This window comes from Paraburkholderia sediminicola (genome assembly GCF_046030555.1).
GTDB classification, from domain to species: Bacteria; Pseudomonadota; Gammaproteobacteria; order Burkholderiales; family Burkholderiaceae; genus Paraburkholderia; species Paraburkholderia sediminicola_E.
Window position 1 is genome coordinate 1 of sequence record NZ_JAQQCH010000009.1, and the last position, 230,686, is coordinate 230,686.

175 protein-coding genes and 5 pseudogenes (1 of these 180 cut by a window edge) are annotated in these 230,686 nt (G+C 60.8%); 63 read left to right on the top strand and 117 right to left on the bottom strand.

All coding sequences use genetic code 11. The annotated features are described in order from the left end of the window. From PQQ52_RS14700 to PQQ52_RS14780, 17 genes and pseudogenes are all read right to left on the bottom strand, one after another. A pseudogene (locus PQQ52_RS14700) lies at window positions 1-198 on the bottom strand (dihydroxy-acid dehydratase); the annotation flags it as partial. A gap of 33 nt (window positions 199-231) precedes the next feature. Beyond that, complete coding sequence (locus PQQ52_RS14705; protein WP_408212288.1) at window positions 232-1,422, bottom strand: alpha-hydroxy acid oxidase; 1,191 nt, start codon at window positions 1,420-1,422, stop codon at window positions 232-234. A 35-nt stretch (window positions 1,423-1,457) separates the two neighbouring features. Then, complete coding sequence (locus tag PQQ52_RS14710) at window positions 1,458-2,819, bottom strand: cytosine deaminase (protein WP_408212290.1); 1,362 nt, start codon at window positions 2,817-2,819, stop codon at window positions 1,458-1,460. A 19-nt stretch (window positions 2,820-2,838) separates the two neighbouring features. Continuing rightward, window positions 2,839-4,254, bottom strand: coding sequence for an OprD family outer membrane porin (locus tag PQQ52_RS14715; protein ID WP_408212293.1), 1,416 nt, complete (start codon window positions 4,252-4,254; stop codon window positions 2,839-2,841). A gap of 222 nt (window positions 4,255-4,476) precedes the next feature. Further along, complete coding sequence (locus PQQ52_RS14720) at window positions 4,477-5,427, bottom strand: PDR/VanB family oxidoreductase (RefSeq protein WP_408212296.1); 951 nt, start codon at window positions 5,425-5,427, stop codon at window positions 4,477-4,479. A gap of 11 nt (window positions 5,428-5,438) precedes the next feature. Continuing rightward, on the bottom strand, window positions 5,439-5,888 hold the full coding sequence (locus PQQ52_RS14725; protein ID WP_408212299.1) for a RidA family protein: 450 nt from the start codon (window positions 5,886-5,888) through the stop codon (window positions 5,439-5,441). Window positions 5,889-5,903: 15 nt separating this feature from the next. Continuing rightward, window positions 5,904-6,962 (bottom strand): ABC transporter substrate-binding protein, encoded by a 1,059-nt coding sequence (locus tag PQQ52_RS14730; protein WP_408212302.1) that lies wholly within the window; start codon window positions 6,960-6,962, stop codon window positions 5,904-5,906. 44 nt (window positions 6,963-7,006) lie between these two features. After that, a complete protein-coding gene (locus PQQ52_RS14735; RefSeq protein WP_408212304.1) occupies window positions 7,007-8,374 on the bottom strand; it encodes an FAD-binding oxidoreductase in 1,368 nt (455 codons plus the stop codon). 36 nt (window positions 8,375-8,410) lie between these two features. Further along, on the bottom strand, window positions 8,411-9,277 hold the full coding sequence (locus tag PQQ52_RS14740; protein ID WP_408212306.1) for an ABC transporter permease: 867 nt from the start codon (window positions 9,275-9,277) through the stop codon (window positions 8,411-8,413). Between the two features lie 19 nt (window positions 9,278-9,296). After that, entirely contained in the window at window positions 9,297-10,094 is a 798-nt protein-coding gene (locus tag PQQ52_RS14745) for an ABC transporter ATP-binding protein (protein WP_408212805.1), read from the bottom strand. A 28-nt stretch (window positions 10,095-10,122) separates the two neighbouring features. After that, the gene (locus tag PQQ52_RS14750) at window positions 10,123-10,938 is read right to left on the bottom strand and encodes a creatininase family protein (protein WP_408212308.1); all 816 of its coding nucleotides are present in this window, start codon (window positions 10,936-10,938) and stop codon (window positions 10,123-10,125) included. A gap of 409 nt (window positions 10,939-11,347) precedes the next feature. Then, complete coding sequence (locus PQQ52_RS14755) at window positions 11,348-11,935, bottom strand: TetR/AcrR family transcriptional regulator (RefSeq protein ID WP_408212311.1); 588 nt, start codon at window positions 11,933-11,935, stop codon at window positions 11,348-11,350. A gap of 138 nt (window positions 11,936-12,073) precedes the next feature. Further along, window positions 12,074-13,057: a 2-hydroxyacid dehydrogenase gene (locus tag PQQ52_RS14760; RefSeq protein WP_408212314.1), complete on the bottom strand. Its 984-nt coding sequence runs from the start codon at window positions 13,055-13,057 to the stop codon at window positions 12,074-12,076. A 128-nt stretch (window positions 13,058-13,185) separates the two neighbouring features. Then, window positions 13,186-15,897 carry an alpha-ketoglutarate dehydrogenase gene (mdeB, locus tag PQQ52_RS14765; protein ID WP_408212316.1) on the bottom strand — a complete coding sequence of 904 codons (2,712 nt, stop codon included), beginning with the start codon at window positions 15,895-15,897 and terminating at the stop codon, window positions 13,186-13,188. A gap of 858 nt (window positions 15,898-16,755) precedes the next feature. Further along, the gene (locus tag PQQ52_RS14770; RefSeq protein ID WP_408212319.1) at window positions 16,756-17,163 is read right to left on the bottom strand and encodes an aldo/keto reductase; all 408 of its coding nucleotides are present in this window, start codon (window positions 17,161-17,163) and stop codon (window positions 16,756-16,758) included. 209 nt (window positions 17,164-17,372) lie between these two features. Further along, window positions 17,373-17,795 carry a DoxX family protein gene (locus PQQ52_RS14775; protein WP_408212322.1) on the bottom strand — a complete coding sequence of 141 codons (423 nt, stop codon included), beginning with the start codon at window positions 17,793-17,795 and terminating at the stop codon, window positions 17,373-17,375. A gap of 48 nt (window positions 17,796-17,843) precedes the next feature. Beyond that, a complete protein-coding gene (locus tag PQQ52_RS14780) occupies window positions 17,844-18,542 on the bottom strand; it encodes a pirin family protein (protein ID WP_408212325.1) in 699 nt (232 codons plus the stop codon). A 180-nt stretch (window positions 18,543-18,722) separates the two neighbouring features. On the opposite strand from PQQ52_RS14780, the gene PQQ52_RS14785 reads away from it, so the two are divergent. Further along, window positions 18,723-19,640 carry a LysR substrate-binding domain-containing protein gene (locus PQQ52_RS14785; RefSeq protein WP_408212327.1) on the top strand — a complete coding sequence of 306 codons (918 nt, stop codon included), beginning with the start codon at window positions 18,723-18,725 and terminating at the stop codon, window positions 19,638-19,640. Between the two features lie 39 nt (window positions 19,641-19,679). Here the strand turns inward: PQQ52_RS14785 and PQQ52_RS14790 are convergent, their stop codons facing one another. Together PQQ52_RS14790 and PQQ52_RS14795 are read right to left on the bottom strand one after the other, a co-directional pair. Continuing rightward, the gene (locus tag PQQ52_RS14790) at window positions 19,680-20,549 is read right to left on the bottom strand and encodes an alpha/beta hydrolase (RefSeq protein WP_408212330.1); all 870 of its coding nucleotides are present in this window, start codon (window positions 20,547-20,549) and stop codon (window positions 19,680-19,682) included. Window positions 20,550-20,852: 303 nt separating this feature from the next. After that, a complete protein-coding gene (locus PQQ52_RS14795; RefSeq protein ID WP_408212333.1) occupies window positions 20,853-21,725 on the bottom strand; it encodes a LysR family transcriptional regulator in 873 nt (290 codons plus the stop codon). 109 nt (window positions 21,726-21,834) lie between these two features. Between PQQ52_RS14795 and PQQ52_RS14800 the strand changes: the two genes are divergently transcribed. Together PQQ52_RS14800 and PQQ52_RS14805 are read left to right on the top strand one after the other, a co-directional pair. Continuing rightward, window positions 21,835-23,142, top strand: a complete 1,308-nt coding sequence (locus PQQ52_RS14800; RefSeq protein WP_408212336.1) for an aspartate aminotransferase family protein — start codon at window positions 21,835-21,837, stop codon at window positions 23,140-23,142. 92 nt (window positions 23,143-23,234) lie between these two features. Next, window positions 23,235-23,666 carry a PRC-barrel domain-containing protein gene (locus tag PQQ52_RS14805; RefSeq protein ID WP_408212338.1) on the top strand — a complete coding sequence of 144 codons (432 nt, stop codon included), beginning with the start codon at window positions 23,235-23,237 and terminating at the stop codon, window positions 23,664-23,666. Between the two features lie 113 nt (window positions 23,667-23,779). On the opposite strand, the gene PQQ52_RS14810 is transcribed toward PQQ52_RS14805, so the two are convergent. Continuing rightward, window positions 23,780-24,742, bottom strand: a complete 963-nt coding sequence (locus PQQ52_RS14810) for a substrate-binding domain-containing protein (protein WP_408212341.1) — start codon at window positions 24,740-24,742, stop codon at window positions 23,780-23,782. A gap of 58 nt (window positions 24,743-24,800) precedes the next feature. After that, the gene (locus PQQ52_RS14815; protein ID WP_408212344.1) at window positions 24,801-26,171 is read right to left on the bottom strand and encodes a leucine-rich repeat-containing protein kinase family protein; all 1,371 of its coding nucleotides are present in this window, start codon (window positions 26,169-26,171) and stop codon (window positions 24,801-24,803) included. A gap of 213 nt (window positions 26,172-26,384) precedes the next feature. Between PQQ52_RS14815 and PQQ52_RS14820 the strand changes: the two genes are divergently transcribed. After that, on the top strand, window positions 26,385-27,029 hold the full coding sequence (locus PQQ52_RS14820) for a methylated-DNA--[protein]-cysteine S-methyltransferase (RefSeq protein WP_408212347.1): 645 nt from the start codon (window positions 26,385-26,387) through the stop codon (window positions 27,027-27,029). 26 nt (window positions 27,030-27,055) lie between these two features. Here the strand turns inward: PQQ52_RS14820 and PQQ52_RS14825 are convergent, their stop codons facing one another. Further along, the gene (locus tag PQQ52_RS14825) at window positions 27,056-27,625 is read right to left on the bottom strand and encodes a helix-turn-helix domain-containing protein (RefSeq protein ID WP_408212349.1); all 570 of its coding nucleotides are present in this window, start codon (window positions 27,623-27,625) and stop codon (window positions 27,056-27,058) included. Between the two features lie 77 nt (window positions 27,626-27,702). On the opposite strand from PQQ52_RS14825, the gene PQQ52_RS14830 reads away from it, so the two are divergent. The 3 genes from PQQ52_RS14830 to PQQ52_RS14840 all read left to right on the top strand — a co-directional run bounded on the left by PQQ52_RS14830 (window position 27,703) and on the right by PQQ52_RS14840 (window position 29,348). Next, window positions 27,703-28,029, top strand: a complete 327-nt coding sequence (locus PQQ52_RS14830) for an ArsR/SmtB family transcription factor (protein ID WP_408212352.1) — start codon at window positions 27,703-27,705, stop codon at window positions 28,027-28,029. A 155-nt stretch (window positions 28,030-28,184) separates the two neighbouring features. Beyond that, window positions 28,185-28,949, top strand: a complete 765-nt coding sequence (gene arsH / locus PQQ52_RS14835; RefSeq protein WP_408212808.1) for an arsenical resistance protein ArsH — start codon at window positions 28,185-28,187, stop codon at window positions 28,947-28,949. A 93-nt stretch (window positions 28,950-29,042) separates the two neighbouring features. Next, on the top strand, window positions 29,043-29,348 hold the full coding sequence (locus PQQ52_RS14840) for a panthothenate synthetase (protein WP_408212811.1): 306 nt from the start codon (window positions 29,043-29,045) through the stop codon (window positions 29,346-29,348). A gap of 96 nt (window positions 29,349-29,444) precedes the next feature. Here the strand turns inward: PQQ52_RS14840 and PQQ52_RS14845 are convergent, their stop codons facing one another. From PQQ52_RS14845 to PQQ52_RS14860, 4 genes are all read right to left on the bottom strand, one after another. Beyond that, window positions 29,445-30,326, bottom strand: coding sequence for a GNAT family N-acetyltransferase (locus tag PQQ52_RS14845; RefSeq protein ID WP_408212355.1), 882 nt, complete (start codon window positions 30,324-30,326; stop codon window positions 29,445-29,447). Continuing rightward, window positions 30,308-31,549: a Zn-dependent hydrolase gene (locus tag PQQ52_RS14850; RefSeq protein ID WP_408212357.1), complete on the bottom strand. Its 1,242-nt coding sequence runs from the start codon at window positions 31,547-31,549 to the stop codon at window positions 30,308-30,310. Before PQQ52_RS14850 ends, PQQ52_RS14845 begins: the two co-directional genes overlap by 19 nt. Before the next feature lie 91 nt (window positions 31,550-31,640). Continuing rightward, window positions 31,641-32,186 carry a helix-turn-helix domain-containing protein gene (locus PQQ52_RS14855; RefSeq protein ID WP_408212359.1) on the bottom strand — a complete coding sequence of 182 codons (546 nt, stop codon included), beginning with the start codon at window positions 32,184-32,186 and terminating at the stop codon, window positions 31,641-31,643. Window positions 32,187-32,285: 99 nt separating this feature from the next. Then, the gene (locus tag PQQ52_RS14860; RefSeq protein WP_408212361.1) at window positions 32,286-33,872 is read right to left on the bottom strand and encodes an alpha/beta hydrolase family protein; all 1,587 of its coding nucleotides are present in this window, start codon (window positions 33,870-33,872) and stop codon (window positions 32,286-32,288) included. Between the two features lie 249 nt (window positions 33,873-34,121). On the opposite strand from PQQ52_RS14860, the gene PQQ52_RS14865 reads away from it, so the two are divergent. The 4 genes from PQQ52_RS14865 (at window position 34,122) to PQQ52_RS14880 (ending at window position 38,588) form a co-directional block, all read left to right on the top strand. Continuing rightward, the gene (locus PQQ52_RS14865) at window positions 34,122-35,099 is read left to right on the top strand and encodes a transporter substrate-binding domain-containing protein (protein WP_408212363.1); all 978 of its coding nucleotides are present in this window, start codon (window positions 34,122-34,124) and stop codon (window positions 35,097-35,099) included. A 138-nt stretch (window positions 35,100-35,237) separates the two neighbouring features. Next, window positions 35,238-35,636, top strand: a complete 399-nt coding sequence (locus PQQ52_RS14870) for a hypothetical protein (RefSeq protein WP_408212366.1) — start codon at window positions 35,238-35,240, stop codon at window positions 35,634-35,636. Between the two features lie 61 nt (window positions 35,637-35,697). Continuing rightward, complete coding sequence (locus PQQ52_RS14875; protein ID WP_408212368.1) at window positions 35,698-37,863, top strand: ATP-binding protein; 2,166 nt, start codon at window positions 35,698-35,700, stop codon at window positions 37,861-37,863. 92 nt (window positions 37,864-37,955) lie between these two features. Beyond that, the gene (locus PQQ52_RS14880; protein WP_408212813.1) at window positions 37,956-38,588 is read left to right on the top strand and encodes a response regulator; all 633 of its coding nucleotides are present in this window, start codon (window positions 37,956-37,958) and stop codon (window positions 38,586-38,588) included. A 572-nt stretch (window positions 38,589-39,160) separates the two neighbouring features. Here PQQ52_RS14880 and PQQ52_RS14885 read toward each other — a convergent pair. From PQQ52_RS14885 to PQQ52_RS14895, 3 genes and pseudogenes are all read right to left on the bottom strand, one after another. Further along, window positions 39,161-40,734: pseudogene (locus PQQ52_RS14885) on the bottom strand (amidase). Between the two features lie 147 nt (window positions 40,735-40,881). Then, complete coding sequence (locus PQQ52_RS14890) at window positions 40,882-42,798, bottom strand: SMP-30/gluconolactonase/LRE family protein (RefSeq protein WP_408212371.1); 1,917 nt, start codon at window positions 42,796-42,798, stop codon at window positions 40,882-40,884. 468 nt (window positions 42,799-43,266) lie between these two features. After that, on the bottom strand, window positions 43,267-44,148 hold the full coding sequence (locus PQQ52_RS14895) for a LysR family transcriptional regulator (RefSeq protein WP_408212373.1): 882 nt from the start codon (window positions 44,146-44,148) through the stop codon (window positions 43,267-43,269). A gap of 116 nt (window positions 44,149-44,264) precedes the next feature. On the opposite strand from PQQ52_RS14895, the gene PQQ52_RS14900 reads away from it, so the two are divergent. Both PQQ52_RS14900 and PQQ52_RS14905 read left to right on the top strand, forming a co-directional pair. Further along, on the top strand, window positions 44,265-45,143 hold the full coding sequence (locus PQQ52_RS14900; protein WP_408212376.1) for an NmrA/HSCARG family protein: 879 nt from the start codon (window positions 44,265-44,267) through the stop codon (window positions 45,141-45,143). Window positions 45,144-45,253: 110 nt separating this feature from the next. Beyond that, a complete protein-coding gene (locus PQQ52_RS14905; RefSeq protein WP_408212378.1) occupies window positions 45,254-45,895 on the top strand; it encodes an alanyl-tRNA editing protein in 642 nt (213 codons plus the stop codon). A gap of 48 nt (window positions 45,896-45,943) precedes the next feature. Here the strand turns inward: PQQ52_RS14905 and PQQ52_RS14910 are convergent, their stop codons facing one another. The 7 genes from PQQ52_RS14910 to PQQ52_RS14940 form a co-directional block, all read right to left on the bottom strand. Further along, complete coding sequence (locus PQQ52_RS14910; RefSeq protein ID WP_408212381.1) at window positions 45,944-47,290, bottom strand: serine hydrolase domain-containing protein; 1,347 nt, start codon at window positions 47,288-47,290, stop codon at window positions 45,944-45,946. Window positions 47,291-47,394: 104 nt separating this feature from the next. After that, window positions 47,395-47,766: a BON domain-containing protein gene (locus tag PQQ52_RS14915; RefSeq protein WP_408212383.1), complete on the bottom strand. Its 372-nt coding sequence runs from the start codon at window positions 47,764-47,766 to the stop codon at window positions 47,395-47,397. Window positions 47,767-47,841: 75 nt separating this feature from the next. Next, window positions 47,842-48,900, bottom strand: a complete 1,059-nt coding sequence (locus PQQ52_RS14920) for a porin (protein WP_408212386.1) — start codon at window positions 48,898-48,900, stop codon at window positions 47,842-47,844. Window positions 48,901-49,003: 103 nt separating this feature from the next. Further along, entirely contained in the window at window positions 49,004-50,308 is a 1,305-nt protein-coding gene (locus tag PQQ52_RS14925) for an MFS transporter (protein ID WP_408212387.1), read from the bottom strand. Between the two features lie 55 nt (window positions 50,309-50,363). Next, complete coding sequence (locus PQQ52_RS14930) at window positions 50,364-51,461, bottom strand: CaiB/BaiF CoA transferase family protein (protein WP_408212390.1); 1,098 nt, start codon at window positions 51,459-51,461, stop codon at window positions 50,364-50,366. Between the two features lie 55 nt (window positions 51,462-51,516). Then, window positions 51,517-52,698 (bottom strand): acyl-CoA dehydrogenase family protein, encoded by a 1,182-nt coding sequence (locus tag PQQ52_RS14935; RefSeq protein WP_408212392.1) that lies wholly within the window; start codon window positions 52,696-52,698, stop codon window positions 51,517-51,519. An 11-nt stretch (window positions 52,699-52,709) separates the two neighbouring features. Then, entirely contained in the window at window positions 52,710-54,263 is a 1,554-nt protein-coding gene (locus PQQ52_RS14940) for an AMP-binding protein (RefSeq protein ID WP_408212394.1), read from the bottom strand. Window positions 54,264-54,361: 98 nt separating this feature from the next. On the opposite strand from PQQ52_RS14940, the gene PQQ52_RS14945 reads away from it, so the two are divergent. Further along, the gene (locus PQQ52_RS14945) at window positions 54,362-55,252 is read left to right on the top strand and encodes a LysR family transcriptional regulator (protein ID WP_408212397.1); all 891 of its coding nucleotides are present in this window, start codon (window positions 54,362-54,364) and stop codon (window positions 55,250-55,252) included. A gap of 143 nt (window positions 55,253-55,395) precedes the next feature. Here PQQ52_RS14945 and PQQ52_RS14950 read toward each other — a convergent pair whose 3' ends face one another. From PQQ52_RS14950 to PQQ52_RS14960, 3 genes are all read right to left on the bottom strand, one after another. After that, complete coding sequence (locus tag PQQ52_RS14950) at window positions 55,396-55,842, bottom strand: hypothetical protein (protein WP_408212399.1); 447 nt, start codon at window positions 55,840-55,842, stop codon at window positions 55,396-55,398. A gap of 365 nt (window positions 55,843-56,207) precedes the next feature. Continuing rightward, window positions 56,208-58,010, bottom strand: a complete 1,803-nt coding sequence (locus PQQ52_RS14955; protein WP_408212402.1) for an NAD(P)/FAD-dependent oxidoreductase — start codon at window positions 58,008-58,010, stop codon at window positions 56,208-56,210. A gap of 81 nt (window positions 58,011-58,091) precedes the next feature. Next, window positions 58,092-59,234, bottom strand: a complete 1,143-nt coding sequence (locus tag PQQ52_RS14960) for a GAF domain-containing protein (RefSeq protein WP_408212405.1) — start codon at window positions 59,232-59,234, stop codon at window positions 58,092-58,094. Between the two features lie 227 nt (window positions 59,235-59,461). Here PQQ52_RS14960 and PQQ52_RS14965 point away from each other — a divergent pair, with 227 nt between their 5' ends. Beyond that, on the top strand, window positions 59,462-59,776 hold the full coding sequence (locus tag PQQ52_RS14965) for a helicase (protein WP_408212406.1): 315 nt from the start codon (window positions 59,462-59,464) through the stop codon (window positions 59,774-59,776). A gap of 124 nt (window positions 59,777-59,900) precedes the next feature. Here the strand turns inward: PQQ52_RS14965 and PQQ52_RS14970 are convergent, their stop codons facing one another. Both PQQ52_RS14970 and PQQ52_RS14975 read right to left on the bottom strand, forming a co-directional pair. Next, window positions 59,901-60,674, bottom strand: coding sequence for an MBL fold metallo-hydrolase (locus PQQ52_RS14970; RefSeq protein ID WP_408212409.1), 774 nt, complete (start codon window positions 60,672-60,674; stop codon window positions 59,901-59,903). A 47-nt stretch (window positions 60,675-60,721) separates the two neighbouring features. Continuing rightward, window positions 60,722-61,129: a VOC family protein gene (locus PQQ52_RS14975; RefSeq protein WP_408212412.1), complete on the bottom strand. Its 408-nt coding sequence runs from the start codon at window positions 61,127-61,129 to the stop codon at window positions 60,722-60,724. Window positions 61,130-61,332: 203 nt separating this feature from the next. On the opposite strand from PQQ52_RS14975, the gene PQQ52_RS14980 reads away from it, so the two are divergent. The 3 genes from PQQ52_RS14980 to PQQ52_RS14990 all read left to right on the top strand — a co-directional run bounded on the left by PQQ52_RS14980 (window position 61,333) and on the right by PQQ52_RS14990 (window position 63,502). After that, complete coding sequence (locus PQQ52_RS14980; protein ID WP_408212415.1) at window positions 61,333-61,485, top strand: hypothetical protein; 153 nt, start codon at window positions 61,333-61,335, stop codon at window positions 61,483-61,485. Next, the gene (locus PQQ52_RS14985; protein ID WP_408212418.1) at window positions 61,482-61,784 is read left to right on the top strand and encodes a 4Fe-4S dicluster domain-containing protein; all 303 of its coding nucleotides are present in this window, start codon (window positions 61,482-61,484) and stop codon (window positions 61,782-61,784) included. The genes PQQ52_RS14980 and PQQ52_RS14985 overlap by 4 nt, the downstream gene beginning before the upstream one ends. Window positions 61,785-61,993: 209 nt before the next feature. After that, the gene (locus tag PQQ52_RS14990) at window positions 61,994-63,502 is read left to right on the top strand and encodes an MFS transporter (RefSeq protein ID WP_408212421.1); all 1,509 of its coding nucleotides are present in this window, start codon (window positions 61,994-61,996) and stop codon (window positions 63,500-63,502) included. 4 nt (window positions 63,503-63,506) lie between these two features. On the opposite strand, the gene kdgD is transcribed toward PQQ52_RS14990, so the two are convergent. From kdgD to PQQ52_RS15005, 3 genes are all read right to left on the bottom strand, one after another. Then, window positions 63,507-64,424, bottom strand: coding sequence for a 5-dehydro-4-deoxyglucarate dehydratase (kdgD, locus tag PQQ52_RS14995; RefSeq protein ID WP_408212424.1), 918 nt, complete (start codon window positions 64,422-64,424; stop codon window positions 63,507-63,509). 68 nt (window positions 64,425-64,492) lie between these two features. Continuing rightward, the gene (gudD, locus tag PQQ52_RS15000; protein WP_408212427.1) at window positions 64,493-65,842 is read right to left on the bottom strand and encodes a glucarate dehydratase; all 1,350 of its coding nucleotides are present in this window, start codon (window positions 65,840-65,842) and stop codon (window positions 64,493-64,495) included. A 125-nt stretch (window positions 65,843-65,967) separates the two neighbouring features. Next, entirely contained in the window at window positions 65,968-67,299 is a 1,332-nt protein-coding gene (locus PQQ52_RS15005) for an MFS transporter (RefSeq protein ID WP_408212429.1), read from the bottom strand. 427 nt (window positions 67,300-67,726) lie between these two features. On the opposite strand from PQQ52_RS15005, the gene PQQ52_RS15010 reads away from it, so the two are divergent. Further along, the gene (locus tag PQQ52_RS15010) at window positions 67,727-68,437 is read left to right on the top strand and encodes a FadR/GntR family transcriptional regulator (protein ID WP_408212432.1); all 711 of its coding nucleotides are present in this window, start codon (window positions 67,727-67,729) and stop codon (window positions 68,435-68,437) included. Window positions 68,438-68,497: 60 nt separating this feature from the next. Here PQQ52_RS15010 and PQQ52_RS15015 read toward each other — a convergent pair whose 3' ends face one another. From PQQ52_RS15015 to PQQ52_RS15070, 12 genes are all read right to left on the bottom strand, one after another. Continuing rightward, on the bottom strand, window positions 68,498-69,205 hold the full coding sequence (locus PQQ52_RS15015) for an HAD-IA family hydrolase (protein WP_408212435.1): 708 nt from the start codon (window positions 69,203-69,205) through the stop codon (window positions 68,498-68,500). Beyond that, window positions 69,195-71,630 (bottom strand): aldehyde dehydrogenase family protein, encoded by a 2,436-nt coding sequence (locus PQQ52_RS15020; RefSeq protein ID WP_408212438.1) that lies wholly within the window; start codon window positions 71,628-71,630, stop codon window positions 69,195-69,197. Before PQQ52_RS15020 ends, PQQ52_RS15015 begins: the two co-directional genes overlap by 11 nt. Before the next feature lie 29 nt (window positions 71,631-71,659). After that, window positions 71,660-72,619 carry a deoxyribose-phosphate aldolase gene (gene deoC, locus PQQ52_RS15025; protein WP_408212441.1) on the bottom strand — a complete coding sequence of 320 codons (960 nt, stop codon included), beginning with the start codon at window positions 72,617-72,619 and terminating at the stop codon, window positions 71,660-71,662. 80 nt (window positions 72,620-72,699) lie between these two features. Continuing rightward, entirely contained in the window at window positions 72,700-73,731 is a 1,032-nt protein-coding gene (locus PQQ52_RS15030; RefSeq protein ID WP_408212444.1) for an ABC transporter permease, read from the bottom strand. Window positions 73,732-73,733: 2 nt separating this feature from the next. Next, window positions 73,734-75,221 carry a sugar ABC transporter ATP-binding protein gene (locus tag PQQ52_RS15035; protein ID WP_408212446.1) on the bottom strand — a complete coding sequence of 496 codons (1,488 nt, stop codon included), beginning with the start codon at window positions 75,219-75,221 and terminating at the stop codon, window positions 73,734-73,736. Further along, the gene (locus PQQ52_RS15040) at window positions 75,214-76,206 is read right to left on the bottom strand and encodes a sugar-binding transcriptional regulator (protein WP_408212449.1); all 993 of its coding nucleotides are present in this window, start codon (window positions 76,204-76,206) and stop codon (window positions 75,214-75,216) included. Before PQQ52_RS15040 ends, PQQ52_RS15035 begins: the two co-directional genes overlap by 8 nt. Next, complete coding sequence (locus PQQ52_RS15045) at window positions 76,203-77,723, bottom strand: FGGY-family carbohydrate kinase (protein WP_408212451.1); 1,521 nt, start codon at window positions 77,721-77,723, stop codon at window positions 76,203-76,205. Before PQQ52_RS15045 ends, PQQ52_RS15040 begins: the two co-directional genes overlap by 4 nt. Window positions 77,724-77,759: 36 nt before the next feature. Then, window positions 77,760-78,788: a galactitol-1-phosphate 5-dehydrogenase gene (locus PQQ52_RS15050; RefSeq protein ID WP_408212453.1), complete on the bottom strand. Its 1,029-nt coding sequence runs from the start codon at window positions 78,786-78,788 to the stop codon at window positions 77,760-77,762. Window positions 78,789-78,917: 129 nt separating this feature from the next. Continuing rightward, window positions 78,918-79,895 (bottom strand): substrate-binding domain-containing protein, encoded by a 978-nt coding sequence (locus PQQ52_RS15055; protein ID WP_408212456.1) that lies wholly within the window; start codon window positions 79,893-79,895, stop codon window positions 78,918-78,920. A gap of 361 nt (window positions 79,896-80,256) precedes the next feature. Then, window positions 80,257-80,571 (bottom strand): AtuA-related protein, encoded by a 315-nt coding sequence (locus tag PQQ52_RS15060; protein ID WP_408212459.1) that lies wholly within the window; start codon window positions 80,569-80,571, stop codon window positions 80,257-80,259. Window position 80,572: 1 nt separating this feature from the next. Next, window positions 80,573-81,931: an acyclic terpene utilization AtuA family protein gene (locus PQQ52_RS15065; RefSeq protein ID WP_408212462.1), complete on the bottom strand. Its 1,359-nt coding sequence runs from the start codon at window positions 81,929-81,931 to the stop codon at window positions 80,573-80,575. Between the two features lie 33 nt (window positions 81,932-81,964). Beyond that, a complete protein-coding gene (locus PQQ52_RS15070) occupies window positions 81,965-83,269 on the bottom strand; it encodes a CitMHS family transporter (RefSeq protein WP_408212465.1) in 1,305 nt (434 codons plus the stop codon). Between the two features lie 99 nt (window positions 83,270-83,368). On the opposite strand from PQQ52_RS15070, the gene PQQ52_RS15075 reads away from it, so the two are divergent. Further along, window positions 83,369-84,277 (top strand): LysR family transcriptional regulator, encoded by a 909-nt coding sequence (locus PQQ52_RS15075; protein WP_408212468.1) that lies wholly within the window; start codon window positions 83,369-83,371, stop codon window positions 84,275-84,277. Window positions 84,278-84,355: 78 nt separating this feature from the next. On the opposite strand, the gene PQQ52_RS15080 is transcribed toward PQQ52_RS15075, so the two are convergent. Next, entirely contained in the window at window positions 84,356-85,207 is an 852-nt protein-coding gene (locus PQQ52_RS15080; RefSeq protein ID WP_408212471.1) for an IclR family transcriptional regulator, read from the bottom strand. 143 nt (window positions 85,208-85,350) lie between these two features. Here PQQ52_RS15080 and PQQ52_RS15085 point away from each other — a divergent pair, with 143 nt between their 5' ends. The 5 genes from PQQ52_RS15085 (at window position 85,351) to PQQ52_RS15105 (ending at window position 92,006) form a co-directional block, all read left to right on the top strand. Further along, window positions 85,351-86,571 carry an acyl-CoA dehydrogenase family protein gene (locus tag PQQ52_RS15085; protein WP_408212474.1) on the top strand — a complete coding sequence of 407 codons (1,221 nt, stop codon included), beginning with the start codon at window positions 85,351-85,353 and terminating at the stop codon, window positions 86,569-86,571. Window positions 86,572-86,579: 8 nt separating this feature from the next. Then, complete coding sequence (locus PQQ52_RS15090; protein WP_408212477.1) at window positions 86,580-88,829, top strand: acetate--CoA ligase family protein; 2,250 nt, start codon at window positions 86,580-86,582, stop codon at window positions 88,827-88,829. A gap of 153 nt (window positions 88,830-88,982) precedes the next feature. Next, complete coding sequence (locus PQQ52_RS15095) at window positions 88,983-90,377, top strand: MFS transporter (protein ID WP_408212480.1); 1,395 nt, start codon at window positions 88,983-88,985, stop codon at window positions 90,375-90,377. Between the two features lie 198 nt (window positions 90,378-90,575). Continuing rightward, on the top strand, window positions 90,576-91,382 hold the full coding sequence (locus tag PQQ52_RS15100; RefSeq protein WP_408212483.1) for an alpha/beta fold hydrolase: 807 nt from the start codon (window positions 90,576-90,578) through the stop codon (window positions 91,380-91,382). Between the two features lie 396 nt (window positions 91,383-91,778). Continuing rightward, window positions 91,779-92,006: a hypothetical protein gene (locus tag PQQ52_RS15105; protein WP_408212486.1), complete on the top strand. Its 228-nt coding sequence runs from the start codon at window positions 91,779-91,781 to the stop codon at window positions 92,004-92,006. 149 nt (window positions 92,007-92,155) lie between these two features. On the opposite strand, the gene PQQ52_RS15110 is transcribed toward PQQ52_RS15105, so the two are convergent. After that, complete coding sequence (locus PQQ52_RS15110; RefSeq protein WP_408212489.1) at window positions 92,156-94,384, bottom strand: NADP-dependent isocitrate dehydrogenase; 2,229 nt, start codon at window positions 94,382-94,384, stop codon at window positions 92,156-92,158. 408 nt (window positions 94,385-94,792) lie between these two features. Here PQQ52_RS15110 and PQQ52_RS15115 point away from each other — a divergent pair, with 408 nt between their 5' ends. Next, complete coding sequence (locus PQQ52_RS15115) at window positions 94,793-96,985, top strand: TonB-dependent siderophore receptor (protein ID WP_408212492.1); 2,193 nt, start codon at window positions 94,793-94,795, stop codon at window positions 96,983-96,985. On the opposite strand, the gene PQQ52_RS15120 is transcribed toward PQQ52_RS15115, so the two are convergent. Further along, a complete protein-coding gene (locus tag PQQ52_RS15120; protein ID WP_408212495.1) occupies window positions 96,982-97,920 on the bottom strand; it encodes a LysR family transcriptional regulator in 939 nt (312 codons plus the stop codon). The genes PQQ52_RS15115 and PQQ52_RS15120 overlap by 4 nt on opposite strands. Window positions 97,921-98,179: 259 nt before the next feature. Between PQQ52_RS15120 and PQQ52_RS15125 the strand changes: the two genes are divergently transcribed. After that, on the top strand, window positions 98,180-99,730 hold the full coding sequence (locus PQQ52_RS15125; RefSeq protein ID WP_408212816.1) for an MFS transporter: 1,551 nt from the start codon (window positions 98,180-98,182) through the stop codon (window positions 99,728-99,730). A 395-nt stretch (window positions 99,731-100,125) separates the two neighbouring features. Here PQQ52_RS15125 and PQQ52_RS15130 read toward each other — a convergent pair whose 3' ends face one another. The 5 genes from PQQ52_RS15130 to PQQ52_RS34615 all read right to left on the bottom strand — a co-directional run bounded on the left by PQQ52_RS15130 (window position 100,126) and on the right by PQQ52_RS34615 (window position 119,890). Further along, a complete protein-coding gene (locus tag PQQ52_RS15130) occupies window positions 100,126-100,968 on the bottom strand; it encodes a formyltransferase family protein (RefSeq protein WP_408212498.1) in 843 nt (280 codons plus the stop codon). 98 nt (window positions 100,969-101,066) lie between these two features. Next, entirely contained in the window at window positions 101,067-103,301 is a 2,235-nt protein-coding gene (locus PQQ52_RS15135) for a TonB-dependent siderophore receptor (RefSeq protein WP_408212501.1), read from the bottom strand. A 45-nt stretch (window positions 103,302-103,346) separates the two neighbouring features. Next, window positions 103,347-104,717 carry a lysine N(6)-hydroxylase/L-ornithine N(5)-oxygenase family protein gene (locus tag PQQ52_RS15140; RefSeq protein WP_408212504.1) on the bottom strand — a complete coding sequence of 457 codons (1,371 nt, stop codon included), beginning with the start codon at window positions 104,715-104,717 and terminating at the stop codon, window positions 103,347-103,349. Between the two features lie 78 nt (window positions 104,718-104,795). Continuing rightward, entirely contained in the window at window positions 104,796-109,868 is a 5,073-nt protein-coding gene (locus PQQ52_RS15145) for a non-ribosomal peptide synthetase (RefSeq protein WP_408212507.1), read from the bottom strand. 41 nt (window positions 109,869-109,909) lie between these two features. Continuing rightward, the gene (locus PQQ52_RS34615; RefSeq protein ID WP_459252554.1) at window positions 109,910-119,890 is read right to left on the bottom strand and encodes a non-ribosomal peptide synthetase; all 9,981 of its coding nucleotides are present in this window, start codon (window positions 119,888-119,890) and stop codon (window positions 109,910-109,912) included. Between the two features lie 276 nt (window positions 119,891-120,166). On the opposite strand from PQQ52_RS34615, the gene PQQ52_RS15165 reads away from it, so the two are divergent. After that, the gene (locus PQQ52_RS15165) at window positions 120,167-121,936 is read left to right on the top strand and encodes a cyclic peptide export ABC transporter (protein ID WP_408212510.1); all 1,770 of its coding nucleotides are present in this window, start codon (window positions 120,167-120,169) and stop codon (window positions 121,934-121,936) included. A 111-nt stretch (window positions 121,937-122,047) separates the two neighbouring features. Here the strand turns inward: PQQ52_RS15165 and PQQ52_RS15170 are convergent. The 7 genes and pseudogenes from PQQ52_RS15170 to PQQ52_RS15200 all read right to left on the bottom strand — a co-directional run bounded on the left by PQQ52_RS15170 (window position 122,048) and on the right by PQQ52_RS15200 (window position 128,677). Further along, window positions 122,048-123,060, bottom strand: a pseudogene (locus PQQ52_RS15170) (ABC transporter substrate-binding protein). Window positions 123,061-123,141: 81 nt separating this feature from the next. Then, window positions 123,142-123,261: pseudogene (locus PQQ52_RS15175) on the bottom strand (siderophore-iron reductase FhuF); the annotation flags it as partial. Between the two features lie 196 nt (window positions 123,262-123,457). Further along, complete coding sequence (gene fhuB, locus PQQ52_RS15180) at window positions 123,458-125,566, bottom strand: Fe(3+)-hydroxamate ABC transporter permease FhuB (protein ID WP_408212513.1); 2,109 nt, start codon at window positions 125,564-125,566, stop codon at window positions 123,458-123,460. Then, window positions 125,563-126,441: an ABC transporter ATP-binding protein gene (locus PQQ52_RS15185; RefSeq protein WP_408212516.1), complete on the bottom strand. Its 879-nt coding sequence runs from the start codon at window positions 126,439-126,441 to the stop codon at window positions 125,563-125,565. Before PQQ52_RS15185 ends, fhuB begins: the two co-directional genes overlap by 4 nt. A 122-nt stretch (window positions 126,442-126,563) precedes the next feature. Continuing rightward, window positions 126,564-127,562, bottom strand: a pseudogene (locus PQQ52_RS15190) (TauD/TfdA family dioxygenase); the annotation flags it as partial. 54 nt (window positions 127,563-127,616) lie between these two features. Further along, window positions 127,617-127,874 (bottom strand): MbtH family protein, encoded by a 258-nt coding sequence (locus tag PQQ52_RS15195; protein WP_408212519.1) that lies wholly within the window; start codon window positions 127,872-127,874, stop codon window positions 127,617-127,619. 131 nt (window positions 127,875-128,005) lie between these two features. Then, a complete protein-coding gene (locus tag PQQ52_RS15200; protein WP_408212522.1) occupies window positions 128,006-128,677 on the bottom strand; it encodes an RNA polymerase factor sigma-70 in 672 nt (223 codons plus the stop codon). 463 nt (window positions 128,678-129,140) lie between these two features. Between PQQ52_RS15200 and PQQ52_RS15205 the strand changes: the two genes are divergently transcribed. The 9 genes from PQQ52_RS15205 (at window position 129,141) to PQQ52_RS15245 (ending at window position 141,084) form a co-directional block, all read left to right on the top strand. Continuing rightward, complete coding sequence (locus PQQ52_RS15205) at window positions 129,141-130,604, top strand: MFS transporter (RefSeq protein WP_408212525.1); 1,464 nt, start codon at window positions 129,141-129,143, stop codon at window positions 130,602-130,604. Further along, entirely contained in the window at window positions 130,601-132,136 is a 1,536-nt protein-coding gene (locus PQQ52_RS15210) for an FGGY family carbohydrate kinase (protein ID WP_408212528.1), read from the top strand. Before PQQ52_RS15205 ends, PQQ52_RS15210 begins: the two co-directional genes overlap by 4 nt. A 5-nt stretch (window positions 132,137-132,141) precedes the next feature. After that, a complete protein-coding gene (locus PQQ52_RS15215) occupies window positions 132,142-133,821 on the top strand; it encodes a glycerol-3-phosphate dehydrogenase/oxidase (protein ID WP_408212531.1) in 1,680 nt (559 codons plus the stop codon). Then, window positions 133,818-135,371, top strand: a complete 1,554-nt coding sequence (locus PQQ52_RS15220) for an FAD-binding oxidoreductase (RefSeq protein ID WP_408212534.1) — start codon at window positions 133,818-133,820, stop codon at window positions 135,369-135,371. Before PQQ52_RS15215 ends, PQQ52_RS15220 begins: the two co-directional genes overlap by 4 nt. 4 nt (window positions 135,372-135,375) lie before the next feature. Next, window positions 135,376-135,951 carry a glycerol-3-phosphate responsive antiterminator gene (locus PQQ52_RS15225; RefSeq protein ID WP_408212537.1) on the top strand — a complete coding sequence of 192 codons (576 nt, stop codon included), beginning with the start codon at window positions 135,376-135,378 and terminating at the stop codon, window positions 135,949-135,951. A 25-nt stretch (window positions 135,952-135,976) separates the two neighbouring features. After that, window positions 135,977-136,285 carry a putative quinol monooxygenase gene (locus tag PQQ52_RS15230; protein ID WP_408212540.1) on the top strand — a complete coding sequence of 103 codons (309 nt, stop codon included), beginning with the start codon at window positions 135,977-135,979 and terminating at the stop codon, window positions 136,283-136,285. Beyond that, window positions 136,285-137,445: an iron-containing alcohol dehydrogenase gene (locus PQQ52_RS15235; RefSeq protein ID WP_408212821.1), complete on the top strand. Its 1,161-nt coding sequence runs from the start codon at window positions 136,285-136,287 to the stop codon at window positions 137,443-137,445. Before PQQ52_RS15230 ends, PQQ52_RS15235 begins: the two co-directional genes overlap by 1 nt. A gap of 267 nt (window positions 137,446-137,712) precedes the next feature. After that, window positions 137,713-139,725: a collagen-like triple helix repeat-containing protein gene (locus tag PQQ52_RS15240; RefSeq protein WP_408212543.1), complete on the top strand. Its 2,013-nt coding sequence runs from the start codon at window positions 137,713-137,715 to the stop codon at window positions 139,723-139,725. Window positions 139,726-139,815: 90 nt separating this feature from the next. Further along, window positions 139,816-141,084: an isoprenylcysteine carboxylmethyltransferase family protein gene (locus PQQ52_RS15245; RefSeq protein ID WP_408212546.1), complete on the top strand. Its 1,269-nt coding sequence runs from the start codon at window positions 139,816-139,818 to the stop codon at window positions 141,082-141,084. Between the two features lie 219 nt (window positions 141,085-141,303). Here PQQ52_RS15245 and PQQ52_RS15250 read toward each other — a convergent pair whose 3' ends face one another. Beyond that, on the bottom strand, window positions 141,304-142,182 hold the full coding sequence (locus PQQ52_RS15250) for an EAL domain-containing protein (protein WP_408212549.1): 879 nt from the start codon (window positions 142,180-142,182) through the stop codon (window positions 141,304-141,306). 427 nt (window positions 142,183-142,609) lie between these two features. Here PQQ52_RS15250 and PQQ52_RS15255 point away from each other — a divergent pair, with 427 nt between their 5' ends. Then, the gene (locus PQQ52_RS15255) at window positions 142,610-142,888 is read left to right on the top strand and encodes a transposase (RefSeq protein WP_408212552.1); all 279 of its coding nucleotides are present in this window, start codon (window positions 142,610-142,612) and stop codon (window positions 142,886-142,888) included. 99 nt (window positions 142,889-142,987) lie between these two features. On the opposite strand, the gene PQQ52_RS15260 is transcribed toward PQQ52_RS15255, so the two are convergent. The 8 genes from PQQ52_RS15260 to PQQ52_RS15295 form a co-directional block, all read right to left on the bottom strand. Continuing rightward, on the bottom strand, window positions 142,988-143,407 hold the full coding sequence (locus tag PQQ52_RS15260) for a histidine kinase (protein WP_408212555.1): 420 nt from the start codon (window positions 143,405-143,407) through the stop codon (window positions 142,988-142,990). Window positions 143,408-143,478: 71 nt separating this feature from the next. Next, entirely contained in the window at window positions 143,479-144,234 is a 756-nt protein-coding gene (locus PQQ52_RS15265; RefSeq protein ID WP_408212824.1) for a COG4705 family protein, read from the bottom strand. 387 nt (window positions 144,235-144,621) lie between these two features. Next, window positions 144,622-145,749: a porin gene (locus tag PQQ52_RS15270; protein WP_408212558.1), complete on the bottom strand. Its 1,128-nt coding sequence runs from the start codon at window positions 145,747-145,749 to the stop codon at window positions 144,622-144,624. Between the two features lie 179 nt (window positions 145,750-145,928). Beyond that, window positions 145,929-146,627 (bottom strand): response regulator, encoded by a 699-nt coding sequence (locus tag PQQ52_RS15275; RefSeq protein ID WP_408212561.1) that lies wholly within the window; start codon window positions 146,625-146,627, stop codon window positions 145,929-145,931. A 25-nt stretch (window positions 146,628-146,652) separates the two neighbouring features. Next, on the bottom strand, window positions 146,653-148,035 hold the full coding sequence (locus tag PQQ52_RS15280) for a sensor histidine kinase (RefSeq protein ID WP_408212564.1): 1,383 nt from the start codon (window positions 148,033-148,035) through the stop codon (window positions 146,653-146,655). 64 nt (window positions 148,036-148,099) lie between these two features. Continuing rightward, the gene (locus tag PQQ52_RS15285) at window positions 148,100-149,140 is read right to left on the bottom strand and encodes an ABC transporter substrate-binding protein (RefSeq protein ID WP_408212567.1); all 1,041 of its coding nucleotides are present in this window, start codon (window positions 149,138-149,140) and stop codon (window positions 148,100-148,102) included. Window positions 149,141-149,306: 166 nt separating this feature from the next. After that, window positions 149,307-150,701 carry a sensor histidine kinase gene (locus PQQ52_RS15290; RefSeq protein ID WP_408212569.1) on the bottom strand — a complete coding sequence of 465 codons (1,395 nt, stop codon included), beginning with the start codon at window positions 150,699-150,701 and terminating at the stop codon, window positions 149,307-149,309. Beyond that, window positions 150,691-151,368 (bottom strand): response regulator, encoded by a 678-nt coding sequence (locus PQQ52_RS15295; protein ID WP_408212571.1) that lies wholly within the window; start codon window positions 151,366-151,368, stop codon window positions 150,691-150,693. The genes PQQ52_RS15290 and PQQ52_RS15295 overlap by 11 nt, the downstream gene beginning before the upstream one ends. 277 nt (window positions 151,369-151,645) lie before the next feature. Here PQQ52_RS15295 and PQQ52_RS15300 point away from each other — a divergent pair, with 277 nt between their 5' ends. The 5 genes from PQQ52_RS15300 to PQQ52_RS15320 all read left to right on the top strand — a co-directional run bounded on the left by PQQ52_RS15300 (window position 151,646) and on the right by PQQ52_RS15320 (window position 156,765). Continuing rightward, window positions 151,646-152,665: an ABC transporter substrate-binding protein gene (locus PQQ52_RS15300; RefSeq protein ID WP_408212573.1), complete on the top strand. Its 1,020-nt coding sequence runs from the start codon at window positions 151,646-151,648 to the stop codon at window positions 152,663-152,665. 53 nt (window positions 152,666-152,718) lie between these two features. Further along, window positions 152,719-153,513 (top strand): ABC transporter ATP-binding protein, encoded by a 795-nt coding sequence (locus PQQ52_RS15305; RefSeq protein WP_325043752.1) that lies wholly within the window; start codon window positions 152,719-152,721, stop codon window positions 153,511-153,513. A gap of 16 nt (window positions 153,514-153,529) precedes the next feature. After that, complete coding sequence (locus PQQ52_RS15310) at window positions 153,530-154,393, top strand: ABC transporter permease (RefSeq protein ID WP_408212576.1); 864 nt, start codon at window positions 153,530-153,532, stop codon at window positions 154,391-154,393. Window positions 154,394-154,695: 302 nt separating this feature from the next. Next, window positions 154,696-156,276, top strand: coding sequence for an alkaline phosphatase family protein (locus PQQ52_RS15315; RefSeq protein WP_408212827.1), 1,581 nt, complete (start codon window positions 154,696-154,698; stop codon window positions 156,274-156,276). A gap of 171 nt (window positions 156,277-156,447) precedes the next feature. Beyond that, a complete protein-coding gene (locus tag PQQ52_RS15320; protein ID WP_408212579.1) occupies window positions 156,448-156,765 on the top strand; it encodes a DUF4148 domain-containing protein in 318 nt (105 codons plus the stop codon). 271 nt (window positions 156,766-157,036) lie between these two features. Here the strand turns inward: PQQ52_RS15320 and PQQ52_RS15325 are convergent, their stop codons facing one another. The 8 genes from PQQ52_RS15325 to PQQ52_RS15360 form a co-directional block, all read right to left on the bottom strand. Continuing rightward, window positions 157,037-157,285 carry a hypothetical protein gene (locus tag PQQ52_RS15325; RefSeq protein ID WP_408212582.1) on the bottom strand — a complete coding sequence of 83 codons (249 nt, stop codon included), beginning with the start codon at window positions 157,283-157,285 and terminating at the stop codon, window positions 157,037-157,039. 116 nt (window positions 157,286-157,401) lie between these two features. Next, complete coding sequence (locus PQQ52_RS15330) at window positions 157,402-158,553, bottom strand: acyltransferase family protein (protein WP_408212585.1); 1,152 nt, start codon at window positions 158,551-158,553, stop codon at window positions 157,402-157,404. A 115-nt stretch (window positions 158,554-158,668) separates the two neighbouring features. Continuing rightward, the gene (locus tag PQQ52_RS15335) at window positions 158,669-159,487 is read right to left on the bottom strand and encodes a hypothetical protein (RefSeq protein WP_408212587.1); all 819 of its coding nucleotides are present in this window, start codon (window positions 159,485-159,487) and stop codon (window positions 158,669-158,671) included. A gap of 36 nt (window positions 159,488-159,523) precedes the next feature. After that, window positions 159,524-160,342 carry a hypothetical protein gene (locus tag PQQ52_RS15340; RefSeq protein ID WP_408212590.1) on the bottom strand — a complete coding sequence of 273 codons (819 nt, stop codon included), beginning with the start codon at window positions 160,340-160,342 and terminating at the stop codon, window positions 159,524-159,526. Window positions 160,343-160,568: 226 nt separating this feature from the next. Next, on the bottom strand, window positions 160,569-161,615 hold the full coding sequence (locus tag PQQ52_RS15345) for a phytoene/squalene synthase family protein (RefSeq protein WP_408212593.1): 1,047 nt from the start codon (window positions 161,613-161,615) through the stop codon (window positions 160,569-160,571). Window positions 161,616-161,724: 109 nt separating this feature from the next. After that, window positions 161,725-163,638: a feruloyl-CoA synthase gene (locus PQQ52_RS15350; protein ID WP_408212595.1), complete on the bottom strand. Its 1,914-nt coding sequence runs from the start codon at window positions 163,636-163,638 to the stop codon at window positions 161,725-161,727. A gap of 111 nt (window positions 163,639-163,749) precedes the next feature. Continuing rightward, window positions 163,750-165,201: an aldehyde dehydrogenase gene (locus PQQ52_RS15355; protein ID WP_408212598.1), complete on the bottom strand. Its 1,452-nt coding sequence runs from the start codon at window positions 165,199-165,201 to the stop codon at window positions 163,750-163,752. A gap of 101 nt (window positions 165,202-165,302) precedes the next feature. After that, complete coding sequence (locus tag PQQ52_RS15360; RefSeq protein WP_408212600.1) at window positions 165,303-166,130, bottom strand: p-hydroxycinnamoyl CoA hydratase/lyase; 828 nt, start codon at window positions 166,128-166,130, stop codon at window positions 165,303-165,305. Between the two features lie 137 nt (window positions 166,131-166,267). Here PQQ52_RS15360 and PQQ52_RS15365 point away from each other — a divergent pair, with 137 nt between their 5' ends. From PQQ52_RS15365 to PQQ52_RS15390, 6 genes are all read left to right on the top strand, one after another. After that, window positions 166,268-166,768, top strand: coding sequence for a MarR family winged helix-turn-helix transcriptional regulator (locus tag PQQ52_RS15365; protein ID WP_325046312.1), 501 nt, complete (start codon window positions 166,268-166,270; stop codon window positions 166,766-166,768). Window positions 166,769-167,190: 422 nt separating this feature from the next. Next, on the top strand, window positions 167,191-168,396 hold the full coding sequence (mhpT, locus tag PQQ52_RS15370; RefSeq protein WP_408212829.1) for a 3-(3-hydroxy-phenyl)propionate transporter MhpT: 1,206 nt from the start codon (window positions 167,191-167,193) through the stop codon (window positions 168,394-168,396). A 58-nt stretch (window positions 168,397-168,454) separates the two neighbouring features. Beyond that, window positions 168,455-169,594 (top strand): porin, encoded by a 1,140-nt coding sequence (locus PQQ52_RS15375; RefSeq protein WP_408212603.1) that lies wholly within the window; start codon window positions 168,455-168,457, stop codon window positions 169,592-169,594. Window positions 169,595-169,609: 15 nt separating this feature from the next. Beyond that, entirely contained in the window at window positions 169,610-171,343 is a 1,734-nt protein-coding gene (locus PQQ52_RS15380) for a tannase/feruloyl esterase family alpha/beta hydrolase (protein ID WP_408212605.1), read from the top strand. A 391-nt stretch (window positions 171,344-171,734) separates the two neighbouring features. Next, a complete protein-coding gene (locus PQQ52_RS15385) occupies window positions 171,735-173,210 on the top strand; it encodes an ATPase domain-containing protein (RefSeq protein ID WP_408212607.1) in 1,476 nt (491 codons plus the stop codon). A 6-nt stretch (window positions 173,211-173,216) separates the two neighbouring features. After that, window positions 173,217-173,567 (top strand): response regulator, encoded by a 351-nt coding sequence (locus tag PQQ52_RS15390; protein WP_408212610.1) that lies wholly within the window; start codon window positions 173,217-173,219, stop codon window positions 173,565-173,567. A 59-nt stretch (window positions 173,568-173,626) separates the two neighbouring features. Here PQQ52_RS15390 and PQQ52_RS15395 read toward each other — a convergent pair whose 3' ends face one another. The 3 genes from PQQ52_RS15395 to PQQ52_RS15405 all read right to left on the bottom strand — a co-directional run bounded on the left by PQQ52_RS15395 (window position 173,627) and on the right by PQQ52_RS15405 (window position 176,816). After that, window positions 173,627-174,595: an amino acid ABC transporter permease gene (locus tag PQQ52_RS15395; protein WP_408212613.1), complete on the bottom strand. Its 969-nt coding sequence runs from the start codon at window positions 174,593-174,595 to the stop codon at window positions 173,627-173,629. A gap of 29 nt (window positions 174,596-174,624) precedes the next feature. After that, window positions 174,625-175,908 carry an NAD(P)/FAD-dependent oxidoreductase gene (locus tag PQQ52_RS15400; protein WP_408212615.1) on the bottom strand — a complete coding sequence of 428 codons (1,284 nt, stop codon included), beginning with the start codon at window positions 175,906-175,908 and terminating at the stop codon, window positions 174,625-174,627. A gap of 68 nt (window positions 175,909-175,976) precedes the next feature. Further along, window positions 175,977-176,816 (bottom strand): transporter substrate-binding domain-containing protein, encoded by an 840-nt coding sequence (locus PQQ52_RS15405; RefSeq protein ID WP_408212617.1) that lies wholly within the window; start codon window positions 176,814-176,816, stop codon window positions 175,977-175,979. 325 nt (window positions 176,817-177,141) lie between these two features. On the opposite strand from PQQ52_RS15405, the gene PQQ52_RS15410 reads away from it, so the two are divergent. Genes PQQ52_RS15410 through PQQ52_RS15420 form a run of 3 tightly spaced genes read left to right on the top strand, consistent with a single transcriptional unit; the run spans window position 177,142 to window position 180,618 of the window. Then, on the top strand, window positions 177,142-178,575 hold the full coding sequence (locus PQQ52_RS15410; protein WP_408212619.1) for an MFS transporter: 1,434 nt from the start codon (window positions 177,142-177,144) through the stop codon (window positions 178,573-178,575). A gap of 16 nt (window positions 178,576-178,591) precedes the next feature. After that, a complete protein-coding gene (locus tag PQQ52_RS15415) occupies window positions 178,592-179,791 on the top strand; it encodes a CaiB/BaiF CoA transferase family protein (RefSeq protein WP_408212621.1) in 1,200 nt (399 codons plus the stop codon). Window positions 179,792-179,793: 2 nt separating this feature from the next. After that, on the top strand, window positions 179,794-180,618 hold the full coding sequence (locus PQQ52_RS15420) for a citryl-CoA lyase (RefSeq protein ID WP_408212623.1): 825 nt from the start codon (window positions 179,794-179,796) through the stop codon (window positions 180,616-180,618). Here PQQ52_RS15420 and PQQ52_RS15425 read toward each other — a convergent pair. Both PQQ52_RS15425 and bla read right to left on the bottom strand, forming a co-directional pair. Beyond that, window positions 180,606-181,325 carry an IclR family transcriptional regulator gene (locus PQQ52_RS15425; RefSeq protein ID WP_408212625.1) on the bottom strand — a complete coding sequence of 240 codons (720 nt, stop codon included), beginning with the start codon at window positions 181,323-181,325 and terminating at the stop codon, window positions 180,606-180,608. The two genes, PQQ52_RS15420 and PQQ52_RS15425, sit on opposite strands and share 13 nt — an antisense overlap. A 120-nt stretch (window positions 181,326-181,445) precedes the next feature. Beyond that, window positions 181,446-182,381, bottom strand: coding sequence for a class A beta-lactamase (gene bla, locus PQQ52_RS15430; RefSeq protein WP_408212628.1), 936 nt, complete (start codon window positions 182,379-182,381; stop codon window positions 181,446-181,448). Window positions 182,382-182,480: 99 nt separating this feature from the next. On the opposite strand from bla, the gene PQQ52_RS15435 reads away from it, so the two are divergent. Beyond that, window positions 182,481-183,368 (top strand): LysR family transcriptional regulator, encoded by an 888-nt coding sequence (locus tag PQQ52_RS15435; protein ID WP_408212630.1) that lies wholly within the window; start codon window positions 182,481-182,483, stop codon window positions 183,366-183,368. Here PQQ52_RS15435 and PQQ52_RS15440 read toward each other — a convergent pair. Both PQQ52_RS15440 and PQQ52_RS15445 read right to left on the bottom strand, forming a co-directional pair. Next, window positions 183,365-183,619 (bottom strand): hypothetical protein, encoded by a 255-nt coding sequence (locus tag PQQ52_RS15440; RefSeq protein ID WP_408212633.1) that lies wholly within the window; start codon window positions 183,617-183,619, stop codon window positions 183,365-183,367. The genes PQQ52_RS15435 and PQQ52_RS15440 overlap by 4 nt on opposite strands. Before the next feature lie 46 nt (window positions 183,620-183,665). After that, window positions 183,666-184,169 (bottom strand): lecithin retinol acyltransferase family protein, encoded by a 504-nt coding sequence (locus PQQ52_RS15445; protein WP_408212636.1) that lies wholly within the window; start codon window positions 184,167-184,169, stop codon window positions 183,666-183,668. Window positions 184,170-184,628: 459 nt separating this feature from the next. On the opposite strand from PQQ52_RS15445, the gene PQQ52_RS15450 reads away from it, so the two are divergent. Both PQQ52_RS15450 and PQQ52_RS15455 read left to right on the top strand, forming a co-directional pair. Further along, window positions 184,629-184,916 (top strand): hypothetical protein, encoded by a 288-nt coding sequence (locus PQQ52_RS15450; RefSeq protein WP_054035641.1) that lies wholly within the window; start codon window positions 184,629-184,631, stop codon window positions 184,914-184,916. Window positions 184,917-184,921: 5 nt separating this feature from the next. Continuing rightward, window positions 184,922-185,692 (top strand): PP2C family protein-serine/threonine phosphatase, encoded by a 771-nt coding sequence (locus PQQ52_RS15455; protein ID WP_408212638.1) that lies wholly within the window; start codon window positions 184,922-184,924, stop codon window positions 185,690-185,692. Between the two features lie 145 nt (window positions 185,693-185,837). Here the strand turns inward: PQQ52_RS15455 and PQQ52_RS15460 are convergent, their stop codons facing one another. From PQQ52_RS15460 to PQQ52_RS15505, 10 genes are all read right to left on the bottom strand, one after another. Then, entirely contained in the window at window positions 185,838-187,517 is a 1,680-nt protein-coding gene (locus tag PQQ52_RS15460; protein WP_408212640.1) for an ABC-F family ATP-binding cassette domain-containing protein, read from the bottom strand. Window positions 187,518-187,730: 213 nt separating this feature from the next. Beyond that, complete coding sequence (locus tag PQQ52_RS15465; protein WP_408212643.1) at window positions 187,731-189,089, bottom strand: sigma-54 interaction domain-containing protein; 1,359 nt, start codon at window positions 189,087-189,089, stop codon at window positions 187,731-187,733. Beyond that, the gene (locus PQQ52_RS15470) at window positions 189,086-192,142 is read right to left on the bottom strand and encodes a peptidase domain-containing ABC transporter (protein ID WP_408212646.1); all 3,057 of its coding nucleotides are present in this window, start codon (window positions 192,140-192,142) and stop codon (window positions 189,086-189,088) included. The genes PQQ52_RS15465 and PQQ52_RS15470 overlap by 4 nt, the downstream gene beginning before the upstream one ends. A gap of 82 nt (window positions 192,143-192,224) precedes the next feature. Further along, a complete protein-coding gene (locus PQQ52_RS15475; protein WP_408212648.1) occupies window positions 192,225-192,977 on the bottom strand; it encodes a peptidylprolyl isomerase in 753 nt (250 codons plus the stop codon). A 37-nt stretch (window positions 192,978-193,014) separates the two neighbouring features. Then, window positions 193,015-194,388, bottom strand: a complete 1,374-nt coding sequence (locus tag PQQ52_RS15480) for a beta-barrel domain-containing protein (RefSeq protein ID WP_408212651.1) — start codon at window positions 194,386-194,388, stop codon at window positions 193,015-193,017. Next, window positions 194,366-196,999: an FHA domain-containing protein gene (locus PQQ52_RS15485; protein WP_408212654.1), complete on the bottom strand. Its 2,634-nt coding sequence runs from the start codon at window positions 196,997-196,999 to the stop codon at window positions 194,366-194,368. The genes PQQ52_RS15480 and PQQ52_RS15485 overlap by 23 nt, the downstream gene beginning before the upstream one ends. Before the next feature lie 227 nt (window positions 197,000-197,226). Continuing rightward, window positions 197,227-198,639: an efflux transporter outer membrane subunit gene (locus tag PQQ52_RS15490; RefSeq protein WP_408212832.1), complete on the bottom strand. Its 1,413-nt coding sequence runs from the start codon at window positions 198,637-198,639 to the stop codon at window positions 197,227-197,229. A 319-nt stretch (window positions 198,640-198,958) separates the two neighbouring features. After that, on the bottom strand, window positions 198,959-199,234 hold the full coding sequence (locus PQQ52_RS15495; protein WP_408212656.1) for a hypothetical protein: 276 nt from the start codon (window positions 199,232-199,234) through the stop codon (window positions 198,959-198,961). 288 nt (window positions 199,235-199,522) lie between these two features. Beyond that, window positions 199,523-199,957, bottom strand: coding sequence for a DUF4399 domain-containing protein (locus PQQ52_RS15500; protein WP_408212659.1), 435 nt, complete (start codon window positions 199,955-199,957; stop codon window positions 199,523-199,525). 46 nt (window positions 199,958-200,003) lie between these two features. Then, window positions 200,004-200,507, bottom strand: coding sequence for a DUF4399 domain-containing protein (locus PQQ52_RS15505; protein ID WP_408212662.1), 504 nt, complete (start codon window positions 200,505-200,507; stop codon window positions 200,004-200,006). A 402-nt stretch (window positions 200,508-200,909) separates the two neighbouring features. On the opposite strand from PQQ52_RS15505, the gene PQQ52_RS15510 reads away from it, so the two are divergent. Then, window positions 200,910-202,916: an SUMF1/EgtB/PvdO family nonheme iron enzyme gene (locus PQQ52_RS15510; RefSeq protein ID WP_408212665.1), complete on the top strand. Its 2,007-nt coding sequence runs from the start codon at window positions 200,910-200,912 to the stop codon at window positions 202,914-202,916. A 138-nt stretch (window positions 202,917-203,054) separates the two neighbouring features. Here the strand turns inward: PQQ52_RS15510 and PQQ52_RS15515 are convergent, their stop codons facing one another. After that, entirely contained in the window at window positions 203,055-205,112 is a 2,058-nt protein-coding gene (locus tag PQQ52_RS15515; protein WP_408212668.1) for a serine/threonine protein kinase, read from the bottom strand. A gap of 415 nt (window positions 205,113-205,527) precedes the next feature. On the opposite strand from PQQ52_RS15515, the gene PQQ52_RS15520 reads away from it, so the two are divergent. The 4 genes from PQQ52_RS15520 to PQQ52_RS15535 all read left to right on the top strand — a co-directional run bounded on the left by PQQ52_RS15520 (window position 205,528) and on the right by PQQ52_RS15535 (window position 208,500). Next, the gene (locus PQQ52_RS15520) at window positions 205,528-205,809 is read left to right on the top strand and encodes a hypothetical protein (RefSeq protein WP_408212672.1); all 282 of its coding nucleotides are present in this window, start codon (window positions 205,528-205,530) and stop codon (window positions 205,807-205,809) included. 88 nt (window positions 205,810-205,897) lie between these two features. Then, on the top strand, window positions 205,898-206,182 hold the full coding sequence (locus PQQ52_RS15525; protein WP_408212675.1) for a hypothetical protein: 285 nt from the start codon (window positions 205,898-205,900) through the stop codon (window positions 206,180-206,182). A gap of 183 nt (window positions 206,183-206,365) precedes the next feature. Beyond that, a complete protein-coding gene (locus PQQ52_RS15530; RefSeq protein WP_408212677.1) occupies window positions 206,366-206,593 on the top strand; it encodes a hypothetical protein in 228 nt (75 codons plus the stop codon). Window positions 206,594-206,850: 257 nt separating this feature from the next. Continuing rightward, window positions 206,851-208,500, top strand: a complete 1,650-nt coding sequence (locus tag PQQ52_RS15535; protein WP_408212680.1) for an MFS transporter — start codon at window positions 206,851-206,853, stop codon at window positions 208,498-208,500. A 74-nt stretch (window positions 208,501-208,574) separates the two neighbouring features. On the opposite strand, the gene PQQ52_RS15540 is transcribed toward PQQ52_RS15535, so the two are convergent. Beyond that, complete coding sequence (locus tag PQQ52_RS15540; protein ID WP_408212683.1) at window positions 208,575-209,057, bottom strand: hypothetical protein; 483 nt, start codon at window positions 209,055-209,057, stop codon at window positions 208,575-208,577. 2,069 nt (window positions 209,058-211,126) lie between these two features. Here PQQ52_RS15540 and PQQ52_RS15545 point away from each other — a divergent pair. Continuing rightward, window positions 211,127-212,320: an acyltransferase family protein gene (locus PQQ52_RS15545; RefSeq protein WP_408212685.1), complete on the top strand. Its 1,194-nt coding sequence runs from the start codon at window positions 211,127-211,129 to the stop codon at window positions 212,318-212,320. A gap of 92 nt (window positions 212,321-212,412) precedes the next feature. Next, on the top strand, window positions 212,413-213,267 hold the full coding sequence (locus PQQ52_RS15550; protein WP_408212687.1) for a beta-1,6-N-acetylglucosaminyltransferase: 855 nt from the start codon (window positions 212,413-212,415) through the stop codon (window positions 213,265-213,267). Between the two features lie 478 nt (window positions 213,268-213,745). Here the strand turns inward: PQQ52_RS15550 and PQQ52_RS15555 are convergent, their stop codons facing one another. The 3 genes from PQQ52_RS15555 to PQQ52_RS15565 form a co-directional block, all read right to left on the bottom strand. Then, on the bottom strand, window positions 213,746-216,457 hold the full coding sequence (locus tag PQQ52_RS15555) for an oligosaccharide flippase family protein (RefSeq protein ID WP_408212689.1): 2,712 nt from the start codon (window positions 216,455-216,457) through the stop codon (window positions 213,746-213,748). A 129-nt stretch (window positions 216,458-216,586) separates the two neighbouring features. After that, window positions 216,587-217,651 carry an acyltransferase family protein gene (locus tag PQQ52_RS15560; protein ID WP_408212692.1) on the bottom strand — a complete coding sequence of 355 codons (1,065 nt, stop codon included), beginning with the start codon at window positions 217,649-217,651 and terminating at the stop codon, window positions 216,587-216,589. A 188-nt stretch (window positions 217,652-217,839) separates the two neighbouring features. Continuing rightward, window positions 217,840-218,739 (bottom strand): glycosyltransferase family 2 protein, encoded by a 900-nt coding sequence (locus PQQ52_RS15565; protein WP_408212695.1) that lies wholly within the window; start codon window positions 218,737-218,739, stop codon window positions 217,840-217,842. Between the two features lie 768 nt (window positions 218,740-219,507). Between PQQ52_RS15565 and gmd the strand changes: the two genes are divergently transcribed. Beyond that, window positions 219,508-220,551, top strand: a complete 1,044-nt coding sequence (gene gmd, locus PQQ52_RS15570; RefSeq protein WP_408212697.1) for a GDP-mannose 4,6-dehydratase — start codon at window positions 219,508-219,510, stop codon at window positions 220,549-220,551. Between the two features lie 70 nt (window positions 220,552-220,621). Here gmd and PQQ52_RS15575 read toward each other — a convergent pair whose 3' ends face one another. From PQQ52_RS15575 to PQQ52_RS15605, 7 genes are all read right to left on the bottom strand, one after another. Next, on the bottom strand, window positions 220,622-221,344 hold the full coding sequence (locus PQQ52_RS15575) for a carboxypeptidase regulatory-like domain-containing protein (RefSeq protein ID WP_408212699.1): 723 nt from the start codon (window positions 221,342-221,344) through the stop codon (window positions 220,622-220,624). A 20-nt stretch (window positions 221,345-221,364) separates the two neighbouring features. Next, window positions 221,365-223,746 (bottom strand): YjbH domain-containing protein, encoded by a 2,382-nt coding sequence (locus PQQ52_RS15580; RefSeq protein ID WP_408212702.1) that lies wholly within the window; start codon window positions 223,744-223,746, stop codon window positions 221,365-221,367. A gap of 153 nt (window positions 223,747-223,899) precedes the next feature. After that, window positions 223,900-226,839 (bottom strand): DUF4838 domain-containing protein, encoded by a 2,940-nt coding sequence (locus tag PQQ52_RS15585; protein WP_408212704.1) that lies wholly within the window; start codon window positions 226,837-226,839, stop codon window positions 223,900-223,902. Further along, window positions 226,836-227,663 carry a glycosyltransferase family 2 protein gene (locus PQQ52_RS15590; protein ID WP_408212707.1) on the bottom strand — a complete coding sequence of 276 codons (828 nt, stop codon included), beginning with the start codon at window positions 227,661-227,663 and terminating at the stop codon, window positions 226,836-226,838. The genes PQQ52_RS15585 and PQQ52_RS15590 overlap by 4 nt, the downstream gene beginning before the upstream one ends. Before the next feature lie 48 nt (window positions 227,664-227,711). After that, window positions 227,712-228,752: a glycosyltransferase family 4 protein gene (locus PQQ52_RS15595; protein WP_408212710.1), complete on the bottom strand. Its 1,041-nt coding sequence runs from the start codon at window positions 228,750-228,752 to the stop codon at window positions 227,712-227,714. 2 nt (window positions 228,753-228,754) lie between these two features. Next, window positions 228,755-229,597 carry a glycosyltransferase family 2 protein gene (locus PQQ52_RS15600; protein WP_408212713.1) on the bottom strand — a complete coding sequence of 281 codons (843 nt, stop codon included), beginning with the start codon at window positions 229,595-229,597 and terminating at the stop codon, window positions 228,755-228,757. Continuing rightward, a protein-coding gene (locus tag PQQ52_RS15605) for a hypothetical protein (RefSeq protein WP_408212715.1) crosses the window boundary here: on the bottom strand, window positions 229,594-230,686 show its 3' portion. The gene runs 134 nt beyond the window's last position; 1,093 of the gene's 1,227 nt are visible here — the last part of the coding sequence; its start codon lies off the right edge, out of view; its stop codon occupies window positions 229,594-229,596. Before PQQ52_RS15605 ends, PQQ52_RS15600 begins: the two co-directional genes overlap by 4 nt.

Below are 230,686 nucleotides of genomic sequence, written 5' to 3' on the forward strand. Positions count from 1 at the left end.
CTTGACCGCTGCGACGGCCGCGTCGGCCAGACGCTGCAGGCCGGCGTTACACGGCGTGATGGTCGAGTGGCCGTTGGCGATACCGATCATCGGCTTGTCGAAATCTTCTTTCTGATAGCCGAGTGCATAGTACATCGAGCGGTTCGGCGAACGCGCCACGCCTTGCGTGATGTTCTTTGAACGACGGTTGTGCGGCATGGTGTCTCCCTGGTTAGCTAATCTGAATAACGCTCAGGCGTCTACTACATCTGGGCGCTCTGTCATTCTGTTGCGTGCGCGGGCTGCCGCCGGCCAGATGATGTCGCGCGAAACGTTGCGGACGTCCGTGGAGCCGCTTAGTGCCATGCTGACGTCGAGCTCGTTTCGCAAGATATCGAGTACGCGCGTCACGCCCGCCTCACCGAATGCGCCGAGGCCATACAAAAAAGCTCTGCCCGTCAGGCATGCATGGGCGCCTGAAGCAAGCGCCTTCAGGATGTCCTGCCCCGACCGAACGCCTCCGTCAAACAGGATTTCGCAGCGGCCGGCCACGCGCTCGGTAACGGCCGGCAACGCATCGATCGACGACGGCGCGCCGTCCAGCTGGCGTCCGCCGTGATTGGACACGATGATCGCGTCGGCACCCGCCTTTACAGCGAGGTCCGCGTCGGCCGGATCGAGAATGCCCTTGAGGATCAGCTTGCCGGGCCAAAGCTTGCGCACCCATTCGACGTCCCGCCAACTGAGCGACGGATCGAACTGTCCCGCGATCCATTCCGATACCGTGCTCAGGTTGTTCGAGCCCGGCACGTGTCCCGCGAGATTGCCGAACGTTTTGCGCTTCCCGCATAACACGCGCTGCACCCAGCCGGGCTTCATCGCCATATCGAACGCATTGCCAGGCGTGAGTCGCGGCGGCACGGACAGCCCGTTCTTGATGTCGCGGTGCCGCTGCCCGTGAATCTGCAAGTCGACGGTCAATACCAGGGCGGAACAGTTTGCCTCGCGGGCCCGTTCGATCAGCGATTGACTGAAGCCCCGATCGCGCATCACGTACAGCTGAAACCAGAACGGCCTGTCCACCGCGGCACGCACATCCTCGATTGAACAGATCGACATCGTGCTCAGGCAAAACGGTATGCCCGCGGCGAGTGCGGCGCGAGCTGCCAGAATCTCGCCGTCCCCGCGCACGAGCCCCGTCAGGCCGGTTGGTGCGATCGCGAGCGGCAAGGCGGCAGGTTGGCCGAGAATCGTGGTCGAGAGCGTTCGTTTCGATACGTCGACCATCACGCGTTGGCGCAACCTGATCGACTGAAGATCAGCGCGATTGTCACGCAGTGTGTGCTCGTCATAGGAACCGCCGTCGACGTAGTCGAATATCGCACGCGGTATCTTGCGTCTCGCCACTTGCCGCAGGTCTTCGATGTTGGTGATGTTTCGCATGTCGCCTTCGCCTCCTGAATTGTGTTTGATCTGGCTTATCGCTTCGCGCCGCTTGCCAATGTGTCCGCTGATACACCTTGTGAATCCAGCTCGCGATAGTCCGGCAAGCGGGTATCGATAAAGCGTCCAGCGCGTACCACCATCCGGTCGGCTTGCCAACGCGAGCATGCCTCGGTGCTATCACGCGCACGCAGCAGGACGAAATCCGCCGGGGCACCCTCACGGAACACACCGTCCCATGGCAGGTTCAGCGCCACGGCAGGGGTCGTCGTCACGGTGGAACTCCAATGTTCCAGCGGCTGCTCCAAATGCGACGCAAACGACGCGAGTGTCAGGGTCTGCAACGGATCGAGGTCACCAAACGGCAGGAACGGGTCCCGGTGATTGTCCGATGCCAGCGCGACGCGCACGCCCGCCTCCGCCGCCTCGAGCAGTGGAAAAATGCCGCGCAGCCGCGGCGAGGCACCGCCTCGCCGGTCTTGCAGATAGAGGTTCGTGAACGGCAGACTCACCACGGTCGCGCCCACCGCTGCGCAATCTGCCAATGTCTCGCGAACGACCTCGTCAGGCGCAACCGACAACGCGCAGCAATGTCCGCACATCACGCGGCCTCCCATGTCTCTGCGTCGCGCCGCATCGAGAATGGCTCGAATGCCCTCTACATTCGCTTCCAGATGTTCGTCGGCGTGAAAGTCGAGCCACAGATCGAAGCGCTCGGCAAGCGAGAACATCTGCTCGATATACTGGCGCTGTCCGGCCATGGGATAGACGAACGCGCCGAGCACACCGCCACAGGCCGCGATCGACCGTGCGACATGTTCAGCTGTCCTGACGTCCGCAAACAGATCGAGAGGCAGCAGCGCTGCGCACTGCAGATCGATGCGCCCCGCCCATTCCTGCCGCAAGCCCTGTGCGACATCCCACGCCAATGGAGCCGCGGGCCGCTCCCAATCGATATGGGTGCGCATGGCGCGCGTCCCATGGGCAAACGCGCTGCGTAGCGAAAACGACATCCGCATGGAAAGATCATCACGGGTCCAACGCGGCACATCGCCCCGCGTAGCCTCGATCGCGGCCAGCAAGCCGCCGCCGCCGACGCCCGCACGCGGCGAGATATGCCCCTTGTCGAGATGAGTGTGCGCATCCACCCATCCCGGCAAGAGCAGGCCGCCATCCAGATCGATGCAGGGCGAGCCGTCGTCGAGCGCCTCCGGCACGATCCGTTCGACCCGCTCGCCACGCAGCTTGAGTGCGACCGACACCGGCTGCGAAGCGTTCTTCGCACGGTGGCCCACGGCGTCTTGATAGATCAGTGCCTGGGGTACGCGAGCATTGCGGATCCAGTAGCCACCGTGGGCGCCTGCCCCGTTCAATGTATGCAGTTCGCGCGAAATCATCGTCCGTCCTCCCGAAACCTCAATGCGTTCCCCACTCATATTGAAGCGTCAACCGGTTCTGGACAAATTTGCTCTTGTAGGTTGGCGAACTGTCATAAGCGAGAAAGTCCGCGATGCTGAACCCCTTGAACTTGCCGCCGAACGTATAGATGGCATAGGCGAGATACTCCGACTGGTCCAGACTCGGCGCATTTGGACTGTTCTTCAAATCCATGAAGGAATAGCGAAAACCGACAAACAGGTTGGCCATCGGCGCCCCGTTCAGGTCGATCGCGAAAGCGCTGCCTGCCCCCAGATCCTGTGTGCTGGATAAAAAAGGCTGGGCAAACAGCGGCCCCGAGGCCACGAAGTGCGCATACGGCGTGACGAGCGAGCCATTCAGATACGAGTTCGCATGCGGCTTGATGTAGTCGTATCCGAGGCTAAGCAGGAGCGAGTTGCGCTTCAACCCAACCTGTAAACCGTACACCTGACTGTTGATCGGACCGAGCAATTGTTTACCGTCGCCTGTTTCGTAAAAGAACTGGGCAGCAGCGAAAGGCTGGATGGCCCCTTGCGTGACGTTCACCTGTCCTTCCAAATAAGTCATGCGCGCGTAGTCCAGATATCCCATGTACCACGCCTGCCCTTTGAGTGCCACTGGGTCCAGCGGAACGGTGCGAACGCCGCCTACGCCATAAAATCCGTTTGTCGTTTTATTGCCAACAGGAGAATACGGATCGATGTCGGAGTTATAGGTAGTCTGCCTGGTGAACGAGTTGTCGATATAGGACTTGAAACGGAACATCCGGAAGGCAGTGACGTAGTTATCCGCATCCCCGTATTTTGCCGCCGCGCCCTGAAACAATTGCGGCGCCATCCGCCAGTCGTACGTCGACGCGAATGGAACGTCCAGTTCCTGATTCCCCGCGGTCACGCTGAAATCCTTGTGCTCCCATCGCAGATAAGCCTGGCCCAACGTGGTGATATTCGGTCCGAGATAGCTGTCAACTTTCGACGGATCGTCCGAGTGGTCAATGCCGCGCTGGATATAACCGCTGACACCCAAGGAAAATCCGTAGTAGTTAGCAGTCCTGTAGCCGATCCCGCCACCATAGCTAGCCGTGTTCTGATTCAGTCCAGATTGATAGAAAGCGTTGTGTGACGAAAAATAGATTGTTCTTATGTCGCCAAAGAACTGACCCTTCGTGAACATCTCGACGAGATTCGTCGCATCCCCCGGATTGGGCGGAGTTGCCTGAGACGCGGACGCCGCTGCGGCGGCGGCATGCTCGACGGTGTCCTGCCCCTGCTGCTCCGCAACGTCCACGCCTGAAGCGGGTGCAGCCACGGCCGCCGTCTGCGCCGAAGCACAGAGCGGCAGCCCCAGGACGCCGAATACAGTCAACTGCAAGCCGATTCGACAGCAGACCTCGCGCGGTACGTAAGCCTTCATGTTTATCGCTGATTCAACATTTTGTTTGGCTGGCGTTGCGATGCAACGCGCTCTTTATTGCATTCATCATTCAAATACTGACAAACGTAATTCAAACTATCTGCCCAACACAGCAGTAGTCCTAAATGCACGAATCAGAGAGATAATTCCACGAGGCTCGAGAGGCAGGAACGCTATCGTTCCGGCACCGCGCAGCCCGCCAACGTAACGGGCTCTGAAGCCTTAGAGGTCCAGCACCAGCCGCGCCGTCCTTGCGCGAGCGCAGCACAGGGCGACCCGTGTCTCACGCTCTCTTTTGTTCAGACAGAAATCGCGGTGGTCGGGCTCGCCTTCGAGATAAGTCGTCACACAGGTGCCGCATACACCCTGTTCACAGGACGTCATAATATCGACGCCTGCATCGAGCAAAACCTGGGCAATCGTTTCGTCTTGCCCAATGTGGAAGGTCTCCCCACTACGAGCCAGTTCGATTTCGAACGGCTGATCTCCGTCCAGATGCTCAACGGGCAGTGCCGCAAAGTACTCCAGATGGACATGCGTTTCTGGCCATGACGGAGCCGCTCGCCTGACGGCATCCATGAAACCTTGCGGCCCGCACATATACAGATGTGTTGACACGGACGCCGCAGCCGCCAGTTCCGCGGCGAGATCGATCGTCGGAGTACCGTCGTCCAGCTGATAGCGTACCCGTGATGCCCATGGCGATCTTGCCAGCATGTCTTTGAACGCCTGGTGCGCAGCCGAGCGCGTGAAGTAGTAGAGCGTGAAATTCGCATCATTTCGCGCGAGCGTTTCCGCCATCGCGAGCATTGGGGTAATTCCAATGCCGGCTCCGAACAGCAGATGTCTGCCGGCTGCTGCATCGATTGCAAAGTTATTGCGAGGCGTGCCAATCTTCAGCGATGCCCCCGGTCGCAACGCGTCATGCATCCACGCTGAACCGCCGCGGCCCTGCGCTTCGCGCTTCACGCCTATCACATAACGGTGGCGTTCCCAAGGCGCGTTGCACAGTGAATACTGGCGAACGCCAGCGCTGCCTGTGTACACGTCGATATGCGCGCCAGCCTCGAATGCGGGCAGCGCCTCGCCGTGTTCCGCAACGAGTTCAAAGCGGCGTATCTCCGCAGTCTCTTCGGTCACAGCCTCAATCCGCACGTTCAGGGTGGTTTCCATGCATGCCTCCATTATTCCGGCAGCCATGCGGTCGCTTCGACCTCGACCAGAATCGACTCGTCCGGCAACATGGCCGACACCTGCACCACCGTCGACACTGGCGGATCGCCCTCAAAGAACATCCCTCGAACGCGGTTGTACGCCGGGTAGTCACGAAGGTCGCGAAAATACTGCACGAGCTTGAAGACGTCGGCCATGCTGCCGCCCGCCGCTTCGATCGTGGCGCGAATGCGATCGAGTACATACCAGGACTGCGCCCGAATCGGCCCTTCCTTGATATCGACCGAGAACTCGCCGGTCATGCCGATGCGCCCACGCACCTCGTGCGGAACGTCGTCATAGCCTTGCACGATCTTTCCCGCCGCGGGGTCCACCGCGATGATGCCGGACAGAAATATGAAGTCGCCCTTGCGCTTGTACGGCGCGTACCTGGCGAGCGGCTTTGCAATCGTCGAACTCATGTGACTATCTCCCCGTTAGTGCACGCTAGCTGAAGCGACGTTCTGATCGACCAGCTTCTTGCGCAGGTCGAGACCAACTCCCTTGTCGACAAACTGGCTTGTCGCCACCTTGCTGATGTCGACGTCCTGGGCTTTATAGAGGCCTGCTTTGACCATCTTGTCGTAGAAGCTCTTCACGCGATCCAGATCGATCGCGCCGATGCCTTTCGTCAGCGCGTCGCCGGAATCGATCAGGCCAAGCTCGCGGATTTTCGCCACCTCCGCGTCGAGCTTCGCCTTCGTCATCTCGGGGTTCTCCTTCTCGATCAGCGCATACGCGTCGCCGTGCTCCCCATAGATAAAGTTGTACCAACCGATAATTGACGCATCGATGAAGCGGCGCACCACATCGGGCTTGTTCTTCACCATGTCCCAGCGCGTTTCGATCGTCGATGAGTAAGTATTCCAACCCTCATCGGCCAGCAGGAAAGTGCTCGTCTTCGCGCCGGCGCTCTCCGCGTAGAGCGGCTCCGCAGTCGCATAGGCCTGCTGCACGGCGCCCGGCTCGGCAAGAAACTGCGCAATGCTGTAGTTGTACGGGCGTAACTGCTCGTCCTTGAAGCCCCTTTCCGCGACCATCCATTGCCAGAAACTGAATTGCCCATCCTTCGAAACCAGAATCACCTTGGCTTTCTTCAGGTCGTCGAACGTTTTGAACCCAACGCCCTGGTGAGCCATTAGCGCCTGCGGATCCTTCTGGTTGATGGCCGCCACCACGACCGTCGGCACATGGTTCTTGACGTTGTCAAAAGACAGCAGCAAATTGCCGGCAATCAGAAAGTCGATCTTTCCAGCCGACAGCATGGGACGGTTATTCACCTGCGGACCGCCTTCGCGAATCTCCACGTCGAGGCCGTACTTCTTGTAGGTGCCGTCTGCAAGCGCCTGGTAAAACCCACCGTGGCCAGCCTGGGCTTTCCAGTCGGTGCCGAGGATCACTTTGTCATCGGCGAACGCGGCTGTCGGCCCGCACGCAATGAGCGCTGCACTGGTAAGCCAGGCGGCAAGCAGAACTGCTCGCACAATCTTTTTCATGGGTGACAACTCCGTATCGTAGGATCGGGGGAAACTGCCTGCGCTCAACTCGTCTGTTCGGCCACGACGGCTTCCCAGCCGCGCATCTTGCCGGGATTGAGCAAGCCTTGCGGGTCCGCCAGCCGTTTGAAATCGATTTGAGCGAGGTCGATCTCCTTCATGCCGCCGTCCTCGATCGTGACGACGTGGGGATCGAACGTTGCGCAGCCGTGCGATTCAAAAATACGCATGATTTCGTACTGACGTTCGGCGGTGGTGAAACGCACGAGTGGAATGCCGAACACTTGGTATTCGCCAAATTGCCTCGCGAACTCGTGGTGCCAGTAGATTTCGTCGCCGAATCGCTGTGCCAGCGTCTCGCAAAGCGCAATGTCGAACGGTTGGGGATGAGCGATCTGAAGATAGGTCCACTGCTTGTCGACCTTCAGCGCCTGCAACGTCGTATGGTTGTACGCACATTCATAGGCGGGTGGAAGTTCGTTCGTTTCGAGCTCGTGCCCATTCATGCAGAGCGATTCCACTCCACCATGGCGGGTGGCAAGTTCGCGATATTGATCGATCGACGCCGGACTGACCATCGCAAACACCGCACTGCGATCGCCCGGAAAGCGTTCGCCAAGGTGCTCATAAAATGGCGCGAAGCCCTTCTCCACCGAGGTCAGCAGGAACAGATCGAATTCTGGCGCGCTGGCGGCCTTGCAGAAGCGCAATGCATCGCCGTAGGAATCGAACAGGGTAATCGCGTGCAGCCAGTCGAGCGCCGGCTTGAGCGTCAGTTCGAGTTCTGTGATGATGCCGTTCGTGCCGAACGCGTGATGCACCTTCTGGATATCGGCACCGCGCAACTCGACAATGCGCGGCGTCTCTTCCACCGTAACGACCCGGATGCAGCGCACGTTATCCGCATCCTTGAGAATGCCGTGCCGGATGGAACCGACACCGGCATAGCCACCGGCAATGAAGCCCCCTATCGTCGCCACCCGCAAGGTGGACGGAAACATCAGCAGGTCCTGGCCGGATGCCCTGACCACTTCCTGCAATTCACCGATCCGCGCCCCCGCCTCGACCCGGACTGAACCGGGATGGATCTCGCGCACGTCTTTGAGTTCGGTCATATCCATCACCACGCCGCCCTGCAGCGGAACGCACTGCCCGTAGTTGCCCGTGCCGCCGCCGCGCATCGTGAGCGGAACCCGCCAGCGCGATACGGCCGCCGCGATCCGGATCACGTCCTCTTCGCTGCGCGGAAAGACAATCAGATCCGCAACGCAGTCCTTCAATTGCTCGTTCAGAATCGGGCTATACCACGAGAAATCACGCGATTTCCCACGCAACTGACCACCACTCGCAATCGTTCGGATACCAGCCAGTTCACCGGCAAGGCGGGCCCAATCAATGTCTCTATTGTTCATGTCGTTTTATCCTTGATGCCGAATGAGAGTTCTGACTCACGCATCACGATCGATTTCGCTTTCGTGCCAGCCTTTGAGCACCGCCTTGGAAAGCCAGTTGAAGAGCAGGAAGATGCTGATACCGCACAGCGAGACGAGCAAAAGCGCCGCGAACATCTTTGGGATCTCGTTTCTGAACGTCGCTTCGAGAATGCGCGATGCCAAACCTGTTTGACGTCCGGCCGCGCCTGCCGTGAACTCGGCCACGATCGCGCCGACGAGCGAGAGACCACCGGCGATTTTCAAGCCGCCCAGGAAATACGGCAGCGCACTCGGAACAAGCAGATACCGCAGGCGCTGCCAGGGTGTTGCCCGGTACAGCCCGAACAAATCGCGCAGATTGTGATCGGCGCTTCGCAGTCCAATGACGGTATTCGACAGGATCGGAAAGAAGGCAACGATCCACGCACAAATCAGCAATGCAGAAAACGTACTGTCGACGTAGATCAGGATCAACGGCGCAATCGCAATGACCGGAGTGACCTGCAAAATGACCGCAAACGGAAAGAAGCTGAGTTCGACCCAGCGCGAGAGCGCGAACAGCATGGCCAGTGCGACACCGCCCACAATCGCGAGGGCAAGCGATATGAAGGTCAGTTTTAGCGTGAACAGCAGCGATAGCGACAACGATCCCCAGTTCTCGATGAGTGTGCGCAAAATCACACTGGGTGCCGGAATGATGTACTCGGGCACATGATTCACCCGCACCAGTACTTCCCAGAGCAGCACCGCGGCAAGTAGCCAGGCGCTAGGCACGGCGCAGCGCAGGAAGCGCTCGCGCCGCGCACGCTGCCTCGTTGCATCCGCAATCGCCGCTGCGTTGGACGAGACGTCTACGTTCAAGGTTTGTACAGAAGAAGACATACCGATTCCTCTCTCTCGCTCAATGATCAATGTCGGACGAGTCCATCGCCCGGTGCAGACTGGTCGACGTTTCGCGGCACAACTGCGTGTACTGCGCCGATTCGCGATACGCTTCGCCGCGCGGATACGGCACGGGAATAGCGATCTCGTCGATCACACGCCCCGGTCGGCTTGCCATCACCACCACGCGGTTCGAGAGATAGACCGACTCGTAGACGCTGTGCGTCACAAAGATCACCGTGAACTTGTGCTCTTGCCAGAGTTTGAGCAAATCGTTGTTCAGTTTGATGCGGGTCATTTCGTCCAGCGCCGCGAATGGTTCGTCCATTAACAGCAGATGCGGACGCGTCACCATTGCCCGTGCAATCGACGCGCGCGTCTTCATGCCGCCCGACAATTCACGCGGATAGACGTCCGCAAAGCGCGACAGTCCGACCATCGCCAATGCTTCGTCGACACGGGCGCGCGCACGCTCGCGCGACTCGCCGCGCAGCTTCAGCGGAAGGTAGACGTTCTCGAATACCGACGACCACGGCATCAACGTCGGCTCCTGGAAAACGAAGCTGATGTCATGCGTGTGTGCGGCTTCGACCTCAGTTTTGGCGGCCCACTCGATCGTGCCGCCAGAGATCGACGACAGCCCTGCAATCATCCGCAGCGCTGTGCTTTTGCCACAGCCGGACGGTCCGAGGAAACTGATAAATTCGTGACTTCCTACCTCGAGCGACATACCGTTAAGTGCAATCGTGCCGTTCGAATACTTTTTGTGTACGTCCTTCAGATGAACCAACGGGGTCTGCGCCATGCTCGTCTCCATGCCGTCGCCGATCAGATGTAAGAGTCGTTCAATGCCACTCGGGCTCGTTTTCCAGCCACGCAAGCGGCGCGTCGTGAACCTCACACAGCAACTCGACAAACTGGGTGACGACGTGATCGATCACAAGTTGCCCCTTGTGCGCAGTCGCGGCCGCGGCATCGCCGCAGGCCCCGGCGGGATTCAGATCGTGTGTCTGCCAGCCGAGCTTGCCGCTCGCGCCGATTGACAGAAAGCGGTAGCGCTCGCTCATTTCCTTCGTGAGCGATTTGAAATTGCGTGCTTCGTTCATCGCGACGAGTTCCGGGCGCATGGCGAGCAGGATCGACGTTTCCACATCGCCCGCGTGAATACCGTGCTTCATTTCTTCGTCATTGAAGAGCGCATCGGGCATGCCGAGCGTGTACCAGTTCGATGCGACGACCATCATTCCGAAGCGTTGACGCAGATCGCGTGCAACGATATCCATCACGGCCGATTGCCCGCCGTGACTGTTGAACAACACCAGCTTCTTCACACCGGCCGCCGCGACACACGCGCCGATTTCGCTCCACATCCGAATCAGCGTCTCGGCCGAAAACGTCAGGGTACCGGGATAGCGCGCGTGTTCATTGCTCTTGCCGATGCTTTGGGTCGGCAGGAACAACACCGGCAGGTCGCCGGCCAGACGCGGAATGATCGCTTCGACGAGGCCGTCAATTGTCGTGGTATCGACGGACATCGGCAGATGCGGCCCATGCTGCTCGATGGCGGCAACCGGCAGCACCGCAATCAGACGCTCGCGGTCGAGACGGGAGAACTCCTTGCTGCTGTATTCGGCCCAGAAACGCCTGGTGATCGACGACATCTCCTGCTCCTCTTTTCACGGCATTCGTGAATGCCTGGTTTCGTAAGCCGGTTGAAGCCCGAGCTCCCGCTGGCCCTGATCGGGGTACTGCAACGACGCTGCCTCGAACTCATAATAGTCGATTTGACCAATCGGTCAAACCGTATGGTCATTTATTTTCCGGTTGACATTGTTTTTGGCGAACGATGCAGTTTAAGTAGGATGCCAAAGGGAATATTCATGCGATGCAGCAATGGATACCGTGCTGAATCGTCGGAAGAATTGGCACAAGCGCGAGCGGCTTGCAGGGGGACGTGGCAATGGGAATTGATGCGCCGCGGAAAGCGGCGACAGTCAGTGTCTATCAGCGACGAGAGACGGGGTACAGAGGGGTGCCGAAGCCACCCTAAAAATCAAGGGTGGCGGCGTGTCAGGCAGACAGTGTGATACCGCAGCCGTGCATGACGAAGGCCGTCACTTCCTTGACGATATGTTCGCGATCGAGCGGCTGCGCTTCTTTCACACGCAACATGTAGCGCGCCTGATATTCGAAGTCGGCAAAGTGCTGTGTCAGAGACCAGATATTCATCATCAGCAGCATTGGATCGAGCGGGCGCATGAGGCCCGCCTCGATCCAGCTATTGATGCATGAGACCGCCTGAGCGGTGCGCATACGCGGGCGGCTCATCATCGGCATCAACACGGGTGCGCCGCGCATCATCTCGTTGGCGAAAATACGCGACAGCAGCGGTTGGTCGAATGAAAAATCCAGCTTCTTGCGAATGTAATCGGAAAGGACCTGTTGGGGGCCACGTTCAGCATCCCCAAATGAAAACACGCGAATCCATTCCTCGACTACGTGCTGGAGAATCTTCTCGTACAGGTCCTCCTTACTCTCGATGTAGTAGTGGAGTTGCGCCTTCGACAAGCCCGCGCGCTCAGCGATGCCCTGGGTCGATGCACCCTTGAGCCCGTGCAGCGCGAACTCCGCAATGGCGGCATTTTGTATTGCGTCCATCACTTCAGAACGCGATCGTTTCGTTTTTGTTTGCCCGGTTTGCGCCACGGAATCCGTCCTCGATTGATCCGTCTGGATGCTTCAAGTCAGGCATTCTAACGCATGGAGCGGCACGCGCCCGGTGGGTACACGCTCTGTTCAGGCGTGCAACATCGCCGGGTTCAATGGCGAGGGAGGCCGTCCGGCACAGGCTCCGTAGCCCAATGCGGCGATCAGGTTGTCCGCGGCGAGATCGGCCATGGCAAGACGCGTCTTCAGGCTGGCGCTTGCGATATGCGGCGTGGCCACCACCCGCGCGTTGGCAAGCAGCCGCGGACAGACCAACGGCTCTCGCTCGAAGACGTCCAGACCGGCCCCCGCCAGCCTGTTTTCGGCTAGCGCATCGGCAAGCGCGTCTTCGTCAACCAGACCGCCGCGTGAAATGTTGACGAGGGTGGCCGTCTGCTTCATCAATGCAAGCTCACGCCGCCCGATCGTATGGTGCGACGCGGCGTTGTACGGCATCGTGATCACCAGATGGTCCGACAGGCTCAGCAGCGCTTCCTTGCTGCAGAATTGCGCGCCCTTCTCGTCCGCCAACGCGATCGGCGTCCGGTCGTGATATCTCACCGTCATGCCGAAGCCGTGGGCACGTTGCGCCACCGCTCGTCCGATGCGGCCCATGCCGAGAATGCCGAGCGATGCGCCGTGAATGTCCACGCCGAGGAACATGTCGAGCGCCCATTTGTCCCACAGGCCGAGCCGCAACCAGCGCTCCGCTTCGCCCGTGCGGCGCGCGGTCGCCATCAGGAGTGCCCAGCCGAAATCGGCAGTGGTTTCGGTCAGCACGTCCGGCGTATTTGTCGCCACCACGCCAGCCGCCGACAGCGCCGCCAGATCCAGGTTGTTGTAGCCGACAGCAATATTGGCAACGGCCCGCAGCGACGGACACGCCTGGACAAGCGGAGCATTGATGATTTCCGTCGCGCTCACGAGTGCTCCGACCTTGCCCTGAAGACGTGTGCGCAATTCGTCAGGCGCATAGATGTAGTCCGCATCGTTGCTTTCGACGTCGAAGTGTTCCTGCAAGCGTCCCACGATGGACGGAAACACCTTGCGGGTAATCAGAATCTTTTCTTTCACACCAGTTTCCTTGGCAGTCGATAGAAGACGTGGCGGTCCGTTCGGGGCAGCATGGCCCGAAACCACCAACGTCGTTGAAATCGCCGAAATCCGGCGTGTTGAATTCGAGGACTCTCCTGCTCGCCGCGCTAGACCGTCGCCGGATTCGGCTTGTTTACGTCGATGCCATACCGGCGCAGCGCGTCGCTCACCACCGCTGGCGGCAGCACGCCCTGATCGGCAAGCGCGCGCAGCGATGTCACGCAAATGTAGGCGCGGTCGACCTCAAAGAAGCGGCGTAATGAAGCACGATTGTCGCTTCGGCCGAACCCGTCGGTACCCAGAACCGAGAACGGCGCATCGAGGTAAGGGGCGATCAGCTGCGGATACGCCCGCACATAGTCGGTGGCCGCGATCACCGGTTGCGTGCCTGTCAGCATCGTTTCGAGGTGGCTCGGCGCAGGGGCCGCATCCGGATGATGCAAACGCTGGCGGGCAGTCTCGCGCGCGTTGCGTTCGAGTTCAGAAAAGCTCGTTACGCTGAACACGTCGCTTTCGATCTGCCAGTCATCGGCGAGAAGTTGCGCGGCGGCCTCCACCTCGCGCAGGATGGTGCCGCTGCCAAGCAGACGAACCTTGCCGCGCGCCTGAACCGGTTGCACGTTCGCACGGCGATACATTCCGCGCACGATACCTTCCCTGACGCCCTCCGGCATTGTCGGCTGAGCGTAGTTTTCGTTCATTACCGTGAGGTAGTAGAAGACGTCTTCCTGTTGCTCCATCATCCTGCGCATGCCATCGTCGACGATCACAGCCAGCTCGTACGCATACGCCGGATCGTAGGCACGGCAGTTGGGGATCGTGGCCGCTATCACGTGGCTCGTGCCATCCTGGTGTTGCAGCCCCTCGCCCGAGAGCGTAGTGCGGCCCGCCGTCGCGCCCACCAGAAAGCCCCGCGCGCGCTGATCGGCGGCGGCCCAGATCAGATCGCCAATGCGCTGGAAGCCAAACATCGAGTAGTAGATATAGAGCGGCAGCATCGCCGTGCCGTGCGTGCTGTAGGACGTGCCGGCTGCGATCCACGACGAGATGGCGCCCGCTTCGGTAATGCCCTCTTCGAGAATCTGGCCGCCGACATCCTCGCGGTAGTACAGAATCGAACCCGCATCTTCCGGCTCGTACAACTGTCCCTGCGACGCATAGATCCCGACTTGCCGGAACAGGCTCGCCATCCCGAAGGTACGCGCCTCGTCGGCGACGATCGGTACGATGCGTGGACCAAGAACATTGTCTTTCAGGAGCGCGGTCAACATCCGCACCATCGCCATGGTGGTCGACATCTCCTTGTTGCCTGCTTCCAGTGCGAACTGGGCGTGCTGCGCAAGCGGCGGCACAGCGACCGGCTCCGCACGTTTGCGCCGCGCCGGGAGATAGCCGCCGAGCGCTTCGCGGCGAGCGTGCAGGTAGCGCATTTCCTCGCTGTCGTCCGCGGGCTTGTAGAAGCGCATGTGCTCGAGATCGTCGTCCGTGAGGCCGAGCCGGAAGCGGTCGCGAAACTCCCTGAGCGCCTCCACGTCGAGCTTTTTCTGCTGATGGGTCGTGTTTTGCGCCTCCCCGGCGCGACCCATGCCGTAGCCTTTGATCGTCTTCGCGAGGATCACGGTCGGTTGACCCTTGTGTTTGCGCGCGGCGTCGAAGGCCGCATGGAGCTTGCGTAAATCGTGGCCGCCGCGGTTGAGCGCCGCGACGTCGCCGGGTGTCATGTGAGCGACGAGCGACTTCAGGGCGTCGTTCTGCCCGAAGAAATGATCAAGCCCGTACTGGCCGTCCTTCGCCTTGTAGGTCTGATACTGGCCGTCCATCGTCGACGCAAACGCACGAAGCAAAGCACCGGAATGGTCGCGTGCGAATATCGGATCCCACGCGCTGCCCCACAGAACCTTGATCACGTTCCAACCCGCGCCGCGGAACAGCGCTTCCAGCTCCTGCACAATTTGCCCGTTGCCGCGCACAGGGCCATCGAGACGCTGCAGGTTGCAGTTGATCACGAAGGTCAGATTGTCGAGCTTCTCGCGTGCTGCCAGCGGAATGGCGCCAATCGATTCGGGCTCGTCCATCTCACCGTCGCCGAACACGCCCCATACGTGCCGTTCGCTCGTTTGGGCCAGCCTCCGATGTTCGAGGTAGCGCATGAAGCGCGCCTGATATACCGACTGGATCGGGCCCAACCCCATCGATCCAGTGGGAAATTGCCAGAAATCGGGCATCAGCCAAGGGTGCGGATATGAGCACAAACCGTTGCCACCCGTCTCACGACGAAAGTTCTCCAGCTGCTGTTCCGACAAGCGCCCTTCAAGAAACGCACGCGCGTAAACACCCGGCGCCGAATGCGGCTGGAAGTAGACGAGATCGCTGCCCTGGTCGGTGCCGCCGGTGGTGCTTTTCGCTCGGAAGAAATGATTGAAACCGAGTTCGAACAGGTCCGCCGCCGACGCATAGCTCGAGATGTGGCCGCCCAGCTCACCGTAAGCCTTGTTGGCCCGCACCACCATGGCGAGTGCATTCCAACGCACGATGGCCGTAATGCGTTCCTCGATTTCCAAATTGCCTGGGTAGGGCCGCTGACGCTCGACGGAAATCGTGTTGGCATAGGGCGTATTGCTCGGCACCGTCGTCGTCAGTCCCAACAGCGGCGCGGCATCGAGCAGTTTGCGCAACAGGAAAAGGCCGCGTTCCTGCCCACAATGTGCGACGACGGCTTCAAGGGCCTCGAGCCATTCGCGTGTTTCCTGCGGATCGTCGTCTGCCGGCATGGCGGTTTGGGGCAAACACGTCTGGGGAGGAAGGGAAAGGTTCGTCATCGCAGAGTCTCCATTTTGTGATATTTATTCTATGGAAGCTCCGTAAAAATTTGATACCGCATTGCACGGCACACAGCAGTGAATTCAGCACGAATGCGCTGGTGTTTGGTGTTTTCCGATTCGGGTATGCTGCGGACGCCGAAACCTATGCGCCCGGGACCGAATTTCTTGGCACAACTCCGTCATCGTTGGCGAAACTACGGCGACGGTGTTCCTCGGTCGCTATTTGCCCGTTGTGACTGCCAACCCACCTGACCGCCCAACATGTTGGCCAAAGTCCAATACAAGTTGCGGAGTCTCTAGTGTGTTGCATCCGTGTTGCACCCAACGGTTGAATCCGCACCTGAAAGCGGACGTCGGAAGGCTTCTAGGCCGACTGACGGCGGGGGGGCGAAAGCACGCATCCGGCCGACCATTCACGGAAACCGATTGGCGAATGGCCGTTCAGTAGCCTGTAACGGCCACCCCAACTCCGATCAGCGAACGTCGGCCATGGCTGAACAACTGACCGATCTGGCGCCTGCACAGGCCACGCCTCTTTTTCCAAGTTCTACTTAACCCGACGTCACGCAACATCTCCAAGCAAATTCTAGACCTGATGCGTTCAGGTTTCGATTTATTTCACAAACCCTCTCTCGCAACACCCCTTTATAATCAATGACTTATTGACAGGCGAAATTAAATTCAGCTTCTGGTTTAATTCTGCAAAATTTGACCACCTTCTGGTTTAAATAGTCAAGCTAGGATGAAGATCTAGCCGCAGATTACCGTTCAGCTTCTCCTTTATTTTTCTCCAGATTTTGCTTTATTCGACAGGAGTTGAAGACCAACCAGACGTAGTCAAACGCCCGTACGGTCTCACAACGGGGCGAGTCCGGGCGGATCGACAATTCGGCTGTCCGCCGTCGCCAACGCGTGTATCGCTACCATGTCTGCGCTATCCAGCTCAAAGTCGAATACCGCCAGGTTCTGCGCCAGTCGATCGATCCGGGTGGTCCTCGAAAGCGCAACAACCCCGCGCTGCTGAACAAGCCACCGCAAGACGATCTGCGCGATGGTTCTGTCATGGCTGGCCGCGATTTCCTTGAGTCGATATGACGAAAGCCGGCGCGAAGAGCTGCGGGAATGACTCGATAGACGTCGTCGGCACTCGTTCCGTAAGTGCCAAAGCCGATGGCCGGAATGGCTGCGTTCCCAATATGGACGTTTTGCATGAGGGTTTCCCGATAGCGTATTCACATCCTGCCGAAACCGCTGCAGGGACATTACCCGATGCGGCCGTGGCGACGCAGTTGTGCCTCAATCTCCGTGATCCTGGCTTCATCTTGTGCAGAACTGAGCGAATTGACGCTCGACGGGATCGTTTCGAAAGACATGGTGTTGACTCCCACGGGTACACGGACAACAGAGAAACATCACGAGGAGACGATCGAACACCGGATCAGGCGGGCGATCGTCTCGACGGAGCCATCTTCCTAGCTCGCCTTCAGCGGGGAAACGCGCAAGGCAACGCGGCCAGAGAGCGCGTCCAGGCTGAATGCGCCGGCACCGAACCAGGTGATTTGCAGGAGGCCGCCGGCCATCATCACGTTCTTGAGGAAGTGAATCATCTGGTTTTGATCGGCGAAGTCGTGGTGAAAGAAAATCGCAGTGACCACACAGAACACCGCCATCCCCAGTGATACGGCGCGAGCCCGATAGCCCGACAACAACAGCAGGCCACCGCCCAGCTCGGTCAGCACGGCAAGCACGAATGCGAGTGGCGGCATGGGCAGCCCCATGGCAGCGATATAACCAACCGTCGCACCATACGCTGCGAGCTTGCCCAGCCCGCTCATCACAAACGGCGCGCCGATCAGAATGCGGCCTAACAACGGAAGAAATTTAAAACGTTCCATGACACTCTCCAGAAATGAATTTACGAAGGTGGAATACGAAAAAAGAAATTAGCCGGCGTCCACCATCACCAGCTCGGAATCTTCAACAGCGGAAATCTGGGCTGCGGCGACATTCGTGATCGCCACGCCATCTAGCGGCCCAACAGGCTCGCCATTTACTTCGATGCGTCCTGAGGCGACGACGAGATAGGCACGGCGCGCTGGGCTCAACTCGTATCGAACGCTTTCGCCTGCCTTTAGCATCGCGGCGAGCACACGCGCATCGGCGCGAATGGAAAGCGCGCCTTCATCGCCGGCAAACCCACTGGCAAGGACAACGAAGCGCCCAGACCGGTCACTTCCAGGAAACGGTTTGGTATCCCACGCGGGTTCACCGCCGGCTTCACGAGGTAGCAGCCAGATCTGATAAAGCTTGAGTGGCGCCTCGCCCCGGTTGAACTCGGCGTGGCGTATGCCCGTGCCGGCGCTTATGACCTGGACATCCCCGGTGTGGATCGTTCCCTCGGATCCCAGGGTATCTCGATGCCCGAGCAGGCCCTGGCGCACATAGGTGATGATTTCCATATCGCGGTGCCCGTGCATGGGGAAACCGCTGCCAACGGCGATCTCGTCGTCGTTCCAGACAATCAGCGGACCCAGGGCGGCGTGCGCGGGATTGCCGCCGGCGCTGACCGCGAAATGGTGTTTCGCGCGCAGCCAGCCGAGGTTCGCCCTGCCCAATGATTCCCAACGCCTGTGTGTGAGCATGCCCGTCTCCGTTTCCCGCGACCGCAAATGCGACGCTTGCCACCTGCGCGACCCGCCGAATTCGGCGCTGGTGCAAGTGATGAGACGAATGCTATATTTGCAACGACCGCGCGCATAGATCCCACATTGGAACGCATCATTGCCTCGGATAGAACGATCAGAAGGAGTTGAAGACTGCTCATGAACGCAATCACTGACCTCAATGATCTTCGGCTCTTCGCAGAGGTGGTCGAGCATGGAAGCTACACGGCGGCCGCGCGCAGCCTCGGTCTGCAGACGTCGAAACTCAGCCGGCGGATTCGTGCACTGGAAGAAGAACTTGGTGTGCGCCTGCTCAATCGCACCAGCCGGAGCCTGTCTTTGACGGAAACCGGGCGGCAGTTCCACCAGCATTGCCTTGCGCTGGTGGAGGAAGCAAAGGCCGCCAAGGATATCGTGGACCGCACGCGTTCGCGGCCGCAAGGCACTGTCCGCATTGCTTGCCCCGTGGCCTTGCTGGAGTCCGGCATCTCCACGATCATCGCGCGATACGTTCAGGACAACCCCGAAGTCCAAGTTCTACTAGATGCCACCAACCGCCGCGTGGATGTCGTCGAGGAAGGCCTGGACTTCGCCATCCGCGTCAGGCTGCCGCCGTTGGAGAATACCGATCTCGCCGTCCGCCAGTTGGGTTTGTCGATCCACATTCTGGTTGCCAGTCCCGACCTGGCGGCGCGCCATCCGGTGCCCAGCTCGATCGAATCGGTGAAGGAATGGCCTACCCTCTCCATGGCCAGCAGCAGCGAGCGATTTGTCTGGAACCTGGTGGACGTTGAGGGACGCGTGACGTCATGGGTACATCAGCCGCGTCTCGCGACCGACGACCTGGCCAGCCTGCGGGTTGCGGCGATATCCGGTGTCGGCGTGGCAATGCTGCCCAGGGAGCTGGTTGAGGCCGATATTCAGGCCGGCCGCCTGCAGCACCTGCTGTCAGATCTGGCTAGCACGCCGGGCCTCGTCCACGCGATTTTCCCCACGCGCCGAGGCATGGTTCCGGCCGTCCGTCACTTGCTCGACGCGCTCGTTACGGGATGCGAAGGTTTGAACCCGCAGCCCTAGCGTGGGCCGCCGGCGGCGAGCACATTCTTCGCCGAGGTTTCAGCGTGCAGTATGCGAACCGGCGCCTGCCTGCAGCTTCTCCGTGAGAAACAGGCCGATGGCGTCCAGCGCTTGTGCCGACGCCTTCAACCTTCCGATACTGCCGGCGAATCCGTGCGGCATTCCCATCCAGACATCGAGGCGGGCATCGGTTCCAGCACTAACGGCACGCTCGACATACCTGAGCGAATCGTCGAGCAACACTTCGTCGTCTCCGACATGAATGCGCACGGGGGGCAAACCGGAAACCGGTGCGTGGAGCGGCGAAGCCAGCGGAAATTTCGGATCGGCGCTCGCCAGATAGGAGCGCACCAGTTGCGCCACCTGTGGGAGCGTGAAATACGGATCGGCATCCGCCCGCGTGAGGTAAGACTCGCCCGCCAGCGTCAAATCGGTCACCGGCGACAGTGCGGCCACACCAACGAGAACCGCGTCGTCGGAGACAGCTTCGCCGCCGATGCATGCGGCGAGTACCAGTGCAAGATTGCCTCCGGCAGAATCTCCCGTAACGGCAATCCGGCGAATGCCCCTTTCATCGAGTCCGCGAAAGCACGCCAGCACATCGTCGACGGCGGCAGGGAAAGGATGCTCGGGAGCAAGCCGATAGTCCGGGATAAATGCGCTCGCTCCCGCCCTCGCGGCGATATGCCCGACAAGGTGACGGAATGCTTTGGCAGTTCCCAGGCTGAACCATCCGGCGTGCAGATGAAGAATCGCCTCGCCAGATCGACGCTGCGCTGGATGAACCCAGAGCCCCGGGATACCGCCAACCGTGTCGGATTCGAAGGTCACGTCATCGCGTGGCAAAACGCGCTCCATCATGGCATCGAATGGTTCGCGCGCTTCGATTCCTCTAGATGCACCTTTCATGGAACTCGCCATGGCTCGCGTGGCGGCGACGATCACCCCATCTTCCGGGTCAAGCGGATGGGTTATGACGAAATTCCTCAATGCGCCTTCAGTCGTTGGACGCTGCACGGTCAGCCCTTTTGAATGGATAAGTTGTGAAGGGCGCCGGTCAAGATGCGACCCAACAGCGGAAGAATCCTGTAGCGATCCATGACGACCTTCTGAAATCAAGATTCGATGTGGATGCTACGTCCGCGATGACCATGCGCATATCTCCACGATCGCAATGGATCGTTGCTTTTAGTAGAACGATGCCTGATGAGACTAACTGCGAAGCGGCGGCATCGTTCTCAACGTACGGATCATGAGGTCCTTCACGCTCTCCACAAGGAGCGAATCGACCATACTTGTGGACGAAACGACCGCAATGCCAACACGGGGAAGCGGCGGGAACATTTCTCCAACGGGCATGATCCGCAGATCCGCGGGAACAGCGCCTCTCGTCAGCACGGCGACCGCAATGCCCGCCCTCACGATTGCCAGCAGACCATCCTTGCTGACGCTCTCGTAAGCCACGCGGTGGCTGATATTGGCACTTTCGAGCACACGCCGCGCCGCCTGATGGTCCAGCGTTTCGGGAACTGACAAGGCTATTTGAAGCGGGCCATCGCTTGGCGGATAGAAGTCCTGCGACGCGATCCACACCAGGTCTTCCCATCGAATCACCCGCTCCAGGTTCCCCTCCGGCGCGAGCGACACCAAGGCCACATCGACCCGGCGTGCGTCGAGCATTTTCTCGAGCAAGGGCGTAGGAGCACACACGACTTCCAGCGCGACCCGCGGATGCTGCGTCGCTATCGCGTGGAGCACGACCGGAAGAAACTCGGTGCAATAGTCCTCGGGGCATCCGAGCCGAACCGAACCGACGAGCCCACGACCGGTCACGTCGACCAGCGCCTCGTCGTAGGCTCGCAGCAGCCTCCGGGCGTGCGACAGCAGTCGATCGCCGCGCGACGTCAGTTCCACGCCGCGGGCGGTACGCACTAGCACCGCGCCATCGACGACCTCCTCGATCCTCTTGAGCTGCATGCTGATCGCGGATTGCGTGCGGCCAACTTCCGCCGCCGCGCGCGTGAGCGATCCGGCATCCGCTATCGCGACAAACGTCTTGAGCAAATCGAAATCCAGCTGCGACATGGGCATCAACTCCTTGAATGGCTGGCATCACAACTTTTCGTTTCCACCAGCCGGCGTGGTTCGCTTACATTGAGTTTCGGCACACCCGCCCGTCACTTTGGACACCGCCATGTCAGCACAAACCGATCGGGATTTCTGGTCAAACGCTCAACGGCACCTGATCCGCTACGGCGGGACATTCTCGCCCGTCATAATCGAGCGGGCCAGCGGCAGCAACGTTTATGACTCCAGCGGCCGCGCGATACTCGACTTCACCTCTGGACAGATGAGCGCCGTGCTTGGCCACTCTCATCCGGAAATCGCCGAAGTCATCGCCGGGAGCGCACGTAATCTCACTCACCTTTTCAGCGGGATGCTCTCGCGCCCGGTTGTGGACCTGGCAAGCCGCCTCGCGGCCATTGCGCCCGCAGGCCTTGAACGTTCCTTGCTGCTCAGCACCGGGGGAGAAGCCAACGAGGCAGCGATCAAGATGGCAAAACTCGTGACCGGCCGGCACGAGGTCATCAGCTTCGCGCAATCATGGCACGGCATGACGGGCGGTGCAGCTTCCGCCACCTACAGCGCCGGCCGCAAGGGTTACGGTCCCGCCGCCGTAGGGTCCTTTGCCATTCCTGCGCCCTATCCGTACCGGCCACGATTCGAACGCAACGGTACGTATGACTGGGCGGCTGAACTCGACTATGCATTCGACCTGATCGACAGGCAATCTTGCGGCAGCCTCGCCGCGTTCATCGCCGAGCCTATCCTGAGTTCGGGTGGCCTGATCGATCTGCCGCAAGGATATATGCGCGCGCTAAAGGTGAAATGTGCCGAGCGCGGCATGCTCCTGATCGTGGACGAAGCTCAAACCGGCATGGGCAGAACCGGCACCATGTTCGCGTGTGAGCGTGACGGTGTGGTGCCCGACATCCTGACCTTGTCCAAAACACTGGGCGCCGGCCTGCCACTTGCTGCTGTACTGACAACCCAGGAAATCGAGAATCAGGCACACGAACGAGGGTTCCTCTTCTATACGACGCACGTGTCGGATCCAATGCCGGCTGCTGTCGGCCTCAAAGTCATCGACATCATCGAGCGAGATGGGCTGGTCCAGCGTGCCGGGAAAATCGGCACACGTTTGCGGGAGGGCCTGGAAACGCTTCAAAGCCGCTTCGAATGTATTGGCGACGTGCGCGGACGTGGGTTGATGCTCGGGATCGAAATCGTCGGCAATCGATCAACGAAAGCTGCGGCGCCGGCTCTTTCCGCTGCAATCACACGTCGCTGCCTCGAACTCGGCTTGCACATGAATATTGTTCAGTTACCGGGATTGGGCGACGTCTTCCGCCTTGCTCCCCCGCTGACGATTGCCGAGGCTGAGATCGATAGGGGGTTATCGATCATCGAGCAGGCCATCGAGGAAAGCGTGAGCGTGTGATCGCCATGCAAATGGACCGACCAGGCACGCCACTTGCTACCACCTATTCCTGGTACAAAGCTTATTGCTCGATAGACAACCAGGAGCCGAAAATGAAGGCAAAAACACTGATCTGCGCCGCCGCTCTCGCCGCTATCTGCGCCTCGCAGGGCGCCACCGCCCAGGTCGCCGGGCTGCAGCCGCTCGGCGGCACGGTCGAGCAGACCAATGCGCCGCTAAAAGGCTGGAGTGTGCGCCGCGCGCTTATCGACGAACCGGTCTACAACGATCTCAACGACAAAATCGGCAGCATCTACGATGTGATCATCTCGCCGGATCGTAAGGCAACCTACGCGGTCGTGTCAGTTGGCGGCTTCCTCGGTATGGGCAAGCACTACGTGGCAATTGCGGTCGACCACTTCGAGATCCGCGACGGCAATCTGTTCCTCGCCGGTGCGACGAAGGACGCGCTGAAGTCCGTGCCGGAATTCGAGTACAACAAGCTCGAAAAGGCGACCAAGCCGCACAAGGTCAAGGTGGATTAATCATGCGATGGGCAGCGGCATTCTTCGACACGCAGCAGCAGGCGAGCAAAACCGCTCGCCTGCGATCTACCCGGTCTAACGCGTGACGTTCAGAATGACATGTATCTCGTACGTCAATGATTCACGCTCGTCACCAATTGCAGCGGGGTCTCTATCACTCGCGACAATTCGCTCTGCTTTCTCTGTTCAGTGACTGCCTTCAACGCCGCATCCATGCCGAACACGGCTTGCCGCTCGGCAAACTGATTCATTGTCGCGAGTACGCGGCCGTCGGCGAGCAGCGGCTTGATCGCATCGCTGTCGTTATACCCGGTGACATAAACACCGCCGGTTCGCCCGGCATCGCGGACAGCATCCACCGCCCCCATTGCCATATTGTCGTTGCCGCACACCAACGCGCGGATTTGCGGATAGTCCGTTAACATCTTCGCCGCAACGTCCCGTCCTTTCGCATAGTCCCAGTCGCCGGCTTGTATGGCGACGATCTTCATGCCGGCCGCGTTCATCGCGTCCTTGCTGCCGGCGGTGCGTTGCTGCGCATTGCGATCGGCGGCACTGCCTTCAATAATCCCGACCTGGTCGCCCGCCTTGAGCCGCCCTGCAAGAAAATCGCCCACCTGCTTCGCGCCCTTGCGGTTATTCGGGCCGACGAAGGGCACGGAGATATGGGCGGCGTCCTGCGACGCGTCATCGAGCGGGTTGTCGATGGTGATCATGATGATGCCGGCCTTGATCCCACGCGCCACGACCGCAGTTAGCGCCTTCGAGTCGGTCGGTGCGATGACGATCGCATTCATTCTGGCCTTGATCAACTCATCTACCATCCGGATCTGCGCGGCAGTATTACCCTCCGTTGTCGTTCCGCGAATGGTCAAGTCGAATTGCGATGCATAGTGCTTCTGATAATTCTGCGCAGCATTCGCCATCGCCACCGTGAACGGATCAGCCATCGACTTCAGCACGAGGGCGATCTTCAGCTTGCCACCCTGCATCGCGTCGACACGAGTCGCACCTGTCAGGCCTGCCGCAGCAAGTGTGCCGGCAATCAGCACGCGGCGGCGCATCTTCTGCATCATTGATTTTCGCTCCTTAGACCACACGGACGAATGGCTGCATTGCGTTCACACAAACAGATCAAACCGCTGCCAACGATGCTGCGTCCCATTCGCCGTGGTCCGCTAACTGCCGCAAAACGGCAGCGATTTCGTCGAACAACGGCCGGTTGCCGATATCTTCGCTCAGGCAATTCTCTTTCAACACCACTAGCTTCGCCGCGATGTCTGCTTCCGAATCCAGCCAGTCGCACCGATCGATCAACTCCTCGAGCAGACAACCATACGCTCTGACTTCGAGGCGCTGCAGTGCAGTGCCGAGGTCCCGATCATCCGTAGCGTAGAAAGATGCTGCGCCAAAGTCGCCTAACAACGCGCGCCCCTGCCCTCCGTGCAGAATATTGTGTGCGTATAGATCCCCATGCATCACACCTTGTCGATGCAGGTGACACGCTGCCGACGCCACGCCGTATGCAATGCCTAACGCCGAGGTCGACGCGAAGCGCGTGTCTGTACCATAGACGTCACGCGTGCATGACTCGAGACTCGGTGGTCCGGCAAGGTTCGTAAATTGCGGCTCGATCAGTTCCATCACCAGGCCATGCGCGTCTGCCGGATGGTCCTTCACTTTGCCCGCCACCGGAATCAGGTTCGGATGATCGCCGGCACGAATCCAGGCCGCCATCTCGCAGTCCGGCAATCCATCGCTCGTTACCGCGCCTTTGAACAACTTGACGGCCACAGGCCGGCTCGCGTCGTCATGGCGGGCGAGAAGCGCCGCACGATAGATGACACCGGACGCCCCCTCACCTAGCTGCTGTTCAAGTTTCAACGCGTCCCATTGAATATCGGGAATCGGTGTATCGATCAGTGCCGCCGTCTCCAGCGCTTCGCTGAACGGATTGCCGGCGAAAGCCAGCCAGGAAAGCCGTGGCAGGCGCAGCAACCACGCAGGCAGTCCGCTGAGTTGGTTCGCCGCGAGACGCAGCAGTTCGAGCCGCGAGCAGGCAGCCAATTCCTCGGGCAATGTACGCAACCGGTTACCGGCCAGCATCAGCTTCTGAAGTTGCGCGCAGGCGCCAATTTCCGGAGGCAGTGCTTCGATCTCGTTGTCGGTGAGGATCAGCCAGCGCAGCAGCGGCGGCAATGATTTTCCCGAAACCTTGCGGATGCGGTTTGCCTTGAAGCCAACCATGCTCAGTTGCGCGCACTGCCCGAGAACATCCGGCAACTCTGTGAACGGGTTGTCAGAAGCAAAGATGACACGCAGCTTGCTGAGCCGTGGAAAATCGTCGGGCAGCGCCGAAAGCGCATTGCTCGAGAGATCGAGAATTTCAAGCGTGTCGGCCAGATCGAAAATCTCACGGGGGAATTCGCTCAGTCCGCACGCCAGTTTGAGTCGGCGAGTACCCGCCAGTTGTCCGGCCCGCAGTTGTTCGAGGGTGTTTGTCACAGTCGTAGAGAAGAGTTCCGGTTGCCGGTGAGCGATGTGCCAAGGGTATCAATTCTACTGAGTCGCCAGCCGCGTGCGGAATTGGACAGCAAGAACCGACGTGACCGCAGCGAGGACGAGGTTTAAGCTGTCAGGTATCGGAGCCATGGCACAGCGAGTTCGCAGCCTCGCCTTAAGCCATCTCAGCCTCCAGCTAGCAAGGAATCAGGCAAAGTGACTTACGCATACAAGTTAATGAATTCTCCCGTCGGCGAGCTAAAGCTCGTTGCAAGCGACAACCGGCTTGCCGCGATTCTGTGGGAAAACGACAAGCCGAATCGGGTGCGTCTGCCGGAGATGGTCGAAGCGGACGATCGCCCGATCCTGCTCGAAACCGAGCGGCAGTTGAACGAATATTTTGCAGGGACGAGAGACCGGTTCGATCTTGAACTCGACTTCCGGGGAACGGACTTCCAGAAGAAAGTTTGGGCGGCGCTCCTGACGATTCCGTTCGGCGAGACGCGTAGCTACTCCGACATCGCTACGCAAATCGGCAACATCAATGCGGTGCGGGCCGTGGGCGCGGCAAACGGCAGAAATCCGATCTCGATTGTGGCGCCGTGTCACCGCGTGATCGGCGCGTCCGGCGATCTGACCGGCTTTGCCGGTGGACTGGCAAACAAGATGTTCCTTCTGTCACTCGAAGCCGGGCAGACTTCGCTGGAAGCGGCTGCGGATTCAGGCGCGGACTCGGCCCCGGTTTCGGTTTCGGTTTCGCCCTCAGCCACCGCGCCGGCAACGATCAGCCGGGCAGCGCCTGCGAAACCGGCACGCCCAGCGCCAAGCCGCGGGACGCAGACCTCGCTGTTCGGCAGTTGAGCCCATTCGAGGTCACTGCGGTGGCCTCATCCTGACATGGTGCGGGATTCTTTTTTCATGTGGTGGCGGGTCTCGTCGTCGAGCATCTCGCGAAGCGCCTTGAACAATGCCGTTGCGTCCGTGTACTTCCGGCCGTATCCGAGATTGAATTCGTAATCGAAATTCTCGGGGTTTTTTCCTTGATTGTGCTGAAGCAACGTTTCAAGCTCTTTCGTCATGATCTCCGGCGTCGCGTAACGCCAGAGTGAACGCCCAAGAAGGGTGACAACAGGAACACTGAATTGAGCGCCACGCGACGACGAGCACGCCAGCAGGCGATGCGTGAAGTCGCAGACCAGATGAACTTCTCGCGGGCTTTCGGTGACGAGCCGCTCGAGCGCACGATCGGTGGCCGATTCGAAGCGCGCCGCCAGCAGTCTTTCCACCTTGGCTCGCTCCGCCGGCGCCATCTCCTGCAGGCCTGCTTCCCATCGCGAGATGGTCGATTGGGCGACACCGAAAATCTCTGCCGCGTGAGTTTGCTTCACGCGATGCAGTAGGCGCCAGCGCTTCAGCGCGATTCCGAGGGCGAGAGGAGTTGGAGTGAGGCGGCTCATACCTACGAATTGTATTCGCCCGGGACGTCATTTCGACAATACTTGAAATATGAAAACGATCGGCGTATCGTTTGGCTATGGACTCGAACCTCGTGGTACGCGCCCTTGGCGCACTCGCTCATGAATCGCGGCTGGCGATCTTCCGTTTGCTGGTCGTTGCTGGGCCCGAAGGCTTGGCAGCCGGCGAAATCGCACAGCAGCTTGGGCTTTCCCCTTCAAGCCTCTCGTTTCACCTCAAGGACCTGTCACATGCCGAGCTGGTGAAACCGCGGCAGGACGGGCGCTTCATCATCTATTCGGCAAATTTCGACGCCATGACGGGTCTGATCGCCTTCCTGACTGAGAACTGCTGCGCCGGCGCACCATGCGCCGCCAGCGACCTCCCGGGCTGCTGCGAAGAATGAGCGTCACCATCTATCACAACCCCCATTGCGGCACCTCGCGCAATACGCTGGCAATGATCCGCAATGCCGGTATCGAGCCCGACGTCATCGAGTATCTGACGAGCCCCCCTGATCGAGCCACGCTGAAGAGTCTGATCGAACGCGCCGGCCTCACCGTGCCCGGAAATCTGCCCAACGTCAGCGGCCCACATTTCCACACGCCGGATCTGCAAAAACTCGAACCTCAAGCGATTTCGCAGCACGCTCCGCGGATCCTGCTGCTGTACGGGTCGTTGCGCCCCACTTCGTTCAGCAAATTGCTCACACTCGAGGCCGAACGCATCCTGCGTCAATTCGGCGCTGAAACACGGGTCTTCGATCCGCACGATCTGCCGATCACGGACAGCGTAGCGGCCAATCATCCAAAGGTTGTCGAACTGCGCGCGCTGTCGGCGTGGTCGGAGGGACAGGTGTGGTGCAGCCCGGAGCGTCACGGCACGCTCACGGCCGTATTCAAGAATCAGATCGACTGGCTGCCGCTCGAAAGTGGCGGCGTGCGCCCCACGCAGGGACGCACGCTCGCGGTGATGCAGGTATGCGGCGGTTCGCAATCGTTCAATGCCGTCAACGCGCTACGCGTGCTGGGCCGATGGATGCGGATGGTGACGATTCCCAATCAGTCGTCGGTGGCGAAGGCGTATCAGGAATTCGACGCCGAAGGCCGGATGAAACCTTCCGCCTATTACGACCGCCTCGTCGACGTGATGGAGGAACTGTACAAGTTCACATTGCTGGTGCGCGACCGTTCGGACTACCTGACCGATCGCTACAGTGAACGCAAGGAAGCGCATCCGGAACTGGCGGCTACGTTGGCGGCCAACGCGATGGATCATGAGGCGGCGAGCGCCAACGCCGACACCGGCGACAGCGAAACGGAGTGACGGCGGCGGTCTCGCCAGTGCTAACTCTGGCGCTCGCAGCGCATAAAGCACCTATCCTTAAGATGCCCTTTGGGCATCAACCAGGAGGATGACATGCGCATGCTTCTCAACGTACGGATACCGCACGAACCGTTCAACACGCTGGTGCGCGAAGGCACTGCCGGCGAAGTGATAGGGAAAATACTCGAAGAATTAAAACCGGAAGCCGCCTACTTCACCGAGCAGAACGGCACGCGCGGTGCGGTGCTGGTGGTGAACCTCGATGATCCATCGGGAATTCCCGCACTCGCAGAACCATTTTTTCTGAAATTCAACGCCGACGTCGAACTGCGCGTCGCCATGGTGCCGGCCGACCTCATGAAAGCCGGACTGGAGAATCTCGGCTCAAAGTGGAAGTAACGCATACAAGCGTATCAAACGATGTGCTTGCCGTCTGCGAATCATGAAATGCGCCGCCGACGGCAACGCACGCAAAGGCGCAAATCTGCGCTCCGCTCATCCGAGTTCGAATGACGTCACGCCAAAAATACGTTTGATCTGGATAGCTGGCGCTTCCTGCGTGTACATCCGCGCGGTTTCAAAGACGCTTGTCATGCCATGCCGCTCGGCCAGCGCGACGGCAGCGGGATTGGTCTCCGGCACATCGAGGACCATGACCTCGCCCGGCATGCGCGCCGCCAACGCATCGAACAGATCGCCGGCGATCTCGTCGCTATCGGCAAAGAGCGGTCCAATCTTGCATCCCGTTCTGCAACGTCGCAGCACACCGTAGCCTGCAACCTGACTGTCGCGAACTGCGACCAGCGCGATAGCGCCTGGTTGTCGGAGCCACGTGGCGAGAAAACAATCACGCGCTGCGGGAAAGCACTGGCGATCGTAGTCAAACAGCGGTTCGAACGGCAGATCTGACGCATTCAAAATGGTCGAACGCGTCGCGTCCTGAGCAATGGCTTGAACGACACCCTGAAAGCGAATGTTGCGATAGGCAAGCCGAAAGCCAGACTTTCTGTAGTTCGCCTGTTGAGCAACGACGCCGTCCAATCCGACGCTGCGGTTACGCAGATAGTTCATGCCGTGCCGCCACACGCGCATGCCAAAACCTCTGCCGCGAAACTCCGGCTTCACGATATACAGACCGATGAAGCCGAAGTGCTCGCCGTAGGCGACTGCGGATATGCAGGCAACCGGTTCGCCTCGCCACTCGCCGATAAAAAAACCGCTAGGGTCTCCGGCGCGAAAGCATTCGGCATCGTGCAAGCCGGGGTTCCACCCTTCCACCGCAGCCCATTCGACCGACAACGCTACGTCGTTAGCCGACATGGTGCGCACGATAAATTCACCATGCTCGTCCGGGTTCATCACGATTGCCTCGCCCATTGCTCCTGAAGCATAGCGGCCGCCGCCGTAGCCGCCACCTGGCAGCCGAGGACAATGTGTCCCTCAGCCGTATCTTCGATGAAGTCGTGGCTCACTCCGCCAATGCTCGGCACGAACATCATGCAGGCCGGTATGCGACGCGCTATCACCTGGGCGTCGTGCGCCGCCCCGCTGGGCATGCGCAGCCATTGCCCCCGCGCGACGGCATCAGCGGCGCTCGCGAGATGTGCCGCAAGCGCCGCGTCCATCGTCACCGGCTCCATCGGTTCATCGACAGTCGTCAACTCCACCGCCACCGGGCTCTGCGCATTGAAGTCCAGCACGATCTCCGCGAGCCTCGCTTCCATTGCCTGCAAGCGTGCAGCGTTCGCGTCACGAAATTGCAGATACATGTCGCCCTGCCCCGGCACGACGCTGAGCGAGCCCGGGTCGAGGTCGATGCGTCCCACGGTCCATACCGTATCCGCATCCGCGAGTTGCGCGAATGCGTCGTTCATCCGCGCGATGAAAGCGACCAGCGCCGCGCCGGCATCGCGCCGGATCGACATGGGCGTGGTACCCGCATGATTGCGTTGCCCCGTGAAACGCAACCGTAGCTCGCGAAGCCCGACGATCGTGGTAACCACGCCGATGGATTTGCCGGCGGCTTCGAGCCGTCCGCCCTGCTCAATATGCGGCTCAAGGTAAGCGACATGCCTGCCCTGCTCGAAGCGGGCGCGCGGCAGCCCGGCAAGACCGGCGGCTTCGAGCACGTCCTGAAGGTGCTGCCCCTCCCGATTCGTTGCACGCCGGATCGACTCCTCGACGGGGTCCCCGACGAAACTACGGCTGCCGAGCAAGCCGGAAAAGGTCCCCTCTTCGTCGATCCACGACGCTACGTCCACTGCGAGATGACTCGTCGCGTCGTTTTCGGCCAGCGCGCGAGCGATCTCCAATCCATAGATAACGCCCAACGCGCCGTCCAGCCAGCCGCCGGTGGGCTGCGTGTCGGTATGAGAGCCGATCACGAGCGCGGGCCCGCTTTTGCGCGAGCGGCCGAATACGGTCCCTATACCGTCGATGACGGCATCGAGGCCCGCGTCCATCATGCGCCCGGCGAGCCAGCGGCGCGACTCAAGGTCCACCGGCGAAAGCGCGAGACGCACAACGCCGGGGCCTGTGGCGCCGAACTTGCGCAGTCGCTTGAGATCGCTCAGTAACCGGTCCGGATCGATCTTCACCACGGGTTGATCTCCTTTGATTGATCACATTCATGCGTGCCGTCCGGGATTTTATCCAGCACGGATTCACGGGACACGTTTATCGATACCTCATCTATCGAGCAAGCGCCCGGAAGTCACTCGGCGACATCTCGTACGCACGACGAAACGCGCGATTGAAATCCGAGGCGCTATTAAAACCCACACCATAAGCAATCTCGATGATCGCTTTGATACTGCCCTCCACGACCACATGAAAGACAAACTGGCGAACCGAATCGGTGGAGATGCGCGCGACGGATCGCGCCTGCGATACCGGATCCGTGCGGCAATCCATGAACGTCAGATCGGCGGCCTTGTAACTCTCAATCGCACCGTTCAAACCATCGGCCAGTTGCCAGCGCGAAATCGGCACGTCGAGAAAGTGGCCAAGGCGGTCCCGCCACGCAGGCAGTTGCGCGCATGGCGCTTCGTGGTGCGTATCAAAGTGGCTGTGAATGCACGCCGCAGGAGCCGCGTCCCGGGCCTCGGATTCGGTCGTCAAGGCTTTCCCCGCCAGTTCTGTTGTCAGCCCATGATAGCCGCAGGTGGAGAAAATTTTCGCGGATGTAGCAAATTTTCGACCGATCCGGACGTCACGTGAACGGGCAGAAACAGGCATCTCCCCAGTCGCGAGGAAGTCGCCGCGAGGCGATCTGTGCAGGCGTCCGCCGGCATCGATAGCCGGAGCTGTGGCAGACCTCCAGACCCGCGGCAACGCTCAGAAGTTTGCGAAGAAGGCCCGCGCAGCGACCATGCAGAACGACGCGACCAGTTCACCGTGATAGGCCTGAAGCACCGCTGAGGCGCCGCCGTCGGTTGCGCCGCCCGCAACGGCCTGATTCGCGAGCGTCGCTTTCGCACTGGCGAAACCCTGCTTGATGGGCGCGTACGGGTCATTGGGCCCGGCGATCGGAGAGTCCACGTCCAGCACGGACGTGAGCCCTGCCGGCACTTTGGCGTTCTGCCAGTAGGCCTGTTCGACGCGTGCGTTGAAGAAAAACACGGTGGGATCCGAGCCGCCGCCGCACAGCAGAACCGGCGCTCGTGGCAGCCAGTTGCGTAAGTCATTGCGTTTGAACGCCTGGCGCAGCGGATGCATGGGATTTGCCGCCGGCGTCAACGCAACCGTCGTGTTGGGAAACGCGCCATCGGGATTCGCCGCGGCGTCTTCCAGAAGACTCAACCGATAGGCGTTGCGCACGAGATTGGCCTGCCCGAATCCGGCAGCAAACAAAGGCGTCAGTGAGGGCGGCGTGAGGGGGGGCGACGTCGGCGGCGTCATCGAAGCATATTGCGGTGCGGGAGGAACGCTGCTGAAGAGTTGCGCCGAGGGCAGTTTCCCCTGCGCGAAAAGCGTACCGAGAGGCTGCAGGCTTGGCAGGAGATGCTCGATGCCCGGAGCATAAGCCGCTTCATAGAAGTCGCCAGGCTTGCGATAGATGTTCTCGTAGGCATGCTGGTAGCCCGTCACGATCAAGGTGGTGAACAGCGTCGAACCCAGGTTCACCTCGCCTTCGATGAGCGCGTCCGCCGTAGCGGCGAGCGCATACGGACCCGATCCCGGTGCGGATGCTGTGACCTTGACGCCGGCCGCTTGCAATGCACGATGCGTCGCCAGTGCCACGAAACCGCCTTGCGAATAACCGGTGACAAAGAGCTTGCCGTTCTCGCGCGCCCCGCTTTCGGGTTTCGTGTCGCTCAGTGCGGCCCGCGCCGCCCGAAGCGAGTCGATCACATCGGCGGATTGCTGCTCGGCATTCAGGTAGGGGTGGTACGTGAGATCGGAGCCGGCGTAGCCCGCGTAGTTAGTCGCCACCACGATATAGCCCTGCGCCGCGTACATGGCGGCAACGCTGATACCCTCCCCGGCGCCGTCGCCGTTGCCTGGATCCGTTTGCGTGATATCGGCGATGTTGTAGTTGCGGTACGCGGTCGTGCCGTGCGCGTAGAGCATCAACGGACGCGGCCCGCTACACGCCGCCGAGCGGCCGGCCGGAATCATCAGTGCGCCGCTGGCGGTGGTGGGCTCGCCCGCGCCGCCGATGGTCCGGTAGCGGAAAGTCACCATCTCCACCCCACAAACAGGCGTGCCGGCGATCTGCGCGAGTTGTTGGCCGGATGCGTTCGACGCAAGCAATTTTGAAAACGCCGCGGCACTGAGCCGCAGCGTGACGCGATGATCGAGTAGCCGGCCGCGGGCGCTGCATCCCGCATCGCAACTGGAGCCGGCTTGCGCACAAGCACTGACGCCCAACATGAAACATGTCAGCAGCACGAGGGTCGCGTTTCGCATCGCAACAGGCATGTGGGGCTCCGTCTTGTTGGTATTGGGGCGATTGGGCTACCTGATCGAGCTACCTGATAGAGTGAGACGAGTATAGGTAAACAGATTGGCACACCGCCAGCCTCCAATGCGCACCAGACGCACCGGCGCCATGTCGCTCAGCGATTCGGTGCCACGCCGCGACTCTGGTCGTTCAAACTCTTGAAGTTGGCCAAAGCAGGCACTCGAACTCATACTGCGCTTACCCGTCGTTTCCGGTTCAGGCCACTCATGTTCGTCCCCAATCCCATTGATGGAATCCGCCGATCCAGATCACGTGGCCGCATCAAACCGTCTGCGGTGCTCTGCCTCATTGCCGTCGTGTTGTTGAGCCCGGCCTTCGGCAACGCCACCGCACCCGATACATCGACCGTGGCGGCGCACGCCGCCCCCACTCACGTCCGGATTCTTCGCATCTCCGGAGACGTTGTGCGAGAGGGCCGATGGGCCTTTCTCATCACCGCGCTGAACCACACCATACCGACCTACGGGCCGTACGTCATAGACGACTATTTTTCGCCGATGTCGGCCCAGCGCGAGGCCGACGAGGTGATATCGGGCCGCGTGATAAACGTCGTAGCGAGCGAGCCCGGACACGCGGAACTCGACATGGGTGCGATCCCGGTGCCGATTCCCATCGACCGCGGCCTGCTCGGCTATCGCGTCGCGCTCATCAATCAGGGCGACCAGACAAAGCTCGACGCGATCCACGATCTCCAGGGTCTTCGCACGCTGAGCATTGGCCAGGGCCAGGATTGGGGCGACGTGCCGGTCTACCGTCTCGCCGGCGTTCCACTCGTCACCGCAAGCCGCTATGAGCTGCTTTTCATGATGCTGGCCGATCATCGCTTCGACATCTTCCCGCGCGGCGTGGTTGAGATTACGCATGAATTGAAGGCTTTTCAGCCCCAATACCCCAATATGAGGATCGATTCTCATCTGCTGATCCGATACCCGTATGCTCAGTTCTTCTACGTCAGCAAAACCGAGCCGCTGCTGGCGAGGCGGATTCGAGACGGCCTCGAAGCCATGCTGAAGGACGGGAGTTTTGAGGCACTGTTCCGTGAACATTTCGCGCAAGGCATCGCTGATCTGCACCTCGAACGCCGTGTGCTGATCGATTTGAAGAATCCGTCGCTCCCGCCCTGGGTGCCATTGGATCGCAAGGACCTCTGGCTCGATCCATTCGACGGAAAGAAGCGGAACTGATTCGGGAGACTATATACATTAAGGATTTCCTGACCAGAAAATCAGGGAACCAGCAGCCCATAGTCCGGACTGCCTGACGGCGACAGCTTGGCCCTGCGTTTAAAGTGGTTCATCACACACCGTCGCCAGGCCACCGTCATGACCGACTATTTTTTGCCGTGCGAAGAAACAGTCCAACGCATCGACGCGCTATGCACAGGTCTATTCGAACTTTGGTGTGAGGAAAGAAAACGGGTACCGCTCGCCTATCTTTTGCATTGCTGGCCGCTAACCGGTCACGATCCGGTTGCGATCAAGCGCCTGGCCGATGCCATGTCGGATTTGTGTCAGTTCCAGTCGGGGAAAATCAATACGCGTGAGTGGACCATGGTGCGCGAACTGATCTGCAGCGCCCGCGAAATTATTGGAGAACCTGTGCCACGCGGCACCGCAACGGCGAATGGCGCCGGTATCACGTGGATGCGGCCGCGGCTCGCAAACGCAGCAGGTCGAGCTCCGGCCGTTGCAGTAGCCGATTTCCTCGACGACCCCTTATAGACCGCGATTCGGCCGCGAGTGCAGAATACAGATACAAAAATCACAGCACTCGCGGGGAAATATGGCGGTAACTAGCTTTGGTTCGCTCTTTGCCACGCCCGGCCGATTCAGGCACAGCGTGGTTTTCCGGCTATTGGCTACCGTGCTGCTGTTCAGTTGCGCGGTAACGCTATTGCTGACCGCACTACAGCTCTATCGCGACTATAGCCGCGGCTTCGAACTGATCGAAACCCGTCTATCAGACATTGACAGAAGCAATCGCGACAGCCTTGGCGAAGGGCTGTGGCAGCTCAACCGTACGGAACTTCAGCTTCAACTGAACGGCATCTTGCGGCTTGCCGACATGTGCGCCGCCGAGGTTCGCGAGACCGGATCGAGCGCAACGCCAATGGTGGTGACGGCCGGCAAGCGCATGACGGGCGCCGTGATATCCCGCGAGTTTCCGATCTTTTATTCGATCCACGGGACTCAGCAAAAGATCGGCACACTCTATGTGCAAGCCACACTCGCGAATCTCTATCACGCGCTGACGCAAACCGCGCTGGTCATTCTTGTCAGTCAGGCCACCTACACATTCATCGTTGCACTGTTCACCATCTACATCTTCTCGCGGCTTGTTACCCGGCATCTCGCCACGATTGCCCGTCTGGTCGGCGAATACGATTTCCGTGCGGCGCCGAAGCCGTTCATCCTGCCGCGCCGCCGGCCGAGCCGGCCGGACGAACTCGATCGCGTGGTCACTGCCTTCAACAGCATGGGCGCGCGGCTGCACGACGCCTATCTCGCCGAGCGCGACGCCACGGCGCAGCGGGAAGCGCGGCATCTGGCCGAAGCCGCCAACCGGGCCAAGAGTGAATTCGTCGCGAACATGAGCCATGAGCTGCGCACGCCGCTCAACGGCATCCTCGGTTACGCGCAGATTTTGCTGCGCGACAGCAATCAGAGCGAGCGCCAACGCAACGCGGTCGAAGTTATCCACCGTAGCGGCGAGCATCTGCTGACGCTGATCGACGATACGCTCGATTTCGCGCGTATCGAAGCCGGCAAGCTGCGCATTGAGATGACCGATGTCTCGCTGCCGGGCGTTCTCGATACGATCCGCGACATCATCGGCGTGAAGGCAGAACAAAAGCGCCTGCGATTCCTATGCGAGTCGGCTGCCAACCTGGGCTGCGCGGTCCGGGCAGACGAGCGCCGCTTAAGGCAGGTACTGCTTAATTTGCTGGCGAATGCGGTCAGATTCACGGATGCAGGGTGGGTCAGTCTGCACGTCACCCGTACGTCTGCGGGCGCGGTGCGCTTCTGCGTGCGCGACTCGGGTATCGGCATTCCTGCCGACAGGCTCCGCGCGATTTTCGAGCCTTTCGAGCAGGCCGGCAGCCCCGAACGGCGCGCCGGCGGCGCAGGGCTCGGTCTCGCGATCAGCCAGCAGTTCGTACGCGCAATGGGGGCCGAAATCCACGTGGAAAGCGTGGTGGCGCACGGGAGCGCCTTCTGGTTCGATCTCGCGCCGGCCGTTGTCGACGCGTCCATGACACGCACCGATCCGGCCATGCCCGCCGCGCAGCGCGTGACCGGCTATACCGGCCCGCGCCGCACAGTGCTGATGATCGACGACGAACCCGTCAATCGAGCGGTCGTGATCGAGTTTCTGGAACAACTGGGCTTCGACACACTGGAGGCCGCCAGCGGGCATGAAGGACTCGCGAAGGCACTCAGCGAAGTGCCGTCGCTCATCATGACCGACATCCTGATGCCGGAAATGGACGGATTCGAGACGACGCGCAGATTGCGTCAAATACCGGCACTGGGCGATATTCCGATCATCGCCGTATCGGCGAACCCCTCCTGGCGCGACGAGAAGCGAAGCACCGACGCAGGCGCAAACGCTTTCCTTTCCAAGCCGGTCGACTTCGACCGTTTGCAAGTCCATCTGGCGGACTTACTGGCACTGGAGTGGACCTATTCGCCCGTGACTCGTCCACCGGAACCTGAAACATCGCGCACGCGCTCTTCCGTGTTGCCCGATGACGAACTCGACAACCTGCATCACCTCGCCCGTCTGGGCGATATGCGCGCAATCGCCGAATGGGCAGACAGGATGGCGGCGCTCGACGAGCGCAATCTGGCCTTGGCAACACAGTTGCGCACGCTCGTAAAAGCCTATCAGTCAAAGGCCATTCTGCTGCTCGTGGAGGAACATCTCGAAAGGAAGCACAAGCCATGAATGAGGATTGGCCGCACACTGCAGAACGGGAGCAGGCCCAGCGCGGGCATAATCGCCCCTATTCAAGTCCCGTTCAGGACCGAGAAAAACACATGATAAAAATCCTCATTGCAGACGACCATGCGATCGTGCGCGGTGGCCTGAAGCAGATCATCGCGACCACCACCGACATGATCGTCGCCGACGAGGCGGCCGACGGTGCCGAAGTGCTCGATAAACTACGCGCCCGGTGTCCGGACCTGTTGCTGCTCGATATGACGATGCCGGGCATTAGCGGCATCGACCTGATCCGGCGCATCAGGACGGAGTACACCAGCCTGCCGGTGCTCGTGCTGAGCATTCATAACGAGGCTCAGGTCGTCTCGCGCGCACTGCGCGCAGGCGCGACCGGCTACCTCACCAAAGACAGCGACCCGGAAATCCTGCTTACCGCAATTCGCAAGCTGGCAGAAGGTGGAAGATTCATCGACCCGAAACTGGTGGATTCGATGATCTTCGGCACTCACTCCGGCGACACCCCGCCGCACGACATTCTGTCCGATCGTGAATTCCAGGTATTGCAGGCCCTCGCGGCAGGAAAGACCATCAACGACATCGCTGAAGCGTTCGCGCTCAGCGCGAAGACCATTAGTACACATAAAATGCGCCTGATGCAAAAACTGGGGCTCAGCAATAACTCGGAATTGATTCGCTACGCGATCAGACATCACATTAGTACGGAATAAAATTCGACTAAGGAAATCCCTACACGAATATCAGGATGTGCTGATGCATGAATTCGGTCACGCTCGACCCACAAATTTTTTTGATGGCCTTATGCTTGGCTCATGCTTTTGGTTTATGATCTCTCCCCAGCGAACTTGGCCCACTAAACGATAAGTCCGTGCCACGCTGCAATGCCAACGCAAAAGTTAAATTTAGCATGCGGGAAAAATGCCCGCACCCGGCACCCTCATCCGTAAGTTTGACTGACTACCGTCTCTCAGGTTCTGGCATGCAATCCTCGGACGCCAGAGTCTTTCCGGCCGACACAATGTGTCGGCTTTTTTTTGTCAATTACTTCCAGAAAAAAACTTTCATCTAATTGATTTTTCAAGTCTTTAACTCAAGCAGAAATAAGATCTCCCGCAAACCTTTGCGTGATTAAACCCTTGCGAACAAGTGCCCTTATACAGGCCTGGTGGCGAGTACTGCCGTGACCGACAAACCGAGCCGTTGGAATCGAGAGAAAAGATCGATTACTTTTCTCTTATAAGATACCCGAAGTCTATTTGTATGAATAATGGACGGATATCGGTTAGAGCGAAGCGGCGGGCATAGCGGTACGCGTCAGAAATTGTGGCTCTCTGCGCCACTGGGTCGCCTGCTCGAACGCATAGCCCAATGCCAGCAACCGCGCTTCGCTCCATGCGGATCCGACAAACGACAAACCAACCGGCAAACCGCGCACTTGCCCGGCAGGCACTGTCAGATGCGGGTAGCCGGCCACCGCGGCTGGCGTTGAAAAACCGCCGTTATTACTGTCACCGTTGATGAAGTCGGTAAGCCACGCCGTCCCGCCTGTCGGCGCAACGATCGCATCCAGATCATACTGACGGAGCACGCGGTCCAAACCTTCGTCACGAGATTGCGTGCGGCACGTTGCCAACGCACTCCTGTACGCATCGCTATCGAGACCGCCCAGGCTTCAGCTTGAGTAAAGAGTTCCTGGCCGAAGTAAGGCTGCTCGCGATTACGCTGAGCGTTGTCGAAAGCGATCAAATCGGCAAGATCGCGAATCTGCGCATGCGGCGCGAACGTGTCGAGCCATAGCGGCAGATCGTGTTTGAATTCATGCAGCAAGACGGATAGCTCTTCCTTGTCGTAACTGACGCGCGGCAAATCGACCGGATCAATCACTTCGGCCCCGAGCAGCCGCAGTTGCGCGATCGCCAGTTCGATCTGCTGGTCGACTTCGTCGTGCCCCGTAAAAAACTCGCGCGCGACGCCAATCCGGGCGCCTTTTAACGCGTCCTTGTTCAACGCACGCACGTAGTCGTCCGGTGCCGGCGCTGTCGACGTTTGTGGATCGCGCACGTCCGTTCCGGCAATCGCCGAAAGCAGCAATGCCGCGTCGTGGACCGATCGGCTAATCGGGCCGGGTGTGTCCTGCGTGTGTGAAATCGGAATGATGCCGTCGCGGCTTACCCGTCCGACAGTCGGCTTGAGTCCGACCACCCCGCAGATCGACGCAGGAGACACAATCGACCCGTCTGTTTCGGTGCCGATCGCCATTGCCGCCAAACCCGCGGCGACCGCCGCCGCGGAGCCGGAACTCGATCCGCTCGTATTCCTGTCCAACGCGTAGGGGTTGCGCGTCAGTCCGCCGCGCGCACTCCAGCCGCTAGTCGAGCGCGTGGAACGGATGTTCGCCCATTCGCTCAAATTCGTCTTGCCGATAATGACCGCGCCCGCTTCACGCAGACGGCGCACGAGGTCGGCATCGCGGGTTGCGCGAACGCCGTCGAGGGCAAGCGAACCTGCCGTTGTTGCCATCCGGTCGCCGGTTGCAATGTTGTCCTTAATAACGACGGGCACGCCATGCAACAGGCCGCGGCGCTTGCCCTTGCTGCGCTCGCTGTCCATCGCGGCCGCGATCCGCATGGCGTCGGGATTCAGTTCGATCATGCTGCGCAATCGCGGGCCACGCCGATCGATTGCTTCAATGCGACCCAGGTAGTGATGCGCAGCCTGCATGGCGCTCATCTCGCTATCCGGTATGAACGGATAATGTTCGACGGTTGCCGATGCCGGTGAAGTCGCGCTGGCGCCTTTTGCCAATAACCCGGCGGCTAATAAACCGAATGATCCAAAGAATCTGCGTCGTTGCATGGAGAAATTTGAATTGACGTGCGTTGTAGCGTTCCGCGAGGCGTGACATGTTGGCAACACGGTCCGAAGTTGGCGAGATTATCTCGCCAAAAGTCCTTGCAACGTTCCGCTTCGACTTTTCGGACCATGCGCCGCGAAGCAAACCGATCAAGGCGTCCAGCGATAAACAATCATGCTGGAACCGTTGTAATTATCTTTCGTGATCACGTACTCACCGGCCGCCCTAAGGTAAGCCCTTAGACCGTACATCGAATCCACGTCGTTGCCCACGTCCACCGTACCCGCGCTCGAGTTGATCAGCGTCGTATCCAGGTTGCCGGTCGTGAGGTTGAAGGCGTCGATGTTGGGCACCGTATGCACGTAGCCAACGAAAAGATAATTCCCGGCGGCCGTGATCGATTTGGGATTGGCACTGGTGAGGGTGATCACGGGATTGGGCTTCGTCGTATTGCCCGCACTCCAGCCGTGATACACCTCGATCCTCGATTGAATCGCCGTCCAGTCCCAGCTCCCGGCAATGCCTTGCGCGAGAATCATGGTGTCGCTCTCCGGCAGGTAGATGATGCGTGTCAACGGCCGGATGCTCTGCGGAATGGAGATGGCGATCCCCGGCCCCCATGTCGGCTTGCCTTCACCATCGAAACTGGTCAGCGGGTAATGGTAAATGTGATTCGTTCTGTCCAGGCCCGCCCAGACGTCTCCCCGGCTATCGATGCAAAATCCGCCTGTAACCGATTGCGTCGCATTGAACGCGGTGCCAGGAATCGACGCGTCCGGAATGGCGATGTAGCCGCTCGCCGGATTGAAATGGAAGAAGTAGAAGATGGCGGGGTTCTGGCCTGATGCGACGAGTATCCGGTTTCCGCCGACGCTGACGAGCTGACCGAAATGCTCGTCGCGCTGGGTGTCGTTCATGTTGAGGCGTGGATCGGACGGATAGCTGAACGGGTCGACGGTATTCGCGACAAACGTGCCGCCAGTCGTGCCGGTGTAAATGTTGGTGCCACTATAGAAGTAGGTGGCGTCCGTAACCGGGTCCGGCGCGGCGACCGCCTCGAAGTTGAGGGACTGAAGCTTCCATTGCAGAACGCCGGCACTGTTATACGCATGAAGGTCGGTGCCGCCATTGCGGCCGAGGTCCCAGCCTCCGCCCCATGGGTTGTTGAGCACATACAGGGTGCCGGCTGCGTCTTTGCCTATGCCGACCACGCGAGTGAAGCGCTTGTCGCCAACCTGGCCTTTGATGCCTGTGGTGGAGTCGAGATATCCGCCCTGAATGCCGAACGTGCCGACCAGGGTCGGCGTACCCGAGATGGTGTAGAGCTTGATATTCATGTCAGGGCCCTGGTCGCCAACCATGAGCTGTCCTGACGATGCATCGAAGTACAGCGCGGACGGTCGCGAGGCCGCGGGCATCTGAATGGTGTTCAGCAGCGCACCGGCCGGACTGAATTCAACGATTGTGGCCGCGCTTTGCTGCGCGACCCAAAGATTGCCCGCGCTATCCAAAGCGAGCGCACCTGGACTCGATACGCTGATGTCCTGCTGCCATACGCCGTCAGTGGTGTAGACCCGCACGCGGTTGCCCAAAACATCGCTCGCATACAGGAGGGAGCCGGTTGTTGCGAGTCCGGTGATGACGTCGGCCCGTTTGACTGCGTTCCACGTGCTCACGGGGATGAGGAGATCGCGTTTCTGAGTCGCGCGGTTGTATCGTCCCACCGCCCCGCTGCCGTATGAGGTGCTGTACTGCAACGCCGCGAAGATCGAGGTGGCATTCCCCGTGATGGCCCCACCCTGAAACTCGCTGTTGATTCCAATGGAACCGATGCTTTGGCCGTTCTGGTATATCGCGACGCCACCCTCGTTTTCATCCCATAGGGAAGCCGTGTAGATCACGCCTTCGGGCGCGACCCACATCGAGCGCGCGGCGTTGCCCACATGCGTGGCAAGGGTGCCGAATGTATTCGCCAGCCAGTCGGTCGTGTATTGCGCCTGACACACTGGTGCAATCACGGTGATCAGTACGCCAAGCAGTGCAGCACGAATTCGCTTTTTAACCATGAGTGATGCTCTCCTGACAGTGGTTCCTCGATAACATCAATCACCGTAAATCATCGAGTGAAACGTGAGAAATGCAGCAAGCATATGTTTGCCCGCCATTCGAAAATTCGCGAGTATCGCTCAGGTTATTGCTATTGCGTGTCAAATAAAATTCTAAAAAAAATCATAATTAATGAGCGCGTAAGACCCCGACCATCCGCCCGGAGACCGTTACGCGCTATTGATTTGGCTGAAGCGATTCGAGATATAGTCTCGCGCTCCCGATGTCAGTGAATCAGACGCCGATGTATTTTCGCCATGGCAAATGACAGACATTCGATTGCGCCAGACTTTTTCAGCGCAATGCTTGTCAGCCGTTGCGCATATCTATCGGCAAAATGGACTGACGCTCAATGTCCGCGGCCTGGTAAATGACGCCGGTATGCTTCGTGAATTTCGACGCGCTTGTCAGGTTCACGAAGCGGTCTGTCAGAGACTGACTGAGTCCGGTTTCAGCATGTCCATAAACGCCCGGACCTTGGCGCTCAGCAAACGGCGCGAACTATAAAGGGCCCAGATTTCCACGGGCGAACCCGCCTCCGCCCCCCAGCAAACGAGTCGTCCCGTCTGCACATCCTGCTCGACCAGCAAGCGAGGCAGGAGCGCCGCGCCCACGCCCTGCAGCACCGCTTCACGCGCCATCAATAGCGACGACATACGCAGCACCGGCATCGGCTTGATGACTCTCACACTGCCGCCTTCGGCCCGCATGTTCCAGAGCACGCCAGATGGCGCCGCGAGCAACATGACCGCCGGCACCTGCAGCTCGTCTGCTTCGCTTGCGGTCACCGACGGTATCGACATGGTCGGCGAAGCGACCACAAGGCGCTCGTCACTGAGAATGCGCCGTCCTACGAGCTGCTCATCATGCGACGGATTGATCCGGATCACGAGGTCGTACCCGTCCTCTACCGGATCCGAGACACGGTCTTCCGCAATGACTTCGAGCTCGACCTGCGGATACGACAGTGCAAAGCGCGCCGCGATCTGGCACAGCACGACATGCGCGAAAACGACCGGCGCGCTGATGCGCAACCGCCCGCGCGGAACGGGTGCATGCGACGCGACCGCTTCACCCGCCTCCTGAATCTCCGTCATGAGCCCGCGCGTGCGCTCGTGAAGAGCGAGACCTTCCTCGGTCAGACGCAGCCTGCGCGCGCCCCGCTCGATCAGCCGCACGCCGAGGTCCTCCTCCAGTTCAGCCACACGCCGCGACAGCGTGGCCTTGGGGCGGTCGAGCGCGCGGCTGGCCGGCCCGAAGCCGCCGTGCAGCGCGACGGCATTGAAATCTGCCAGTGACGTTAAATCCATGATCGTTCCATATACGAGACGAGATGTCTTGATTCTGGCACTTTCGGTCGTCCAATGGAACGACTATTGTTCGTCTCACGGACTTACCCAGTCCACTCAACCCCAAGGAGAACATCATGGCAATCCTCGTAACCGGCAGCACAGGCGTGATCGGCAAGCAGGTTCTCGACCATCTGAACGGCAGCGGTGCAGAAGTTCGGGCACTGACCCGCTCGCCGGAGAAAGCGCAATTCCCCGACGGTGTCACCGCGGTCAAGGGCGACCTGGCCGACATCGACGCAGTACGGCGCGCAATGAACGGCGTCAGCACGTTATTCCTGCTGGCTCCCAACGCCGCGGATGAACTGACCCAGGCCCTGCAGACCCTGAGCGTGGCGCGGGAGTCCGGCGTAAAAGGCATTGTTTATCTGTCGGTTTTCAAGGGCGCGGAGTATGTGGACGTGCCGCACTTCACCGGCAAGCACACGGTCGAGCGCATGATCGAGCACGACAACCTGCCGGCGACAGTGCTACGTCCCGCCTATTTCATCCAGAACGACGTGAGGCAGAAAGACCCGCTGCTGACGCACGGCGTCTACGGTATGCCGATTGGCGGCAAAGGCATTTCAATGGTCGACGTGCGTGATATCGGTGAAGCCGCGGCACGCGAACTCCTGCGCCGCGAGCGCGCCGCCAATGCGCTGCCGCGTGAAACATACGAGCTCGTGGGTCCTGATGCCCTGACTTCGGACACCATCGCTGCGATCTGGGCCGAGGCGTTGGGCCGTTCGGTCCGCTACGGCGGCGACGATCTCGACATTCTCGAACAGCGTCTCAAGGCAGTCGCACCAGGCTGGCTCGCCTACGACATGCGCCTGATGATGCGTCGTTATCAACAGGACGGCGCGGTCGCTTCGAAAGCTGAAGTGGATCGTCTGGCTACGCTGCTCGGACGGCAACCGAGGTCCTATCGGGACTTCGCGGTTGCAACGGCCGCCGCGTGGGCGAAGGGTTGATTGATCAGGAGGGGCGAACGCGCAGGTTCATACCGCAAGTTTGTACAAGTCGCTGGGGTTCGCCCTCTGTAGCATGTCCGCCAACAAACGTCGTTTCATCAAGGCACGGCATGACACAAAAAGTATTCTGGAGCGCACCGTATCAGACGGAACTCGATACGGTGATAACCCAGCTCGACGGCGATCGGGTACAGGTCGAAAAGACGATCTTCTTTGCCTTTTCGGGTGGGCAAGAGAGCGATGCCGGGACGCTCGGTGGTTACCCGGTTCTGTTGGCGGAAAAGCACGGGCAAGACATTCTCTACACACTGCCACCCGACCATACCCTCACGGTCGACGACCGCGTGACGGTGTGCATCGACTGGGATAGGCGCTATCGGTTGATGCGCCTCCACTTTGCGGCCGAGATGATCCTTCAGATGGTCTACCGACATCGTCCGGGAATAGAACGCATTGGTGCTCACATATCGCCGGACAAAGCACGAATCGACTTTGCCAGCGACGTCAGCGTCGCGCCACTGTTGCCCATTATCGAGCAGGAAGCGATTGCGCTTATCAGCCATGACCACCCGATCCTGACTGCGTTTAGCGACGAGAAAGCCGAACGCAGGTTCTGGGAAGTCGAAGGCTTCGCCCGAATGGGATGTGGGGGTACGCATCCACGCTCGACCGCCGAGATCGGTGCGCTGAAACTCAAGCGCAAAAACACGGGGAAGGGAAAGGAGCGTGTTGAAATTACGCTCCTTCAGTAGCGCTCCCAGCACGCGCCCATGCGCCGATCAAGAAGGCAAGTTCCGCGTTCAGGATCCAAGGGCGGCTTTGATCGCACGCGCCGCCGCATCCAATGCTTCGGCAGTGGCAAGTGGCGCGCGAGGGATGGCGTTGCCCGCCGCGGCGCTCGTCGGGCGCGCGGCTTGATCCGGATACGAGGAGAACTTGACGATCGTGATGCCGGCTTTTGGATTCACGAGAATCGATTGGCCAAATCGTCCGCCGGCCGCGAATGACCGGTCACCGTCGTTCACCTGGTACCAGTAGTCATGATACGAATAGCCGGGATGCCCTGCGGCAAGATTGCCCTTCGCGAATGCGCCAGCGTTGTCAGTGGGTTTTAAGGCAAGACGAATCGACGAAACCGGGAAGAGCGTAGAAGCGCCAGCCGCTCCCTTGCGCATCAATTCGCCGAAGCGAGCGGCATCGCGCAGCGTCGTATTGAAGCCGCCGCTTGCCATTTCCGTGCCTGTGCGATCCACGACGACGTCACCGTCATCTTCAGCGATTTTTTGCCATATTGAACGCGATACCATCTCGCTCCACGATAAGCCGGTAATGCGCCGGAGCGCCCAGGCAACCGCTTCCGGCGAGCCATTCTGGTAGTACCACATGGCACCCGCTGCCGCATTCGGCGTCGGATGCGTCACCTTCAGAAAATCGTAGATGCTGTCCGGTGCATCGCTGCGCCGGGGGATGAATCCTACGGCGCCAAAGAGACCGAGATCCGGTGGCAGATCTGCCGGATAACTGACCGGCACCTCCATATCGAGGTTCTGCTGCACGGTGGCGTCCCCAAATGCGGTGCCCGCCAATTCAGGGACGTACGCGGACAATTTCGCTTCCGGGTTGAGCTTCCCTTCATCGATCAATTGCGTGGCAAGCAGTCCCGTCACCGATTTGGTCATGGACGCCCACGCGTGAGTCTGATGCGGCGTATAGGAATTGAAGTAGCCTTCGTAGACGATCTTTCCATCGTGAATAACGATGAACCCATCGGTATAGGTTCGCCGCAGATAATCGCTGAGACTCAACGTCGTTCCATCCACGGTGAACTGCACTTTGTCGGGATCGAGCGTGGACGCTACTGGCAAAGGCATCGGCACACGCGCATGCTCGACATTGGCCGTCGGCATCATCACGCGCGTGTTGCGCAGCGCCCAGCCAAGGTTGGGAAAGCGCAGGGAGTTCGCCTTGGTTACCAGCTTGTCCGCCGCCGGAGGAAAACCCTGCATGACGCCGAGCTCAACGGGATCCGTGACGGGCGCGGCCATTTGCGCATGCGCGGCTGTCGGCAATATTGTGCCGATGAGCACGGCGGACACGGCAACGCGCAAGCGAATTGTCGAAGCCGCCGAAAGTGTGCTGATGTTCATACGTTTTCTCTTGGTGAGCGGTTTTGCAAGTTTATCGTTATCGTTGTCGCCTTCGCAGCAGCAACTAGGCTCGGCGCAGCACGATACGAGGTTTCTCAACGCCATTAGAGCGACGGCCCGGAAACGCGGACGAAATTCTCCACCGACTTGACACCCTCGACTTGCCTTGCGGCATCCGCAGCCAACGAGATTTGCTCGTTGTCGGTGACCGAGCCGTTTAGCGTGACATGCCCGTCGCGAACCTTGACGAGAATGCGGGCCGGGTTCAGTCCGCGGGTTCTTTCGAGCGCGGTAGCAACACGATGGGCAAGCTTCCTGTCCGCAGCTTTCAACGTCTTGGTGCCGGCTACGGTAGAGGCGCTGGAGAACGACGTTCCTTCTGCCGGCGCAGGCGTGGACTGCGCCATTGCATGGCTGGCGAACGCGAGGAGCGCCGCGGCAAACAGAGTATGCAGGCTTAGGTGCGGGTTAATCATGCCGTTCCTTCGGTCAATGTGAACAAGTAGGGAATACAAGCGGAATACAAACGCTCATTACCTCGCCGTGAATGCCTAAAAGCGGGTCATCAGGCCGACTGAAACGCCGGTCAATCCATGCCCGCCAGGATTGAGGCCAAGGGCGGTGACGTTGGCAGGGTCATAGCGATAAGCACCCGAGAAGCCATTGCGATCCACCTCCGCATACAACTCGGTCTGCTTGGAAATGAAATACTCGGCGATCGCAAAAGTCGTGATCTTGTGGCCACTGGCAGCCTGAACGTTGCCTAGGTCGCTGGCGATATCGTCGGTGAAAGCCGCCGTGACCTGGAATGACGGCGTAACCACCCATACCAGGCCACCGCCTGGGATCTTGTCACGGCGCCGGGGAGCGCCCGGGGTCGCGCCGGTGACCGTGAGGTCGGCATAGTTCAGGTAAAGGCGCGCCGGCCCGATCTGCAGCGTACCGCCTGTCTGGAACGTTTGCGCCCACTGCGTCGCGGCGGCGTTGTAGGTCTTCTGATAGGACACGCCGCCAAGCGCGGGTCCCCATTGATACATGGCGGCACCGGAGAAGTTCGTACCGGCGCGGGTATTGCCGGCCACGCCGCCCGGCGAATAGCTGGCGCCGAAGCGCAATCCGCCGACCTGCCCGAGGTACTTGACGGTGTTATTGAAGCGCGAATCGAGCGTGAAATAGTTCGCGCTGTACACAACGCCGGGTTCGATTGCGATGGACGACCCTCGCCCGCCACTGGGATCGATGAGAATGCCAAAGTCTTCGTTGGCGTTCAGTTGCCTGCCGAATGTCAAACGCCCGAAATCGCCAGTCAAACCGACAAAGGCCGCCTGAGAAAACAGCGTACCCGAGGTCTTTACTGCGCCAGTGCCGCTGCTGAACGAGCCCTCGAGCTTGAAGATCGCCTTGAGACCGTTGCCCAAGTCCTCTTTGCCGGTAAAGCCGAACTGATTGCCGGCGATGATATTGTTGTTGAAGCCAACTACGCTACCGCCCTTGGCACCATTCGTCCATCGGAGACCACCGCCGATGTCGCCGTACAGCGTGACGCTCGATTGCGCATAGGCCGCACCGGAAAGCACACTCATCAGCGCCACATACAAGACCTTCTTCATACGTCTCCTTGATTATTCTATCTATATTCATATGGATAACTAATAAAGCAGTGAACTGTCGCGCATCCGAGGTACGCGACGAGAAACAGTCTTGCTGATGCCGTCAGCCCCGCTCGACCAGGTTGAGCTCCGCCGGCACGTGTGTCATGCCGGGGGCCAGGCGGCGTTGCGAGCGCTGCGGGTCGAGGCAGAAAGCGCAGAGCACGCCGCACCCCAGCAGCACCACGCCGCTCGCGACGCTCGCCTCTTCGAACCCGACAGCAGTCGAACGTCCCGCGCCTTCGATCAACAAGCCGGTCACGATCGGCGCGGCAAGTCCGGCGAGTGACGAAAAACCGTTGCTGAGCGCGAGAATGCCGCCACGCTGTGAATCAGGTGTCACTTCGCCGAGCATGGCCGGCCCAATCGAGTACGTCACGAGCGTCATGCCGCTGCCGAGCGTCAGCAAAACGAACCTGAGCATCGGCGGGAGACCTGGCCACGCCAGTGAGGCAAGCAATGCTCCCGCCACAATGAGCGTTACCGTCAGGAAGCCGCCACGCCCAACCCGCGACGGCACGCCGCGCGCCAGCAGGCGCTGGGACAGCCAGGCCAGGCCCAGACTCAGCGGCGCGGTAATCGCCACGAACAACGCGAACATTCTGCCCGCCGTCTGCGGTGCGTAGCCCATCCCAAGCTGCAGCCAGGTCGGCGTCCAGGTGAGCGTCATCGCGAGAATCCAGTTTGCAGCGAAATGCCCTGCGAAAACGCCCAGGACCGTTCGGTCCGTCAGCAGCAGCGCGTACGGAACACGCGCGGAGTGGTCCGATCGCACCGGACTCGACAGTTTCCCTTCGGCGCCGAACACGAGCCACGCGACACACCAGAGGCCGCCGAGTGCGGACAGCACCAGAAAATTGGCTCGCCAACCCCAATGCGCGGTAATAGCCGGAATCGTGAGACCTGCCACCAGCAAGCCAAGCGCGCTGCCCTGATGAAGGACCGCGACAGGCAGGTTGCGCTTTGCATCGGGAAACCACTTGTAGAGCGCATGCACGGCAACCGGCGACGCAGGCCCTTCGCCCGCGCCAAGCAGGACACGGCACGCGATCACGCTCCAGATCGAACCGGCAACGAGCATCGGCAATTGCAGCACGGTCCATGCGCCGGCCATCAGCAGCAACAGCCATTTTGTCGACGCGCGATTCGCCGCGAGCCCGCCGAGCACGGCGGAGATCGAGAACAGCCAGTTGAGACTGCCGCCGATCAGCCCGAACTGCGTGGGCGACAGATGAAGCTCGCGCATCATCGGTACGGATACGAGGCCAAGCACAACCTTGTCCAGAAAGTTCACGAGCATCATCAAGGCCAGCATGATCGCGATGGACCACGCCCGCCAGGGCCGATACCGGCTTTGTTCGGTTGCCATTCGGTTTGTCTCCATGATTGTCGGAACGTCTTCGCGTCCCTGGTATTGCGTTGCCTCAGCCGTCGTGCTGACCGAGCAGGGGGACGATATCGCCTGCGTCGGGCAGACCCGCGGAGAACTTCACGGGAAAGCGCACCGCCATGGATCCGTCGTGAGCGAACTCGCGGACCATGCCGCGTGCGCACACGTGCGGATCGAGAAACAGCTCGCGTGCGTCAAGCAGCGGCGAAACCGGCAGGTCGAAAGTCTCCAGCGTTGCGAGCCATTCGGCAAGCGTGCGCGCCAGGAACATGTGCGCGAGCAACGCGTTGACCTCGCGCTTGAACTGCTGCCTGCCAAGGCGCGACGCGAACCGGTCGTCCATCAGCGCAGGGTAGTCGGCACCGAGTGCTTCGCGCAGCGTCAACCAGAACTTGTTTTCCAGAATGCCTAGCGCGAGATGCCGTCCGTCCCGGGTTTCGAAAATGTCGTTCTCAGGCATGACCGTCGGCGATGCCAGCGGCTCCTCTGCATAGTCGCGCGACGTCCACGCGGCAGGCGCTGTCCACGCCATCACACAGTCGTGAATCGACACGTCGAGATGCTGGCCACGGCCATTCTGACGTGCGCTGAGAACCGCCACGGCCAGCGCGAGCGCGGCATGACTCGACGCAGCATAGTCCGCGAGGCGAACCCGTGGACGCGAGACACGGTCGTTCACCTGAACCGGCGTCGACCAGAAGCCGCCGAGCGCCAGATAGTTGAGATCGTGGCCAGGCAGCGCCGAATACGGCCCGCTCTGCCCGAACCCGGATATCGAGCACATGACGATGCGCGGGTTCACCTCGGCGAGCGTGGCGTAGTCGAGTCCGAGCCGCTGCATGACGCCTGGCCGGAAGCCTTCCACGACCGCATCCGCGTCCCGGATCAAATCGAGAAGCGTCGCTTTGCCGGTGGCGCTCTTCAGATCGAGCGCGACCGAGCGCTTGCCGCGGTTGAGCTGCGCGAAAACCGTGCCTCCAAGTTGCCGCGCCGGATCGCCCGTGCCCGGCGGTTCGACTTTGATGACGTCCGCACCCAGTTGCATCAGCATTGACGTGGCATGCGGCCCTGGCAACAACTGACTCAGATCGACAATCTTGACGCCGTTCAGGCATGACCAGTCGGGTTTCATCTACATCGTTTCCTTGCAAAAAGTGCGGCGTGCGTCTGCGTACCGTGTTGGTCTGTCATGCCGCCGTGCCGGCAGGGTCGAGAATCACCCGGGCGATCGTATTGCGCTGAATCTCGCTCGTGCCAGTGAAGACACGGAACATGCGCAGTTTGCGGAAGGTCTGCTCGATCGGATGATGACGCGTCACCCCGACGTTGCCGTGAATCTGCACGGCCTTGTCCGCGATTTCAAAGCAGCGTTCCGACACGAACAGCTTGCAGGCTGCAGCCTTCATGCGCAGATCGGCGCCGGCATCGGCGAGCACGGCCGTCTGCGCGATCATGCTTTCGCACGCCCACAGCGCCGCAGCCATATCGGCGAGCATGTGCTGGATCGCCTGAAAGCGTGCGATCGGGCCACCGAACTGCCGGCGCGTACGCGCGTAATCGAGCGACGCTTCATAGGCCGCGGTGGCAAGGCCGAGCATTGTCGGACAGTGCATCAGCCGGTTGACATTGATACGCGACATGCCGAGCTTGAACCCGTTGCCTTCGCCGCCGAACACGTTCGCGCGCGGCACGCGAACGTCGACGAAGCGGATGTCCGCATCAATGTGCTGTCCCGACATCGGCACGTATTGCTGTTCCACCGTCACGCCGGGCAGATCGAGATCGACAAGCACCGCGGTGATGGCAGGCGGCGTGGTCGTTGCGTCCGTCACGCACATGACGATCGCGAAGTCGGCGAACGGTGCGCCGCTGATGTAATGCTTGACGCCATTGATCACCAGTTCGTCGCCATCCACGACCGCCGTGGTGGCAATGCTCTGCGCGTCCGAGCCGGAGTGCGGTTCGGTCAGCGCGAAGCAGGTCGACTTCTCGCCACGAATCACCGGGTCGAAATAGCGCGCGAGCTGATCCGCGCTCGCGTACCTGAGCATGTTGCCGACCCGCGGCGGGCCGCCCAGGTCGCCGAGCACATGCGGCGCGAGCGCGGAACCGGACGCAGCAAGGTCCGCCTTGAGCGCGCACTGCTCGAGAATCGAGAGCCCCTTGCCGCCCAGCTGGACGGGCAGGCATGCCGCGTAGAAACCGAGTGCGGCGGAACGGCGCCATACGCGGCGCAGCGTCTCGCGCGGCCAGACGTCCTCGCTGCCGAGGCCAAGCTCCTGCTCCATCGGCTGCAATTCTTCCGCGACGAAGCGGCGAATGCCCTCGCGGGTTTCGACGAACGCCGGATTATTCAGGGAATCGAACATAAGCTTCCTCTTCAATTGATTCGACGCGAGACACCGTGCCAGTACTGCTCGCGAACCAGCTTGCGGGCGATCTTTCCGCTCGCGTTCTTGGGCAGATCTGCAACGAAGTTCACGGTACGGGGGAGCTTGTAGTCAGCGAGCCGCGCGCGGCAATGGGCGATGATCTCGTCCGCGACCGTGTTGCGTCCGCTCTTCAGCACGACGACGGCCTTCACGCTTTCTCCCCACTTCTCATCGGGAACGCCAATCACGCACGCTTCCATGATGTCGGGATGCTGATAGAGCGAGGCTTCGACCTCGGTCGGATAAACATTGAAGCCGCCGGAAATGATCATGTCTTTCTGACGATCGACGAGGTAGATGTACCCTTCTTCGTCGACGCGCGCGAGATCGCCGGTCCGCAGCCAGCCGTTGACGAGCACTTCGCGCGTGAGCTCCGGCGCGCCCCAGTAACCTTGAAACACGTCTGCGCCGCGAATGACGATTTCGCCCATCGCATCCCCGGTGACCTCGCGGCCGTGTTCGTCAACCACGAGAACTTCGGTCTCGCCCGTAGGTCGCCCGCATGACGCGAGCCGCTCGGGGCGATGCGCCATCGCGTCGGCATGATCGGCGATGGAAAGACGCGTAACGCCCGAGGTCGACTCGCTCGCGCCGTAACCTTGCGACAACACGGGACCGATACGCGTCCACGCTTCCTGAATGCGCGCCGGCGCCATCGGCGCCGCACCGTAGCCGAGCATCTTCAGGCTCGTCAGATCGGCGGTGTCCAGTGCGGGATCGTTAAGAAGCATGTTGATCATCGCCGGCACCATGAACACGTGCGTGATCCGCAGCCGCGCGATTTCCCGCAGAAAGTGCGCGGGCTCGAACGTGTCGAACAAGACGAGCATGGCGCCCGAATACAGGTACGGCTGCATCAGCATGCCGGACGCGTGGGTGACCGGACCGATCAGCGCGAGCCGGTCGCCGGGTTTCGCCGGACAATCCATGCCCTGCAGGATCTTGCGCAGCGACGCGAGGCGGTTGCCATAGGTCTGCATGGCCGCCTTGATCTTGCCGGTCGAGCCAGAGGAGAAGTGCAGCACGGCGAGATCGTCGGACGACAATGCGACATCGGGCAGATGTGGGCTGGCACGCGAGATCAGTGTTTCGTAATCGGCGTATCCGTTAGCAGGCGCGCCGAGCGAAATGAACGACTCGACCGAACCGAATCCTGGCGACGCGCGGTCGTAAGCGGTGAATCCCTCGCCTGCGATCATGACGCGCGGCGTGCAATTCTCGACAACGTCAGCCGCTTCGTGCACCGTGAAGCGCGGATTCAGCGCGGCCTTGACGAGCCCAGCCTTGTACAGCGCGCATTCGATTTCCACCAGCTCGGTGCAGTTACGAGCCTGAACCGCAACCCGGTCGCCTTTCGCGAGCCCCAAGCCGAGTAATGCATTCGCCAGCAAGGTCGAGCGCTCGTCGAGCTGACGGTATGTCAACTCGCGGTTGCGATGAATGACCGCTACGTTGTCGCCCCAATAACGCGCGGCGCGGCGCAGAAAGTAAGCAAAGCCCAATCGGTGTCTCCTTTATCAATGCTGGCGCTAGTCTGTAAGATGCATGTCATCACTACAATGCGGCGTTGGCTATAAAGCCATAGCCAACAGGAATGACCATGGAGACGCGGGATCTGGATTACCTGCTTGCGGTAGAGGAGCACGGCGGCATCGGCAAGGCCGCGGAGGCGCTGGGCATGAGCCAGCCGGCGCTGACGAAAGCCATCCAGCGTGTCGAGGCGCAGACCGGCCTCGCGCTGTTCCAACGCACGGCGAATGGCGTCGCGCCGACTCAGGCGGGTTCGCGATTCCTCGCGCGTGCGCGCCGGATTGCACTGGAATACGAGGACGCGCTGAAGGAAATGCACGCGATCCGCAGCGGCGAACAGGGTGTGCTGAGTCTTGGCTATTCTCCGACCGTGCCGGCGGCGCTCGTTCTGGGTGCATGTCGCCAGTTGCTGAAGGAACGACCGGCTGCACGCCTGCGGCTGCGGCGCCGGCTTGCGCGCGACCTTGTCGACCTGCTCGTTGCGGGGGAACTCGATCTGATCGTCGCTCCCGAGCCAAACCGGGATGCGGATGAACTATCGTTCGTCGAACTCTTTCGCGACAGCCTTTCTGTGCTCGCCGACGACTCGCATCCGCTGCACCGCAAGCGCAATGTGCGGCTGGCCGATCTGGTGGATCAGGAATGGTTACTACCGGGGCCGACCATCGTGGTTCGGCAGCAAGTGGACGCAGCCTTCGTCAGGCAAGGTCTCTCAGCGCCGAAGCTGCGAGTAGAGACCGACTTCGGCAGCACGTCGTTGCTGCACCTGCTGCGCGGCACGACGATGCTCTGCGTTGCGGGCACCGAATCGTTCGATGCACTCGAAGGACTGCGCGCGCTCAACCTCGACACGAACGAACTCGACTTGCGCCGGCATATCGGCGTGGTCTTCCGGAAGGGGGCTTACCTTTCTCCGCTCGCACAGCGCGCGATGGCGCTTTTAAAGGAATGGACGAGATGAACGGTGCGACGGGCATGACCTATCGAAGCAAACCTCGTTGCGAGGTTTGCGTACGCGTATCCGCGCTCGCGATGCGAGCCGCACGCGAGAACGCGACTTTCGAGCGGCTTCGACGTATCAATCCAAAAGCGTGAGGCTCGGCCTCAATGCCCATTGCAGAAAACGGCTGTGAGAAGAAGCGGAATCACTTCGTGAATAACCGCATCGCTGCCTGCCCTTCGCACGCTCGCCTCAACCGACTCAGCAGAGCCGGTCACCACCACGCCGTACCTTGAGGGTTTGACCGGCTGGCCGCTGCCTTGTTTGAACATGGGATCGTCCGGCTCATACCCGAAGACGGCATAGACATGAAAACCGAATGCCGTCAGGTTACTTCCGCGCGTGGGTCGAAATGCGTTGACCGAGTTCGCCTCAATGCGCATTGGCTTTGGGTCGATCGATTGCTCATTCAGAAGCGGCGCAATGAAATCATGCGGGCTCGACTGGCAGTCCAGTTGCGTGTCGAGCGCATAAGCATTGCACACGGCTGAAGGAAATCCCACGCCCAGCAATGCAAGGCAAGTCAGCGTACGGAGAACGGACAGTTTCATCGTAGTGGCGCGATCGTTCTGCTGGCGTGCGCGAAAAGCTCGAGGACATGCGGCAGCAGATCGTTAAGACTTCAGAATCGTACGGCTGGCCGGCCACGTCTGTACGGTGACGCGCAGACTGGTCAAAACCGGCGAACAGCGAACAGCGAGCGCGAGCACGGGCACGGGCCAACACGTCTGCGATCATTCCGTTCATGCCGCACGATGTGCAGGCTTTTCTCTCAGGGCGCGTCCTGCTTCATGCGGGAAGGCGACGCGCTGAACAACGTCAGCGGCAACCGTATTGCGTCGATGCGCGTCACTCCCCCACCCCGGTTTCTTAACCTTCGGATCGAAGTGGTCCGCGCATCGACACCACGCTGGCGTCAGGAAACGTGATGCACTTCCTGCAAGCCATAAACCGGCGTCGCGATGCCCTCCATGCGCGCCTTCAATTGCAGCGATAAATATTGCGAGTAGTGGCGCGACTGATGCAGGTTGCCACCATGGAACCACAAGGCAGACTGCTGCGTGGGCTTCCACATGTTGCGTTGTTCGCCTTCCCATGGCCCTGGGTCTTTTGTCGTATTCGAACCCAGCCCCCACACCTTGCCCACTTTATCCGCCACTTCTCGCGAGATGAGATCGGCGGCCCAGCCGTTCATCGATCCGTAGCCCGTTGCATAGACGACGAGACCCGCCTCGAGCTCGGTGCCGTCGCTTAGCAGGACAGAGTGCTCCTTGAGTTCGACCACATCCACGCCGCTTTTCAGCTTGATCTTGCCGTCTGCTACAAGGTCGGCTGCTCCAACATCAATGTAATAGCCCGACCCGCGCCGAAGATATTTCATGAAGAGCCCCGAGTCGTCGTCGCCGAAGTCGAGCATGAAACCCCGCTTTTGCAGACGGTCGTAGAACTCGGCGTCGCGCTCTCTGATCGCATCGAATACGGGCTTTTGAAACGTGTGCAGGATCTTGTACGGGATCGATGCAAACGTCAGGTCGGCTTTCGACGTCGTCATACCTGACGCCACCGCGCGCTCGGAATAGAGATCGCCGAGCGCAAGCTCCATCAGCGAATCAGACTTCACGATATGCGTGGACGAACGCTGAACCATCGTGACGTCGACGCCCGCCTCCCACAACGCCGCACAAATGTCGTGCGAAGAATTGTTCGCGCCGATCACGACGACTTTCTTGCCCTTGTACGCGTCGGGTCCCGGGTGTTTCGACGAATGATGCTGCTCGCCCTTGAACACATCCATGCCCTTGAACGAAGGGACATTCGGCTTACCCGACATGCCGGTGGCGAGCACAAGCTGCTTTGGCCGCAGCGTCAACGTCTCGCCGTCATGCTCAACCTCGACCACCCATTCAGCCTTCGCCTCGTCGTATCGGGCAGACTTGCAAATAGTCGATCCCCAATAGTTCAGCTCCATGACCTTGGTGTACATCTCGAGCCAGTCGCCGATCTTGTCTTTGGGCGTGAAAACCGGCCAGTTATCCGGGAACGGCAAATAAGGCATATGGTCGTACCAGACTGGATCATGCAGACACAGTGACTTGTAGCGGTTACGCCACTGGTCGCCAGGACGTGGATTTTTATCGACGATGATCGTCGGCACACCCAGTTGCCGCAGACGCGCGCCCAGTCCAATCCCACCCTGCCCGCCGCCCACGATCAAACAGTACGGCTGTTCCGCGCGGCCGAGCGCCTGCGCTTCGGCTTCACGACGTTCCTTCCAGCTCGTGCGATCCATGCGTGCGCCGTGTTCCGCTCCCATCGGACGACGGTTGCCTTTGGGTTCTTCATGGCCCTTCAGTTCACCCATGGTGGTCAGCAAGGTCCAGATCAGGCCATCCTTCACGCGGATAAAACCGCTGCCGCGGGCGACCTCGGTTTCGAACGTGATCCACGCCTGGGCTACGCCGCCGGCTTCGGTCGGTACTTCATTGTCAGCGACGCTCAGCCGGGTGGGTTTAATGGCATCGAGTTGCGCGTCGAGCATGGCGCCGATCTGGTCCCGGCCCTCCATGGTTTTGATATTCCAGGTGAAAGCAACCAGATCGCGCCAATAGCACTCCGGTTGAAACAACGCGACGGCCGCGGCGGTATCACCGCGTTTAAGCGCCGACTCCAGGGATTCCAGAACATGTGTAATGGTCTGGCTTGCTTTATTTTCAGGCATGGCTGCTCCTCCATTCAATACGGATTAGTGAAACGTCGAAGTAATGCGCGGGTTCTTTGCCCGCTGGATAACCGTGGACCGCTATCGCCGGTGAGGCGGGACAATGCCGAACTTCGCGATCCGTCTATAAAGCGTCGCGCGCGAGATGCCCAAGGTTTGGGCTGTCTCGTCCGGGCGCCATTTCGCATCCGTCAGCGCTGCGACGATGCGGTCGCGCTCAAGGGCGTCGATACCGGTGAGTGTGGGTTGCGCCGCGCGGGCGGGATCCCGAGGGTTCGGCGCAGCTTGCCGCTGTGCGCGAAGGACGGGTGGACGAACACGCGCATACAGCGGCGAGCCATTGCCCGCAAATTTCATCGAGACCATGTCGCGACCGGGCCTGACATCCAGAAGACGTTCGGCGCGGACATCGAACAGCTCGGAGACCGGCCGCGGCAGCCGGTCGAGACCTGGCACGCACTCTTTCGCCCGGCGATTGGCCGCGACCGCATTTCCGTGCGCATCGAAGGCGATCAGAATCTCCGGCTGTGCTTCCACGTAGTGGCGATTGCGGTGCGCCAGCAAAACCCAACAATGCGTGGTCGCGTTGAGAAAGAAACTGTCCTCGATCAACACCGCGCCATGACGCACGATGTGGTTGATCAGACGCTGGCTTTCGCGCTCGTCAGGCGAGCGAATCGCGGAGGCATCCAGCACGCCGATCAGTTCGCCTTCCAGTCCGAAGATAGGCGAGGCGCTACAGGTCAACGTAGTAAAAGCAGCGCGAAAATGATCGGTCTTATGAACCGTGATCGGTTGGGAATCGAGCAGCACGGCCGCGACTCCGCAGGTTCCCTCTTCCCGTTCCGACCAGCAGGAGCCCAAATAAAGTCCCGCTCGTTTGAAGTCGTGGCGCCGCTCCCGGTCAACGCGATAATCGATCGTCACGCCCTGCGCATCGGTCAGCATCACGCAGTAGTCCGCTTCGCGAACCGTCTCATGCAGACGCGAAAGACACTCCCCTGAGGCCCGTAAAACGGATTCTTCCCGATGTTGTACGTCGCGTAATTCGGGCGCGGTCAGAATGCGCGGGCCTTTTGTCAGGCCAGGATCGAGATGGTATTGCTCAAGCGAGCGCCAGTACGACGAAGCCAGCCGCGAAGCATCGCCGCCGCGATCAGGCATCCGGCCTTCGATCAACTTGCGGATCCGGTCGATGTGTCTCACTTGCGGAACATAAGGCATGAACGTCTCCGGTCGGCTCGGCGCGCGTCGTTGAGTAGCGCGCTCAGGATGACTTTTAGCATGCAGGTTCCGGAAGGGCACACCGCAGTGCAGCATCAGACAGGATGAGACTTTTGTCTCAGCCATTTTCCGTAATGGGGTCAGCGTGCGACTCGATTCCCGGAGTCAGGAAACGGGATGCACGATGCCCACTGCTAGAATAGTCGCCCTTTTCCCTGGAGACGCACATGTCCTGGTTCATCTATGAAGTGCCCGAATACAACGAAGATGGGGCGCGCATCGAACCCTTCAGCGACCTGCGCAGCCGCGTCCTGAAAGTCAACGGGCAGGCCATGGTCGACGAGTTGGAAAGCGTCCGCGATAACGCGGCGACGACAGCACATACGCCGAAGCGCCCTCTGCTCAGCGCAGACAATCCTCATGTATTCCCGATCCCGTATGCCGACTCCATGATCCTGGTCGGGTTCATCTTTGAACTGAAACAGGAATCGCGGCACCTGGTGGTGTCACCCGTGGAAATGCCCTGGCTGAAAGACGCGTAAAAACGGGCTATTGGGGTTCGAAACGGGCGCGGCCAGATTCAGGACCGTGCCGGCAAAAGCCAACCGTTTCCCTGGCGCACGAAATGCAGCAGGCGACGCGCCAGGCGGTCGCCCCGGCCAGTGATCAGGTACGCTTAGCCAGATAGGCGTCGACCAACTCGACCAGTCGCTCTCGCCCGAAGCTCCCGTCGTGTCCAGCATGAACCACTTGCACGGGCAATTCGCGCAGGCGCTTCATGGTGCGCACATAGGTTGGAATGTCCGCGCCACCGATCTCATCCAGCAGCGGGCCGTCGTAGATCGCATCGCCCGAGAACAGCGTGCCGGACGCCGCTTCCCATAGACCAATGCTGCCCGGTGAGTGGCCGGGCAGATGCAGGACTTCAAAATGCCGGTTGCCGAGATCGACGATGTTCCCTTCCTTGACGATCTCCGTGACCGTTGCAGCCCGCACGCGATAGTCGGTCATCGAATAATCAGCGCTCGGAAGGGCCGTGATCAGATCGCCCTCGAACGGATAGCCAGCTTCGCGATACCGGCGAATGGCGTCGTCGCCCAATACCGACGCCAGAAGGGTGCCCCGCTCGCGCGGCGCGCGCAGGTTGTCTGCCTCTAATTCGTGAACCAGCGTGTGTTCGAATTCATGATGGCCGCCGATATGATCTGAGTGCGTATGCGTCGCAACGGCGGTGACGTCCTTCTGCAGCAAGTGCTTCGCGGCATCCTGCAGACTGACGATGCCCATCCCCGTGTCGATCATCAGATCCCGGCCGCGGCCACGCACATGCCAGATATTGCAACGCATCAGCGGGACGACATGAGGCTCCCAAAGCAGCGTGATGTCGTCGCTGATGCGTTTGAGTTCGAACCATCGGTCGGCAATCGGTAGTCGGGTCATGCGGGGTCGCTCCACGAGTGAGAGTCGTTACTCTGACACACGCTGCATCAATGGGCGGCGGCGTTGGCATCCATCCACATCACCTCCCAAATATGGCCGTCCGGGTCCTCAAAACTGCGACCGTACATGAAGCCGAAATCCTGCGTCGGCGTCGGATCGACCACCGTGCCAATGGCCTTCGCCTTGCCGACCATGTCATCGACTTCAGCGCGGCTGTTGACAGTGATGCAGATCAATACCTCACTCGTCGTTCGTGCGTCGGGGATTGCCTTGGTCGTGAACTGCCGATACTTATCGTGCGTCAGCAGCATCGCATGGATGGTGTCGCTCAACACCATGCAGGCGGCCGTGTCATCGGTGAATTGGGGGTTGTTGGTGAAGCCGACCGCCTCATAGAAGCGCTTCGACGCGGCCAGATCACGCACCGGGAAATTCACGAAAATCATCTTGCTCATCACGTTCTCCTTCAAGGAATGTGCGAGTCGCGATATTAGCTCGCCACCGGCGTAGTCACGTCATTTTTCTCGTCGCCGACAATATCTGCGATCGCGAATCGTCTACAGACCTATGGAACCGCCGCGTGGTGCGAAACCGCATCATCGATCGCGTTTGCCTGCAAGCCGTGTATGACGAACTGGATATCAAAAGGAGCAGATAGATGAGTTTCAAACTGAGATGCGTCGGCAAAGCACTGTTGGTTCCGGTGGGCATTGCCGTGCTGGGATGGATGGTGATGACGCCCGCGGAGCGCGAAAATTTTCGGAAGAGCCTATCGTCCGTTGACAGCAAGCGCCCCGAGGATCAGGCATGAGCAACGCTCCGACATCCACTTGCAAGCAAGATGCAGGCGTGATTGCTCCCATCGTCAATTTCAAACGGTGCGAAGGCAAGGGCGATTGCGCGGTAGTCTGTCCCGAACACGTTTTCGAGATCCGACGGATCGACACGCCTGACTACCAGCAATTGGGAGCGCTGCAGAAATTCAAGCTGCGCGTACATGGAATGAACGTCGCGTACACGCCAAACGCCGATGCGTGCCGGGCATGCGGCTTGTGCGTGACTGCATGCCCCGAACGCGCCATTACATTAGCCAGGATCGGCGCGCCATAAAGATACGGGTCGAACGAGCAACGGCAATAGTTTTGCGTAAGGGAAAACCCGTATAATGACGAGAGGTCAGACAACTATAGGACGTAGTTGTCGTCACGACCCCGGCCCGCGCCTTGCCGCGCGGCGCCTGCCCTGAAAAGCCCTTCTCTTCCAGACCCGTGAATCCGACTGCGACTGCTGCCCTGCCTTTCCGAAACGCCCTGCTAGCCATGCTCGGCATCGGCCTCGTCAACATGCTGGTCGCACTCGACCAGACCGTCGTCAGCACCGCGCTGCCTTCGATCGTCGCCGAACTACATGGCTTCGAGTACTACGCATGGATTGCCAGTGCGTACCTGTTGGCATCGGTGGTGACAGTCCCCGTGTTCGGCCGTCTCGGCGACTATTTCGGCCGCAAGCGTTTCGTGATCGCCGCGGTCATTACGTTCACCATCGCATCGGTGCTCTGCGGCGTCGCGAACGACATGCTGTTCCTCGTGATCGCGCGCGGCTTGCAAGGAGTCGGCGGCGGGATGATGGTCGGCACCGCATTCGCGTCGATACCTGACCTGTTCCCCGATCCGCGCGCACGGGTGCGCTGGCAAGTGGTGATGGCGGCCGCCTACGGGATCGGCACCGCGGCGGGTCCGTCGCTGGGTGGCTGGATGAGCGAGCACTGGGGCTGGCGCTCTACCTTCCTGATCAATCTGCCGGTCGGCGCCGCGGCACTCTATTTCATCTGGGCACATCTGCCCAACCTCCAGCGCCCGCATGAAGGCGAAGTCAAGATCGACTGGCTCGGCGCAGCGCTGGTCGCCGCCGTGCTGGGCGGCCTTCAGGCGCTCATCGAAGCCGTGCCGAAACACGGTCTGACGGCCGGCAACCTGGCGCTGGCGGCTTTCGTGGTGGTGGGCGCCATCGCGTTGCTGGTATGCGAGAAACGCGCCACGCATCCGATCATTCCGCTCGACCTGTTCAAGGATCGGCAACTCGTCACGCTATTCGTACTCGGCTTCCTGTCCGGCTTCGTGATGTTCTCGCTGATCTTTTTCGCGCCGTTGCTGTTGCAAGGCGGCTTCGGGTTGTCACCGCAACAAGCCGGTCTGCTCGCTACGCCGATTGCCGCCTGCATCGCACTCGGCAGCCTGCTCAATACGCGCATCGTCATTCACATGAAGAAGCCCACGCAGATTCTGTCGATCGGTTTCGCGCTGCTGCTGTTCGCTTCGATCGCGTTGGCGTTTGCCAATCCGGAGACACCGCACGTATGGATCGAATTGCCGATGGCGGCCGTTGGCATCGGTCTCGGGTTCATCCTGAACAATCTGAATGTGTTCGGCCAGGAGATTGCCGGGCGCGAACGCTTCGGCATCACGACGGCGCTGCTGCAGTCCACGCGGATGGTGGGCGGGATGCTGGGTACCAGCATCGTGGCGACCGTGGTGTCGCACCACTACCGCGACGTGGTCACGCGCACGATGAGCGTGCTCGGTGAGCCGGCCATATCGCAGTGGCAGCCGCGCTTCGTCGATCTGCGCATCCTGATCGACGAAGCGTCGCGCGTGAAACTGATTGCGGATATGAAGCCGTCGGGGCTCAATACGCTGGCGCTGATCGACACGGCACGCGATGCGCTGGTGCAGTCGATTCATATCGGCGTGTGGCTGACGGCGGTGGCGGCACTTGTGGCCGCGCTGCTCGTGCAGCGCATCTCACACGTTGTGTTTCGCCGGAGTTGACCGCTTACTGCGTGCCAAGCTTCTTGATCAACACGTCGAGTTGCGCCAACTCTTCTGCGGTCAGATCGGTCAGCGGTGCCCGCACCGGACCCGCGCTATGTCCGACCAGTTTCGCACCGGCCTTCACGATACTTACCGCATAACCCTGGCGGCGGTTACGGATCGCCAGATACGGCAGGAAGAATTCATCGAGTAGCTTGCCGACGGTCGCATGATCGTCCGCGGCAATCGCACGGTAGAAGTCCATCGCGGTCTTCGGAATGAAGTTGAACACCGCCGACGAATACACCGGCACGCCCAGCGCCTTATACGCCGCGGCGTAGACTTCCGCGGTCGGCAGTCCGCCAAGATACGAGAAGCGGTCGCCGAGACGCCGGCGAATCGTCACCATCGCCTCGATTTCACCCACACCGTCCTTGAAGCCGATCAGATTCGGGCAACTGTCCGCGAGACGTTCGAGCATGTCCGCATTCAGCTTCGAATTCGCTCGGTTATAGACGATCACGCCGATATTCTTCACCGCCTTGCAGACCTGCTCGACGTGCGCGGCGATCCCTTCCTGCGATGCCTCGGTCAGATAGTGCGGCATCAGCAGCACGCCGTTTGCACCAAGACGCTCGGCTTCCTGGGCGTAGTCGATCGCCACGCGCGTCGGGCCACCCGCGCCGGCGAGAATCGGCACCTTGCCGCGGCAGGTCTCGGTCGCCGTGCGAATCACGTTGGTGTAGTCGCTTTTGGTCAGCGAGAAAAACTCGCCCGTGCCGCCGGCAGCAAACAGCGCGGTCGCGCCATACGGCGCGAGCCATTCCAGGCGCCTGGCGTAAGTATCGGCGCGGAAATCGCCCTGTTCGTCGAAGTCGGTCACCGGAAAGGACAGCAGGCCTTCGGAAACGATCGCTTTGAGTTCTTGCGGTGAGGTCATAGCGTAATAGCGTGAATTGCGGGTGAGAGCGAACGGCCGCACGGCCCGCCGCTCAGATCATAAGAGACTCAGCGCACCAGAGACGGGCGCTTGTTATCGAACTTCCAGTTCGGAATCAGGTACTGCATGGCCACGCCGTCGTCGCGTGCGCCGAGGCCATGTTGCTGATAAAGCGCGTGCGCCTTCTCGATCTCGTCCATATCCAGCTCGACACCGAGGCCCGCGGCCTGAGGCACCTTGACCTTGCCGCCGACGATCTGCAGCGGCTCACGCGTCAGGCGTTGGCCGTCCTGCCAGATCCAGTGCGTGTCGATCGCCGTGATCTTGCCGGGTGCCGCCGCCGCGACATGCGTGAACATCGCGAGCGAGATGTCGAAGTGATTGTTCGAGTGCGAGCCCCAGGTGAGCCCCCATTCGTTGCACATCTGCGCCACGCGCACCGAGCCCTGCATGGTCCAGAAGTGTGGATCGGCAAGCGGAATGTCCACGGACTGCAACTGGATCGCGTGACCCATCTGGCGCCAGTCGGTAGCAATCATGTTAGTCGCCGTCGGCAAGCCGGTCGCGCGGCGGAACTCGGCCATCACCTCGCGGCCCGAATAGCCGTTTTCCGCGCCGCACGGATCTTCCGCGTAAGCCAGCACATCGTGTTGGTCACGGCACAGGCGCACCGCTTCCGCGAGCGACCATGCGCCATTCGGATCGAGCGTGACGCGGGCGTTGGGGAAGCGTTCGGCGAGCGCCGTGACTGCTTCGATTTCGGCGTCACCGGGCAACACGCCGCCCTTGAGCTTGAAATCATTGAAGCCGTAGCGCGCTTGCGCTGCCTCGGCAAGCCGCACCACCGCCTCGGGCGTCATCGCTTCTTCGGTACGGACACGCTCCCAATCGTCGCGCCCGTCCGCGCCACTGGCATACGGCAGATCGGTTTTCTGGCGATCGCCGATATAGAACAGGTAACCGAGCATTTCCACTTCGTCGCGCTGCTGGCCTTCGCCGAGGAGTGCGGCGACGGGCACGCCCAGATGCTGGCCAAGCAGATCGAGCAGCGCGGCCTCAAGCGCGGTCACCGCGTGAATGGTGGTGCGCAGATCGAAAGTCTGAAGACCACGCCCGCCGGCGTCGCGGTCGGCGAACTGCGTACGCGCCTTGTTCAGGATAGCTTGAAGATTGCCGATCGACTGACCGACAACCAGCGGACGCGCGTCGTCGATCGTCTTGCGGATGCTCTCGCCGCCCGGCACTTCGCCAACGCCGGTATGGCCGGCACTGTCGCGCAGAATGACGATGTTGCGCGTGAAGAACGGGCCATGCGCGCCGCTCAGATTCATCAGCATGCTGTCACGGCCGGCGACGGGCACGACGCGCAGTTCGGTCACGATCGGCGTAGCGTTCGATTGGGAAGAGTTCGTGGACATGAGAATGGGTCCGGTTGAGTTAGTGAGCCAGCAAGTGGGCGTCCGCGCGTTGGACAAGCGTGCTTGAGACCCGTGCCGGACAGAAAGTGAGAAATGCGTTATTCATAGTCGACGATTTTCGCCGGTCAGTGGGCTTCGCCGTGCAGCGATTCCGGCAACGCGTCGTGGTTTACACGGCGATTGCGGGTCAGGAAGCCAGCCGCCGCCGCGATCAGCGAAGCCACGCCCAGGGCGTACAGGCCGCCGGTAATCGAGCCGGTATGCTGCTGCAGATAGCCGAACGCGGCCGGCGCGAAGAATCCGCCGAGGTTACCCACCGAATTGATCAACGCAATAACCGCCGCGGCAACGCGTGCATCCAGATAACCCTGCGGAATCGGCCAGAAGAGCGACGACGCTGCCTTGAAGCCGATCGCCGAGAAGCAGATTGCGACGAACGACAGTACCGGATTACCCGAAGTCGAAGCAAACAGACCGCACGCCGCGATGACGAGCGCCACGGCCAGCCAGGCCTGCTGGAAGCGCCATTTCGCCGACAACACCGCGAAACAGTACATCGCGACCATGGCGATGAGCCATGGGATGGTATTGAACATGCCGACTTCGAAATCCGACAATCCGCCCATCTTGCGGATGATCGTCGGGAGCCAGAACGTGGCCGCATAAATGGTCAACTGAATCGCGAAGTACAGGAAGCAGAACAGCAGAATCTGCGGGTCCTTCAGCAGCTTCATCGCGGGCAGATGCGCGCCGCCGTGCGCCTCGCGCTCAGCCTGCTCTGCGGCGATCGTTGTTTCAAGAACAGCCTGCTCTTCAGTCGTCAGCCAGGCGGCATCGCGAATCCGCGACTTCAGCAGCATCCAGCTGACGCCGCACAGCACGATCGAAAAACCACCCTCGATGAGGAACATCCATTGCCAGCCGTGCAAGCCAAAACCGCGAATGGACAACAGACTGCCGGTGATCGGCCCAGACAGCACGGACGCGAGCGCGGAGCCGGCGAGAAAAACCGCCACTGCCTTGCCGCGGTCTTTCTGCGGCAGCCATTGCGTGAAATAGAACACCACGCCCGGGAAGAAGCCGGCTTCAGCGATACCGAGCAGGAATCGCAACACGTAGAAAGAAGTGTCGTTCCACACAAACGCCATGGCGGCCGCGACCAGCCCCCAGGTGCCCATAATGCGGGTCAGCCAGGCGCGCGCGCCGTACTTCTGCATCAACACATTCGACGGCACCTCGAAGAGCGCGTAGCCGACAAAGAATAAACCGCTCCCCAGGCCATAAGCCGCAGCGCCGATGCCCAGATCCGTTTGCATGTGGGAATTGACGAAACCAATGTTCACGCGATCGATGTAGTTCGCGACGAACATGATCAGAAACAGCGGCAGCACATGCCGCTTGACCTTCGAGACCGCGGATTCGAGTGGGTCGGCGGCGGTGGTGGGAACAGATGCCAAGGTTGTCTCCAGTGTCGGCCACTCCGGCGGCCTGCCCGAACGCACCACGACGCATTCGGGCAGGCCGGGTGAGTCGGTCTCGAACGCGTGATACGTTGTCTGACGACAGTCTACCCTGTTCCACCCATCAGTTTAAACGGGGTGTTTACCCTGCCATTTTAGCCATACGTACTAGGGAGCGGCGGCTGATATAGCGTTTCGGCGGCCAGAATGAAACCAAAAATAAGACGTCCGACAACATGGTAAAGTCAGCACTGGCTGCGCCGACCGTAGCTGGGCAATGAATCACCCAATCAGCACCGGGAGCGGGAGACTCGAGCCGCAATCATTCTGACTGACGCTATGATGGCTACATCGATACGTCACACGACGTCACTCGCACACGCAACGTGTGTATTTCCATCCGATGAGTCAATAAGCAACAGAAATGAGCAGCCTAACTGAGAAGGTGGTGGCCACCCTTTCCGATGAAATCCGCCGCGGCAGCCTGAGGCCGGGAGATCGCATTCCGACCGAAGTCGCGATGATGAAGCAACTCTCGGTGAGCCGTTCCGTGGTTCGCGAAGCGATCTCGCGCCTGCAGGCGGCCAAAGTGGTCGAGACGCGCCATGGCATTGGCACCTTCGTTCTGGAGCCGGCCACGGAACAGTCCATGCAACTGCCCGCCGCCGACCTGTCCAGCATGCTGGACGTCATGGCCATTATCGAATTCCGTATCGACGTCGAGGCAGCCTCAGCGGCGCTCGCCGCCGCGCGACGTACCGAGCAGAATCTCAAGCAGATTCGTGCCGCGCTGGAACGCTTCGAGTCCGAACTCGAGCGGGGAAGCACTGACACGCTGGCGCACGACATCGAGTTTCATCTGCAGATCGCGCGCGCAAGCGGCAACCGCTACTTCTTCGATGTTCTCAGCCAACTCGGCCGCGCGGTGAGTCCGCGCACGCGACTTGGCTCCGCCGAGATCGCGGAGCTCGACCATATCGAGCATCTGCGCGACGTGTTTAGCGAGCATCAGATGATTTATCGGGCAATCGAGCGTCAGGACGCGGACGATGCGCGCGCCGCAATGCGGATGCATCTGAGCAACAGCCGCGAAAGGCTTCGGCGCGCGCACGAGTTGAGCAAGGCGAGCGGGTAACGGTTGACGCTGACGCACGGCGCGACACGCTCGCCTCACACCGTGCCGCGGCCAACTGCCTTACTTCAGCGCTGCCTTCCCCTGCACGCCCGCCGGCAACCCCCACGTTTGCGGATCGAACTGACCCAGCGACGCCAGTATTGAGTGCGCATGCGCGAAACGGTCATGGCTCATGGCGGGGTCCGGCACCGCGATTACCTGCATGCCGGCCGCTCGCGCCGCCGTGACGCCGAACGGTGAATCCTCGAACACCAGCACGTCATGCGGTGCAACGCCTAAACGCCGTGCGGCGACCAGGAAAATATCCGGCGCCGGCTTGGCTGCCCGTACTTCGTGATCGTCGGCGGTCACCACGGTATCGAACAGGCTGAACCAGTCCTGATGCCGCGCGGTTTTGATGTCGAAAAACGCCTTCGACGAACTCGTGCCCACCGCGATCGGCACACCTCGTTCCGCAAGATGCCGCACGAGCGACGCGGCCCCCGGCTTCGCCGGCGCATCGGCGAAGCGCGCACGCAACAGCGGCTCACGCTCCCTGAGAAAGTCATCCGCCGTCATCGGCAAGGCGAGCGTGCTCACCACGTACTCGGCCAGATCCCGTGCGCCCCGTCCGATCGTGTTCTGCTTGACCGCCCAATCGAACGTCTTGCCGAAGCGTTCCGCGATCTGCTGCGTCACCGAAGTGTAGATATCTTCGGAATCGAGCAGCAATCCGTCCATATCGAAGATCACTGCCCGCACCGCGCGAATGCCCGCCTTATTCTCCATACGGCACCCAGATGTTCTTGACCTGCAATGCATGGCGCGCGAATTCGCCAGTGGCGGACCTGCCGGCGTCGTCACCGAGCATCGCGCGATCGAGCGACCAGACCGGCTTCAGATTGCCGGCTGACTCCGCCTCGACCTTTGCTCGGCCGGTGGAATCGCCGGCATACCAGAACGCGTCGACGTCGTTGTGCGCGGCGAGCGTTTGCACCAGTTCGTCACGCGGACCGCTCAGCAGGTTGACCACCCCACCCGGCACGTCGCTCGTATCGAGCAGTTGATAAAACTCGGCTGCGATCAGGGGATGTGTCTGCGAGACAACCGCGACGACACGATTGCCGAGCGCGATCGCCGGCGCAATCAGCGAAACCATGCCCGCGAGCGGCGCATCTTCCGGGCAGGCAATACCGAGCACTCCCCAAGGCTCGTTCATCGCTAACGTGACGTGGCGCGTCAAGGTCGAGTGGACGCGGCCGTCGTATTTGTCGGCCAGCGCGGCATAGCGAAACAGGCGGCGAATGCTCAACTCCACCTCCCGCGCCGCATCCGTTTCCGAAGCGTCCGTGCATTCGCGCAGCAAAGACGCGAATGCGGGTTTGCGCGCTGCCAGATTTTCAGCAAGGTAGTAGACCACCTGGGCACGCGCATGACCGGTCATGCCGGACCAGCCGCTTGCCTTGCGCGCTGCCTCGACGGCATTGCGCACATCCTTGCGATTGCCGAGCGGGGCAAGACCGAGCGGCGCGCCGTTGGCGCCGAAGACCCGATAGCTGTAGCCGGAATCGGGCCGGGTTTGCTTCCCGCCAATGTAGAGCTTGGCGGTGCGATCGACTCCGCCGTTCTGCCCGGCAAAATCTTGCGAGGGAACGGGCGCGCGCAGCGCTGCGGCACTTGCCTCGCCCGCTCCGTTTGCACTGCCAGCTGCGCCCTTAGCGTTATCGCGATGTCCGCCGTTCGGTACGAGATATTCGAGCATGCCTTCGCGGCCGCCTTCACGACCATAACCGCTTTCGCGATAACCGCCGAAGCCAGCCGCGGCGTCGAACTGATTGGCACTGTTCACCCAGACGACGCCGGCCTTCACCGCCGCTGCAACTTCGAGTGTGCGGTTGAGATTCTCCGACCACACCGAGGCGGCGAGACCGTAGCGCGTGTCGTTAGCCAACGCGACGGCTTCGTGGGGCGTGCGGAACGTGCTCGACGTCACCACCGGCCCGAAGACCTCCTCGCGCACCAGCACGGAGGACGTTTCGACGTCGGTCACGAGTGTCGGCGGATAGAAGAAGCCTGTCGCGCGCACGGCCATGGGCGGCTGGAAGCAGGTCGCCCCTTCCGCCACACCACGCTGGACCAGCGCCGTGATCCGTTCGAGCTGAACGCGGTCAACAACCGCGCCGATGTCGGTGGACTTGTCGAGCGGATCGCCCACGCGCAGCGTACTCATGCGCGCGCGCAATTTCGTGTGGAAGAGATCGGCCACGCCTTCCTGCACAAGAATGCGCGAGCCGGCGCAGCACACTTGCCCCTGGTTGAACCAGATCGAATCGACCACGCCTTCGACAGCCGCATCGAGATCGGCGTCTTCGAACACGATGAACGGCGACTTGCCCCCGAGTTCGAGCGACAGCTTCTTGCCGGTCCCGGCCGTAGCCCGCCGAATCGCGCGGCCGACTTCAGTCGACCCCGTGAACGCGATCTTGTCGACATCGGCATGTTCGACGATCAGCGCGCCGGTCGCGCCATCCCCGGTGACGATGTTGACGACGCCGGGCGGCACACCGACTTGCTGGCAAATCTCGGCGAATGCCAGCGCGGTGAGCGGCGTGAACTCAGCCGGCTTCAGTACCACGGTGTTGCCTGCCGCGAGTGCGGGCGCGATCTTCCACGCGAGCATCAGCAGCGGAAAATTCCACGGGATGATTTGCCCGCATACGCCGACGGCCTGGTGGTCCGGAAATTCATCGCCGACGAGTTCCGCCCAGCCCGCATGGTGATAAAAATGCCGCGCGACGAGCGGCACGTCGATATCGCGCGATTCGCGAATCGGTTTGCCGTTGTCGAGGCTTTCGAGCACCGCGAGAAAGCGCGCGTGCTTCTGGATGTGTCGCGCGATCGCATACAACAGGCGCGAGCGTTCGTGACCCGGCGTCGCCGACCAGCTCGTGAGTGCGCGGCGCGCCGCCGCAACTGCCGCATTCACATCGGCTGCGCCCCCCTGCGCAACCTGTGCGAGTAGCGACTCATCGGCCGGATTCACCACCGCAAAGCGCGCGCCATCATCCGGCGCGACGAAGGTTCCATCGATGAAATGATCGAAGGACCGCCCGCGCAGCTCGAGCCAGCTCATCGCAACATCGGTGCTTTCCGGGGCGGGGCCATATTCCATGGTGTCGAGAATGTCTTTGATACGTGCTTGTGAAGTTTTCATGCGTGTGTCCCGTAAGTCCAGCGCGTGCGTCAGGCCATGCCGTGCCGGTGAAGCGCCGAGTATTGACCCGTAATGAAGTGCTCGATCTGCCGCTCGATATCGCCGAGCAGGGAGCTCGCACCAATACGGAACAGATTGGGTTCGAGCCACTCGCGCCCGAGCTCTTCTTTCATCAGGATCAGCCAGTTCACCGCATCTTTGGCTGTGCGCAATCCGCCCGCAGGCTTGAAGCCAACCTTGAAGCCGGTAAGCGCTGCATAGTCGCGAATCGCGCGGCACATCACGAGACTGACGGGCAACGTGGCGTTGACGTCTTCCTTGCCGGTCGAGGTCTTGATGAAATCCGCGCCCGCCATCATCGAGACCATGCTCGCCCGATAGACGTTGCGCAGGGTCTTCAGGTCGCCCGTCGCGAGAATGGCTTTCAGGTGCGCTTCGCCGCATGCCTCGCGCATTTGCCGGACTTCGTCGTAAAGCGCGGCCCAGTTCTGCAGCAACACGTGTTCACGGGTAATGACAATGTCGATTTCACGCGCGCCCTCGGCGACGGCAAAGCGGATTTCGTCGAGCCGTTGCTTGAGCGGCGTGAGGCCGGACGGAAAGCCGGTCGCCACCGATGCGACCGGGATACCAGAGCCGTCGAGCGCCGCAACGGCGGCTCCGACCATCATCGGGTACACGCAGACGGCGCCCGTCATCGGCGGCTGGTCTTCGAGGCCGAGCGCGCTGACGAGATCATCGCGCAACGGCCGGCGTGCCTTGGCGCAAAGACGCTTGACGCGGCCCGGCGTGTCGTCGCCCGCCAGTGTCGTCAGATCGATGCAGGAAATCGCCTTGACGTGCCAGGCGGCCTGATAGACCTTCTTGACCGAGCGGCGTGCGGTCAGCGAGTTGCTGCGGCGTGTCGCAGCCGACGCATTGACCTGGGGGCCGAGTACTGCGTCAAGGGCGAGCGCGACCCCTGTATTGCGTGGTAGGTGTTCGGGCATGGGGTTGGAAAGCGGAGATTGAGCAGGAAGAACAGACGGCAAGGAAAGCTGCCGGCGTCTGGTGGTTCGGGCGCCGGCGGTCATGTGCGCCCCGCGTAGTGGTCGATCAGGCGGTTCAGCAAAATGGCCAGTACGATGATTACGCCCGTGATCGTCATTTGGTAGAACGAACCGAGTCCCACGAGGTTAAAGATGTTGCGCAACACTTGCAGCAACATCACAGCGAAGGTCGTGCCGAGCATGCCGCCGCGTCCGCCGAACAGACTCGTTCCGCCGAGCACCACGGCCGCTATCGCGTCGAGCTCGAGTCCTTGAGCGGAGGTCGGCTGGCCGATATGCAGACGTGAGGTCAGCAGCACGCCGCCAAGTGCCGCAAGCAGCCCGGAGATCGCGAAGACGGCAATCGACACCGCTCGCACCGGCACGCCCGACAGCCGCGCCGCCTCGATATTGCCGCCGGTGGCCAGTACGTACTCGCCGAACACCGTATAGCGCAGCACGAGTCCCGCGATGACGGCGATCACGAGAAAGATGATGCCCATCACCGGAAACATCAGATCGGAACCCGGAAAGATCGGGATCATGGCCGAGCCGATGCTGCTGAAACCGCTCGGCAGTCCGCCGATCGGCGAGCCGTCGGAGAGCAGATAAGTCGCGCCGCGCAGCGAGACGAGGCCGGCCAGTGTGATGATGAAGCTCGGCACCTTGCCGTACACCGAAATCGCGCCCATCACCGCACCGGCAAGCAGGCCGACGCCGAGCGCAATCGGTGCGGCAAGCCATCCCGACATACTGCCCTGCAGCAGCAGCGCGACGACGATTCCCGCGAAAGCAGACAGGCTGCCCACCGACAAATCGATGTTGGCGGTCAGAATCACGAAGGTCATGCCGATCGCGACGATGCCCACCACGGCAGCCTGCTGGAACAGGTTCGCGATATTGCCGAAGGTCAGGAAGTCGCTCGAGAGTGACGTCGCCACGCCGACCGCGAGCAGAAAAATCAGAATGAAGTTGTAGCGCATTGCCCACTCGACAAGTGGACTGCTGATCAGGCTGCGCCGCTGGCCGCTATCGCCGCCTTTGGTCACCAGCTCCTTTGATGTCGTATCCATGTTCAAGCCCTTCGTCCAATAATGGTCGCCTGTTGAATGTCGAGACTCGGCGTCACGGCCGGATCGAAGCAGACAACGTTTTTGCCTTCGTGAATGACCCAGATGCGATTGCAGTTCGCGTACAGCTCCTCGAGTTCGCTGCTGGCCACCAGCACGGCCGCCCCCTGTTCGGCGAGGCCGCGCGCGAGCCGGTAGAGATCCGCCTTGGCGCCGATGTCGAGACCGCGGCTCGGCTCGTCGAGCAACAACAGCTTCGCGCCGTCGATCACCCACTTGGCGAGCACGATCTTTTGCTGATTACCGCCCGACAGTTGACGCACCGGCTGCGTGAGCGAACCGAACTTGGTCTGCAACTGTTTGAGCACCGGCTGTGTCAGCGCCTTCATGCGCCGATGGGACAGCCACCGGTAGCGCCGGTTGTGCGCGAGCGTGGCATTGCGATAGATCGGCGCGTCGAGCACGAGACCTTCGGTTTTGCGGTTTTCGGGAACCAGGCCGACTCCGCGCCGGATCGCGTCCATCGCGTGCTTCGGGCGGTAGGGCTGCCCGAACAGTTCGATTTCGCCGCTCGACGGCTGCACGCCGAACAGCGCCTTGAGCAGCGTGGTGCGGCCTGCGCCATTCAGCCCCGCCAGCCCGACAACTTCGCCCTGGCGCACCTCCAGATCGCGGATTTCGAGGCCCGCGGGGCCACTCAGCCGTTTGACGCGCAGCGCCAGCGCATCGCGTGGCGGAGCGTGCTCGCCACGCTCCAGCAATTCGTGACTGTCGCCGACCACGGCCGACACCAGCGTGCGTTCATCCACCGCCGCCACATCGAATGTCTCGACGGTCTTGCCGGCACGCAACACGGTCACGCGATTGCCGATCTCACGGATTTCGTTCAGCCGGTGGCTGACGTAGAGTACCGACACACCATCCGCCGCGATTTCGCGGATCACCTGGAATACCTTTTCGAGCTCGGTTTCGTTCAACGCAGCAGAAGGCTCGTCCATCACGACGACTTTCGCCGCCCCCGTCAGCGCGCGTGCAATCGCGGCGAGTTGCTGGTTGGCGATCGAGAGCGTCTCGACGCGCGCGGTCAGCGCAAAGGTCGCGCCGATCCGATCGAGCGCGGCCGACGCGAGTGCACGGCGCCGGGCGCGCGAAATGATGCCGAAGCGGCGCGGCGCATGACCGAGCAGCAGGTTCTCTTCAACCGTCATCTGCGGAATCAGGTCGAGCTCCTGGTAGATCATCGCGATGCCGGCCGCGCTCGCATCTTGCGGATTGCGCAGATCGACCGGCTTGCCGTCGATCAACATCGTGCCGCTGTCGGGCCGGTACGCGCCCGCGACGATCTTCAGCAGCGTGCTTTTGCCTGCGCCGTTGGCGCCGAGCAGGCAATGCACTTCACCGGGGCGCACCCGTAACGAAGCATCGACGAGGGCGACGACATTCGGCGGAAAGCGCTTCGAAACATGGCTGACGTCCAGCACGTAGTTATTCATCGCCGTGCTCCAGCAGGAAGCGCGCGGTCGCCTCGTCGGTGGCGAGCACGTTGATGTAGCGCGCCCGCAAACAGGCACGCGCTACCCGATGCTTGCTCGCCCCCACGCACACGCCGATCGAAAAGGCCTTGTCGCGCAAGCGCTCGGGTCTGAGGCCAATGGTCCGGTTATCGAGTTCGGGGGCGACGATCTCGCCGTTCTCGTCGATAAAGCGGCCGAGTATGTCGCCGACCGCGCCGCGCTTCGCGAGATCGCGCATGATTGCCTGATCCACGTAGCCCGATTCGACGAGCACCGAGCGGTCCGACAGTTCGCCCATGCTGAAGCAGACGACAGGCGCTTCGTCGGCAATGCGCAGCGCGTCGGCCACCACGTAGTCCTGTTCGAGCGCTTCACGGGTGCGCTCACTGCCCAGCATCGCCGGAACCGGCAGCAGCGTGGCGTGACCGTTACCCGCATGCGCGAAACGCTCGGCGACGTTATTGGTCTGCTCGGCCACGTTACGGATATTGATCGCGCCGTTCAACAGCACTACGTGCACGCCGTCGTTCCAGCGCGGCGGCAACCATTGCGCCATCTTGATCATGGTGCGGCCCCAGGACACGCCCACTAGTTGCGGCGGCGGCTGCAGCCCGGCCAGATAGCGGCCCGCCGCTTGCGTGACGACATTGAGTTCGACGTCCTCGTCGCCGCTGGTGGCGAGCACGATGGCTTCGCGCAGCCCGAAGCGGCGTTGCATTTCGGCTTCGAGATGCGGCAGGCGCGGCGAACGCGGAATGATTTCAATCCGCACGATGCCGACTTCCCGTGCTTCACGCAGCAGCCTTGCGACCTGCCAGCGCGTCAAGCCGGTCTCCTTGGCGATATCGCCCTGGGTTTTCTCAAGGTCGTAGTAGAGCTTGGCGACCTGCGCCATCAGTTGTTCGCGCTGCGGGTCGGAATTCAGCCGAGTCGGCAGCGAGTCGTTAGTGGAAGGGTTTGTCATGCTGCGGACCTCATGGCGTTGGCCGCCGCAATCGGCGGCCTGGAGACGATGGGACCCACCGTGTCGGTCGCCTCCCGATAGCGTTCGAGCAGAATCTGATATTGCTCGTGCGCTTGCGGGTCGGGGTCGATGCGCTCACCGCGCGTCGCGAAACTCGCGACCGCTTCGCGCAACTGCGCGCACTCGCCGACGCCGCACGCAGCCGCGGCGGCCGCGCCGATCAGCGTCAGGTTGTCGTGAGCGACGACCTCGAACGGGACACCCGTCGCATCGATGGTTGCGCGCAACCATAGCGGGTTCTTCTGAAAACCTCCAGCCGCGATCACGCGCTTCACGTCGATGCCCGCTGCGCGCAAGGTATGGAATACATTGGCCGAACCGAGCGCGATCGCTTCCACCGACGCGCGATAGACATCCTTGCGCTGATGATTGAGCGAGAGCCCGAGTATCGCGCCGCGCAACTCCGACGACCGGTACGGCGTGCGATTGCCCATCCAGTAATCGAGCACCAGCAAGCCGGTTTCGCCAGGCCTGAGCTCGGACGCCTCGGCGATCAGCGCCTGGTGGCCGGCGTCGTCGAGACCGAACATCTGGTGGGCAAGCCAATGCAGGATCGAACCCGCCGACACCTGGCCACCCTCGATCAGCCACGGCCCATCGATCAATGCGTTCGGGTACGGCCCCCACATGCCGGGTACGTCGACCCATTCGGGGATATGCATCAACTGGACGATCGACGTGCCGCCGATAAACAGCAGATCGCCGGGACCTGTCGCGCCTGCACTCAGCATGGCCATATGCGCGTCGATGCCGCCTTGAGCCACCACCGGCTGCCCCGCGATGCCGAGATGCTGCGCGGCTTCAGCCGTCAGCGGACCGATTCTTCCGCCGACGCGGATCACTTCTGCTGGCAGCTTGTCGGCAAGGTCCGGCACGCCGAGCCGTTCATACAGATCGATTGGAAAACGCTGCTGCACCGTGTCGTAATTCCATTTGCAGGTCGCGTTCAACTGCGACGCCACCCACTTGCCGGTGAGCCAGTAGTTCACCAGGTCGACGGCTTCGCAGATTCGCGCGGCCTCGCGATAGACCTCCGGTTCGTTATGAGCCAGCCAGATCGCCTTCGGCACGAGCCATTCGACCGCGTCGCCGCCGGTGCTCATCATCGGATGCCGGACCGAACGCGTATCGTTGGCTTCCATGCCGGCGCGGCAGTCCATCCATAACAAGGCGGGGCGCAGCGGTACACCGTCCTCGCGCGCGGCGACGACCGTCGACGAGGTCGTCGCCACACAAATACCGGCAATGCGCGGATGACCCGTGCTCGCCATGAGTTCGCGGCAGGCTTCGCCGAGTGCCTGCCACCATGTCAGCGGCGCCTGCTCGGCCCAGCCGAGCCGCGGATAAACCGTCGGATAACGCGCTTCCGTGACACGCACCAGCTTGTGCGTCGCCGCGTCGTACAAACCCGCACGAACACTGCCCGTGCCGAAGTCCAGCCCCAAGAGCAAGGACATCCTGTCTCCTCCTACGTATGTTTTGTTGACTACATATTACGCAGGCATCGACGAAGGCCGGAACACGACTTTGGCTGCCCCCTTCTTCTCGGCAAAATGCTTGAACATTTCCGGCAGCGCTTCGAGCGGAAGATCATGGGTGATCATGAAGTCCCAGCGCAGCGCGCCGGTCGCCAGCTTGTCGATCGCGGCCGTCCATTCATCGCCGGGGAACGGTGACGAGAACGAATTCCACGCGCCGTGCAACGACACTTCCTGACGCAGCAGGTGCGAGAAGCTTTTGGTGGTCAGCGAGACGTCCGCCGTCGGAATGCCAATGAACACCACATGACCGCCGGCGCCTGCCAGCTGGATCGCCTGGTTGATCGCGCTGGGATGGCCGGCCGCTTCGACGATCAGATGGCAACGCGGCAGCGACTCGTCGGGCTGGCCGCTCAACAGCGTGTGCGTCGCGCCGGCGGTACGCGCCATCTCCAGCTTGTCTTCAGAGATATCGATCGCGACGATGTTGCGCGCGCCCATCAATTTCATCCATTGAATCGCGAACAGGCCGATCGGCCCGCAGCCGACCACCGCCGCGTTCTGCCCCGCCTTCAACTCGCCTTGCCAGATTGCATGGATGGCGATTGCGGCAGGATCGACCAGCGATGCCGCGGTGGGATCCATATCCTGCGGCACCTTCACCAGATTGGTAAGCGGCACGTTGACGAATTCCGCATACGCGCCGTCGCGGCGGCTGCCGAAGTAATCGTAATCGAGGCAACGCGACGGATGCCCACGCAGACACTGGTCGCACTTCAGACACGGAATCAGCGGCGGCACCGTCACCAGTTCGCCGACCGAGAAGCCCTTCACATCGTCGCCGAGCGCTTCGATAAAACCGGCGAATTCGTGGCCGCAGATCAGCGGCATCACGTGCGCGCCTTTGCTCAGCATGCGCGGGATATCCGACCCGCACACGCCGCACGCCGCCACGCGCACCAAGGCGTGCCCCGCCTTGACAATGGGCTTCTCAACTTCTTCGACGCGGATGTCGCCCGGCCGATGCATGACTGCTGCTCGCACGATTAATTCCTTACCAAGTGAGTAAATGAAAACACCCGACGCGAGCCGCTCCAACGATCCGGCAAGCTGTGCCGGATAGGCGCTCGTGACCAGGTGATTCGGGCCGGCGGCTAACCGGCCCGGCAACGATCAGTAAACTTTCGGGTGGTATTCGCCGAACAGGCCGTCGTGTTTGATCTGCTTGACGTTGTCCTTGGTGACGACGGCCGTGCCGGCGTCGACGAACGCCGGCACTTTCTTGCCGGCCACGACCTGGCGTGCGGTCTGAATGGTGATATCGCCCAGATAGCGCGGGTCGTTCAGCGACGTCGCGACATACTGGTTACCCGTATCGATGGCGTTCAGCGCTTCGGACAAACCATCGACAGCCGCTACCAGCACGTCCTTGCGATTGGCTTCCTGCAGCACTTGCATCGCGCCGAGGGCCATGTCGTCGTTATGCGCGACGACAGCCTTCAGATCGGAATTCGCCTGCAGCAGGTCCTGCATCGCGGTGACGGCATTCGCGCGGATGTATTCGCTATACGGGCCTTCGACGATCTTGAAGCCGGTGCCGTTGAACGCCGTATGAAAGCCTTTGCGGCGATCCATCATGACCGTGCCGCCGGCATCGCCCTGAATCTCGACAATCTTGCCGCTCGTCACGCCTTTCTTCTTCAGCGCGGCAAGCAGCGCCTTGCCGGACAGCTCGCCCATCTTCACGTTGTCGCGGCCGATGTGGGCCGCCACGCTGCCATGCACGTCGCGATCGACCGTGATGACCGGCACGTGAGCGCGTTTTGCCGCATCGAGCGACGGCGCCACGGCGTCCGGGTTCACCGGATTGACGATCAGCACATTCACCTTGCGGGTGAGCAGGTCCTGAATGTCGTTGTTCTGCTTGTTCACGTCGCCGTTGGCGTCGAGAAAGATCAGCTCGTCGCCATCCGCCGCGGCGGCGGCCTGCGCGCCCTCCTTGAGCTGCACATAGAACGGCGACTGCAACGTGACCTGGCTAAAGCCGATCTTCAGACCTTTGGCGCATGCCGCTGAGGTTGCGGTCAGCGCGGCGGCCGCGATCAAAGCGACTGACACGAGCCGCAGGGGATGAACGGTGCTCTTGAACATTGGTTGTCTCCAAATTTGTTGTTTGATGCTCTTTGTATTCACAAATGTGATTCACAAACACATTTGTGAATACACGATAGGAGCTATCGGGGGGCTTGTCAACTGGCGGTACTGCAAATTCAAAGCAAATTGGCAACGCGCAAAGCGGTCGACGAACTCGCGGTCGAGCGCTCGTTCGTGATGGAGATGACTGACGGGAAAGACGACTAGACAACCGGCCGATCGACTATCGGCACCGGCTCAGCATGGCGCTGATAGTCGTCGTGAGAAGCGTGGGCGCACAAGGTTGCACGCCCTTGCCGGAAGATGCTGCGCGGCGATCGCGCGCAGAGATGGATTGCCAGACCGGCTCGAAACGGATCTAAGGCGTGGGTGCCTCGACATCCAGCGCCATCAACGCCGAACTCAAGGATTTCCCGTGCGCGTCGAGCGCAAGCGAGCGCGTCACGCCTCCGCCGAGCGCATGACCGAGTACGAAGTTGAACGCGGCAATGCCAGGCAGTTCATAACGCACCACGTCACCTTGAACGACATCGCCCAGATGCGCCTTGACCCGCTCCGGTGTCAATACCGCTCGCAGATGCTCGTAGTGCTTCGCGTCGTAACAGATCACGGAGATATTCAGCGTATTGCCCTTGTCGCCGGTACGCGAATGAGCAAGCTCACGCAGTTTCATATCAGGCCTCCATCAGCGAGAAAACCGGCTTCACATGCTCGCGCGGCAACAGGACCGATTGCACCGCGACGACTTCGCGCGCCGACTTCGTGACGCCGCCACCGCCCGCGGGTCCATTGGTGTAAAGCGTCTCCACCTCGTTGCCGATCTGCACCGCTTGCGCCAGCGATGTGGTGCGCCCCGCCACCCTTGCCCGCACCTCATAAGGCTCGGCGTAACCGGCTGCCACCGCGTCGCCATGCAAGGCATTCACGCCGATCAGATCGAAGCGCAATTCGCGCGTTGCCACACCGGTCAGCGCAAGCCGTTCCCGCACGATATTGAGTGCCAGCCGGGCACGCGCCAGCGCGCCTGGACCGCCGTACGATATCTGCCCTTCGCCGATATAACCGTCGAAGTAAGCGACGGATACCTTCAAGGTTTCCGTGCGCGGCGTGCCACGTCCACCACTCACATGAACGCGATCCGGCGCTTCCTGCCTGACACGCACCTGGGTGAAATCGGCGACCACGTCCGGTTGCAGATAGCGCCGCGGGTCGTGAATCTCGTAGAGCAGTTGCTCCTTGCACGTCGCCTCGGTCACCTGTCCACCGGATCGCGCGAGCTTGGTGATGACCACCGAACCGTCCGGCGCAACTTCGGCGATGGGAAAGCCCAGCCTCGCCAGATTGGGGACGTCCTTGAAACCCGGATCGGCAAAATAACCGCCGGTGATTTGGCCCGCGCATTCGAGCAGGTGACCGATCACCGTCGCCTGCCCGAGCGTCTGCCAGTCGTCCATCTGCCAGCCGAATTCGTGGATCAGCGGCGCCACGAACAACGACGGATCGGCGACACGTCCGGTCAACACGATCTGCGCGCCGGCGGCAAGCGCATCGACAATCGCCGTTGCGCCGAGATACGCATTCGCGGACACGAGGCGATCCGTGTACGAAGCGACGCTCTCACCGGACTCCTCAAAGCGGAAATTGCCCTGACGCACGACGTCGAGCACATCGTCCCCGGTGACCGCGGCAATCTTCACATCGCCGAGACCGAGCGAACTCGCGATCTCCGCGGTCTTGCGCGCCGCCGCGAGCGGATTCGCCGCGCCCATGTTCGAAATGATCCGCACGCCGTTGCGTATCGCCGCGGGCAATACCGCCTTCATGCGCGTTTCGAGCAATGGATCATAGCCAAGCTCGGGGTCTTTGCTGCGCGCCTGCTGCGCAATCGCAATGGTGCGTTCGGCGAGGCATTCGAACACGAGGTAATCGAGCGCGCCGTATTCCGCCAGTTCGACCGCGGGTTCGATGCGGTCGCCGGAATATCCGGCACCCGCGCCGATTCGCACCTGGCGTCTGGCTTGAGTGGTCATCATGCTGGTCGCATCCATTCAGTGAAACAGTCAAGCTCACAATGAGAATATCCCCAGCGCGACGCAGGCGATCGTCATCACGATCGACGCGCCGAACAGCAGGGGGAACGTGAATTTCTGATGGTCGGCGAGATCGATACCGCACAGGCCAACCACGAGGAACGTTGCCGGCGTCAGCGGACTGACCGGGAAGCCGGTCGTCATCTGGCCGAGCAGCGCGGCCTGGCCGACATGCACGGCGGGCACGCCGAGTTGGCCGGCCACTTCGGCAATCACCGGTAGCACGCCAAAGTAGAACGAGTCCGGGTCGAACAGCATGCTGAGCGGCATTGACATCAAGCCGAGCGCGACGGGAATGTGGCTTGCCATCGCGGGCGGCACGAAGCCCACTGCTGCCTGCGCCATCGCTTTCAGCATGCCGCTGCCTTGCATGACGCCAGTGAACACACCGGCCGCGAGCAGAATGCCGGCCATCATCAACGCGGCCCGCGCGTGAGCGTCGATACGTTTGCGCTGCATGTCGACGTTCGGATAGTTCACCATCAACGCGATGCACAGCCCCACCATGAACATGATGGCCGGCGGAATCTTCTCGCCCATTACGACCATCGTGCCGAGCACGAGCAGCGTCAATACGATGTTGAACCAGAAGTTTTTCGGCCGGCGCAGGACGTGCTCTTCAGGTGTCAGTTCGCGCTTCGGCATCGGCACCGAACCGCTCGCGCCCGTGAGGCCAAGCCGCTTTTCCTCGCGCCGCCCAAGCCAGAACGCCATACCGAAGACGAACACGAGGCCGATTGCCTGCACCGGAATCAGCGGATTGAACAACGCCGAAATCGGCAGATGCAGCGACGCCGACGCGCGGATCATCGGCCCTGTCCATGGCAGAAAGTTGATGCCGGCCGCCATCGAAACGGCTGCGGCCAGCACCCGGCGATCCATCTTCAAACGGTCGTAGAGCGGCAGCATCGCGGGAATCGTGACGAGAAAGCAGACCGCGCCGGAGCCGTCGAGGTGAATCAGCAATGCGAGCAGCGTGGTGCCCATCACAATGCGCGTGGGCCGTGTGCCGACCGCCCGCAGGATACGGTCGATGATCGGGTCGAGTGTGCCGGCGTCGGTGATGGTGCCGAAGTAAAGAATCGCGAACACGAACATCCCGACCACGGGCGCGAGGCTCTTGAGCCCGTCGATCACGAACTTGCTTGTCTGAAAGCCGAAGCCGCCAATGAGCGACGCCACGATCGGCACGATGATGAGCGCCACCAGTGGCGACATCCGTTTCGACAGGATCGCGCCGAGCAGCACGACGATGGTGGCCAGCCCCAGCAATGGCAGCATGTGCTTGTCTCCGATGTTGTTTTTTACTGCGATCCAGCGTAAGTTCGAGGCAGCAATAAATCAATTGAAATGATTTGATCGCAGCAATTACAAACCATCATGGATCTGAATCTTCGGGACATTCGCGCGTTTATCGCCGTCGCGCAAACAGGCAGTTTCACGCGTGCGGCGACACGGCTGCATCTGTCCCAACCGGCGTTGACGGTGCAGATTCGCCGCCTCGAGGAAACCGTGGGCATGCGGCTCTTCGATCGCAATAGCCGCAATGTCGCACTCACGCCGACCGGCCGCGAACTGCTGCCGCTCCTGCAGAAGTCGCTGCACGACATGGAACACGTGCTGATCGACGCGCGTGCGCTCGGCGAGGGAACCAGCGGCACCGTGCGAATCGCGTGTCTGCCGACTTTCGCGGCCAGCGTCCTGCCCGAACTCGTGCAGGAGATGAAGAAGGCGGTACCGCGCGTGAGCTTCCATGTGCGCGACGTGGTCGCCAGCATGGTCAACACGCTGGTGCGCAACGAGGAGGTCGATATCGGGCTGACCGGCGGCGAACTGGACGATGCCGGCTTCGGGGTGCTGCACGCGGGCATCGACCGGTTGGTGGCAGTTTTTCCGAAGCGTCATGCGTTGGCACGGCGGCGGCGCATCACGCTGGCCGACCTCGCCGCCGTGCCGCTCGTGTTGACCGCACCCGGCACGAGCGTGCGGGCGGTGGTCGATAGTGCCTTTGCAAACGCTCGCTGTGTGCCGGAGATCGCCTGTGAGCCGACCTACATGATGAGCGCCGTCGCCATGGCGCGCGCCGGGCTCGGCGTGACCATCCTGCCCGCATCGGCTCGCGAGGTCAGGGCGGAACCTGAACTGGTGGTCCGCCCCATCGACGAACCCGCGTTCACCCGTCCTATCGCCCTCATCAAGAAACGCGGCAGGACGCTGCCGCCCGTTACGGAAACCTTCGTTGCGGTGTTGATTGAAAAGCTCGGTGACGCAGCTGCGGCGTCCGGGTAAAACCATCGCGCGCTGCGCCGCGAATATCGTCGGGGGTACAGCTATTCACCGCGCAAGACAGGAACATGTCCAAAGGGCCTAATAAATCCCCATCGCTCCTTCAACACTGCGCACCATCGAAACCAGCCGCGGCCCGATATCCCCTTCCAGCTGATTCTCCTTCAGCAGATACGAAGGCACCCCGCAGTTGAACACCAGAATCTCGCCGTCCGCCGACGGTTTCATCGGCACGGCGACGGCATGCACTTCCTGCCGCAAGTCCCCGTACGAGACGCAGAACCCACGCTCATAGAAGTAATCGATGCCGCTCATCACGCGCTCGCGAAACGTATTCCATTCATTCGGCGCCTTGACCGCAATCTCATTGCAGAGCGCCTCACGCCGCTCGGCCGGCAGCGCGGCGAGCAGCGCGCGGCCCATCGCGGTGCGTACGATCGGATAGCTCAGGCCGATATCGGCCGGCAAACCCAAAGGCGTCGTGCTGCGGCTGCTTTCCAGATACACGACATTGAGCCGGTCACGCATGCCGAGCGAGACCGAGCCACGAATCTGATCGGCCAGGTCCTTCATGGAAGGCCGCGCGATCTGCCGCACAGTCAAGCTCGCGAGCAACGGATAGCTCAACGACAGCACGGCCGAGCCGAGCTGAAACTTGTTGTTCATACGATTGACGCGCAAGTAGCCGAGGCGCGTGAGCGTGTAGGTGAAGCGCGAGATGGTGGCCTTGGTCATGCCGGTCCGCGCCGCCAGTTCCGCATTGCCGAGCTGCGATTCGCGCGGCGTGAAGCAATGCAGGATGTCGAGGCCGCGCGCCAGCGTCGTGGCGAACTGCCGGTCGCCGTCGAATTCGTCGGGCACATAGCGGGCCTTCGAATCCAGATAGTCGCTTGTCAGCGCTGCCGCTTTGGAAAGCTTGTTGCTGGCTGCCATGATCGTCTTCCTCCAGATAGCCCATTTTGCGCGTCCTGTTCAGCATATCCAAACTCTGTTCTGCAGAGTCGAACAAATCACGCCGTCATCCTGTAAATATTCGATAGTAAAGGCATAAATCGACTCACATGACGGAGACAGGCATGACCATGAACCCCTCGCATTTCGACTCGATGCTCGCGGACGTCGCGCGTTTCGTTCGTGAAGAAGCAATGCCGCGCGAAAACGAGATCGAGCAGGCAGATGCCGTGCCGGCGGATCTCGTCGAACGCATGCGCGAACTCGGCTATTTCGGCTGGAGCATTCCGCGCGATTTCGGCGGCGCAGGACTTTCGACGGAGCAGCTCGTGCGCGGCGCGTTTGAGCTCTCGCAAGCCTCGGTGGCATTCCGCGCGCGGGTCGGCACCAATACCGGCATCGGTTCGGAAGCGCTCGTCGCCGACGGCACCGACGCGCAGAAGCAGCACTATCTGCCGCGTCTCGCCTCGGGTGAATTGACCGGCGCTTTCGCACTGACCGAAGCGGACGCCGGTTCGGACGCCACCGCGTTGCGCACCACCGCGCGGCGCGACGGCGATCACTACATTCTCGACGGCAGCAAGTGCTTCATCACCAACGCGCCGATCGCTGACCTGTTCACGGTGATGGCCCGCACCGATCCGGCCACGCCCGGCGCCGGTGGCATTTCCGCATTTCTCGTCGAACGCGGCATGCCCGGTCTCTCCACCAGCGCGCCTTATGACAAGATGGGCCAGGCGGGCTCGCCGGTCGGTGACGTGGTGTTCAATGCGTGCCGCGTGCCTGCTGCGAATCTGATCGGCGGCGTCGAAGGCCAGGGCTTTCGTACCGCGATGAAGGTATTGAACAAGCAGCGCATTCATCTGGCCGCGCTGTGCACGGGCCCCGCGATGCGGATGCTTGAAGAAGCCGTTGCGTACACATCGAAACGCGAGCAGTTCGGCAAGCCCGTAGCCGAGTTCCAGCTCGTGCAGGCGCTGATCGCCGAATGCCAGACCGAAATTTTCGCCGCGCGCTCGATGATTCTCGAAACAGCGCGCAAACGCGATGCGGGCGAGGACGTAGCGCTGGAAGCGTCGATGTGCAAGATGTTCGCCTCGGAGATGTGCGGACGCGTCGCGGATCGCGCGGTCCAGATGCTCGGTGGACGCGGTTATCTCGCGGGCAATGCGGTCGAGCGGTTCTACCGCGATGTGCGCGCGTTTCGCATTTATGAAGGCACGACGCAGATTCATCAGTTGAACATCGCGAAGATCACGTTACGGCGCGCGGCTGAACGGGATCTGGCAAACCAGAAGAACAGCGAGAAGGACAGCGTTCGAGCCAACGCTGCGCGTGCAGCATGAGCGCCGCCATGAACACCGTCACTAACTCAACCACGCTCGATACAAACACGCTCGACATTGGCCGGCTCGTCGATCCGCGCTCGATCGCGATCATCGGCGCCTCGAACGATCCGAAATCGATCAGCGGCCAGCCGATGCGCTTTCTCAAGCAGCACGGTTATCAGGGCGTACTGTATCCGGTGAATCCGAAATATGCCGAGATCGACGGCGTGGCATGCCATGCCGGCATCGCCGTTTTGCCCGCTACGCCCGATCTCGCACTGATCCTCGTCGCAGCGCGTCGTGTTCCCGACATGCTGCGTCAATGCGGCGAAAAAGGTATCGGTTTCGCGATCGTCTACAGCTCCGGTTTTGCGGAAGCGGGCGAAGCCGGCGCCGCATTGCAGCGCGAATGCGCGGAAGTCGCGAAGGCGTTCGGCATCCGCGTGATCGGTCCGAACTGCCAGGGATTCGTCAGCACGGGCGCCGGCGTCTATGCCGGATTCGGTGCGCCATTCGGCGTCGATTACCGGCGCGGCGGCCTGTCACTGATTTCGCAAAGCGGAGGGTTTGGTTGCGCGCTATTGCTCATGGCAGACGAGCTCGGCATCGGCTTGCGGCATTTCATCACCACCGGCAATGAGGCCGACGTCAGCCTGCTCGATCTGGTCGATGCCTGTATCGCCGACCCGCAGACGTCGCTGATCGCCGCGTATATCGAAGGCTTGAAGGATGCGCGGCGCCTCGTCGACGTCGCCAACCGCGCGCTCGACGCCGGCAAACCGCTGCTCGCATGGAAAGTCGGCAACACGGCCGACGGTGCCAAAGCAGCCGCGTCGCACACGGCGAATCTGGGCGGTGCGTCCGCACTCTATCGCACGGCGTTCCGCCAGACCGGCGTAATCGAAGTCACCGATGTCGCGGACCTCGGCGACTACGCCAAGGCGTTCGAAGCCAAACGCCTGCCGCGCGGCAACCGGATTGCGGTCGTCACGCTCTCGGGCGGCGCCGGCATTCTGATCACCGATGCCTGTGCTGAACGTGGCATGTCGGTGCCCGCGTTGTCGGCCGCCACGTTGGAACGGCTCAAACCGATCGTGCCCGCGTTTGCCTCGCTGAACAATCCGATCGATCTCACCGCGGGCATCCTCGCCGAGCCGAAGATTTTTGCCGACGCATTGCAGATCATTGCCGACGATCCGAACATCGACGCCATCGCGATCATGGCAGCCGCAGCGAGCGGAGAAGTGGCACGCGCAATGGCCGAGGCAATCGTGCGCGTCTACGAGAGCACGACCAAGCCGATGATGCTCGCCTGGAACGCGCGCCGCGACATGGCCCGCGAGGCGTACGAGATGATCGAAACGCATGGCGTGCCGTTGTATGCAACGCCTGTACGTTGCGGACGCGCGTTCGCGGCATTGTCGGACTATGCGCAGGCGCGGCGGACGCGTGCAGCGGCATGCAGCGCCGAACCGCTTGCGCCGCGGCAATACGATGTCGAGCCAGCCCGCGCTTTGCTGGCTGCAAGTCAGGGCGATCTGACCGAACACGCGTCGCAGGCGTTGCTGCGCAATTACGGCATCGAGACGCCCAGGAGCGCACTCGCGCTTGACCGTGACGAAGCATGCGCCATCGCGAGATCGATCGGCTTTCCGCTGGTGATCAAAGTGCAATCGCCCGACATTCCGCACAAGACGGAAGCCGGCGCTGTGCGGGTCGGCATCCGCGATGAAGGCACGCTTGCCGACGCCTTCGACGACATTGTCGCGAATGCGCGCCGCCATGTGCCTCATGCGCGAATCGAAGGCGTGCTGGTGCAGGAAGAGATCCGCGATGCGATCGAGATGATCGTCGGCGTTGAAAACGATGCATCGTTCGGACCGGCTGTGATGTGCGGTCTCGGCGGGATCTATGCCGAAGTGCTGAAGGATGTGACATTCCGGCTCGCCCCGGTCACACACGCCGATGCCCACGCGATGATCCGCGAACTGCGCGCCTTCGCGATGCTCGACGGTGCGCGCGGCAAACCGCCAGGCGATATCGAGGCGCTCGTCGAAACAATCGTCGCGCTCTCCACGATGGCGCTCGACCACCAGGCGAGCCTGAAGGAACTGGATATCAATCCGCTTTTCGTGCTGCCCGTGGGCAAAGGCGTGCGAGCCGGCGACGCGTTGGCGCGCTGTATGCCGCGCGCGTCCGACGCCGCGCATATTGCCGCTGCCGCCGACAACATGCACGAAAGCGAGCATTGCGCTCCGGCTGTCGTGGACGGATAGTGAGGCGGTGCCAGGCCGCTTTGAGACCGGACGTCGCTGATTTGCCGTACATACAGCGCTAACCATCGCGCTAAAACCGCACGACGCGTGGCAACACGCATCGCAACAGACACAGCGACGTTCACCGCAGTTGGCATTCTTCGCGAGACCATCATGCACGGCTATTCGCATTCAGGCACATCGGCAACAGACGACCTCACACCTGTCGAAGTCGAACGCACTTACCGCAAGATCTTTTTCCGGCTGATTCCGTTACTGTTTCTCTGCTACGTGATCAGCTATATCGACCGCGTCAATATCAGCTTCGCCAAGCTGCAGTTCATGCACGACCTCGGCTTCTCGGAGTCGACTTACGGCCTGGGCGCAGGGCTTTTCTTCATCGGCTATGTGCTATTCGAAGTCCCGAGCAATCTGTGGATGCAGCGCGTCGGCGCACGCCGCACGCTGTTGCGCATCATGTTCGCGTGGGGGTTGGTGTCGAGTCTGATGATGTTCGTGCGCACGCCGACGCAGTTCTACGCGATGCGCTTCCTGCTCGGCGTGACCGAAGCGGGCTTCTTCCCCGGCATCATCTTCTATCTGAGCTGCTGGTTCCCAGGCGCGCGGCGCGCTCGCGTCACCGCATTTCTGATGATGGCGACGGCGGTGGCAGGCATCATCGGCGGCCCGATGTCCGGGTTCATCATGACGCGGCTGGCCGGCCTCGGCGGCTTGCCGGGCTGGCAGTGGCTGTTCCTTCTCGAAGGCGTGCCGGCCGTGACACTCGGGATCGTCGCGTTCCTCACGCTCGGCGACAAGCCGGAAGACGTAAGCTGGCTCGACGAGCGCGAGAAAGCGCTGGTGTCGCGTGAACTCGCCGCCGATGAGAAGACCAAGCAAACCGGTCATCTCGACGGCCTGCGCGGCGCGCTCGCGAACCCACGCGTGTATTTCGCGGCGCTCGTCTATTTCGCGGTGATGATGCCGTTCAACGCGATCGGCTTCTGGGCGCCGACCATCATCCGCGACCTGGGTGTCGCCAACGTGCTGGACATCGGACTGCTGTCCGCGCTCGTCTTCGTCGCGGCTGCGCTCGGTACCTATGTAGTGGGCGCCAGTTCCGACCGGACCATGGAGCGGCGCTGGCACGTCGCGGCCAGCGCCTGCGTGACCGCGCTGGCGTTCGCGCTGCTGCCGGCCGCCGGCCATAACGTCGCGCTCGGCGTGGGTTTGCTGGCGCTGGCGGCGGCTGCGTCGTATGGGTCCTTCGTGGTGTTCTGGACGATTCCGCAGACCTTCCTGCCGCGTTCGTCGGCGGCGGGCGGCATCGCGATGATCACGAGCCTCGGGGGCACCGGCGGTTTCGTGAGTCCGGCGTTCGTCGGCTGGGTCAAGACGCAGACCGGCAGTGCGCAATATGGGCTGATTGGATTGGCAGTGGTGCTGCTGGCCGGGGTCGTGTTAATGCTGGTGGTGTTTCCGGCGCCGGGAAGAAAAGTCGCCGGTCCGGCAATGGGCGGCAGTGCGAACGCGCCGACGCAACAGGGGCTGGGCCAGACGAATCATTGAGACGTGTGCGGAGGAGTCGGCCTATCTGCCGGCTCCTCCGGCTTAGGGCGCTAGTGGCAGCGCCACGCCGCTGCATGTGTTGACGCTGCCCCACGGCCGTCCGAACGCGAAAATCCGTAGCCTGGTTGATTTTCTGGTGGCAGCGCTGGCAACCTAGTGGATCCTTGGGTTGCCAGGCTCACCAGGAAGGCACCGTTTATGGAATTCCACGACGACGACCTCACCCATTTCGAAGCGCATGGCGCGGCCCCATTGCCGGTCTCGGACGACCATGGCGACGTGGAGCACGAAGGCGCGCGAATCTGGTACGCGTCATACGGCATCGGTGCGCCGGTGATCCTGCTGCATGGCGGTCTGGGACACAGCGGCAACTGGGGCTATCAGGTCCCGGCGCTGGTCGGCTCCGGGCATCGCGTGGTGGTGGTCGATAGCCGCGGCCATGGTCGCAGCACCCGCGACGCGCGCCCCTATATGTATGAGCTGATGGCCTCCGACGTTCTGGCCGTGATGGACGCACTACAGCTCGACCGGGCAGCGATGGTGGGTTGGAGCGACGGCGCGTGCGTCGCCCTGGTGCTGAGCCATCAAGCCCCGGAACGTGTCGCAGGCGTGTTTTTCTTCGGCTGCAACATGGATCCGGGCGGGACGAAAGAATTCGTGCCGACGCCGATCATCGATCGCTGCTTTGGGCGGCATGCCAAAGACTATGCGCAACTCTCCGCGACGCCCGCCGACTTCGACGCATTTGTCGGCGCGGTCAGTGAAATGATGAGAACCCAACCCAATTACTCGGCGCACGATCTGGCCGGGATTCGCGTGCCGGTTGCGATCGTCCAAAGCGAACACGACGAGTTCATCAAACCGGAACACGCCGAATATCTCGCCCGCAGCATCCCCGGCGCGGCGTTGACGCTCCTGCCTGGCGTGAGCCACTTCGCCCCGCTGCAACGGCCGGCGCAATTCAACCGCGTGATGCTCGCTTTTCTGAAGCGGGTTCTTCCCTGAACGGAACGATCGCACGTGAGGTTTCGCTCCGCTGCGAATGCATGCCGCCCCACTATTTGGCCACAACGCCGAAATTTCACGATATGGCATGAGCCCTTGCTTCGTAAAAAATCGTGGTGCGTGGCACAAATTCGCCATTTCGCAATGCCGCCCCACGTTGCACATCGTAAAACGTCGAGTGCAAGTCTTTATTTTTAAACGATATTTTTTGATCGAATGAACCGTCTAACAGACTCTTGCGCCATGACCCGCTGACGTAGACTCTTTTACAAGAGCCGACGCTTCATAGGACGCAGCGAAAGACGGGACGAAGACGCAAGTCGCAGTAGGTCCCCCGCCCGCACATGAAGCATGTCACGGCATCGCGGTTTTTAATTGGCAATTGGGAGACTAAAAATGAAAGGCTTTCGCTTTGGATCGACCCAGGGAGCGTTCTACATTTTGCCGGGCCAGGACGGTTGGGAGGCAACCTACGGCAACGAAACGCTCGGTGAATTTTCCAGCCCGCAACAGGCAGCCGATGAAGTCGCACGCGGCCTGACCTGCCCGCAGCTGACCGAAGTGGACACATCGACGCTCGAGATTCCTGAAAAGCTCTGCGATTGGGAAATCGTTCACGTATGAGGGCAGGCATGACCGCCACTCACGTCCGCGTAGAAACGACGATGGCGCTCCTCGGGAGCGCCATCGTCTTGTTTGCTGCTTACTTCAGTGCCTGTTTCGGTACTTTGAGGAACGGCTTCAGTACCTCATTCAGCACGTCATTCCGACCATTAAGCAACCGCGTCCACGATCTTGTTCAGCGTGGCGCTCGGGCGCATGGCCTTGCTCGTCAGTTCGACATTCGGACGGTAGTAACCGCCGATATCCACCGGCTTGCCTTGCGCTGCACCCAGCTCTTCGATGATCTTCGCTTCGTTGTCGGCCATCGCCTTGGCCACGCCGGCGAACTGCGCTTGCAATGCGGCGTCTTCGGTTTGCGCGGCGAGTGCTTCGGCCCAGTACATGGCCAGGTAGAAGTGGCTGCCGCGGTTGTCGATACCGCCAATCTTGCGCGCCGGCGACTTGTCGTTGTCGAGGAACTTGCCCGTTGCCTGATCCAGCGTCCTGGCCAGAATCTGCGCCTTCGGGTTGTGATACGCGCCACTCAGGTGTTCGAGGGAAGCCGCCAACGCCAGGAATTCGCCGAGCGAGTCCCAACGCAGGAAACCTTCTTCGACCAGTTGCTGAACGTGCTTCGGCGCCGAACCGCCCGCGCCCGTTTCGAACATGCCGCCACCCGCCATCAGCGGGACGATCGACAGCATCTTTGCGCTGGTGCCCAGTTCCATGATCGGGAACAGGTCGGTCAGGTAGTCGCGCAGCACGTTGCCGGTGACCGAGATCGTGTCCTTGCCGGCGCGGATGCGATCGATCGAGAACTTCGTCGCTTCGACCGGCGTCATGACACGGATATCCAGACCGCTGGTGTCGTGGTCCTTCAGGTACTGCTCGACCTTCTTGATGATCTGGGCGTCGTGCGCGCGCGCTGCGTCCAGCCAGAAAATAGCCGGCGTGCCGGTAGCGCGTGCGCGGTTCACCGCGAGCTTGACCCAATCCTGGACCGGCGCATCTTTGGTCTGGCACATGCGCCAGATGTCGCCGGCTTCAACTGCCTGCTCGATGAGCACCGTACCGGCTGCGTCGGTCACGCGGACCACGCCGTTCGCCGGGATCTGGAACGTCTTGTCGTGTGAACCGTATTCTTCCGCGGCTTGCGCCATCAGGCCGACGTTCGGCACCGTGCCCATCGTGACCGGGTCGAATGCGCCGTTCTTCTTGCAGTCTTCGATCACAGCCTGGTAGACGCCGGCGTAGCAACGGTCCGGAATCACAGCCTTGGCGTCGTGCAGTGCGCCGTCCGCGCCCCACATCTTGCCCGACTCGCGAATCATGGCCGGCATGGAAGCGTCGACGATCACGTCGCTCGGCACGTGCAGGCTGGTGATGCCCTTGTCCGAGTTGACCATGGCCAGTTGCGGGCGTTGCTCGTACTGCGCCTTGATGTCGGCTTCAATCGCTTCACGCGTTTGCTCCGGCAGATCCTTCAGACGCGCGTACAGATCGCCGATACCGTTGTTCGGGTTGAAGCCGGCTTGCGCCAGTGCGTCAGCGTGCTTGGTCAGCACGTCTTTGTAGAACACCGACACCACGTGACCGAAGATGATCGGATCCGACACCTTCATCATGGTGGCTTTCAGGTGCACCGAGAACAGCACGCCCTTGCTCTTCGCATCGGCGATTTCCGCTTCGATGAAGCTGCGCAGCGCGTTCTTGCTCAGTACCGAAGCGTCGATGATCTCGCCCGCTTGCACGGCCGTCTTTTCTTTCAGAACCTTCGCCGAGCCGTCGGCGGCGAACAGTTCGATCTTCACGGCGCCGGCGGCTGCGATCAGCGCCGATTTTTCGCTGCCGTAGAAATCACCGCTGCTCATGTGCGCCACGTGCGACTTCGAGTCCGCGCTCCAGGCGCCCATTTTGTGCGGGTGCTTGCGTGCGTAATTCTTGACCGACAAGGGCGCGCGGCGATCCGAATTGCCTTCGCGCAGAACCGGGTTCACGGCGCTGCCCTTGATCTTGTCATAGCGAGCCTTGACGTCTTTTTCAGCGTCGGTATTCGCTACGTCCGGATACGGCGGCAGCTTGAAACCCTGGTCGCGCAGCTCGGTAATCGCAGCCTTCAGTTGCGGCACCGAAGCGCTGATGTTCGGCAGCTTGACGATGTTCGCTTCCGGCCGCGTGGTGAGTCCACCCAGTTCCGCCAGATCGTCGGAACCCTTCTGTTCCGCGGTCAGGTAGTCCGGAAATGCAGCGATGATCCGGCCAGCAAGCGAAATATCGCGCGTTTCAACGATCACGTCGGACGAGCGCGTGAACGCCTTGACGATCGGCAGCAGCGAGTAAGTCGCCAGAGCAGGCGCTTCGTCGGTCAGGGTGTAGATGATCTTAGGCGATGTGGACATGTTTGATGCTTTGCTAAGTGAAGTGGTAGACAGAGCGTTCGTGGCGCTGAGCCCGCGGGTGCGACGAAGCAGCAAAAATGCAGCGCGACCCACGGCACTACTTTTTACGGCCCGACCGTGAGTATATGCGTGTTTTCCAGTAGCCGCTGCTAAACAAACATATCGCCGTCATGCCCCAAAAGGGGCCGAGCCCCGCCACTCAAGGCTTACAGCCTATTACCCTATGACTTAAGACAGATGTCTTATAGATGACCTACGATGCAAAATAGATTGTTAATGCGAATCAGATGCATTACCATTCGTACGAAGTTGCAGTTTGGACCATCCGTTTAACCACCACTCGCTCGAATACTGCCGTTTCGCACATCTCTGGTGCGCGGCGGCGCCAACCTGCCCAATTCAAACAACATGCAGAATCTATTTGTCGCCAGCCGCTCAGTGCGGCCAACGTTTATGCGCGGCCATCGCCGCACGCCGTCGCTACTCAGTGCGGGGCTGTTCGTCAGCGTCGGTTTATCGTTGTCGACGCTGTCGTCATCGGGATGGGCGCAGGTTGTGCCGGCAAGTGACGCCACCGCCACGCTGCCGGCCGTAAGTGTCTCGGCAACGAAAGACACCACCGTGGCGCAAGCCGACACCGTCAGCGCCGGCGCGCTGGGGTCGCGCAAGCAGGTGGACACGCCGTTCTCGACGCACGTCGTGACGAGCGACGAGGCGCAAGACTTGATGGCAACGACCGCCAACGATCTGTTCAAGTACGACCCGGCGGTAGCGAGCATCAGCGAAAACGGGATCAGCGAAAACGCCATGTTCACCGTGCGCGGCATGCCGATCGACACGTTGAACAGCGTCAAGGTGGATGGCCAGACGTTCCCGTCGTGGGACACGGATCTCTCGCTCGAACCGTTTGAGCAGGTCGAGTTGCTCAAGGGCCTGTCCGGCTTCATGTATGGCTTCGGCTCGCCGGGCGGTATCGTCAACTACGTCCTGAAGCGCCCGACCGACGATCCCTACCGCAGCATCTCGATCGGCTACAAGTCGGCCGGCGTGTTCAGCGAGGCGGTCGATCTGGGTGGCCGTTTCGGCAACGACAACCGTTTCGGCTATCGCCTGAACCTCGTCAATGAAGACGGCAACACCGCTGAAGACCACGGTCACGTGCGCCGCCAGGTGGCCTCGCTTGCATTCGACTTCCGCGTTACCCCGGACCTGACCTTCAGCGCCGACGCCTTCTATCAGAAGCGCAAAACCAACGGCACGCTATTCGGCCTGATGTTCGGCACCGGCCTCGGCATTCCTGACGCAAGCACCGTCACCCATGCGCTGACGCAGCCGCAGAATTACTATCAGACCGAGATGGCCTCGTTCGGCACGGGCCTCGATTACCGCCTCTCCGAAAACTGGCATGCGAGCGTGAAATACCGCTTTGCCAAAGAGAACCGCACCAATTCGGACAGCTTCCTGTATGTCACCGACGACGCGGGCAATTATTCGAACACGCTTTATGCGGCGATGACGCGTTACTTCTATCAAAACGTCGACGCGATGGTGCAGGGCAAATTCAACACCGGCAGCATCAGGCACGACGTGGTCATCGGCGCGGGCTTCGAGACGCAAACCAGCGAGTACAGCAACAGCTACGGCTGGAATAACGGCTACTTCCTCGGCAACGGCAATCTGTACAACAGCACACTGTTGACCAACGCTGAAGTCAGCATCGGTTCGGAGCTTTACCGTCAGCAGCGCACCACGCAGGCCGCCGTATATGCGAGCGACACGGTGCAGCTCACGTCACGGCTGTCCGCCCTGGTCGGCGTGCGCTACACGCAATACCGCGAGCACGTGTACGACCCGAGCGGCGCCGTATCGTCGCAATACAGCGCGGATCCGGTCACGCCGACCTTCGCGCTGATGTTCAAGACCGATCCGTACTCCACGGCGTACGCGAGCTATGTCGAATCGTTGGAACAGGGTGGTGCGGCATCGAACACCAACCTCAACTACCCGGCCACATTCGGCCCTCTGAAGAGCAAGCAGTACGAAGTCGGCTTCAAGACGGACCACAGCAAGTGGGGCGCCAATCTCGCGCTGTTCCGTGTCGATCAGGGCTATAACTATACGAACTCGGCCAACATCTTCGTGCAGGACGGCACGAAGCGCTATACCGGCGTCGATGCAAGCGGCTGGCTTGCGCTGACGAACGAATGGCGCGTGATGGGCGGCGTGATGTGGCTCGACACGAAGGCAGTCGATGTGGACGACGCCAGCGTCGAGGGCAAGCGTGTATATGGGGCGCCACGGTTTACCGTGACCGGTCGTATCGAATACAACCCATCGTACCTGCGTCCGCTGACGCTGGCGTTTGGTGGGAAGTATGTCGGCAACCAGGCGGTCGATGCGGCTAATACCCAGTTCGTGCCGGCTTATGTCACTTACGATTTGAGCGGCCGCTACGAGACCAAAATCGCCGGGAAAGATGTGACGTTCCGGGCGGGGATCAACAATCTGTTCAACCGCCGTTACTGGACCACGGCGTGGGGTTACTACGTGGCGCCTTCGCCGACACGCACGGCTGTAGCCAGCGCGACGTTGCAGTTCTAGTCACGACGCACAATGGGTGCGCCTGCTGCAGGCGCACCCAACATAGCGGGAATCTCCGCAACCAGCGCGTCGATCGCGCAGCGCGTTTTCAAGGGCAGATATCGCGTCTTAGGCCACACCACGTGGATCTCCTGAGAAGGCCGAAAGCAGTTCTCCATCACCGTCACCAGTTCGCCTGTTTCCGCATAGCGTGCCAGCAGCCAGCTCGGCAACCAGGAGAGGCCGAACCCCGCAATAGCGGCATTGACAATTCCCTGCATGTCGTCGAAAGCAAGCTGCGGCCAAACATCCGCGCGACGGATTTGTCCATCGACGTCGAGCACGTCCCACGGGTCAGCGGCCCCTGCTCTCAAGTAAGCAATAACGACGTGGCCGCGCAATTCATCCACGTTGCCCGGCGTGCCATGCCGCGCCAGATAGGAAGGGGCGGCGCCGATACTCGCATACTGCATACCGAGCTTTCGCGCCGCGAGGCTGACGCTGTCGACCAGCGGACCGATCCGCACCACGAGGTCGAAACCCTCTTCCACCATGTCCACGAAACGATCGCTGATCGAAATATCGATCCTCAACTGCGGATGCCTGCGCGCAAGCCGGAGCAGCACCGGCGCCACACAATGATGACCGAAGGCCTGCGGCACGCTTACCCGCAAACGCCCTTTGGGTTCACGCCGGCCTGAGTCCAGATCGGCCTCCGCGGCCTCGAGTTCGGCGAGTGCACGCACACAGCGGTCGTAATAGGCTTGCCCGTCTTCCGTGAGACTTTGGCTGCGCGTCGTGCGATTGAGCAGGCGCACACCAAGACGCTTTTCGAGCCGGACGATCACCTTGCCGACGGCCGAGCGCGTCAGGTTCAAGCGTTCCGCGGCTACCGCAAAACTGCCCGCCTCCACGACGCGCACAAACGTCGTCACACCATCCAGGATGTCGCTCATCACTTCACCTTATTGAATCCTTACAGGACGCATTTATGGGATTTATTCGCGTCAATCGGGACTTAAATTCCCACTATATTACACAATCCATGGTGGCTAAGCCCATCGACTATTGAGGTGAATTTCTATGTCCAGGTCTCGGATCGCTCCGCCAGGGCGCGACAGGCAACACCAGGCGGCCGCTGCAACAGAACGTCAATCGACGTCGAGTAAGACGCCTGTCGCTCAGGCGGCCCGCCCCTTCCCCATTCCGAAGAACATGCTGGCGCTGGCCGCCGTTTGCCTGTCTTCCTTGATGTTCGGCCTCGAAATCTCCAGCGTGCCGGTGATCCTACCCACACTCGAACGGCTTTTGCATGGCGACTTCAAGGGCATGCAATGGATCATGAACGCCTACACGCTCGCGGTAACGACCGTGCTGATGGCGACGGGCACGCTTGCGGACAGATACGGCCGCAGACGGATATTTGTGATCGGGATTGCGTTGTTCGGCATCACGTCGTTGATTTGCGGATTCGCGCAGAGCGTATCGACGCTGATCGTCGCGCGTCTGTTGCAAGGTGCGAGTGGCGGCGTGATGTTGATATGCCAGGTGGCGATCCTTTCGCACCAGTTCAACGAAGGACCTGAGCGCGCCCGCGCATTCAGCGCGTGGGGCATCATCCTGGGCATTGGGCTAGGCTTTGGGCCGATCATCGGCGGAATGATCGTTGCGTTGTCGGGTTGGCAATGGGTCTTCTGGGTGCACGCGCTGCTCGCCGCCACGACCTTGATATTCGTTTTCGGTGGCGTGCAGGAGTCGCGCGATCCCCACGCGCATACCCTCGACATTGCTGGCATTGTCACGCTCTCACTGGCGGTATTTGGCCTCGTGTATTTCATCACGCAGGGCTCGGACATGGGCTTTACGAGTCCGCGTGCGATCTTCATCGTCGTGGCGACGCTGGTGGCTTTCGCAGCCTTTCTTTGGGCGGAACAACGCAGCGCCCGCCCCATGTTCGACTTCTCGGTCTTCAGGATTCCGCAGTTTTCTGGCGCACTGATGGGTTCCGCGGGGATGAATTTCAGCTTCTGGCCGTTCATGATTTACTTGCCGATCTATTTCCAGATCGGACTCGGCTACGACAGCGTGAGCGCGGGCATGGCGTTGCTCGCCTATACGTTGCCGACGCTCCTATTTCCACCACTTGGTGAACGCCTGGCGTTCCGTTACGGATCGGGAATTGCCATCCCTGCTGGGCTCTTCACGATCGGCCTCGGCTTCATCCTGATGCGCTACGGCAGTAGCGCCGCGCATCCGGGCGTGCTGGCCATGCTGCCAGGCTGCGTACTCGCTGGTGCCGGTCTCGGCCTGACCAACACACCCGTCACCAACACAACGACTGGCGCGGTTCCCGCCGAGCGCGCGGGCATGGCCTCCGGCATCGACATGAGTGCACGAATGATTACGCTTGCGATCAACATTGCGTTGATGGGCGCGATCCTGGTGGCGGGCATCCTGTTCAGCCTGAAGTCGAAACTTCCGGCGACGTTCGACACCGCGCCACTCGGCCATCTGGCGGAGAAAATTGCAGCGGGAGATGCCCAGGCAGTCCGAGCGGGAATCCCGGCGTTGGCACAGATCGATCCCGCGGGGACTGCCGTTCACGCAGCGCTGATAGAAGGCTTCGGCTGGGTGATGCTATACGGCGGCGTGGGCGTATGGGTACTCGCGGTGCTCAGCTTTGTGGTGTCGGGAAGTGCATCGAGGAGACTGAAAAAAGTAGCGGCAGCGCCAGCACGCCAGTCCATTCAATGCGACTCATGCTGAACGGCGAAACACGGGCCGCGAGCGACCCGTGTGAGGGTCAGCATAAAAGCAGCACATCCGCTTACGGAGATCGGTGTTAAGAAATGCACATCGGCGCGCGCAGCGCCGCCGGAAGAATGACGCCTTTGTCACTTACGGCGAATCTGCGAGGGCACGGATTCCAGATGTACCACTACCCCCTCCAACAAGCCGGGGGACCCGCTTATGAGCTAGCGGTGTGAGCCGCTTTCTCTTGCTCACTTCTCTTTGCGGCGGCAAAGAGAAGTGAGTGCCTGCCCCGCACAGGGGCGACACTAATAGACCAATAACAATTCAAGGAAAGGCCAACACCATAGGCACACAACAACAAGCGCCGCGCAGGCAAACAAAAGAGGAAAAGACCAACCAATCAAACTTCAGACTTCAGACTTCACACGATACTCAGCCAGCATAGCAAGCCCTTCATGCAATGCGGGAAATAGGCTGCGGTTGAAGTTATTCCAACGCAGTTCCAGAATCGTGTCATCTTTATCGATCTCAGTGCTCAGCACATCATGAATCACTTCACCCGAATCGATCCCATTATCGACGTAATGAAACGAAGCCCCGGTAAGATAAAGCGGCTCCACCTCCACAGTTTCCATCGTCTTCCAGTTCACCACCTTCTTGCCACGCGCCCCATACAATGCATCGAGCGTCGCATACGCACCCCGCCGCTCATATGGCGACTCCTCCCGCGTTACGCCCGGATGAATATTGACGATCTTGCGCTCGAACAGTGCCCCCGGCCGCACCAATTCATCGAGAATAATCAACAGTCCATCCAGCACGACGATATCGGCCTTCAGTTCGACCAGCGTATCGAGCAAATGCTTCTCAAATCGGCTCTTGCCTGCCGTGCGTCCCGCTGCGCCAAGCGGCTCACGCCGATAAGCCGACGGAATGGCAAGCAACAGATCATTGACAGCTTTACCCTGCACCCGCAAATTCGGCGGATAGAACCACCGCTTACCCGGCTCATACGAGAACCCATACTCTTTCAGTTTCTCACGATCCAACGCGGATCCCGCATCATCGTCGTAGATCACTTTCTCCAACGAATACTGCTCACCGAGTTCGGTGTCGTTAAGCGCTTCCACGAGCGATTCCAGCACTGACTTCATGTACCGCGTGCCGCTCCTGTACGCGACATCCTGCCCCGCTTTATCAGCGGCTGCGTTTCTCAGAGACCAGATGTAAACGAGTTTTTTCTTCGGCATAGTCGGATCGAAAGAGTATCCATAGTTGCGAATGAAATCAAAACAATGGGTGTTCGGACAGCACACACGCTCACCACCGTGATCCGAACACCCATCCCTTACCAGTCGTACCTCGCCGTAGCGATCACCGTGCGCGGATTCCCATAGAAGCAGGTATTCACCGACTGGCAACCGCTCACAAACCGGCGATTGAAAATGTTCTGCCCATTCACAGCGAAGCGCCAATTGCGCATTTCGTAGTGAATCGCCGCGTCGTACACGGTGTAGCTCGGCACGTACAGCGAGTTGTCGGCCGCGCCCGCTGCGCCGCTTTGATAGCGGATACCCGCACCAACGCCGAGGCCGGCGAGCGGCCCGACGTGCCACGTCCAGTCGCCCCACAACGAAGCCATCTGCCGCGGCCGTGGAATATCCACAGGCCACTTGCCCAAGGTATCGTCGCCGGCCTTGATGTTTTTCACGTCCTGATACACGTACGCGGCAATCACCGAGAAATTACGCGTAACGTTACCCACCCCGCTCAACTCGATGCCACGCGAGCGCACTTCGCCCGTCTGCACGGACGTACTGCCGGTCGGGTCGAGCGCGAGATCGGGCGTGACGACGTTGGTCTGGTTGATCTGATAGACGGCGGCGTTCAGCATCAGATTCTTGCCGGCCGGTTGCCAGCGCACACCCGCTTCGATCTGCTTGCCCTTGGTCGGCTCGGCAATGCCGCCGCCCGCGATCTTCACGCCAACTAGCGGATTGAACGAGGTCGAATAGCTGATGTACGGCGAAAGCCCGAAATCACCGAGATAGACGAGCCCGACGCGCCCCGAGAACGCATGATCGTTCTGCGTGAGACGCGTGCCGCCCGCGAGATCGTTCTGCGTGGTGTCGCTCCAGTCCTGGCGGCCGCCGAGCGTCAACACCCAGCGCTGCCACTTGATCTGGTCCTGCGCGTAGACGCCGAACGAATTGAGGGTCGATTTCGTATCGGTGCGAGGAAACGCGTCGGGGCCGCCGAAGATCGCGTTGGTGATCGGCGTATACACCGGGTTGTACATATTCAGGCTCGGCCCGGTCGCCATCGCCTCGCTGTCGGTTGTCGACTGCCGGTTGTATTCGAAGCCAAACAGCATCGTATGCTCGAGTGGACCGGTGCGGAATTTGGCCAACGCCTGATTGTCGACGTCGAAGCGGCTGTAGTTCAGCTGATACAAGCCGACGTAGCGCAGCAGCGAGGCCTCGGTCGGGTCCGCCGGATCGAGACCGCCGCCGAACACCTGCCCCTGATCGAGTGACAAGTGCATCAGGCGCGTGTTCTGCCGGAACGTCCAGACCGGATCGAACTTGTATTCAAACTGATAACCCACCGACCACTGCTTCTTGCGGTAGTGCGAAAACTCCGGATCGCCCGTATAGAGATCCGGTGAAATCTTGCCGTTCGGATTCGGCAGAATCGTGCCTTGCGCCGGCAGAAAGTTGTTCGACGCGTCGCCCCAATCCTGCAGATAGCTCGCCTCCACGGTCAGCGAGGTCTTTGCATTCGGCTGCCACTTCACCGAAGGCGCGATCGCCACACGCTGCTCAGGATTCGGCCCGGTCTGCGAATTGCCGTCGCGCCCCACGCCTACAAAACGATACGACAGCGTGCCGTCCTTATCGATCTTGTCGCCTACATCGAAAGCCAGTTGCTTGCGCGCGTAATCGCCCACCTGCATTTCGACTTCGCGGATGCGCTCGCCGTTCGCGAGCTTGCTCTGCACGTCAATGATCGCGCCCGGATCGCCCTGGCCGTACAGAACGGAAGTCGGACCGCGCAGTACCGTGATGCTGTCGATCATGAACGGATCGACACGCCAGCTCGAAAGATTGAGCGTGCTGGGCACCTGCAGCCCGTCGACGAAGACGGTCGGCGTAAAGCCGCGCAACACCGAATACCAGTCGGAGCGGACATCCGAGCCATACGTCGAAAAGCCCGGAATGTAGCGCAAAGCCTCATTGATGGAGGTCGCGCCGGTTTGCTCGATCTGCTGCGCGGTCACGACGTTGATCGTCTGCGGGATTTCCTTCAGCGCGGTGTCAGTCTTGGTGCCCGTGCTGCTGCGGCGGGCGACGAGGCCCACCGTTGGCTCGCTCTCAGCCGCCCCTTTGACGCTGATTGAAGGCAGCGTATTGGCAGGCGTTGCGTCCTGTTGTGTTGTGTTGGTTTGCTGTGCGTCGCCCGCTGGCTGCGCAGCAGGTTGGGATACCTGCTGCGCCTGCGCATGCCCGGCTGCCGCAGCGTAAAACGCCATGCTTGCCGCACCTGCGATCGCACGCCGACGCGTGCCTATTGCCCACTCCATCTCTCGATGCTCCAGGTTGTTATGCGGCCAAGTGGCCGCGCTTTATTAAAGAGCGAAGACCACGCGGCCCTTGCTCGTCCCGTTTTCTTCTGTTTGTGCAGACCGGCTGGCCGACCGGTCTTGTGATGTGTGGCGGGCAAGCGACGCGACGATTTCGTCCGAACGCAGCGCGAGAACCGACAGCAGCGTGTCGGAGAGTCCGTGGCTGTCTTCGCAGCAGCCTTGCAGATAAATACGCGGTTTAAAGCTCGTGGGCGTGGCAAGCCGGTAATCGCGTTCCACGTTGCCCTGCGCGAGCGCGTCGCCCAGATGCGGCGCGAGGCCTTCGAGCAATTCGAAATGCGTGTCGCGGCGATACCCCGTCGCCAGCACGAGTGCATCGAATTGCTCGGCACGCGCGTGACCGCTCAGGCGATCGCGCAGCGTGAGCTCGATCTGACCGCTTGCCGTGCGCACCGCCGTCTCGATGCCCGTGTTCGCAAGCAAGCGATGGCGCGGCTCTGCCGCAACGTTCTGCATATAGAGCATTTCGTAGATCTGCTCGATCAGCGGACGGTCGACCACCGCATAGTTGGTGTCGCGAAAGCGCTCGATCAGCGAACGGCGCCCATCTCTCGGCTGCGCGTAGACGATGTCGGTAAAAGCCGGGCTGAAGATCTCGTTGACGAACGGACTGTCGTCGGCGGGCTTGAGCGCGCTCGAACGGATCACGAGACTCGCGTCGACATGCGGATAGCGGCGCGTCAGATCGATAAACACTTCGGCCGCGCTTTGCCCCGCGCCGATCACGGCCACGCGTTTGCGCGGGCCGTTGGCGTTACCCACCACGCGGTCGATCGAAGTCAGATACTTCGACGAATGCACGATATTGTGCGTACCGAGCGCGGCAAACGCCTCCGGCACCTGAGCGCCACCGCCGATGCCGACCGACAGTGCGCGCGTCACGCGCTGCCACTCGCGGCCCTCTTCGTCGCGCGAAAACACGCGCATTGCTTCGACTTCGTTCGCGTTAGCGGCGCTCTTGATCGCTTCGACACCGATCACTGTCTGGCCGTAGTGCGCGCGGTCATCGAACGACGCGGCCACCCAGCTGAGGTAATCGTGGAACTCGACACGCGTCGGATAGAAACTCTTCAGATTCACGAAATCTGCCAGACGTCCCCGCTCGAACAGATAGTTGATGAACGTGAAGCGGCTCTTCGGATCACGCAACGTAACCAGGTCTTTGAGGAAGGAAATCTGCATCCGGCAGTCGTCGAGCAGCATCCCGCGGTGCCAGCCGAACTCGGGTTGTCGCTCGATAAAACAATGCGCGAGGTCTGATACGCCGGCCTCTTCGGCGAGGCGCACGGCAAGCGCCAGATTCGACGGCCCGAAGCCGATGCCGATCAGATCAAATATGGTATCTCTGTGCATGTCGCAGGTCCTTATCGGTGTGAGCCGGCGCGCTGGGTGCGCTGGCCGGAGAAAAATGTTTGACGAGTGACGTGGGTTTCAACCGGCATCCCGCACCTCGGCAACGGTCGATGCCCCCACCACGATCCGCGTGCCCAGGCCGGCGAAGCTCGGCGCGGCAAACACATCGGCAATCGAAAGTGCATGGCCGGCTGCTTGTGCGGCGTCGACAAAGCGCACGACGTCGAACGAAGTCGCGCCCGCTTCGAACAGATCGTCGTGATGTGCCGGCGTATTGCCTTCGAAGAGATCGCTCCAGACACGTTCGAGCGCTTCGGCGAGCCGGGTTGCTTCATCGTGAAGTGCGCCGGACGCATTCATTCCTGCAGCAATGGCGGGCGTTGCAAGTGCAAACCGCGCCGGCGACGCGCCGAGTGCTTCATGCGGCACATCGACGAACTGCTGAACCACGTGCAAATAGTCAGTCGTCAACACCTCCACGAACTGGCCGTCGACCAGTTCATCCGCATACGAAAACGCACCCGTCACGCGTCCATCCGCATGCTCGACCACATCGAGTTCCAGTTCGAACACGACGCGATGCCGGACGTCGTTGAATTCGTCGAGCGCGAGACCGGCCCAGTCACGCTCCGCGGCGCCGGCGGGGCGCAGATAATTGAACATCACCGAGAAGAGCGGATTGCCGGATTCCGGGCGCGGCGCGCGCACCGCCGCGACCACATCGGCGAAGGGTGTATCCGCATGCGAATAGGCCGCGAGGGCCGCATCGCGAACTTCTGCCAGCAGCGTGGCGGGCGTGTGTGTTTCCGCGAGCCGTGTGCGCACCACCACCGCGTTGATGAAGAGCCCGAGCGCGCGGCGCGCGGTCTCGCCTGTCAATTCACGCGTCGATGCCAGAACACCGACCGGCTGATCGGCCGCGCCGGTTGCACGATAGAACGCGACGTTTAACGCGGCGTGCAGCAGCATCGGCAACGTTGCGTGGACTTCAAGCGCCATAGCGCGAGCACGTCGCACCACGTCTGGCAAGAATTCGAACGCGAGGCGGCCTGCGGTCCAACTCGGCGCGGCGGAACGGCCCGAAGGAGGCGCAGGCAAAACGTGCGCGGGCGCGTCGGCAAGCACGTCGCGCCAGAAGGACAGGCGCGCGCGCGGCGCGGTGACCGGCAGAACCAACGCGTGAGACAACGTCGACGACGGACCCGAAGCCGCAGGCGACGCGCCGCGCACGATCGCCACATAGATCGTGCGGACTTCCTCGAGCCACAGATCGATCGACTGTCCGTCCGAGACGATGTGATGCACCACCAGCGACAACACATGATCGTGCTCGCCGACGCGCAACAGCCGCACGCGCCAGAGCGGCGCGTCGTCGAGCAGATCGAACGGCGTCAGCGCATCTTCGTCAGTGAGCGTAACGGCGGCGGCCTCGCGTGCGATATCCGCGTTACCCAAGGTATCCGAGGTATCCGCCGCTTCGAGCGAAAACAGATCGATCACCGGCAGTTCGAAAGGCATCATTGCCGCAATCCGTTGGCCCGGCAATTCTCCGTTTCTCGCGACGAGGCGCGTTCGCAACGCTGGATGCCGTGCCGTAGCCCCGGTAAACGCTGCACGCAGTGCATCGACATCGAGCGGCCCGCGCAAACGCAGCGCGACAGGAATGTTGTAGGCCGCGCTGTCCGGCTGCGCACGCCACAAGAACCACAGGCCCAGTTGCGCGGCAGACAGCGGCAACACGCCTGACGCTTCGGCAACCGTGCGCGATTTCGTCGACCCACTCACGAAGCCTGACTGCGACCCGGACTCGGCATTCACTTCCACCACCGCCTCACTTCGCGCAGCAGCCATCACCCGCTGCGCGTACTGAGCCAGGATCGGTGCTTCGAAGAGTGTGCGCACCGGCACATCTCGCGCAAGCCGTTCGGCTACCCGTGTCGCCACACGCACGGCCGCGAGCGAATGGCCGCCGAGTTCGAAGAAGTGATCGCCACGACCGACACGCTCCACGCCCAGCACCTCCCGGAAAATCAGGGCAAGCGCCGTTTCGAGGCCAGGAGCAGGCGCCTGATAGGCCCGCGCGACACGCTGCGGCTCCGGCAATGCAGCGCGGTCCACCTTGCTATTCGCATTGCGCGGCAACGCATCGAGCACGACGATATGCGCGGGCACCATGTAATCGGGCAACGTGTGACGTAAATGCGCGTCGAGTTCCGCGGCGTCCGCCCGCGTGTTGCGTTCGCGCGCTTCGGCGCCCAACTCGACGTACGCCACCAACGCCGCGTGCGCACCCTTGCCGTGTACGATCGCCACGGCTTCGCGCACATCCTCATGGGCGGCGAGCTGCGCCTCGATTTCGCCCAACTCGATACGCAAGCCACGCAGCTTCACCTGATGGTCCACGCGGCCGATAAAGTCAAATACACCGTCCGCGCGCCGTTTCACCAGGTCGCCCGTGCGATAGAGGCGCGCGCCCGGCGCACCGAACGGATCAGGCACAAAGCGCTCCGCGGTGAGCGCGGGCCGGTCGAGATAGCCACGTGCGACACCCACGCCCTCGCCGCCCAGATACAACTCCCCGATCACACCGACCGGCAGCGGATTCAGACGGGCATCGAGCACATGAGCGGATCGGGCACCGACCAAGGTGCCGATCGGCAGATAGGCACTATCGGCGAGCTTCGCGACATCGTCGGTCGGATAGAACATCCACAGCATCGGCGTGATGACGGTCTCGGTCGGCCCATAACCGTTGACGATGCGTGCGTTCGGAAACGCGCGGCGCATTAGCGCGAAGGCTTCGCGTGAAGTCGCCTCGCCGCCCACTGTTAGCGATCGCAAAGTCGGCGGCGCACCGTGTGCCAGCGCCCATTCGGCAAGCTGCGTCGCGCAACCCGGCGGCACGTAGGTCATCGTCACGCCTTCACGCACCATCATCCGGCAGGTTTGCGCGGGCGGCCACAGTGTGTCGGCGGTGATGGCCACCGCGGCACCCGACATGTACTGCGAGAACCAGCCTTCGTGAGCGCCGTCGAAATTGACCGACTGGAACAACAGGAAGACGTCGTTTTCACCCGCGCCGTAACGCTCGGCAATCGCCGCGCAGTGCAGCGCGAACGAACCGTGATCGACCACAACACCTTTCGGTTTACCGGTTGAGCCCGAGGTGTAGATCACATAGGCCGCCTGGTACGGCGAGACGACAGGCAAGACGATCGACGCAGCCGATCGATCGTCATGCTGCGGCTCTTCGTCGATCAACCACAGGCGCAAACGATCCGACGCTGGCAGCGCGGCCAGGCTGGCGCGCTCGGTGATGACATGGGTGATCCGTGCGTCATCGAGAATCTGTGCGAGACGCTCGCGCGGATGGCTCGGGTCGAGCGGCACGAACGCGCCGCCGGATTTCAGCGCGGCAATCAGGCCAACCAGCAGATCGACCGAGCGGCTCAGCGCCACCCCAACGCGCATCTCCGCGCTCACGCCGGCTGCCACGAGCTGCTGCGCAAACCGCGTCGCGCGCGCGTCGACTTCGCCGCGTGTGAGCGAGCGCTCAAGATCCGCTACGCCGCGTGCTCCCGGCCGAGCATGCGCATGATCGGCCACGCGCTGGTGAACCGGTCTGAAGGCTTCCCGATGATTGACTCCCGTACTGTTCCACGCATCCAGTTGGGCACGCTCGGCGTCAGGCAGCCATTGCAAATCGCCGATCGCCGTCCCGGTCGCGGCCGTTGCATTCGACAGCAATTCGATGAAACGCGCAGCCAGCCGCTCAACCGCATCCGCCTCGAAGAGATCCAGCGCGTAGATGAAGTAGGCATCCACGGAACCGTCGTCGCGTTCCTCGAAGCTCAGCGTCAGATCGAACTTGGCGAACGGCGCCCCCGAAGGCAACTCCGTCATGCGAACGCCGGCAAGCGAAGGCAAACGACGACGCGCACCATACGCCGCCATCACCTGAAACAGCGGATGATGGCTCGCGCTGCGCACCACGCCGAGCGCTTCGACCACCTGTTCGAACGGCACGTCCTGATGCGATTGAGCGTCGATGAGCGTTTGCTGGGTCGCACGCACTAGCGCGGTGAACGATTGCGTTGCGGCAACAGGCGTCGCGAGCGTCAGCGTGTTCACGAAGAAGCCGACGAGGCCCGCCACTTCGCCACGCTCGCGATTCGCAGCCGGCACGCCGATCTGAATCTGCGCCTCGCCCGATGAGCGCGCGAGCACGGCATTGAGCGCCGCCAGCAGCACCGCGAACGGCGTAGCGCGCTGGGCATTGGCGAGCGCCTTGACCTGCCTGACGAGCGCGGCATCCAGCACGAACCGATGCCGCGCGCCACGCGCGCTCCGTTGAGCCGGACGCGGCGCGGCCCCCGGCAGCATCAACACGTCGCGGCTCGCATCCAGCCTGGCACGCCAGAATTCCAGCTGACGCTCACGCTCGCCCGCATCAAGCCAGCGGCGCTGCCACAGCGCATAGTCCGCGTACTGGATCGGCAACGGCGCCAGCGATACGGCTTCACTCTTCGCATACGCGTGATAGAACGACGCCAACTCCGCCAGCATCATGTCAGCGGACCAGCCGTCCGACACGATGTGATGCGTCGTCAGCGCGAGCCAGTGCGTCGTCGCGTCGAGCCGGATCAAATGCGCGCGCATCAGTGGGCCGAGCGACAGATCGAAGGCCTGCGCTTCATCCGCTCGCGCGATGGCAGCCGCGCGTGCTTCACGCTCGTGCGCGGGCAGCGTGCTCACGTCGCTCGCATGCCACGGACAGCGCGACGGCGCATGCACGGTCTGCAACACGCCATCCGCGCTTTCGGTGAAGGTCGTGCGCAATGCCTCGTGGCGAGCGATCAGCGCATCGCACGAAAGACGCAATGCATTCGCGTCAAGCGCGCCGTCGAGCCGCAGACGTTCTGTGATGTGGTACGCGGCCGGTTCGTCGATCATGCGCGCATGCAGCCACAGACGCGTTTGCGCGAACGAAGCCGGCACGCTCGCGGTCCGCTCGGCGCGCGGTGGAATCGGCAGCACGCGAAAATCGATGCCGGCTGCGTCAAGCTTCGTGAGAAAGGCCTTGCGCTGCGCGTCCGGCAAAAGCGCGAAACGCGTCGCGAGGGAAAGCAGATCCGGTTTGGCTGTCGTCATGCTGGGTTGTCTCAGTGCTCAATGCGGGTCGGCGTGATGGTTTATTGCAGCTCGAATTCGCCGAGGAGTGCGTCGATCGCACTCGCGGTGTCCTCGCCGGCTCCCGCATCGCGCTCGGCTAGCGCGCGATCGATCGCGGCGGCGCAACGTTGCAGCGTGCGTTCGTCGAATAGCGTGCGCAGCGGCAGAATCAGCGTCCAATGCAGATTGGCCTGTGCGTTGGCCTGCGTCGCGAGCAGCGAATGACCGCCAAGGGCGAAGAAATCGTCGCCTCGACCGATCGCTTCCAGACGCAGAACGCGTTTCCAGATCGCGGCGAGTTCGCGTTCGGTGTCGGTTTGCAGAGAAGCGGCCGCGCCTTCGTCGTCGCCGGATGAAAGGCTACGAACCGGCGCGGGCAGCGCATGGCGATCGCATTTGCCGTTCGGCGTAACCGGCAGCGTCGCCATCTCGATCAGTTGCGCGGGCACCATGTAGGCGGGCAACCGGGCACGCAGCGCATCGAGCAACGTGTGTGTATCGATCGTGTTGCCCACGCCGCGCGCCACGTAGCCGACCAGTTGCTCGTCACGCACGATCACCACGGCGTCGTGTACGCCTTGCTCCGCACGCAGCAAGGCTTCGATTTCACCGGGTTCGATACGCTGACCGCGCAGCTTGACCTGCGTATCGGTACGGCCGAGATAATCGAGCGCACCGTCCGCGCGCCGGCGGGCGAGATCGCCGGTTCGATACAGACGCGCACCATCAACGAAGGGGTCGGGGACGAAACGCTCCGCCGTCAGCGCGGCGCGGCCGAGATAACCACGCGCGAGTCCCGCGCCACCCAGGTACAGTTCGCCGACCGCCCCTTGCGGCAGCGGCTGCAACGCTACATCGAGTATGTGCAGTTGAAGGTTTGCGATCGGATGACCGATCGGCACGGATACCGCGTTTGCATCACGCGTCTCGCACCGCCAGTGCGAGACGTCGATCGCCGCTTCGGTCGGGCCGTACAGGTTGTAGAGCCGTGCATTCGGCAAATGCCGCGCAACGCGCGCCACCAGTTCCGGTGCGAGCGCTTCGCCGCTTGCCACGATCCGCCCGATGCTCGCGCAGCGACCCGCAAGCTTGAAATCTTCCAGGTGAGCAAGAAACGCGGCCAGCATCGACGGTACGAAATGCAGCGTTGTGACGCGATGCGTTTCGATTGCCGCGACCAGACGTGCCGGATCGCGATGATCGCCCGGCGCCGCAATCGCGAGTTTCGCGCCGACCGCGAGCGGCCAGACAAACTCCCATACCGATACGTCGAAGCCGAACGGTGTCTTGTGCAGCACAACGTCGTCAGCGTTCAGGCAATAGGCGTTCTGCATCCACGCAATCCGGTTCGCAAGCGCGCCGTGTGTATTGCCCGCTCCCTTCGGCTTGCCCGTCGATCCGGATGTGTAGATCAGATAGGCGAGTTGATCGGACGCGGCGTCCACCGGTGTAGCAAGCGCGGCCTGGGTGCTGAGGAGTTCGTCGACGGTCAGAATCCTGACGTCGATGCCATCGACCGCTGCGGCGACGCGTTCACGCAGATGCGGTTGCGTCAACACGACCGCCGGGTTCGCGTCGTTGAGCAGATAGGCGATGCGCTCGGCCGGATAGTCGGGATCGATAGGCAGATAGGCCGCACCCGCTTTCAGCACGCCGATTAGCGCGACCACCATGTCGAATGAACGCTCAACACACAACGCTACCGCCGTGTCCGGCTGAACGCCCATTTCGATAAGCGCAGCCGCGACCCGATCGGCGTCCGCATCGAGCGCGCCGTAGGTCATGTGCTGCGTATGGCCGTGCGGATCGGTGAATTCAAGCGCGATTGCGTCGGGCGATGCCAAAGCAGCCTGCTCGAACTGCCGATGCAGCGCTTGCTGCTGCGCTTGCGGCCACGACTGCGTGGTCGCATTGGCGCTCGCCAGCGTGGCGAGATCGTCGGCCGTTGCAATCGAAATCGTGCCGATTAGCGCATGCGGATCGGCGATCAAGCCGGCGAGGCACGCGGCAAATGCACGGTGTAAGGCGGCCACTCGGGCTGCATCGAGTTGCGCGGTGTCGTAGCCGTAGTCGATCGTGAGCGTCGCGCCGGCTTCGATCACGAGTGTGAGCGCGAAATCGGTGGCTTCGATATTGCGCAGATCACATAGCTTGAGGGCGCGTTCGTCGCGTCCTTGCCAGGCTTCATCGACCGGATAGTTTTCGAACACGACCAGCGTGTCGAACAGCGCACCGCCGCCTTGTCCGGCCCACTGCTGGATTTCGTAGAGCGGCGTATGCGCGTGTTCCGCCGCGGCGGCATTGTCGCGTTGCAATTCGTGCAGCCATGCCGATGCAGCGCGTTGCGGTAGTGGCGCAGTAATGACCGGCAGCGTGTTGATGAAAAGACCCAACACGGTGTCGGCATTGGCTAGCGCGTCGGGGCGGCCTGCCACGGTGGCGCCGAATGCGACGGCAGAGCGATGTGTCAGCCGTTGCAGTGCGAGCGCCCATGCACCCTGCACCATCGTGTTCACGGTGACTTTCAGACGGCGCGCCGTTTCAGTAAGACGTGTCGTTGTATCGGCATCGAAGGATTCGCGGCGCGTGAGATGTTGCGTCACGCGTGAGCTTTCCGGGTCGCGCTCATGTTCGCGCTCATGTTCGCGCTCATTTTCACGATCACGGTCGGCAATCAGCGTCGGTTCATCGAGCAGCGCAAGACGTTGCAGCCAGAACGCCCGCTCGCCTTCCGCATCGCGCGCCGCGAGCCACGCGATGAAATCGCGGTAGCGCGTTTTGGCCGGTGCGGCGAATGGCTGCGGACGCCGTGGCTCGATATAGTCGCGCAACACGTCGGCGAAGAAACGCGCCGTGCTCCAGCCATCGAGCAGCAAATGATGGCGCGTCCAGACGAGACGCCATGCCTGATCCGTCACGCGGATCAGTGCGACGCGCATCAAAGGCGGGGACGTCAGATCGAAACCGCGCGTACGGTCGTCGGTGAGCCAGGTTTCAAATGCGTCGAGCGCACCTTCACCTCGTTCGCGCCAATCGAGGATCTCGACCGGCATGCGCGCCTGACGATGCACGATCTGCATTGGCGTGGCCTCGTCCGGTGTGAAACCGGTGCGGAGGATGTCGTGGCGCGGCACGGCGCCCTCGAATGCGGCGCGCAAACGCTCGACGTCCGGTTCGATCAGTGTTGCGACCAGTTGATTCACATACGTCGATTGCTCGGGCGCGAACAGCGAATGAAACAGAATCCCGTGCTGCATCGGCGAGAGCGGATAGATATCGTCGATGGTGCGCAGATCGAGCAGCAGGCGCTCCAGCGCAGCCTGCGTGAGACCTCCCGTCCGCGCGAGCGGATAGTCGCCAGGCGTTGCGCCGCCGCCGCGTTGCGCGAGACGCGCCGCGCATGCGGCGCTCAACTCGGCGAGCGATGTTTCGAAACGCTGCGCGAGCGCTTCAATCGTTGCACGCTCGAACTGCGTTGCGCCGTACACCCAATGAACCTTGAGCGTGCGTGCAGCGTCGCCGTCGATATATGCATGGATCGCCAGCGCATTGCCGATCGGACCAGCGGGATCGCGCTCACAGCCCACGCCACCGAAACGCGGCACCAGCGCAGCCTCGCGCGGCGCATCGAACTGGCCGAGGTAATTGAAGGTCACGTGCGGCCGCGGCACAACGGCGAGCGCCGCGCGCGTCGTCGCGTCGCCGTAGTGACGCAGCACGCCAAAGCCGAGCCCCTTGTTCGGCACCGCGCGCAGCGTGTCCTTAACCACGCCGAGCGTCGCCGCCGGCGTGCTTTCGACCGTGAACTGCACCGGATAGTGGCTCGTCAACCAGCCGAGCGTGCGGCTCACATCGGCATCGTCGAATAACGCCTCGCGGCCATGACCTTCGAGTTCGATGCGGCAGCGAGGCAAGCCGAGCGACTGCACCAAGGCCGCGATCAGCAATTCGATCATCTGCGTACGGTAGGCCGCGTTTGCCTCTGTCAATGCGGCACGGGTCAGATCGGCATCGATCGTCTGGATGACGGTTTGCGCGTCCGCGTTAGTCGCCTTGGCGTGCGGATGGTCGAGCGGCAGGTCGTCGCAAGGTTCCGTGAGGGCTGCCCAATATGGCACTTCGGCGGCCAATGGCGAGTTCGTTGCGTCGCGCGCTGCATGAGCAAGCCGAGCCGCCCATTCCTGTGCACGCGTGCCCGTCGACGCAAGACGTACCGTGGTGCGGCGTTCGCGCGCTGCGCGATAGGCCGTGTCGAGATCGTCCAGCAGCACACGCCACGACACACCGTCGACGATGAGGTGATGAATCGCCAGATAAAGCTTCGTCGTTCCGTCCGGCAACAGTGCGGCGAAAGCGCAGACGAGCGGGCCATGCGTCAGATCGAGCGTGCTTTGCAGCGCGTCGAACTGGGCGAGCGCATCGGTTTCGTCGCGCGCGGAAGCGACCGCGAACGGTAACGCTTCGAACGCGCGGCCGGCGAACGTGAGCTGCCATTCTCCAAGCGGACCGCTCGGGGCAAAACGGTGGCGGAAAATCTCGTGATGCGTCAGCAGCGTTTCGAATGCGCGGGCGAAGGCATCGGCGTCGAATGGCGCCTGGGCATCAAGTTCGATCGACTGGTTCCAGTGCCCACGCTGCGGGATATCCAGCGCAAAGAAGCGCTGTTGGGCGGGAGTGAGTGTCGTGCTCTGTCCGGACGCTGACGGCAATGCCTGTGCTTTGGGCGCGGCCGACGTGGAATACGCTTTCGGCGCAGCCGAGGCCGTCGCATCTACCATTGTTGCAACACATGCGAGTTGCGCGAGCGTAGGTGCGTCAAACAACTGCTTCGGCGTAAAACGCACACCGCGTTTGCGTGAGCGCGCGATCACCTGCAACACCAGAATCGAATCGCCACCCAGTTCGAAGAAGTTGTCGTCGCGGCCGACGCGTTCGGCTTTGAGCACTTCTTTCCAGACGGTGGCAAGTGCCTCTTCCGTCGCCCCCTGCGGCGCGTCGCCTTCGGCAACGGACGGCGTCGGCGCGGCGGCAAGCGCGCGCAGTGCCGCTCGATCGATTTTGCCGTTCGCTGTCACCGGCACTGCGGCTACGATCAGCAACACTGCGGGCACCATGTAATCCGGCAGACGCGCAGTCAACGCTGCGCGTAGCGCCGACTCGTCGAGGCGCGCACCGTTAGACACGGCGACGAATGATGCCAGGCGTAAACGGCTTTCATGCTCAACGGCAAGCGTTTCGGCCTGAGCGACGCCCTCGAGCGCGCGCAGTACCGCACTCACCTCGCCTGGTTCGACGCGATAGCCGCGAATTTTCACCTGATCGTCAAGCCGCCCAAGAAAATCCAGCCGACGGTCGGCGCGCAGCCGTACGCGGTCGCCGGTCCGATAGAGACGCTCGCCCGGGGTGAACGGATGCGGTACGAAGCGCTCAGCGGTTGCGGCAGCGCGGTTCAGATAGCCACGTGCGAGGCCCGGACCGCCGAGATACAGTTCGCCAATCCCGCCAGGCGGCACGCTCGCGCCGTGGCTGTCGAGCACGCACGCATAGGCGTTTGGCAGCGGCAGGCCGAGCGGCACGGATTGCGCGGTTTGCGCAGTTTGCGCAGCATGGCCCGCTTGCGCGGCGCGAGCGTTCGATAAGCGCAACACGGCCTGCGCCGGCGCGGACGTATCGAAGGTCAATGCGCCAACCGTTGCTTCGGTCGGACCGTAGTGATTGATGACACGGCACGCCGGCTTGAGCGCCGCAATCCGTTCGACAAGCGACCACGGCAGCGTTTCACCGCCCGTCACCAGCGCGTGAGCGGGCAGCACGTCAGCCGCCTGCTGCGCATCGAGCAGTGCGTGCAGATGACTCGGCACGATCTTCAATACGCCGACGTCGCGCGTACGCATTTCGTGAGCGAAGCGATCGGGATCGAACGCGCATTGAGCCGGCATCAGATGCAGTGTGCGGCCCGAGCAAAGCGCGCCGAACAGCGTCGTATGACCGAGGTCGGCGGCAACGGTGGAGACCATCGCCATCGACGCTCCTGCGGCAAAGGCGAGCTCGTCCAGCATGCCTTCAACGTAATCAACCAGCGCGCGATGCGAGATCACAACGCCCTTGGGCGTGCCGGTCGATCCTGACGTGAAGATCAGATAGGCGGCCTGGTCGGGCAACGGAGCCGGACGCGGGGCGTTGGCGTTGGCGTTGCGGCCGACGTTGGCCCCGACGCTCACCTCCGCGTTAGCGCCCAAGTTGATACTTGAACTCGCGCTTGCGGCAATCTCCAGCCCAGCAAGCGACGAACCTTGCGCAAGTGCATCGAGATCCAGCGTCGTGGCATCGCCCACCGCCAGCGTGGCTTGCACGCCCCCTGCGGTCAGCATCCATTGCGCGCCGCAGGCATCCACAGCAGCCGCCAACCGCTCGTGCGGCGAAGCTGGATCGAGCGGTACTGCGTAGGCCCCCGACTTCATCACACCAAGCAGCGCCACCGCGAAGCGCACCGAGCGCTCGATGCATACGGCAGCCGGCTGCTCCGCGCCAACGCCACGTTGCTGCAAGCCGAACGCAATCCGCTCCGATGCATCGTCGAGTTCAGCGAAAGTAAGCTGCGTGTCGGCGTCAGCAAGCGCGACGCGATGCGGCGTTTCACTCACATGGCGCGCGAAAAGCGCTAGCACGCTATCCGCCTCAGGCAGAAGCTCGCGTCCATGTCGCGCTGTGCCACATCCGGCCCCATCCGCGCAATCCAGTTCAGCAATTGCGCGCTGCGGATCACGCACTGCATCGGCGACTAGCGCGGCATAGCTGTTGAGCCACGCCTGCGCAGTCGCATCATCGATGCCGTCGAGCGCATACGCGACCACCAGTTCGATGCCACGCGGATCGTCCGTGAAATCGAGTGCGAGATCGAAGCGGGCAGCGAGGTCGAGCCCCGGCGACATGCGCACCGATGCGCCCGGCAATTCGGCGGTCAATTCCAGATCGAACTGCTGCGCGAATTTGACCTTGAGCCATTCTTCTCCACGCCGCACCGGCGGCTTGATCGCATCGAGCACCTGATCGAACGGCACATCCTGATGCGCGAAAGCATCGAATGCCGAGCGGCGTACACCGTCGAGCAAGGCAGCGAACGATTGGTCCGGCGCGACACGCGCGCGCAATGCAAGCGTGTTGAGGAACAGGCCGACCAGTGGCGCGGTTTCCGCACGTTGCCGATGCGCAATCGGCGCGGCCACTACGATGTCGGTTGCGCCGGTCAGTCGATAGAGCCATGCGTCGAAAGCGGCGAGCAGCACGGTAAAGGGCGACGCCTGCGCGCGCCGTGCGGTTTCGCGCACTGCGGCGGAGAGCGCTTCCGGCAATCGCAATGCGAGTCGGCCGCCGCGATAATCGCGTTGCGGCAAGCGCGTCCGGTCGAGCGGCAATGCCAGCGGTTCGGGCGCAGCGCGCAACGCGTCGCGCCAATACGCGAGTTGACGCTCGCCTTCGCCCGCGGCGAGCCAGTCGCGCTGCCATTGCGCAAAGTCGGCGTATTGAACCGGCAGCGCGGGCAATTGCGGCGTGCGCCCCTGGGCGAACGCCGTGTAGATCGTTTGCAGTTCGTCGAAAGCGCAACGCGAGCTCCAGCCATCGCTGATCGCGTGATGGGTCGTCAACAGGAAGCGTTGCGTGTTGTTGGTCAGCGTGATGAGCGTGGCACGCACTAACGGGCCGTTCGATAGATCGAACGCTGCGCCGACGTGTTGCTCCATCAATGCGGCAAGCCGCGCTGCGCGCTCGCCTTCACTACTGGTGTGCAGATCGACTTCGGCAATCCGCACGGGCAATGCGGCATGAATGCGCTGCATGACGATGCCGTCGTCGGTTTCGACGAGCGTGGTGCGCCAGGCCTCCTGACGCTCGATCAGACAATCGAGCGCGCGTTGCAGCGTGCCGAGGTCGAGCGCGCCCTGCACGTCCCATTGCACGGCGACGTGATACGCCGAGCCGGCGTCCTGAGTTTGCGCGAGGACCCAGAAACGCTGCTGGGCGAATGAAGCGGCACGGTCGACAAACGCGGCGGTTGAGGGCTGCATTACCGTAATTTGCCGGTGCCGGTTCACAGCCGATTCAGTCTCGCTGCTATCGATCAGCGCCGCGAGCGTCTCGAGCGGCTGATCGTCGAACAACGCATCGAGTCGTAGCTTCACGCGCCATTCGATCCGGATCGCCGCCTGCAATTGCATCGCCGCGAGCGAATCGCCGCCGCGTGCGAAGAACCGGTCGGTGCGGCCGATTGGCGTGAGATCGTTCAGGAGTGTTTGCCAGAGACCGGCAAGCCGCTGTTCGGTGACGGTTTGGGGCGCGACATAATCGGCAGCGGCCGCGACGGGCAGTGCCGCCACGGCATCGCGCAACGCAGCCCGATCGAGCTTGCCGTTCAGCGTATAAGGCAGACGTGCGAAACGCGCGAAGCGATGCGGCAGCCACGCACGCGGCAAATGCGCGGCGAGATGCGCCTGCAATACGGCATCGCTAAGTGTGGTTTCGTCGCAAGCCTCGTCGCCGTGGACCTCGTTGCCGAGTGCAACGTTGCCGTGTGCGGCGCCGCGCGCATCCTCGCCATGCACCTTTCCGCCGAGGGCGTCCTTCAGTACCACACAGGCAATCAGTTGCGTCCTGCCACCCATTGTCTCAGCGAGCACACCCGCATCGGCGATCGCGGGATGCGTCAGCAGGCATGCCGCGATCTCACCGGGCTCCACACGAACGCCGCGCACTTGTACCTGATCGTCGATGCGGCCGAGGTAATCGAACGAGCCGTCCTCGCGTTCGCGCGCGAGGTCGCCGGTGCGGTAGATCCGTTCACCCGGTTCGCCGTTTGCGTCCGGCAAAAAACGCTCGGCGGTAAGCGCCACGCGGCCATGATAGCCACGCGCGAGACACACGCCGCCGAGCAGCAGTTCGCCAGCCTCACCGCGCTGCGCCGCGCCTTCGATACGCGCCACGCGGCGCCCGATCGGCCAGCCGATCGGCAGCGACGCGTAACCGTTGCCCGCCTCGAGTGCCGGTGTCGTGCCCGGATCGACCGGCCACAGCATCGGCGAAATCACCGCCTCGGTCGGCCCATAGCCGTTGACGAGCCGGATCGACGGAAACACGCGGCGAATCTCGTCGAAGCTGTCCTGTGACATGGCTTCGCCGCCGAACAGCAACACGCGTAGCGAAGGCGGCACGCCGAGGCGCTCGCAAACGTTCGCGAACTCGCGCAGATAAGCGGGTGGCAGTGTGGTATTGGTCACGCCCTCTCGCAGCATGAAGGCATGCGTGGCTTCTGGCGGAAACGGCGGCGGATCGCTAATCACCACACTGCCGCCCACGGCAAGCGGCACCAGCCATGCTTCGATCGAAACGTCGAAATTCACCGAAGCAAAATGCAGCACGCGATCCGTGCCGTCGATCGGCAACGATTCAGCGAGCGCGTCGCCGTGCGCGGCAAGCGGCCCATGTTCGACGGCAACCGCTTTCGGCGTGCCCGTCGAACCGGATGTGTAGATCATGTAGGCGGCCGCGCGGGGATGCACCGGCTCGTCATCGCCATCGAAACGCGCCGCGGCGACGTCTGCCAAAACATCGCTTTCAACGTCGAAACACTGCGCGAAACGCGCGCGCATGGCCGCATCGGCGGAAGCGTCGACAATGCCGTGAGCGAGCCCCGCATCCTGCGCAACCCAGTCGAGCCGTGCCGCCGGATGTCGCGGATCGAGCGCGACGAACACGCCACCCGCCTTCAGCACGGCGAGCAATGCGACAAACAGATCGCACGAACGCGCGACACATACGCCGACGCGCACCTCCGTCGTGACGCCTGCCGCCCTCAGTTGCGCGGCAATCCGCGCCGCGCGACTATCCAGCTCTCCCCGCGTCAGTCGCACGGCACGCGGCGTGAACGACGCCAGCGCGGGCGCATCGGGTTCGATACGCGCCAAAGCGCGGATTCGGTGGTGCAACGCAATCGGGAAGCTCGTCATGGGCGTGAAATCCGTTAGAACTGGCCGCATCGGCCAAGTCGCAGGCCGCAATGGGCCGCTTCATTGGGTGTGACGATCCGCGACCGAAAATCTTTACCGCCACCGTCGATTTATTCGGACTACATCGCTTCGATGCGACAAACAGCGACAGACGGTAAATGTTTGCAGCGGCCATTCGTCTATCAAGCGAGGGGCGTGTCTTTGCGCCCCACTGATATGCCGCCCGCATGCGCTGCATTTCACCGATCCATTGCGACCCACTGCGACCCTTTGCCGATGACCGCTGCCAACGAGCGCTACGACGCGCCACCTTCGCTTTCTCCCTCAACCGCCAGTCAAGCCCCTGGCAAACCAGCCATGCGCCTGATCGTGGCGCTGCTCAAGCGCTCGCGCGGCGCTTTCGCGATCGCGCTCACCGCCTGCGTGCTGAACGGCATCGCGAGCGTGCTGCTCGTCGCGACCCTGAGCCGCGCGCTGTCGCAACCGGGCGCCCCCGACATGTCGCTCGCCATGCGTTTCGCGCTATGCGCCGTGATTGCACTCGTTACGCGCGTCATCACCGGCGTGCTGTTTGCGCGACTCTCGCAGGACACGATGGCGCAGTTGCGCGAGCATGTCGCGCGGCGCGTCGCCGAGGCCGAGTTGCGCGACGTCGAACGGATCGGCGCGGCGCCCGTGCAGTCGGTGCTGACCGACGACGCCACCAACGTGTCGATGCTGTTCTTCGCGCTGCCGAATCTCGTGATGCACGGTTCGATCGTGTTCGGTTGCCTCGGCTATCTGGCGTGGCTGTCCTGGCCGGTCTGCCTGCTCGCGGTCGCCGCGATTCTGGTCGGTTCGCTCGGCTATCACGCGGGCGACAAGCGGGCGATCGCCTCACTCGAAGCCGCCGGCCGCTCGCAGGACAAACTGTTCGGCTATCTCGGCGCGCTGTTCACGGGCGCGAAGGAACTGAAATTGCATCAGGCCCGCTCGCGTCAATTCGTCGACGGTCAGCTCGGCTCGGCCATCGACGAAGTGCGCGACCACCGGCGCCAGGCGTTCAGCGCCTATGCGGTCGGGGTCGGTTGGATCGTGTTCCTGTTTTATGTGTTTCTGGGCGTTGCCGCGTTCTGGCCGGCGCTCGGCGTGCACGCCGACACGCCTTCCGCGTCGGGCTACGTCGTAGTGTTCCTGTTCATGCTGCTGCCGCTGGACGGCTTGCTGAACAACGTGCCGACGCTGAATGCCGCACGTGTCTCCCTCGACCGTATCGAAAAGGTGATGAGCGAATTCGGCGCACTGCGCACCGCGCCGCCGCCGGATGAAAACGCGTCACACGCGCCGTACCAGACCCTTACCTTGCGCGACGTCACGCACTCGTATTTCCATGAACGCGACGAACGGATGTTCCGCGTCGGGCCGGTCAATCTGACTTTCAGGCCCGGCGAGATGGTGTTCATCGTCGGCGGCAACGGCAGCGGCAAAACGACGCTCGCGAAGGTGCTTACCGGCCTGTACGAACCGGAAGACGGCACGATTGAACTGGACGGCAAGCCGATCGGTTTCGCCGAACGTGCCGCGTACCGGCAGCGCTTCACTGCCGTATTCAACGACTTCCATCTGTTCGACGCGCTGCTGGGTATCGTCGATCCGAACGCCGCATCGCGTGCGCAGGCCGACGCCCGCGCGAATGCACTGGTTGCGAAGCTGGCGCTCGACCACAAGGTGCAGGTAGTGAACGGCGCGTTCTCGACGCGCGCGCTCTCCACCGGGCAGCGCAAACGTCTGGCACTCGTCGTCGCGTATCTGGAAGACCGGCCGTTCTATCTGTTCGACGAATGGGCCGCGGATCAGGACCCGCAGTTCAAGGCAGTGTTCTATGAGCAACTGCTGCCGGAATTGCGCTCGCGCGGCAAGACGGTGCTCGTAATCAGCCACGACGATCGCTACTTCCACCTCGCGGATCGCGTGTTGAAGCTGGATAACGGCAGTATCGTCAGCGAAACCTATGGCGCCGCTCAGGCCGTGGAGCCTAGTGCGGTTGCTAACGGCACAGTCGGATAAATTGAGTTAAGTGCAATCCACGCCGGGCGTGTTTGCCCGAACGCCCGGCGTGCAGCAACTGCAATAAAGACCTGGCCGGAGGTCGAATAACGCCAATCCGTTTGCCGCCGATTACTTGCTTACTGGCGGAGCCGGTAGGGAGAGCAGTGTTTCCGTCATCGTATCGGCCATCCGCAGCGCGGACATCGGCCCACCAAAACCCCAGATATTTCTTTCGACCAAACCCACGCGCCCCGCGCTGCGTGCCGGCACGAAGCGCCAGATCGGTGAATCGAGTTTGGTCGCGAGCGGCACGCCGGCTTCCGTCGCGCTAACGAACAACACCGTCAGGTTCGGCTTCTTCAACAGATCTTCCGACGTCACATAGGACGTGCCTTCCCGTGTCGGTTCGGCGGGCCACGACTCGAGGCCGAGCGCGTGTGCTACGCCGGCTGCCGTGCTGTTGCCGGTAAATGCCCAGTAACGGTCGGGCAATCCCAACTCCTGTAACCACGCTACCTGTTCGCCTCGGCGGCCGGCTTGGGCGAGGCGTTGTGCGTCGGGTGCAAAACCCGCGTCGACCTTGGCTTCGACTGCGCGCGCCGCCTCCTCGCGGCCCGTCAGGCAGCCGATCGTCCGGAGAATTTTGCGGCCCCAATCGAGTTGCGTGACGCGGGCGCCATCTTCGGCGAAGTTCGGACCGTATTTGAATAGCACGGTGGGCGCGATTCGTTCAAGCGCTGCAAAGATCGGCGCGTGGCGCAGGCCGACGCCGAGGATCAGATCCGGTTTGGCCGCCGCGATCGCTTCGAGACTCGGTTCCTGACGCGTGCCGATGTCCGGTACCGAGGCTAGGCGCGCATCGTCGTAACCGATCCATATCGGGTAATACTCGGGATCGGCCATGCCGACCGGAGTGATGCCAAGCGCGGCAAGGTCTTCGGCGAACATGAATTCGAGTACGACGATGCGTTTCGGCCGCGCGGGCAACGAGGGACTTGCCTGGGAGACAGCTGGATTGTCGGTGAGCGATGCGCAGGTTTGCTGGGCTGGCGTGCTGGTGCGCGCGGCCAGGGCTGCGCGGGTAGCGCTGCTTTCGCCGCTTTCGCGCACGGAGCTGGCTCCGCGGCCCTGCGCGAACGCATGGGAGTGGGTGAGCAGCGCGACCGCTATCGCCGTGGCCGCACACACTCGCTTGATCTCTTGCGCTTTCCTCGTGCGATTCGTCAATGCGGCACTCCCTGTAAAGCGATTTGCGCGTCGTTCATCGTCAACAGCAAGGGGCAGCGTCCACACAGTTGCATCTCTCCAGGAGTTTCATAACGTACGCGGCATGCGCGTCGTGCGCTAATTCCGTTACGGCGATAACGACCGGCTGGCCGGGTTCGTCTTCGGCTAACGTGGGTTCGTCGCTCACATCAGGCGTGCCGAGCCAAACATGCGCGAGATAGTGCGCGATCGAATCCGGCGCATATTCCGCGAAGCACCGTGGGTGGAAATCGTCGTTCGATGTGATGGAGAACGAATAGCCCTGCTGCTGCCTCACCGTTTGCCCCGTTTCTCGCGCCGAGCCTCCACGATCAGCAACGCAAGCAGATAAGGCGCGCCAATCAGCGCCGTCAGCACGCCCGCAGGAATTTCGCGCGGCGCCAGCAGCGTACGCGCGGCGATATCAGCGACCACCAATACCAGCGCACCGCATGCGGCGGCGAACCACAAACGCGTGCGATGCGCACGCGCCCCCAGCATCGATGCAAGATGCGGCGCCATCAAACCGATAAAGCCGACCGGCCCAACGGCGGCCACCGCGGCGCACGCAGCCAGCGTCGCCACGGTCAGCACCAGCGGACGCAGCACGCCGATCGGCAAACCGAGCGCCGCCGCCTGGTCATCGCCCAATGCGAGCAGATCGAGCGGCCGTGCGAGCAGGGCAAACACAGGCACTGCCAGCACGCACCACGGCAGCAGCGTCGTCACTTCGCCCCAACTGCGCCCATACGTACCGCCGACCAGCCACACGACGAAACGCGCGGGTTGCACGCTTTGCTGCGTGATGAGCCATTGGGACAGTGTGGTCCATAGCGTGCCGATCACGATGCCTGTCAGCGCGACAGCCAGCGGCGCATAGCGATGCCGTCGGTTAAGCAATAACGTGAGGGCCAGCGTTATGCCGCCGCCCGTGAGCGAGGCCACGGCCAGCGTCGAATGTCCTGCGAGCGGCCACGCGACGAGCGCCGCGAGCGTGGCGAGGCCCGCGCCTTGCGTCACGCCTAGCACTTCCGGCCCGGCAAGCGGATTGCGCACGATGCTCTGCATCAGCACGCCGCTTGCGGCCAGCAATGCGCCTGCCAGCAAGGCACAGATGAGACGCGGCAGGCGCAAGTCGAGTAGCATGCGCGCGAGTTCGTCACGCTGATCCAGGACGGCTAACCAGCGATGCAAGCCGATCGTGGTCGGGCCGAACGATGCGCCCGCGCAGACGATCAGGATGCCGAACGTCAGTAAGAGTGCAGCCGTCAGCGGCCACGGCCAAGCATCGAGCATCTGCACAAGGCGCGTCCCGGCGCGCACGGCGGGACGGTCCTGTCCGGCATGCAACGCGCCCGACCACGCCGCGCCGCTGCGAATCATCGCCAGCATCAACGGCGTGCCGACGAAAGCGATCGCCACACCGGTCGAGAGCGTCGCGTCAAGATCGAGCGCCTGCACCGCGCTATCGGTGAACAGCACGAGCGCGCCGCCCACCAGGGCGGACAAGGGCACGAGCACGGCCAGACGCGAGGCCTTCGCACTGCGTGCCTGCCGCAACAGATTCGGCGCGATCAAACCGACATATGACAACGGTCCCGCCACGCTCACCGCAACGCTCGCGAAACCGACTGCCACTACCATCGCCGCGAGCCGCGTCGCGTCGACACGCACGCCGGCCGCAGCGGCGGCATCGTCGCCGAGTGCGAGCGGGTCGAGCGGGCGGATCACGAATGGCAATGCGATGAGCGGCAGCACGAGCCACGCTGCCGCGATCTTCAGACCCGCCGCGCCCGGCTGATAGAGGCTGCCACTCGCCCACAGCGACACGCCGACGATGCTTTGCTCGAAAAACGCGAGAATCAGCGTGGTAAGCGCGGAGAACAGCAGCATGCAGACGCTGCCGGCGAGCACGAGACGCAATGGTGTCGCGCGCCAGCCGCCTGCTGCTGCGGCCACGCACGCGGCGGCAGCAAGGCCGCAAACAAACAGTAGCGGCACCGAGGCCACGCCAGCCAGCGACGGCACCAGCATCGCCGCGACCAAGCCGAGTTGAGCACCACCGGTGATGCCGAGCAGATCGGGCGAAGCGAGCGGATTGCGAGTCAGTGACTGGAACAACGTGCCAGCGACAGCCAGACAGCCGCCTGCGACCAATGCCGCCAGGATGCGCGGCGCGCTCAGGTCGAACAGCAGAATGCCGGCGAGTTGCGCGGCATCGCTGCCTGCAGGCGCGGCAAGCCACGTGCGAAAGCCGGGCGCAAGGCGCAATGCGGCCACCACGACGATCAACGCGACGAGCGCGCCGCCGATCATCCCTGCGCGGCTTTTCACGGGCGCGCGCCAGCCATCGATGGCAGACTCGTGACGGCGCAGGCGTTTGCGCGCTGCAAGCGTCGTCATGCGGCAAGGTCCTTGCTCGTGGATACGGCGTCGCTCAATGCCTCGTTGTTGAACCCAACGCCGGCTATCTCTATGACGTCGCCCTCGTAAGCCGGCACACACATCGGCGCGCCCGTCTGCGGATGCGCGATCTTGAGCATCGGCACACTGAAGGTTTCGTTCAGATGACGCGGGTCGAGCATCGCGTCGGGCGAGCCATGGGCGATGATGCGGCCCGCGCGCATCAACACGATTTCGTCGCTGTAGGCTGCCGCCTGATTCAGGTCATGCAGCACCCAGACGATCGTCAGGCCGCGTTCGCGGTTCAGGCGCCGCAATTCACGCAGAATGTCCAGTTGATGATGGATGTCGAGGTACGTGGTGGGTTCGTCGAGCAACACGATCGGCGCCTGTTGCGCGAGCGCCATCGCGATCCATGCTCGCTGGCGTTCGCCGCCGGAGAGCGCGGCGACGTCGCGCGCGGCATCGTCAGCGAGCCCGCTGGTGACGAGCGCTTCGTCGATCGCCGCATGGTCCGCGCGCGAAAGTCCGCGCAGCCAGCCGCCGTAGGCGTAGCGGCCGTATGCGACCAACTCGCGTACGGTAAGGCCCGACGGAATCTGGTTGAATTGCGCGAGCATGGTCAGCGTGCGCGCCAATGCACGTCGCCGGTATGAAGCGAGCGGCTTGCCGTCGACTTCAACGCTGCCGGAGAGCGCCGGTTGCAAACCGGCGAGCGTGCGCAGCAGCGTGCTTTTTCCGCAGCCGTTCGGCCCGCACAATGCGGTGACGCGACCGGCCGCGATGCTCAGGTTCAAACCGTGGAGCACGACATGATCGCGGTAGCCAACCGTCAGCGATTGCGCCGCGAGTGCCGCGCCCTGCGTTTTCGTCATTGCGCGGCCGTCCGCTGGTCGCCTGCGCTTCTATCTGGGCGTGTGCCTTTGACTTCGACTTCATCCGCGCCGGTGCCTTTGACTGCGCCTTTGACTGCGCCTTCGCCTTTGACTACGCCCTTGCCCTGACCCTCGCTATAGCTCTGCGCCATCGCCACGACAACTTTGCGAGGCCCTTCGAACGGATCGCGCGCGTGTGCCGTCAACATGTTGTCGAGCATCAGCACGTCGCCCGTGAGCCATGGAAACACGACGCGCTGCTGATCGAGCACACCGCGGATCTCCGCGAGCGCATCCGCTTCGAGCGGTTCGCCGTCGCCGTAATAGACGTTGCGCGGCACGTTTTCAAGCCCGACCGAATCGATCAAGGCTTCCTGCATGTCTTCATCGAGCGATGAGAGATGGAACAAATTTGCCTGGTTGAACCACACCATCTCGCCAGTGCGCGGATGGCGCGCTACCGCCTGACAGCGCTCGCGCGTGCGCAACAGCAGTTCGCCATCGTCACTGTCGCGCCATTCGCAATCAATGCCGCGCGTGCGGCAAATCCGTTCGACCACACTCGGGTCGTCCGACCCGAAGGCCTGTTCCCACGGCAGATCGAGACCTTGCCCGAAGTTGCGGATGTATAGCAACTCGCGCTTCGCAAAACGTGCGACGAGCGCCGGGTCGAGCGCACGATAGATCGCGCGGCTGTCGGCAATCGGTGTCGCGCCGCCAGCGCGCGCGGCGAGCGCACAGTGGAACCAGATGCGCAGCGGCCACTCGCGCGTGTACGACTGTTCGTTATGTAAAGGAATCGAACGATGCGGCGGATATTCCGTCGACGTGTACACCGCGCCTTCCACCTGACTGCGCGGCGTCGAGGCAAATTCATAACCGATCAGCGGATGCCCGAACGAACCGGCAAAGCTTTGGAAGGCATCGATCGAAGTCACGCGAAAGCCGGTGAACAGCACGCCACCGGCCTTTTCGAGCGTATCGTCAACGATTGCATGCAGCAGCGGCGCAGCCTCTTCCAGTGATATCGCCGCGCCCGAGCGCGGCGAGACGACAGTCGGCAGACCCGGCTCGATCGATAAGTCGGCGAGCGTGGGCAACGGCATCGAAAGCATGGTCATGCGAATTCCTCTTGCAGAAGCGACGCGGCCTGGGGCTTATCCAGGCCGGCCCGATTACGCTGCGCTCGCCTTCGAGGCGGCCTCGTCCATGTGACGGCGCAAGCTGGCTGGACGCATGTCGGTCCACACGGACTCGATATGCGCGAGGCAGGCGGCCTTCGGGCCGCTCACGCCCACTTCGCGCCAGCCGGCCGGCACGGCGCGGAAGGTCGGCCAGATGGAGTACTGCTCTTCGTCATTGATGACGACCGTATAGACGAGATCGTCCGCCTCGCCTGCTGCTGCGGAAGGGGTTTGCTGTGCTTGCGTCATGATGAATGGCTCAGTCGATGAAGGGTCAAAGATGCCTCAGCAGACTGCTGATGGACTGCCCCGGAACAGCGGCGACGGCATCTCGCTCGCACACCGCCTCTACTCAATTGACGTTTGATGCGCGCGCTTTTTTACCGTCGACGGGCGCGGCCGCTGCAGAACGCGGGACCAGCCACGCCGCGATTGCAGGCGTCGAGGCAGTCGACGCAATGCTTCTCGGCATCGCGCACCATGAAATGCACGAGCGTTTGCGAGACGTCGAGCGCGCGCGCCGTGCTTTGCAGCGTTTCCTCGCGCAAGCGCACCATCTCGAACGCCGCACGGCTGCGCGGCGGCAGTTGCTCGAGCGCGTTGTAGACATGCCGAAGCGTGTCGCGCACGAGCAGCGCCGCCTCCGGCGAAGGCTCCGGCGAAGGCACGTGCAAGCCGTCGTCTTCGTCAGCGTGATAGGTGTTCTCGAGGCTCTGGCGGCGGAACGCGTCGATCGACGCATTGCGCACCATGCGGGTCACGTAGGCGACGGGTTGCCGCACGGCATCCTGATCCGGGAAGTCGACCAGTTTGATAAAGACGTCATGCACCACGTCTTCCGCCAGACTCGCGCAACCCACGAAGCCACGCGCCAGATTGACGAGCATCGGCCGGTTGCCGATCAACACGTCGAGCAACGTGCCTTTTTCCCAATCGACGGAGCGGGAGTCGGTGCGTGCCCGCCGCGGAACCGGAGGACAGGCGACGCCGGCGCTGAGAACCGACATCGGTATCGCTGTTGAAGGCTCCCGCCGGATGAGCACCTCGGCCATAGATTCGCTCCGTATTTCTCAAGGAAGAGCGCCAATTTAACGTAAACGCGAATCATTCTCAATCAAGATTTGGAATAATCTTACATTTCCGATAGATTTGCCTGATGAATCAGGGCAACCGCCGGCCGGCGGTTGAAGATAGAGATCGGTGGTCGGTGGTCGGTGGTCATCATCCAACTCAGCGGCCGCGAAATTACCATTAGGTATCCGTATCTTTTTCTTTGCAAATCAAAACAGGGAACAGCAGCGCAATAGTGGAAATCCCTCCCCTCGCTTCAATCCACCTCGCTCGATTCTCTTAGTCACAGCGCTTGACACTTTCCACGACACATCATAAAGTTTGCCTGCAGATCTAGATAAGAGACTATCTGTAAGATGGTCTCTTGCGCCCTAGCGGAACACACCCGCGATTTGCACCGCGAACAGCACCGGCCTCTTACAGAAAAACTAAAGGAGACCGATTGTGCAAACGATCGCGATTAAGATTCGTGGCATCGACGATGTCATTTCATTCATCGACTCATGTTCAGGCATTCCCGGTCGAGCCGGCGTTATCTGGTGGCTTGCACTCGGTGGCCTGTTTCTGGACGCATTCTCCAATTCTGCTTTGAGCGCGGGCCTTGGCCCCATGACGCGAGATCTCCATCTCGGCGCGCCTCAAATTGCGCTCATGACGTCGTTTGCGTCCTGGGTCGCCATCGCCTTTAACCCGATTGGCGGCTGGATGGCCGATCGCTGGGGGCGCATCCGTCCTTTGGTGCTGGCCAAATTCCTCGCGGTAATCGGCGCGGTGCTGGTGGTATTCGCACCGGGTTTCGAAGTCATTCTGGCGGGCCGCTTCTTTGTCGGCATGGCGTACGGCATCGACTTCGCGATTGCGATGGCGATGCTCGCCGAGTTCACGCCGGTCAAGCTGAAGAGCCGTCTCAACGCGTGGCAAGGCATGTGGTACACCGCCGTTTGCTCCAACCTGCTGCTCGCCCTGCTGTTTCAATCGTGGCACGTGGGCGATTCGATCTGGCGTTATTCGGTGGCGGCGACGGCCTTGTTCGGCGTCGCGATCCTTGTACTGCAACTGGTGTTTCTGGTCGAGAGCCCGATCTGGCTGGCGCGCAAGGAACGTCTCGTGGAAGCCGCCACCGCGATGAGCCGCATCTACGGACGCACCTTCTCCGCCGTGCCGGTCGAAGAACGCGTGCCGGTCCTGAATCAGGCCACACGTGGGCTCGCGAACGTCGCACTGATCTTTCGCGGCATCTATTTGCCACGCACCCTCCTCGCCGCCACCGTTCAGGTCGGCCAATCCATTCAGTACTTCGCGATCGGCTGGTATCTGCCATTGATCAGCGCCGCGTTGTTCGGCAAGGACTTCATCTACGCAACGCTCGGCGCGCTGTTGTTCAACGTGTTTGGCATCGTCGGCGGCTTCATGTCGCCGGTCATCGGCAAAAGATTCGGCCTACGGCGCGCGTCCGCCTTCGGCTTCGCCGCCGTCTTCGTGATGCTGGTGGTACTCGGCATGTTCGGCTCGAAGATGCCCCTGTGGCTCGCGGTCATCGTGCCGTCGCTGTTCATTCTGTTTCACTCTTCGGGTCCCGGCGCGAACGGCAAGAGTCTTTCTTCGCTGTCGTTTCGCAGTGAAATTCGCGCTGGCGCCAACGGCGTGATCGGCGCGCTGGGTTCGATCGGCGCCGCGCTGGGTCTGCTGGTATTCCCGCTGTTCCGTGAGCACTACGGGCTCGACCGGACCTTCCTGATTCTGGCGATCGTGCCTCTGGTGGCGAGCGTGATCTGCTTCGTCATCAAGTGGGACCCGACGCGCACCTCCATCACCCCAGACAACGAACCCGATGCGCCGCAATTCAAAAGCGATGCAGAGGAAGCACCCGTCTTCATGAACCCGGCAATCGAGAAATCCCAGCGATGACCCGTAATCAAAACGTTATTCTTGCGATCGACGAGGGAACGTCCGGCACGCGCGCGGCAGTCGTCGGCGCTGACGGACAGGTCTCCTGTCTGGAGTACCTGACGCTCAGTGTCGACAGCCCGCGGCCGGGCGTCGTCGAGCAGGACGCGAACACCATTCTTGAGAAAACCATCGCCGTGTGCCGCGCGACGCTGACACGCGCGACCAGCGAGAAGTTGAACGTGGTCGCGCTGGCCATCGCGACACAACGCGCCACCGCCGTGCTGTGGGACACCCACACCGGCCGGGCGCTGGTGCCCGCGATGGTCTGGCAGGACACGCGCCACGCAAGCGAACTGGACCGGCTGGCCGCAAAGTGGGACAGCACGCTGATAGAACGCGTGGGACGCCCTGCCGGCGTGCGCTCGCCTTACCTGTGGGCAGCCCATCACCTGCAAACGACGCCCTCTGTGGTCCTCGCACATCGCGAGCGCCGCCTCGCGTTCGGCACCATCGACACGTGGCTGCTCTGGCATCTGTCCAACGAGCGCATTCGCGTGACGACGCCGACCAACGCGACCTCGGCGAGTGCGTATCTACTTGCCGATCACCGCTATTTCCTCGACTGGATCGACGCCCTTGGTTTCCCGCAGGCACTCCTGCCGGAACTTCGTCAGGATGCCGATGAATTCGGTCGAACACGCCCCGAGGTGCTAGGCATCGACGTACCGATTCTCGCCTGTGCCGGCGATCAGCTGGCGGGCGCGGTGGGCCTCGGCTGCCTCGATCGCGGCCAGTCGATGTGCGTGCACGGCACCGGTAGCTTCGTCGATCTGCTGGTGGGCACACAGGTTCCGCCCACCACGGAGACCTCGCACGAAGGCACGCTGACGATGACCGCACGCCGTCAGCACAATGTCTCGCACTACTCGCTAGAAACCTTCGTCGCGACCACTGGATCGGCGCTGAACTGGATCTGCGAGAAATTGCACTGGTTCGACAATCCCGCGCAGATCAGCGCCCTCGCCGCGACGGTGAACTCGGCGCGCGGCGTGACTTTCCTACCCGCCTTGACCGGGTTGCGCGTGCCGCAATTGCAGCCACACGCACGCGCTTCTCTCTGCGGTATTTCCATCGCCACGACGCAAGCCGAAATCGCCTACGCGATTCTTGAAGGCATCGCCCACTCGGTCGCGCTGTGCATCGACGCGAATCAGGCGATCGCGGACGTCGAAGCCACCGAACTGGTGGTCGGCGGCGGGCTGTCGGGCAGCGACACGCTGCTGCAAATTCAAGCCGATCTAAGCGGCATGCCGGTGCGTCGCATACATGAAAGCAATCGAGCCAGCCTGCGCGGCGCCGCGTTTCTCGCGGGGTCGTCGGGCTTGCTGTGGGATTCGCTGCAGCACGCGCGCACCACCACCGTCACTGAAGCGGTGTTCGAACCGTCGGCGGAATCCGGGGCGTCCGCGAAGCGGCGCGCCTCGTGGCATGCAAGGGTCGAGGCGGAACTCGCCCACGCAAGCGCATTCGATAACAGTCGGGGGGACTGATACACATGTTGTTTATTCCATCGAGAAAGGCTTCGAAAGAACGCGCTGAGATGACGGGCACCGAGCCCTTGCGCATGGTGCGCGACGAGCAACTCGACCGGCTCGGCAGCGAAACATTCGACATCGTGATCGTGGGCGGCGGCGTAACCGGCGCATACGCGGCACTCGACGCGAGCTTGCGTGGCTATCGTGTGGCGCTGCTGGAAAAGAGCGATTTCGCCTCGGGCACATCGTCGAAGTCGTCGAAGATGGTGCACGGCGGCCTGCGCTATATCGAGCAGGGCAATCTTGGGCTGGTGCGTCACTCGTTGCTCGAACGGCAACGTCTGCGCAGAAACGCACGGCACCTGGTGCAACGTTTGCCGTTCCTGTTTCCCGTCATGGAGAAGGATGGCGTGTTCGACAAGCGCCTCGCCAAAGCCTTCGAAAGTCTGCTGTGGACGTATGACATTGCCGGCGGCTGGCGCGAAGGCATCCTGCATCAGAAGCTGAGCAAGGCGGAAGTGCTGTCGCACTGCCCCACCTTCAACGAAGAGAATCTCACCGGCGGCTTCATGTATTTCGATGCGCGCGTCGACGATGCACGCCTCACGTTGAATCTCGCGCGCACGGCGGCGTTTCATGGCGCGGCCGTCGTCAATCACGCGAAGGTCGTCGAGATCACGCGCGACGGGCACGGCAGTGTCGACGGCGTGATCGTGCATGCGGACGAGCGCGAGATTCGCGTGCGCGGCGGCGTGGTGGTCATGGCCACTGGCGTCTGGTTGCGCGACTGGAACGGCCGCAAGAAAGACGACCCGGCTGCCTTGCAAATCCGTCCCGCGAAAGGCGTCCACGTCGCGATTCCGTGGCTGAAGATTCGCAACGACTGCACGGTGACGATTCCGGTGCCGGGCCGCAGCCGCCGCGCGACGATTACGCGCTGGGGCAACGTGTCTTATCTCGGCACCACCGACGAAGACTATCGCGGCGATCTCGACGACGTCTGTTGCACGCGCCAGGAACTCGACTTCCTGATCGAAGGCGCGCGCTCGGCCTTGAAGACCGATCTTCAAGCGGAAGACGTGGTGGGCAGCATCGCCGGTTGCCGGCCGCTGGTCGGGCCGCCCGGCGGCAAGACGCTGGAAATGAAGCGCAATCATGAGATTCATACCGCGCCGGATGGGCTCGTCACGATCGTTGGCGGAAAGCTCACGACCTCGCGGCACATGGCCGAACAGACCATCGACGCCGCGCAGAAGGTGATCGGCAAACGCGCGAAATGCCGTACGAAGTCGGCGTATCTGCTCGGTGCGGCGGGCTACGACTCGCAAGCGATCGTCGCGTCGGGTGGCTTGTCCGCTCAATTAGGAGAACGCTACGGCACGGAAGCGCGTTTCGTCACCGACATTCTCGAAAGCGATGCGAGCTTGCTGAAGCCGATCGTCGAAGGCCTGCCGTACACCGAAGCGGAAGTGCTCTACGCCGTCAGACACGAACTCGCGAGCAACGTGGATGACGTGCTGTCGCGCCGCATCCGCGCACGCCTGATGGCACGAGATGCATCGGCACGCGCCGCCGCGCGCGTGGGCGAAATTTTACAGACGGAGCTCGGCTTGTCCGAGGCGGTCGTCGCAAAGCAGGTGGGCGACTACGTCGCCGCCGTCGAACACGAAAAATCTGTTCTTATGGGAGAAACCGAATGATCAGCAAAGAAGCAATCAAGCGTGGCTATAACCGCGGCAACTATATCGTCGGCGCGCACACTCCGCCGGCTTACGCTGCCACGATCAAGGACACGGCCGGTGAGGCCGGTCTGCAACGCGATCCGGTCAAGGTTAGCGCACAACAGGTCGACGCGCTGCGCGCCGTAGCCGACGAAGTCCTGACGCTCGCGCCCGATGTCGTCGCATGGACGCGCGACTGGTGGGCCGCCTCGATGGTGACGGAAACCGCCGGCAAGCCGGCCACGCCGCATGCCGTGATCGTGCGCGTCTCGAAGGTCGAGCAGATTCAGGCGGTCATGCGTATCGCCAACGCAGCGTCGATTCCGGTGACCGTATCCGCGGGACGCAGCAACGTGACAGGCGCGGCGCTTCCCGTGCGCGGCGGCATCGTGCTGGATGTGTGCGAGCTGAACCGCCTGGTGGGCTTTGATAAAGAAAGCCAGATCGTCGAAGTCGAAGCCGGCATGTTCGGTGACATCTTTGAAGAGACCATTCAGCGCGACTACGGCATGACGATGGGCCACTGGCCCTCTTCGTATGCGATCAGCACGGTCGGCGGATGGGTGGCATGCCGTGGCGCGGGTCAACTCTCGACGCGCTACGGCAAGATCGAAGACATGGTGTTCGGCATGGACGTGGTGCTCGCCGACGGCAGCCTGATCAGCGTGGGCGGCTATTCGCGCGCCGCCGTCGGTCCCGATCTGCAGCAGCTTTTCATCGGGTCGGAAGGCACGCTCGGCGTGATCGTGCGTGTGCGTCTGAAGCTGCATCGCCTGCCGGATTACGGCCGTGCGATCGCGTATGGCTTCAAGACCTTTGCGATCGGCCTGGAAGCTTGCCGCCAGATCATGCAACAAGGCGCGAATCCGGCGGCCTTGCGTCTCTACGATGAACTCGAAAGCGGCGTGCAATTCGGGCTGCCGGAATCGAATGTGCTGCTGATTGCCGACGAAGGTCCGCGCGAAATGGTCGAGGCCGTGCTGACGATTAGCGAGCGCGTGTGCAAGGACCTCGGCGAGCAGCTGGACGACAAGGTCATCTTCGAGAAGTGGCTCGACACGCGTTACCTCACCGGCAAGAGCGCGGAGGGATTCAAACGCAGCCCAGGCTTTGTCGCCGATACGCTGGAAATGGTCGGCCCGTGGAAAGACCTGCCCGGCATCTACACCGACGTGGTGGCCGCAATCAACGCAGTGCCCGGTACGCTGGCCGGTTCCGCGCACCAGTCGCATGCGTATGTGGACGGCGCGTGCCTGTATTTCTCGCTGCGCGGCGAAGTCGAGATCGAACATCGCGCGAAGTGGTATCGCGCGGCATGGGATGCCGCCAACGCCGTGCTCATCAAATACAATGCAGCGTTGAGCCACCATCACGGCGTCGGCCTGTTGCGCGCGCCGTATATGAGCGAATCGCTCGGTAGCGCATTCCCGGTTCTACAGGCAGTCAAGCGCACGCTCGACCCCAAGAACATTCTCAATCCCGGCAAGCTTGGCCTGACTGACGAGCAAGCTCAAGACGCGAAGCAGTAATCACATGGATAAGTCACTCGGGGCGCGCCTCACGCGCCACCCGGTCATTGCGACGCTGTACGGCATCGAGCAGATCGACATCTTTCTGAAAAGCGCCGCTGAAATCTCGATCGTCGCGAATGTCGAATTGCGCAAACTGCACCCGGTGGTCGCGGCGCTGACGAAGGCCGGCAAATATGTCATCGTCAATATCGACAGCTGCGATGGGCTTTCGCAGGACAAAGGCGGCGTGGAGTATCTGGCGGACATTGGCGTCACCAGCCTCGTCTCGACCCGGGTGGCCACTATCCAGCGCGGCAATCGGGCCGGTCTCGTCACGATGCAGAAAGTGTTCGTGACGGACCGCTCGACCTGGCCGCGCAGCATGAAGGCACTGGAGCAAAGCGATCCGAATCTGGTACAACTGATGCCTGCGCCAATGCTCTCGCATCTGGCCGCGCAAGACCGCAAGGCTTTGCCGCCGATCGTCACCTCGGGCTTCGTCTGCAACAAGGGCGACGTGTTCGACGCGTTGAAGAACGGCGCCGTCGCGGTATCCACCAGCGACAGCGAATTGTGGAATCTGGATCCTGAACGTTGAAGGTCCCATCTTGTTGGAGTAGCCGATGGCTAATGCTTACCTGCAGGTGATCGCACATTATTTCGCCAAACCCGGCAACGGCGATGCGATCGTGAAGCCCCTCACGGAACTCGCTGCGGCGACCCGCGCTGAACCCGGGAATCTCTACTACGAATTCTTCCGCTCGCCGCTCGACGCTGACCACTTCGTGATTCTGGAGAAGTACAGCGACGCCGATGGCCTCACCGCGCATCGCGATACGCCGCACTTCCAAAGCCTCGGCTTCGGCACGATCATTCCGCTGCTTGACCGGCGCGAAGTCACGAGCCACATGGTGTCTGGGGACGCTCAATGATGAACGCATTCCGGTTTCAAACCGTGCCGACCATGGTCGTCGAGTTCGGCGCGGCGCGCCGTCTCGGCGCTTTGTTGCGCGCGCAATTTCCGTCGCTCACACGACTGTGCGTGGTGACGGATGGTTTTCTTCATAAGAGTGGGCTGCTGAATCCCGCGCTCGCCGATCTCGCGGCGCACGGCTGGACCGCCGCCGTCATCGACGACGTGATCGCCGATCCGCCCGAGCACATCGTGCTCGAAGCGACGTCGTGGGCACGCGAGGCCGGTGCGGAGATTGTGCTGGGACTCGGCGGCGGTTCGTCGATGGACGTGGCGAAGCTGATCGCCGTGCTCGCTCCGCAACAGGAGCAGGCACTCAGCGAGATGTACGGCGTGAACAAGGTCACGGTGTCGCGCTTGCCGCTCGTGCAGATGCCCACCACCGCGGGCACCGGCTCCGAAGTCACGGCCGTGTCGATCGTGACGGTGGGCGAGGCGAAGAAGATGGGCGTGGTCGCGCCGCAACTAGTCGCCGATCTGGCGATTCTCGACGCGGAACTCACGCTCGGGCTGCCTACTGCCGCAACGGCGGCAACCGGCGTCGACGCAATGGTTCATGCGATCGAGGCGTACACATCCGCGCATCTGAAAAACCCGGTGTCCGACATGCTGGCGGTGAAGGCGCTCGAACTCCTGTCGCGCAATCTATTGCCCGCGTGCGAGAACGGCCAGAACCGCACGGCGCGCGAAGCGATGCTGCTCGGCGCGGCATTCGCCGGCCAGGCGTTCGCCAATTCGCCGGTGGCCGCGGTACATGCGCTCGCCTATCCGATCGGCGGCATTTATCACGTCCCGCACGGTCTTTCGAATGCGCTCGTGCTGCCGCACGTGTTGCGGTTCAATGCTGAGGCAGCGGCGCATCTGTACGCGGAGCTCGCGGAGGTGATCGTGCCGGGCATCGCGGGCAGCGCCGAAAGCAAAACGCTGGCGTTGATCGAGCGGCTCGAACAGATGATCGCCGCGACGGCCATTCCGGCCCGGTTGCGCGATGTCGGCATTGAACGTAGCGGGCTCGAACGGATGGCGAGCGACGCGATGTTGCAAACACGGCTTCTGGTGAATAACCCCCGGCCCGTTACCGAGGCCGACGCGTTGGCGATCTATACCGCTGCGTTTTAATCAGCGTGAGGCGTGAGTGAGTGTGCGGGTCGCTGCGGTGTTTCGCGGCGGCTCCGCGCCGTTACTGCCACAGCGCGCGTTACGTAACACCCGCGCGGAACACGGCATAGCCATTTTCGGCAGAATGGCGTTTTTGACGCCATAAATTTTTAATGTCTTAGTTTTTTTAAACACATATGCGTCGAAATATCGAGATGGCGCTATAACTCGCATTTGGCGTGCAACTTGCAGCGTTGACCCCACCAATAGTCGTTCAACGGGGACATCATGCAAAATTTCGCTGGTCGGACAGCCATCGCTGTTGCGACGTCTACATTACTCGCGCTTTACGGTTGCGGATCCAGTCTCAATACCCCCGGTAGCGGACTTGGTGGGGGCGGGCTCAGTGGGACTTCCGGGACTTCCGGAGCCATAGGGACTTCCGGGACGTCTGGGACTTCGGGCGGTAGCTCGGGGACTTCCGGGACGTCTGGGACTTCGGGCGGTAGCTCGGGGACTTCCGGGACGTCGGGCGGTAGTTCGGGTACTTCCGGTACGTCCGGCGGTAGCTCGGGTACTTCGGGTACTTCGGGTACTTCGGGTACTTCGGGTACTTCGGGTACTTCGGGTACCTCGGGTACTTCGGGTACCTCGGGTACCTCGGGCACCTCGTCGGGTACTTCAGGCACCTCAGGTACTTCGGGCACTTCGGGCACCTCAGGTACTTCGGGCACTTCGGGCACTTCGGGTACTTCGGGTACTTCGGGTACTTCGGGTACTTCGGGTACTTCGGGTACTTCGGGTACTTCGGGTACTTCGGGTACTTCGGGTACTTCGGGTACTTCGGGCACCTCGGGCACCTCCGGTACGTCGGGTACTTCGGGCACCTCCGGTACGTCGGGTACTTCGGGCACCTCGGGCACCTCGGGTACTTCGGGCACCTCCGGTACTTCGGGTACTTCGGGTACTTCGGGTACTTCGGGTACTTCGGGTACGTCAGGCACTTCAGGTACGTCAGGCACCTCCTCCACCCCGATCGGCAACGTCGTTACTCAAGGCGGCAACCTCATCACGGCCGTCGGCACGACCGTCGCCGATACGGGCTCGAAGATCACCGGCACGTCGGTGCCGGGCCTCAACGGCGCAACGACGGCCGATCTCGGTACCGCGATCACCGACCTCGGCAACGGCGTCAAGGTCCTGGGCAACGGTACCGCCGCTGGTCTGGGCACCCTGGGCAGTTCGACCAATCCGCTTGGACCGACCCTGACCTCCACGTCGGGTGTCGTCTCCGACGCCGGCGCCGCCGTCAAGGCAGTTGGCGGTGTGGTGTCGAGCCTCGGCAGCGGGCCGCTTGCACCGCTCGCGCCTGTGACGACGACTTTGGGCAGTGTCGTTGGCGGCGTGGGCAGCGGCGTCATCGCCGTGGGCTCGGGATTGAACAAGGTCCTCACCAGCGGGCCGGTCCAGCAACTTGAGACGCAACTCAGCACGGCGATCAACCCGATCACCACCACCGTCTCGAACACGACGCAAACAATCGGCAACGCCACTGGTTTGGGTGCGCCGCTCAACGGCCTGCTCAGCACGATCGGCAACGGACTCGACGCGGCCGGGCTGAAAGTATCGGGCGCGACCGGCGATCAGGTGGGCAAAGACATCGGTGGAGTGGTCAGTCAGTTGGGCAAGACCGTCACCAGCACCGGTGGACTGTTCACCGGCGCGACCACCAATCCGCTCGGTCCGATCACGGGCCTGCTCGGGCCGCTCGGCGGCCTCGGCGGCACGGGCACCGGTCCCATCACCATCCCGCCGCTGACCGGATTGCTCGGCAATCTCGGATCGCTCGGCGGCACAGGCAGCAGCGGGAACCCACTCGCACCAATCACCGGACTGCTCGGCAACCTGGGTTCACTCGGCGGCACGGGCGGCTCCAGCGGCAACCCGCTCGCACCGATCACCGGACTGCTCGGTAATCTGGGTTCGCTCGGCGGCACCTCCGGCGCCGGCGGTCCGCTTGCGCCGGTCACCGGTCTTGTCACTACGCTGACTTCGACGCTGGGCGGCGCAGCAGGCCAAGGCTCACCGCTCGCGCCGGTCACGGGTCTTCTCAGCACGGTGACCTCGACTGTTGGCGGCGCGGGCGGCAAGACCTCACCGCTCGCACCGGTCACGGGCCTAGTGACGGGTCTGACCGGCGGTGCGGGCAGCAGCAGCGGTTCGACCGGCACGAATAGTTTGCTGGCGCCGGTGACGAACCTTGTCGGCGGCCTGCTTGGCGGGGTTACCGGCAGCAAATAAGGCAGGCGAATCAGCAGTACTTCGGCACAGCGGCCGGGCCAAAAAAATCAACAGCCCGGCCGCCTTCAATGTCATGAATACGAGGATGACATGAATTCCACCTTCGATACCGTAGCGCACGTGCAAGACATGCGTCCGCGTTCGGCAACGCCATTTTCGGTCGGTCTGCTCGGCATCACCGCCGGTCTTGTCACGCTCTGGCTGCTGCGCAACAGCACCACGCTGGACGGCGCGGCCCGCAGCACCGCGGCCAGTCTCGCGATCATCGCGACCATCGCCGCCTACGAACTATTCGTCGCGCGCGTCTATCTGCGCCCGAGCGCGGGTCTTGCCAGCAGCGCGGTGCGGCCGCTGAGCGTCGCGCGCGTCGGTTTGCGCCTCGCCGCACTGGTGTCTGTGTATGCGGGCATCGGCCTGCTCTACTGGTTGTTGCCCGAGTATCACGGGGCGTTCTACAAGCCGTTCTGGTCGCTGATCAACACGCTCGCGCCCTATGTGATCGTCGCGGCGCCGTTCTACTTTATGTGGATGGACCGGCATCAGCGCGAAGTCGACGACGCGTATCTGCTGTGGGCACGTCTGCTGTTTCGCGGCGAGCGTCCCGCGAATTGGCGACCCGTTCGGGAAATGCTGGCCGGCTGGATGGTGAAGGCATTCTTCCTTCCGCTGATGATCGTTTATCTCTCGACCAACGCGGACCATCTCACTGCCTCACTGAACACCGCGCTGGACGTACCCTTTTCTCTTGCGACGTTCAGGTTCATGTACGACCTCTCGTTCGCCATGGATCTGATGTTCGGCACGGTCGGCTACCTGTGCACGCTGCGCATACTCGACAGCCATGTGCGCAGCGCCGAGCCGACCACGCTCGGCTGGCTGGTCGCACTGATCTGTTATCAGCCGTTCTGGTCGTTGATCTCGAACCAGTACATTCATTACGAAGGCTCGATGTTCTGGGACAACTGGCTCATTTCATTCCCAGTTATCCGCGTGGTTTGGGGCACGGTGATCGTCGCGTTGCTGTTGTGCTACGCGCTCTCCACGATCTCATTCGGCCTGCGGTTTTCGAACCTGACCAATCGCGGCATCATCACCTCCGGTCCCTACCGCTTCACCAAGCATCCCGCCTATATCGCGAAGAATCTTTCGTACTGGATGATCGCGGTGCCGTTCATCGAACCGTTAGGATGGCGGCTAGCAATCACGCACTGCGCCGCACTCGCGGCCGTGAACCTGCTGTATTTCCTGCGCGCCAAAACCGAAGAACGGCATCTGATGAACGATCCCGAATATCGCGCCTACGCGGAATGGATCGCGAAGAATGGGCTATTCGCCAGAATCACACGTATGTTTGAATAAGGCGTTTACGCGCCAATACGACAGAGAACGTATTTTGCAGCGCACCATCCATTAAAAGACATCGCCACGATGATTGGATTTTTTTGACCACCGGTAATCAGTTGCCGGTGGAAACAGGCAATGGCTTCAGTGGCGTAAAGGCATGATTTTCGGCGAGCAGCGGAAGGCTCGCCTCAACGGTATCGCGCCCAAGACGTTACGTAACGTCTTGGGGCTTCGTCACGGCGCGTTGCGTAGCGTAAGGACGTTGGCCAACCCAGCCTTCGGGCGTGAGAACATAAAGCCTTGCGCCAACACGTCTGGCCATGAGCTCAGCCATTGCAACTGTGCTTTGGTCTCCACGCCGTTCACCACGACCTGGACATCAAGCGCACGGAGCAGATCCAGTAACGCCGACACCACCACGCAGGCACGAGGATCACGCGGAACCGAGGCCATCAGTTCCGGCGCCATCGTAACGGTGTCCACGTCGAGTGCGCCGAGTTGTGCGAGGGAGGACGCGCCATTACCCCATTTGCCCAGCGAGATGCCGGCGCCCGCGGACCGGAGGCCCGCAGTCAGGGTACGCAGAGACAGGAGACGTGCCGCGTCGATGCTCTCGGGCACTTCGATTTCAAGCAGGTTGGCCGGCACGCCATACGAGCGTGCGATGCGTATCAGATCGTCGGCGAACGATTCGAGCACGGCGACCGGCGCCGGCACCGTGATCGAGACCGGCAGCAGCGTTATCTTCGAAGAGAGGCAGTCGCGCAATTCACGGCACACGCCGTCGATGACGAACAAGGCCATCTCCAGCGCGACCTGCGGGTGCTCGAGCGGCATCATGAAAATGCCCGGGAGCAACAGCCCGTAGTCAGGATGTGTCCAGCGGACCTGCGCTTCGAGGCGCGCCAGCGCGCCGCTTGCCGCGCGGTAGGCACCTTGAAACACGAGATGAAATTCGCCCGCGCGCAGACCTTCGCTGACGCGGCCTTCGAGTTCGTTCAGTGCCATAGGATCGTCGCGCGAGTCGACCCAATCAGTCTGTTCAGCACAAGCGGTCCGCGTGCCGAACGTAGTTGCGAGCGATCCGGGCTTTTCATAATCGAGCGTTAGCATGACGTAGGCGCAAATTTTTAACCTGGCTAACGTACGCACATGTCGTGCCAAGCGGCACGCTCTTTACGCAACGCAACAGCGACCATGACCGAGAAACCGCACTGGGCAATGGTCTACGGAGATGCGATCGGACCTCTCAAGGCGCAATACCTGTCGTCATACGATTGTATGAATCGCGAATGTTACGTAGCATTTCAAATCGACGTTACGGTACGTCGCGCGCAGTGGATTGATTACCACACGTCACTCCTTGCACACTGATAAACTGCGACATACATTACGAATAAGATCGCTATACAACAAGCGGCGAATTAACGTGCCGCACTGCAACAATAAAATTTGACCGAGAAAAAAAGATTTACTAGTATCGGCACGAACGCAGCATGCAACGACTGCGCATTTCCCACACAGTCTTTCAAGGCCGCCGATGCTTCAGATTCCTCTCACCGATTCCGATTGGGCTCGCGTCCAGAGCCTCTTTCCAGTGGTCTCGTCTGGCCGCGGGCGACCCCGTCGCAGCGATCGCGAGATACTCAACGCGATACTCTGGGTGATGCAAACAAAAGAAAAGTGGCACAGGCTGCCGGCAACTTTTCCGCCGCAACAGACTTGCTATCTTCGGTATATGACATGGAAAAGATCGGGCGTTCTGGATCAAGTGAATGAGCGCCTGCCTCTGTGCACTCCCGAGCTTTCAATCTGCTGACTCCGCAGCCATCATTGTTTCGCATACCATATCGATTTAGAAGCGATCCATTCTTCGATGGATCGCTTCTCTGTGTGTTCGCCCTCGCCTGACGGCGTGTCAGACCTTGCCGTTCATCCGATCCATCACAGCAAGTAGATCGGCGAGCGATTGCTTACATTCCGCCGCATTCGGCCTGCTGGCGCGCAACGCGCTCAGCGAACGGTCGATCGCTTTGTCGACGGTGTGCCAGTCCGCTGCGGCGCGAGGCTTCAAAGAGGGCTCAGCGTCGTCCCATGCGAGTTCCAGATCTTTGATGCGCGCCTTACCGCCCGCGAGGTCGCCCTTGTCGACCAATACCGCGGTATCGGTCGCGATTTTGCGGAACGGCGACAGGTCGCCGAGCTTCGACGCCTTGACGGGTTCCGCCGCCTCTACCGATGGAAAGCCAATCCTGCCCGCCTCGCGATGCCCGAAGCTGATAGCGGAGATAGCGATGAACGAAGCGATGACGGCTTTGCTGAGGGTGCGCTGAGTCATGAATGTTTCCTCCGTTTGATCCGAAATGGGATTGAAAGGACTACGTGTACGGCTGCGCAAGCGAGGCACGCTCAAGATTCACGTGCCGTGGCAGCACGCAGAGACCGTTGCTCGACCGCACTCGCGAAGATGACCAGCACGACGATTGCACCGAGGAATAGCACGCTCGTATTGATTGTGCCGAGGCCAATACCGCCGTATGCACGGGACTGTGAAAGCAGATCGCCAAATGAGGCGCCCAACGGCCGCGTCAGAATGTAGGCAAGCCAGAAAGTCAGCACTGGATTCACGCCGACGTAATAGACAGCACTCACCAATGCGATCAGCGCGCTGAATGCCACGACGCCGATCATGAAGCCGAGCCCCAACGCTTCTGTCGCAAGATCGCCGGCCGCGGTACCCAGCGCGAATGTGAACAACACCGCAGCCCAGTAGAAAAGCTCCCGTCGCGTCGTGTAGATGGTGTGAATCGACAACGTGCGCTCGCTGCGATACCAGAGTGCGAACACCACTGCCAGCGCGAGGGCGAACACAATCGTGCTGACATAAAGACTGATGCCGAGCTTGTCGGTCAGTGCATCCGTAATCTGCGTGCCGACTACGCTGACCAGTACCACCGTCAGCCAGTAAATCCACGGCACGTACTTGCGCATGCGAAGCTGCACGACCAATGCGGTAATCAACAAGGCGAGCATCATCCCGCCGGTGAGGGCGGTGCCGAGCCCAACGTGCACGGCCAGATAGTCCGCGCCGGTTTCGCCGACCGTGGTCGCCATGATCTTGATCGCCCAGAAAACGAGTGTTGCCTCGGGCACTTTGTTGCGCATCTCAGCAACACGATAAGTCGAGGTCTCTAGCAAGCGGGTTCTCCCATGAATAGGCGTTTAATTCGACGCGGCGAGCAAGCGTGCTCGCGCTCACTCCATGCGGCGAATATGCAACGGGGAACCTTATGAAGACCTTACGGAAGATGCCGATAGGCAGAATGACGCACGCATCTTTCTGTCGGGAGATTGGATGTCGATTCAGACAATCGGTCAAGCGCCGCACAAGCACCGTCCTCAACCGTCTTGCCGCCGCCCAGCTGCGAGATCATGCTGGTGAAACAAAAAAAACGCCGTGTGCATGCTCAATGCTCACGGCGTTATGACCACCAGTCTTCAGCAGCGCCCCAATCTAGCCGCGCGCCACCTCGCCAGCTTTCAAACCGGCACTTAGAAACGCGTGCGAATACCCGTCGTCAACTCCAACTGATTCTTCGCGCCGTACGTCGTCGCCACAACGTAGCCATGGTGCAGCTTCATATAGTCGCCGGCCACATAGAGCTCGGTGCGCTTGGACAGGTGATAGAACATCGAGGCGTACAAGGTTTCCTTGTAGCCGCTGCCGGTGCCCGTATCCGGATCGAAACTCAGGTTGGCATTGGCAATGCTGCCGCTGGTGTCGAATGCGGCATTCGTCGTGTGCATCTGCTGATAGCCGAGTTCGTAGTCGAGCGGGCCCTTCGGCGCGAGCTTGAACGACACGGTCCACGCATTGTCGCGGCGTTGGCCCAACGCACCCTGATCGCCGGTGTAGTGGAAATAGCCGGCATTCACGCGGAAGATGCTGTACGTGTAATTGCCGCCCACCGAGTAGGCCTTATTGGTGAAGCCGTTATTGTTGACGTGGTTGTAGAACGACGACAGGTTAAACGGACCGCCGTTGTAACCGAGGGCGGCGGTATACGTGGCGTTGTTGCCGAAGCTCGTCTTGTTGCCGAACGCATAACCCGCCGACGCGAAAATGCCGTTATTCCACAGCTTCTTCCAGACGAGACCATTCTCGTAACGGGTGCCGGTTGCGCTGCCCGCGTAAAAAATCAGCTGCTTGAAGTTGTTGGTGTTGGTCCAGCCGCCTTCTTCGGTGGTCAGCTGCGCACTGGTGTACGGGTCGCCGTAGATCGCAGCCGCGTCACGCGCAACCGTGTTCTGGAAACCGGCGGTGAACTTACCAAAGGTGTCGCTCTCCACGCCCACCCATGCATCGCGGTCGAATATCTGGCCCGGGTCTTCCATCGCGCCGTCGCTTACGCGGTACTCGGCTTCCAACTTGAAAATCGCCTTCAGGCCGCCACCCAGGTCTTCCGCACCCTTCATACCGAAACGGCTGCCGCTGAACCACGGCTCGCCGTTGATGCCCATTGAAACCACGTGCTTGCCATCAGCGTTCGCGTTGGTCTGATAAGACACCGCGCTCAGATCAATCAAGCCATAAAGCTGTACGTTCGATTGCGCGTGAGCGCTTCCCATCGCCAATGCACCGGTGCTCGCCACCAGCAACAAGCTGCTTTTTTTTACCATCGTCCCCTCCGATCCTGCTGCGTTGAAATGATCTGATATCCGCTTGAGTAGCAGAACAAAGGATAGTCAGACCAACCCTTCACGCCTCTTTCGCGGAAGTGCAGGAAACGTCGGTGAAAACACTAAACACAACGGTGTTGACAATGGTCGAGCGAGCGATTCAAAACTGCGCCACGGTGTTACAACGCCTCGGCAAACGCTTCGCGCGACACTTCTTCGCGCAGAATGTAGCCGAGCCCGCGCAAGGTCATGATCTTCGCGCTGGAGCACGCAAGGTGCTTGCGCAGGCGGTGAATGTAGATGTCGATGGCATCGGCGCTGGGTTCGTCGTCGAGCGTGAAGACCTTGTCCATCAGCGTGGCCTTCGAGACCGTCTTACCCTGCTTCAGCATCAACGTTTCGAGGATCGCGTGTTCGCGCCGCCGTAACGGCAAGGGCTCGTTTTGTAGTACGAATTCGCGGGAATCGAATAGGTAACGCAGATCGCCGCAGTCGATCGACTGGCCTTTGTCGCCGGCCGCCTGGCGGCGGATCAACGCCTTGATGCGCGCCACCAGCTCACGTGCATCGAAGGGTTTGACGACGTAGTCGTCGGCGCCGGCCGAGAAGCAGGCCACTTTGTCGTCGGTCGAGCCGTTGGCAGTGAGCATCAGCACGGGCACGTTGTCGCGTTTGCGGCGCAGACGCGCCAGCACGTCCTTGCCGCCAATGCCCGGCAGCCGCAGATCGAGCAGCACCGCGTCGTAGCACTGCAAGCCGAGCAGCGTCTCCGCCCGCTCGCCGTCCTGCGCCCAGTCAATCACGAAATTCTCGACCTGCATCAGGTTCATCACCCAGCGCGCGAGGTCAGCGTCGTCTTCAACCAGCAGCAGTTTCATCGGTTTCCCCTGAAGTGGCAGCGTATCAAACCGCTGCCGACCATATTCGCATCTCGACAGTGACAACCAGGCCGACACCATTCTCCCCCGGCTCGAGCGTAACCGTGCCGCCTTGCCGGTAGGCGATCTCGCGCACGATCGGCAAACCGAGACCGGTTCCGTCGGCATGACTCGACGCGCGATAGAAACGCTCGAACACGCGCGTCCTCGCCTCGGCTTTGATACCCGGACCATTATCGATCACACGTACGATCGCCTTGTCATTGTCGCGCCGCGTGTGCACGGTGACGCGGCCACCGGGTTGCGTATAGCGCAGCGCGTTGTCGACGAGATTAGTCACGAGCGCCGCGGTCAATGCCTCGTCTCCGGTCACGTACAGGCCGTCTTCCAGTTCCGCGCCCAGATCGATTTCACGCGACTGCGCAAATGCAATCAGCTCCTCCAGCACGCCCGCGATCAACGCGCTCAGATCGACTCGTTCGCGCGCATGGGATAGCGCTGCGGACTCGGCCTGAGCGAGCAGCAACAGTTTGTTGGTCAAGGTGGTCAGCTTGCGGCTGCTTTTATGCATGCCGGCCAGCGCTTCGGTGAGCGGCACGTCCCGATTCTCGCGTTGCCGCGCGAACTGGATCTGCGCAACCAGCAGCGCGAGCGGCGTGCGCAACTGATGCGCCGCGTCTGAGATGAATTGCCGCTGGGTCGCGGCCTGCTGCCCCATGCGTGCGATGCACTGGTTGATCGCTTCGACGATCGGCCGCAATTCGACATGCAGGCGCGCCACGCGTATCGGTTCGAGTTGTGACGCGTTACGATCGGCGACGTCGTCTTTCACCTTCATCAGCGGCCGCAATTCGAAGGTCAGCCCGAGATAGACGAACACCATGGCGAGCACGAGCGTAAGCACTTCACCGAACAATTGCGGACGCAACAGGCGCCACACCATGGCATCGCGCGAACCTTCCGTTTTCGCGACTACCACGACGACTTCTTCGGTGCGGCCCGAGTCGTAGAGCTGGCGCACATAAGCGGCCGCACGCACGGCACGGCCGTCGTCAAGATGGGTGGCGTAAAGCATGGGGACGTCGCTCGCGCCGCGCGGCACCGGCAACTCGAGATTGCCGGCCAGCAGGCGGTGGCCGCTCGCTTCGACGCGATAGTACACATTGTCCTGTTCCGGCGACTCGAACAACTCCAGTGCGGCCGGCGGAATCTGGATCGACACGTTGCCGTTATCCCAGTCGATGTCCTCGCCAATGATGCGCATCGACGATAGCAACGCGTTGTCCTGAACCAGGTCGGCCGTGGTCTGCGCGTTGCGATACGAAATCATGCCGGAAATGGAAACGAACGCCGCCAGTGGCAGCAAAAGCCACCACAGCAAGCGTCCGCGCAAACTGCCTGAAAACACGATTCGTTGTTCCTCTCTTCCGGATGCCGGCGCACCTCATCGCGATGACGCACCAGCCTCCATCTTACGGCTTCACTTCATTGACAAACTGATTGGTGAAAGTACGCGACAGATCGATGTGCCGGTCCTTTACCGAAGGATTGAAGCCCGCGAGCACTTTCAGCACCGTTTCCGGACCGTCGGCGGGCATCTTGCCGTCGGCCGTGTACATGGGCAGCGAAGCCTTCAATGCGCTGATATAGAGCGCCTTGTCGCTGCCAAGATAGTCTTTCGGCATTTGCGCGGCGATGTCTTCAGCGCTGTGCGTATGCATATATTGCAGCGTCTTCACGAAGGCGCGCGCGAGTTTGGCCGCTTCCTGCGGGTGCGTGTCGAGCCACGCGCTTTGCACGTACAGGCTCGAAGCCGGATACGTGCCGCCGAGTGCGGCGCGCGTGCCTTCCAGTGTGCGCATATCCACCAGCACCTTGGCGTCGCCGGTCTTCAGCAACTGCGAAACCGTCGGCTCAGTGGTCATGCCCGCGTCGATGCGGCTCTGCTTGATGGCGGCGATAAAGCTGTTGTCCGCACCGACCGGCAGCACCGTGTATTGCGAGCTCGGCACACCCTTGAGGTTCGCCAGGTACTGCGTCAGAAAATTGGTCGACGAGCCGAGCCCGGTCACGCCAAGCGTTTTGCCCTTCACGTCAGCCATGCTTTTGATCGTATCGGCCTGCTTCGTCGCCACCATCTCCACTTCGCCGGGCACCTGGCCGAACACCACGATCGCCTTCACTTCTTTGCCCTTGGCCTGCAGGTCGATCGAATGATCGTAGAAACCCACCACCGCCTGCACGCTGCCCGCGAGCAGTTCGTTCTCCGCATCGACACCCGCCGGTTGCGACAGCAGTTCGACGTCGAGGCCTTCGGCCTTGAAGTAACCAAGCTGTTCAGTCAGACGCGCGGGCAGATAGATGAGCTTGGTAATCCCGCCCACCATGATGACGACCTTCTCCGGCGCAGCGGCCTGCGCGGGCGCCGTCGATTGGACGATCAGAAAAAGCGAAAGCGAAGCCGCGGCAGCGGCACGGACGGCGCGCGAAAGGCGCGTCAAAACAGGGTTCATTGTGGATGTCTCCGTTATATTCCGCGTGCGCGGTAGGCGTTTGGTGGATTGCCTGCCAAAAATTCTAGGGGCGCGAATCCTTCCCGAAGCTTTCGCCACGCGTTTCTAGTCCCGATCGAGGGTTTGTCCCGACTCCCTTTGAAGCCCCCGATTCAAAGCGGTTGATTTAACCGGGCTGAGATCCTTCCGCGGCCGCACGCGGAAACGAGACGTTCACGTGCACGCCCTTGCCGGACTCGCCTGGCTTGAGGATGATCTCTCCGTGATGCGCGTCCGCGATTTCGCGCACGATGGCGAGGCCCAGCCCCGTTCCTTCCGTGTCTGCCGACACCCGGAAAAACGGTTCGAACACGCGATTGCGCGACTCGGCCGGAATGCCAGGGCCGTCGTCCAGCACCGACACGGCGACCCGATCGGCGTGGGCGCTGACTGCGACCGTGACGTGGCCGCCACTGCCGGTATAGCGAATCGCGTTCTCCGCGAGGTTGGAGATCAACGCCTGAAGCAGGCCGCGATGCCCTGCCACCGGCGCAGGACCGTTCAGCTCCGCGCCGAGATCGATGTCCCGGGCCTGCGCGAGCAGCGCCAGATCTTCGACCACTTCCATGGCCAGCGGCACCAGATCCACCGTTTCCACCGCCAGTTGCTGGCTGTCGGCGGCCTCGGCCTGCGCGAGCAACAACAGCTTGTTAGTGAGCCCGACCATTGAACGGTTGCTGCGGTGCATCGCGGCGAGCGCTTCATCGAGCGCGGGATTCAGGCCGTCCTGCTGGCGCGCGAACTGCAACTGCGTGCCCAGCAGCGTCAGTGGCGTGCGCAACTGGTGCGCGGCGTCGGCGATAAAACGCCGTTGTGCGGCCACCTGCACGCCCAGGCGCGCGATACATTGATTAATCGCTTCGACGATAGGCCGCAACTCGGTATGCAGGCGCTCGACGCGAATCGGCTCGAGTTGCATGGGGTCGCGGTCGGCGACGTCTTCCTTCACTTTCATCAGCGGCCGCAATTCGAAAGTGAGTCCGATGCAAACCAGCGCGACCGCCAATACGATCATCTCGATCTGCCGCACGAGCTGCGGCTGCCACAATTGCTGCGCCATCGCGTCGCGCGAGCGCACTGTCTTGCCCACTGTGACCCGCACGCGGCGCGTCGCACCATTGTCGTACATCAGGCGCACGAGTCCGACCGCGCGCACGGGCTGACCGTGGAGTTCGGCGTTGTAGTGATCGGCCGTGTCGGGCGAGAGCGGCGCGCGCTGCGGAAAATCCGGTGTACCCGCCAGCAGGCGGCCATCGTCGACGCGCACGCTGTAGAACACCTGGTCACGATACGGCGACACAAACACTTCAAGCGCGGCGGGCGGCACATCCACGCGCAGAAATCCGTCCACCCATTCCACTTCACCGGCAATCATTCGCGCCGACGAGATCAGCTGGTTGTCCTGCACCAGATCCGCCGTGCGCCGCGCGTTGTCGTACTCCGCCTTACCGGTGACGAACACGTACAACGCGAGCGGCACCAGCAGCCACCACAGCAGGCGCATGCGCAGGCTATTGGTCATCTTCTTTCTTGCGCAGCAGGTAACCCAGCCCACGCAACGTGACGATCGCGGCCGAACTGCCGTCGAGCTTTTTGCGCAGCCGCGAAATGTAGATTTCGACCGCGTCTTCGCTCGGTTCGTCCGAGAGCGTGAAAATCGCGTCGACTAACGCGGGCTTCGTCACCGTCTTGCCCAAACGCAGGATCAGCGTTTCGAGCACCGAGCGCTCGCGCGGCGTGACGTTCAGCGGCGCGCCTTTCAGCGTGAACTGGCGCGTGTCGATGTCGAACGCGAGATCGCCGCACAGCACCTCACTCGATTTCGACGGCGACTGGCGCCGGATCGCGACCTTGATCCGCGCAATCAGCTCTCGCACTTCAAAAGGCTTGACCAGGTAGTCGTCCGCGCCGGCGCCGAGCAATTCCACTTTTTCGTCGATCGAACCGCTCGCCGTGAGGATCAGCACCGGCGTGGCATCACCGCGTTGCCGCAAACGGCGCAGCACGTTCTTGCCCGACAGCTTCGGCAGATTCAGGTCGAGCAGGATCACATCGTAGTGATTGGTGCGCAGCAGGCGGTCGGCGGCGTCGCCGTCCTGCACGGCGTCGAGCGCGAACGCCTCCTGCTCCAGCATCTTCGCGAGCCAGTGCGCCAGCGTGGGATTGTCTTCGATGAGCAGCAGCTTCATGGCGGGGACGGCGAATTAAATGAGCGGCAAAAGTCAGGACGCCGATTGTGCCGTAAAACAAGGGCTTTGCGCGCGTTCGGAGCGGTTTGCGCAACACGTCGCGGGGCGTTTGCCGCGAGGTTGCACCCAGGTTGCGCCAAAGTCTCGGGTTAACACCCATGATTTACGGGCAGCCCCGAAAGCTGCCAGAAGGTTTCCGATTTCTATAATCGCCGTCATTCACCCAGAAAGCGCCGCATCCGCACATAGCGGCGACCAAACCAAAGGAGACTGCTTCATGCGTACCTTGCGCCAGATTGCCGCTGTGTCAGGTGTTGCGTTCACCCTTGCCGCCGCTTCGGCCGCGGCTCATGCCGAGAAGCTGACGATCATGGTCGGCGGCGCCACCAAGATCATCTATCTGCCGGCCAAGCTCACGGAGCAGCTCGGCTACTTCAAGGACGAAGGTCTCGACGTCGAAATCCTCTCGCAACCGGCCGGCGTGGACGCGGAAAACGAACTGCTCGCGGGCGCGGTGCAAGGCGTGGTGGGCTTCTACGATCACACCATCGATCTGCAGAGCAAGGGCAAGGAAGTCCAGGCGCTGGTGATTTTCGGCCAGGTGCCGGGTGAAGTGGAAATGGTCTCCACCAAGGCTGCCGATACATTCAAGAGCATGGCCGACTCGAAGGGCAAGACGCTCGGCGTGACCGGCCTCGGCTCGTCGACCAGCTTCCTCACGCAATATCTCGCGCAACGCGCGGGCGTGCCGTCAACGCAATACACGCTGCTGCCGGTTGGCGCGGACAACAGTTTTATCGCCGCCATCAAGCAGAGCCGCATCGACGCGGGCATGACCACTGAGCCGACGGTTTCGCAGTTGCTGAAGACCGGCGACGCCAAGGTGCTGGTGGATATGCGCACGCTGGAAGGCACGCGCGTCGCACTCGGCGGCACGTATCCGGCTTCGAGCTTCTACGTGCAGCGCGCATGGGCCGAGTCGCATAAGGACGACGCCACGAAACTCGCGCACGCGTTCGCGAAGACGCTGAACTTCATCGCGACGCATAGCGCGGAAGAGATCGCCGCGAAGATGCCGAAGGACTACTACGGCAACAACAAGGACCTGTACGTCGGCGCGCTGAAGGCATCGCTGCCGATGTTCACGAAGGACGGCAAGATGCCCGCCGACGGCCCGGACACCGTCCTGAAGGTCCTGTCGGCGTTCAATCCTTCGGTGAAGGGTAAGCATATCGATCTCGCCAAGACCTACTCCAACGACTACCTGTCGGCAGCGGTCAAGACCGCGGCGAAGTAACGCGCTCGACGTAACGCCCTATCACCATCAAGAGAACTGCGAGGCACCAGCCGATGAATCAACCCATGTCACGCGATACGCCCGCCATCGAGCTGCGCAACGTATCGTGCCGTTTCATCTCTCCGGACGGCAAAGCGACGATCGCGTTGCGCGACTTCAGCATGTCGGTGGCGCGCGGCGAATTCGTCGCCGTTGTCGGGCCGACGGGTTGCGGCAAGTCCACCACGCTCAGCATGATCACCGGCTTGCTGAAGCCCACCACCGGCGAAGTGCGCGTGATGGGCGCGCCGGTGGACGGCATCGATCCGCGTATCGGCTTCGTGTTTCAGGCAGACGCCGTGTTTCCGTGGCGTTCGGTGCTCGATAACGTCGCCGCCGGCCCGCTGTATCGCGGCCGCTCGAAATCCGCCGCGTACGACGAAGCCAACGAATGGCTGCGCCGCGTCGGTCTCGACAAGTTCGGCAAGCACTATCCGCATCAACTGTCCGGCGGTATGAGAAAACGCGTGGCGCTCGCGCAAACCTTCATCAACAAGCCGGAAATTCTGCTGATGGACGAGCCCTTCTCGGCGCTCGACATGCAAACCCGCACCCTCATGCAGGACGAACTGCTGCAACTGTGGGGCGGCGCCGGCTCAGTGGTGTTCGTCACGCACGATCTGGAAGAAGCGATTGCGCTCGCCGATCGCGTGTTCGTGCTGACGGCGCGCCCGGCAACGCTGAAGAAAGTGTACGAAATCGATCTGCCGCGTCCGCGCGTCACGTCCGAGGTTCGCTACGACCCACGCTTTATAGAAATCTCGCGCGACATCTGGCACGACCTGCGCGAAGAAGTGCAGATCGGTTAATCAAGGAATGGCAAACATGTCTACTACCCCTCAACAGACGATGCCTTCGGGTATCGATCCCGCGACGCTCGCACAAGTCGAACGTGTTGCGCAAAAACGCATTCGGCAACGCCATGCGCTGGTGATCACGCTGCGCATTGTCGTGCTGGTGGTTGTGCTCGGCGGGTGGGAATTGTCCGCGCGCCTGAAGTGGATCGATCCGTTCTTCTTCTCGATGCCGAGTGCGATCTTCGATCAGATCATCGACTGGTTCGTGAACGGCACGTCGCAAGGCCCGCTGCTCACCCAGGTTTGGGTCACGCTGGAAGAAACCGGTCTCGGCTTCATCATCGGTTCAGTGGCGGGTGTGTTCTGCGGCATCGTGCTCGGCCGCAACAAGCTGCTGTCTGATGTATTCAGCCTGTACATCAAGATCGCCAATTCGATTCCGCGCGTGGTGCTCGGCTCGATCTTCGTGATTTCGCTCGGTCTTGGCATGGCTTCCAAGGTGGCGCTGGCGGTCGTGATGGTGTTCTTCGTCGTGTTCGCCAATGCGTTCCAGGGCGTGCGTGAAGCGGATCGTTACATGATTGCGAATGCGCAGATTCTGGGCGCGTCGCGCCGTCAGGTGACGACCTCGGTGGTGATTCCGTCGGCGTTGAGCTGGATTCTTGCCAGCTTGCACGTGAGCTTCGGCTTTGCGCTGGTCGGCGCGGTGGTGGGCGAATTCCTCGGCTCCAAGCAAGGTATCGGTCTGTTGATCTCCACTGCGCAAGGCGCGTTTAACGCAAGCGGCGTATTCGCGGCCATGATTGTGTTGGCGGTGGTCGCACTGGCTGCAGACTATCTGCTGACCGCGATCGAACAGCGATTGTTGAAATGGCGGCCGGCAGCGGTTTGAGTTAGCCGTCAGGTTGTATAGGAACAAGGGCGCCAGCGGCGCCCTTTTTTTGTTTCGCTTCGCCCTCATTCAGCATAGCTGCTTAATGCTTGAATTGCTTGAATTGCTTGAATTCCCCCGCAGCAGGACCGTCTTCTTCCCGACGGATCGAGGCGACCACTCTGCCCGCATCCGTTGGTCAAAACATGACACGCTTTCACAACGGCGCGTTTTGCGCTACGTTTGCAGCGCCGGCATTATCTGATGAGCTGACACGGCAGTACGCACCACAATCCATCCAATCTCCTGTTGGAGCGATGAATATGAGTGACGTCCACGATGGCGAAGCGGCAGCAAGCGAGGCAAACGCGTCGAACGCGGAGAACGCTTCGAACGCGGAGAATGCGTCAAAGGACCAGATCGAACATGTCGTGATGCTGCTCATGGAAAATCATTCCTTCGACCAGATGCTCGGCAGTCTGGACGAAGTACACGCCGGGCTGGATGGAATACGCAACGCCGCGTCCAAGTCCAACGACGACGGCAAAGGCCATACATTTTTCCCGCAGGCAACACAAGAGCGACAGATGCAACACGACCCGGATCACGGACACGAGGCCGTGCTGACCCAGATCTCGGGAGACAACGGCGGCTTCGTTCGATCGTTCGCGAACGACTACCCGAAGAGCACCCTCGCCGCGCGGCAAGACATCATGGGCTATTACCCCCGCGGCTTTCTTCCGGCGTTACACGCGCTGGGCGAGCAATTCACCGTGTGCGACAAGTGGTTTTCGTCGTTGCCCGGCCCGACCTGGCCGAACCGTTATTTCGCGCTGACCGGTACGTCGATGGGTGAGGTGGGAATGCCCGAAGGGCTCGATGCCCTGAACCCAAAGTGGTACACCGAGCAGAACCAGGACACGCTTTTCGACCGTCTAAATGACAAAGGGAAAACGTGGAAGATTTATTTCTACGATTTTCCCGCGTCCCTGCTGCTGAAAAACCAGCGTCGCACCGAAAATCTCGCGAATTACCATCTGTTCGACAAGTTCTTCGACGACGCTGCCGGCCCGGCGAACGAGTTTCCGCAGTTCGTCCTCATCGAACCGAAGTACTTCGGCGAAGCGCAGAACGACGATCATCCGCCGCATAACATCATGAAGGCGGAAAAACTGATCGCCGATACCTACAATGCGCTGCGTTCCAATCAGACATTGTGGGAGCGTACATTATTAGTCATCCTGTACGATGAACATGGTGGGTTCTTCGACCATGTTCCACCGCCATCGAATGCAGTGGCGCCCGACGAGCACACGGAGAGTTTCGATTTCACTCAACTCGGCGTGCGCGTCCCTGCCATTCTGGTATCTCCATGGTGCGACGCTGGCGTGTGCCATACGCAATTCGATCATTGCAGCCTGCTGAAATATCTTTCTGACAAGTGGGCGCTTGCACCGCTTGGCAATCGCACGCAGGCTGCGGCAAGCATCGGACCGGCGATCCGTTCCAGCGGTATTGCCCGGTCCGATACGCCGTCTTTTATCCGCGTGACCAATCAATCGCTGATTGCGGAGCACGTGGACCTGGAAAGGAAGTCGTCGAACGGCAATCAGCATGGACTCCATCATTTCGCCGACTACTTGCACGCAGAGTTGGATAAATTGGCCGCGGATTTCGTGGAATCGGCATCGCACCTCGCCCGTAACGAGACCGGGTGGGTTCTGCTAAAGAGCGCACTCGGCTCCGCGATGATGCGTCTCGGGCAGTGGCTCAGCAAAGACTTCTATCACGCCCGGGATGATCGCGAGGCGCGCACCAGCCAGGCATTTACCCGGCTCTCGCAGTCGAAGGTCCCGGCGAAAACGCCGCAAGACGGCGCCCCGGTCGCGGCATCGCGACCCTAGCAAGTCATACGCAAGGCCCTTCAGTCGGGCCCCTCATTTATTACAAATATCGCAACAAACCTTACCTGAATTGATGGTTACTCCGTCCAGATCGCAAAACTACAATGTAATCACTGACTACGAACAACACCGCTCGTAGCACGATAAAGACCGAACTGGAGGTAGTTCATCATGAAATCGCTCATTCAAGCTGTTGTTATCGCCGCTGTGCTGGCCGCGCCTGTTGCTTCGTTTGCCCAGTCAAATCAGCCCGTGACCCGCGCCCAAGTGCGCGCAGAACTGGTTCAACTCGAAAAGGCCGGCTACCAGCCGGGCCGTTCCGACCCGTACTACCCGGCTGACATCCAGGCTGCACAAGCCCGTGTCGCCGCGCAGAACGGCACCGCGCAAGCCGCAGAAAGCGGTTACGGCGGCGTGGTGAACGGATCGTCGGAGTCGAGCCACCCGATTCCGGCGAATGGTCCGAAGTCGATTTACTTCGGCAACTAAGCTGGTAACGCAGTTGGCAATCACGCTGTTCAGCGGAACGAACCTCAGAGGTCACGCCGTTTGCCCTGATCGACCGCTACGCGCGCAAAGCAGCCGCGCGCCCTGATTCAAATGAACTGGCCCGCGACCGAGTATCCCCGATCGCGGGCCAGTTCTGTATTCGATACCTCCGTCATCGGGCTCCCGATGACTTCGCCTGGACCTTCGCGGTCTGGGCGCTTTTTCTTGCTGTATTTCTCGTCGAAGCCTCAGCGGTAGCGGGCTGCCTGCGTCATTCGCGGGCGATCAGATCGCCCACCTGGCCGCGCCCCGTGACGAGACAGCTCGACAGGAAGTTTTCACCCTGGCTGCTGGCGCCGGCCTCACCGAAACCCTTTTTCAACGCGCCCGACTTGACCAGTTCCGCGCCCTGATGGCACGTAATTGTCCCCATTTCTCCCGCTTGCGCGCGCATCAGCGCCCTATCCGCCATCAGATAGCCAAGCAACAACACCACAGCAATATTGAACGCTTGCCTCATTGATCGTCTCCTCTTTTGAAGAGACTAACGCGAACCATCGATGCAGGATGCTAGGGGTTTCCCGATTGCTGGCTATGCAATGATGCAGATTAACTTAAGCGGCACTGCCACCTTAGTCAGCTATGCGGCGTGGCTGGATCTGGCTTGGGCCGTAGAAAGCGGAACTGCCGGATGCCACGTTGCACGCGCTTCGTATTCTGCTCGAACAGCAGGTACACCGCGAACGCGTACACATAGCAGATAACCAGCATGGTCACGAAAATCAGCGCGCCCCGGCCGTCGAACTGGATGCGCTGCCCGAACCCGACCGCTGCCACGAAAAGAATGAATGAAAAGTGCGTCAGATACAGCGAATAGGAGAATCCGGAAAAGAGCACCGCGATACGTGACAGCGGCGCAGGACGCAGGCGAACGTTTTCCCAGAGTATGCAGCGCAAAAACACGAAACACGGCACGCCGACGATCCAGTCGTTACCCAACAGGAACATGCGCGTCACCAGCAGCGCTGCAATAAAAACAGATCCACTGGCAAGTGTGAACCATGGCAACCCCGTCCGCGTGCCGCGTGCCGGGAAGCGCTTTTCAAGCCACACCAGCACAACACCCAGCATCCACAATCCGAACCCGCTCAGGAGCGACGGAAACGCGATCATCGTGCCGAGTGCGAGCACCCCTGCGGCGATAGCGCCCATTCCGCGACGCTGGCGCAGCAGCACATAGCAGGCAGGAAACCACATGTAGTACCAGAACTCGTTGGCGAGGCTCCATAGCGGCCCATTGGATCCATATGTGCCACACGTGAGTGTCTGCAGAAACGCGAGATTGCACAGCAGCGTTGCCTGGCCGAGATGCGAGGCGACATTGATCTGCTGATCGAAGGTGCCCTCGGTCCCCAGATAAAAAGGCCCGCCTGCCAGCGCGATGCCCATGCGGTCCCAGAACAGCGTCAGCAGCAAGGCCGGTATCAGCACGATCCATAGCCGCGACATGCGTTCGGTCAGATAGCGCTGCCAGTTCCATGTCCCCGTCTCGACCTGCCGCAGCACCGAGCCGCCGACAAAATAGCCGCTCAGCAGGAAGAACACGATCACCGCGGTGTGACCGTAGTTACTGATGAAATAGAACGCCTTGGCGGCAAGTCCCATACCGGCGTTCGCGCGGTAGTCGACGAACATCAGATTGCGCAAATGGCTGATGCACACCGCGCCTGCCGCCAGCGCGCGGATCAGGTCCAACGTGTCGCAATGTTGTTTGCCGGTCGGTGCCATGAGCGTCTGGAATCGGACAAGGAGGGTTGTCCGCCAAACTACGGCTCATGGCGTTTTTATTCAGTACGCTTGCCCACATTGCACACGCACGGCCCATGCGCCGCACACAAACACGCTATCCGTTGGGGTATTGCTGAGCGATGAGGTTCGCTCGCAACGTAGCGAACTGATTCATCATGTCGTTTAACAGATAGAGATCGCGACGACGATTCGCAGGCTGCGACGCCTGTGCATCGTAATCGACCGGCGACGTCACGCCTTGAGCCGCATAAGCGTTCATACCGTGTGCGCGTGACGTCTGAATCGCGCGCTTCGCCTGGTCGCGGTGCGTGACGACCGCCACCGTGCCGAGCGCTGCAGCAGTGCCTTGAAGCGCGATGATCGCAGCCGCTACGTCGTCGAGCGCCGGATAGCTGACCGTGCCATTGCTCGCGACGGTAGGCGGCGCGACCGTATGAAGGTTCGCGCTGCTCATCTGGTATTTCGCCGTGAGCACGCTGGCCACTTCCCATTGGGCGTAGACCATCACCGGCTTCGACTGAACCAGCTGATGCACGGCATCCGCGATCTCTTCATTAATCGGACCGGGCTGCGGCAGTTGCGATTGACCGGCTCCGCTCGTGGAATTCGCGCCGCTTGCAGCAGCCGGCCGGTCACCGAAGCTGTACGCGACGATAGCGCCGATCTGAGCGACGGGAATCGAGGGAAGATCCCAGCTAAAGAAGATGTCCTGGAGATACGGCGCTTCGGTGTTCGCGGTCGTGGAATCGTTCAACTCCACGCTGAGCTTTCCAAGCATTTGACGTTGGAGTTCGGCGTCGGCAATAGGCGTGTCGCCAGCCCAGGCCTTGCTGCTCACGGCGAGCATGGCGGCTGCAGCCGGTAGTGTGGCGGCGGCCGATGTCGAGATCAGAAATTTACGGCGGGATGACATGAGTTGCCTTGCTGTTCTGTGATGACGCTACGTGTTTTAACCTTGCGGATAGGCTTGGGCGATCGCGGCTAGGGCCTTCCCCGCCCATTGCGCCAACATGTCATGCACCAGATAGAGCCCGCGATTGCGAGTCCACGGCTGCCCCGACAAAGGATCGTAATTGACCGGCAGCGTCACTTCCTTCACCGCAAAGGCTTTCATGCCGCGGCCCACGGACGTCAGAATGCAACGCTTCGCATGGTCGCGATGGCCGACCACCGCCACGTTCCCCATCGCCGCGGCACCGCCCGCGAGCGCGACGATACCGGCCGCCGCACCGTCGGTACTGAGGTAGGTGATCGAACCGTCACTGGCAATAACCGGTTCGATGGACTGCAGATTCGTGCTGTTCATCTGATACTTGGACACGAGAAAGCGCGCGATTTCCCACTGCGCGAAGACCTTCACCGGATTCAACTGATAGATCTGATGGACCGCATCGGCGAGCTCTTCATTGATCGGCCCGGGATCGGGAAGCGCGGCCTGATTGGCGCCGTTACTCGCCGTGTTGCCACTCGCCGCGTTCGGCCGGTTGCCAAAGCTATATGCAACGATGGTGTTGACCTGTGCCGCGGGAATCAGCGGAAGGTCCCACGTGAAGCCCACGTCCATCATGTACGGCTCGAGGGTATTGCCCGTGGTGGTGTCATTGAGTTGCGCGTTCAGCTTGCCGATCATCTGCGCCTGAAGTTCGGCATCAGAGAGGGGCGCATTGGCGGAAAGGCTGTTGCCGCCGCATGCGCTAAGCGCGGATGCCAGAACTGGCAGCGTCGCCGCTTTGGATGCGGAGGCAAGGAAGGTCCGTCGGGTTTGCATAGCGTGCTGATAACCTGGTGCTGATCGGATTGATTGGTATCGCGTGAGCGAATTGATAAGACCGGTGATTCACGTCAGGCGCGAATTTTTCCGGTCTTGTCCCGAGCAGCACTCTAGTTACCAAATATGACAGCTCCATTAACCTGTAATGGACCTTTTATGCAACATGCATTGTGCGCCGCACATTGCAACGGATAACTAACCATCTATCAATCGGAATAAACGTTCAGAGCCGTGCTTCGATCTGCTTGATCCGCGTTTCAACCGACTTGCGCACCAGACCATTCGAAGGCACCAGCAGCAATGACGACGCGATGATCTGATACACCTGATTGCGCCGGACCTTGGAGACCTTAGCCGGGTCGAGCCAGGCATCGTTATCCACCAGCAATAGCAGCGTATCGAGGCCGATCAGGATCGGCCACAAACAGGCGAGACGCAACCGCACCGACAACGCCGGAATCGCCAGCGTATAGTCCAGGGCCTCCCGGAAGTGATCCAGCGACTTGCGCACGAGTTCGACCATCAGCGGCCGGGCGCGAACAGAATTCGCCGGCTGTAAGAGATCTTGCGCGCTCAGCGCATGTTGATCGAGCATCGTCTGCGGAAGGTAACAGCGGCCGATCCGCAAATCCTTGCCGCAATCGCGCAGCACGTTGGTCATCTGCAGCGCTTTGCCGAAACGCACGCCGCGGCGCGCCATGGTCCCGGGCTGCTCTTTCAGCGTGCCGGGCATGTGCGCGTAGGTCATGGTGGTCCAGAATTCGCCGACGCAGCCCGCCACCAGGTAGGTATAGCGGTCGAGTTCCTCGTACTCGCGCAGCGCGGCGATCTCGCCGGAACGCTCGTCGGGGAAGGTTCGAAGGTCGAATTCCATCCCTTCGGTCAGGGTCGACACGATCCCGCGTACGGCTGCGCGGTCGGTCTCACTCAGTTGCGACAGCACCTCGAGCGCGGGTCCAAGCGATTCCAGCAGGACCTTTTCATCGGACTGGACCTGTTGGCCCGCCACTTCTGCGGCCATGCGCTGAAACAGTGCACCGTCATTGGGGGCGCCGTTGACCTGGTCGCGTAGCGACAACAGCAACGCAAGGCGTTGCTCGGGCGAAATCAGCGAGGTGTCCGCAATCGTATCGGCCGCGCGCGCCAGCAGGTACGCAAGGCCGATCGGATCGCGCATGCCGACGGGCAGCACGCGCAGGGTGAGATAGAAGGAGCGTGAAACGCCTTTCAGGAGCGGGCCGAGGAGAAAGGCCCGGGTCGGATTCGGCATGAGTGGGATCAGGTCAGTATTGGGCAAAAATCAGGCGCTGCCGAATTGTATACGGCGAAACGCCTTTGCCGTGCGACGAGGAACCCGGAATCAGCGAGCGACGCGTGCCTTAAGCCGCGCCACAAGCGGCCGCGTAAATCACAGCGGGATCGCGCTGCGCAGCGTCGTACATTGCGTCGACGAGCGCGGCCCGGTGAGTCAGCACAGCGCGCTGGTTGATCGACCCTTTGTCGGTGATCTCGCCGAGATCGAGAGAAGGAGCGACGTCCATGAGTCGCAGGCGCGCGATAGTTGTCGCGCCGCCGGTTGCGCGGCGATTGAGCATGACGAGCAGCTCGGCAAAATGGGCTCGCACGGCGGGTGCTTCGATCACCTCGCGCGGGCTTGCCGATGCGGACAATCCAGCTAGCCGCCGACAATCGTCGAGCCGCGGAAACACCAGCAAGCCGACATCGTCGCGATTCATGCCTGTGACGACCACATCCTGCACATAAGGTGCCCCTTCGGAAATGACCCGTGCCCGCATTGGGCCAACGCTGACGAAGGTGCCCGAACTCAGCTTGAAATCCTCGGCAACACGCCCGTCGAATAGCAGGCCGAGTTCCGGTCGCTCGACATCGACAAAGCGCAACGCGTCGCCGCTGCAAAAGTAGCCTTCTTCGTCGAAGGCATTGTCCAGCTCGGCAGCGTTGGCGCGCCAATAGCCGGCCATCACATGCGGCCCGCGGTAGCGCGCTTCGAGCTTGTCACCGATCGGCGCGAGTTTGACCTCGCAACCATGCGCGGGCAGGCCAACGTAGCCGGCGCGCATGATCGGGCCCGTGGTGAACAGGCACGACGGCGATGTTTCGGTCATACCGAGTCCGGCCATGATCCGAATGCGCTCGCCGCAATATTTTTCGGTGACACGTTCGAGCCGGTCCCACGCTGCTTGCGAGAGCCCCGCACCCGCGAAGAAATAGATCTTCACGCGCGAAAAAAACGTCTCGCGCAATTGTGCGTCCTGCTCAAGCGCAATCGCCAATTCTTCCCAACCCTTGGGCACATTGAAATAGATCGTCGGGGCGATTTCACGCAGGTTGCGCAGCGTTTCCTCGAACTTGCCGTTGACCGGTTTGCCGTCGTCGATATAGAGCGTGCCGCCGTTGTAAAGCGCGATACCCGCGTTATGACTGCCGCCAAAAGTGTGGTTCCACGGCAGCCAGTCCACCAGCACCGGCGGCTCGTTCGCGAACTCGGGAAACGTTTCGAGCAGCATCTGCTGATTGCTGCACAGCATGCGGTGCGTGGTCGGCACGGCCTTGGGCAGTTTGGTTGAGCCAGAAGTAAACAGAAACTTGGCGATGGCGTCCGGACTCACCGCTGCGTGGGCGGCGTCGACGGTGGTGGGCGCTGTATTCAGCAGATCGCTGAACAAGGTCACGCTGTGTGCCCTGGGCGGCTCCTTTGGCGCACTTGCCGACACGACTTCGACATCGGCCGGCACCACTGCCTCGATCGCCTTGGCATAGGCGTCATAGCCGCTTACGAGAACCAGACCCGGCGTCAATAGATCGATCGTATGGCGCAGTTTGCCGAAGTCGCCGGAAACCAGCGCGTACGCAGGAGAAATCGCCGCATACGGAATGCCGGCCCACATCGCGCCGAGCGCCAGTTGCAGATGTTCGAGATCGTTGCCCGAAAGAATCACGACGGGCCGCTCGACGGAAAGCTCGCGCATCAGCAACGCTTGCCCGATCGCCCGGGCGCTTTGCAAAGCCTTCGCGTAACTCAGGCCGATCCATTGACCGTCACTGCCGCGTCGCGCCGCCAGCCAACGCTCCGGATGATCGCGCGCACTGCTCGCAAGCCGGTCCGTCAAACGTTGCGGATGCTCACCCAGCGGCTCGTCAGCGCGCAGGTACCACGTATCGCCGCGCCGTTGCGCGTGCAACGACGACGCGCCGATCGCCGTCGCGCGGTAAGGCATCGGCGTGCTGTCTCGCGCACCGGGGATATTCGATTGTTTCGGCTCGGAATGCAAAGCCTGTCTCCTGTGTCGATCGGAGTTAGCGCTTTAGCGCTTACTTCGATCCCATGCAAAGCTGTCGATCGGAGTTAGCGCTTTAGCGCTTACTTCGTAACCCGCGGACGATCAGATCGGATAGTGCCGCGGTCCGGTTTGAATCGTGATCCAGCGCAGGTCCGTGAATTCGGCGATCGATGCCTTGCTGCCGAAACGACCGTAGCCGCTCTTTTTCAGGCCACCGAATGGCATCTGCGCTTCGTCGTGCACGGTCGGGCCGTTGATGTGGCAAATGCCCGATTCGATACGCTTCGCCACATTCAATGCGCGCGACACGTCGCGACTGAATACCGCCGCAGACAGACCATATTCGCTATCGTTTGCCACCCGGATCGCTTCTTCGTCGCCGTCCACGCGCTGCACCGTTACCACCGGTCCAAAGGATTCCTCGGCGTAAAGTTTCATCTCGCGCGTTACGCCGTCGACAATCGCCGGTTGCATCACAGCGCCTTCAACGGTGCAGCCGACCGGCAGCTTTGCGCCTTTCTCGTGGGCATCCTCAACGAGCGCCTTGATGCGTTGCGCGGCTGCCGTACTTTCGAGCACGCCGAGTAAGGAACCGGCTGCGCTCGGATCGCCCGCCTTCAAGGTTCGCGCTTTAGCCGCGAGCCTGTCCACCAGCGCATCGGCGATCTTCCGGTCGACAATCACGCGTTCCGTCGACATGCAAATCTGCCCCTGGTTGAAGAACGCGCCGAACGCAATGCCGGCCACGGTCGCATCCAGATCCGCGTCGTCGAGCACCACGACGGGCGCCTTACCGCCAAGTTCGAGCAAGGCAGGCTTCAGATGCTGCGCGGCATGTTGCGCAACGATGCGACCAACCCGCGTCGAACCGGTGAAATTGACCCGGCGCACCGCCGGATGAGCGATCAGCCGTTCGACAATCGCGGGCGCATCTTCGGCGGAATGCGTGACGACGTTCACCACGCCGTCCCCAAGACCGGCTTCCTGCAATACGCTGCCAATCAAACGATGTACGCCTGGACAACCTTCAGAAGCCTTGAGCACGACCGTATTGCCGCAGGCGAGCGGCATGGCAATCGCCCGCGTACCGAGGATCACCGGCGCATTCCACGGCGCCATGCCGAGCACCACGCCGCACGGCTGACGCACGGCCATTGCGAGACTGCCCGGCACGTCCGACGGAATCACGTCGCCGTCGATCTGCGTGGTCATGGCGGCGGCTTCACGCAGCATGTTCGCGGCCAGCATGACGTTGAAGCCATACCAGTTCGGCATCGCGCCCGTTTCGGCGACGCCGGTTTCAATGAATTGCGCCGTGCGGGCGTCCATCAGATCGGCTGCGGCCAGGAGGCGTTTGCGGCGTTCGGTCGGCGCCATTGCGGACCATGCCGGAAACGCGCGCGCGGCAGCTGCCACGGCGGCGTCCGCATCGGCTAATGTCGCGGCCGGCGCGCGTGAGGCCGCGAGGCCGCTGGCGGGATTGATCCGCTCGAAAGTCTTACCGTCCGACGCGCCGCGGCTCTCGCCGCCAATCAACAACGTTACTTCATGCATGTGTCTCGCCTCCTCGCTCTCTCACTCGTCTCGCCAGTCTTTACGCGCGCCCGCTTCCGGTGCGTGAATCCGCCTGCATCCACGTTAGCGTTTGCGATGCATCAGCGCTTGTAGGTTTGCAGACCCGGCTTGATCGCCTTCTCGTCGAGGAACTGCTTCAGGCCCTGCTCACGGCCGCCTTCGGGATCCCGCAGTTGAGCCTGATCGAGCTTGGCGTACAGATAGTCTTCGTTCTGATCCCAGGTCAGTTCGCGGCAACGCTTGAAGCCGTTCTTGGCTGCGCGGAGCACCACCGGATTCTTTTGCTGCAGTTTCCCTGCGAGAACACGCGTGGCTTCGCGCAGTTCGGCACGCGGTACGCTGTTGTTGACGAGGCCCATTTGCGCCGCTTCCTGACCGGTGAACGTCTCGCCCGTCATGATGTAGTAAAGCGCCTGACGATGCCCCACGGTGTCCGCCATCGCCTTGCTCACCAGATTGCCCGGCGGGATGCCCCAGTTGATTTCGGAGAGGCCGAACACAGCTTCGTCCGCGGCGATCGCGAGATCGCACGCCACCAGCGGCGAGAAGCCACCGCCGAAACACCAGCCGTTGACCATCGCGATGGTCGGCTTCGCGTACATGCGCAGCAACTGCCATTGCCAGCGGCATGCGTCGCGGCGAATCTTTTCCTGCAGGATTTCCGGGCCGGCATCGACTTCACGGAAATATTCCTTCAGGTCCATGCCGGCGGTCCACGCGTCGCCCTCGCCCGTCAACACGAGAACCTGCGCTTCGGCGTCCAGCTCGACTGCTTCGAGCACCTCGATCATTTCTTTATTTAACGTTGGGCTCATCGCGTTGCGCTTCTCGGGGCGATTGAACGTGACCCATGCAATTCCTTCTACGACATCGACCTTGACGGTGTCCCAACGACCTTCGTAATTCATCTGTTTTCTCCGTGAACGTTGACCGCGACAGCGGCCTGATGAACACATTTAATATCAGGCTGCCTGATATGTAAAGTGGAATTTCACGGGCTCGGGGCAAACCCCTATCGGCGGAATCCGTCGTGAGGCGCGCTAAGATGCGAGCTAGACCGAACCTCCTGGCCACCATGAGCAAAAATCAAAATTCGCCCGCCGAACCCGCCACCACGCGCACCCGCCGCTCTAACCTGCGGCTCGCGTATGTGATCGGCAGTCTCGACCGTATCCTGCGGCGCCGCATGACCGAAGCGCTCGCGCCACTCGGACTGACGCTCGCGCAGTTCACCGCGCTTTCGGTGCTCGATGCGAAGGGCCAGGCGTCCAATGCGCAAGTTGCCGAGCGCTCCTTCATTACGCCGCAATCCGCCAATGAAGTGATGAACGCCATGGCAAGCCGGAACTGGGTCAGCCGCGAGCCAGACCCCACGCATGGCCGCATCGTGCTGCTGCAACTGACCGATGAAGGGCGAGCCGTGCTGCGCGAATGCGAGCAGGCCGTCAAGGCGATCGAGAAGCAGATGATGGAAGGCACCGATCTCGAAGCAGCCGGCGCGGTACAAACCCACCTCGAAACTTTCGTGCGCAACCTGCGCGGCTAACGTTCCCGTCTCTGCAACGACTAGGTGTTTTCACCGAAGCATTTGCGCTTGTGTTATCAGCCTACCTGATATTAAATCCAGTCCACGATACAGTGCATGGAGACACACTGTATCGCTTCGAGGCAAACGGACAGCAGTGCGGCCATCGAACCGATGTGCTGCGGCTTTCGCTGGGCTGTTCCTGAGCATCTCATCGTGACCTCCATGGCGGTCTGAGTCCCGCTTCGCCGAAACTGCCTGGGACACCAGATGGGCCGGCGCGACGCAATCGCAACCGCGGCAGCCGCTTCTGCACAGAGCCGGCACACCAGACGGCGACTCGACACCTGCCGTCCTTCGGCCACACCGGAAAAACACGCATTTTAATAAGGATCACTAACGTGAAAAGAACCGGAACATTACCTTCAACCGAGGCTCCCGCCATCTCGTCAACGTCCAGTCGGACAGGCGTCTTTGTCACACTCGGATTGTGTTTTGCCATCGCTCTGCTCGAAGGGCTCGATCTGCAGTCGGTCGGCGTCGCCGCGCCGCGCATGGCACGCGAGTTCGGTTTGTCGGTCGGGCAAATGGGTCTCGCGTTCAGCGCGGGAACCTTCGGCTTGCTGCCGGGTGCGATGTTCGGCGGACGACTCGCCGACCGGATCGGCCGCAAGCGCGTGCTGGTGATTTCCGCGTGCCTGTTCGGCTTGCTGTCGATCGCGACCGCATTGGTGAACGACTTTCACACGCTGGTAATCGTGCGTGTGCTGACAGGCATCGGCTTAGGCGGTGCGTTGCCGAATCTGATCGCGCTGTCCTCGGAAGCGGTCGAGCCGCGTTCGCGCAGCACCGCGGTAAGCGTGATGTATTGCGGCATTCCGTTCGGTGGCGTGATCGCGTCGGTGATCGGCGTGCTGAGCGCGGGTGACGCCGAGTGGCGTCACATCTTCTACGTCGGTGGCGCAGGGCCGCTGGTGCTGGTGCCACTGTTGCTCGTGTTTCTCGCGGATTCGAAGGCATTCACCAGAGCCTCTAAAGACGGTCATGCGAAGCCCGCGCCGGTCGGCGAAATCCTGTTCGGCGGCACACGTGGTTTGTCCACCGTGCAGATCTGGGTCAGCTACTTCTGCACGCTGATCGTCCTCTACTTCCTGCTCAACTGGCTGCCATCGCTGATGGCGGCCAGCGGGCTGTCGCGCGCACAGGTGGGCTACGTGCAGATCTTCTTCAACATCGGCGGCGGTATCGGCGCGTTGTGCATCGGCATGTTGATGGACCGCATGCGCTCGGGCGTCGTGGTGGCTGGCATGTATGTCGGGATCATCGCATCGCTCGCGGCGCTCTCGATGGCGCCCGGCTTCAGCGCGCTCGCCACCTCTGCGTTCTTCGCGGGGATGTTCGTCATCGGCGGGCAATCGGTGCTGTACGCGCTTTCTGCGGCGTTTTATCCGACTGCCATGCGCGGCACCGGCGTCGGCGCCGCAGTGGCGGTGGGACGTATCGGCTCGGTGGTCGGACCGCTGGCCGCGGGCCAATTGCTGGCGATGGGCCGCAGTTCTTCGACGGTCATCGGCGCGAGCATTCCCGTCACGCTGATCGCCGCCGTTGCTGCGTTGCTGTTGCTGCGCCGTCCGCGCGCCGACGACTGACCCGTCATACAAGACCTAACAACAAACACATTCAATCAACGGTTTGGAGAGACACTTCATGCAAGCATCCGCACGCCTTCTTCTTTGCGGCACATTGTGCGCTGTCAGCGGCGCAGCAGCAGCCCAATCGAGCGTGACGCTCTACGGCATCATCGACACCGGCGTCGAATACGTCTCGCACGCGAACGCCGCGGGCAAGAGCATTTTTCGCATGCCATCGGTTACCGGCGAACTGCCCTCGCGTTGGGGCGTGCGCGGCAATGAAGACCTCGGCGGCGGATATAGCGCGGTGTTTACATTGGAAAGTGGCTTCAACGTACGAGGCGGCGATCTCGGCCAGGGCGGCCGGCTGTTTGGACGTCAGGCGTTCGTCGGCATCAAGAGTCCGTACGGCACGGTGTCGTTCGGACGCCAGTACACGATGACGTACCTCGCGTTGATGGGCGCGGACCTGATCGGCCCGGATATCTATGGCCTGGGCTCACTCGACGCCTACGTGCCGAACGCTCGCGCTGACAACTCGATAAATTACCTCGGCACCTATGCGGGCGTGACGTTCGGCGCGAACTACTCGTTCGGTCGCGACGCCACCGGCACCGGCAACTCGCCAGGCCAGGGCACGTGCACCGGCTCAGTGGCCGGGCATGCGACGGAATGCCGCGAGTGGTCGGTGATGCTGAAGTACGACGCGCCGCTGTTCGGCGTCGCGGCGTCGTACGAGGAACAGCGCGGCGGGAGTACAGCGGCGGCGAACTTCTTCGATGGCATCGCGCCGACGCCGCTCACCAACGCCGCCGACAGGGACATTCGCACCCAGGTCAGCGCATACGCGAACATCGGCAAGGCAAAGATTGGTGCCGGCTGGCTCAATCGCCGCGTGGAACCGTCGGCCGCCACGACTGCAGACGTGCGCTCGAATCTGTTCTTCGTCGGCGCCTCGTACTTCGTGACGCCCGCCTTCATTGTCGACGGCGAGGTCTACCACATCACCAACAGCGACCACGACACGCGCGCCACGATGGGCACCCTGCGCACCACGTATCTGCTTTCGAAGCGCACCGCTGTCTACGCGCAAGGTTCGTATCTCGCCAACAGTGCGAAGGCGCGCTACTCGGTCAGCGCCGGTGGCGGCGGCACGACTCCCACGGCAGGCACCGGCCAGAGCGGCGTGATGCTCGGCATTCGTCATTCGTTCTAGTCCAGGAGATATCGCATGAAGCACACCTCTATCGCTCTGGCAGCGGCTACGGCGCTCGCGCTCGTCGCATGCGGCGGCAACGACGTCGGCGACCCGGCTACCACAAGCACGAACGCAAGCGCCCTTCCACAACTGAGTGCGGCAACACCCGGCACGCTCGCCGGCAATTGCGCGGCGCTCGGCGCGAAGCTCACCTTCGCCAACACCGTCTTCACCTCGGTGACGGACGTGGCGGCCGGTACGCTCAACGTAGCCGGCAAGCCGATCGCCGAACACTGTTTGATCCAGGGCAGCATGAATCAGCGGGTCAGCAGCGTCGACGGCAAGACGTATGCCATTGGCTTTGAAATGCGTCTGCCGCTTGCGTGGAATGGGCGCTTCTTCTATCAGGCTAATGGCGGTCTCGACGGCAACGTGGTCACTGCTACCGGGGAGATCGGCGGCGGCGGCCCAACCAACGACGCACTCAACATGGGCTTCGCCGTCATCAGCTCGGACGCGGGACACAGTTCGGCGCAAAACCCGCTGTTCGGTCTCGATCCACAGGCGCGCCTCGACTACGGCTACAACGCGGTCGCCACACTCACGCCGATGGCCAAGCAGGTGATCAAACTCGCCTACGGCAAGGGACCGGACCGCAGCTATTTCGATGGCTGCTCCAACGGTGGCCGTCATGCCCTGGTCGCGGCAGCGCGCTCGTCGGCTCAATACGACGGGATCATTGCCGGCGACCCGGGCTTTCATTTGCCGAAAGCGGCGATCGGCGAGATGTGGAGCGCCCAGCAATTGGCGAAAGTGGCGACCGCCACGACCGCAAACGGCTTGCCCGATATCACGACCGGGTTTACCGCTGCGGAGCGCCAGATGGTGGCGTCGAAGATATTGGCCAAATGTGACGCGCTCGACGGCGCCAGCGACGGCCTCATTCAGGATATCAAGGCATGCCAGGCAAATTTCAACCTGGCTACCGACATCCCCACCTGCACAAGCAACGTGCGCGACGGAACCTGTCTGACGAGCGCGCAGAAGGACGCCATCGGCAATGTCTTCTCGGGGGCACGCAACGGCGCCGGTACTGCGCTATATGCCAGCTTCCCGTATGACGCCGGTCTCGGTGCCGGCTGGTCAGCCTGGAAGCAGGCCAACTCGATCACCCTCGATCCGGCCGCGGCGGCGTTCACGTTTACCACGTTGCCGCAGAGCGCTTCGGTGTTGAGCCAGTTGTCGGCCTACGCGCTGAACTTCAACATGGATACCAACGCACCGCAGATCTTCGCCACGAGCGGTGTTTATAGCGAGTCGGCCTGGTCGTTCATGACGCCACCCGACGAGACCAACCTCAGCGCATTGAAGCAGCGCGGCGCAAAGTTGATGGTCTATCACGGCACGAGCGACCCCGTGTTTTCGTCGAACGATACAACTGACTGGTATCAGCGGCTCATGACAGTCAACGGCGGCAACGCGTCGAACTTCGCCCGCCTTTACACGATCGCCGGCATGAACCACTGCTCCGGTGGCCCGAGCACCGACCAGTTCGACATGCTCACGCCGATGATCGCGTGGGTCGAACAGGGCAAGGCGCCGGACAGCGTGGTCGCCACCGCGCGCGATGCGAGCAATGTCGTGCCGAACGCGGACGTGCCTGCCGATTGGGGTGCAGCACGCACGCGGCCGCTCTGCGCGTATCCGAAAGTGGCCCGTTATCAAGGCGGAGACATGAGCGCTGCAAGCAGTTTCGCGTGCAGCTAAGGCCTAACTGAGTCGTAGCCGAGTTGTAGATGCTCCCGCAGAAAATGCATCCCCCTCGCGCATGATTTGTTTTTTGCATGTGCGAGGGAATGCCCGTCCTGTTTCTCGCGTTTTCCCCCTCGTTGCACCGTTTTGTAAAAACCGCTTCTGCACCCCGCCCCTACCTACCTGCAAGCGGAACCCCTCGCGCACCATTGCGCCGCCCGCCCACAGGCCATTCGCCAAGTGGACGGAGGCCCGGGCAGAATCCCCGCATCCAATGCCGATACGCATAATCGCCGCCCACGAGCGGGAACGTGAATTGCTGGCACGGGTCGTTTGAGCGATAGACGATCCGCCTGGGTTCACTGGCGAGCTGTCGCTCCTTCGCACTTTCAACGGCGTATCGACAATGACTATCCGCGAATCTCAGACGTCCCCCCAATCCAACGTGGAAACGGGTGTCCCCGGTCTCGACGAGATCCTGGGCGGCGGTCTGGTCAGCGGTGGGGTCTATCTGCTGGAAGGCATGGCCGGTGCGGGCAAAACGATTCTGTCGAGTCAGATCGGTTTTCATCGTGTGAGCAAAGGCGAAAAGGTGCTGTACATGACCTTGATCGCCGAGTCGCACGACAAGCTGCTGGCGCATCTCAAGGGTCTGAGCTTCTTCGACGAGAGCGCCGTGGCGCAGCGGATGTTCTTCGTGTCCGGCTATCACGAGTTGATGAAGGACGGTCTCGACGGTTTCCTCAAGCTGATTGCGACGAGCATTTCCGACTATCGTCCGAGCCTCATGATCATCGACGGCTTTCGCAGCGCCCGCGAATTCAGCGAGACCGAGCTGTCGCTGTCGAAGTTCATCCACGAACTGAACGCACTGGTCGCGGCAATGGGTTGCACCACGCTGCTGCTCGCGCCGCTGTCCGGCAACGAACCGCATCCTGAGCACACACTGGTCGACGGTCTGATCGAATTGAGCCGCTACAACGACGGCATGCGCCGCGCGCGCGAAATCGAAGTGCACAAGATGCGTGCGCGCAACCACCTGATGGGCAAGCATTTCTTTCGCATCGCCGAAAGTGGGCTTCTGACGTTCCCGCGTCTGGAATCGCAATGCGCCGCGCAACCCGGGCCAGTCGATCTGAAAACGCGACTCGGCTTTGGTCTCCCGCATCTCGACAGTCTGCTCGGCGGCGGTTTTGCCCAAGGTTCCACGACCACACTAATCGGACCGTCAGGTGTCGGCAAGACCTTGCTTTGCCTGCAGTTTCTTGCAGCCGGCGTGGCGCGGGGCGAACACTGCGTGTATCTGGGTTTTTACGAAGGACCGCAGCGCCTGATCGGCAAAGCCGAGGCCGTCTCGATCGCGCTCGCCGACGCATACCACGACGGCCGTCTCACGATTCAATGGCAACCCGCCATCGAACTGGCCGTCGACGAACTCGCGGCGGTCGCGCTCGCCACGGTCAGGAAGACCGGCGCGAAGCGAATCGTGATCGACGGCGTGGAAGGCTTTCGCGACTCTGCCTTGCGGACCGAACGCTTCGGCCTGTTCCTGAATGCGCTCCTGCATCAACTGCGGGAAGCCTGCGTCACCACGATCCTGACGGAAGAACTGCCGCTTTACGCCGACCCCGGCCACGCGAAGAGCGTACGGGTCTCCGCGTTGACCGAGAATCTGGTGCTGCTGCGCTACGCCGAAACAGACACGGGTTTGCGGCGCCTGATTTCAGTGGTCAAACAGCGCGAAAGCGCCCACGACACGTCTCTGCGCGAACTCGTGATTTCGTCGCAGGGCCTCGACGTGACCGGCAGCCCGGCCGGCCCCGCCAGCTTGTATCCGGCGCAAGGCCTGTCGGCCACGCTGACGCCGCGACGAAATACCTAGCCACCCATGAAAACCATCCTGGTCGTGGACGACGAGTTCGACATCCTCACGGTCTGGCGACTGTTGCTGGAGCGGCAGGGCTATACCGTGCTGACTGCGTCCAACGGGGCCGCCGCACTTGAGCAGATCCACAAGACCCGGCCCGACATCATCGTGTCGGACTGCATGATGCCGGTCATGTCAGGGCTGCAACTGTGCGCCGCCCTGTTCGCCGACCCCGATCTGCGCGCGATTCCAATCATTCTGTGCAGCGCGGCCGCGGATATCCCCGTGCAGCCGAATCCCACCATCGAATACGCGCGCAAGCCGCTTTCATTCGATGCGCTGCTCGCCATGCTGAAACGGATGGCGGTTTGACGAAGCGACGGACAGCCAAAGAAGCGAGTCCATGAAAACAACGCGATCGGCAACGCGCGTCATCGCGTGGATTTCCTGTATCTACGTTCAATGCGGGACTGGATCACCTCCAGCATCATGGACATCAACCAGTAAACGAGCGCTGCGGTAATCAGCATTTCCATATGTCGGAATTCACGCTGCCCCTCGGTAGTCGCCACGTACGTTAACTCCCATACGCCGACGACGGACACCAGAGAACTGTCCTTAAGCATTGCGATAAATTGATTCCCGGTCGGCGGAATAATGATCCGCATGGCCTGAGGAAGAATGACCAGCCGCATCATCATGCCGTGAGTAAGACCGAGTGCACGGGCCGCGTCCCATTGCCCTTTTGGAATGCTTTGAATGCCGGCCCGGAAAATCTCGGTCATGTAAGCGCCGTAGCAGAGCGACAACGCAGCGACGCCGGCGGGTATCGGGTTGACGATGTAACCCAACTGCGGCAAGCCCAGATACAAAATGAAGATTTGCATCAGCAACGGCAGGCCGCGAAACAGCGACGTATAGAACGTCGCAATACCAATCGCGATACCATTCGACGACAGTTTCGCAAGCGCGCCGATCAGTGCAAGCACAAACGCAATCGCAATCGAGATCGCGGAGATGTATAGCGTCGTCGTCGCGCCCTGCATCAGCAGATAGCCGATTTTTCGCTCGATGAACTCAAAGCTCAGGTTGAATGTGGAGAAGAACAGCACCACCAGCAGCGCCAGTTCAATCCATACGACGATGATCTGCAGTCGCACCGACAGACGCAACAGCAAATAGCAATTCGCGACAAATGCCGCGCCAGCCATAGCGGTGCCGATCACCTTCCTGAGCAGATCCGCGTCCATGCCGACCGCTGGAAAGCCGTGCGCCGCACCGGCAATCCAGTCCGGTGCGACGTGCACCGCGTAGTAGCCGACGATCAGTAACAAGCCAAGCAAGGCCAGAACGACACCCGGATTTCGCTTAGGGGTTCCGGCAACGTCTTCCGCAAACATGTGTGTCTCCCGATAAGCTGACGCACTTTTTATGCAGCGCGCTCTCGCATGAAATCCATGAGCTGGCAATACCAGTACGTAAGCTGAACGGCTGCGGTGCCGGCGGGGCCACCGTTCCATTGCAAGCCAAACGGCGCGAAGATCCTGTATCGATCGCTCTCACCCGCAATACCTTGCGCGATCAGCCGGCCGCCAATCGCCGTCGTGTTCATGCCGTGGCCGCCAAAGCCCATGCAGTACCACACGCCCGTTTGCAGCTGGCCGATAAGCGGCATCAGATGTCTTGCATACGACATCCGTCCGGACCACGCGACCGCCACTTTCAGATCACTCAACTGTGGATAGGTGTCGACCATTCGCTTGCGCAGGATTTCGGCCAGACGATCCGGCTCCGAGGTGCGCGTCGTGATCATGCCGCCCCACAGCACGCGCTCGCCGCCGTCCACCAGGCGGTAATAGTCGCTGGCTCGACGGCTATCCCCCACGGATGCCGTCGTGCGAATCGCTGTGGCGATCTGTTCTTTGGCCGGTTCGGTCAAAAGCATATAGGTCGAGATCGGCAGATAACTGCGCGCCAGTTCAGGCACCAGACCACCGGTATAGCCACCGCAGGTGAAAATGACGTCACGGGCGCTAACGGTGCCGCCCACGGTCTTCAACCGTTTAATCGCTGAAGTCGAGTCGAACGATACGACTTCCGAGTCTTCGAATACCTGCCCGCCCAGCCGACCGATCTCTGCAACCAGCGCACGCGCGTAGTTCAGCGGATGAAAGTGAAAAGCTCGCCCATCGTATAGCGCCTGACGGTATTTGCTCGACACCAGCAATTCGCGCACGTCTTCATGTGATTTGAACGCAAGGTCGTATTGAAACTCATGTGCCATCCACGATTGATGGGCGCGCATTTCAGCGGTGTTCTCATGACGGGAGGTGCGCAACACACCGTGAACCTGCTGTGCGTCGCGGATATCGAGTTGCGCAATATTGCTGGCCACGATGTCGACGCCTTCTATCGACATGCGGTAGATGGATTTGGCATCGTCGATGCCCGCACGCTGGGCGATTCGAGCAAAGCTCGTTGAATACCCAGGGCTGACGACGCCACCGTTGCGCCCCGATGCTCCCCACGATACGCGTTGCGCCTCCAGCAAAATGACCGAGCGGCCACGCCGAAGCAATTCCAATGCAGCGGTAATGCCTGCCAGGCCGGCACCCACGATGCAGACGTCGGCCTCTTTGACTCCGCTTAACCGCGGTCTTGACTCAGAGGTTCGAAGGGTTCGCGTGTAATACGTGTCCAGGTAAGAAGCCATCTTGTGAGCCGCACCGGTTATTGTTCTTTTCGCTCAGGCGGTGCGGCGGCGCAAGCCGCCGCGACCGTTCATTGGGTGTAGTCGCGACCGAACCACTTCATGCTTATTTTGGTCAACGTGCCGTCCTGCTTCATCTGGTGAACCACGTCACCAACCTTCTTGTCCCATTCCGCGTCGCCCTTGTCGGCAACGATGGCAAGCGGCTCACGATACGCATAGTCACCCGGGACGATCTTCACCGGATAGCCGCTCTTGATCGCCGCGAGGGCCGTCTGCTCCGGCGTGATGATGCCGTCCAGACGCTTGCCGTCGCCGAGGCGAAGGTCATCGTAGGGGAGCATCGAGTCCGTGTACGTCTTGATTTCCTTCGGCTTCTGCGACATGTACTTGAACGCGGGCACATCGGGACCTGCGATTTCAAGGTGGCCTTGCACGTAGTCTTCCGACGTGGTGCCCGCCTCCACGCCGATGATCTTGTTGTTCAGATCCGCACGTGTCACGGCTTTCGAGTCTCTGTTCACGACGAACACGTAGGGGCTGTAGTAATAGACAGCGGGGAAATCAAGCAGTTGGGCGCGCGGTTTGGTCGGCGTCACGGACAGCACCGAGAGGTCCCAGCGGCCGTGCCAATGTCCGCCGGTCATCAGACTGAACTGCGGCGTATCGAACGATACCTTGACCCCGAGGCGGCGCGCGATTTCCTTTGCAACGTCGATATCGAAGCCGTCGAATTCGTGTTTGTCGTTCAGGAACGCTTGCGGAGGCCATTTGCCGCTCGTCGCCACCACCATGTTGCCGTTCTTCATGACCCGGTCCAGTGTCGCGCCTGCCTGAGCATTCATCGCGGTAAGGGCAACAGTCGCGCCGATCGTGAGCCCTAGCAGTCTGCCTAGAATTGTCTTAACCATGTTGCAAGTCTCCTGTTTATTGTTTTGCCGCACGGGTAGCCTGAAAGACTCCTCGTGGTTCCGTCCTTGCTGGCGCGAATGTACGGCGCGAACCGGAGACGCGCTACCAATATAAAGGCATCAGGTCGTTCCGCAACTGCATCAAGTCCGCCTGGCGTGGATTGCCCATGCCTGGCGTTTGGCCAGATTGAATATCAACAGACCCTAGGTAAAACTCCGAATTCCTGACAGGCGCCGCACGGGCTACCCTCGATGGATTGATTAAATAGAACGTCGTTCTATTAGACAGAACGACACCAGCAAGAGACACTCGAAGGAGGATTCCATGGCAAGCCTGCCGATCGACACACCCGGCGCGTCGCCCGATTCAAGCGCCGGCGCGCAGGGGCCCACGCCCGGCGTCAATGCGCGCATCGACCGTTTGCCCGCGACGCGCACGATTTGGATGCTGGTGTTCCTGCTGTCGATCGGCGGCTGGTTCGAGTTCTACGATCTGTTTTTTACGGCCTATGTCGGCCCGGGTCTCGTCAAAAGCGGGCTCTACGCGACAACCACGGCGTCATTCTTCGGCGTGTCCGGCTTGGGCGCCTTCGTGGCGGCATCGTTCGCCGGGCTCTTCATCGGCACGTTCTTTTTTGCGGGTATGGCGGATCGCTATGGCCGCAAAACCGTATTTACCGTCTCGCTGCTCTGGTATTCCGCGGCGACGCTGGTCATGGCGCTGCAAACCAGCGCGCCCGCCATCAACCTGTGGCGCCTGATCGCGGGCATCGGCGTGGGCGTCGAACTGGTGACGATCGACACCTATGTCAGCGAACTCGTGCCGAAGCATCTGCGTGGGCGCGCCTTCGCTTTCGTGCATCTGGTGCAGTACACCGCCGTGCCGTCGGTCGCCTTCCTCGCGTGGTGGCTGGTGCCGCAAACGCCGTTCGGCATCGACGGCTGGCGCTGGGTCGTGATCATCGGTGCGGCCGGCGCGGTGGTGGTGTGGGCAATCCGGCGGCGCGTGCCGGAAAGCCCGCGCTGGCTTGCGCAGCAAGGCCGCGCGGCCGAGGCAGAACAGGTCCTGCAAGCCCTCGAAGCGAAAGTCGCGAGGCAATATGGCAAGCCATTGCCCGCACCGGTACCCGCTGTCGAGCCGGCCACCACCAAGGCCGCCTTCCGCGAAGTCTGGCAGCCACCGTATCGCAAACGCGTGATCACGATGCTCGTGTTCAACTTCTTTCAGGCGATCGGCTTCTACGGTTTCGCATCATGGGTACCGACGTTGCTGGTCTCCAAAGGCGTGACGATCACGCACAGCCTGATGTATTCGTTCGTCATCGCGATTTCGAATCCGTTCGGACCGCTGATCGGCATGGCCATCGCGGACCGCATCGAACGTAAAACGTTGATCGTGTTGTCGGCGCTCGGCATCGCCGTGTTCGGCAGCCTGTTCGCGACGCAAACCTCGCCTGCCATGCTCATGATGCTCGGCGTGCTGATCACGCTTTGCGGCACGCTGCTCTCGGTCGGCTATCACGCGTATCAGACCGAACTGTTCCCCACGCGTTTGCGGGCTCGCGCCGTCGGTTTCGTTTACTCGATATCGCGCTTATCCGCGATGTTTTCCGGCTTCATGATTGCTTTCGCGCTGCGCCACTTCGAGGTGCCGGGCGTGTTCGCGTTGATCACCGTGTCGATGGTGATGGTGATGGGCGCGATCGGCCTCTTCGGGCCGCGTACCAACAATCGCAATCTCGACGAAATTTCGCATTGAACAAGAGGCTTCAAAGATGACGCTGCCGTTGGCTGGAGTACGGGTACTGGATTTATCGAATGTGCTGGCTGGACCGTTTTGCGCGTACCAACTCGCGTTGCTCGGCGCCGACGTGATCAAGGTCGAGCACCCCGAAGGGGGCGATCTTGCGCGGCGCTTAGGCGCCGACAAGGAAGCGTCGACGCGCAATATGGGCGCCTCGTTCGTCGCCGTGAATGCGGGCAAGCAGTCCATCACCCTCAATCTGAAAGACCCGCGCGGCAAGACCATTTTGCGCGAGCTCGTCAAAACCGCGGACGTGCTCGTCGAAAATTTCCGGCCCGGCGTGATGACGCGGCTCGGCCTTGATTTCGACGCGCTGCGCGAGGTCAATCCGAAACTCGTGTATTGCGCGATCTCGGGCTTCGGCATGGATGGCGAGTTTTCGAAACGTCCCGCCTACGATCAGATCATCCAGGGCATCTCCGGCGTGATGAGCGTAACCGGCGACGCCGACAGCGCACCGCTGCGCGTCGGCTATCCGGTCTCGGACACCGTGGGCGGTCTCACGGCCGCGTTCGGCATCTGCGCCGCGTTGCTCGATGCGCGCGCGAGTGGGCACGGCCGCATGCTCGACGTTTCGATGCTTGAGGCCACGCTTGCGACAATGGGCTGGGTCGTCTCGAACTATCTGAATGCCGGTGTCACGCCCGTACCGATGGGCAACGAAAACTTCACCGCCGCGCCTTCGGGCACCTTCAAAACCGGCGACGGGCCGCTCAATATCGCCGCGAACGAGAACAAGCAGTTCGCGAGCCTCTGCCAGCTGATCGGCCGCGCCGACCTGCTCGACGACGCACGCTTTTCCGAGCGCAACGCGCGCAAAGCGAATCGCGCGGCATTGAAGGCCGAAATCGAAGCGGCGCTGGCCAGCGACAGCGCGACTAACTGGGAAGCCAAATTCTTCGAAGCAGGCGTGCCAGCCGGACGCGTGATGTCGGTGCCTGAGATCCTCGCGCACCCGCATCTGGAATCGCGCGAGTTCATCCGCGAATTCGCCGGTGAGGGTACGACTGAGCGGCAACGCGTCACCCGCGCGGGCTTTCGCCTCTCCGATGCCGACACGGCGCCGACCACACCCGCGCCGATTCTATCGGCTCACACGCGTGAACATCTCGTTTCGCTCGGTTACGACGACGCGCAAATCGACCACTTACGCTCCGAAGGAGTGATCTGAACATGACGCAAGCATTCGACGCCGCCAAGCTCGCCGCCGAGTACTGGAGCACCTCGATCATCGATATTCATCCTGGCTCGATCAAGGTGCGCGGTTTCCCGATTCAGGAGTTGATCGGCAACGTCAGCTTCCCGCAGATGATCTGGCTGATGCTGCGCGGCGAACTGCCTGACACCGCGCAAGCGCGTCTGTTCGAGGCGGCGCTGGTTGCGTCGGTGGATCATGGCCCGCATGCACCCTCGATTGCAATCTCGCGGATGGCAACCAGTTGCGGTTTGCCGTTGAACGGCGCGATGGCTTCGGCAATCAATGCGCTCGATGACGTACATGGTGGCGCCGGTCAGCAGGCGGTTGAACTGTATGACTCGATCGCCGAACGCATGCAAGCGGGCGCCACGTTGGAAGACGCCGTCGAGCAAGGTGTGGATGCTTTTACCGCTGAGCATGGCAAGTATTTGCCGGGCTTCGGACACCGCTTTCACCCGGTGGATCCGCGGGCAATCCGGCTTCTTTCGCTCGTGGACGAGAGCGTCGAACAGAACAGTATCGGCGGGCAATACGCCGCTATCGCGCGCGGCATTGAAGCCTTGCTCAAGCAGCGCAAAAACAAACCTGTGCCGATGAATATCGACGGTGCAACCGCCGTGATTTACGCGGAACTCGGCTTTGCGCCGGAACTGGCACGCGGGGTGTTCTGCCTGTCACGCGCGGTCGGCATTCTGTCGCATGCATGGGAGCAGCGCGGACGCAACGAGCGCAACAAAGGCCCGATGCCGCGTCAGATGAGCTACACCTATACGGGCAAGCCCGAGCGTCACCTGTCCTGAACTGCGGCCGCGCGCCGCTGCGCATTGCGCATCGCGCGCGAGTCGCCGCCCAAGGCATCGGTTGCGCGCGCGGCGCAATTGAACAGCGCGCCAAGATTGCCCTCGAGAAACGCCTGGTCGATGCGGGAACTCGGGCCCGCAAGCGTTAGCACGCCACGCAAACTCTGGCGCACACCGAATACCGGCATTGAGATCCCGGCCGTCTCCCGATCGCGCTCGCCGATCGACACACAGTAGAAGTCTTCGCGAATCTTTTCGTACGGCTCGCCCGGCGTGCCGCCGAACGCCAGCAACGCATGTCCGCCCGAGCCGCTTTCCAGCGGCAGCACGTCGCCTTCGCGCACATGAAAACGCACCGCATGTGTCGAGTCCACACGATGCAGGCAGACACGCACTGCCTCATCGCGCACGTAAAAGGACACACTTTCGCCGCTCGTTTCCGCGAGTTCGCGCATCAGCGGCACGAGAATATCGCCGAGGTTCAGGCTGCGCTGGTACAGCGCGCCGAGCATGAAAGTCGCGGCGCCGAGTTGATAGCGGCCGTCGTCCAGACGCAGCAGCAGGCGGTGCTGGATCAGCGAGCCTGCGAGCCGCAACAACGTGCTCTTGTAGAGCCCCGTGCGCGCCGCGAGTTCGGCGAGCGTGAGCGCGGCGTCGTCCGGCCTGAAGGCGAACAGAATCGCGCAAGCACGATCGATGACGGCCACGCCCTCGCCTTCCTTTGAGTTTGATTTGTCCGCTGGCGTTGGCATGAGTTAGCGTAAGTCACGTCGCTTCATATCGAAGCTGAAATTTTACGCCATGACGCGGGGCTGTCATACCTGCTATTACACCGACGCCACCACCAGCGCACCCACGTCCGCAATCGCCGCATTGCAGCGCGCCGCGTCGCCACTCGTCCCGGTGAGGTAGACGGTGACGAGAATCGGCCCACGTCCCGGTGGCCACAGAATCGCGACGTCGTTTGCCGTGCCGTGATCGCCCGTGCCGGTTTTATCGCCGACGCCCCAATCCTTCGGCAGCTTCGCGCGAATCCGTTCGCCGCCGGTCTGATTGGCGGCGAGCCAGGCGAGCAGTTGCGCACGCGACGACGAGGACAAACGCTCGCCCAGCAGAAGTTCGCGCATGTTGCCGAGCATGGCGTTGGGCGTGGTGGTGTCGCGCGGATCCCCCGGCGTCGCTTCGTTCAGCGTCGGCTCATTGCGGTCCAGACGCGTGATGCCGTCGCCGATACTGCGCGCGAACGCAGTCAACGCAGCGGGGCCGCCGAAGCTCGCCAGCAGCAGATTGGCCGCGGTATTGTCGCTGAGCGTGATGGCCGCCTTGCACAGGTCGGCAACGCTCATACCAGCGTCGCCAGTGAGCTCACGGGTGTGCTTGCTGGTGCCCGGCGAGTACGGCACCAGGTCGCTTTTGGAAAACACGATGCGCCGCTGCAAGTCCTCTTGACCGCGATCCGTGCGTGTCAGCACGAAACCCGCCGCCAGCAGTTTGAACGTGCTGCACATCGGAAAACGCTCGTCCGTCCGCAAACCGGCGTGCAATCCAGACATCGTGTCGACGATCGAAACGCCGAGCCGCCCGCCGCTTTCCGCTTCGATCTGTGCGAGCCGTTGACGGATAACCTCCGCCTTGGCCACGCCTCCGCCCTGCTTTGTGGCGCCCGCCTTCACCACTTTCCCGACAGCGCCTGCGCTACCAACGGCAATCCCAGCTATCGAAACGCCAAGCATCCCACCCGCGAACTTCCGTCTTGTGATCATCGCCGCTCCTTATGTGAAGCCGCAACTATCGGTTTTTCCGCATCAGCTGGCAAACGATGATAAGTTAGTCGATCCCCAAGAAAATCTTATGTCTTCGCCATGAGACCGAATCTCCCGTTGAATGCGCTGCGCGCCTTCGAGTCGTCCGCGCGACATCTGAGCTTCACGCGCGCCGCGCTCGAATTGAATGTCACCCAGGCGGCCGTGAGCCAGCAGGTCAGAACGCTGGAGGACCGGCTGGGCACGGCGCTTTTCAAACGTCTGCCCCGCGGCCTCGCCATGACGGACGAAGGCCTGGCACTCCGTCCGGTTCTCACGGACGCGTTCGATCGTATCGAGGCCGTGCTCAAACAGTTCGAAGGCGGCCACTTTCACGAGGTGCTGACGGTCGGCGTGGTGGGCACCTTTGCGGTGGGCTGGTTGATGCCGCGGCTCAAGTCGTTTCGCGACGCACACCCGTTTGTCGAACTGCGGCTGCTGACGAACAACAATCTGGTCGACCTCGCCACAGAAGGCCTGGACTTCGGGATTCGTTTCGGCGACGGCACCTGGCCTGGCTCGCTCGCCACCCGCCTGCTCGACGCGCCGCTTGCGATTCTGTGTGCGCCGGAAATCGCGAGGCGTCTGTCCGAACCGACAGATCTCGCCAACGAAACCTTGCTGCGTTCCTATCGCGTCGACGACTGGATGACGTGGTTCGCGGCCGCCGGCATCCCGCCACGGCCGATTCGCGGACCGGTGTTCGATTCGTCCCGGCTCATGGTGGAAGCCGCCATGCAGGGCGCGGGCATCGCGTTGGCGCCGGCGTTGATGTTCGATCAGGAGATCAACACGGGCCGGCTGGTGCGCCCGTTTGAAGTGGAAGTGCATGCCGGCAGTTACTGGCTGACGTGGTTGAAGGGCAAACCAATGACGCCGGCGATGCTGCTGTTCAGTCAGTGGATCGTCAAGGAAGCGGCGCTACACCTGCAAAGCACACAAAGCTAGCACACGGCCACACGGAGATGGCCGTTCATGGCGGGCCGTTCGGCTTGCGGCGGGAACACGTTCCACGAACCGTCGTCGTGACGGAAGAAGATGATCGACAGCAAGCCGCCCGGCCGCAATGCTTCCACGCAAACATAGCGCCGATGCTGCGACGCGCTGTGGCAAAACCGCACGACACGCGCGGGCATAGACGGCGTCGGCGCGAGCCATTTATCGACGGCCCAGTGCAAGGTCTTTTCTGCGGCAACCATGATCTGCTCCTTGAATCCTTGAGTGCTTGAACGCGTTCCCGCTCGCTCATGCGAGCTGGGCGGCCACCTGACCATCCTTCGCGCCACTTTCGACAAACGCCTTCACCAGACACACCAGCGCGCGCACACCGGTGCGGGGATGCCTTAAACAGCAATGCACCTGTTCGCTGCGGCTCTCACCAAGCAGGCACCATGCGCAAAAGTGTTCGCAGTTGTTCGTCAGCAGGCGGTAGCGGTTTTCGCCGAGACGGGAGCGTGCGCGGCGTACGGCTTCATCGCCGACGTAGCGGGCGCTGGGCGTCGGGCGGATCGTCAATGGATGACCGGCGGCGAAGCGGTTTAATTCCACTTCTTCAACCGGGCCGCGATGCGCTGAGCTCGCGAAGCCGGCGTAATGGACCACGCGGCCATTGCCGACGTAGATGCCGTGATGTTCGTAGCCGCACCGTTGCGTGACGAGATGCGCGCCGATCGGCAGGTCGATGGTCGACGCTTCATTGCAGCATGCGTCGCGGCCTTCACTGCTCGTCGGAAGATGATTCGTGTTCATGGCTGGCCTCGCTTCGATATCCAACACTGTTGCGATATCTTTTGCATCATCCGGGCCAGGTGCGAAAAAGCCTTTATTTAAAGGGGTGACGGGAATTTTTAGGTGTTTTGAGCGCGGCAGGTGTCCGTTTTGAGCCGACAGAATTCAAGGCAATCTGTTGGCAAACGTCGATCATTTGGGGTCCCCGCTGAACCGCCGCGAGCGTGTTACTCAGCGTCCGGGCGTCTGCCTAATGTGTTGGGTCCCGCACCGGTGCACACGTCCGGATGTTGGTTGCACCCCGACCTCTGCGCCTGCGCATGAACAGTCGCTGCATACACAAGCACCCGGAATCGCCGCGCTATCAACAGGTTAGGAGAAAACGCGCGCTCGAGCCGAACATTGGCATAGCACTTGCACCATCACGCCTGATTCCTTTTCAACCGCGCGCCCGACGCACGCGGCCAACCGGAGAACGACATGGCTTCCATCACAGTGAACGACCTCTCGCTCAACCTCGCGCTCGACCGTAAAGCGATGGCGGCAATTCGCGGCGGCGGCGGTGCGCCGTGGGTGTACGGCTGGATTCAGCCCTATGTGCGGGAAACGCCGAGCATCGGTCCGGTCGTGAACCTGTACGACATTTCGAACAACTTCTATGCTAACCAGATGATCAACACGTTCCAGTCGGTGGATGTGCGCAACACCGGCGCGAACTCGAATATCAACGTCTCGCCCGACGCACGCAGCAGAAACGATACGGTGTAGCCCTTGTGACCTGTCCGAGCCAATTTCGATGGACGTCGTCCGCGCGTTCCGACGCTGGACGCGTCCGTGAAATCAACGAAGATGCCTGCCTCGACCAGCCCGGATCCGGACGCTGGGCCGTCGCCGATGGCATGGGCGGGCACGCGGTCGGCGATCTGGCGAGCCGCGTGGTGATCGACGCGCTGAACCGGCTCGCGCCGCCGCTCGCCATGAAAACCTGTATTGCCGACGCGCGGGCACGGCTGCAAAAGGCCAATCGCCAATTGAGGGACGAAGCCACGCGCCGCCAGGTGCAACGGATCGGCAGCACCGTCATCGTGCTGCTCGCGTGCGACCGCTTCTGCGGCTATCTCTGGGCCGGCGACAGCCGTCTCTATCTGTATCGCGAAGGGCAATTGCGGCAGCTCACGCGCGATCATAGTCAGGTGGAAGAACTCAAATCGCTCGGCATGATTACCGACGAAGAAGCGCGGCATCATCCGGCGCAGCACATGATCACGCGTGCGGTCGGCGCAACGGATGTACTCGATCTCGATGACGACGCGATCGAAGTCGCGGATGGCGACGTCTTCCTGCTATGCAGCGATGGGCTGAGCAACGAAGTCAGCGATGCGGAAATACTGGCCGTGCTGACCTCGGTGGCGTGCGAGCGCGCGTCCGATGAACTGGTCGCATTGGCGATTGCGCACGGCGGACGTGACAATGTCACCGCGGTGGTGGTGCAAGCTGAAGATCCGTATGCGTCCGACAAAACCTTGCTGAACCCGGCGCCTTGAAAACACAGGATGGGTCGCCGGCGTGCAGAGGTGGGGCGGTGCCCGGATCGCCGGCGCCTCAAACTGGCGAAGCCGATCCGCGGCCATCATGCTCACCGTGGCGTTGCTGACGACCGCTCTCAAAGTCAAGCTGCCAGAGGGTAACTCAGGCGCTGACCTTCTGCTCTCCGGCAGCCTGCTCGCGCATGCGACGGGCTTCGTCGCGCAGGAACTCCTGGTAATCGTCGAGATCGCCGTCGAAGGGCTCGACGCCACCCTTGGTGACGAGCCAGAACTCGTCACATACCGCGCGCAGCAGGGACCGGTCGTGACTGACCAGCAGCACGGTGCCTTCGAATTCGTTGAGTGCCATGCCCAGCGCTTCGCGTGTGGCCAGGTCGAGGTGGTTGGTAGGCTCGTCGAGCAGCAGCAGGTTGGGACGCTGCCACACGATCATGCACAACACGAGCCGCGCCTTTTCGCCGCCGCTCATCGTGCCGACCGCCTGATGGACCATGTCGCCACTGAAGTTGAAGGTGCCGAGGAAGGTGCGAAGCGATTGTTCGGTGCCACTCTGGCCGGGGGCTCGCATGTGCGCCGGCGTGTCCTTGGCAAGGCGGATCATGTGTTCCAACGGCGTATCGAGAGGACGCAGCACGTCGAGTTCCTGCTGTGCGAAATAGCCGATGTTCAGGCCTTTGCCTTCGCTGATTTCGCCGGCAATCGGCGCCAGCGCGTGCGCCACCGTTTTCACCAGCGTAGACTTGCCTTGGCCATTGGCACCGAGAATGCCGATGCGCTGCCCGGCCAGCACGGATCGGTTGATGCCCCGCACGATGACCGTGGGCGGTGTGCCCGGCGGTGCGTCGGTCGGCGCCGGGTAGCCGAAGCTGGTGTCCAGCATCGACAACAGCGGGTTCGGGACGTTGAGCGGCTCCTTGAACTCGAAGGTAAAGTCTGCGTCGGCAAGCACCGGTGCAATCTTCTCCATGCGTTCGAGCGCCTTGACCCGGCTCTGCGCCTGCTTCGCCTTCGAGGCCGTGGCCTTGAAACGGTCGATGAATTTCTGCAGGTGCGCGATCTTGTCCGCCTGCCTGGCCATCGAGGCCTGCTGCAACAGCATCTGCTCAGCGCGCATGTCTTCGAACTTGCTGTAGTTGCCGCCATAACGCACGAGCTTGGCGTTGTCGACGTGCACCGTCACCTGCGTCACCGCGTCGAGGAATTCGCGATCGTGGCTGATCATGACCAAGGTTCCTTGATAGCGCTTGAGCCACGCTTCCAGCCAGACCAGCGCGTCGAGGTCGAGGTGATTGGTCGGTTCGTCGAGCAACAGCAAGTCGGACGGGCACATGAGCGCGCGCGCCAGCTGCAGTCGCATACGCCAGCCGCCGGAGAAGCTGTTGACCGGCTGACTAAGCTGCGCAGCACTGAAGCCAAGCCCCTGGATCAGCGCTTGGGCACGCGCGGGGGCATCATGTGCACCAGCGTCGTGCAGGGCCATGTAGGCGTGCGCCATGCGCATGCCATCGTCGCTGGCCTCAGCGGCGGCTACTTCGGCCTGCGCGGCCAGCAGTACGGTGTCACCCTCGATGACGAAGTCGGTCGCACTCTGCTCGGTCTCCGGCATGTCCTGGGCGACCTGGCCCATCTTCCATGCAGCGGGAATCGAGAACTCGCCGCCGTCTTCGTGCAGCGTGCCGTTGAGAAGGCCGAAGAAGGACGACTTGCCGGCGCCATTGCGGCCGACAAGACCAATCTTTTCGCCGGGGGTGAAGGTGACGGACGCGCTGTCGAGTACGACATTGACGCCGCGCCGCAGCGTGACATTACGGACGGAAATCATAAGGAGCTACTTCGGAGAGGACAGGCATGATAGCCGACCGGAGGTGCAAGGCTGTCGCTTTTCTGGCCGCACGAGTGAAAAGCCGCTTGCGCTTTGCGCCGCCTACCGGCCGCAAAGCGAGGCGGGCTCTGGCGCGCCGGGCATTCCGGCTGCGGCGCCAGGGCATGCCAGGTAGATTCAGACTAAAAGTATTAAACGATCTTGCAGCGAGCCTCAACTACCGCTGTCGTCCTCATCGTGCTCGTCAGCACCGTTATTACCCGTGGGCGGCGCATTCCGGTTGCGAAAATCCTTTGAATGCAGGCCATGCTTCTTCAGAAGCATTTGCAGGTGCGAGCGGTTCATATCGATGCGCCGTGCCAGTTCCGCAACCGTGCCGCTCACTTCGCGAAGGCCTCGCTCCAGAAAGGCTTTTTCCGCGTCGTCGCTCGCGGCGCGCTTCGCGTCGCTTAGCGACATCAGATTCGCCACGCTAATCTGCTCCTGCCCTGTCGCAGCGGCTGCATTGGACAAAGCCGCGACTGAGCCGGGTGCTGCCGGCCGCATATCCACCGGCAGATGATCGATATCCGCCATCTCTCCGGCCAGACACGAGACGCGATACATCACGTTGCGCAGTTCGCGAATATTGCCTGGATACGCATAGTTCAGCAAAAAGTCCCGCAGACGCGGCGTCAATCTAACCGGCCTGCGTTTTAGCGTACCCGCAGCCTCATCGCCAAACCACGCAATCAGCAGCGGTATCTCATCGCGTCTTTCGCGCAGCGGTGGCAACGTGACGTGAATCACGCTGAGACGGTAGAACAAATCCTCGCGGAACCTGCCCTCTTCGCTGAGTTTCCGCAGATTGCGATTGGTTGCCGCGACGATGCGCGTGTCGACGGCAATCGTCTCATCGGAGCCCACGCGCTGAATCTCGTGCGCTTCCAGCACGCGCAGTAACTTCACCTGACCGGCCAGCGGCAACTCACCGATTTCGTCGAGAAAGATCGTGCCTGTATGCGCGCTTTCGAACTTTCCCTTGCGGTCGTTCGAGGCGCCTGTAAACGCGCCCTTGCGATGACCGAACAATTCCGACTCCAGCAGATTGTCCGGAATCGCGCCGCAATTCACCGAGATAAACGGCTTGTCCGAGCGCGAGCCATTTGCGTGGATCACCTTCGCCATCAACTCCTTGCCGGTGCCGCTTTCGCCGTCGATCAATACCGGCAAATCGGTCGGCGCCGCTTTCTCGGCGATTTCGAGGGATTCGAGCAAACGCGGATTGTCGCCGAATGTTCCTTCAAAGATGAAACTGCGCTCGATCAATGCCTTTCTACGTGCGCCACGCGATTGATCGGCAGATGCAGCAGGCTCAGCGGCCGTTGCGGCCTGCACGAACCGCTCCCTATGCGAGAGCTGCATGACCTCGTCGCGTAACGAGGTGGCCTGCCGGAGCAGCTTGTCGATGTCGGCGCGCTCGAGACGGGACGACCAGCGCAGCGTCGAACGCAGAATTTCGATCCGCTCGATCAGGCCCGCGTACGAAATCGCCGGGCTAGGCTCTTCTACCTGGTCGAGTATCTTCATCACGCACTCAACTGTTTCTGGACCAACTGGTAATACATGCCGCCGCGCTGGATCAGTTCATCGTGACGGCCCTGTTCGACGATTGCCCCTTCATACAGCACCAGAATCTTGTCCGCGCGCATGATGGTGCTGAGCCGATGCGCAATGATCACCGCCGTTCGGCCCTTCAGAATGTCGTGCATATTGCCGAGGATATTGCTTTCCGATTGCGAGTCCAGCGCCGAGGTCGCTTCGTCGAAAACCAGCAGACGCGGGTCGTGATACAGCGCCCGCGCGATGCATAGCCGCTGGATCTGGCCGCCGGATAAACCAATGCCGCGTTCGCCGACAATCTGCTCGTAGCCGAGCGGCATCTTGCTGATGAACGCATGTGCGTCGGCCATTTTCGCGACCTCTTCGATACGACGCCGTTCGGGTGCGTCGTCGCCGCTTGCAATGTTCTCGGCAATCGTGCCGGAAAACAGCAGATTGCTCTGCATGACATAGCCGATCTGCGCGCGGTAATAGGCTTTATCGACCACACCGAGGTCGTAGCCGTCGATAGTCATCTTGCCTTCGGTTGGCGCGTAGAAACCGACCAACAGCTTGGCGAGCGTCGTCTTGCCCGAACCGCTGCGGCCCACAATCGCCACCAGTTCGCCGGGCTTGATCTCAAAGCTGATATTTTCCAGGACATACGCCGAATCGTTCTCGCCGTAGCGGAAATAGACCCCGTTGAGACTGATTTCGCCTTGCAGTTCAGGCAGCATCACGCGCGAAGGCAAATCCTGCGGCTTCTGTTCCGGCTCGATGTCGAGCACGTCGCCGAGGCGTTCCATCGCCACACCCGCATCGTTCAACATGCTCCATAAGCCGACCAGTCCCATCAGCGGACCCAGCACGCTGCCCATGAACGCATTGAACGCGATCAGTTGACCGATGGTCATTTCACGTGCCAGTACCAGATTTGCGCCGACCCAAAGGATGGCGATCGTCGTCGCCGCGTTCAGCAACTGACTGCCAAGCCCAACGAGAATACTGAAGGCATGCGCCCGGTATTGCACTTCGAGCGCCTTCGCGTACTTCTTCTCCCAGCGCAACCGTACCGGCCGTTCGATGCCCATACCCTTGATCGTCTCGACACCCGCGAGCGCTTCCATTAAAAATGACTTCGATTCGGTCGACGCCGTGAACACCTCACGCGCATAGTTCTTGATCTTCGGCGTGGCCAGTGCCGTCAGCGCCATGATCGGTATCACGAACGCGATCAGCACCAGCGTCATCTTCACGTTGTAGACGAACATGATCGTGAAGTAGATGAACACCATCAGCAGATTGAGCGCGGTGGTCACCGTAGATTCGGTGAGGAAGGCACGGATCGTCTGGTTCTCCTGGAAACGCGCGAAGATATCGCCGGTTTTCCGTTTGGCGAAAAACGAGAACGGTAGCGACATGGTGTGCCTGAAGAACTGCGACATCATCGCGAAGTCCATATTGCGCACCATGAAATTCGCGAGATATGCGCGAATCGACGACATCAATTGCGAAAACACATTGGCGATGATCAGGCCGCCGATCAGCAAATGCAGCAGGCTGACGTTCTGATGCACGATCACACCGTCAAGAATGTTCTGAATGATTAGCGGCGGAATCACGCCGAGCACCTGAATCACGAACGTCGCAAGGAACAGGTGGCCGAGAATCTTCTTGTACGGCCTCAGATAGCCGACAAAGCGTATCCACGGCGAACGTGCGGCCGACATCTGCAGGAGATTCGGGCCGCCCGTAAATAACAGACAAGTGCCGCTCCAGCCGCGCTCGAAATCCTCGACCGTCATTTTTCTAAAGCCGAGTGCCGGGTCGGCAACCCACACGTATTCCTTCGAGAGCCCGTACACCACGACGTAGTGATAACCCTCCCAGTGCACAATGAAGGGCAGATCGAAGCCGCGCAATGAATCGAATGTGCATTGCACGCCGCGCGCGGTGAAGCCAAGCGACTCGCCCGCGCGCGCAAGACTGTCGAGTGTGGCGCCTTGCATCGTGACGTTGGCGAGTTCGCGCAGCTTGCCGAGCGTCATTGGGATGCTGTAGTGGCGGCATACCATGGCGAGACACGCGGCGCCACAATCCATTTCCTCAGCCTGCTCCACCAGCGCGAAGCGTTTGATGACCTTTTCGCCGAACTCAGGTTTAGTCTGTAAATCAAGCATCAAGGGCAACTTGCGCCGCTGCTCGAGGCGCTTTTGCCGTTGCAATTCGCGGTCGCCGTAACGAATCCGTTCATCCAGGACTTCGCGCAGCTTTGGATTGCGCTCCAGAATGAAGTGGACGGTGCGCTCCGGGATCACCAGCAGCCGTGTATCAGTTGTTGCCACCACCGACGCCATCTGCTCCTGCCGCATCAAACACGCTTTCTCGCCGAATATTTCGCCTTCACCCAGCGTCGCAAGCGTGTAGTCGTGGCCTTCCTCATGACGGACAATGCGCACTCCACCTTGCCGCACCACATAGAGCCGCCGGTCGTCGCGCCCCTCCTGCTTGAGAATTTCCTTGCCGGCAGCCACTCGCTTCACACCGACACTACGCACATACTCTTCAAGTTCCGCCTTGTTGAGTTTGCCGCGCAGATCGAACAACTGTGCGACGAAACCGCCGGCCGAGCTGATCGCCACGTAGCTCGCGATAAACGCCAAGGCGGCCTGATTGCCGGCAATCACCGGCTCGATCGCGGCGCGGGGAATGAACAGCAATTCGGTTTTCGCCGACGCCCGCACCGACGCCTCATGCACATACGCGCGCAACATCGCAATGTCGGCGAAAATCTCGCCGGTTTTGCGCACGCCCATGCTGGTTTCCTTGCCGTGTTCCTCGGTGAAGATACGTACCGAGCCCGAGCGGACCACGTAGAGACCGTCAGCCGTCTCGCCCGTCGAGCACACCGTTTCGCCGAACGAGTAAAAGCGTGCCTGCGCGTATTCGGCAAGGCGATCGATCTCGTCGCGCGAAAACGGCGAGAGAATTTCCACCGAGGTGAGAAACTCGGCGGTGGAGGGCGCGGTCTGGGGTGCTTCCATGTGCTTGCGGACCTCGGTTCGGCTTTGCGTTGCTTTGTGCTTCGATGTTTCGTTGCGACGTCGTGCGATGCGAAATATGCCGCTAGCGCGCTTCGATCACATGCTCCTGCGAGCGCGCTATCAACCAGCTTTCGCGCAGCAGGCGCCGCACTTCAGCGGCCACATCCGCATCGAGCGTCGCCGGATATTTCGCCGTCACGGCGAAAATCTCGAAGCACGAGCGATCCGCTGACGGAAACGGCCCGAGCAGATCGCCCACCGTCGCGTTGAAAATCTTCGCCTCGATGTCCGGCTTCAACGAGCCGCGCAGCACCTTGCCAATCACGCCACCGGCTTCGCGCGTATCCGCAATCGAGTGCTCGCGCGCCATGTCGGCGAAACTGTCGGGATCGTCGTGCAGGTACGAGATCATTTCCTTCGCTTTGCCTTCGCTATCGAGCACGATATGGCTCACCTCGATCGCGTCGAACTTCGGCGAATTCAGCGCGAAGTAGTCCCTGATCGCCGCCTCGTTGCCGACCACGTCGAGCATCTTCTCCTGATACAGCCCGTCCGTAATGAACGCCTCGAACTCGTCGAGGCTCACGCTGAGTGCATCGAGGTACTGATTCATATCCGTCGCACGATGCAAGCCGCGCACACGGCGGAACTGATCGGCGCGCTGCTGGATTTCGTCGGCAGTGACGGCAATGCCCTGCTTTTTTGCCGCATGCACCGTGAGCTTGTCGCGCACAATCTGCTCGATCAGGCTCTCAAACTGGCCGGTCAATTTCAGAAGACGAATGAACTCGGAAACGTCCACGACTTCGTCATCGATTCGCACTATCGCGGTCATGTCATCCGCTCCTTTGATTGACGTGTAATTGGCGCGCTCAACCTGCTACCTGCCTGAACGGATCGAGACCCAGGTCGATCAGGCGCCGCTCGCGCACCACGATTTCCGCGCTCGCTGTCATGCCGTAGCGCAGCGGATAGCGGGTGTCGGCGATCTGGTAGTAGTTCTTGTCGAGCGTGACGCGGCCTTCGTACACCGGCTGCTTGTCCAGCGAGGACGGCTTGGTGGCCGGCGAAATATAGGCCAGCGTGCCGCTGATCAGCCCATAGCGTTGATAGGGGAACGCGTTGAATTTCAGCTTGACCGGCTGGCCCTCGTGCAGAAAAGCACGATTTTGTTCGGCGATTTCGATCTTCAGCACGGGCTTCGCATCTTTCGGCGCGATGCCGCCGAGCGGCGCGTTCGCCTGGATCTTGTCGCCCCGCTGCGTTGAGGTCACGTCGGTGATGACGCCGGAGACCGGTGCGAGGATCAGCAGGAAATTGTCTTTGTCGATGTTCTCGAAGCGGATCCGCGCCGCGGCTTCGGCCACGAGGCGTGCGGTCTGCAGTTGCAGACGCAGCTTGTCCTCCGCGTCGGTAATGTCGCGGATTGCCGAGTCGTACTGGAGCTGCAGGTCGGTGGTCTGCTGCCCGCTGGTTTCGAGTTGCGCATTGGCCTGCGCGTATTCATGACTCAGGCGGAAATCCAGTTCCGCGAGTTTCGATTGCGCGACGCGGTAGGCGTTATCCGCTTCCATCGCAGCGGTCCGTTTCTGTTCGACCTGCAACTCGGCGATACCGCCGCCACCCGGTTGCGCAAAAAGCCGCGAGTAGCGGTCCAGTTCCTGACGTGCCGCCTCACGCGTACGGCGCGCATTGTCGAGCACGCTGCGCGCTTCGTCGAGTTCGGCCTTCTGGCCCTCGGCGAGCTTGGTCGTGCCTTCGGAGACGCGATTTTCATGTTGATGGGCTTCCACTTCCATCTGCGCCTTCAGCGCGGCCGCCTTGCGCTCCATCAGCGCCTTCTTCTCGGGGAACTGTTTCCAGTCGCGTTCGGCGTCTTCGAGTTTGAGCTGCGCCTGCAGTGCGTTGCTCGCGGCCTCGATCGCGCCGCGCGCATTCAGCCGCGCCAGCACGTCGCCCTTCGATACCGGTTGCCCCTCGGCGATGTACAGATCGGCGAGTTCGCCGTCGATCGGCGCATAGATGCGGCGCACCTCCGATTCCGGCGAGAGCGTGCCTTGCGCGCTGACGATCACATCGGCGCGACCCACGAACGACCACAGCAAGCCGGCCACCACCAGCGCGACCATCGCCCAGATCAGCGCTCGGGCGAGCCGCACTGGCTCCGCCGTCAGAATCGCGATGCCTTCGACGCTATGGTCTTCCAGCGCCTCCGACAACGGTTTAGGGTGATTGTCGCGTTTCACTCTGCTCGTCTCCGATCAACGCCAGCTTTGCCCTCAACAGTCCGGGGTCCAGCACCATGCGCAGCTCCGTGAGCGAGCGACGCTGCAAATCCGCTTCCGCTTCGATATCCGCGAGCAGGCGGTCGAAATCGGCGGGATGATCCGCCTTCAGTTGCGTGTAGATGCGCATGCCCTGTTGCGCGGCAGACTGCGCATCGGAAAGCAGACGCGCCTCGCTGCGAAAGCCGGGCGAAATCCCTGCTTCCAGCCGTTGCGTGCCGCCGATCGAACCGCTCGCCCGGTACTGCTTCCAGAGGCTCTGCGCGCGCAGCAGCAGGTCTTGCGCACGCGCGAGAGCTTTGTCGTGCAAGGCGGCAACGTCTTTCTGGACGGATTGCACGAACCACGCGTCTGCCGTCGGATCGAGACTGGCGTAGAACGACAGCAGGCGTTGGTCGTAATCCTTGTTGCCCCGTGTCTTCTGCAAGTCGGTGAACTGGTCGAGCTGCGCTTTCTTGTGCGCCAGTTCCGCCGCGATCACGTCGGACCACGGCCCCGCCGGCATGGTCTGCAAGCCGGCCAGCGCCTGTTGTGCATCGCCCCGCTGCCACGCCGCGCTGGCGGCGTCATGACGCTGAATGACATCCGCCGACGGCAGACGGCTCGCGGCCAGTTGCTGAAACTGCGCCTGAAATGGCGGCGTACTGAAACGCACCGTTTTCAGCAAGGCGAGCAACGGCGTCAATTGCCGACCCAGCGCGGCGTTCAACACGTCGGTGTAGTGGCGCAAATCTTCCCGCACACGATCGAGGCCGGCGAGACGCGGATAGCGCTGTGCGTAATCGTCGAGGACGGCAGGCAGCGCATCGGGCTTGTCGCGCGCCAGTTCGGTACGAATAGTGCCGTTCAGGCGGTCGATGGCGGCGATATACACCGAGTCGTCACTTTCCAGTTTGCGCAGATGGCTCAGCGCCTGTGCGTACGGCTCTGCAAAAACGGGGACGTACGAGGCAATACGGTCAAGCGCGCGCTGATGGCTCCGGGCGTCGTCGTCCCACCGTTGCAGCAGGCCGCTGATGGTCGCCTCGTCGGCGTACATGCGGATCGGCGCGTCCGCCCCGCCGCGCCCCACCACGAAGCGCTCCAGGTCGCCCACCCATTGCAATTCGCCGACCAGAGACGCGGCGTCTGCATTGTTCGCACTCAACGCGCTCATCTCCTTGAGCAGCGCGTCGGCCTGATCGAACTGCGCCTTTTGCAGCGTATTCAGCCAGCCGGGGACTTTTGCCTTCAGCAGCGCTTCGCTTGCCAACGCGCTGACTTTCGTGTCGGCGGGATGATTCGCCAGATAGCCGTTTGCCGCGGTCACCGCGCTGGTGTAATCACCGCTTGCCAGCAAGCTTCTCAAGTCACGCTCCGATGAGCCGCGCACGTAAAGCGTCAGCGCAACAGCCACCAGAACGGCGAAGGCCGCGCCACTCCACCACGCGGCGCGACGCGCCATCGTGTGATCGTCACCCGCAAAGGCCTTGCTGAGTTCTCCCGCGAGCAGACGCCAACGCTGCGGCCGGCCCTTCTGCACGTTCGTGCCGTTCGTGCCTTGCCTCGCATGTGCGCCGTTTTCGCCATGCGTGCCGTTTGTTCTGTTCGTTCCATTGATGCTTTTTGTGCCGTTGGAACCGTTCGCACCGCCTGTCAGCGTGTCGCGCTTTGCCTGTGCGGATGCGGATGCGGCCTGCGCTGCCTCGTTGACTTCGTCTTCGCGTTGTAGTCCCGGGTCGACACAAAAGATATCGAGGAACGAATGCGCGGCGCCGACGAACGTGGTCTTGTCGGTATCGACAGCTTCGTCGACAGCGGGATTGAGGTATAGCTGGGTCACGGTCGGCTCGACTTCAGGGGGTTTTTGCAGTGTCACCCTGTAGACGAAGTGGTCGCCGCCAAATGCAAGGAGGTCCCCCTCCACCAGCGCCAGCGCGGTTTCGTCGAGCCGCTTTCCGCCGACGAATGTCCCGTTGGTGCTGCCCAGATCTTCGAGGTAGAGTTCGCCGCCCTTCAGAAAGATGTGCGCATGACGCCGTGAGATGTAGTTGACCTGATGCGGATAGCGGTCCTTGTAGCGCGAGAAGACCTCGTCCGCTTTGCTGATCAGAAAGGGGAACGCCTGCACCTCGATCGGTTGAAGCCCGAGGTCGTCGCGTTGCGGCACCAGTAGCAAGCCGGGCGCCGACATCGCGCTGGCAGCAGCGACGATTCGCGCGCGCGGCTCGATACTCACGCGATAGCAGAGCTCGCCGCCGAAACACAACTGGTCGCCGGCACGCACCCGCGCCGGGGCTTGCCGCACCGCGATGCCATTGAGTGTCGTGCCATTCTTGCTGCCAAGATCGGCGACATAGACGGCGCCGTGCTCCGTGAAAATCCGCGCATGACGGCGTGACAGGCGGGTAATCCGTTCGGCGGGGTAGTCGGTAAACGGCACCTCGCTGCGCCCGATCGCGAACAGACTATCGACAATCCGGATCGTGTCGAGCGCGGGCTGCTGCGCGGAACCAACCGGCGACAGCACCACGTCGAATGTGGAGTTCTCTGTCGCGCGCATCTCAGCAATCGGAGCTTCCCCGGTGGCCATTTTATCTGGATCACTAATCGTTTACCCGCTGCGGCGAGAACGCAGCAGGAGCGGAAAGAAGAACTACAGCGAATAGCGGATTTTCTAGGGAGCCGTGCAGAATCTGACTCCTTACAAATTTTAAGTCACGCATGGCAAGTGTCAATTTTCAAATCGTCGGTTGTAAGAGCCATTCATGCGTCATATGCAGCCGAAAGCAGCCGAAATACGCCACGCCGCGGATTAGCTCAGTGTTCCTTTACTTCCGCCTGCACATCCACGCTCGGCCAGCCACCGCCTAGCGCCTTATAGAGCAACACCGTATCCGACAGAATCAGTTGATGATTGGCAAGCAGTTCCTGCTGCGCCGCCAGCAAAGTCCGTTCGGTTTCAAAAACTTCCAGCTGGGACACCACGCCGAGGCGTAGTTGCGACTGGATCTGATCGGCGACGATTTGCAGACGCGAAACCTCCTGCTGCAACTCCACGCGCTGCGCCTTGTGCGAATTCAGATTGACCAGCGCGTTTTCCACTTCCTCGAACGCCCCCATCACAGCGACGCGGTACTGTTGTTCGGCGACCGTCGATTGCGCTTTCGTGACCTTCACGTGCGCGCGTACGCCAGGGTCGAGCAGCGGAATGTTGATGCTCGGCATGAATCCGTAGGTGAACGACTTCAGCAAATCGGTCAGCGCGAAACTCGCCGTGCCACCGTGGCCAGTGAGGTTGATGGTGGGCAGTTGCGCGAGCTTGGCCTGGCCGACCAGGTCGTAGGCTTCCAGCACTCTGAACTCGGCGGCCACCACGTCGGGGCGCCGCGCGAGGAGTTGCGCGGGCAAACCGTCGGGCACTACGGGCAGTTGCACGCGTTGCTGCAAATGTCCTTTCGGCGACTGGAACTCGCCCGCCGGCACGCCGAGCAGCGTGCATAGCGCGTTATTCGCGAGATCGCGCGAGCGGCGCAGTTCGAGCAACTGATTCGTCAGGCGGTTGATCTCGGCCTGCTGACGTAACACCTGGGTTTGCGGCACGAGGCCATTGCGGCGTTGGCCGTCGTAGATGGTGAGAATCTGCCTGTTCGTGGCGAGCGTTTGTTGCTGCTGCTCGATCTGGTCGTCGAATTGCAGGATCTGGAAATAGGTACTCGAGACATTCGCCACCAGTTCCAGATAGCCGGCGCGCCAATCCGCCTCACTTGCGTGGAATTCGGCCTTCTGCGCCTGCACGCCCTTCTCCACCTTGCCCCAGATATCGATATCCCAGCTAACCTGCGTCGCAACGTTGTACTGTTTGGCAAACGTCTGACCGGTAGTCTTTTCGAAATCGGCGCCGCCGCCGAGATCCATGGTTGGCAACGCGCCGGCTTTGGCCTCGCCGATCTGCGTGCCAGCCACGTCGATACGCGCGGCCAGCACCTTGATGTCGAAGTTGCTGGCGATCGCTTTCGCGATCAGCGTGTCCAGATACGGATCGTGGAAGCCTTTCCACCAATCCGGCTCGATGGTCGCGGCCGCCGATACGGGCGAGCCTTTCTGATCCGACCACGACGCCTTGGCCGGCGTATCGGGCCGCTTGTAGTCGGGCATGCTGACGTCGATACATGCGCACAGCGACAGCGCACAGGCCGTTGCCACGCAGAGTCCGCGCAGTGCCGCGGCCATGCGGTTCGCGCTCGCCGGTTGACGGCTCGCATAGCACCGTGCAGAAGCGCTGAAAAAGTGCCGACGAACCATTGATTCAAGCAACGCTGACACGATTTTCTCCGATGACACCGGCTACGCTGCACGAGGAGAACGCGCTGTTTAAGTAAAGCATGTCCTGTCCGGCTTCACCATCGAAGCAGTGCAGAAATGTCGGCGCGGGGATCGGGCGGTGACGCCAGGGTCGTGTGGAAAGAACGATTGGATGCGAAGTCTTTTTGATGCGCTGAAGGTGTACGTCCCGCGGAGGCCGGAAAGCCTCCGCGGCGGCCTGTGCCGTTCAATACACGTTGATGTTGTTGCTCGAGCTCACATGCGGATCGATCGTGGTGGTGACACCGGCAACGAACGCTGCGTTGTTGCCGTTCGCGTTCTGAATGTTCATCGTGGTGCTGATCAGCTGCGTGGCGTCGACGGCCTTGCTGTTGTTCGGCGCATACACAGGCATGAAGTTGAAGTACGACGAAGACGGGCCGAAGCCGCCGCGCACGGCGCTCATGGCCTTGCTGTCGAGTTGTGCGGTGAGGGACAGGTCTTTGATCATCAGCGTGTTCATGGTAAATCTCCTGGAAGGGAAACAGCACAGTCCTGCGATTGGGTTCGAGCATCTTGTCTGCTCGAGTGTCACTAATGCATGGGCTATGCCAGTTCCGCTTTCCGTTCCCAGGAAATCTTCTGAACGGCTGCAGATAAAGGGCTTCGGGAGTGATGTGCCGTTAGACGCGGCGCAATGGCTGCGAAGCGGCAGGCTGGTGCTGGTGGATCCCAACCAACAACGCGCGCGATGGTGTTGGTTGCGACGTGACACTGAAACGAAAGACCGATCGCGCCAGGCAATACGGCGTCAACGCGCAATGACCGTGATCTTCTTCGAGTACACCGGCGGATTGTGCGGCATGTGCATGTCGTCGCCCATCAGCAGTTGCAACGTGTGCTTGCCAGGCGGCAGTTGAATCGTCGTTTCCGTTTCGCCCGCGCCGAAGTGCAGATGGTTGCGGTCATTTGGAATTTCCTGGTCCATCGGTGGCAGGTCGGTATCGATCAGCAGATGGTGGTGCCCCGTGTTCGGGTACTTGACGCCTTTCGGCGCCACACCCATATAGCGCAAGCCGAACCACACCCGAAACGGTTTATTGGCCTGCACCACCTGCCCGTCGTTCGGATAGCCGATATAGACGTGCGCGCCGGCCGGCGACGGCGTCGTGCCGGCCGTGGCGAAATCCGGCGAGGCCAGTGACGCCAAAGTCACGAGCGCCGCGAGCGCGATGATCTTGTACATGTTGGTCTCTCCGTCCTGACGGACCCGCTTTGAACGAACGGGACAGCTAGTCTTTTAGTACGGTGATGGTGATTTTCTTCGAATACACCGGTGGCACGTGCGGCACGTGGCTGTGGTCGCCGAGAATAAGCTGCAGTGTGTGCTTGCCCGGCGGCAACTCAATGCGCGCGTCGGTTTCACCCGCACCGAAATGCAGGTGGTTGCGGTCCGACGGAATTTCCTGGTCGAGTGGCGGTAGATCGGTGTCGATCAGCAGATGGTGATGCCCGGTGTTCGGAATCGCCACGCCCTTCGGACACACGCCCATATTGCGCAGACCCATGCGGACCCACAGCTTGCCGCCGTGAATTACCGCGCCATCCGACGGCCAGATGATGTATTCCTCGGCGCCCGGTGGCGAAGGCGTTTGTTCGGCAAGCGCGGATCCAGACGTTGACACAATGCCGAGCACGAGAGAAACAGCGGCGCACAAAACCGTGCAGAGCTTTGCAAGGCTCGCCTTCGTTCCGTGACGTATATCGAGCACGCCAGGTGTGAGGGTTCTTCGCATTGCGCACTCTCCCGAAGAAAAGTCATGGCTGCCTCGGCTGCGCAAAGCGCAGACCGGACGCTCCGGCTGAATGTCGCGGGCGCTCGCGTAGTTTCACGTGAGTTCACGTGGCGGATTCACGTCGATGGGCGGCAGTACTATTAAAACGGCCGTACTGCCCTACTTTGTGAATTAGCTTAGGACGTAACTTGCCAAAAAGATACGCCACACTCGTTAACCGTATAACGCATTGATGGTGTGCGGACAGTTGTGACGCGCAAACTGCGTGCTATCGTTGTTCATAGGTTGTCGATGGAGAGTCGATAGCGGCATCGATGCTGCACCCGATCCACTCCAACGGCTGACGCGAGTGTCGCTGTCGTCAAAACCCTATGTTCTGTCCGGAATAAACAGGATACGAATATGTGGCGAACATTCCTGCTGGTGTGTATGGCCGGGGTCATTCAGGTGCATTGGGGCAGCGCTTACGCCGCGGCGCAGCGCGATGGTGCGGAGCACGGTGCCGCTGCTATGCGTACGACGGCTGCTTCGAGCAGGCCGCTCACACCGCAAAAGAACAACACGCTGCCCGCGCGCATCGCGTTAGTGATCGGCAACGGTACCGGCGGTCATGACGCCGACCCAGTCCGCGATAATGCGCCGCGCGATGCTGAAGCCCTGCGCGACACACTGCGTGCGCACGGTTTCGACGTCATCATGCGCACCAATGCGACGCCGCAGCAAATGCGGCAGGCCATCGGCGAATTCCGCCAACGTCTGCGAGAAGGTGGCACCGGACTCTTCTATTTCGCGGGACACGGTTTGCAAATCGGAACGCAGACGTTGCTCGTGCCCGCCGGGCTCGATGCACACGCTCCAGCACGATGGGTCAGCGAAAGCGTCGATTTGAATACCGTACTGCAGGCGATGCGGGCGCCGCGTGCTGATGCACTTAATCTCGTGATTCTCGATACCTGCCTGAACAACCCGTTCTCCAGCGACCTAACGCCCGATACGTCCGCGCTGCCTGCCAATACGGTGGTTGCGTACGCAACCGCACCGGGAGGGTTTGCCGCGGACGGCCTGCGTCATGGCGTCTATACGAATGCATTGCTGCACGTGCTCAACGACGCTTCTTCATCACAGGATCTTGCGGGATTGTTTCAACGCGTCGCGACGAGGGTGAGCGAGGTGACTGGCGGTGAGCAAACGCCGTGGATCGCCTCATCGCTTGCGAGGGACGCAAGCCTTGACGAGCCGGTATCTCGCACCGCCATTACGACGCTCACAGCCGCTACGAGCGACGATCCGATTATCGCGCTGCATAGCAGAGGCATCCTGCCAAAGGACAGCAGCGAGCAATACGAGATTACCTTCTGGAATTCCATCAAGGACAGCAACTACCCCAGCGATTACGAGGCCTATTTGAAGGCCTATCCGAATGGGCGCTTCGCCACGCTCGCCCATGCACGTATCGACCGGTTGCGCGCCGCGGCGCCGGCGAGTGCGCCATCCACTTCGCCGTCCGCCACGACATCTGCCGCGCCAGCAGTTTCGCCGACACCGCAGGCCGCGCGGTCAACCCCACCCGCCAGCGCTGCGCCGCAAGCCCACCCACACGCCGCCGCGCCTACGCCGACTGCAGCGACCGCCGCACTCGCAGCCCCTTCCATGCCGATGGTCGCGCAAAAGCCCACCACGCATGCGCCAAGCGCGGGCGAAAGCCGCGATTGCGCCACCTGCCCGATCATGATCGCGTTGCCTGCGGGCGAGTTCTCGATGGGCAGCAGCACCGACGACCCGTCCGAAAAGCCCGTCCATCACGTGACCATCGGCACGCCGTTCGCGATCGGCAAGTACGAGGTGACCGTCGAGCAATGGAACGCGTGCGCCGCAGCGAACGCCTGTCAAAAGCTGACGCCGGAAAGCAATACGAACAAAGCGACACCGGCACGCGACCTCAGTTGGGACGACGCGCAACAGTACGTGAAATGGCTGAGCAAAACGACCGGCAAACCGTACCGCTTGCCCACGGAAGCCGAATGGGAATACGCGGACCGTGGCGGCACCACAACGGCATACTGGTGGGGCGATCAGATGCGCAAGGGCAACGCCAATTGCAAGGATTGTGGCGATCCCTGGCACAAGGAGGGGCCCGAAACGGCCGGCTCGTTCGCGCCGAATCCAGTTGGCCTGTATGACATGAACGGCAATGTCTGGGAATGGGTCGCCGATTGCTGGCACAACTCCTACCAGGGCGCGCCCACCGACGGTCACGCGTGGGACAGCCCCAGTTGCGACATGCGCGTAATTCGTGGCGGTTCGTGGCGCGAAGGTGGGAGCTACATGCTGAGCGCGACGCGCTTCAAGTACAGCGCCAGCGTGCGCCAGTCGCAGGATGGCTTCAGGGTGGTCAAGGATTTGAAGTAGTGCAGAGGCGGCAGTGGCAGCGGGTCATGCTGGGCGGTGGGTGTTTCTGTGTTTCTGGGGTTACGCGTGGTTAAGAGGCCATGCGTGGCGCTGGGCCTGTGAGCGCTTCGGCAACCGCGGGCGATCCCAATGCGCCCCTTAAGGCGTGTGCGCCCTGGTCGTGATCGGCGCGAAGTCGGCCACGATGTGATCCTGACCGTATTTGCCGGCCATCTGCGTGAGCCGCGTATCCAGTGCGCGCAGATAATCGGCACGTGATTCGCTTTCGGGCCGCGGCTTGTCGAATAGCTGCGCCGGCGTAATCAACAGCACGACCATCTCCGATCCAAACGGCTTCGAAATGATCCAGTCACCCGCGCTGCCGATAGTGGCCGAATAGTGCGGGGGCGCCTGGTTGTCTTTCGCACGTGGGCTCGGCACCATGTGCACGATGCTGCCGTCGAGCTGGTAGTAATCGAGGTTCACGTACGAGTCGTAAGCGGGCGTGGTCACGTCGACGATCAGCGGATCGCCTTCGCTCAACTGGCCGCCGGGCGGCCGAACATGCAGCGATGCAACGTGGCCCGCCTGCCAGTTGCGGGTCCAATAGGGGGCGAGCGCGTTGATCGTGGCGCATTTGTCGTCGGCGAGCGGCTCGACCTGGAGCGTCAGCGTATCGACGCCCGGCAATGCCGTCAGGGTGTCCTTCAGATGCGCTGCCCCGTAGCGTTGCGAAACGTAGCCACGCACCGTCAACGCGTGGTCTTGTGCAGAAGCGGACAGCGCCGAGCACGGTATTTGCGCCAGAACAGGCGCGATGGCGGCCAGGGTCAATGCGGGTTTAGGCGCGGGTGGCACAGGAGGTTGCGCCGGGGGTGATGACGCGCCCGAAGCTGCCTCCGATGCCGACTGCGTGCCACTTTGCCGATTCGGCGCTGAGCGCAAAGCAAACACGCCGACCGCCGCGGCACACACCACCGCAAACCCCGCGAATCCCACCTTCACCAACGTACCCGACTTCTCCGCGCGCGCTTCGTTGTCGAACTCCGCGATGAAGCGCACAACGCTCGGCATGCGCGTGTCGCGATCAAACGAAAGCGCGGTGCGCAACGCGCGCCACTGTTTCGCATCGAGATTGGGGGGCCGCTGCGGTTTGAAGTCCGCATTGCGGGCCTGAGTCGCCGACAATCGGTCGAATGGATGGTGGCCCGTCAATAACTCGTAGGTAATGCAGCCGAGCGCATAGATATCGTCGCGCGGGTCCGGCTCGCGATGCTCGATCATTTCCGGACTCGCATAGGCGGGTGTCAACGCGCCGAGACTGCCAGGGTCGAAGACAGTAGCGTCGCTCTCCTCCTCCGGCCGCTGGAACACACGGGCAATGCCGAAGTCGATCACCTTCACTTCGGCATTCGTCGTGAGAAAGACGTTGGCGGGCTTGAAATCGCAATGCACGAAGCCATGTTCGTGCGCATAGGCCAGTGCATTGCACATGCCGCGCACAATCGGCAGCGCGGCGCGAACCGGCATTCCCTTATAGCCCGGCGTACGCAATAGCTGGCTCAGCGGCTTGCCGGTGAGGTACTCCATCGTCAGGTAGACGATTGGTCCGTCGCGATCGAAGTCGTACACCGCGATGATGTTGCGGTGCGCGAGCACCTGCGCCTTGCGCGCCTCGCGTTGCAGCGCGACAAGCGAATTCGGATTGCCGCGGAACTGGACGTTGAGCACCTTGACCGCGAGATACGGCTTACGATCCGACGCCTCGAGCTTGCGCAAATCGAGCGCCTTGTACACCGTGCCCATCCCGCCGACACCCAGACATTCCTCGAGAACGAAGCGGTTGTTCAGCGTATCGCCGGTGCCTTTGATCTGATCGTGTCCCGGCGCGCTGGCGGCGCTCCCGGCACTTGTGGAGCCTGCCGCGTTCGCCCCGCTCGCCGAGCGTACCGGCGGTATCTCGACGGTGGTCTGCATGCCGGTTTCCTCGCCGCCGGCCGCCACGTTCGAGACGCGCAACTGTTCGATGCGCCGCCGCACTTCGGTGTAGAGATCGTCGGGTAGAGGGGTTTTACGATGCGCTGCGCCGAGCATATCCAGCAGCTGCGTGGGACCGAGTCCTTCGGTCGTCAACGTGCTGTCGAGTTGAGCGACGAACTCGTCACGTGACAGCTCGCCGCTCTGATAGTCGCGAATCACATGCGCAAGGCTAGCCATTTGTGCGAAGCGCCCCCGCTGCCGTTGGGCCGGATCGCATGCGACCGGAGCCTTTCGGGCCGATAGAAAACCTGTCGTAACCAGTTACATGTGCCGCTTCGATACTAGCTCCCGACCCGCGCTTTCGCAAACCAGGATTGCCCCGCTGCGTGCAGGGCCGGCGAGTGTCTTGCGACATCCAACAGAATTCGACGCGTTGTTGGGTATGCGCCATCAGCCGCCCGCTATCTTCAAGTGGCCGTGCTGTGTCTCCGACGTGGCGGCATGACGCGAAAGCCTTGTGCATCAAGCCTCCGCCAACTTTATTAGGAGGCGCGAATAAAACTGGCACAGCCCATGCGTTAGTGACACTCGAGCAGACAAGATGCTCGAACCCAACCGCAAGACTGTGATGTTTCCTTCCAGGAGATTTACCATGAACACGCTGATCATCAAAGACCTGTCCCTCACCGCACAACTCGACAGCAAGGCCATGCGTGCCGTGCGCGGCGGCCTCGGCTTCGGCTTCCCCAGCACGTCGTACACCAACATCAGCCCGGTGTTCGCGCCGAACAACAGCAAGCAGGTCAGCGCCACGCAGTTGATCAGCAACGAGCTGAACATCCAGAACGCCAACGGCAACAACGTTGCGTTCGCCGCCGGCCTCGATACGTCGATCGTTCCCTACGTCACGTCCAGCAACAACATCCACGTTTAAAGCCTGATTCGGCGAAGCGGAGGGGCCCTCGGCACTCTCCGCTTCACTTCGATCACGCCCGTCTCCCGCGCACCTTTGGAGAATCACCATGTCATCCCTCATGATTCGCGATCTGTCCCGCACCCGCGAGCTCGACCGCCGCGCAATGTCGGCGGTGGCCGGCGGCACCGGCAGCAGCGTACCTGGCTTGCCTTCTATGCCTGGCCTTGGCGGCGTCGCCAATGTCAGCGTCTCGGTGGTCCAGAACCTCAGCCAGATACAAACCGTCAATGTTGCCGCTCTCAACAACATTGGCGTGATCGGCGCGGGCTTCGTGCCGTTGAATCTGAATGTCAGCCCGTCGCTGTGGGCTGCCAATTACGCCAACGTTTAATGGCGTGCAGTAGCGAGGGAGCGGGGACTTCCCTACTGCGGCTTGTTCACATCCCACAGGCGAGCTGCAAGCAGATTTCCTATACTGATAGTGCGACGAGACCTCAGCACACTTAAAGACACACCCGGGCGGCGGCAGGAGAATCCCACCAGCCGCCGGCTCGATCGCTTCCCTGGAGCCGCCATGGCAAAGCTCGTGATCAAAGACCTCACCGATAGCGTCGAACTCGACCGGGAGGCGATGGCCGCGATTGTTGGCGGTGCACGGATCGGAGCGCGTACGAGCGTCGCCGTGCAGGTGGTACCGGGAACCGCACGCGTTGTCGACTATCCGCCGGGTTTTCCCGCGGCACATCAGACCATTGCCGATGTGGCCGCTGCTACCGTCACGCGCGATTTGTCGCGCAGCTAGACCGCCGTTCAGACACTCGCAGCAACGGCACGTGCTTAACGCGCGTGCCGTTTGCGTTTGATGCCCATACACTTGATCCGCGTGCCATCCGCATGCGTGCCGGTCGTGCCGGCATCCTCCTGCATGGCTTGCTTCGAACCAGATCGACACTGACATCTTCGACAGCCGTATTTAAAGGTCCTTCTTATAGGACGCGTGAGATGCCTGCAATTGGAAACAAACCGCGCATCAGGTCACGCGCAAATGAGTGGACAAATATGATCGCCACGACGCCGAGTCTCGACACCCCTCTACCCAGCGGACAATTGCTGCCGTTTCGCGAATCGCTGCTGGCGATGCTTGGCATTGCCTTCGTCTCGATGCTGGTGGCGCTCGATCAGACGATTGTCGGCACAGCCCTGCCGCGCATCGTCGCCGATCTGAAGGGCTTCGATCTGTACGCCTGGGTCGCGACGTCGTACATGCTGGCTTCGGTGATCACGATTCCGATCTTCGGCCGGCTGGGCGATCTGTTCGGCCGCAAGCCATTTCTGATCGCCGCGATTCTGTTGTTTACCGGTGCGTCGGTTTTGTGCGGCTTCGCAACCAGCATGCTGTTGCTGGTGATTTCGCGCGGTCTGCAAGGGATTGGCGGCGGCATTCTGATCGGCACGGTGTTCGCTACCGTCGCCGATCTGTTCCCCAATCCGAAGTTGCGGTTGCGCTGGCTGGTGTTCGTGACGTCCGCGTTCGGCTTCGCCAATATGGTCGGGCCGACACTCGGCGGCGTGCTCACACAATATGGCGGCTGGCGGCTGGTGTTTTTTGTCAACGTGCCGGTCGGCCTCGTGTCGCTGTTGTTTGTGCAGCGCTTTTTGCCACCACTGCATCATCTGCGGCGCAAGGGCCCAGTGCGGCTCGATTGGCTCGGTGCAATCGTGCTCGCGGTCACGTTCGGCGCACTGCAATTGCTGATCGAATTGTTTCCTAAGCACGGCGTCGACACGATAACCATTGTGCTGGCCGTCGTGGCGTTGAGTTGCGCGCTGACTCTGTGGCTATGGGAGCGGCGCATCGCGTATCCGATCGTTCCGGTGGATATGCTGATGGACCGCAAGCTCTCCGCGCTCTTCGCGATGTCGGTGCTCGGTGGATTCGCGCTGTTTTCGTTGGTGTTTTATGTGCCGCTGCTGTTTCAGGGCGGCTATGCGATGTCCGCGCACGACTCGGGCATGCTGATCACGCCGCTGCTGCTCGGCACAACGGTAGGCAGTGTGGTGAACAATCGTATCGTCACGCGGATCCGGCGCGCGAACGGCATCATGTATGTGGGTTTCGCGCTGTCCGCGCTGGCCTGTCTGAGCGTGATCGTTCTGAGAGGCACTGAGCCGCATCTCGTGTGGATGTCGTGCATGGGTATCAGCGGTCTCGGGCTCGGTCTGGTGGCGACCAGTCTGACTGTCTGTTCGCAGCAGATCGTCGCGCGAGATCAACTCGGTGCGGCGACAGCACTGCTGCAATCGTTGCGTACTTTTGGTGGGATGCTAGGCACGGTGATGACCGGTGCGTTGCTCGGACATCTCTACACGCAGGGTGTGCATCGCTCGCTTGCCTCGTATCAGGCGACGCAGTGGTTCAAATCGTTTGCGAGTCCCGAGCTGCTGGTGGACCGCGCGGAGCAGGCCGCGTTGATCAATCGTCTGGTGAGCGCCGGGCACGCGGGCGATGCGATGATGAATTCCGCACGCGATGCGCTCGTGCAGTCGATTCATATCGGTATTCTGATGGCGGGTGCGGCCGCGTTGATCGGCTTGTGCCTCGCGTGGTTTGTGCCGCCGGTGCGGATCAGTTATCCGGAAGCGGAGGTGGTGATCGGCGGAGGGGCGACGGAAGCTGATGCGCTTCCGCCGCGAGGGAATGCGCTTTAATGGCGTCGGGTTTGGGTTTGGGTTTGGATTTTGGGCTTTGGGTTTGGGTTTGGGTTTGATGCCCCTGGCCGGTCTCAGTGTGTGGTGGCGGTTGTCGGCTCGGCAAATTTCGTAATTATTTGCTCGCGTAGCCTGGCGCTGGATTTTCTGACGACCTTCGCCTTTCTCACCGGTGTTACTTTGTGATCGCTTGTTTCGCCTGTGACTTTGACTCTGCGCGAGCGGCTTCCGAGAACAGCAGCACGCGCTTCATCGTCGAGCAGGAATTGAGTATCGGTTGCGATGATTGACAACGCGATGTCTTCCAGATCCGCCTGCTCCTTGTACTGTTCAGCACAGTCGACGAGGGCTCGCGCTAATTGCGCGTAGTCGTCCAACTTGACTTTGCTCGCCGATATAACCGTTTGCAAGGTTCTCGCCAACGCGGCGAGATTGGCGAACTGCGCCGCATGTCTCTCGCTCAAATCGGCTGCGGCGCTCGCGATGCGTTTGACCCTCGCGTGGGCTTCAACGCTGTGCGGTTGCTGGAAGGGTGAGGTTTCAACGGATTTGCTCATGGTGCGATTCCCGGTTGCTTCCTTGGATCGCCCGACACTCGCTAGACAGATGGGGTGAGCGGGCACGTAGCGAGGTTGACAGACCGGGCGTTAAACCATAACCGGCGGACCTTTCGGTCCCCTCACCACGGCCCGCCCATAGAAAGGACACGCATGGGTGAGCACTACCCACTTTCGTAGGCAGTGCAGTTTAACGCTACGGGCTGTCAAACCCGCGCCGTCTTGTCTGACGGCAGAAGCAATTTAAACCATCCGTTTTTTGGGACGATCACCGGATGAGTTAATCGCGCGAATTATAACCAATCTTTACATTGCTACCTGGTGTCGCGCTGTCGCTTGTTGCCATGCAGCAGTTTGATCGTTTGAACGACTCGGTCGGACGGACGCAATAGACGCACTGCCGCTTTAGTTCGCCAACCAAAACGGCCTTCTCGACGTCTCGACGGTAATGCGCTCAACGAATGATCTCATGGTGACGAGCCACCCTACCTCAAACAGCCCCCTGTCTTTCCGCCTGCGTCTTCAGGTTTGGAGGCACTCACTTGCGCCGTTTAACATGTGACGCGTCGAAGCGATCGTGCGGGTAAAGGCATCGTCATCGGACGACTGGACAAGCTATCCATGGAAACGCTCCCGCCGTCGAAATAGCCCTGAAATTAAGGCAAATTCGAATCGCCGTCCATACGAAATTCGCCAAGAGACCTTGACCTGTCGATTCTGATTTCTTACTATGAGCCTCGACGTTTGCGCAGCTACTACGACCGATTCTTACCAAAAGCGCGCACATAAAAAATAAAAGCTAAACACCGAGGTCTTTCGGGGCTCTTGCATGACAATGGATGAAGACATCGCGCACGTCGCGCGTGTGATGGCGCCGTCGCTGCGCGCCTTTCGGGGTGAACCTGTGCTGCCGCCAGCCTATTGGCGAAAACGACTACACCGCATACAGGATGAGTTTCCGCTGACCGAACTGCAAACGTTTCAAATCAGGCATTTGCTGGGGGAGTTGGATCGGTTTGAGGCGGAGAGGGGGGGTTAGAGCGTGACCAGAGTGCCTGGTTTCGGCATTGAAGTCTGACTCCTGACATCAGCATTCCAGCATGATACGGTCGATGGTGACAGTATCTTGCATCCTAGGCTTGCTCAGACGGAAATTCGCACCGTCGTCAGGGCGGTCCGCTCGTCGAGCGATCTCTGATCAGTGTGCTTGATGGACCGGTAGACAGCACGGGCGCACTGGAATACTGGCCAACATTCGTCCGAGCGTGGTGAAAGGGAGCGGTTCACCCTTGAGCATAGACATTTGGAAATTGCTTCGCCTAATATGCAATCCGACAAGATTCCGAGCATGCTAACAAAAAGCCGCTAGTAAATTACTTGATTAGTGATTGAGATTTTTTACTTCTCCGCAGAAAAATTAAATGTGGGACCGTCGTAACTCGATGAAATGGTCCGCTCCCCACAAAACGTCAGGCCACGATCGGACGCGAAGGAGTTCGTCTTGCATGACGCTCGGACGGACATTCACGAACTCATAATTGTCTGCCCGGCAGCCGTCCCGCACGTTACGCAAAGGATGAACCCAACTACCTGTTCTTCCAACGAGCCAACGGCCAACGCCGAGACAATTCTGGTTCGACACTACTCGCCACATGATCAGAGGCAATCCTCAGCGGTCGCAAATGTAACGCGCGATACGTAACGCCACGCGACGTTACGGGGTACATCAAATCCACAACTAGCCCTCACACGCGCCGCAACGAGGGAATCTGCAGCCTATGCTGCATGGCACAAAAATAGCTTGTATAGACTCAAATAGCACAACCGACGGCACGCTGCGCGCCAAACAATACGATTCAGCTCGTTCTATCGAGCGAACACACGCTACGGGACCCCTATGACGATCGCTCTTCTGAGCCTTTCGCAGCTTTGCATTATCTGGTGCGCTTTCCTATCTCGCCTTAAGTCTGCGGAGCGCCAAGTGGGCCTCATGCCTCATGGCATGGAGCTCGCTTTCATGCGGCCCGACTCCCTCAAAACTGATAGCCCACGACCGAAGCGATAGAGACGTGCAGACAAAAAAAGTTGAGTCCCTTCAGATATTGCGTGCACTCGCAGCGCTTCTAGTTGTGCTGACCCACGTTTGGGGAGGCACCTCGACAGTGGCCCACGGTCCGTCGATAGGCGGCGCTCTCAACTTCGAACAACTTGGTGGCTTTGGTGTAGACATTTTTTTCTGCATCAGCGGCTTCATAATGGCTACCTCCGTTAGAAGCGAAGCCGCGTCAATCCGTGCCGCATTCACATTCATGGGAGCTCGGATCCGGCGTATCTATCCGATCTATTGCTTCTGGACATTCGCGATGCTTCCCTTGGTCTTCCTTGCCGCTCGGTCGGGAACGAACTGGGGGATATCCTCGGCGCACGGACTCTCTCCGGGCAGCCTGGTTCATGCCCTGCTGCTACTGCCAGCGCTGCCATCCGACCACACCTTTCATTTGCTGCTGCCACAAGCGTGGACGTTGGTCTACGAGATGTATTTTTATGCGTTGTTCGCGGTATGTCTTGCTGTGTCCGGAAAGCGGATGCTGGTGCCATGTCTGGCGTTCCTGATGCTTGGGATATTCGGCTTGTCGCACTTTGGCATTGGCGTCGGTGAACGGCAAAACTGGGTCAACTTGACATACATGATCGGTGACCCAATCACTCTCGATTTCCTCGCGGGTGCGATCTACGGGCGCATTTATGAGGCCCTCCCCGGCTTGCGGCTGCGCGGCACGATGCGGCTCGCCGCACCGTTTTTGGCGCTGACTGTCTTTGTTGTCGGTTGCTACGTGATCGACGGGCCACGTGTCGTTAGAGTTGGCATTCCGGCGTTCGCCATTCTCATCTTGACCACGATGTCGGACGTGCGCCCGACTTTGGTGAATAGAATTCTGATCTATCTTGGAGATGCGTCCTACAGCATTTACCTCGCACATATCTTCGTTGCGATCCCAGCGATCAAGGTGGCCGAAAAGATCAGCCTACCTCCTGATGTCACAGGATTCATCATGTCAGTCGCAGCCGTGGCATTCGGTTGCGCCTCTTACGCAGCGATTGAGAAGCCTCTAAATCGCCTGTTCAAACGGATCGGCAAAGGCTCCGGCACCATCAACACGCTCAACACCGCCGCGATGCCAGATACAGCCGGACTCGACGGGATAGCCCGTTCGCAGGCAATCGCCGGTGCGTGCTTGAGCGATGAGTTGTCCCACCGCTAGATAGCAGCGCAGTTCAGCGCATGCTTCGTCGTCGAGCCTATGCAATACGACTGGGCTCCGAGTGTACAAACATAAAAAACTGCTGATAGATCATGAAAATAAACTACTTGATTAGCGCTTTTTCAAATGAAAAGCATCTGGGGAGATTAATTGAAGCACTACGGACACCACAGGCGGACGTGAAATTCATAGTTCACTATGATAAAAAGTCCGGTCCGTTACTGCGGAATTTCGGGCGTGACGTGTTTTCCACTGAATCCATACCCGTATGGTGGGGAGGATGGAGTCACCAGCAAGCCATCATCAATCTCGCCGAAGCCTCCATCAAGATTGGAGCGGACAGGCATGTTTTACTGAGTGGCTCAGACTATCCGATTAAATCAAATTTCGAAATAATATCGGAACTTGAGAAGAGCCGCGAGATTATAACTTTGAGAAAAGGCTTCTTTAAAGATAAGCCCCCAGAACGTCTTACGCACTATCATTTCGACGGCTTCGACAGACGGAGTAAGAGCCTGAAGTCTCGAATGTTCGTCCTGACAGAATTGTTGCTCGGGTTGATCTACAAACGCAAACTGCCGTTTGATGGAGTGTTCCATGGGACGACATGGTGGGCGTTGACGGACGAGTGCTTAAAGTACGTGATTAGCGAGGTGCGCAGTAATCGAACACTGATTGATTTCTATAAAGGTGGCTGGTGTGTAGAAGAGTCACTATTCCATACGATCATAGGAAATTCTAATTTCCACCAGAACGCACGGAATTCCTGGTTATTCCAGGACTGGACGACGCAGCCAGCGCCAGGACCGTTTGTTGACAAGCACATCGAGACCTTGAGAAATAAGCAGGATGGTGAATTCTATTTTGCAAGAAAATTTAACGACGAATCGGAAGATGTTCTAGATAGGATAAATAAAACTCTACGATGGAGCACGGCTGACAATTAAGATTTTTTGCTTTGCCGCATAAAAATTAAGTGGGGGAACGCCGTAATTCGATGAGATGGTAGAGACCCGAATGCATGACCGGTTGCACACTACACGCCAAATAAAACGAATCAGCTCGATCTATAGAGCGAAACACACGCTACGGGACCCTTTATGACGATTGCTCTTCTGAGTTTTTCGCGCCTTTGCTTTGTCTGGTGCGCTTTCTATCTTGCCCTGAGTCTGCAAAGTGCCATGTGGGCCTCAAAAAAGGCACCGGTCGAAAACGCTATTTCTTGAGATTCAACCCTATCGGGCGAGTGGCAAGCGAGAAAAAGCGCGAGCTAAGCTGCTCAGACGTGTCGCGCTGGGGGCGATCATAGCGATGCCGGTTGGTTTGGCATGTTGGTTGGTTGCAGTTGTGAAAGGCGCATGAACAACACAGTTTCGTTCCATCGTCTTGCCTGGCGCAACGATCGCGGCTGTCCAGCAAGCTGGCTTACGCGATTCCTACGCGTTCGAATAGGCGCTCAGCTTCGGTCTGCACATTGAAATTCTCCTCCACGAATTTTCGAGCTTTTAATCGCATGGAACTGACATCAATCTCACCCGAGGCAACTCGCCGCAGAACCGCCGCCAATTCGACGTGATCCCGCTCGGGCACTAACAGTCCTGTCTCCTCATTCTGAATCAATTCTGGTATTCCACTGTGTACCGTGGATACAACCGACACTCCCGTTGCCATCGCCTCCATCAGCGCGACAGGCACTCCCTCCATGTCACCATTCTGCGCGGTCACCGAAGGCAAAACAAAAACGTCGGCATCTGAAAGGTACCCGCGCACTTCTTCATGCGTGCAAGGTCCAGCAAAGCGCACGCGCTCACCCAACATGAGCTCATCGACAAGGGCACGTAGCGACTTGTCCAATGGCCCGCTTCCGATCACCGTCAAAGTGACATTAGCGGGAAGTAATGCCATCGCTCTGACCAGGTACTGGACGCCCTTCTTTTCCGTCAATCGCGCGACTGCCAACACATTTAAGTCGGTAGTCGTTCGCTCCTTTGGTCGAAAGATGAAACGCTGCGCGTCGATGCCCATCCGACAGACGTGGATTTGCGTAGGATCAGCGCCCCAACGTTGCAAACGGTCTGCGAAAAACAGACTGACCGGCAATAACCAGTCAGAGGAACGGAAAAGCTTTATATAGTGCGATTGATACTGTTTGACAACGTCTGTTATCGTCACGTCGTAGCCATGAAAAACGGTTGCCAGGCGACCATTGATCAATCCAGCGCGCTGCAGGTAGCTTGCTGAAACACCGATTTGCCCGAAGTGCGCCACGATGAGATCCGCGTCAAACTGGAAACCCTCTTCCGACAGTATCGCGATATCCATCGCTGTTCCGCCTAGGCCGCTTCTTACTGCAAGCGCCGCGGCGCGAAACGCTCGCCTCTTCTTTGACGTTTGCCAGCTACCCATCAAGAATCTGGATAGTGTCAAAAAATTTGATGTGCGCGACGTCACACCAGGTCGAGTTACCACAACAGGACAGTTAGTTTGAGTCAGGTCGACCAGAGGCCCCGCATGACCCTTGTATCTTGCCAAGACAGTCACGCGCGCTCCGGACATCAAGAATGCGCGAATCTGCTCGATCACAAATGTTTCCGATACAACTGGAAACCGATCGGCAATCACCAGAATTTTCCGGCCGTTCATATCGGCAGATTGCACATCTTTCACGCGAGTTTTTAAGTTGGCAGGTGAACTCCCCCTGCGCAACTGTACAATTTTCATGACGAATCCCAAGTCGCCACTCACAGCCAAAAGAGCGCCGAACGCCACGGCAATCAGGCTGGTTTTTGCGATCAATCCGACAACGGGTGCGGCGGCAATGACGGTCCACCTGCCCAGGATCGACGCTACGAGGAAGAGTGTCAGAGCTCCTAAAATAAACTTCACGGACTCTGCGAGCAGGTCGGAAACCGGGCGATTGAAACCTCTGCGCATCAGCATGTGGAAAGATTGGATCGCGTTGATAAAAAAACTGATCACGAGCAGCCAGCACAGTAGTTCGATATCTTTGACGACAATGCCAATCACTATCGCCGCGCACATTGTTACGGTTGAGATCAGGCCCGTTTTGAAGAGCAAATCCGTACGCCCCAGCGACTGGAATACGGACCCCGTTGATGACAACACAACCTGAGTGACGATCGAAAAACTTAATGCAAAGAAAATTGGGTCCGCCGACTTCCATATCCGACCATAGATAATTCCAATAATTTCACTACTTGAGGCGACGCACGCGAGCCCCGCGAAGGTTCCAACTATCAGGAGAAAGCGGAACAGTTTTCGATAGGACAAGAAAACAAGGTCAGGGGCGTTCTTATACTCCGCATAGACCGGTTGCAGGGCAGGCGTAATCACGTGTGTGAGATTTGACACTGGCATTAGCATCAGCCGATAGGACATGTCGTATAACCCGAGCATCGAAGCACCGAGATAGCGGCCAATCAGAATCTTATCCAGATTTCTCGAGAAGTAGTTCACAAGACTAAACATGAACTGATATGCGGAATAGGAGAACAGGTGCCGCATGCCTGACATGGAGGGCAATACCCGGACTGGAGGTCTTGCCAAAGCGAAGCTGAAAATATAAATTACGAGCGCATTGACCACACTCTTGGTAACGAGCGCATACACACCCCAACCGTCAAAGGTTGCAAGTATCGCAGCAACTCCGGAAATTACAGCAGCACTGACTTCGACACCGGCAATGGCCCCGAAGCGCTGGTCACGCCGGAGTAACGCAAGCGGCACGATCGCCCAGCAAGACAACGCCAGGTTCAGTCCCATTGCCCTGGCAATGCCGACGTAAATAGCGGCGTGATAGTAGTTCGCGATCAACGGGCCTGCCGCCGCGAACAGCGTGCCTGTGAATGCTCCGACGATCTGTGTCATCCAGAACAAGCCCGCCAATTGACGCGCATTGATCTCACGAAACTGGATGATTGCGGGTCCGAGTCCCATCTCACTTAAGAAAGCAAGAAAGACAGACAGCACAGACACAACGGCCATGATGCCAAAGTCGCTCGGACCAAGCGACCGGGCGAGTACAGCAGTCACGCCCAATTGAATGAGAATGTTCGAATAACGTCCGACCACATTCATGGAAATGCTTCGGCGCAAGCTGCCGTTCATGTCTTTCATTAGCCAACTCAATCAAATTATGACCAGGCGACCTTCTGTCCGTTGCAAGCGCGAACTGGTCCGCCTTAAAATTCGGATGAATCTCACATCGTGGCTACAAACAACACGTGTGGGAGCGTCGACGTACGACTAACCAGTCGCTGCTGACGAAATCACAGGGTGTACAGGTAGCGTCAGCCGCGAGAGATGTTGCCCTATCTTCATGCCCGGAACTTCAACGGCTCGAGTCAAGCAATATGCCAAAACAAAAGAGACAAAAACCGCTGCGCCACTCTCATACGCATTGAGATTGTGATGCCAGTTCAGGAACAATTGGATGACAGGGAAGTGGCACAGGTAGAGTGTGTAGGACAGATCGTGCCTCGGTCGTAGGCGCATAGGAAATTGTCCCAGACGGACTGCTGCCCAGGCGACACACAATGGCCCAACGGCGGGCAGCATCATGAGATTCGGGCGGGTGGCAGCCACTATCGCGATCGCAATGATTGCGACGAGCGATGCAGGGGTTGACGTTTCGATCAACCGCAGCAGGCGGGGGGATTCACTGCGCCACGCCATGATCGAGCCCGCGAGGAAGTACGCGAGTCCAGATAGAAATTGTTTTGCAAGCGTCGTGTGCCCCACGTAATTGATCACATAGAAATACGTGGATGCGCCTACAAAAATTGCTGAAGCAGTCCAAATTTTCGCGCGTGTTGTGGTCGAGGTAAGAAGCCAGAAGAAGATAGGAATTGAGCCGTATAACACGAGCTCGTTTTTGATTGTCCAAAGCGCTCCATTGACTGCGCAATAGCGATGGTCTGAGAACAGACCACCAACGCATGGATGAAGGAAATTCAACGTCGCGAGGTTCGCGATGAGGTATCTGGCTTCTTCAAACGATGGTCCGTGCATGGAGGCCCAAACTGCTGCCGGCACCACGACCACGGTTGCGTACGCTGGGTAGATGCGAAAAAAACGCTTGATCGCGTAGGCCTTTAGGCCACCACCATTCAATACACAAGACCGATACGAGCGGAAGCAAAAAAATCCAGCCAAGCAGAAAAACGCATTAACGGCTGCCAAGGACGGAGAGATCCGGGACTCGATTCCCTGAAGTTCATTCAAGTGCGCAATCGTAACGACAACCGCCAGTGCCAAGCGAAGGTTATCGAACGCCCCCATTCTGTTTTCCGTCATTGCAACCTCTTGCATATCTGTCCTGGATTTCGAGCCTGCTTGGGCAGTGGTCGATATCGGTATGTTGGTAGATCACTGGGACGGGTTGCGTATCGTTACACCAGTGTCCGGCGATTTAGCCCGTCTACAACTGAGATAGACAAGACCGGACGTCGACCATGTCGCAACATATAGCGGCATGTTGGATCGGTTCTGAAAAGCCATTATTTCGGATTGACAAGCTCTCGCAAGCTGGCATAAGCCGATGGAGGCAACAGGTTCTGTGCGAGCTTGCGTGCAAGCGGCCGCATCTGCCACGAGCCGGCTAGCATGACAAGCTCCGACGGATACAACTTGACCTGCGGATAGTCGCAAAGCGAACTCGCAAAATCCGCACTCTCGCTCATCGAATAAGGTCCGTGCTTCAATTTGAAACGCTTAGCGGCGTAACGTATGACGAACCCAGGCTGAGTAGATATTCGATCCGCCGTACTTTTCAGGTCTTGTACATACGAGAAATTGCCGCAACTCACAAAATCTCCGTACTTCTTTGCGATTCGGCACCACAAGTCCCAGTCTTGCCAGCACGGCAGAGTATTGTCGAACAGTCCAGCGCCGATAAAATGCTCGCGTGGCGCGAACACCTGATTTCCTATCGTATTTTTGACTTTCAGGTCGTTAATATTGGCGGGGCAGGAAGACGCGACTAAAGATTGACTTCCGTTGCGCACAATTCGAATTCCGTCGAAGATGCCCGCGGGTTTAATGTTTTGATCGCTTCCTTCTTGCCATCTGTCGACGAAATCTCTTATTCGATTGGGTTCGAAATAATCGTCATCGTCCAATCCAGTTACAAACTCCCCCGTGGCAGCACTTATGGCGAAATTTCGCGCGTTGCACGCGCCGACGCTGACTGGCATAAAAATGGGCCGTATGGACGATATCTCGCTGAGCCCATTTAGATATTCGCGCGTCCCATCGGTAGAGCCATCGTCGACCACGACGATTTCAATATGCAAGTACGACTGGCTAAGAACCGAATCAATAGCGCGCTTTAGAAGCTCCATGCGATTCTTGGTCGGTATATATACGCTCACTAGTGGCAGCGTTTGGTGTGTCTTCATGGCCGCTTATTCCCCGGAATAGCAATTTTGTGCCTCGTTTAGTACAGGCAACCGTGAGATTGCGAGAATTTTTTTCGAGGCTAACCAACTTAAAAGCAGGAATCGTGCCAAATTGTCTCGAGGCGACGGGCAATAATTTTCTGGAACAGCCAGTAGGCTGTCCATTCGAAAAGCCCACGACAAGGACGTCAGTCCAGACAACGCACCTTGGCGCGGCTGCAACGTACCCGTAACGTCGCTCGCAACCCGTTACGTTTGCACGTAACGAAACGCTCTCAGGCGATTCCGCTGGGCGCGTTAGCGAATCCATAGACCGAAGAGCCTCGCATCTTGCCTCCCTGACGTGCCCCCGCGGCACTCCGCTTCTTGGCGCAATTCATGCTTACATCATTGCGACGCCAATTCGAAGTACTACGCCTGCTAAAAGCGTAGTGCACCGGAAAATTTGCAGGTTTTTCGAAGAGTAAAACGGGCCCTAATGGATAGTGTTATCGGCGTTTATCAGCAATAAGCCGGCGGTTGAAATCAAAAGTCGCCGTCAGCCGCAGATGCGGTCCCGCCCATTTCAGAAGTCCGCACAAAATTCCTGCTGATTCACAAAGACCGACGGTTGTTTAGATCCTGCACCGCCCTCAAGTCATCGCTCGAAGGTCAAGGTGCGTTGTTAATCTCAACGGTCGTAGGTGCCGCTTCGTGATTTATACGTCGCTTCGTTCAAGATATCGCGTTCAATTTTCAACCTTATCAACTGTTATAGAAGAGTAATCCATGAGCAAGCAACGCAAAGCGATCATCACCGGCGTATCCGGACAGGATGGCGCCTATCTGACCCAATTGCTGCTCGACAAGGGCTACCACGTGACCGGTACCTACAGGCGCACGAGTTCGGTCAATTTCTGGCGCATGCGCGAGCTCGGCGTGCTTGATCATCCGAATCTGCGTCTGGTCGAACACGATTTGACGGATCTGGGTTCCACGCTGCGCCTGCTTGAAGGCGCGCAGGCCGACGAGTTGTACAACCTTGCCGCGCAGAGCTTCGTGGGTGTTTCGTTCGACCAGCCCGTAACGACCGCCGAAGTGACCGGGATCGGCGCACTGAATCTGCTCGAAGGCATCCGCATTCTGAATCCGAAGATCCGCTTTTATCAGGCGTCGACATCGGAAATGTTTGGTCTCGTGCAAGCGGTGCCGCAACGCGAGGACACACCATTCTATCCGCGTAGCCCGTACGGCGTAGCGAAGCTGTTCGCGCACTGGTCGACCATCAATTACCGCGAATCGTACGGCATCTTTGCGAGCAGCGGGATTCTGTTCAACCACGAATCGCCACTGCGCGGCCGCGAGTTCGTGACACGCAAGATTACGGACACGGTCGCCAAGATCAAACTCGGCAAACAGGACGTGCTGGAACTCGGCAACCTGAGCGCCAGGCGTGATTGGGGCTTCGCACTCGAGTACGTGGAAGGCATGTGGCGCATGCTCCAAGCCGATCAACCGGATACATTTGTGCTTGCCACCGGCCGCACCGAGACGGTACGCGACTTTGTGCGCATGGCGTTCGCCGCCGCGGGCTACCAGATCGAATGGTCGGGCAAGGAAGAGCGCGAGACCGGTACAGATGTCGCCACTGGCAAGACGCTGGTGCGCGTGAATCCGAAGTTCTACCGCCCAGCGGAAGTGGACCTGCTGATTGGTTGCGCGGACAAGGCGCACGAGAAGCTCGGCTGGAAGCCGGAAACCACGCTCGAACAGTTATGTCACATGATGGTTCTCGCGGACCTCGACCGTAATCAGCATCACGATACGTTCTGAGTACGACTGCAGCCGAGGTGTCGATCTGAACGGGCGCCGCTCGCAAAGCGGCGCCCTGTCAAAAAAATATCTACTGAGTGGTGGACGAACCCGTACCTCCCGTCGGGTTACTTCCTGCGCTACCGCCGGAGATCGGCGAAGCGGCGCCGGCGGCCACCGCGGCCGTTACGAGCGACGCTGCGGGTTGCCCGTTACTGGTAATCGCTCCGGCCGCCAGCAAGGTATCGAGATCCGAGTCGGGCCCGTTCGTGCCGGGAGTGAATGCCAGTGTCAGGAATGAACCCGGTGATAGCGTAATACCATAGAGCTTCTTGATAAGCGCCGTCACGCCCGCAACCGCATTGGCGATCACGGTACTGTTCGTCAAAGCGCTCTGGAAAGTCGAATTGGTCGAGATACCTGCGAGTAGCGCGCTCTCGGTCGTACCGAGTTGGCCCGCAAGATAGCTCAGCAGAAGTTCGGTCAACGGCGTCACATTGAACGTGCCTGCTGCCGCGGCAAACGAGTGAATCGTAACGTTACCGCTCGACGCTGTAATCGCACAGGGAGGATCGAATTTGAAGGTCGCCGAATAGGCACCGTTTGAATCAGACGTCGCGCTACCCGTACCATTCTTGCATGTCAATGAAACTGTCGCATTGGCCAGCGCCGCGCCGACTGCCGCAGTGCCTTTCACAGTCGCGCCCGGCGAATTGCCGTCGTTATTTCCGCCACATGCGACCAATGCGCTGACTGCGATAACGATTGAACCATACTGCAACGTACGAAGCGTGCTGGCGTTAAGAAGCCCCATTTCTTTTCTCCAAAAGGAAGTCAATCACAATTGACAGGCAGACTTGCCCGTCCGTCGCTTACACCCTGCATTGCGAATCCACAGGTACGTTGCCCAGAGATCGCGCCTGTCGATACGGCAGGCACGTTCGCATGCGGCGTTTCTTTCGGCACGTCGCCATCCGGCCTCGCGTAGCGGAGATACGCGTCACGCATCCGGTACAGCTGTGTGGAGAAGTACTCGCCGCTGAAGCGGCCCTGATTGAGCAAGTACTGTTGCGTGCTGTACGGAAAGCTCATGTTCTCCGCAGCGGAAGCAGACAGGTAATTGGTCGAACTCACGCGCGTGCGGAAATCGAGTCCGAACGAACCGGTGCCGTCGACCTGACTGACACCGGGTCTCATGCCCTGTCGTAGCGTCAGCGGGAAGCTGACAGCCGCTCCGACGAAGGTGCCCTGGCCGCTATGCTCACCGTGCACGCTGACAGACACGTCGTCAAACCAACGTGTCAGGGTCGCGACGGGTCCTTTATCCCCGCCCACGAATCGGGCCACACCTGCTTCGATCCACAGATTCCACGCCGGCTGAACCCAGCGGTAAGTGAGTTCCGCATTCTTTTCGCTCGGCAATTCATCGTGGCCCGGTTCGTGATGCAGATACGCAAGACGCAAGCGGATCAAATCGGGCCGCCCCGGGACAAACATCGTCGTTTCGTTCTGCACGCCGACGTATGAATAGTCAAACTTACCAACCGAGACGACGTTGAGTACCTGCGGCATGATCCAGAAACTTTGCGCAAGCGCGACAGCATTCAGGCCACCGCGCAGGCGATAGTCGCTGAACACCCGACCTTCGTCCATGTTTTTGGTGTTATAGAGCGGTGCAATATAGCTCGCGTAGAATTCGGCTCCGCGCCATAGCGGTACAAAGGCCTGGACGTTGGCGCCCAGCGAGACGTCGAAGTTGCCGTACTCGGTGCCATAAAGATAACTGACGATCGGCTCGATCTGGATTCGAGTGAGCCCGTGACTGTGCTCATTGCCATGCCACGCGATCGAGTCGGCATCGTAAGTCGGACGGGTTCGCATCGTCAGGGAAGCACTCGCCGCCGACGGTGAACCACCCGCCACAAATTGCGAAAATGCCTGACGATCGACACTCACTTCGCCAAGCGGCTCATTCGCCTTCTTGATGATGACTCGAATCTTGTCGATACCTTGTGGCGCGTTTATGCTCGCAACGCCGAGTACGATGCCGAGTGCGTCAGCCTCGTTCTGGTTGTAGCGATGGTTCTCGTACTCCACGATGAGATCGTTGCCGCTATAACCCGCACGAACTCGCTCAAGGCCGGCAGCGAAAAGCTGCGTCGCGATCACGTCGAGTGCGGAAGTGTCGAGCGCATCGGAAAGCACCGACGGCGGTCTACCCGACGCAGAAGGCGACACTTCGCTCAGCATCACAGAGGCATAAGATCGCAACGGAGGCACATACGCGACTGGCGCGCCTGCGAGAGGATTAGCGCTGCCATTCGCAGTCTGGCTGTCGATCGGGGCCAGACTGGCCAGTCGGATCGGCTCATCACTGTTTGCTCCAGACGTCTCTGGTGCAACAACTGGCGCTTGCGGGCCTTCGCAAGGGCCAGTGGCGCAGCGTTGCTCACTAAAGCGCCTGCCCAAAGGTATCTGAATGCCCACGGAGAACGAGGTGCGCGGAGACACGTTATTCGTCGAGCGGACGGCGCGCACGAACGTGCCGATCACATTCGCATCAGCCAACCAGCTGATTCGCGGCGACTGGTAACGTACGCCGGCATAGGGCGTTTTCGAGTCGTCTTCCGCGAGAAGCGACAAGCCAGTGTTCCACAGCGATAGTTGAGCGCCGCCGAACAAGCCGTCCAGGCGATCGCCCTGTCCGTAACCGGCCGTTAGCGTAAGTGGCCCGAGCGCCTGGGAGACGACGCCGTATTTCGAGCGGAAGAAGTGCGTCTGCCCTCCGACGTCCGTCAGACCGAACGCGATACTCGGTTGATACTCGAAGAACTTCGGCACTTCAACTTTGATATCCGCCGTCAGGTGACGAAAGATGAAGTGATCAGCGCCTGAGAATGGCGCGTGAACGTTGCCAGGGTAGTTCGCGAGACCGCCAGACAGTTCGACATACGGCAAAAGTCCCACCGCCCCCCAATACATCTGGGCTCCGGTGGCCTGCTGCCCATAACGCGGATCAAGATAGTTGTTGTATTGAGCTTCGACCATTCCCGACGGCAGCACAAAGCCATAGGGAATAACGAGGCCACCACTCTGCCCGAGCGAATTCAACGCAGGGTCCGCCGCACGAGCAGCAAGCGAGAAGGCAAGCATTGCGCACAGGGCAACCGCTTTAGGAGCCAATGATGCCGATTGTGCGTGCGGTCTTTTGAGCATGGATGGAAGCGCTTCTAAAGCGCATTGTTGTTGATCGAATTTCAGGTGCTGAATGAATCCGAGCTGCAGATATGGGTCGCTAGATACGACCCCACTCCCCGACGCTGCTCGTTCATTCAGCCCACATTTTTCCCGCTCACCGCGCAATTCGCCTTATTTCGAATTTGAGCCGTGACGTATTGCAAAAACCCGGTCAACAAGGACTTGATCATCCGCGGCAAGCCCGTCTGCTTGTACATAGGCGCCTTGCTCGTGATTCGTGCCGTAGGAAAAAGGTCCTCCCGGCACCTGAACGATCTGATACTGATCGCCGGCCAGTGTTTCCGACGACACATGGGTAAAACGGTCCATCGGCGGAAAGGACCCCACTCGCACACCGCCGCGATGTTGTGGGTTGCTGCTTCCGGACCTGACACGTAATGCGGCATACAGATCCCACGATCCCGTTCGCGGCAATTTGTCGAACTTGAATTGCACCGCCCAAATGGACGAAGATCCTCTCATCTGGACTGCTGCACCGTCACTGGCAAAAGAATCGGCGACGATATGCGCGTCCCCGTAGACGTTCAGATCCAGATCCTGAAAGTCCTGCCAGTCTGCATGCGCCAGATTTGCGGTCACGGTGGGTGGACTGGCCTCGCGTCGCTCGATAGCCAGCAATTCGTCCAGCGCTGCGATCCTGGCTCCCTGGCGAAACATCGTCACATGCGCCGTTTTGATGGAGGCGTTGAATCGCTGCAGGCGGTTGGCATAGTCAATCTGCCATACGCCATCCTTCGGCAGCGTTCCGTATTCATTTCGGCGCACGAGAATCACATAGTCGAGTGGTATACGCGCCTGCCGAACTCGTGCCGCGAGTACCTCGTCTTGCGACACTTCACGCTCAGCGTGCGCCAGAAGTTTGTCCGCTGATGCGACGAAGTCGCGCGAATACATTCCCATGCCAACCGGTGTTTGCTCGCCCAACATGTCTCCGCTCCTGGCGACCGCCGCATGCATCAGATCGATATAGGCGAGGACATCTTGAGAAGCGGCGCCGAAATATTTCGAGCAATACTCTGCTACTAGCGCATGGACATCCTGATCCGGGTCCCACAGGAGCCGTGCCATCATCCAGACCCGCAAGCTCGCGAATTCGGCGCCGGCCGTGTTCCAACTCCCCTCCGCGAAATAGCCCGATACGTGGTTCAACGAGGCCAACCACTTAATGCTTTCGCCGATGGGATAAATGTTCGGCGTAGGCTGAATGAAACCGCCAAAATTGGTGATGTGATCCCAAACCAAAATGTGCGAGGCGATAGCATTCCAGCCAACCAGCGCTTTGCCCAACGCGTCATTGCGGCCGGCATTCAATGGCGTGCTGTAGTCCACCTGGATGGTCATGGGAAAGACGAGAACATAGTCCGGTACCGTCATTCCAGCGGGTGGCGTAAAACCCCAGTGATAAGCATTGAATGCGAATCTCGCGCCAGGCATGACCTGTCGGACCTGGGCGGCGACATCCATGACCATATCGAGTTGCGGCGCAGTGGGGTTTCCGTCATGTTTGTCGGCAAATGCACGACTCGCGGGATCCATGTCCCAGCCCCAATCCATATCGTGAATGCCGAACCAGACCTTGGTGTAGTCCGGCAGGCGGCGCAAGCGAACAATGATGTTCTCAGCAAGAATGCGGCGCACGTCCGGGTTCATCATGGCAATCTGCCCACCTGCGTACCACTCTGGATGCGTTTTCGCATAGAGCGTCCTCGGCAACAGATCCCAGAATGACGCATCACCGTCTTTTGCCAGCCAACTGTGGTCCCAACTGTCGAGAATTGCCGGCGACGCGGAGAACGAAGGGCCGTGCGATTCACCGTTCAGCAAATTGTGAGCACGAAATGCGCGATCCTGTCCTTCGCTGCTCAGAATCTCGCGATAGGCAAATCTGGGCACATGACGCTCATTCAGCGCCGGGATGGTCAATAGTGCACGCGTGGGTACGTAAGTCGCATCCGGAGCCAGCCATCTGACGCCGAGAACGCGATCAAGAAGCCAGTTGACCCCATACATCGTTCCGCGCGAAGTCGAACCTTCGATCACCAGATCAGGACCCCGTGTACAGAATACGAATCCGTCATCGCCGAGGGTGTTCAACTTCGTATCTGGACATAGCTTCGGCGCGAGACGGTTCCCGTTTCCAACAATGATCAGCGGACCCGACAGCGGTGCATCGTCCGACAAAAGCGGAGTAAAACTCGCACCGGTGATGCGATTGAGATAGTCGGCCAGTTCGCCAGCAGCATGCAATGTCATGGCATCGGCGGATACACCGACGTGCACGTGATACCTGGCGACGCCGTGGTCTGCGAGTACCAGTTGCTTTATGGGTGTCCCTGCCAATTTGACTGCAGCGGTCAGCCGGGCTTCTCGCGTTCCTTCTGGCAACGCTTGCGTTAATAGCGTCGCGCGCAATTGCGCACTTTGAAGATCGCCTGCACCTGTTTCTGGTTCTTCCGTCGGCGTTATGCTGACATTGCTGAATTCCCCTACACCGGATGTTCCCGGTTTCTTTCGGAGATAGATAAGCAGCTGATTCGCTTGCGAAGGCGCCACAAAAACAGCACTGTAGGTAGTCAACACACCTTCCCGGCCTCGCGCGACGAGAAGAGCCGCCTCAGGCCCCCACGTCTGTACGACACGGTCATTGCCGCGCCAGCGCTTGTCGACGTCACCGCCACGAAAACTGATCTGGACGAAAGCGGAATCTGCCGGCGCGTTGACGACGCGTATAGACAATTGAACGCGGTAATGCTTCCCACCTTCAATCGCGATTCGATCCTGCGCGGCGAAACCGTCCGATATCTTTAATGCCGAACCACTCTCATCCGGCACGATGTCAAAACTGTCACCCCACCAACCAGAACGGCCTGCTGAAAAATCGCCATTCACGAGCGAAGGCTGCAACGCCGCATAAACGTCGATCGAAAAAGCAACGAGCAAGACGCCGATCAGCATGATCGCGGCTTGCCGCAGGCAGTCTTCAATGTGCTCGCCGATGCTCTTAGCCGGCCGGAACACAAGGCTGCCTCGAAACACGCCGGCTACCGTCACTTGGCGATACCGCTGACGCCGGGCGGCAAGGTCAATGGAACGCGAAACTTGTTACGGAATCGAAGCAGACTCTTGATGTGATAGCGACTCGCGCTATTGATCAAACTTCCGGACGATTTACGTTGATGTTCATGGACAAGCCGGGCACCCGGCACGCATACCACCCGGTAGCCTGCGTGCCAGATACGCGCGCACAGATCGACATCCTCCATATACAGGAAGTAGGCCTCGTCCATGCCGCTCAGTTCCTCGAAGATATGCCGTCGCACCACAAAGCCGGTTCCCATTACCCACTCGGCGTCGAACGGAAGACCTGGCGTCCACGCATCCATCATCAGATGCTGGGTCAAGCGCTTGCGCAGCAGGTTCGACCGGCCCAACGACGTACGTCGCCCGAGAATATCGAGCAGGCTATAAAAACGTCTCGCCGAGTATTGGCGCGAGCCATCCGGATTGGTCAGATCGAGGCCGACAAGTCCGATTTCCGGATCCGTCTTGAGCGTTTCCAGTGCTTTCTCAAGACTCCCGTCGATAAAGTATGTGTCGGGATTCAATACCAGCACATTGTCCCGCGTGCCAGCCACCATGCCCAGATTCACACCGGCGCCAAAACCACGGTTCATCGACGCTCGAATGAGACGCACGCCTGAAGGCAATTCCGAGCGTAGACGCGGGTAGGAATTGTCAGGCGAAGCGTTATCCACAACGACAATATCCTCTGGCAGCGCGACCTTCAGCGCCAGGACCGAATTGACGCAGTTGATCGTCAGATCGGGTGTACGGAAATTGACTATAACGACGTTCAGCGTATCTCGATGGTTCATATTCCCCCCGGAATTTTTACAACCAAACCTGCTTTTAATCTGCAGTCTTCAGGCTGCATGACAGACCTCTTCAACAAGCCGCCAATGTTCGGCGGCTGCCCGGTCCCAACTGAAAATGGTCGCCCGCTCGACGCCTGCTTCGATCAATTCGCGTCTGAATGTGGACGATTCAGCAAGGCGGTCCATTCCCTGCTGAATTTCACTCACACTCAACGGATCGACGATAAGCGCTGCTTTTCCAGCTACTTCGGGCATGGCGGAGGTGTTAGAAGTCAATACTGGAACGCGGGAGGCCATCGCTTCCACGATAGGCAATCCAAATCCTTCGTAAAGCGATACGAATGCAACGAACAGCGCGCCGCGATATAACTTAGGCATCTGATCATCAGCGACGTAGCCAGAAAATCGCACAAGACTGCCCACACCCAGTTTCTGCGCAAGTCCTTCAAGGTTGGCGTCGGGACTTCCGGTAAGTAGCAGGCAAACCCCTTGGCCCGGTAGAGTCGACTGAGCGTAGGCTGTCAGCAGGCGATCCAGATTTTTATAGCTACGCCGGTTGCCCGGATACAGCACGTACGGGTAATCGATTCCCAGCGTTTCGTCATTGCGCGCAAAGGCGGGATCCACACCATGCCAAACCATGTGCACACGAGTCGGCTCAATGCCCGACCACGCAAGAAGCTCACTGCGGGTGTAGTCAGAGCAACAGACAATTGCGGTACAGCGCCGATACATATTACGGAACAGAAAATCGTAATAGGCACGATGCAATCTGGAGTAGAAGTGCAGATGCGTCAGATCGTGCACGGTGACAACCGAGCGACAGTTTCCCCATGCCGGCGGCACAAATCCCGGACTCCAGAACACGCCTTCCAGGTCTTTTCTTGCAAGCGCTGCGGAGATTCGCATCGGCGAGAGCGGGCTGCCGATGCTCCCGGCCACGCCTAACGTCTCCACTCGCGCGTTCTGCGGCGCGCGTTGAAGACACGCAGTCATGACATTGCCAATGCCGGTCTGTACCGGCCAGCGAAGATCGGCGTAAACCGTGTACCCATTTGTCGGAGTTCGCTCTGCGTTCGGATAAGACATATTCACTCCCTGTCGGACCAGCCGAGCATGCGTTGGCTCGTCGCAATCCAGTAATAACGGGAGCGGGCAAGGTCGCCTTTCAATAAGGACAGCAGGCATCCGAGCATAGGTCGCACCAGCAGGTAGACGACGAAATGCCACGGGTAGTCGTTAAGTCCCAGTACTCGACCAAAGCCGCGGTTATAGAGACGTCCACGTGCAAATGCCTTGTCGTCGAACTTTTGCAATGGCTCGGGATGAGATATGCGAAGTGCCGGGTCATAGCAGATAGTTGCACCGGTTCGCAATGCAGCCAGGAGGAAATTCACTTCTTCGCCCGCCCCCCACCGCGAACCCGATCCGACACCCAACTGTTCATCGAACTTGACCGCAGCACCCACGGCAGCGGCCCGCAAAAAAATCGTGTACGAAGTCGCGCTGGTCCAGACGTTGTAGCGATTGATGAGGTGACAACTCGCGGACCACCGACCTTGCGACAGGCGGCCTTTCCCGTCCACGCTGCAGCCTGTGAGCCCCGTAAGGGAAGTATCCTGGCCCAGTCTTCGCGCCACAAAAGACAGTACATCCGACGCGTACCAGCAGTCGTCATCGGGAAATGCCACTACTTCGCCGCGGACTGCACGCAGTCCGACATTGCGCGCGCGCGACAATCCTTTTTCCGACCGTAAGTAGACAATTTCAATTCGGTGATTGAAGCGCTCAACTATTGCCTTCACTCGATCGTCGTCGTTCTGATCGACCACAATTAGCTCGAAATTCTTATGAATTTGCGAAGCGAGCGATTCGAACAGTCTCTCAACTTCCGTGCTTCGTCCGAGAGTGCACATGATCAGTGAGAACTTCACATTGCTCTCCGGTTGAGACGATAGTGATGCTCAACGTGCATCGGCGCGCGAACTGTCGGCAGCCGCTTCCGGACGGCTAAAGCGGGCATAGCTTCATGCCCCCACGACACCAGATAGCCGCAGAACAAATAAACCATCTCGCTCTGGTGCATGGGGTTGATAAGTGACCACGCCGCAAGCGGCGACAAACACAGCATGGTTCGCCATCCCAGTCCCAATCCGCAAAAAAACACTAGCCAGAACAACACGCCCGGCACGCCGGCAATCAACATGAAATCGAGCGGCGAACAGAAAATGGAGTTAGTCCCTGCTCCGAGCCCGATAACGGTGATTGCCGACGTAGCAAAGTAACTTTCAACGAAACCGAATCCATAGCCGAGCCAGTCCTTCGCAACCAGGCCGATGCTTACGATTAAAGCCAGCCCCCGTTCTTGTTCCAGCTTGACGCTCAGCATATCGCCCGACAGTTGCTGACTGAATTTGTAGTAGTAGAGCGCACTGCCAGCGGCTATTGCGATGATCTTCAAATAGATCCGTCCCCTAGTCTGCGTCATCAAGACGATGCCGCAAGGGATTAGAACGGTTTTCGATTCGCTAAGCAGCGCGACCGCGGCGCCTAGTGCAAGAAACTTGCCGATGTCGGAAGTTTTTTTGCCCGACTGCAAGAACAACACGAAGCTGGTGCAGAAAAAAAAGGTCGCAAACCAGTTATGCTCCTTGAACGAGCCGTGCAGCGAATCTTGCATAAATTCGACTGTCTGGTAGATCACGGGTACATTCAGTTTTTGAACGGCAAGCTGATAAAGCAAAAATCCAAACAATGCCAAATATCCGAAAGGCAATCGGTGACTCAGGTAGTGGCGGCCGAACGAACGGCCGAGCAGATAGAAAGTCGGGTAGATCACCACGAACTTAATAATCTGCTCCAAGGGCTTAACGTGGTCGTAGCCACTAAAGCCGGTAAGTAGCAATGCCACGCCGATAAACTGACCAAACGCCAGAACCTCACGCCCCTGTAGGCGCACGGACTTCTTGATCAGGAAAAAAATCAATGCCAGGAGCGCCCACAGCTGACTGATCCGGGCGCCT

What these genes read in the sequence shown, in the direction of transcription:
- PQQ52_RS14705 (WP_408212288.1), bottom strand. Translation starts at nt 1,422, where the DNA reads ATGCGAAACATCACCAACATCGAAGACCTGCGGCAAGTGGCGAGACGC.
- PQQ52_RS14710 (WP_408212290.1), bottom strand. Translation starts at nt 2,819, where the DNA reads ATGATTTCGCGCGAACTGCATACATTGAACGGGGCAGGCGCCCACGGT.
- PQQ52_RS14715 (WP_408212293.1), bottom strand. Translation starts at nt 4,254, where the DNA reads ATGAAGGCTTACGTACCGCGCGAGGTCTGCTGTCGAATCGGCTTGCAG.
- PQQ52_RS14720 (WP_408212296.1), bottom strand. Translation starts at nt 5,427, where the DNA reads ATGGAAACCACCCTGAACGTGCGGATTGAGGCTGTGACCGAAGAGACT.
- PQQ52_RS14725 (WP_408212299.1), bottom strand. Translation starts at nt 5,888, where the DNA reads ATGAGTTCGACGATTGCAAAGCCGCTCGCCAGGTACGCGCCGTACAAG.
- PQQ52_RS14730 (WP_408212302.1), bottom strand. Translation starts at nt 6,962, where the DNA reads ATGAAAAAGATTGTGCGAGCAGTTCTGCTTGCCGCCTGGCTTACCAGT.
- PQQ52_RS14735 (WP_408212304.1), bottom strand. Translation starts at nt 8,374, where the DNA reads ATGAACAATAGAGACATTGATTGGGCCCGCCTTGCCGGTGAACTGGCT.
- PQQ52_RS14740 (WP_408212306.1), bottom strand. Translation starts at nt 9,277, where the DNA reads ATGTCTTCTTCTGTACAAACCTTGAACGTAGACGTCTCGTCCAACGCA.
- PQQ52_RS14745 (WP_408212805.1), bottom strand. Translation starts at nt 10,094, where the DNA reads ATGGAGACGAGCATGGCGCAGACCCCGTTGGTTCATCTGAAGGACGTA.
- PQQ52_RS14750 (WP_408212308.1), bottom strand. Translation starts at nt 10,938, where the DNA reads ATGTCGTCGATCACCAGGCGTTTCTGGGCCGAATACAGCAGCAAGGAG.
- PQQ52_RS14755 (WP_408212311.1), bottom strand. Translation starts at nt 11,935, where the DNA reads ATGGACGCAATACAAAATGCCGCCATTGCGGAGTTCGCGCTGCACGGG.
- mdeB (WP_408212316.1), bottom strand. Translation starts at nt 15,897, where the DNA reads ATGACGAACCTTTCCCTTCCTCCCCAGACGTGTTTGCCCCAAACCGCC.
- PQQ52_RS14770 (WP_408212319.1), bottom strand. Translation starts at nt 17,163, where the DNA reads ATGTCCCTGCAGCGGTTTCGGCAGGATGTGAATACGCTATCGGGAAAC.
- PQQ52_RS14775 (WP_408212322.1), bottom strand. Translation starts at nt 17,795, where the DNA reads ATGGAACGTTTTAAATTTCTTCCGTTGTTAGGCCGCATTCTGATCGGC.
- PQQ52_RS14780 (WP_408212325.1), bottom strand. Translation starts at nt 18,542, where the DNA reads ATGCTCACACACAGGCGTTGGGAATCATTGGGCAGGGCGAACCTCGGC.
- PQQ52_RS14785 (WP_408212327.1), top strand. Translation starts at nt 18,723, where the DNA reads ATGAACGCAATCACTGACCTCAATGATCTTCGGCTCTTCGCAGAGGTG.
- PQQ52_RS14790 (WP_408212330.1), bottom strand. Translation starts at nt 20,549, where the DNA reads ATGAAAGGTGCATCTAGAGGAATCGAAGCGCGCGAACCATTCGATGCC.
- PQQ52_RS14795 (WP_408212333.1), bottom strand. Translation starts at nt 21,725, where the DNA reads ATGTCGCAGCTGGATTTCGATTTGCTCAAGACGTTTGTCGCGATAGCG.
- PQQ52_RS14800 (WP_408212336.1), top strand. Translation starts at nt 21,835, where the DNA reads ATGTCAGCACAAACCGATCGGGATTTCTGGTCAAACGCTCAACGGCAC.
- PQQ52_RS14805 (WP_408212338.1), top strand. Translation starts at nt 23,235, where the DNA reads ATGAAGGCAAAAACACTGATCTGCGCCGCCGCTCTCGCCGCTATCTGC.
- PQQ52_RS14810 (WP_408212341.1), bottom strand. Translation starts at nt 24,742, where the DNA reads ATGATGCAGAAGATGCGCCGCCGCGTGCTGATTGCCGGCACACTTGCT.
- PQQ52_RS14825 (WP_408212349.1), bottom strand. Translation starts at nt 27,625, where the DNA reads ATGAGCCGCCTCACTCCAACTCCTCTCGCCCTCGGAATCGCGCTGAAG.
- PQQ52_RS14830 (WP_408212352.1), top strand. Translation starts at nt 27,703, where the DNA reads ATGGACTCGAACCTCGTGGTACGCGCCCTTGGCGCACTCGCTCATGAA.
- PQQ52_RS14840 (WP_408212811.1), top strand. Translation starts at nt 29,043, where the DNA reads ATGCGCATGCTTCTCAACGTACGGATACCGCACGAACCGTTCAACACG.
- PQQ52_RS14845 (WP_408212355.1), bottom strand. Translation starts at nt 30,326, where the DNA reads ATGGGCGAGGCAATCGTGATGAACCCGGACGAGCATGGTGAATTTATC.
- PQQ52_RS14855 (WP_408212359.1), bottom strand. Translation starts at nt 32,186, where the DNA reads ATGCCTGTTTCTGCCCGTTCACGTGACGTCCGGATCGGTCGAAAATTT.
- PQQ52_RS14860 (WP_408212361.1), bottom strand. Translation starts at nt 33,872, where the DNA reads ATGCCTGTTGCGATGCGAAACGCGACCCTCGTGCTGCTGACATGTTTC.
- PQQ52_RS14865 (WP_408212363.1), top strand. Translation starts at nt 34,122, where the DNA reads ATGTTCGTCCCCAATCCCATTGATGGAATCCGCCGATCCAGATCACGT.
- PQQ52_RS14870 (WP_408212366.1), top strand. Translation starts at nt 35,238, where the DNA reads ATGACCGACTATTTTTTGCCGTGCGAAGAAACAGTCCAACGCATCGAC.
- PQQ52_RS14875 (WP_408212368.1), top strand. Translation starts at nt 35,698, where the DNA reads ATGGCGGTAACTAGCTTTGGTTCGCTCTTTGCCACGCCCGGCCGATTC.
- PQQ52_RS14880 (WP_408212813.1), top strand. Translation starts at nt 37,956, where the DNA reads ATGATAAAAATCCTCATTGCAGACGACCATGCGATCGTGCGCGGTGGC.
- PQQ52_RS14890 (WP_408212371.1), bottom strand. Translation starts at nt 42,798, where the DNA reads ATGGTTAAAAAGCGAATTCGTGCTGCACTGCTTGGCGTACTGATCACC.
- PQQ52_RS14895 (WP_408212373.1), bottom strand. Translation starts at nt 44,148, where the DNA reads ATGGATTTAACGTCACTGGCAGATTTCAATGCCGTCGCGCTGCACGGC.
- PQQ52_RS14900 (WP_408212376.1), top strand. Translation starts at nt 44,265, where the DNA reads ATGGCAATCCTCGTAACCGGCAGCACAGGCGTGATCGGCAAGCAGGTT.
- PQQ52_RS14905 (WP_408212378.1), top strand. Translation starts at nt 45,254, where the DNA reads ATGACACAAAAAGTATTCTGGAGCGCACCGTATCAGACGGAACTCGAT.
- PQQ52_RS14910 (WP_408212381.1), bottom strand. Translation starts at nt 47,290, where the DNA reads ATGAACATCAGCACACTTTCGGCGGCTTCGACAATTCGCTTGCGCGTT.
- PQQ52_RS14915 (WP_408212383.1), bottom strand. Translation starts at nt 47,766, where the DNA reads ATGATTAACCCGCACCTAAGCCTGCATACTCTGTTTGCCGCGGCGCTC.
- PQQ52_RS14920 (WP_408212386.1), bottom strand. Translation starts at nt 48,900, where the DNA reads ATGAAGAAGGTCTTGTATGTGGCGCTGATGAGTGTGCTTTCCGGTGCG.
- PQQ52_RS14925 (WP_408212387.1), bottom strand. Translation starts at nt 50,308, where the DNA reads ATGGCAACCGAACAAAGCCGGTATCGGCCCTGGCGGGCGTGGTCCATC.
- PQQ52_RS14930 (WP_408212390.1), bottom strand. Translation starts at nt 51,461, where the DNA reads ATGAAACCCGACTGGTCATGCCTGAACGGCGTCAAGATTGTCGATCTG.
- PQQ52_RS14935 (WP_408212392.1), bottom strand. Translation starts at nt 52,698, where the DNA reads ATGTTCGATTCCCTGAATAATCCGGCGTTCGTCGAAACCCGCGAGGGC.
- PQQ52_RS14945 (WP_408212397.1), top strand. Translation starts at nt 54,362, where the DNA reads ATGGAGACGCGGGATCTGGATTACCTGCTTGCGGTAGAGGAGCACGGC.
- PQQ52_RS14950 (WP_408212399.1), bottom strand. Translation starts at nt 55,842, where the DNA reads ATGAAACTGTCCGTTCTCCGTACGCTGACTTGCCTTGCATTGCTGGGC.
- PQQ52_RS14955 (WP_408212402.1), bottom strand. Translation starts at nt 58,010, where the DNA reads ATGCCTGAAAATAAAGCAAGCCAGACCATTACACATGTTCTGGAATCC.
- PQQ52_RS14960 (WP_408212405.1), bottom strand. Translation starts at nt 59,234, where the DNA reads ATGCCTTATGTTCCGCAAGTGAGACACATCGACCGGATCCGCAAGTTG.
- PQQ52_RS14965 (WP_408212406.1), top strand. Translation starts at nt 59,462, where the DNA reads ATGTCCTGGTTCATCTATGAAGTGCCCGAATACAACGAAGATGGGGCG.
- PQQ52_RS14970 (WP_408212409.1), bottom strand. Translation starts at nt 60,674, where the DNA reads ATGACCCGACTACCGATTGCCGACCGATGGTTCGAACTCAAACGCATC.
- PQQ52_RS14975 (WP_408212412.1), bottom strand. Translation starts at nt 61,129, where the DNA reads ATGAGCAAGATGATTTTCGTGAATTTCCCGGTGCGTGATCTGGCCGCG.
- PQQ52_RS14980 (WP_408212415.1), top strand. Translation starts at nt 61,333, where the DNA reads ATGAGTTTCAAACTGAGATGCGTCGGCAAAGCACTGTTGGTTCCGGTG.
- PQQ52_RS14985 (WP_408212418.1), top strand. Translation starts at nt 61,482, where the DNA reads ATGAGCAACGCTCCGACATCCACTTGCAAGCAAGATGCAGGCGTGATT.
- PQQ52_RS14990 (WP_408212421.1), top strand. Translation starts at nt 61,994, where the DNA reads ATGCTCGGCATCGGCCTCGTCAACATGCTGGTCGCACTCGACCAGACC.
- kdgD (WP_408212424.1), bottom strand. Translation starts at nt 64,424, where the DNA reads ATGACCTCACCGCAAGAACTCAAAGCGATCGTTTCCGAAGGCCTGCTG.
- gudD (WP_408212427.1), bottom strand. Translation starts at nt 65,842, where the DNA reads ATGTCCACGAACTCTTCCCAATCGAACGCTACGCCGATCGTGACCGAA.
- PQQ52_RS15010 (WP_408212432.1), top strand. Translation starts at nt 67,727, where the DNA reads ATGAGCAGCCTAACTGAGAAGGTGGTGGCCACCCTTTCCGATGAAATC.
- PQQ52_RS15015 (WP_408212435.1), bottom strand. Translation starts at nt 69,205, where the DNA reads ATGGAGAATAAGGCGGGCATTCGCGCGGTGCGGGCAGTGATCTTCGAT.
- PQQ52_RS15020 (WP_408212438.1), bottom strand. Translation starts at nt 71,630, where the DNA reads ATGAAAACTTCACAAGCACGTATCAAAGACATTCTCGACACCATGGAA.
- deoC (WP_408212441.1), bottom strand. Translation starts at nt 72,619, where the DNA reads ATGCCCGAACACCTACCACGCAATACAGGGGTCGCGCTCGCCCTTGAC.
- PQQ52_RS15030 (WP_408212444.1), bottom strand. Translation starts at nt 73,731, where the DNA reads ATGGATACGACATCAAAGGAGCTGGTGACCAAAGGCGGCGATAGCGGC.
- PQQ52_RS15035 (WP_408212446.1), bottom strand. Translation starts at nt 75,221, where the DNA reads ATGAATAACTACGTGCTGGACGTCAGCCATGTTTCGAAGCGCTTTCCG.
- PQQ52_RS15040 (WP_408212449.1), bottom strand. Translation starts at nt 76,206, where the DNA reads ATGACAAACCCTTCCACTAACGACTCGCTGCCGACTCGGCTGAATTCC.
- PQQ52_RS15045 (WP_408212451.1), bottom strand. Translation starts at nt 77,723, where the DNA reads ATGTCCTTGCTCTTGGGGCTGGACTTCGGCACGGGCAGTGTTCGTGCG.
- PQQ52_RS15055 (WP_408212456.1), bottom strand. Translation starts at nt 79,895, where the DNA reads ATGTTCAAGAGCACCGTTCATCCCCTGCGGCTCGTGTCAGTCGCTTTG.
- PQQ52_RS15060 (WP_408212459.1), bottom strand. Translation starts at nt 80,571, where the DNA reads ATGAAACTGCGTGAGCTTGCTCATTCGCGTACCGGCGACAAGGGCAAT.
- PQQ52_RS15065 (WP_408212462.1), bottom strand. Translation starts at nt 81,931, where the DNA reads ATGATGACCACTCAAGCCAGACGCCAGGTGCGAATCGGCGCGGGTGCC.
- PQQ52_RS15070 (WP_408212465.1), bottom strand. Translation starts at nt 83,269, where the DNA reads ATGCTGCCATTGCTGGGGCTGGCCACCATCGTCGTGCTGCTCGGCGCG.
- PQQ52_RS15075 (WP_408212468.1), top strand. Translation starts at nt 83,369, where the DNA reads ATGGATCTGAATCTTCGGGACATTCGCGCGTTTATCGCCGTCGCGCAA.
- PQQ52_RS15080 (WP_408212471.1), bottom strand. Translation starts at nt 85,207, where the DNA reads ATGGCAGCCAGCAACAAGCTTTCCAAAGCGGCAGCGCTGACAAGCGAC.
- PQQ52_RS15085 (WP_408212474.1), top strand. Translation starts at nt 85,351, where the DNA reads ATGACCATGAACCCCTCGCATTTCGACTCGATGCTCGCGGACGTCGCG.
- PQQ52_RS15090 (WP_408212477.1), top strand. Translation starts at nt 86,580, where the DNA reads ATGAACACCGTCACTAACTCAACCACGCTCGATACAAACACGCTCGAC.
- PQQ52_RS15095 (WP_408212480.1), top strand. Translation starts at nt 88,983, where the DNA reads ATGCACGGCTATTCGCATTCAGGCACATCGGCAACAGACGACCTCACA.
- PQQ52_RS15100 (WP_408212483.1), top strand. Translation starts at nt 90,576, where the DNA reads ATGGAATTCCACGACGACGACCTCACCCATTTCGAAGCGCATGGCGCG.
- PQQ52_RS15105 (WP_408212486.1), top strand. Translation starts at nt 91,779, where the DNA reads ATGAAAGGCTTTCGCTTTGGATCGACCCAGGGAGCGTTCTACATTTTG.
- PQQ52_RS15110 (WP_408212489.1), bottom strand. Translation starts at nt 94,384, where the DNA reads ATGTCCACATCGCCTAAGATCATCTACACCCTGACCGACGAAGCGCCT.
- PQQ52_RS15115 (WP_408212492.1), top strand. Translation starts at nt 94,793, where the DNA reads ATGCAGAATCTATTTGTCGCCAGCCGCTCAGTGCGGCCAACGTTTATG.
- PQQ52_RS15120 (WP_408212495.1), bottom strand. Translation starts at nt 97,920, where the DNA reads ATGAGCGACATCCTGGATGGTGTGACGACGTTTGTGCGCGTCGTGGAG.
- PQQ52_RS15125 (WP_408212816.1), top strand. Translation starts at nt 98,180, where the DNA reads ATGCTGGCGCTGGCCGCCGTTTGCCTGTCTTCCTTGATGTTCGGCCTC.
- PQQ52_RS15130 (WP_408212498.1), bottom strand. Translation starts at nt 100,968, where the DNA reads ATGCCGAAGAAAAAACTCGTTTACATCTGGTCTCTGAGAAACGCAGCC.
- PQQ52_RS15135 (WP_408212501.1), bottom strand. Translation starts at nt 103,301, where the DNA reads ATGGAGTGGGCAATAGGCACGCGTCGGCGTGCGATCGCAGGTGCGGCA.
- PQQ52_RS15140 (WP_408212504.1), bottom strand. Translation starts at nt 104,717, where the DNA reads ATGCACAGAGATACCATATTTGATCTGATCGGCATCGGCTTCGGGCCG.
- PQQ52_RS15145 (WP_408212507.1), bottom strand. Translation starts at nt 109,868, where the DNA reads ATGACGACAGCCAAACCGGATCTGCTTTCCCTCGCGACGCGTTTCGCG.
- PQQ52_RS34615 (WP_459252554.1), bottom strand. Translation starts at nt 119,890, where the DNA reads ATGACGAGCTTCCCGATTGCGTTGCACCACCGAATCCGCGCTTTGGCG.
- PQQ52_RS15165 (WP_408212510.1), top strand. Translation starts at nt 120,167, where the DNA reads ATGACCGCTGCCAACGAGCGCTACGACGCGCCACCTTCGCTTTCTCCC.
- fhuB (WP_408212513.1), bottom strand. Translation starts at nt 125,566, where the DNA reads ATGACGACGCTTGCAGCGCGCAAACGCCTGCGCCGTCACGAGTCTGCC.
- PQQ52_RS15185 (WP_408212516.1), bottom strand. Translation starts at nt 126,441, where the DNA reads ATGACGAAAACGCAGGGCGCGGCACTCGCGGCGCAATCGCTGACGGTT.
- PQQ52_RS15195 (WP_408212519.1), bottom strand. Translation starts at nt 127,874, where the DNA reads ATGACGCAAGCACAGCAAACCCCTTCCGCAGCAGCAGGCGAGGCGGAC.
- PQQ52_RS15200 (WP_408212522.1), bottom strand. Translation starts at nt 128,677, where the DNA reads ATGGCCGAGGTGCTCATCCGGCGGGAGCCTTCAACAGCGATACCGATG.
- PQQ52_RS15210 (WP_408212528.1), top strand. Translation starts at nt 130,601, where the DNA reads ATGACCCGTAATCAAAACGTTATTCTTGCGATCGACGAGGGAACGTCC.
- PQQ52_RS15215 (WP_408212531.1), top strand. Translation starts at nt 132,142, where the DNA reads ATGTTGTTTATTCCATCGAGAAAGGCTTCGAAAGAACGCGCTGAGATG.
- PQQ52_RS15220 (WP_408212534.1), top strand. Translation starts at nt 133,818, where the DNA reads ATGATCAGCAAAGAAGCAATCAAGCGTGGCTATAACCGCGGCAACTAT.
- PQQ52_RS15225 (WP_408212537.1), top strand. Translation starts at nt 135,376, where the DNA reads ATGGATAAGTCACTCGGGGCGCGCCTCACGCGCCACCCGGTCATTGCG.
- PQQ52_RS15230 (WP_408212540.1), top strand. Translation starts at nt 135,977, where the DNA reads ATGGCTAATGCTTACCTGCAGGTGATCGCACATTATTTCGCCAAACCC.
- PQQ52_RS15235 (WP_408212821.1), top strand. Translation starts at nt 136,285, where the DNA reads ATGAACGCATTCCGGTTTCAAACCGTGCCGACCATGGTCGTCGAGTTC.
- PQQ52_RS15240 (WP_408212543.1), top strand. Translation starts at nt 137,713, where the DNA reads ATGCAAAATTTCGCTGGTCGGACAGCCATCGCTGTTGCGACGTCTACA.
- PQQ52_RS15245 (WP_408212546.1), top strand. Translation starts at nt 139,816, where the DNA reads ATGAATTCCACCTTCGATACCGTAGCGCACGTGCAAGACATGCGTCCG.
- PQQ52_RS15250 (WP_408212549.1), bottom strand. Translation starts at nt 142,182, where the DNA reads ATGCTAACGCTCGATTATGAAAAGCCCGGATCGCTCGCAACTACGTTC.
- PQQ52_RS15255 (WP_408212552.1), top strand. Translation starts at nt 142,610, where the DNA reads ATGCTTCAGATTCCTCTCACCGATTCCGATTGGGCTCGCGTCCAGAGC.
- PQQ52_RS15260 (WP_408212555.1), bottom strand. Translation starts at nt 143,407, where the DNA reads ATGACTCAGCGCACCCTCAGCAAAGCCGTCATCGCTTCGTTCATCGCT.
- PQQ52_RS15265 (WP_408212824.1), bottom strand. Translation starts at nt 144,234, where the DNA reads ATGCGCAACAAAGTGCCCGAGGCAACACTCGTTTTCTGGGCGATCAAG.
- PQQ52_RS15270 (WP_408212558.1), bottom strand. Translation starts at nt 145,749, where the DNA reads ATGGTAAAAAAAAGCAGCTTGTTGCTGGTGGCGAGCACCGGTGCATTG.
- PQQ52_RS15275 (WP_408212561.1), bottom strand. Translation starts at nt 146,627, where the DNA reads ATGAAACTGCTGCTGGTTGAAGACGACGCTGACCTCGCGCGCTGGGTG.
- PQQ52_RS15285 (WP_408212567.1), bottom strand. Translation starts at nt 149,140, where the DNA reads ATGAACCCTGTTTTGACGCGCCTTTCGCGCGCCGTCCGTGCCGCTGCC.
- PQQ52_RS15290 (WP_408212569.1), bottom strand. Translation starts at nt 150,701, where the DNA reads ATGACCAATAGCCTGCGCATGCGCCTGCTGTGGTGGCTGCTGGTGCCG.
- PQQ52_RS15295 (WP_408212571.1), bottom strand. Translation starts at nt 151,368, where the DNA reads ATGAAGCTGCTGCTCATCGAAGACAATCCCACGCTGGCGCACTGGCTC.
- PQQ52_RS15300 (WP_408212573.1), top strand. Translation starts at nt 151,646, where the DNA reads ATGCGTACCTTGCGCCAGATTGCCGCTGTGTCAGGTGTTGCGTTCACC.
- PQQ52_RS15305 (WP_325043752.1), top strand. Translation starts at nt 152,719, where the DNA reads ATGAATCAACCCATGTCACGCGATACGCCCGCCATCGAGCTGCGCAAC.
- PQQ52_RS15310 (WP_408212576.1), top strand. Translation starts at nt 153,530, where the DNA reads ATGTCTACTACCCCTCAACAGACGATGCCTTCGGGTATCGATCCCGCG.
- PQQ52_RS15315 (WP_408212827.1), top strand. Translation starts at nt 154,696, where the DNA reads ATGAGTGACGTCCACGATGGCGAAGCGGCAGCAAGCGAGGCAAACGCG.
- PQQ52_RS15320 (WP_408212579.1), top strand. Translation starts at nt 156,448, where the DNA reads ATGAAATCGCTCATTCAAGCTGTTGTTATCGCCGCTGTGCTGGCCGCG.
- PQQ52_RS15325 (WP_408212582.1), bottom strand. Translation starts at nt 157,285, where the DNA reads ATGAGGCAAGCGTTCAATATTGCTGTGGTGTTGTTGCTTGGCTATCTG.
- PQQ52_RS15330 (WP_408212585.1), bottom strand. Translation starts at nt 158,553, where the DNA reads ATGGCACCGACCGGCAAACAACATTGCGACACGTTGGACCTGATCCGC.
- PQQ52_RS15335 (WP_408212587.1), bottom strand. Translation starts at nt 159,487, where the DNA reads ATGTCATCCCGCCGTAAATTTCTGATCTCGACATCGGCCGCCGCCACA.
- PQQ52_RS15340 (WP_408212590.1), bottom strand. Translation starts at nt 160,342, where the DNA reads ATGCAAACCCGACGGACCTTCCTTGCCTCCGCATCCAAAGCGGCGACG.
- PQQ52_RS15345 (WP_408212593.1), bottom strand. Translation starts at nt 161,615, where the DNA reads ATGCCGAATCCGACCCGGGCCTTTCTCCTCGGCCCGCTCCTGAAAGGC.
- PQQ52_RS15355 (WP_408212598.1), bottom strand. Translation starts at nt 165,201, where the DNA reads ATGCATGAAGTAACGTTGTTGATTGGCGGCGAGAGCCGCGGCGCGTCG.
- PQQ52_RS15360 (WP_408212600.1), bottom strand. Translation starts at nt 166,130, where the DNA reads ATGAATTACGAAGGTCGTTGGGACACCGTCAAGGTCGATGTCGTAGAA.
- PQQ52_RS15365 (WP_325046312.1), top strand. Translation starts at nt 166,268, where the DNA reads ATGCGAGCTAGACCGAACCTCCTGGCCACCATGAGCAAAAATCAAAAT.
- PQQ52_RS15375 (WP_408212603.1), top strand. Translation starts at nt 168,455, where the DNA reads ATGCAAGCATCCGCACGCCTTCTTCTTTGCGGCACATTGTGCGCTGTC.
- PQQ52_RS15380 (WP_408212605.1), top strand. Translation starts at nt 169,610, where the DNA reads ATGAAGCACACCTCTATCGCTCTGGCAGCGGCTACGGCGCTCGCGCTC.
- PQQ52_RS15385 (WP_408212607.1), top strand. Translation starts at nt 171,735, where the DNA reads ATGACTATCCGCGAATCTCAGACGTCCCCCCAATCCAACGTGGAAACG.
- PQQ52_RS15390 (WP_408212610.1), top strand. Translation starts at nt 173,217, where the DNA reads ATGAAAACCATCCTGGTCGTGGACGACGAGTTCGACATCCTCACGGTC.
- PQQ52_RS15395 (WP_408212613.1), bottom strand. Translation starts at nt 174,595, where the DNA reads ATGTTTGCGGAAGACGTTGCCGGAACCCCTAAGCGAAATCCGGGTGTC.
- PQQ52_RS15400 (WP_408212615.1), bottom strand. Translation starts at nt 175,908, where the DNA reads ATGGCTTCTTACCTGGACACGTATTACACGCGAACCCTTCGAACCTCT.
- PQQ52_RS15405 (WP_408212617.1), bottom strand. Translation starts at nt 176,816, where the DNA reads ATGGTTAAGACAATTCTAGGCAGACTGCTAGGGCTCACGATCGGCGCG.
- PQQ52_RS15410 (WP_408212619.1), top strand. Translation starts at nt 177,142, where the DNA reads ATGGCAAGCCTGCCGATCGACACACCCGGCGCGTCGCCCGATTCAAGC.
- PQQ52_RS15415 (WP_408212621.1), top strand. Translation starts at nt 178,592, where the DNA reads ATGACGCTGCCGTTGGCTGGAGTACGGGTACTGGATTTATCGAATGTG.
- PQQ52_RS15420 (WP_408212623.1), top strand. Translation starts at nt 179,794, where the DNA reads ATGACGCAAGCATTCGACGCCGCCAAGCTCGCCGCCGAGTACTGGAGC.
- bla (WP_408212628.1), bottom strand. Translation starts at nt 182,381, where the DNA reads ATGATCACAAGACGGAAGTTCGCGGGTGGGATGCTTGGCGTTTCGATA.
- PQQ52_RS15435 (WP_408212630.1), top strand. Translation starts at nt 182,481, where the DNA reads ATGAGACCGAATCTCCCGTTGAATGCGCTGCGCGCCTTCGAGTCGTCC.
- PQQ52_RS15440 (WP_408212633.1), bottom strand. Translation starts at nt 183,619, where the DNA reads ATGGTTGCCGCAGAAAAGACCTTGCACTGGGCCGTCGATAAATGGCTC.
- PQQ52_RS15445 (WP_408212636.1), bottom strand. Translation starts at nt 184,169, where the DNA reads ATGAACACGAATCATCTTCCGACGAGCAGTGAAGGCCGCGACGCATGC.
- PQQ52_RS15450 (WP_054035641.1), top strand. Translation starts at nt 184,629, where the DNA reads ATGGCTTCCATCACAGTGAACGACCTCTCGCTCAACCTCGCGCTCGAC.
- PQQ52_RS15460 (WP_408212640.1), bottom strand. Translation starts at nt 187,517, where the DNA reads ATGATTTCCGTCCGTAATGTCACGCTGCGGCGCGGCGTCAATGTCGTA.
- PQQ52_RS15470 (WP_408212646.1), bottom strand. Translation starts at nt 192,142, where the DNA reads ATGGAAGCACCCCAGACCGCGCCCTCCACCGCCGAGTTTCTCACCTCG.
- PQQ52_RS15475 (WP_408212648.1), bottom strand. Translation starts at nt 192,977, where the DNA reads ATGACCGCGATAGTGCGAATCGATGACGAAGTCGTGGACGTTTCCGAG.
- PQQ52_RS15485 (WP_408212654.1), bottom strand. Translation starts at nt 196,999, where the DNA reads ATGGCCACCGGGGAAGCTCCGATTGCTGAGATGCGCGCGACAGAGAAC.
- PQQ52_RS15490 (WP_408212832.1), bottom strand. Translation starts at nt 198,639, where the DNA reads ATGGCCGCGGCACTGCGCGGACTCTGCGTGGCAACGGCCTGTGCGCTG.
- PQQ52_RS15495 (WP_408212656.1), bottom strand. Translation starts at nt 199,234, where the DNA reads ATGAACACGCTGATGATCAAAGACCTGTCCCTCACCGCACAACTCGAC.
- PQQ52_RS15500 (WP_408212659.1), bottom strand. Translation starts at nt 199,957, where the DNA reads ATGTACAAGATCATCGCGCTCGCGGCGCTCGTGACTTTGGCGTCACTG.
- PQQ52_RS15505 (WP_408212662.1), bottom strand. Translation starts at nt 200,507, where the DNA reads ATGCGAAGAACCCTCACACCTGGCGTGCTCGATATACGTCACGGAACG.
- PQQ52_RS15510 (WP_408212665.1), top strand. Translation starts at nt 200,910, where the DNA reads ATGTGGCGAACATTCCTGCTGGTGTGTATGGCCGGGGTCATTCAGGTG.
- PQQ52_RS15515 (WP_408212668.1), bottom strand. Translation starts at nt 205,112, where the DNA reads ATGGCTAGCCTTGCGCATGTGATTCGCGACTATCAGAGCGGCGAGCTG.
- PQQ52_RS15520 (WP_408212672.1), top strand. Translation starts at nt 205,528, where the DNA reads ATGAACACGCTGATCATCAAAGACCTGTCCCTCACCGCACAACTCGAC.
- PQQ52_RS15525 (WP_408212675.1), top strand. Translation starts at nt 205,898, where the DNA reads ATGTCATCCCTCATGATTCGCGATCTGTCCCGCACCCGCGAGCTCGAC.
- PQQ52_RS15530 (WP_408212677.1), top strand. Translation starts at nt 206,366, where the DNA reads ATGGCAAAGCTCGTGATCAAAGACCTCACCGATAGCGTCGAACTCGAC.
- PQQ52_RS15535 (WP_408212680.1), top strand. Translation starts at nt 206,851, where the DNA reads ATGATCGCCACGACGCCGAGTCTCGACACCCCTCTACCCAGCGGACAA.
- PQQ52_RS15540 (WP_408212683.1), bottom strand. Translation starts at nt 209,057, where the DNA reads ATGAGCAAATCCGTTGAAACCTCACCCTTCCAGCAACCGCACAGCGTT.
- PQQ52_RS15550 (WP_408212687.1), top strand. Translation starts at nt 212,413, where the DNA reads ATGAAAATAAACTACTTGATTAGCGCTTTTTCAAATGAAAAGCATCTG.
- PQQ52_RS15555 (WP_408212689.1), bottom strand. Translation starts at nt 216,457, where the DNA reads ATGAAAGACATGAACGGCAGCTTGCGCCGAAGCATTTCCATGAATGTG.
- PQQ52_RS15560 (WP_408212692.1), bottom strand. Translation starts at nt 217,651, where the DNA reads ATGCAAGAGGTTGCAATGACGGAAAACAGAATGGGGGCGTTCGATAAC.
- PQQ52_RS15565 (WP_408212695.1), bottom strand. Translation starts at nt 218,739, where the DNA reads ATGAAGACACACCAAACGCTGCCACTAGTGAGCGTATATATACCGACC.
- gmd (WP_408212697.1), top strand. Translation starts at nt 219,508, where the DNA reads ATGAGCAAGCAACGCAAAGCGATCATCACCGGCGTATCCGGACAGGAT.
- PQQ52_RS15575 (WP_408212699.1), bottom strand. Translation starts at nt 221,344, where the DNA reads ATGGGGCTTCTTAACGCCAGCACGCTTCGTACGTTGCAGTATGGTTCA.
- PQQ52_RS15580 (WP_408212702.1), bottom strand. Translation starts at nt 223,746, where the DNA reads ATGCTCAAAAGACCGCACGCACAATCGGCATCATTGGCTCCTAAAGCG.
- PQQ52_RS15590 (WP_408212707.1), bottom strand. Translation starts at nt 227,663, where the DNA reads ATGAACCATCGAGATACGCTGAACGTCGTTATAGTCAATTTCCGTACA.
- PQQ52_RS15595 (WP_408212710.1), bottom strand. Translation starts at nt 228,752, where the DNA reads ATGTCTTATCCGAACGCAGAGCGAACTCCGACAAATGGGTACACGGTT.